This window comes from Sphingobacterium sp. BIGb0116, from assembly GCF_024808035.1.
Classification (GTDB): Bacteria; Bacteroidota; Bacteroidia; order Sphingobacteriales; family Sphingobacteriaceae; genus Sphingobacterium; species Sphingobacterium paramultivorum.
Map to the genome: position 1 here is coordinate 115,343 of NZ_JANUDT010000001.1, position 230,686 is coordinate 346,028.

The 230,686-nt window shown below is 39.2% G+C and carries 205 protein-coding genes, 1 tRNA gene and 2 riboswitches (2 of these 208 cut by a window edge); of the genes, 100 read left to right on the forward strand and 106 right to left on the reverse strand.

Annotated features, from left to right (window positions below; all coding sequences use genetic code 11):
* Positions 1 to 265: the final stretch of an AraC family transcriptional regulator gene (locus tag M2419_RS00600; RefSeq protein WP_153848853.1), read on the forward strand. Its footprint begins 545 nt before the window's first position; 265 of the gene's 810 nt are visible here — the last part of the coding sequence; its start codon lies beyond the left edge, outside the window; the stop codon is at positions 263 to 265.
* Positions 266 to 406: 141 nt separating this feature from the next.
* Positions 407 to 574 (forward strand): hypothetical protein, encoded by a 168-nt coding sequence (locus tag M2419_RS00605; protein WP_153848852.1) that lies wholly within the window; start codon positions 407 to 409, stop codon positions 572 to 574.
* Positions 575 to 626: 52 nt separating this feature from the next.
* Here the strand turns inward: M2419_RS00605 and M2419_RS00610 are convergent, their stop codons facing one another.
* Together M2419_RS00610 and M2419_RS00615 are read right to left on the reverse strand one after the other, a co-directional pair.
* Complete coding sequence (locus M2419_RS00610; protein WP_153848851.1) at positions 627 to 1,436, reverse strand: aminoglycoside phosphotransferase family protein; 810 nt, start codon at positions 1,434 to 1,436, stop codon at positions 627 to 629.
* Between the two features lie 215 nt (positions 1,437 to 1,651).
* Positions 1,652 to 2,737 carry a hypothetical protein gene (locus M2419_RS00615; protein ID WP_259254024.1) on the reverse strand — a complete coding sequence of 362 codons (1,086 nt, stop codon included), beginning with the start codon at positions 2,735 to 2,737 and terminating at the stop codon, positions 1,652 to 1,654.
* 161 nt (positions 2,738 to 2,898) lie between these two features.
* Here M2419_RS00615 and M2419_RS00620 point away from each other — a divergent pair, with 161 nt between their 5' ends.
* Together M2419_RS00620 and M2419_RS00625 are read left to right on the forward strand one after the other, a co-directional pair.
* The gene (locus M2419_RS00620; RefSeq protein WP_153848732.1) at positions 2,899 to 3,165 is read left to right on the forward strand and encodes an RNA polymerase sigma factor; all 267 of its coding nucleotides are present in this window, start codon (positions 2,899 to 2,901) and stop codon (positions 3,163 to 3,165) included.
* A gap of 749 nt (positions 3,166 to 3,914) precedes the next feature.
* Entirely contained in the window at positions 3,915 to 4,319 is a 405-nt protein-coding gene (locus tag M2419_RS00625) for an energy transducer TonB (protein ID WP_194932948.1), read from the forward strand.
* Positions 4,320 to 4,709: 390 nt separating this feature from the next.
* Here M2419_RS00625 and M2419_RS00630 read toward each other — a convergent pair whose 3' ends face one another.
* Complete coding sequence (locus M2419_RS00630; RefSeq protein ID WP_227550370.1) at positions 4,710 to 5,714, reverse strand: alpha/beta hydrolase; 1,005 nt, start codon at positions 5,712 to 5,714, stop codon at positions 4,710 to 4,712.
* A gap of 153 nt (positions 5,715 to 5,867) precedes the next feature.
* Here M2419_RS00630 and M2419_RS27430 point away from each other — a divergent pair, with 153 nt between their 5' ends.
* On the forward strand, positions 5,868 to 6,005 hold the full coding sequence (locus M2419_RS27430; protein WP_227550372.1) for a winged helix-turn-helix transcriptional regulator: 138 nt from the start codon (positions 5,868 to 5,870) through the stop codon (positions 6,003 to 6,005).
* 32 nt (positions 6,006 to 6,037) lie between these two features.
* Here M2419_RS27430 and M2419_RS00635 read toward each other — a convergent pair whose 3' ends face one another.
* Complete coding sequence (locus tag M2419_RS00635; protein ID WP_259254028.1) at positions 6,038 to 6,433, reverse strand: DUF6896 domain-containing protein; 396 nt, start codon at positions 6,431 to 6,433, stop codon at positions 6,038 to 6,040.
* A 158-nt stretch (positions 6,434 to 6,591) separates the two neighbouring features.
* Between M2419_RS00635 and M2419_RS00640 the strand changes: the two genes are divergently transcribed.
* Together M2419_RS00640 and M2419_RS00645 are read left to right on the forward strand one after the other, a co-directional pair.
* A complete protein-coding gene (locus tag M2419_RS00640) occupies positions 6,592 to 7,062 on the forward strand; it encodes an AAA family ATPase (RefSeq protein ID WP_227550371.1) in 471 nt (156 codons plus the stop codon).
* Positions 7,052 to 7,822 (forward strand): tRNA(His) guanylyltransferase Thg1 family protein, encoded by a 771-nt coding sequence (locus tag M2419_RS00645; protein ID WP_153848735.1) that lies wholly within the window; start codon positions 7,052 to 7,054, stop codon positions 7,820 to 7,822. Before M2419_RS00640 ends, M2419_RS00645 begins: the two co-directional genes overlap by 11 nt.
* Positions 7,823 to 8,247: 425 nt before the next feature.
* Here the strand turns inward: M2419_RS00645 and M2419_RS27435 are convergent, their stop codons facing one another.
* Positions 8,248 to 8,454 (reverse strand): PD-(D/E)XK nuclease family transposase, encoded by a 207-nt coding sequence (locus M2419_RS27435; protein ID WP_194932949.1) that lies wholly within the window; start codon positions 8,452 to 8,454, stop codon positions 8,248 to 8,250.
* A gap of 176 nt (positions 8,455 to 8,630) precedes the next feature.
* Between M2419_RS27435 and M2419_RS00650 the strand changes: the two genes are divergently transcribed.
* The 3 genes from M2419_RS00650 (at position 8,631) to M2419_RS00660 (ending at position 13,452) form a co-directional block, all read left to right on the forward strand.
* Complete coding sequence (locus tag M2419_RS00650) at positions 8,631 to 8,975, forward strand: TfoX/Sxy family protein (RefSeq protein WP_153848737.1); 345 nt, start codon at positions 8,631 to 8,633, stop codon at positions 8,973 to 8,975.
* A 402-nt stretch (positions 8,976 to 9,377) separates the two neighbouring features.
* Positions 9,378 to 10,307, forward strand: coding sequence for a hypothetical protein (locus M2419_RS00655; RefSeq protein ID WP_259254030.1), 930 nt, complete (start codon positions 9,378 to 9,380; stop codon positions 10,305 to 10,307).
* Between the two features lie 181 nt (positions 10,308 to 10,488).
* Positions 10,489 to 13,452: a response regulator gene (locus M2419_RS00660; RefSeq protein WP_259254031.1), complete on the forward strand. Its 2,964-nt coding sequence runs from the start codon at positions 10,489 to 10,491 to the stop codon at positions 13,450 to 13,452.
* Between the two features lie 310 nt (positions 13,453 to 13,762).
* Here M2419_RS00660 and M2419_RS00665 read toward each other — a convergent pair whose 3' ends face one another.
* A complete protein-coding gene (locus M2419_RS00665; RefSeq protein WP_259254032.1) occupies positions 13,763 to 14,584 on the reverse strand; it encodes an AraC family transcriptional regulator in 822 nt (273 codons plus the stop codon).
* Positions 14,585 to 14,971: 387 nt separating this feature from the next.
* Here M2419_RS00665 and M2419_RS00670 point away from each other — a divergent pair, with 387 nt between their 5' ends.
* Complete coding sequence (locus M2419_RS00670) at positions 14,972 to 15,883, forward strand: NAD-dependent epimerase/dehydratase family protein (RefSeq protein WP_259254034.1); 912 nt, start codon at positions 14,972 to 14,974, stop codon at positions 15,881 to 15,883.
* 112 nt (positions 15,884 to 15,995) lie between these two features.
* Here the strand turns inward: M2419_RS00670 and M2419_RS00675 are convergent, their stop codons facing one another.
* Positions 15,996 to 16,895 (reverse strand): AraC family transcriptional regulator, encoded by a 900-nt coding sequence (locus M2419_RS00675; RefSeq protein WP_182331416.1) that lies wholly within the window; start codon positions 16,893 to 16,895, stop codon positions 15,996 to 15,998.
* Positions 16,896 to 17,055: 160 nt separating this feature from the next.
* Here M2419_RS00675 and M2419_RS00680 point away from each other — a divergent pair, with 160 nt between their 5' ends.
* The 8 genes from M2419_RS00680 (at position 17,056) to M2419_RS00715 (ending at position 23,377) form a co-directional block, all read left to right on the forward strand.
* The gene (locus tag M2419_RS00680) at positions 17,056 to 17,907 is read left to right on the forward strand and encodes an aldo/keto reductase (RefSeq protein ID WP_182331414.1); all 852 of its coding nucleotides are present in this window, start codon (positions 17,056 to 17,058) and stop codon (positions 17,905 to 17,907) included.
* A 20-nt stretch (positions 17,908 to 17,927) separates the two neighbouring features.
* Positions 17,928 to 18,911 carry an aldo/keto reductase gene (locus M2419_RS00685; RefSeq protein WP_182331412.1) on the forward strand — a complete coding sequence of 328 codons (984 nt, stop codon included), beginning with the start codon at positions 17,928 to 17,930 and terminating at the stop codon, positions 18,909 to 18,911.
* A 10-nt stretch (positions 18,912 to 18,921) separates the two neighbouring features.
* Positions 18,922 to 20,010, forward strand: a complete 1,089-nt coding sequence (locus M2419_RS00690; protein ID WP_259254035.1) for an alpha/beta fold hydrolase — start codon at positions 18,922 to 18,924, stop codon at positions 20,008 to 20,010.
* An 81-nt stretch (positions 20,011 to 20,091) separates the two neighbouring features.
* Positions 20,092 to 20,751, forward strand: coding sequence for a flavodoxin (locus M2419_RS00695; protein WP_182331408.1), 660 nt, complete (start codon positions 20,092 to 20,094; stop codon positions 20,749 to 20,751).
* A 30-nt stretch (positions 20,752 to 20,781) separates the two neighbouring features.
* Positions 20,782 to 21,831: an alpha/beta hydrolase gene (locus tag M2419_RS00700; RefSeq protein ID WP_259254036.1), complete on the forward strand. Its 1,050-nt coding sequence runs from the start codon at positions 20,782 to 20,784 to the stop codon at positions 21,829 to 21,831.
* 26 nt (positions 21,832 to 21,857) lie between these two features.
* Entirely contained in the window at positions 21,858 to 22,298 is a 441-nt protein-coding gene (locus M2419_RS00705) for a nuclear transport factor 2 family protein (protein WP_182331404.1), read from the forward strand.
* A gap of 99 nt (positions 22,299 to 22,397) precedes the next feature.
* Positions 22,398 to 22,787 carry a carboxymuconolactone decarboxylase family protein gene (locus M2419_RS00710; protein ID WP_228280204.1) on the forward strand — a complete coding sequence of 130 codons (390 nt, stop codon included), beginning with the start codon at positions 22,398 to 22,400 and terminating at the stop codon, positions 22,785 to 22,787.
* A gap of 107 nt (positions 22,788 to 22,894) precedes the next feature.
* Positions 22,895 to 23,377 (forward strand): cupin domain-containing protein, encoded by a 483-nt coding sequence (locus M2419_RS00715; RefSeq protein WP_182331400.1) that lies wholly within the window; start codon positions 22,895 to 22,897, stop codon positions 23,375 to 23,377.
* Between the two features lie 273 nt (positions 23,378 to 23,650).
* On the opposite strand, the gene M2419_RS00720 is transcribed toward M2419_RS00715, so the two are convergent.
* From M2419_RS00720 to M2419_RS00790, 15 genes are all read right to left on the reverse strand, one after another.
* Positions 23,651 to 24,784 carry a hypothetical protein gene (locus M2419_RS00720; RefSeq protein ID WP_182331398.1) on the reverse strand — a complete coding sequence of 378 codons (1,134 nt, stop codon included), beginning with the start codon at positions 24,782 to 24,784 and terminating at the stop codon, positions 23,651 to 23,653.
* Between the two features lie 230 nt (positions 24,785 to 25,014).
* The gene (locus M2419_RS00725) at positions 25,015 to 25,335 is read right to left on the reverse strand and encodes a DUF4369 domain-containing protein (RefSeq protein ID WP_182331396.1); all 321 of its coding nucleotides are present in this window, start codon (positions 25,333 to 25,335) and stop codon (positions 25,015 to 25,017) included.
* Between the two features lie 340 nt (positions 25,336 to 25,675).
* Positions 25,676 to 26,149: a hypothetical protein gene (locus tag M2419_RS00730; protein ID WP_182331394.1), complete on the reverse strand. Its 474-nt coding sequence runs from the start codon at positions 26,147 to 26,149 to the stop codon at positions 25,676 to 25,678.
* Between the two features lie 330 nt (positions 26,150 to 26,479).
* Positions 26,480 to 27,319: a helix-turn-helix domain-containing protein gene (locus M2419_RS00735; protein ID WP_159730744.1), complete on the reverse strand. Its 840-nt coding sequence runs from the start codon at positions 27,317 to 27,319 to the stop codon at positions 26,480 to 26,482.
* Between the two features lie 81 nt (positions 27,320 to 27,400).
* Positions 27,401 to 28,102 carry a peroxiredoxin-like family protein gene (locus M2419_RS00740; RefSeq protein ID WP_159730746.1) on the reverse strand — a complete coding sequence of 234 codons (702 nt, stop codon included), beginning with the start codon at positions 28,100 to 28,102 and terminating at the stop codon, positions 27,401 to 27,403.
* A gap of 164 nt (positions 28,103 to 28,266) precedes the next feature.
* Positions 28,267 to 29,565, reverse strand: a complete 1,299-nt coding sequence (locus tag M2419_RS00745; protein ID WP_159730748.1) for a spondin domain-containing protein — start codon at positions 29,563 to 29,565, stop codon at positions 28,267 to 28,269.
* 102 nt (positions 29,566 to 29,667) lie between these two features.
* Complete coding sequence (locus tag M2419_RS00750; protein ID WP_153848745.1) at positions 29,668 to 30,231, reverse strand: dihydrofolate reductase family protein; 564 nt, start codon at positions 30,229 to 30,231, stop codon at positions 29,668 to 29,670.
* Positions 30,232 to 30,504: 273 nt separating this feature from the next.
* On the reverse strand, positions 30,505 to 30,717 hold the full coding sequence (locus tag M2419_RS00755; protein WP_259254043.1) for a PepSY-like domain-containing protein: 213 nt from the start codon (positions 30,715 to 30,717) through the stop codon (positions 30,505 to 30,507).
* 74 nt (positions 30,718 to 30,791) lie between these two features.
* Positions 30,792 to 31,373 carry a hypothetical protein gene (locus tag M2419_RS00760; RefSeq protein WP_159730752.1) on the reverse strand — a complete coding sequence of 194 codons (582 nt, stop codon included), beginning with the start codon at positions 31,371 to 31,373 and terminating at the stop codon, positions 30,792 to 30,794.
* A 697-nt stretch (positions 31,374 to 32,070) separates the two neighbouring features.
* Entirely contained in the window at positions 32,071 to 32,841 is a 771-nt protein-coding gene (locus M2419_RS00765) for a hypothetical protein (protein ID WP_259254044.1), read from the reverse strand.
* 81 nt (positions 32,842 to 32,922) lie between these two features.
* Complete coding sequence (locus M2419_RS00770) at positions 32,923 to 33,390, reverse strand: SRPBCC family protein (protein WP_159730756.1); 468 nt, start codon at positions 33,388 to 33,390, stop codon at positions 32,923 to 32,925.
* A gap of 171 nt (positions 33,391 to 33,561) precedes the next feature.
* Positions 33,562 to 34,200 (reverse strand): hypothetical protein, encoded by a 639-nt coding sequence (locus M2419_RS00775; RefSeq protein ID WP_153846778.1) that lies wholly within the window; start codon positions 34,198 to 34,200, stop codon positions 33,562 to 33,564.
* Positions 34,201 to 34,453: 253 nt separating this feature from the next.
* A complete protein-coding gene (locus tag M2419_RS00780; protein WP_159730760.1) occupies positions 34,454 to 34,882 on the reverse strand; it encodes a DinB family protein in 429 nt (142 codons plus the stop codon).
* 84 nt (positions 34,883 to 34,966) lie between these two features.
* Complete coding sequence (locus tag M2419_RS00785; protein ID WP_159730762.1) at positions 34,967 to 35,575, reverse strand: GrpB family protein; 609 nt, start codon at positions 35,573 to 35,575, stop codon at positions 34,967 to 34,969.
* 138 nt (positions 35,576 to 35,713) lie between these two features.
* Positions 35,714 to 36,634, reverse strand: a complete 921-nt coding sequence (locus M2419_RS00790; RefSeq protein WP_259254046.1) for a DMT family transporter — start codon at positions 36,632 to 36,634, stop codon at positions 35,714 to 35,716.
* An 81-nt stretch (positions 36,635 to 36,715) separates the two neighbouring features.
* On the opposite strand from M2419_RS00790, the gene M2419_RS00795 reads away from it, so the two are divergent.
* Complete coding sequence (locus tag M2419_RS00795; protein WP_259254047.1) at positions 36,716 to 38,131, forward strand: PLP-dependent aminotransferase family protein; 1,416 nt, start codon at positions 36,716 to 36,718, stop codon at positions 38,129 to 38,131.
* A gap of 63 nt (positions 38,132 to 38,194) precedes the next feature.
* Here M2419_RS00795 and M2419_RS00800 read toward each other — a convergent pair whose 3' ends face one another.
* Positions 38,195 to 40,831, reverse strand: coding sequence for an alpha-L-rhamnosidase (locus M2419_RS00800; protein ID WP_259254048.1), 2,637 nt, complete (start codon positions 40,829 to 40,831; stop codon positions 38,195 to 38,197).
* Positions 40,832 to 40,991: 160 nt separating this feature from the next.
* A riboswitch (TPP riboswitch) is annotated at positions 40,992 to 41,087 on the forward strand.
* Between the two features lie 59 nt (positions 41,088 to 41,146).
* On the opposite strand from M2419_RS00800, the gene thiS reads away from it, so the two are divergent.
* From thiS to M2419_RS00840, 8 genes are all read left to right on the forward strand, one after another.
* Positions 41,147 to 41,353, forward strand: a complete 207-nt coding sequence (thiS, locus tag M2419_RS00805) for a sulfur carrier protein ThiS (protein WP_153846774.1) — start codon at positions 41,147 to 41,149, stop codon at positions 41,351 to 41,353.
* Positions 41,354 to 41,398: 45 nt separating this feature from the next.
* Complete coding sequence (thiC, locus tag M2419_RS00810; RefSeq protein ID WP_259254050.1) at positions 41,399 to 43,213, forward strand: phosphomethylpyrimidine synthase ThiC; 1,815 nt, start codon at positions 41,399 to 41,401, stop codon at positions 43,211 to 43,213.
* Positions 43,210 to 43,827, forward strand: a complete 618-nt coding sequence (locus M2419_RS00815; RefSeq protein WP_153846772.1) for a thiamine phosphate synthase — start codon at positions 43,210 to 43,212, stop codon at positions 43,825 to 43,827. Before thiC ends, M2419_RS00815 begins: the two co-directional genes overlap by 4 nt.
* Positions 43,773 to 44,405, forward strand: a complete 633-nt coding sequence (locus M2419_RS00820; RefSeq protein ID WP_259254053.1) for a thiamine phosphate synthase — start codon at positions 43,773 to 43,775, stop codon at positions 44,403 to 44,405. The genes M2419_RS00815 and M2419_RS00820 overlap by 55 nt, the downstream gene beginning before the upstream one ends.
* Positions 44,402 to 45,172 carry a thiazole synthase gene (locus M2419_RS00825; protein WP_153846770.1) on the forward strand — a complete coding sequence of 257 codons (771 nt, stop codon included), beginning with the start codon at positions 44,402 to 44,404 and terminating at the stop codon, positions 45,170 to 45,172. The genes M2419_RS00820 and M2419_RS00825 overlap by 4 nt, the downstream gene beginning before the upstream one ends.
* Positions 45,173 to 45,182: 10 nt before the next feature.
* Positions 45,183 to 46,307 carry a 2-iminoacetate synthase ThiH gene (thiH, locus tag M2419_RS00830; protein ID WP_259254054.1) on the forward strand — a complete coding sequence of 375 codons (1,125 nt, stop codon included), beginning with the start codon at positions 45,183 to 45,185 and terminating at the stop codon, positions 46,305 to 46,307.
* A gap of 4 nt (positions 46,308 to 46,311) precedes the next feature.
* Complete coding sequence (locus tag M2419_RS00835; protein ID WP_159730778.1) at positions 46,312 to 47,022, forward strand: HesA/MoeB/ThiF family protein; 711 nt, start codon at positions 46,312 to 46,314, stop codon at positions 47,020 to 47,022.
* 146 nt (positions 47,023 to 47,168) lie between these two features.
* Entirely contained in the window at positions 47,169 to 48,410 is a 1,242-nt protein-coding gene (locus M2419_RS00840) for a YaiO family outer membrane beta-barrel protein (RefSeq protein ID WP_259254055.1), read from the forward strand.
* Here M2419_RS00840 and M2419_RS00845 read toward each other — a convergent pair.
* The 9 genes from M2419_RS00845 to M2419_RS00885 all read right to left on the reverse strand — a co-directional run bounded on the left by M2419_RS00845 (position 48,407) and on the right by M2419_RS00885 (position 62,399).
* Entirely contained in the window at positions 48,407 to 51,829 is a 3,423-nt protein-coding gene (locus M2419_RS00845) for a sulfatase-like hydrolase/transferase (protein WP_259254056.1), read from the reverse strand. The two genes, M2419_RS00840 and M2419_RS00845, sit on opposite strands and share 4 nt — an antisense overlap.
* Positions 51,823 to 52,890 (reverse strand): HEAT repeat domain-containing protein, encoded by a 1,068-nt coding sequence (locus M2419_RS00850; protein WP_259254057.1) that lies wholly within the window; start codon positions 52,888 to 52,890, stop codon positions 51,823 to 51,825. Before M2419_RS00850 ends, M2419_RS00845 begins: the two co-directional genes overlap by 7 nt.
* 4 nt (positions 52,891 to 52,894) lie before the next feature.
* Positions 52,895 to 53,251 (reverse strand): response regulator transcription factor, encoded by a 357-nt coding sequence (locus M2419_RS00855; protein WP_120332802.1) that lies wholly within the window; start codon positions 53,249 to 53,251, stop codon positions 52,895 to 52,897.
* Positions 53,252 to 53,255: 4 nt separating this feature from the next.
* The gene (locus M2419_RS00860; RefSeq protein WP_182331364.1) at positions 53,256 to 57,176 is read right to left on the reverse strand and encodes a response regulator; all 3,921 of its coding nucleotides are present in this window, start codon (positions 57,174 to 57,176) and stop codon (positions 53,256 to 53,258) included.
* Positions 57,177 to 57,497: 321 nt separating this feature from the next.
* Positions 57,498 to 58,652 (reverse strand): TIGR03364 family FAD-dependent oxidoreductase, encoded by a 1,155-nt coding sequence (locus M2419_RS00865; RefSeq protein ID WP_259254058.1) that lies wholly within the window; start codon positions 58,650 to 58,652, stop codon positions 57,498 to 57,500.
* A gap of 32 nt (positions 58,653 to 58,684) precedes the next feature.
* Positions 58,685 to 60,025 carry a DUF5690 family protein gene (locus tag M2419_RS00870; protein WP_259254059.1) on the reverse strand — a complete coding sequence of 447 codons (1,341 nt, stop codon included), beginning with the start codon at positions 60,023 to 60,025 and terminating at the stop codon, positions 58,685 to 58,687.
* A 184-nt stretch (positions 60,026 to 60,209) separates the two neighbouring features.
* Positions 60,210 to 60,788 carry a helix-turn-helix domain-containing protein gene (locus tag M2419_RS00875; protein WP_153846761.1) on the reverse strand — a complete coding sequence of 193 codons (579 nt, stop codon included), beginning with the start codon at positions 60,786 to 60,788 and terminating at the stop codon, positions 60,210 to 60,212.
* Positions 60,789 to 60,952: 164 nt separating this feature from the next.
* On the reverse strand, positions 60,953 to 61,777 hold the full coding sequence (locus M2419_RS00880; RefSeq protein ID WP_153846760.1) for a glycoside hydrolase family 16 protein: 825 nt from the start codon (positions 61,775 to 61,777) through the stop codon (positions 60,953 to 60,955).
* 136 nt (positions 61,778 to 61,913) lie between these two features.
* On the reverse strand, positions 61,914 to 62,399 hold the full coding sequence (locus M2419_RS00885; RefSeq protein WP_153846759.1) for an ester cyclase: 486 nt from the start codon (positions 62,397 to 62,399) through the stop codon (positions 61,914 to 61,916).
* 366 nt (positions 62,400 to 62,765) lie between these two features.
* On the opposite strand from M2419_RS00885, the gene M2419_RS00890 reads away from it, so the two are divergent.
* From M2419_RS00890 to M2419_RS00900, 3 genes are read left to right on the forward strand one after another with little or no spacing between them, the layout of a single operon-like run.
* Complete coding sequence (locus M2419_RS00890) at positions 62,766 to 63,692, forward strand: ring-cleaving dioxygenase (RefSeq protein WP_259254061.1); 927 nt, start codon at positions 62,766 to 62,768, stop codon at positions 63,690 to 63,692.
* Positions 63,693 to 63,730: 38 nt separating this feature from the next.
* Positions 63,731 to 64,030: a GNAT family N-acetyltransferase gene (locus tag M2419_RS00895; RefSeq protein WP_153846757.1), complete on the forward strand. Its 300-nt coding sequence runs from the start codon at positions 63,731 to 63,733 to the stop codon at positions 64,028 to 64,030.
* 23 nt (positions 64,031 to 64,053) lie between these two features.
* Positions 64,054 to 64,671: an alpha/beta hydrolase gene (locus tag M2419_RS00900; RefSeq protein ID WP_153846756.1), complete on the forward strand. Its 618-nt coding sequence runs from the start codon at positions 64,054 to 64,056 to the stop codon at positions 64,669 to 64,671.
* An 81-nt stretch (positions 64,672 to 64,752) separates the two neighbouring features.
* Here the strand turns inward: M2419_RS00900 and M2419_RS00905 are convergent, their stop codons facing one another.
* A complete protein-coding gene (locus tag M2419_RS00905) occupies positions 64,753 to 66,036 on the reverse strand; it encodes a Gfo/Idh/MocA family protein (RefSeq protein WP_153846755.1) in 1,284 nt (427 codons plus the stop codon).
* A gap of 572 nt (positions 66,037 to 66,608) precedes the next feature.
* On the opposite strand from M2419_RS00905, the gene M2419_RS00910 reads away from it, so the two are divergent.
* Complete coding sequence (locus M2419_RS00910; protein WP_046672944.1) at positions 66,609 to 66,800, forward strand: cold-shock protein; 192 nt, start codon at positions 66,609 to 66,611, stop codon at positions 66,798 to 66,800.
* Between the two features lie 187 nt (positions 66,801 to 66,987).
* Complete coding sequence (locus M2419_RS00915; protein WP_153846754.1) at positions 66,988 to 68,112, forward strand: DEAD/DEAH box helicase; 1,125 nt, start codon at positions 66,988 to 66,990, stop codon at positions 68,110 to 68,112.
* Positions 68,113 to 68,175: 63 nt separating this feature from the next.
* Here the strand turns inward: M2419_RS00915 and M2419_RS00920 are convergent, their stop codons facing one another.
* The 3 genes from M2419_RS00920 to M2419_RS00930 form a co-directional block, all read right to left on the reverse strand.
* Positions 68,176 to 70,443, reverse strand: coding sequence for a cation:proton antiporter (locus tag M2419_RS00920; protein ID WP_153846753.1), 2,268 nt, complete (start codon positions 70,441 to 70,443; stop codon positions 68,176 to 68,178).
* A 176-nt stretch (positions 70,444 to 70,619) separates the two neighbouring features.
* Positions 70,620 to 71,342 carry a LytTR family DNA-binding domain-containing protein gene (locus tag M2419_RS00925; RefSeq protein ID WP_202883747.1) on the reverse strand — a complete coding sequence of 241 codons (723 nt, stop codon included), beginning with the start codon at positions 71,340 to 71,342 and terminating at the stop codon, positions 70,620 to 70,622.
* Complete coding sequence (locus M2419_RS00930; RefSeq protein ID WP_200845661.1) at positions 71,332 to 72,072, reverse strand: histidine kinase; 741 nt, start codon at positions 72,070 to 72,072, stop codon at positions 71,332 to 71,334. Before M2419_RS00930 ends, M2419_RS00925 begins: the two co-directional genes overlap by 11 nt.
* Before the next feature lie 302 nt (positions 72,073 to 72,374).
* On the opposite strand from M2419_RS00930, the gene M2419_RS00935 reads away from it, so the two are divergent.
* Complete coding sequence (locus M2419_RS00935) at positions 72,375 to 72,593, forward strand: hypothetical protein (RefSeq protein WP_046672939.1); 219 nt, start codon at positions 72,375 to 72,377, stop codon at positions 72,591 to 72,593.
* Positions 72,594 to 72,716: 123 nt separating this feature from the next.
* On the opposite strand, the gene M2419_RS00940 is transcribed toward M2419_RS00935, so the two are convergent.
* A complete protein-coding gene (locus M2419_RS00940) occupies positions 72,717 to 73,895 on the reverse strand; it encodes a thiolase family protein (RefSeq protein WP_153846752.1) in 1,179 nt (392 codons plus the stop codon).
* A 321-nt stretch (positions 73,896 to 74,216) separates the two neighbouring features.
* Between M2419_RS00940 and M2419_RS00945 the strand changes: the two genes are divergently transcribed.
* Entirely contained in the window at positions 74,217 to 75,392 is a 1,176-nt protein-coding gene (locus M2419_RS00945) for an acyl-CoA dehydrogenase family protein (protein WP_153846751.1), read from the forward strand.
* A gap of 30 nt (positions 75,393 to 75,422) precedes the next feature.
* On the forward strand, positions 75,423 to 77,534 hold the full coding sequence (locus M2419_RS00950) for a 3-hydroxyacyl-CoA dehydrogenase NAD-binding domain-containing protein (protein ID WP_153846750.1): 2,112 nt from the start codon (positions 75,423 to 75,425) through the stop codon (positions 77,532 to 77,534).
* Positions 77,535 to 77,724: 190 nt separating this feature from the next.
* Here M2419_RS00950 and M2419_RS00955 read toward each other — a convergent pair whose 3' ends face one another.
* From M2419_RS00955 to M2419_RS00990, 8 genes are all read right to left on the reverse strand, one after another.
* On the reverse strand, positions 77,725 to 79,176 hold the full coding sequence (locus M2419_RS00955) for a bifunctional 2-methylcitrate dehydratase/aconitate hydratase (RefSeq protein WP_182331358.1): 1,452 nt from the start codon (positions 79,174 to 79,176) through the stop codon (positions 77,725 to 77,727).
* Between the two features lie 124 nt (positions 79,177 to 79,300).
* Positions 79,301 to 80,452: a 2-methylcitrate synthase gene (gene prpC / locus M2419_RS00960; protein ID WP_259254065.1), complete on the reverse strand. Its 1,152-nt coding sequence runs from the start codon at positions 80,450 to 80,452 to the stop codon at positions 79,301 to 79,303.
* A 10-nt stretch (positions 80,453 to 80,462) separates the two neighbouring features.
* A complete protein-coding gene (gene prpB, locus M2419_RS00965; RefSeq protein ID WP_259254066.1) occupies positions 80,463 to 81,338 on the reverse strand; it encodes a methylisocitrate lyase in 876 nt (291 codons plus the stop codon).
* Between the two features lie 302 nt (positions 81,339 to 81,640).
* Complete coding sequence (gene prfH / locus M2419_RS00970; protein ID WP_259254067.1) at positions 81,641 to 82,264, reverse strand: peptide chain release factor H; 624 nt, start codon at positions 82,262 to 82,264, stop codon at positions 81,641 to 81,643.
* 4 nt (positions 82,265 to 82,268) lie between these two features.
* Positions 82,269 to 83,660, reverse strand: coding sequence for an RtcB family protein (locus tag M2419_RS00975; protein WP_259254069.1), 1,392 nt, complete (start codon positions 83,658 to 83,660; stop codon positions 82,269 to 82,271).
* A 522-nt stretch (positions 83,661 to 84,182) separates the two neighbouring features.
* Entirely contained in the window at positions 84,183 to 85,496 is a 1,314-nt protein-coding gene (locus M2419_RS00980) for a PDZ domain-containing protein (protein WP_259254070.1), read from the reverse strand.
* Positions 85,497 to 86,103: 607 nt separating this feature from the next.
* A tRNA-Leu gene (locus M2419_RS00985) sits at positions 86,104 to 86,183 on the reverse strand.
* Between the two features lie 114 nt (positions 86,184 to 86,297).
* Complete coding sequence (locus tag M2419_RS00990) at positions 86,298 to 87,035, reverse strand: SIMPL domain-containing protein (protein WP_120332779.1); 738 nt, start codon at positions 87,033 to 87,035, stop codon at positions 86,298 to 86,300.
* Between the two features lie 94 nt (positions 87,036 to 87,129).
* On the opposite strand from M2419_RS00990, the gene M2419_RS00995 reads away from it, so the two are divergent.
* The gene (locus M2419_RS00995) at positions 87,130 to 89,949 is read left to right on the forward strand and encodes a prolyl oligopeptidase family serine peptidase (RefSeq protein WP_259254071.1); all 2,820 of its coding nucleotides are present in this window, start codon (positions 87,130 to 87,132) and stop codon (positions 89,947 to 89,949) included.
* 175 nt (positions 89,950 to 90,124) lie between these two features.
* Positions 90,125 to 92,314, forward strand: a complete 2,190-nt coding sequence (locus tag M2419_RS01000) for a glutamine synthetase III (protein ID WP_088162032.1) — start codon at positions 90,125 to 90,127, stop codon at positions 92,312 to 92,314.
* Positions 92,315 to 92,420: 106 nt separating this feature from the next.
* On the opposite strand, the gene M2419_RS01005 is transcribed toward M2419_RS01000, so the two are convergent.
* The gene (locus M2419_RS01005) at positions 92,421 to 94,871 is read right to left on the reverse strand and encodes a TonB-dependent receptor (RefSeq protein ID WP_182331346.1); all 2,451 of its coding nucleotides are present in this window, start codon (positions 94,869 to 94,871) and stop codon (positions 92,421 to 92,423) included.
* A gap of 343 nt (positions 94,872 to 95,214) precedes the next feature.
* On the opposite strand from M2419_RS01005, the gene M2419_RS01010 reads away from it, so the two are divergent.
* The 4 genes from M2419_RS01010 to M2419_RS01025 all read left to right on the forward strand — a co-directional run bounded on the left by M2419_RS01010 (position 95,215) and on the right by M2419_RS01025 (position 101,400).
* Positions 95,215 to 97,242, forward strand: a complete 2,028-nt coding sequence (locus tag M2419_RS01010; RefSeq protein WP_159730822.1) for an FUSC family membrane protein — start codon at positions 95,215 to 95,217, stop codon at positions 97,240 to 97,242.
* A 182-nt stretch (positions 97,243 to 97,424) separates the two neighbouring features.
* A riboswitch (SAM riboswitch) is annotated at positions 97,425 to 97,537 on the forward strand.
* Positions 97,538 to 97,792: 255 nt separating this feature from the next.
* Positions 97,793 to 99,103 carry an O-acetylhomoserine aminocarboxypropyltransferase/cysteine synthase family protein gene (locus tag M2419_RS01015; RefSeq protein ID WP_075993185.1) on the forward strand — a complete coding sequence of 437 codons (1,311 nt, stop codon included), beginning with the start codon at positions 97,793 to 97,795 and terminating at the stop codon, positions 99,101 to 99,103.
* Positions 99,104 to 99,135: 32 nt separating this feature from the next.
* Positions 99,136 to 100,179: a homoserine O-acetyltransferase gene (gene metX, locus M2419_RS01020; RefSeq protein ID WP_159730824.1), complete on the forward strand. Its 1,044-nt coding sequence runs from the start codon at positions 99,136 to 99,138 to the stop codon at positions 100,177 to 100,179.
* Between the two features lie 39 nt (positions 100,180 to 100,218).
* Entirely contained in the window at positions 100,219 to 101,400 is a 1,182-nt protein-coding gene (locus M2419_RS01025) for a homoserine dehydrogenase (RefSeq protein ID WP_153846738.1), read from the forward strand.
* A gap of 65 nt (positions 101,401 to 101,465) precedes the next feature.
* Here the strand turns inward: M2419_RS01025 and M2419_RS01030 are convergent, their stop codons facing one another.
* A complete protein-coding gene (locus tag M2419_RS01030) occupies positions 101,466 to 103,796 on the reverse strand; it encodes a GH92 family glycosyl hydrolase (protein WP_259254075.1) in 2,331 nt (776 codons plus the stop codon).
* Between the two features lie 356 nt (positions 103,797 to 104,152).
* On the opposite strand from M2419_RS01030, the gene M2419_RS01035 reads away from it, so the two are divergent.
* Positions 104,153 to 105,484 carry a hypothetical protein gene (locus tag M2419_RS01035; RefSeq protein WP_259254076.1) on the forward strand — a complete coding sequence of 444 codons (1,332 nt, stop codon included), beginning with the start codon at positions 104,153 to 104,155 and terminating at the stop codon, positions 105,482 to 105,484.
* A gap of 65 nt (positions 105,485 to 105,549) precedes the next feature.
* Here the strand turns inward: M2419_RS01035 and M2419_RS01040 are convergent, their stop codons facing one another.
* The gene (locus M2419_RS01040; RefSeq protein ID WP_228280200.1) at positions 105,550 to 106,287 is read right to left on the reverse strand and encodes a GntR family transcriptional regulator; all 738 of its coding nucleotides are present in this window, start codon (positions 106,285 to 106,287) and stop codon (positions 105,550 to 105,552) included.
* 90 nt (positions 106,288 to 106,377) lie between these two features.
* On the opposite strand from M2419_RS01040, the gene M2419_RS01045 reads away from it, so the two are divergent.
* The 3 genes from M2419_RS01045 to M2419_RS01055 are packed head-to-tail and all read left to right on the forward strand — an operon-like array spanning position 106,378 to position 110,849.
* Positions 106,378 to 107,715: a sugar porter family MFS transporter gene (locus M2419_RS01045; protein WP_153846736.1), complete on the forward strand. Its 1,338-nt coding sequence runs from the start codon at positions 106,378 to 106,380 to the stop codon at positions 107,713 to 107,715.
* A 50-nt stretch (positions 107,716 to 107,765) separates the two neighbouring features.
* A complete protein-coding gene (locus M2419_RS01050; RefSeq protein ID WP_259254077.1) occupies positions 107,766 to 109,520 on the forward strand; it encodes a class I mannose-6-phosphate isomerase in 1,755 nt (584 codons plus the stop codon).
* A 30-nt stretch (positions 109,521 to 109,550) separates the two neighbouring features.
* On the forward strand, positions 109,551 to 110,849 hold the full coding sequence (locus M2419_RS01055) for an amylo-alpha-1,6-glucosidase (protein ID WP_153846734.1): 1,299 nt from the start codon (positions 109,551 to 109,553) through the stop codon (positions 110,847 to 110,849).
* Positions 110,850 to 111,222: 373 nt separating this feature from the next.
* On the opposite strand, the gene M2419_RS01060 is transcribed toward M2419_RS01055, so the two are convergent.
* The 4 genes from M2419_RS01060 to M2419_RS01075 form a co-directional block, all read right to left on the reverse strand.
* The gene (locus M2419_RS01060) at positions 111,223 to 112,635 is read right to left on the reverse strand and encodes a c-type cytochrome domain-containing protein (protein ID WP_227550222.1); all 1,413 of its coding nucleotides are present in this window, start codon (positions 112,633 to 112,635) and stop codon (positions 111,223 to 111,225) included.
* Positions 112,632 to 113,504: a sugar phosphate isomerase/epimerase gene (locus M2419_RS01065; protein ID WP_153846733.1), complete on the reverse strand. Its 873-nt coding sequence runs from the start codon at positions 113,502 to 113,504 to the stop codon at positions 112,632 to 112,634. Before M2419_RS01065 ends, M2419_RS01060 begins: the two co-directional genes overlap by 4 nt.
* Positions 113,505 to 113,508: 4 nt before the next feature.
* The gene (locus M2419_RS01070) at positions 113,509 to 115,008 is read right to left on the reverse strand and encodes a DUF1501 domain-containing protein (protein ID WP_153846732.1); all 1,500 of its coding nucleotides are present in this window, start codon (positions 115,006 to 115,008) and stop codon (positions 113,509 to 113,511) included.
* A gap of 175 nt (positions 115,009 to 115,183) precedes the next feature.
* A complete protein-coding gene (locus M2419_RS01075; RefSeq protein ID WP_182331332.1) occupies positions 115,184 to 117,940 on the reverse strand; it encodes a DUF1553 domain-containing protein in 2,757 nt (918 codons plus the stop codon).
* A gap of 518 nt (positions 117,941 to 118,458) precedes the next feature.
* Between M2419_RS01075 and M2419_RS01080 the strand changes: the two genes are divergently transcribed.
* Positions 118,459 to 120,696, forward strand: a complete 2,238-nt coding sequence (locus tag M2419_RS01080) for a glycoside hydrolase family 95 protein (protein ID WP_259254078.1) — start codon at positions 118,459 to 118,461, stop codon at positions 120,694 to 120,696.
* A gap of 87 nt (positions 120,697 to 120,783) precedes the next feature.
* Here the strand turns inward: M2419_RS01080 and M2419_RS01085 are convergent, their stop codons facing one another.
* Positions 120,784 to 121,419 (reverse strand): NAD(P)H-dependent oxidoreductase, encoded by a 636-nt coding sequence (locus M2419_RS01085; RefSeq protein WP_159730838.1) that lies wholly within the window; start codon positions 121,417 to 121,419, stop codon positions 120,784 to 120,786.
* Positions 121,420 to 121,754: 335 nt separating this feature from the next.
* Here M2419_RS01085 and map point away from each other — a divergent pair, with 335 nt between their 5' ends.
* The 3 genes from map to M2419_RS01100 all read left to right on the forward strand — a co-directional run bounded on the left by map (position 121,755) and on the right by M2419_RS01100 (position 123,949).
* Complete coding sequence (map, locus tag M2419_RS01090; protein WP_159730841.1) at positions 121,755 to 122,516, forward strand: type I methionyl aminopeptidase; 762 nt, start codon at positions 121,755 to 121,757, stop codon at positions 122,514 to 122,516.
* Positions 122,517 to 123,096: 580 nt separating this feature from the next.
* The gene (locus tag M2419_RS01095) at positions 123,097 to 123,399 is read left to right on the forward strand and encodes a hypothetical protein (protein WP_259254079.1); all 303 of its coding nucleotides are present in this window, start codon (positions 123,097 to 123,099) and stop codon (positions 123,397 to 123,399) included.
* 73 nt (positions 123,400 to 123,472) lie between these two features.
* Positions 123,473 to 123,949: an AraC family transcriptional regulator gene (locus M2419_RS01100; RefSeq protein WP_259254080.1), complete on the forward strand. Its 477-nt coding sequence runs from the start codon at positions 123,473 to 123,475 to the stop codon at positions 123,947 to 123,949.
* A gap of 82 nt (positions 123,950 to 124,031) precedes the next feature.
* On the opposite strand, the gene M2419_RS01105 is transcribed toward M2419_RS01100, so the two are convergent.
* Positions 124,032 to 124,586 (reverse strand): cysteine hydrolase family protein, encoded by a 555-nt coding sequence (locus tag M2419_RS01105; RefSeq protein WP_159730843.1) that lies wholly within the window; start codon positions 124,584 to 124,586, stop codon positions 124,032 to 124,034.
* Between the two features lie 221 nt (positions 124,587 to 124,807).
* Between M2419_RS01105 and M2419_RS01110 the strand changes: the two genes are divergently transcribed.
* The gene (locus tag M2419_RS01110) at positions 124,808 to 125,593 is read left to right on the forward strand and encodes an alpha/beta fold hydrolase (RefSeq protein WP_088162049.1); all 786 of its coding nucleotides are present in this window, start codon (positions 124,808 to 124,810) and stop codon (positions 125,591 to 125,593) included.
* A gap of 75 nt (positions 125,594 to 125,668) precedes the next feature.
* Here M2419_RS01110 and M2419_RS01115 read toward each other — a convergent pair whose 3' ends face one another.
* The 6 genes from M2419_RS01115 to M2419_RS01140 all read right to left on the reverse strand — a co-directional run bounded on the left by M2419_RS01115 (position 125,669) and on the right by M2419_RS01140 (position 130,748).
* A complete protein-coding gene (locus tag M2419_RS01115; RefSeq protein WP_159730845.1) occupies positions 125,669 to 126,967 on the reverse strand; it encodes a deoxyribodipyrimidine photo-lyase in 1,299 nt (432 codons plus the stop codon).
* A gap of 158 nt (positions 126,968 to 127,125) precedes the next feature.
* Positions 127,126 to 128,181 carry an NAD(P)-dependent alcohol dehydrogenase gene (locus M2419_RS01120; RefSeq protein ID WP_153846724.1) on the reverse strand — a complete coding sequence of 352 codons (1,056 nt, stop codon included), beginning with the start codon at positions 128,179 to 128,181 and terminating at the stop codon, positions 127,126 to 127,128.
* Between the two features lie 242 nt (positions 128,182 to 128,423).
* Positions 128,424 to 128,654: a hypothetical protein gene (locus M2419_RS01125; RefSeq protein WP_046674596.1), complete on the reverse strand. Its 231-nt coding sequence runs from the start codon at positions 128,652 to 128,654 to the stop codon at positions 128,424 to 128,426.
* A gap of 7 nt (positions 128,655 to 128,661) precedes the next feature.
* Positions 128,662 to 128,955 (reverse strand): hypothetical protein, encoded by a 294-nt coding sequence (locus M2419_RS01130; protein ID WP_153846723.1) that lies wholly within the window; start codon positions 128,953 to 128,955, stop codon positions 128,662 to 128,664.
* 152 nt (positions 128,956 to 129,107) lie between these two features.
* Positions 129,108 to 129,695 (reverse strand): TetR/AcrR family transcriptional regulator, encoded by a 588-nt coding sequence (locus tag M2419_RS01135; RefSeq protein ID WP_153846722.1) that lies wholly within the window; start codon positions 129,693 to 129,695, stop codon positions 129,108 to 129,110.
* Positions 129,696 to 129,944: 249 nt separating this feature from the next.
* On the reverse strand, positions 129,945 to 130,748 hold the full coding sequence (locus tag M2419_RS01140; protein WP_159730847.1) for a helix-turn-helix transcriptional regulator: 804 nt from the start codon (positions 130,746 to 130,748) through the stop codon (positions 129,945 to 129,947).
* Between the two features lie 73 nt (positions 130,749 to 130,821).
* Between M2419_RS01140 and M2419_RS01145 the strand changes: the two genes are divergently transcribed.
* From M2419_RS01145 to M2419_RS01155, 3 genes are all read left to right on the forward strand, one after another.
* Entirely contained in the window at positions 130,822 to 131,877 is a 1,056-nt protein-coding gene (locus M2419_RS01145; protein ID WP_159730849.1) for an SDR family oxidoreductase, read from the forward strand.
* Positions 131,878 to 132,017: 140 nt separating this feature from the next.
* On the forward strand, positions 132,018 to 132,701 hold the full coding sequence (locus M2419_RS01150) for a dihydrodipicolinate reductase C-terminal domain-containing protein (protein ID WP_159730851.1): 684 nt from the start codon (positions 132,018 to 132,020) through the stop codon (positions 132,699 to 132,701).
* Between the two features lie 149 nt (positions 132,702 to 132,850).
* Positions 132,851 to 133,306 (forward strand): hypothetical protein, encoded by a 456-nt coding sequence (locus M2419_RS01155; RefSeq protein WP_259254082.1) that lies wholly within the window; start codon positions 132,851 to 132,853, stop codon positions 133,304 to 133,306.
* Positions 133,307 to 133,439: 133 nt separating this feature from the next.
* Here M2419_RS01155 and M2419_RS01160 read toward each other — a convergent pair whose 3' ends face one another.
* Both M2419_RS01160 and M2419_RS01165 read right to left on the reverse strand, forming a co-directional pair.
* Complete coding sequence (locus tag M2419_RS01160) at positions 133,440 to 134,579, reverse strand: acyltransferase (RefSeq protein WP_159730889.1); 1,140 nt, start codon at positions 134,577 to 134,579, stop codon at positions 133,440 to 133,442.
* A 105-nt stretch (positions 134,580 to 134,684) separates the two neighbouring features.
* Positions 134,685 to 135,482, reverse strand: coding sequence for a hypothetical protein (locus tag M2419_RS01165; protein ID WP_159730891.1), 798 nt, complete (start codon positions 135,480 to 135,482; stop codon positions 134,685 to 134,687).
* Positions 135,483 to 135,916: 434 nt separating this feature from the next.
* Here M2419_RS01165 and M2419_RS01170 point away from each other — a divergent pair, with 434 nt between their 5' ends.
* Both M2419_RS01170 and M2419_RS01175 read left to right on the forward strand, forming a co-directional pair.
* Positions 135,917 to 137,116, forward strand: a complete 1,200-nt coding sequence (locus M2419_RS01170; protein ID WP_182331326.1) for a transglutaminase family protein — start codon at positions 135,917 to 135,919, stop codon at positions 137,114 to 137,116.
* A gap of 75 nt (positions 137,117 to 137,191) precedes the next feature.
* Positions 137,192 to 137,644 carry a DUF1569 domain-containing protein gene (locus M2419_RS01175; RefSeq protein ID WP_153846716.1) on the forward strand — a complete coding sequence of 151 codons (453 nt, stop codon included), beginning with the start codon at positions 137,192 to 137,194 and terminating at the stop codon, positions 137,642 to 137,644.
* 60 nt (positions 137,645 to 137,704) lie between these two features.
* On the opposite strand, the gene M2419_RS01180 is transcribed toward M2419_RS01175, so the two are convergent.
* Complete coding sequence (locus M2419_RS01180) at positions 137,705 to 138,151, reverse strand: GNAT family N-acetyltransferase (protein WP_075993209.1); 447 nt, start codon at positions 138,149 to 138,151, stop codon at positions 137,705 to 137,707.
* 248 nt (positions 138,152 to 138,399) lie between these two features.
* Here M2419_RS01180 and M2419_RS01185 point away from each other — a divergent pair, with 248 nt between their 5' ends.
* Positions 138,400 to 138,945, forward strand: a complete 546-nt coding sequence (locus tag M2419_RS01185; protein WP_153846715.1) for a hypothetical protein — start codon at positions 138,400 to 138,402, stop codon at positions 138,943 to 138,945.
* 111 nt (positions 138,946 to 139,056) lie between these two features.
* Here the strand turns inward: M2419_RS01185 and M2419_RS01190 are convergent, their stop codons facing one another.
* Positions 139,057 to 139,260, reverse strand: a complete 204-nt coding sequence (locus M2419_RS01190; RefSeq protein ID WP_153846714.1) for a hypothetical protein — start codon at positions 139,258 to 139,260, stop codon at positions 139,057 to 139,059.
* A 285-nt stretch (positions 139,261 to 139,545) separates the two neighbouring features.
* On the opposite strand from M2419_RS01190, the gene M2419_RS01195 reads away from it, so the two are divergent.
* Complete coding sequence (locus tag M2419_RS01195) at positions 139,546 to 139,746, forward strand: YqaE/Pmp3 family membrane protein (RefSeq protein ID WP_075994862.1); 201 nt, start codon at positions 139,546 to 139,548, stop codon at positions 139,744 to 139,746.
* 34 nt (positions 139,747 to 139,780) lie between these two features.
* On the opposite strand, the gene M2419_RS01200 is transcribed toward M2419_RS01195, so the two are convergent.
* Together M2419_RS01200 and M2419_RS01205 are read right to left on the reverse strand one after the other, a co-directional pair.
* Positions 139,781 to 140,566 (reverse strand): alpha/beta fold hydrolase, encoded by a 786-nt coding sequence (locus M2419_RS01200; RefSeq protein WP_153846713.1) that lies wholly within the window; start codon positions 140,564 to 140,566, stop codon positions 139,781 to 139,783.
* A gap of 45 nt (positions 140,567 to 140,611) precedes the next feature.
* A complete protein-coding gene (locus tag M2419_RS01205; protein WP_153846712.1) occupies positions 140,612 to 141,046 on the reverse strand; it encodes an SRPBCC domain-containing protein in 435 nt (144 codons plus the stop codon).
* 312 nt (positions 141,047 to 141,358) lie between these two features.
* On the opposite strand from M2419_RS01205, the gene M2419_RS01210 reads away from it, so the two are divergent.
* Complete coding sequence (locus tag M2419_RS01210; RefSeq protein WP_153846711.1) at positions 141,359 to 141,805, forward strand: hypothetical protein; 447 nt, start codon at positions 141,359 to 141,361, stop codon at positions 141,803 to 141,805.
* Positions 141,806 to 141,939: 134 nt separating this feature from the next.
* Here the strand turns inward: M2419_RS01210 and M2419_RS01215 are convergent, their stop codons facing one another.
* From M2419_RS01215 to M2419_RS01235, 5 genes are all read right to left on the reverse strand, one after another.
* Positions 141,940 to 142,380, reverse strand: a complete 441-nt coding sequence (locus M2419_RS01215; RefSeq protein ID WP_153846710.1) for a hypothetical protein — start codon at positions 142,378 to 142,380, stop codon at positions 141,940 to 141,942.
* Between the two features lie 89 nt (positions 142,381 to 142,469).
* Complete coding sequence (locus tag M2419_RS01220; RefSeq protein ID WP_159730895.1) at positions 142,470 to 142,964, reverse strand: hypothetical protein; 495 nt, start codon at positions 142,962 to 142,964, stop codon at positions 142,470 to 142,472.
* A 17-nt stretch (positions 142,965 to 142,981) separates the two neighbouring features.
* A complete protein-coding gene (locus M2419_RS01225; protein WP_153846708.1) occupies positions 142,982 to 143,149 on the reverse strand; it encodes a hypothetical protein in 168 nt (55 codons plus the stop codon).
* A gap of 10 nt (positions 143,150 to 143,159) precedes the next feature.
* Positions 143,160 to 143,918: a DUF1266 domain-containing protein gene (locus M2419_RS01230; protein ID WP_153846707.1), complete on the reverse strand. Its 759-nt coding sequence runs from the start codon at positions 143,916 to 143,918 to the stop codon at positions 143,160 to 143,162.
* A 33-nt stretch (positions 143,919 to 143,951) separates the two neighbouring features.
* Positions 143,952 to 144,599 carry a hypothetical protein gene (locus tag M2419_RS01235; protein ID WP_153846706.1) on the reverse strand — a complete coding sequence of 216 codons (648 nt, stop codon included), beginning with the start codon at positions 144,597 to 144,599 and terminating at the stop codon, positions 143,952 to 143,954.
* A gap of 224 nt (positions 144,600 to 144,823) precedes the next feature.
* On the opposite strand from M2419_RS01235, the gene M2419_RS01240 reads away from it, so the two are divergent.
* The 4 genes from M2419_RS01240 to M2419_RS01255 all read left to right on the forward strand — a co-directional run bounded on the left by M2419_RS01240 (position 144,824) and on the right by M2419_RS01255 (position 147,699).
* A complete protein-coding gene (locus tag M2419_RS01240) occupies positions 144,824 to 145,348 on the forward strand; it encodes a Crp/Fnr family transcriptional regulator (protein ID WP_153846705.1) in 525 nt (174 codons plus the stop codon).
* A gap of 51 nt (positions 145,349 to 145,399) precedes the next feature.
* On the forward strand, positions 145,400 to 145,957 hold the full coding sequence (locus M2419_RS01245) for a DinB family protein (protein WP_153846704.1): 558 nt from the start codon (positions 145,400 to 145,402) through the stop codon (positions 145,955 to 145,957).
* A gap of 166 nt (positions 145,958 to 146,123) precedes the next feature.
* Positions 146,124 to 146,750 (forward strand): hypothetical protein, encoded by a 627-nt coding sequence (locus M2419_RS01250; RefSeq protein WP_153846703.1) that lies wholly within the window; start codon positions 146,124 to 146,126, stop codon positions 146,748 to 146,750.
* A 40-nt stretch (positions 146,751 to 146,790) separates the two neighbouring features.
* Positions 146,791 to 147,699, forward strand: a complete 909-nt coding sequence (locus tag M2419_RS01255; RefSeq protein WP_153846702.1) for an alpha/beta fold hydrolase — start codon at positions 146,791 to 146,793, stop codon at positions 147,697 to 147,699.
* Between the two features lie 160 nt (positions 147,700 to 147,859).
* Here the strand turns inward: M2419_RS01255 and arsC are convergent, their stop codons facing one another.
* Positions 147,860 to 148,210, reverse strand: coding sequence for an arsenate reductase (glutaredoxin) (gene arsC, locus M2419_RS01260; protein WP_159730908.1), 351 nt, complete (start codon positions 148,208 to 148,210; stop codon positions 147,860 to 147,862).
* A 183-nt stretch (positions 148,211 to 148,393) separates the two neighbouring features.
* On the opposite strand from arsC, the gene M2419_RS01265 reads away from it, so the two are divergent.
* Both M2419_RS01265 and M2419_RS01270 read left to right on the forward strand, forming a co-directional pair.
* The gene (locus tag M2419_RS01265; RefSeq protein WP_153846701.1) at positions 148,394 to 149,302 is read left to right on the forward strand and encodes an AraC family transcriptional regulator; all 909 of its coding nucleotides are present in this window, start codon (positions 148,394 to 148,396) and stop codon (positions 149,300 to 149,302) included.
* A gap of 82 nt (positions 149,303 to 149,384) precedes the next feature.
* Positions 149,385 to 150,386 (forward strand): aldo/keto reductase, encoded by a 1,002-nt coding sequence (locus tag M2419_RS01270; protein ID WP_153846700.1) that lies wholly within the window; start codon positions 149,385 to 149,387, stop codon positions 150,384 to 150,386.
* 128 nt (positions 150,387 to 150,514) lie between these two features.
* Here M2419_RS01270 and M2419_RS01275 read toward each other — a convergent pair whose 3' ends face one another.
* The 9 genes from M2419_RS01275 to M2419_RS01310 form a co-directional block, all read right to left on the reverse strand.
* Positions 150,515 to 152,251 carry an ATP-binding protein gene (locus M2419_RS01275; RefSeq protein ID WP_159730912.1) on the reverse strand — a complete coding sequence of 579 codons (1,737 nt, stop codon included), beginning with the start codon at positions 152,249 to 152,251 and terminating at the stop codon, positions 150,515 to 150,517.
* Between the two features lie 24 nt (positions 152,252 to 152,275).
* The gene (locus M2419_RS01280; RefSeq protein ID WP_075993224.1) at positions 152,276 to 153,397 is read right to left on the reverse strand and encodes a histidine kinase; all 1,122 of its coding nucleotides are present in this window, start codon (positions 153,395 to 153,397) and stop codon (positions 152,276 to 152,278) included.
* A gap of 62 nt (positions 153,398 to 153,459) precedes the next feature.
* Positions 153,460 to 154,545 carry a porin gene (locus tag M2419_RS01285; protein WP_159730914.1) on the reverse strand — a complete coding sequence of 362 codons (1,086 nt, stop codon included), beginning with the start codon at positions 154,543 to 154,545 and terminating at the stop codon, positions 153,460 to 153,462.
* A gap of 47 nt (positions 154,546 to 154,592) precedes the next feature.
* Entirely contained in the window at positions 154,593 to 155,159 is a 567-nt protein-coding gene (locus tag M2419_RS01290; protein ID WP_159730916.1) for a K(+)-transporting ATPase subunit C, read from the reverse strand.
* Positions 155,160 to 155,184: 25 nt separating this feature from the next.
* Complete coding sequence (gene kdpB, locus M2419_RS01295; RefSeq protein ID WP_153846695.1) at positions 155,185 to 157,194, reverse strand: potassium-transporting ATPase subunit KdpB; 2,010 nt, start codon at positions 157,192 to 157,194, stop codon at positions 155,185 to 155,187.
* 25 nt (positions 157,195 to 157,219) lie between these two features.
* Entirely contained in the window at positions 157,220 to 158,905 is a 1,686-nt protein-coding gene (gene kdpA, locus M2419_RS01300; protein ID WP_182331318.1) for a potassium-transporting ATPase subunit KdpA, read from the reverse strand.
* A gap of 141 nt (positions 158,906 to 159,046) precedes the next feature.
* Complete coding sequence (locus tag M2419_RS27440; protein WP_075994865.1) at positions 159,047 to 159,124, reverse strand: potassium-transporting ATPase subunit F; 78 nt, start codon at positions 159,122 to 159,124, stop codon at positions 159,047 to 159,049.
* Positions 159,125 to 159,502 (reverse strand): hypothetical protein, encoded by a 378-nt coding sequence (locus M2419_RS01305; RefSeq protein ID WP_153846693.1) that lies wholly within the window; start codon positions 159,500 to 159,502, stop codon positions 159,125 to 159,127.
* Positions 159,503 to 159,529: 27 nt separating this feature from the next.
* Positions 159,530 to 159,652, reverse strand: coding sequence for a hypothetical protein (locus M2419_RS01310; RefSeq protein WP_259254088.1), 123 nt, complete (start codon positions 159,650 to 159,652; stop codon positions 159,530 to 159,532).
* A 682-nt stretch (positions 159,653 to 160,334) separates the two neighbouring features.
* Here M2419_RS01310 and M2419_RS01315 point away from each other — a divergent pair.
* From M2419_RS01315 to M2419_RS01325, 3 genes are all read left to right on the forward strand, one after another.
* Positions 160,335 to 161,066 carry a DUF1080 domain-containing protein gene (locus tag M2419_RS01315; RefSeq protein ID WP_075994866.1) on the forward strand — a complete coding sequence of 244 codons (732 nt, stop codon included), beginning with the start codon at positions 160,335 to 160,337 and terminating at the stop codon, positions 161,064 to 161,066.
* Positions 161,067 to 161,449: 383 nt separating this feature from the next.
* Positions 161,450 to 161,932 carry an outer membrane beta-barrel protein gene (locus M2419_RS01320; protein WP_153848387.1) on the forward strand — a complete coding sequence of 161 codons (483 nt, stop codon included), beginning with the start codon at positions 161,450 to 161,452 and terminating at the stop codon, positions 161,930 to 161,932.
* A gap of 132 nt (positions 161,933 to 162,064) precedes the next feature.
* A complete protein-coding gene (locus M2419_RS01325) occupies positions 162,065 to 162,523 on the forward strand; it encodes a hypothetical protein (protein WP_153848386.1) in 459 nt (152 codons plus the stop codon).
* Between the two features lie 75 nt (positions 162,524 to 162,598).
* Here M2419_RS01325 and M2419_RS01330 read toward each other — a convergent pair whose 3' ends face one another.
* The 4 genes from M2419_RS01330 to M2419_RS01345 all read right to left on the reverse strand — a co-directional run bounded on the left by M2419_RS01330 (position 162,599) and on the right by M2419_RS01345 (position 164,743).
* The gene (locus M2419_RS01330) at positions 162,599 to 163,069 is read right to left on the reverse strand and encodes a hypothetical protein (protein WP_075993232.1); all 471 of its coding nucleotides are present in this window, start codon (positions 163,067 to 163,069) and stop codon (positions 162,599 to 162,601) included.
* Positions 163,070 to 163,229: 160 nt separating this feature from the next.
* Positions 163,230 to 163,547, reverse strand: a complete 318-nt coding sequence (locus M2419_RS01335) for a multidrug efflux SMR transporter (RefSeq protein WP_153848385.1) — start codon at positions 163,545 to 163,547, stop codon at positions 163,230 to 163,232.
* Positions 163,548 to 163,625: 78 nt separating this feature from the next.
* On the reverse strand, positions 163,626 to 164,183 hold the full coding sequence (locus M2419_RS01340; RefSeq protein WP_120332730.1) for a Crp/Fnr family transcriptional regulator: 558 nt from the start codon (positions 164,181 to 164,183) through the stop codon (positions 163,626 to 163,628).
* 17 nt (positions 164,184 to 164,200) lie between these two features.
* A complete protein-coding gene (locus M2419_RS01345) occupies positions 164,201 to 164,743 on the reverse strand; it encodes a DUF4269 domain-containing protein (RefSeq protein WP_153848384.1) in 543 nt (180 codons plus the stop codon).
* Positions 164,744 to 164,866: 123 nt separating this feature from the next.
* Between M2419_RS01345 and M2419_RS01350 the strand changes: the two genes are divergently transcribed.
* The 3 genes from M2419_RS01350 to M2419_RS01360 all read left to right on the forward strand — a co-directional run bounded on the left by M2419_RS01350 (position 164,867) and on the right by M2419_RS01360 (position 169,699).
* Positions 164,867 to 165,235 (forward strand): DUF1801 domain-containing protein, encoded by a 369-nt coding sequence (locus tag M2419_RS01350; RefSeq protein WP_120332728.1) that lies wholly within the window; start codon positions 164,867 to 164,869, stop codon positions 165,233 to 165,235.
* 189 nt (positions 165,236 to 165,424) lie between these two features.
* Positions 165,425 to 168,691 (forward strand): TonB-dependent receptor domain-containing protein, encoded by a 3,267-nt coding sequence (locus tag M2419_RS01355; RefSeq protein ID WP_259254090.1) that lies wholly within the window; start codon positions 165,425 to 165,427, stop codon positions 168,689 to 168,691.
* A 63-nt stretch (positions 168,692 to 168,754) separates the two neighbouring features.
* A complete protein-coding gene (locus tag M2419_RS01360) occupies positions 168,755 to 169,699 on the forward strand; it encodes an MBL fold metallo-hydrolase (RefSeq protein WP_153848382.1) in 945 nt (314 codons plus the stop codon).
* A gap of 42 nt (positions 169,700 to 169,741) precedes the next feature.
* Here M2419_RS01360 and M2419_RS01365 read toward each other — a convergent pair whose 3' ends face one another.
* Positions 169,742 to 170,341: a nitroreductase family protein gene (locus tag M2419_RS01365; RefSeq protein WP_153848381.1), complete on the reverse strand. Its 600-nt coding sequence runs from the start codon at positions 170,339 to 170,341 to the stop codon at positions 169,742 to 169,744.
* A 142-nt stretch (positions 170,342 to 170,483) separates the two neighbouring features.
* Between M2419_RS01365 and M2419_RS01370 the strand changes: the two genes are divergently transcribed.
* From M2419_RS01370 to M2419_RS01380, 3 genes are all read left to right on the forward strand, one after another.
* On the forward strand, positions 170,484 to 170,780 hold the full coding sequence (locus M2419_RS01370) for a helix-turn-helix domain-containing protein (protein ID WP_259254091.1): 297 nt from the start codon (positions 170,484 to 170,486) through the stop codon (positions 170,778 to 170,780).
* 34 nt (positions 170,781 to 170,814) lie between these two features.
* Positions 170,815 to 171,381 (forward strand): Crp/Fnr family transcriptional regulator, encoded by a 567-nt coding sequence (locus M2419_RS01375; protein ID WP_153848380.1) that lies wholly within the window; start codon positions 170,815 to 170,817, stop codon positions 171,379 to 171,381.
* A 73-nt stretch (positions 171,382 to 171,454) separates the two neighbouring features.
* A complete protein-coding gene (locus M2419_RS01380) occupies positions 171,455 to 172,540 on the forward strand; it encodes a DUF418 domain-containing protein (RefSeq protein WP_153848379.1) in 1,086 nt (361 codons plus the stop codon).
* Between the two features lie 107 nt (positions 172,541 to 172,647).
* Here the strand turns inward: M2419_RS01380 and M2419_RS01385 are convergent, their stop codons facing one another.
* Positions 172,648 to 173,556, reverse strand: coding sequence for an NAD(P)/FAD-dependent oxidoreductase (locus M2419_RS01385; RefSeq protein ID WP_153848378.1), 909 nt, complete (start codon positions 173,554 to 173,556; stop codon positions 172,648 to 172,650).
* A gap of 10 nt (positions 173,557 to 173,566) precedes the next feature.
* Positions 173,567 to 174,175 (reverse strand): bifunctional 2-polyprenyl-6-hydroxyphenol methylase/3-demethylubiquinol 3-O-methyltransferase UbiG, encoded by a 609-nt coding sequence (locus M2419_RS01390; protein ID WP_153848377.1) that lies wholly within the window; start codon positions 174,173 to 174,175, stop codon positions 173,567 to 173,569.
* A 266-nt stretch (positions 174,176 to 174,441) separates the two neighbouring features.
* Between M2419_RS01390 and M2419_RS01395 the strand changes: the two genes are divergently transcribed.
* A complete protein-coding gene (locus tag M2419_RS01395) occupies positions 174,442 to 175,104 on the forward strand; it encodes a DUF1349 domain-containing protein (RefSeq protein WP_075993244.1) in 663 nt (220 codons plus the stop codon).
* A 45-nt stretch (positions 175,105 to 175,149) separates the two neighbouring features.
* Here the strand turns inward: M2419_RS01395 and M2419_RS01400 are convergent, their stop codons facing one another.
* The 4 genes from M2419_RS01400 to M2419_RS01415 all read right to left on the reverse strand — a co-directional run bounded on the left by M2419_RS01400 (position 175,150) and on the right by M2419_RS01415 (position 179,547).
* Complete coding sequence (locus M2419_RS01400; protein ID WP_153848376.1) at positions 175,150 to 175,929, reverse strand: helix-turn-helix transcriptional regulator; 780 nt, start codon at positions 175,927 to 175,929, stop codon at positions 175,150 to 175,152.
* Positions 175,930 to 175,964: 35 nt separating this feature from the next.
* On the reverse strand, positions 175,965 to 178,520 hold the full coding sequence (locus M2419_RS01405) for a BamA/TamA family outer membrane protein (RefSeq protein ID WP_153848375.1): 2,556 nt from the start codon (positions 178,518 to 178,520) through the stop codon (positions 175,965 to 175,967).
* Between the two features lie 90 nt (positions 178,521 to 178,610).
* A complete protein-coding gene (locus M2419_RS01410; RefSeq protein WP_153848374.1) occupies positions 178,611 to 179,036 on the reverse strand; it encodes a GNAT family N-acetyltransferase in 426 nt (141 codons plus the stop codon).
* A 55-nt stretch (positions 179,037 to 179,091) separates the two neighbouring features.
* Positions 179,092 to 179,547 carry a DinB family protein gene (locus M2419_RS01415; RefSeq protein WP_153848373.1) on the reverse strand — a complete coding sequence of 152 codons (456 nt, stop codon included), beginning with the start codon at positions 179,545 to 179,547 and terminating at the stop codon, positions 179,092 to 179,094.
* A 501-nt stretch (positions 179,548 to 180,048) separates the two neighbouring features.
* Here M2419_RS01415 and M2419_RS01420 point away from each other — a divergent pair.
* From M2419_RS01420 to M2419_RS01480, 13 genes are all read left to right on the forward strand, one after another.
* The gene (locus M2419_RS01420; RefSeq protein WP_182331312.1) at positions 180,049 to 181,362 is read left to right on the forward strand and encodes an ATP-binding protein; all 1,314 of its coding nucleotides are present in this window, start codon (positions 180,049 to 180,051) and stop codon (positions 181,360 to 181,362) included.
* Positions 181,363 to 181,452: 90 nt separating this feature from the next.
* Positions 181,453 to 182,052: a TetR/AcrR family transcriptional regulator gene (locus M2419_RS01425; protein WP_088162102.1), complete on the forward strand. Its 600-nt coding sequence runs from the start codon at positions 181,453 to 181,455 to the stop codon at positions 182,050 to 182,052.
* Positions 182,053 to 182,130: 78 nt separating this feature from the next.
* Positions 182,131 to 183,333 carry an efflux RND transporter periplasmic adaptor subunit gene (locus M2419_RS01430; protein WP_153848371.1) on the forward strand — a complete coding sequence of 401 codons (1,203 nt, stop codon included), beginning with the start codon at positions 182,131 to 182,133 and terminating at the stop codon, positions 183,331 to 183,333.
* Between the two features lie 14 nt (positions 183,334 to 183,347).
* Positions 183,348 to 186,536, forward strand: coding sequence for an efflux RND transporter permease subunit (locus M2419_RS01435; RefSeq protein WP_153848370.1), 3,189 nt, complete (start codon positions 183,348 to 183,350; stop codon positions 186,534 to 186,536).
* Between the two features lie 24 nt (positions 186,537 to 186,560).
* On the forward strand, positions 186,561 to 187,988 hold the full coding sequence (locus tag M2419_RS01440; protein WP_120332956.1) for an efflux transporter outer membrane subunit: 1,428 nt from the start codon (positions 186,561 to 186,563) through the stop codon (positions 187,986 to 187,988).
* 286 nt (positions 187,989 to 188,274) lie between these two features.
* On the forward strand, positions 188,275 to 188,757 hold the full coding sequence (locus M2419_RS01445) for a DUF4822 domain-containing protein (protein WP_153848369.1): 483 nt from the start codon (positions 188,275 to 188,277) through the stop codon (positions 188,755 to 188,757).
* A 384-nt stretch (positions 188,758 to 189,141) separates the two neighbouring features.
* On the forward strand, positions 189,142 to 190,245 hold the full coding sequence (locus tag M2419_RS01450) for a sensor histidine kinase (RefSeq protein WP_182331310.1): 1,104 nt from the start codon (positions 189,142 to 189,144) through the stop codon (positions 190,243 to 190,245).
* A complete protein-coding gene (locus M2419_RS01455) occupies positions 190,245 to 191,006 on the forward strand; it encodes a LytTR family DNA-binding domain-containing protein (RefSeq protein WP_182331308.1) in 762 nt (253 codons plus the stop codon). Before M2419_RS01450 ends, M2419_RS01455 begins: the two co-directional genes overlap by 1 nt.
* Positions 191,007 to 191,247: 241 nt before the next feature.
* Positions 191,248 to 192,366, forward strand: coding sequence for an efflux RND transporter periplasmic adaptor subunit (locus M2419_RS01460; RefSeq protein WP_182331306.1), 1,119 nt, complete (start codon positions 191,248 to 191,250; stop codon positions 192,364 to 192,366).
* Between the two features lie 117 nt (positions 192,367 to 192,483).
* Positions 192,484 to 195,645, forward strand: coding sequence for an efflux RND transporter permease subunit (locus M2419_RS01465; protein ID WP_153848365.1), 3,162 nt, complete (start codon positions 192,484 to 192,486; stop codon positions 195,643 to 195,645).
* A gap of 1 nt (position 195,646) precedes the next feature.
* Entirely contained in the window at positions 195,647 to 197,083 is a 1,437-nt protein-coding gene (locus tag M2419_RS01470) for an efflux transporter outer membrane subunit (protein ID WP_259254096.1), read from the forward strand.
* A 291-nt stretch (positions 197,084 to 197,374) separates the two neighbouring features.
* The gene (locus tag M2419_RS01475) at positions 197,375 to 198,244 is read left to right on the forward strand and encodes a DMT family transporter (protein ID WP_153848363.1); all 870 of its coding nucleotides are present in this window, start codon (positions 197,375 to 197,377) and stop codon (positions 198,242 to 198,244) included.
* A gap of 173 nt (positions 198,245 to 198,417) precedes the next feature.
* A complete protein-coding gene (locus M2419_RS01480; protein ID WP_182331302.1) occupies positions 198,418 to 198,783 on the forward strand; it encodes a VOC family protein in 366 nt (121 codons plus the stop codon).
* Positions 198,784 to 198,864: 81 nt separating this feature from the next.
* On the opposite strand, the gene M2419_RS01485 is transcribed toward M2419_RS01480, so the two are convergent.
* The 3 genes from M2419_RS01485 to M2419_RS01495 all read right to left on the reverse strand — a co-directional run bounded on the left by M2419_RS01485 (position 198,865) and on the right by M2419_RS01495 (position 203,069).
* Positions 198,865 to 200,091 (reverse strand): DEAD/DEAH box helicase, encoded by a 1,227-nt coding sequence (locus M2419_RS01485; protein ID WP_153848361.1) that lies wholly within the window; start codon positions 200,089 to 200,091, stop codon positions 198,865 to 198,867.
* A 222-nt stretch (positions 200,092 to 200,313) separates the two neighbouring features.
* Positions 200,314 to 201,501 carry a Na+/H+ antiporter NhaA gene (gene nhaA / locus M2419_RS01490; RefSeq protein WP_159730954.1) on the reverse strand — a complete coding sequence of 396 codons (1,188 nt, stop codon included), beginning with the start codon at positions 201,499 to 201,501 and terminating at the stop codon, positions 200,314 to 200,316.
* 587 nt (positions 201,502 to 202,088) lie between these two features.
* Positions 202,089 to 203,069, reverse strand: a complete 981-nt coding sequence (locus M2419_RS01495; protein ID WP_153848359.1) for a hypothetical protein — start codon at positions 203,067 to 203,069, stop codon at positions 202,089 to 202,091.
* Positions 203,070 to 203,343: 274 nt separating this feature from the next.
* Here M2419_RS01495 and M2419_RS01500 point away from each other — a divergent pair, with 274 nt between their 5' ends.
* Positions 203,344 to 204,969, forward strand: coding sequence for an ABC-F family ATP-binding cassette domain-containing protein (locus M2419_RS01500; RefSeq protein WP_153846346.1), 1,626 nt, complete (start codon positions 203,344 to 203,346; stop codon positions 204,967 to 204,969).
* Between the two features lie 132 nt (positions 204,970 to 205,101).
* On the opposite strand, the gene M2419_RS01505 is transcribed toward M2419_RS01500, so the two are convergent.
* Positions 205,102 to 206,088 (reverse strand): endonuclease/exonuclease/phosphatase family protein, encoded by a 987-nt coding sequence (locus tag M2419_RS01505; protein WP_182331300.1) that lies wholly within the window; start codon positions 206,086 to 206,088, stop codon positions 205,102 to 205,104.
* A 203-nt stretch (positions 206,089 to 206,291) separates the two neighbouring features.
* Between M2419_RS01505 and M2419_RS01510 the strand changes: the two genes are divergently transcribed.
* Genes M2419_RS01510 through M2419_RS01520 form a run of 3 tightly spaced genes read left to right on the forward strand, consistent with a single transcriptional unit; the run spans position 206,292 to position 209,597 of the window.
* Positions 206,292 to 207,467 carry a glycosyltransferase family 1 protein gene (locus M2419_RS01510; RefSeq protein ID WP_259254099.1) on the forward strand — a complete coding sequence of 392 codons (1,176 nt, stop codon included), beginning with the start codon at positions 206,292 to 206,294 and terminating at the stop codon, positions 207,465 to 207,467.
* The gene (locus M2419_RS01515; RefSeq protein WP_182331299.1) at positions 207,455 to 208,456 is read left to right on the forward strand and encodes a lysylphosphatidylglycerol synthase transmembrane domain-containing protein; all 1,002 of its coding nucleotides are present in this window, start codon (positions 207,455 to 207,457) and stop codon (positions 208,454 to 208,456) included. Before M2419_RS01510 ends, M2419_RS01515 begins: the two co-directional genes overlap by 13 nt.
* Positions 208,443 to 209,597, forward strand: coding sequence for a glycosyltransferase family 4 protein (locus M2419_RS01520; protein WP_228280198.1), 1,155 nt, complete (start codon positions 208,443 to 208,445; stop codon positions 209,595 to 209,597). The genes M2419_RS01515 and M2419_RS01520 overlap by 14 nt, the downstream gene beginning before the upstream one ends.
* Positions 209,598 to 209,671: 74 nt before the next feature.
* Here the strand turns inward: M2419_RS01520 and M2419_RS01525 are convergent, their stop codons facing one another.
* The 6 genes from M2419_RS01525 to holA form a co-directional block, all read right to left on the reverse strand.
* Positions 209,672 to 210,901 carry a sterol desaturase family protein gene (locus M2419_RS01525; protein WP_202883745.1) on the reverse strand — a complete coding sequence of 410 codons (1,230 nt, stop codon included), beginning with the start codon at positions 210,899 to 210,901 and terminating at the stop codon, positions 209,672 to 209,674.
* 357 nt (positions 210,902 to 211,258) lie between these two features.
* A complete protein-coding gene (locus tag M2419_RS01530) occupies positions 211,259 to 212,842 on the reverse strand; it encodes an MDR family MFS transporter (protein WP_153846350.1) in 1,584 nt (527 codons plus the stop codon).
* A gap of 2 nt (positions 212,843 to 212,844) precedes the next feature.
* Positions 212,845 to 213,948 (reverse strand): HlyD family secretion protein, encoded by a 1,104-nt coding sequence (locus M2419_RS01535; protein WP_153846351.1) that lies wholly within the window; start codon positions 213,946 to 213,948, stop codon positions 212,845 to 212,847.
* A gap of 14 nt (positions 213,949 to 213,962) precedes the next feature.
* Positions 213,963 to 215,273, reverse strand: a complete 1,311-nt coding sequence (locus M2419_RS01540; RefSeq protein WP_120332703.1) for a TolC family protein — start codon at positions 215,271 to 215,273, stop codon at positions 213,963 to 213,965.
* A complete protein-coding gene (locus tag M2419_RS01545) occupies positions 215,263 to 215,880 on the reverse strand; it encodes a TetR/AcrR family transcriptional regulator (protein WP_075993267.1) in 618 nt (205 codons plus the stop codon). Before M2419_RS01545 ends, M2419_RS01540 begins: the two co-directional genes overlap by 11 nt.
* 170 nt (positions 215,881 to 216,050) lie before the next feature.
* Positions 216,051 to 217,058 (reverse strand): DNA polymerase III subunit delta, encoded by a 1,008-nt coding sequence (holA, locus tag M2419_RS01550; protein ID WP_182331294.1) that lies wholly within the window; start codon positions 217,056 to 217,058, stop codon positions 216,051 to 216,053.
* Positions 217,059 to 217,471: 413 nt separating this feature from the next.
* On the opposite strand from holA, the gene M2419_RS01555 reads away from it, so the two are divergent.
* The 8 genes from M2419_RS01555 to M2419_RS01590 all read left to right on the forward strand — a co-directional run bounded on the left by M2419_RS01555 (position 217,472) and on the right by M2419_RS01590 (position 227,358).
* Entirely contained in the window at positions 217,472 to 217,933 is a 462-nt protein-coding gene (locus M2419_RS01555; RefSeq protein WP_153846354.1) for a type I restriction enzyme HsdR N-terminal domain-containing protein, read from the forward strand.
* 169 nt (positions 217,934 to 218,102) lie between these two features.
* The gene (gene clpP / locus M2419_RS01560; RefSeq protein ID WP_046674530.1) at positions 218,103 to 218,804 is read left to right on the forward strand and encodes an ATP-dependent Clp endopeptidase proteolytic subunit ClpP; all 702 of its coding nucleotides are present in this window, start codon (positions 218,103 to 218,105) and stop codon (positions 218,802 to 218,804) included.
* A gap of 2 nt (positions 218,805 to 218,806) precedes the next feature.
* Positions 218,807 to 220,057 (forward strand): ATP-dependent Clp protease ATP-binding subunit ClpX, encoded by a 1,251-nt coding sequence (clpX, locus tag M2419_RS01565; RefSeq protein ID WP_070565518.1) that lies wholly within the window; start codon positions 218,807 to 218,809, stop codon positions 220,055 to 220,057.
* 124 nt (positions 220,058 to 220,181) lie between these two features.
* On the forward strand, positions 220,182 to 221,015 hold the full coding sequence (locus tag M2419_RS01570) for an AMP nucleosidase (RefSeq protein ID WP_120332702.1): 834 nt from the start codon (positions 220,182 to 220,184) through the stop codon (positions 221,013 to 221,015).
* A 245-nt stretch (positions 221,016 to 221,260) separates the two neighbouring features.
* On the forward strand, positions 221,261 to 222,424 hold the full coding sequence (locus M2419_RS01575; protein ID WP_227550202.1) for an efflux RND transporter periplasmic adaptor subunit: 1,164 nt from the start codon (positions 221,261 to 221,263) through the stop codon (positions 222,422 to 222,424).
* Between the two features lie 77 nt (positions 222,425 to 222,501).
* Positions 222,502 to 225,654 (forward strand): efflux RND transporter permease subunit, encoded by a 3,153-nt coding sequence (locus M2419_RS01580; protein WP_153846356.1) that lies wholly within the window; start codon positions 222,502 to 222,504, stop codon positions 225,652 to 225,654.
* A complete protein-coding gene (locus tag M2419_RS01585) occupies positions 225,654 to 227,120 on the forward strand; it encodes an efflux transporter outer membrane subunit (RefSeq protein WP_153846357.1) in 1,467 nt (488 codons plus the stop codon). Before M2419_RS01580 ends, M2419_RS01585 begins: the two co-directional genes overlap by 1 nt.
* Before the next feature lie 25 nt (positions 227,121 to 227,145).
* A complete protein-coding gene (locus tag M2419_RS01590) occupies positions 227,146 to 227,358 on the forward strand; it encodes a DUF6965 family protein (protein ID WP_153846358.1) in 213 nt (70 codons plus the stop codon).
* A gap of 33 nt (positions 227,359 to 227,391) precedes the next feature.
* Here the strand turns inward: M2419_RS01590 and M2419_RS01595 are convergent, their stop codons facing one another.
* From M2419_RS01595 to M2419_RS01610, 4 genes are all read right to left on the reverse strand, one after another.
* Positions 227,392 to 227,769 (reverse strand): response regulator transcription factor, encoded by a 378-nt coding sequence (locus tag M2419_RS01595; protein WP_153846359.1) that lies wholly within the window; start codon positions 227,767 to 227,769, stop codon positions 227,392 to 227,394.
* A 251-nt stretch (positions 227,770 to 228,020) separates the two neighbouring features.
* Positions 228,021 to 228,224, reverse strand: a complete 204-nt coding sequence (locus tag M2419_RS01600) for a YwbE family protein (RefSeq protein ID WP_046674525.1) — start codon at positions 228,222 to 228,224, stop codon at positions 228,021 to 228,023.
* 269 nt (positions 228,225 to 228,493) lie between these two features.
* Positions 228,494 to 229,819: an RIP metalloprotease RseP gene (gene rseP / locus M2419_RS01605; RefSeq protein WP_075993275.1), complete on the reverse strand. Its 1,326-nt coding sequence runs from the start codon at positions 229,817 to 229,819 to the stop codon at positions 228,494 to 228,496.
* A gap of 16 nt (positions 229,820 to 229,835) precedes the next feature.
* On the reverse strand, positions 229,836 to 230,686 hold the 3' portion of the coding sequence (locus tag M2419_RS01610) for a 1-deoxy-D-xylulose-5-phosphate reductoisomerase (RefSeq protein ID WP_153846360.1). Its footprint extends 307 nt past the window's final position; only the last 851 of its 1,158 coding nucleotides appear in the window; its start codon lies off the right edge, out of view — the gene reads right to left on this strand; its stop codon occupies positions 229,836 to 229,838.

The window sequence follows — 230,686 nt, forward strand, 5'->3', positions numbered from 1 at the left end:
CAATCTTCCGCTGGAAAAGTTTGGTTACCTCACTGGCAGAAGCCTCACAACATTTAAACGGGATTTCAAAAAAGCATTTACCATGACCCCACAACGATGGTTAACTTATAAACGTTTGGAGCTTGCCTATTATCAACTAACAGAACAGAAAAAAAAGCCTCTGGAAGTTTGCTATGAGGTAGGATTTGAAAACCTTTCCCATTTTTCATTCGCCTTTAAGAAGCAGTTCGGCTTTGCACCAAGTCTGCTGAAAAGTATTTCCTGACGACAATTCAATTTGAATTGATCAAAATCCATTGCTTAATCCCTACTACGCTTTTCGAGTACTGAAACAGATCCAGTTATTTCGTAAAAATTTGTATGAAACCGTTGGAACAATATTCCCATTATTCTTTATTTTTAGACTATGAGTGATTATACTATTTCGCTTGTGCCTAGCGTGTCCAGGTACGCTTTTGCTGAAATTGCTGTAGATGATATTTTAAAGTGGTTAGTTTCGAAAGATATCGTCAAAGCTGAATTATCGGAATGCACACTGGGCAACCAATTCAATATTCCCAAGATATTGGTTTAAAAGAATGGTGGCTAGGGGAACCTGTACTTGGACATCTAACGTATTTGATAATCTATTTTTTCAATGACAACGCAATTTTGGCTAGTTGTATCGGTAAGCTGGCGTCTAAATGATCTTCCTCCATCCAGATTGCTGATAAGCCTACCCATGCAATTACCCAGTTTAACATTCTGTCAAAATCAATATTGGTTTCTTGGCCAATTACCTCTATTTGCCTAACTAGTCTATCCTTGTCTAAAGCAACTTGTCTATTAGGGTTACACAGTATGTTTGCAAAGTCGAAGGCTCTATCGCCATATAATGCTTTTGGATCTATTGCTACCCAACCCTTAAGATCAGAATAAAGAATGTTTTCATGGTGAAGATCTCCATGAAGCACACAGTGTTCGGTTTGGTCGGAAAGTAATCTAATAGCCACTAAAGAAGACTCTTTTAACGTTTCATCGGAGAAGTTTGTTTTATTTAAAAGTGGGGCAAACCAATCCATTAGAGAAATTAAGGGTGGTAATTCTTTTTCTTGAGGACGATGTAGCTTATTCGCGGTCTGACAAATGATTCGAGTTGCTTCGTTGTCTTGGTCTTGCTTTACTAAATTTATCAATGATATATTATTTTCATTTTCTATTCTTTCTAATAGAATCGCTTTAGAATCTACTTCTAAAACTTTGGCTGCAGCTTTACCATCCCACCACTGCAAAAGTTTTGACGCGCGAAGTTCTTCTTCTATAAATGGAATTTTCAGCATTGCTCTTAATCCTTTATAAACACAGGGCTGTAATAAGCTTGAATTTGTTCTAAAACTTGCTCCGTCCTGTGTAAGATTCCATTTATTGATATATAACGCTAGTATAGGTGCAGTCATTTAATGGTTTTATAAAATTTGTGGACTTGACTATAATTGTCTTAAGAGATTAGTAAAGAATTAAATTACACAAAATCATTCGAATCAGTCGATCTCAGTAAATATACGTGATAACAAAGGACCAATTAATAGGTATTGTCACAGGGGAGACGAATGCAAACACCAACTTAGAAGTTGACTTTGAAGTAACGTAAACTGTGTCTAAGGATACATGTTTATTTAGAGCCAAAAAGTTTCTGCCACCACCTCTGCCCCGCTTTTGGCAAGCTGTTTTGCGCAGTAATTTTTCCCTCTTCCATTATTTTTATTACGTCCTTAATTAAACCGTCCACTATGGGTGAAAAGTTTCTGTACTTTTTATGTTGAAACGCTATAATATGATATGATTTCTTAGCTATATCATCTGATGAGTTGTTTGTTCTAATAATTATTCTGCAAAGTTGTTCAATACAATCTCTTACAATATTACGGTTATCTGTCCCATTTATTACTTTCTCAAGGATTTCAAGAGCCTTATTATTTTCACCAGTCTCTACATATAACTCTGCCAATTGTCTATTGTAGATGTCGATTAGAAAATCTTCATGATTTTTTTCGAGTGTCAATTTAAGAGCTTCAATCTCTGAAACCTTGTCGTCTGCATATTTCGCGTATGTCCTATATAAACCTAGTTCTTCATAAGTCCAAGCTCTTTCTTGATTGATCCATTTAGGTAATTTCGTCAAAAATAGTTCTCGTTCATTTGTCGAATAGAGAAAATACAGTTCGTCTTGAATAGGTAATTTGTAATTTCTGAAATAGGACTTTTTATACTCTTTCCAATTGTCAATGTCTTCTTGCGAATAAATACAACTTTCTTGCGTTTCTCCAATATACTTTAACAGTTCAATTTTCTTTGGGTTGTCGGCTGTTTCTAAATATTGGTAGGTTTCTTTAATGCCTGCCGAAACCAAATATTCTCCATCAAATCCAATTCCGCTGTCAAAATCTATATTTTTAACTTCAAAAAACAACCAAACGATTTCAGGTGAATTGAAAAGTGTCAGAACGAAGGCACAGAAATACAAATTATCAACTTCACCATGTTTCCCATATTTTCGCCATTCCTTTTCTTCTGCAAAAAGATATTTTACAATTTCATAGTCCGTCTGTTTAAGGTCATCGTAAATTGCAATATTTAGTTTTAATCGGTCAAAGTGTTTTGAATTGATGGCGTCTTTTTCGAAGCGATAATTGTGCAAGAGCTTTGGGTTCTGTCGGACTAAGTCGAGTTCAGTTTTATATCTTTCTACTACTGTCATGGTGTTTTGATATTATTGTACATAACTCTCAAAGATAAGTAATTCACCAAATTAGAAAATAATTAGCATTTAAAGAACCACATTGTTTAAATAAAGAACCACAGCGTTCAAAGTTGACATTTTCGGAAAGTTTTCTTTACTTCGTAGACAAATTCTACCGCATGTCACATATTCCTTTAAATAACGAACACCAATTGCTCCAACAATTAAAGGATGGAAACAATAGCGCCTTCGAACATATCTACAACCATTACAAACAGCAGCTTGCTGTTAATTTCCTGAAGCTGCTCAAAGACGATGATCTGGCGACTGATGCTTTACAGGAACTTTTTACAAGGGCATGGAATAGCCGTACCGCGATAGCCCCTAACCAATCTGCTTACTCATGTATTATCCAGGGACAAAATAGGCAAGGAAATTATAGCTAAGGACTATTATGTATGTTTCATTAAGAAAAAAATATTTTTTATTAGATAAACGATCACTTATGATGGAATTTCCTGTTATACTACTATGTTTCCCATAGATCATGAATTTAAAATGGTGTACGCATTATACATTCTGGTATTTTGCTATATCACCTATCGAATTTTAGTGGCTGGCAAAGGAGAAAGAATTCGACTGATATTTATTGTGTCCTCTAGCCTTATTCTGAATCTTTTTCTATATATAGATCCGGCTAATTTTCAAGGAGGGGCTTCATTAGTTGTACTATTTTACTCATTAATTATTTGGTTGTTAACAATACTAGTAACAGTTGTCAATTGTATTTTTTCAAGTTGGAAAAAGAAAACTTAGCCATTATAGTTATGGAAAAAGAAAAACAAGATTACACCATAAACTAGTACCTTCATTTGATGTCTCCAAAAGAAAAGCTTCCTTATAAACAGTAACTTAAGTATACCTCATTTTATCGCATAATATATTTTCCTATATAGGACTCATATCGGCCTGAAAGGTCTAAATCAAAATATTTCTGTCCGAAAATCATGCATGAAATACAAAACAGACTAATAATTAGTATCATCAAAAAAATAGCATTTATTGATTTTTTCATAAGGAACTGTTGCATCAAGATACAAATTACTTATGTAAATTAGCTACTTAGTTATATAGAAATACAATGGGAATTTCCTGGGTTCGTAAGCTATTATTTATGTGTATTGTATCGATAAGTATGTTATCACAGGCTGTCGGTCAGTCCCTTGTTTCGGATGACTCTATTGCGGATATTCCTCCTCACATGAAAGAAGTATTTCCCGAGCCGCCATATGGTACGAACGGATTTAAAGATTGGATTATTAAAAATTATAAGATACCAACCGCAGCTAAGAAAGCAAAAGTAAACGGCAAACTGATTATCAATTTTACGATTGAGAAAGATGGAAGGCTCAGTAATTTTCAGATAGCCAAGGACATTGGTTATCATACTGGTGAAGCTTTAATTAAATTGATTAGAAAATCTAGTCCATGGAAACCGGGATATCAAAATGGATATGCTGTAAAATGTGGCTATACATATCCCCTATTATTTAGTGATGGTGACTTGAAATTAAAAAGTGACACAAAAAGACAAAGATGAAAATCCATATTGATGAACCATATAATGGGTTTAATAATAGCCTTTCTATTGATATATAAATCTACTTCCTAAATCGTAACATCTTGTGCTCTTCAGCCGGATTTTGTAAATTCAGAGTGTAAGCCATAGCATGAAACAAATCATTGTGTTCTTTTACATATTAGCATTTAATAGCCTTCTAGGTCAAAGCATCCGAAAGGATGCCGATATAGACTTTTCTTTGGCAAGCGATACCGGTTGGAGGTGGTTTAATGGCCATAGATAGCAACAATCGAACGGAGTAACCTGAGAAAAGATAAAAACTCCTATCTCAGCATAACAGCTAAAAAACCAAAATCCTACACAACCCAATATATATGCATATTTCTTCGTATCCAATTAGCTGATGTTTTACTTTAAATTCTCTCTTGCAAATGCTGCAATCTCCAGAACAGCCTCTCTGGTTTCTTTTAAAACAGCTCCCATATGCATAAAGCCATGAACCATCTCTTTGTAATGAGTAATTTTGACCCGAATTTCAGAAACTTTCATATTCTGTGCCAGTTGTTTTCCCTCGTCCCGCAAAGGATCATGTTCAGCTAATAATATGAACGTTGGAGGTGTATTTTTAAAGTCTTTAATCAATAAAGGAATTGCCATTGGGTTCTGTTGATCCTTTGAATCGTTTAGATACCAATTCCAGGCTTTTATTCCTTCATCTTTATTAATAATCGGACCATATTCATAGTCTTTCCATGATTGTGTATTTAATTGATTATCAGCCGCCGGATAAATTAACACCTGAAATCTCAATTGCTGACCAAGCCGTGTCGAAACTCCTATGGCTAAGGCTGCACCAGCACTGTCGCCAATAATTCCGACCTTATTTTTATCAATGTTTAAAGAGTCCGAATTATTGAGTATCCATTCAGTGGCCGACTGAGCATCATCGAAACCAGCTGGGAAAGGATGCTCTGGAGCCAGTCGATAATCAACAAAAACAATAACAGAGCCTGTAACATTGGCCAATTGACGAACAATAACATCGTGCGTCTCAAAACTTCCTGAAATAAACCAACCGCCATGAAGATAAATGATAGCCGGTGATTTCTCGTTTACAATTCCATTGGGTCGGTATATTCTCACAGGAATTTCGTGATTCTCATTACGAATATTAAATTCTTCTATCATTTTCACCGCTTCTTTCTTGCCACCAAGTTGAATGGCCATTGTCTCATATCCTTTGCGACTTATGTCTAATGGATTTATACCGTCAAACACATGAAGCTTGTTCAGGTTTTCAATTATTTTAGTTATTTCAGGAGTCAATTTAATTGTATTCATTTCTTTATTTTGATTTATGTTTCTATAGAAAATCAATCCCGGTATCACGCGTATTCCGAGAATCTTTTTCATATGCTATCAAAATTATATAGAAGTCATAAATTTACCACAGTACACAGGTGAATGTATGTTACTAACAAATTTGTAAGTAAAGGGAAAAGAAAGGAAAATTCTACAAATAGCGTTAATGAGTAGTACATAACTGAATGTAATCTTACCTATGCAATCTGTCAGGTCGGAAGAAGATGGAAATTACTGATCCTGTGCAAACTTGAATGTGGAAAGCTCCAGTTTAGCGAGATCAGAAATCAATTTACAGGGATTATAGAAAGTCAGAAGAAACCTTATTACACAATATCTTAATTTTTAAATATTGGTAAAAATGAGAATTAGTTCTAAATCTGGTACACCTCCCAAACTACCCCACCTAATACCAATTTGACAAGAGTCCCGTCTTCAACCAGTGGATATAGAACTTCAGGTAATTCCGATTCCTCTAATTTATCTATTCCATATCCCTTATTGGTCAAAATAAATTCTTTCATTCCCCATAACGAAAACTTTATGGGATATTCATTGGTAGGCATAAAATCAAATTCACATACGATACCGTCTTTCTCTAAACGGCAGCCCGCACCATGAAACTGATAGTTAAAACCACCGATATGTCCCGAACGATTCCGGCGGCTCCTTTGTTCAAATTCTTCCATTTCTGGAGAGAACTGATGTTTGAAGCAATCTATAAAAGCAACATAATCATTCAAGACTTTCCTTATAGCAATATTAATCATATTCCGTCAAGATACTCAATAGCTATGTAAATTATAGCTACTGAGTTAAATATTTTGTCTATTTAAAACGTCTTTAGTAAATTAAGCAATTCGTTAGCAACATTCCTTGGGAAGGAAAAAAGTACCCCTTAAAATGGGCTATAATTTTAGGCTCCCCTATGGGAAAATTTATTTTTTATGAGATGGAAATGATCATTTATTGTGGAATACAGGCCAGCGGAAAGAGTTCTTTCTATAAAGAAAACCATTTTAATAGCCATGTGAGAATTTCGATGGATCTACTGAATACGCGCAATAAGGAAGAGCGGTTTATAAAAACTTGCTTAGAAACCCAGCAAGCCTTTGTCGTAGACAATACAAATCCAACAAAGGCAGAACGAGCAAAGTATATTGATCTAGCCAAAACGTATAAATACAAGATCATAGGATACTATTTCAGCTCGAGTCTGCGGTCTTCGCTAGAAAGAAACAGTGCTAGGATAAATAAAGAAAGGATTCCTGATATTGGCATCAGGGGAACCCATAAGAAATTACAGATCCCCTCGCTCGACGAAGGTTTCGAAAAATTATATTACGTGTCATTAGATACAAGAGGATTCACAGTTAAAGATTGGGAAAATGAAGTTTGATGATCTAGATAAGAAATTACGTATTTATGAAACTTATCAGGACAGGCAAGTTTTGCCTGGAATGTATATGGTCGCACGGATTGATGGCAGGAATTTCACGAAACTGACAAAGGAGACACATGCTTTCCAAGCACCATTCGACGAGAAATTTAGGGATATGATGGTTGAAACCGTCAAACACCTCATATGCTGCGGGTTTAATATAATATATGGATTTACAGAAAGTGATGAAATCTCTTTACTATTCCACTTACAGGAGAATACTTTCGGGCGAAAAACCAGAAAATTGATTTCTATCTTGGCAGGTGAAGCGAGTGCAAAATTTTCATCTATGCTAGGCGATGTTGCGGCTTTCGATTGTCGAATTTCTGAACTGCCCAACGCATCGCTTGTTGAGGATTACTTCAGATGGCGGAACGAAGATGCTCACCGGAATGCATTAAATGCGCATTGTTACTGGAATCTAAGGCAAAACGGTCTTAATAAAAATGAAGCTACTAAAAGAATTGAAGGTCTTAGTGTTTCAATGAAAAACGAACTACTGCACAGCTATGGTATAAATTTCAATGAGCTGCCCAACTGGCAAAAAAGAGGAATCGGAATATACTGGAAAAAAGTGAAATCAACAGGTATTAATCCTTTGTCGAATGAAAAAGTTGAAGTGGTTCGCAGACAATTGGCCGTAGACATGGATCTCCCCATAGGCGACGCCTATAATCGTTATATTGCAGAGCTGATCCAAAAGAATGAAGCCCTGTAAATAGAAGATGTTAGGCTATTTACTCATTAATTATTTGGGTGTTAACGACCCTAGCAACAATTGTCAATCGTATTTTTTCCCGTTGGAAAAAAAAACTTAGCTATCGTAGTCATGGAAAAGAAAGAAGTCAGAAAACGTTACTATTTGATCTTTTACGGTTTATTTATTTTGGAAGATTGAAACGTACTTAAAATAATTGAAACTAATACAAGTAAAATTCCAATTATTAAAAATGGAATCCAAGATATGAAGCAAAATTCTGATAATTCTATTATGAATTTGCTATAATCACCTTTCGAAGCAAACATTCCAACACCAAATAATAACATTAGAATTGACAAAATACATAATGTTATTCCGATGAAGAATAATTTTCTACGATGTGACATTTTCGACCGAAAACTTTGTGCCTTTAACAATATCAGCTATGAGTAATTCATCTCTCCTATCTCAAAGGTAAGACCAAATATCCTGTTATCCAAAAATAATGGTAATCTATCCATGGTACTCAGGTGTTTAAGTAAGTACAACCATTGATCCATAATTGTCTTGAGTTCTTCCGGCTGTTTATTAAATAATGGAATCGAAATCATTTGAAATCCCAATTTAGCATAGAATATTTCTTTGGTCAATTTGTCTCATATATAATCCTATGGTTAAGTGTTTCTAGACCGCCAACTGGAAAATCTATCGGAGCAACAATCCTCGTCGACAAACTTATCTTAGTATAGTTCTTTAAATTATAATGAGGAAATCTCGTGACAATCGTGGTTTTTAAGTAATTTTAGATAATAGACAAACTGAAGTGATGGCTTATAACAATGAACTTGCCGACCGCGTCCGTGAAAGACTTGCAATGGAAGAAAATATTGAAGTTGCAGAAAAGAAAATGTTTAGTAGCTTATCTTTTCTTGTGAATGGGAAAATGTGTATCAATATCAGCCATGACAATCTGATGTGTCGCTATAGCGAAGAACTGGAAGATGAGGTCTCGGAAAAAAAAGGCTTCTTGCCGATGATTATGAAAGGAAAGCAACTAAAAGGCTATTGCTATGTAGAGCCTGTTGGTTTTCAAAAATTTGATGATTTTGAATATTGGATAAAAATCTGTCTTGATTATAACCCAACGGCGAAGGCTTCGAATAAGAAATGAAAAATGAACTCAATTTTGATCAGACCTTTATCAAACCAATTGTTCAAAAATATTATTTCCAAATATCCTGTTGTCGTTTATTAAGAATGAACAATTAAATCTTCATTGCAAAACAACTAAACAAGAATAAAGACAATTTTAAAAGATCACATCAAGGGGTTATAACTTAGAACTCCTTTATTTTACAACAACATATGAAATTGAGTAACATCCTTTTAAACGAATTTTAAACGATAGTCAGCGAATTGTAAACGGTTTACACTGCGAAAATTGATATTTTTACATTTGACAATTACCAATACTTCTTAAGCTATACGGCTAGTATATCGGAAAGCTGTCTAATAGCGTTGGCCGAAATATTAAACCAACGCGCTCCAACAGAATTGACTTATGAAAAAATATATGTTATCAATTATTGTTTTACTGACTTTAGCCTCTTGCAAAGGACAAGAAAGTAAGACAGAAATTTTGGATAAACTAAAGTATAATGCGGACAAGAGCAACTATGGTATCCAACCGACGTTTTATTATCCTACTGAAATCTCAATAAATGATTATCCTGTCGTCAAAGGGCTTGAATTCTTTGGAAACACAATTCCAAACTTTATTGACATTGCGATCAACAAAAATGGCGAACAAGAGTTAAAAATACTAATTGACTTATCCAATTATAAAAAGCAAGGAAATCCGATTTTAAAAATTCTATTAGTCAGGTCAGCCAAAGGAATATCAATCATTTCCAATGAATCTGATTTTCCCGAAGAAAACATTTTAGTAAATTATGAATTATCTGATGATGATATAACTCAAGAAAACATTAAAAGTGGTTACTTCTTAAAAACGCTAAAGTTTAATGCTAAAATCCCAGTCGAACTATCTTCCTTAAATAAATCAGTTCAATTAAAGAACTCAACAGAACTACTTGACAAACTGTATAGCGCTCTTACCAACCTGACGAAAGATTTAAATGATAAAAATAGCAACAACGTTTTGGAAATTATCCAGAACGCAGAATTTGAGGTGGCACAATTACGGGGGATGAAAAAAGAATGGATGTTAAAAGAAAGAGAAGCTCTTCTATCAAATACTTTTACATTGCTACCAAAGGATAGTTGCGACGTCAAAATTTATGGAAACGGAACAATGGCAACTCTTGTGAAAAAGAATTCAGAAATAATCAAGCAATCGGCAATAACTTCAAAATTTACCAAAGGCTTCCCTAGCGGTAAAGTTGTTCAATTTTATAACTTTTATTACAACATACCGAAAGGAAAGGAAGAATTAGAGTTAATAAGATTTGACGGTTATGCAATAACAAAATACAAAAAATAATAGACGCTATCTGCAGAAAAGCTGTTGTGTCAGGCTAGCTAAAGTGGATCGCATGATCTCAATAGTTGAAATTTCCAATATAAGCTATCTCATAGAAACATGATGAAAGCCATCAAATATTACTGACTGATTAGAGATACAATTCTACTTTTTTAGTATCTTAACGGTAAACTACCGACCAATGCCAAAAAAAATTATAAGAAATCTCCAGATAGGTGTAATGCTTTCCTTGATACTACTGATTGCGGGTTCTATAGCATCTTATATTAGCATACATAACCAGATGGAGAGCAGGAAAAGCCTCTTAAAAACGAAGGAGTCTATCAGTTTAATAAAAGATATTTTAAACACGCTGTTAAATGCCGAAACTGGCAATCGGGGATATCAGCTTACCGGCCGTGAAAATTTTCTTGAACCTTTCAATAAAAGCAGGAATGAATATCCGCTGCTTGTTGCTAACAAAGATAGGTTTAATCTTAACGATAAACTCCAGATTAATATCCTTCATGAACTGCTGCATACCTCAGACATGTTGATGAAAGAATATGTCTTGTTGATTGATAATCGCACAAAGGGAATATTAATGACTCCAGAAGAACTTGTTCAAAACAAGATGGCCATGGATAAATGCCGAATGCTCGTTCAGGAGTTTGTGAAACACGAGGAAGTTCAGCTTGCCCTAAAAAATGAAGATCTGAATAACTCCACCAAACGGACCGTTTTATTCATTATCTTTTCAGCAGTCGCGGCCATTGGCGTCACCATTTTCGTCTATATTCAACTAAAATCGGATATTATGCGCCGCGATAAGTTGGAAAAAGATCTGTTTTATACGAAGGAAATGCTCGAGGAAACAAGCGCGGTTGCCCAAGTGGGGGGCTGGGAAGTCAATATGAAGAGCGGAAAGCTCACCTGGTCTCAAAGTGTACGAGAAATTCATAAAACTAACATTAATTTCCAACCAACTTTTGAAAATGCCCTTGGATTTTACGAAGGAAAAAACAGAGAGAGAATAGAATTTCTATTCAACAGAGCAGTACAACAAGGGATTTCTTTTGATGAGGAGCTACAACTTCTGCGTAATGACGGTGTCACCATCTGGGTAAGAGTAAAAGGAATTCCCGAATTTGAAAATGAAGTTTGCCACAGGGTTTTTGGAATTATTCAGAACATTGATGCCTTCAAAAAAATGTTTCTGGAAGTTGCTCAGAAGGAAGCTATGATGCAGTCCTGTGCTACAGATGTTCCTATTCCTTTGGCGATGCTTGACAAAGCCCTTAACTACGTTGCCGTCAGCAGCAGATGGCGAGATGAATTTAGTATGAATAATATCGACCTTATCGGCAATAACCTGTTTACAATATCGCCCAATATTCCCGAAGAAAGAAAAAAGATTTACAGGAATGCGCTTTTGGGAGAAACGTACATCGACGGGGATTTTGCACTAAAGGTGGAAGGAAAAGAAGAAATTCAACATTACGATCTTAAAGTCGGACCCTGGTATCTTACAAAAGATGAGGTTGGAGGTATAATTATTTCCATACAGAATATTACAAATGCCGTAAAAATAAACGAGGAACTGAAAAATGCGAAGGAAACTGCAGATATAGCCAGCAGGGCAAAATCCGAATTTCTAGCCAATATGAGTCATGAGATCCGTACTCCCCTGAACGGAGTTATTGGTTTTTCAGACCTCCTCCTCCGGACACCACTGAATGAAACACAGACGCAATATCTGAATTACATTAATGAATCAGGGGAAAACCTCCTTAGCATCATCAATGATATACTGGATTTTTCTAAAATAGAATCCGGAAAAATGGAGCTTTTGATTGAAAAAAGTGATGTGTATGATATGTTAAGCCAAGTCATCAATGTTATTCTTTATCAATCCCAGAAAAAAAACATCGAACTTCTTCTCAACGTTGAGCCTGGCCTCCCAAAAATACTTTTCATTGATGAAGTCAGGTTAAAACAGATCTTGATCAATCTGTTAGGAAATGCTGTAAAATTCACAGAAAAGGGCGAGATCGAACTAAAAGTAGAAAAATTGCACATGGATGATCATACGATTGCCTTGCGCTTCTCGGTAAGAGATACTGGAATCGGCATTCCTATAGAGAAACAGAAATATATCTTTGATGCCTTTACCCAGGAAAACAGTTCAATCAGTAAACGATTTGGCGGCACAGGACTGGGACTAACCATCTCGAACAATATCTTGGGATATATGGGAAGTCATTTGTCGCTGACCAGCGAAATGGACAGCGGTTCTGTATTTTTCTTCGATCTTGAGGTTCCTTACGAAATGTCTGAATGGAAAGAAGAGGATGAAACGACAATTAAAACGGCCTTAGTGGTGGATGATAATGAAAGCAACAGGATTATTCTTGAACACATGCTTACCTATAAAAATATCAAATCCACGTTAGCTTCTAATGGAATGGAAGCCTTGGATATCATGTTGAAAGGTGAGCGGTTCGATGTCATTCTGATGGATTATCATATGCCTATCATGTCCGGATTGGAAACAATAGAAAAAATAAAAGGCTTGTTAAATCAGCGAAAAGAAGTTGCTCCATTTATAGTACTTTCGTCTTCTTCGGAAGAACTGGATATACTTACATCGGTTAGGAAAATAGAAAATACACATTTGCTATTGAAGCCTATAAAATCACATGATCTATACAAAACCCTTAAAAAGGTAGACCGAAGTACAGTAATAGAAATTATTCAGGATCAGGCTGAGAAAGATTCGCATGCATTTGTGCGAGAATTAGACGTGCTTTTGGTTGATGATAACCCAGTGAATATGGTCCTGAACAATAAAATAATGAAGTCTCTTGCTCCCAATATACTTCTAACGGAAGCAGCTAATGGTTTACAGGCTTTGGAAGAATGCAAGAAAAAGCAGTTTTCCCTTATTATTATGGATGTACAAATGCCGATCATGAGTGGTATTGAGGCAACACAACATATTAGAATGCTGCCAGCATATCAACATATACCTATCATAGGCGTTACCGCTGGAAATGTGCTGGGGGAAAAAGAAAAATGCCTTGAATCCGGAATGAATGACTTTCTTCCCAAACCGATACGGCGGGCAGACCTTCTTGAAGTACTCAAAAAATATATTAGTGTTTAGAATCTGATTGGTCAACGTATCAGAATATGTTTTTAAACTGTCTTGGTTTACAATCAGAATTTGTAGCTTCAATCAAATTGTTCGCACAATCGTTGAATAAACTCTGAAGTCTGTTACAAATTTCTCTTTTGGATGGATTTAGTCCCTGTTCTTCCCATGCAGAATTAGAAAACTTGTCCTGTATTATAAAGGCATTTAATTTATTTAATGTTGTCAGTTTGGTATTCAATCTTTTGGCCTGTTAGGAAATAATAAAATATTTCTTCATCCCTATTGTCGATCCCTAAATGGAATAGATTAATTCATCAAACTAGATTTCAGAAGGAGTTATACCATATTGTTTTTTAAATGCAGTTGAAAAATGGGACGGGTTTTTAAAGCCTACTTCAACGTATACATTCTGCACCTTTTTACCTTCTTCTTTTAATTTGACATAGGCCGATTCCAACCTCTTTTTTATCAACCATTTTTGAGGGCTTAGTGTACTAATTTTTGCAAAGTCACGTTTAAATGTTGCCAGGCTTCGACCGGTGTAAGCCGCAATTTGCTCCATTGTCAGATCATCCATATAGTGATCATTCAAAAATTCCAACATATCTATCTTCCAAGGATCAGCAAAATCAAATAATATTGGAAAGAAAACATCAGCGTTATTGAGAAGAGCATAAATACCTTCAAGCTGTTTCAAATGTGTCACTTCTTCTGTCGGTTTTACATTTTCTTCAAAATATGGAGTAAGCGAATTAAACAAACTCGCAATATCTGGTTTTGGTTCTATCATGAATACATTTTTATCTGAAAATGCCTCTTGTTTAGGAAGCTTCGATTTATTCAGCCGGCTGTAAAACTCCCTTAGAACACTTCGGTTGAATGTTAATGAAATCCCCTTATACAGATCATTCCCCTTACTATTTTTATACATCAACAAACGATGGTTACGCCGAATAAACGCACATTCTCCAGCTTTTATCTTAATTTTCTTGTTTCGATCTTCAATAATCTGTTCACCTGAATATACATACACCAATACATGTTCAGGCGCAGCATGAATACATTTTTCGCTAAAGTCTGAAAAGCAAGAAAGGAAGATTCCCCAGTAACTTATCGTTTTTAATTTATCAACTTGTTCCATCGAATAATATGCTATTTTTTTTACAAAAGTAGTAAATAAACAAAGTAAGTTATTTACGCTGAAGCTCAATTAACATTTCTGAAAAGCTCATTTATCGCTATCCTCACCATACCAAATGCAGCTACTCCTTTTGGTTTTTCACTATCCAAAATCCTCCGAAAGCACATGTGGTCTAAATCTATTTTCAAACTAATAGAAATAACACGTCTCATCTGTACTGATTACTATTGAAAAATCTGTATGGTATATTTATAATAATAGACTATAAATTTGTGCTTGAATCTTCTGAAAAAGAGAATGGTAAAACACAGTCCTAATAGTAGCATTTAGCATAGAGGACAAAGTTTTACGTATTAAAGACTATATGTTTATCTTAAATATTACATAATGAATAGTTTTAACACAAAACGTGTATTTATAATTGGAGTTACAGGATATGTTGGCGGATCGATCGCTGTGAAATTATTGGAAAAAGGCTTCAGTGTCTATGGTTTGGTGAGGCGTGTGGAGGACATCGAAAGAGTAATGAATTTAGGTGTAAAACCTGTACATACAAAGCTAGATGTCAACCCCGAAGGTTATGCCATTTTACAAGAAGTAGAGATTGTGATCAACGCCGCCGATTCAGACGATACTTTCCTAGTTGCTTTCATTTTAGAAGCTTTAAAGGGAACTGGTAAGATGTATATACATACATCGGGAGGAGGCATTGTCGGAGATAAAGCTGAAGGAAAATATCCCAGCACAAAAATCTATACAGACATTCCTCAATTTCCGCTATTAGAAAGAATGGGACGGGTAGTTATTGATAAAGAAGTAGTTGGTTATAGTAAAAAAGGCATTTATACGATCGTTATCTGTCCTACCTTAATTTATGGGATTGGGAAAGGGTTAAAAAAGGAATCTTCTCAAGTTCCAGCACTAATCAAAGCGGCTGAAAAAAATAACAAAGTTGTTCTTATAGGCTCGGGAGCAAATCGTACTTCCAATGTACATATTGATGATTTAACAGATTTATATGTATTGGCTATTGAAAAAGCCAATTCGGGAAGTTTCTTCTTTGCAGAAAATGGAACAGTTTCATTCTCCGAAATAGGCTATTCAATCATTTCTCGGTTAGGCTATAAACAGGACACTATTGAACAGATTTCAATAATGGATGCCATTGCTCTCTGGGGACCAATAATGGCACATTTTGGATTAGGTTCAAATATCCTTGTCAATTCTGACCGAGCTAGAAAAGAATTGGGATGGCGCCCTAAATATGATAACCTGTTGCAAGAAATAGTTTCTAATTGAACAGACACTGGCTCATCCTCACTTTTGGTGGTCAAGACGAAGGATATACCATAGCCTCTGCTATTCTTGTAATTTTTAAATGAGCAGAATATCAAGGCTTCTCATTTTAAAACTAATTCAGATTGACATTCCGGTACTCATTTGGGCTATAACCGACACGGTTTTTAAATAAGCGACTAAAATGCTGCGGATATTTAAAGCCAAGTTCAAATGCAATTTCGTTAATGGTCTTATTCGAATCGAATATTTTTTCCTTGGCAATCTCGATTAACTTATTCTGAATATATTCCTGCGCAGTCTTCCCTGTTTCTTTCTTAACGAGGTCACCAAAATAGTTGGCAGAAAGAAATAATTGTTCAGCAAAGTAGGCCACAGTAGGCAGACCGTTTTGTTGTGGTTCATCTGACTGAAAATAAGCATTCAAAATCTCTTCGAATTTTTCTATAATACCCTTATTAACATTTTCGCGCGTTATAAATTGTCTGTCATAAAACCGTTGACAATAATCCAGGAAAAGCTCGATGTTGGAGACTATGAGCTTTTTGGTATGCTTGTCGATACTATGTACCAGTTCATGCTTTATCTTGTTGAGGCAATCCATAATGACCCTCCTCTCCTGCTCGGAAAGATGAAGCGCCTCGCTAGCCGAATAGGAAAAGAACGTGTAGTTGGCGATCTCCTTTGCCAAAGAAGTACCATAAACCAGCTCTGGATGAAATACCAATGCTGTCCCCTGAGGCTGGTAGAATTCGGTGCCGTTCTCCCCAATGACCTGCCCCGGAGCCAAAAATATCAATGTTCCCTCTTCATAATCATAATTCTTAAGTCCATACCGGAGATCTCCGCATTTTATTTCTTTAAAAAACACGGTATAGAACTCATACCTGAGCTTTGACAGTTTACGAGGATCAGCTTTGCTCAAATCGACAACACTGACCAAAGGATGCAATGTTTCATTGTTATTGAAATTATTGTATTCGCTAATACTCTTAAAATTGATGATCTCTTCCATTTGCCTTAATGCTATGAAACAAATTTACAAAACTGAAATCCAATAATGTATTGAATCAGTAATATTGGTAGAACTATCCGTAATCCATCTACCAAAACCTTAGCCTGCAAAACCGAACTTTGTTATCATTGGATTGTATACTACATAAACGATTTTCATTATGTATAAAGTAAAACTAAATAACGGAATTGAAATGCCTATCCTTGGTTTCGGTGTTTTCCAGATAAAAGATGCCTTGGAATGCGAACGTGCTGTTATTGATGCTGTCGAAACTGGATACCGGCTAATTGATACCGCGGCCTCTTATTTGAATGAAGAAGCAGTAGGAAAAGCGATAAAAAATTGCGCTATCCAACGTGAAGAACTATTTATCACGACCAAACTGTGGGTTCAGGATACAGGATATGAGAAAACCAAGACCGCCTTCCACCGCTCATTGGAAAGACTGCAATTGGACTATCTCGATCTATATCTGATCCACCAACCTTATGGCGATATCTTTGGATCGTGGAAAGCGATGCAAGAACTTTATGAAGCCGGTAAAATAAGGGCTATCGGGACTGCTAATTTCCAGCCGGACAGGGTGATGGATCTCATTGTCAATAGTGGTTTCACTCCGGCTGTCAACCAGATCGAAACACATCCTTTTCAACAGCAAATTCAAAATCAAGCTTTCCTGAACGAAAATAATATCCAGACCCAATCCTGGGGTCCTTTTGCAGAGGGGAAAAACGATATTTTCCATAATGGGGTCCTTAAGTCAATAGGAGAAAATTACAATAAAACTGTTGCACAGGTTATCCTCCGATGGCTTGTGCAACGGGACATCATTGCTATCCCCAAATCAGTTCGTAAAGAAAGAATAGCCGAAAATTTCCAGCTATTCGATTTCGAACTGACAGAGAAGGAAATGGATGCCATAAGATCTCTGGACACTGGAGAAAGTCTATTTTTTGATCACCGGGACCCTAAGATGGTCAGATCGCTGAGTGAAAGAAAACTTGATATCTAAAACGCTAAATTGATACTAAAATGGAAAAAAGAAAACTGGGAAATAGTGGACTTGAAGTGTCCGCACTTGGATTAGGCTGCATGGGTTTGAGTTTTGGCTATGGCCCGGCTACGGACAAAAAAGAGGCAATTCAATTAATCCGCTCTGCTTTTGAATCTGGGATTACCTTTTTCGATACGGCTGAATGTTATGGCCCTTTTACCAATGAAACCCTACTTGGACAAGCACTGGAGCCATTCAGAGATCATGTGGTGATCGCGACTAAGTTTGGTTTCGAAGATGGCGATTCAAAAAAAGGTTTGGACAGCAGTCCCGCCAGAATCAGAAAAGTTGCTGAAGCTTCCCTCCAACGTCTGCGTACGGACCGAATCGACCTATTCTATCAACACCGCATCGACCCCAATATCCCTATTGAAGAGGTGGCCGGAACCATCCGCGATCTGATTGCTGAAGGTAAAGTAAAACATTGGGGACTCTCTGAAGCGGGAACTGAAACTATCCGTCGAGCACATGCAGAGCAGCCCCTAGCGGCATTGCAGAGCGAATACTCGCTCTTTTATCGTGAACCCGAAAATGAGATCATCCCTACACTGGAGGAGCTTGGGATCGGTTTTGTGCCCTTTAGCCCCCTGGGAAAAGGCTTCTTAACCGGCGCAATCAATGAAACGACAAAATTTGACCCGACGGATTTCCGTAACATCGTACCACGTTTCTCGAAAGAAAATCGCAAAGCGAATCAGGTTCTTGTAGATCTCCTAAAAACGATAGCAAGTGCAAAAGATGCCACTCCAGCGCAGATTGCATTGGCATGGCTGCTTGCTCAGAAACCATGGATTGCCCCAATCCCGGGAACGACAAAACTACATCGCCTGAAGGAAAATATTGACGCCATTGCTGTTCAGCTAGATACAAAGGAAATACGGGAGATCAACCAGGCGGCTTCAGCGATTACCATCCAAGGCGAACGATATCCTGCTGCTTTACAGAACAGAGTCGGTAAATAAAAAATAAACTATGCGATTGAACAGAATAATACGAAATATTACAGCCTCTGCTGCCCTATTTATTTTATCGATGACGGTACATGCCCAAAAAAAACAAAAGCCTTTGCTCATTGATGAACAAGGCAGCTTTGCAGTTGGTGGTACAATCAAGACCGAAGCTGGGCACTTTAACGTAAATGATGCCCTGAGTCCTCAAGGACAAACTTTCCATGGCGATCATGCCTACGTTTTCTATCAAAAACCAGTAAAAGCCCACAAGTATCCTTTGGTATTTCTGCATGGTGCAGGCCAATCAAAAAAAACATGGGAAACAACAGCAGATGGTAGAGAAGGCTTTCAGAACATTTTCCTCCTTCGGAAATTCTCAGTGTACCTCATCGACCAACCGCGACGTGGGGAAGCCGGAAAAAGCATGGTAGAAGCAACGATCAAGCCTACGGCAGATGAGCAGTTCTGGTTTACACAATTTCGTATAGGCAATTACCCCAACTATTTCCCGAATGTTCAGTTTCCAAAGGATAGTATAGCATTAGAACAGTTCTATAGACAGATGACACCCAATACGGGTGCTTTCGATGCAACCGTTGTTACCGCAGCGGTATCCAGTCTATTTGATAAGATTAATGCCGGAATCTTGGTCACCCACTCCCAGGGCGGAGGTCCAGGTTGGCTGACCGCGATCAAAAACGATAGAGTCAAAGCGGTCGTCGCCTACGAACCATACAGTGGATTTGTATTTCCAGAGGGCGAACTTCCGGCTCCCATAAAATCCGCGGGGTTGTTTGGTGAACTCAAAGGGGTTACAATCCCCCTCTCTGATTTTAAAAAGCTGACCCAAATCCCCATTGTCATTTACTATGGGGATAATATTGCCAAAGAGCCGACTAATGTATGGAACAAAGACCACTGGCGTTCGGGGCTGGAAATGGCCAGACTATGGGCCGCGGCAATTAATAAACATGGCGGAAATGCAACGGTAATCCATCTTCCTGAAGTTGGAATCATGGGAAATACTCATTTTCCTTTTTCGGATCTCAACAATTTGCAAGTTGCGGATGAACTATCCAAATGGTTAAAACAAAAAGGACTGGATAAGTAATAATGGTAGTACTATCCGTAATCCGTCTACCTAAAAAGAAAGTTGATTTAGGGAACTTTGTATAAATCAAAAACGATGCAAATGAAAACTAGATATTTATATTGCCTACTACTTTGCCTGTTGTTTGCGGTAACTTCCTGTTCGGGAGCAAATGAAGCCACATTTGAAGCCACATTTGAAAACAAAGGTTTCCCGATAGTTCCCCGTGATTCGCTAAATAATCAGAAAGTTTTGATCGTTTACCTATCGCGGACAAAAAATACCAAAGCTGTAGCGGAGATTATCCATCGGCAGGTAGGCGGTGATCTGGTTGGTCTTGAGCTCGAAAATCCTTATCCCACTCACTATCAAACCGCTGTCGACCAGGTTGCCGAAGAAAATAAAACGGGTTATCTGCCGCCACTAAAAACGAAAATAGACAACATAGGAAAATACGACTTCATCTTTGTGGGTTTTCCAACTTGGGGGATGCAGCTCCCTCCCCCCATAAAGAGTTTTCTAAAACAGTATGATCTGGCAGGAAAGACGATTGTCCCTTTTAATACAAATGCCGGATATGGCGTTGGGAGCAGCTTTGACACGATCAAACAACTTTGTTCCAAAAGCAAAATATTGGAAGGGTTTACAACAAAAGCAGGGAAAGAACGGGACGGAATCCTCTTTGTGATATCAGGTGAAAAAGAAAAACAGCTTACCGTTCAACTTGCCCAATGGCTTGAAAAACTTGGATTCACAAAATAATAAGAAGTGGAAAGCATAAAATTACAATCAATGAAACAAATCAAGTATATCATCGTAGCCATGTTTATGGCGACGGGGCTCATTACAGAAGCACAGGACAAATCAAAAAATCCATTTGGCCTTGTATATGGTGATGCTATAAAGGAAAATGTAAAGGGAAAAGTAAATATACATCCTGTGAGCTATAAATTAAACGGAATAGCGATCGCTGCTAATGTATATACTCCGGCGAATTATGACCCTTCAAAAAGATATCCTGCCATTATAGTCGCACATCCCAATGGCGGGGTCAAAGAACAAACTGCCGGTCTTTATGCACAGCGACTGGCAGAAGCGGGTTACATTACAATAGCCGCAGATGCCGCCTATCAGGGAGCCAGCGGTGGCGAACCCCGCCATACCGACAAACCCCAGTTCAGAACAGAGGATATCCATGGCATGGCAGACTATATCGCTGGTTACGCTGGTGTCGACCCGGATCGTGTCGGTGCACTCGGGATCTGCGGCGGCGGCGGTTATACCCTCAAAGCAGCACAGTCTGATAAACGGCTAAAAGCTGTTGCTACACTGAGCATGTTCAACTCTGGTGAAGTGAGACGCAACGGGTTTCAAAATTCTCAACAAAATACAATTGAGCAACGATTGAAACAGGCATCAGATGCCCGGGCACAGGAGGCAGCAGGCGGAGAAATCAAGTATTCTGGCGTAGCTAGTATAACGGACGAAGAGATCGCCAAAACTCCAACAGATCTCTATCGGCAAGGATTTGAATATTATTATCGGACGCACGCCCATCCGAATTCAACGTTTTTATATACAACCAGCAGCTTGATGGATCTGATGACATGGGATGCGACCGATGGTATCGAACTGATCGATCAGCCCTTGTTGATGATCGCTGGAAGCAAGGCAGATACCAAGTATATGACCGATGTGGCTTTTTCAAAGGCTAAAAATGCAAAAAACAAAGCGCTCTTTTTACTAGAAGGAGCTACACACATTGAAACTTACTGGAAAAAGGAATACGTCACAAAAGCTGTAAATAAATTGGTTGAGTTTTATCACCAGAATCTTCAATAAAAAATACACTATACTTTATTATGATTATGAAAAAATTATTACTCGGCCTCTGTTTGGCCCTCTCCGGAATTCAGATCTCATTTGCACAGTCGCCTGCTGATCAGGAAATCATCAAAATTTCAAAAGATAAATGGCAATGGATGGCCGACAAAAATGTCGGCACATTGGACAGCCTTTTTCATGAAAATTCAATGTTTGTCCACATGGGGGGATCCTGGGGAAAACAAAGGGAACTTGATGTCATAAAAAGTGGCGGAATCTGGTATAAAAAGGCTGATATCCATGAAGTATCAGTCAATATCATTGACAATACAGCTATCCTACTCAATAGAATCGACCTACTTGCTGTCGTTGGTGGTAACGAGGTAACCAATCCATTTATAGTTACGGAAGTCTACGTAAAACAAAATGGCACTTGGAAATTAGGATCACTGTCGTTCACCAAACTGCTTACTCCTGGGAACTAATAACGATTCAACCAGTGATATCTTCGTAAAGAATGCGATCGCTAGTCTTTCTACTCCAAATAGAGATGAAATAGAAAGGATCACTAATAGAGAATGATCATGAAGAAACAAAAGTATATTATTGCAAAATATGATCGTGGCAAAGCGATTTTGGAACAGCTTACAGGAGTAGCCGAAAAAGATCCAAAAACTGGTTATGCTGCTTTTGCTCCAACTATTGAACTATTTTTAAAGGAACATCTATTTGCTGATATTTTTGAACGGGATATTCTTACCTACGCTGAAAGAGAACTGGTAACAGTCTCTGTACTAGCCAGCATAGGCGGCGTGCAACCGATGCTGAAATCGCATTTGGCAATTTGTTTAAATGTTGGTTTATCGGAAGAACAATTACAGCAGTTTATAATTATTATTAAATCTACTGTTGGCAAAAAAGAGGCTATAGTTGCACAAAAAATATTCGATGAAGTATTAGCGAATAGAAAGTAATCTAACTGCTGCCATAAAATTTGCGGTCATTAAAACGACTATAACAAAAAATAAACGAGCCTAAAATGGGGTACTTCAGGATAAACTTTATTTAAAAATTTAAAATCATGAATTTAAACAATACAACGATACTATTTCTGACGGGAATCTTGGCAATTTCATGTACTCAACAGATCAAACCACAAAAAACTGAACAGGACAGAACGCATGATCCTATTTTTTCAAAAGGTGAAAGGATTACAAATGACAATTTCACAGGAACAGTGTGGTTAAATAATCTAGTAACCGCAGATCGGATCAATCAGAATGCTGTTGGAAGTGTGACCTTTGAGCCTGGCGCCAGGACCAAGTGGCATTCTCATCCGGCGGGACAGATTATTCTGGCATTGGATGGTGTCGGCTTCTATCAGGAAGAAGGTAAGGAAAAAAGAATCGTCCGTAAAGGAGAAGTTGTAAAATGCCCAATAGATGTTCCTCATTGGCATGGCGCGAGCGCCGATTCTGCTTTTGTACAGATTGCCATAACAGGCAGGGAAAAGGGAGAAACAGTATGGCTTAAACCTGTGACAGATCAAGAGTATAACAATTAACCTAAATAAGATCTCTTTTCTCGATAGCAATGTTTGGGCTCTAAAATAAATTAATTCTTCTGCATATCCCGAACCCTGATCTACAGTCTTTTGCAGTTGAGCTAATGTACCATATTCATCCTTTTCGCCCTGAATAAACGAAAGTAGGCATTCAATATCGGTTAAAAATATATACTTAACAAGCATGTCGATTTATAGACAAACTTGGAAGGATCTATATGAATCAAACAAATAAGCCGGCTGTGTTATAGAAAGCCGGCTTTTGAAAAGGATTTAATGATCCTGTTTACCTCTTTTGGGTGTTTTGGTAATATTGGGGATGAAAACCAAATAATCGTAACCTTTTATAATTCTTTCCAACTCCAAATCCTCTACCTTAAGCTTCTGTTTAGAGATTGCTTGTTGTAAGGGTCTCAAATTATAGGCATACCAATTGTCATCTTTTACAACGCTTAAAAACGATTTATATTGATCCAAATCAGCCAATGTTTCACCCTCGCCCTTTCCGATGAGCATAATATGTAATGACTTCCGGTAATTTGCCTCTTCAATATTAGCAACCAGGTTACCAACATCGAATACTTCCATTAAACTCTCTCCTTTAGGCATGTGATTAGCGCCATATTTGAAAAGATTCTTCTTGTCTTTCCATTCGGGAAGCTTCTCAAAAACCAGATGTTTGATATATTGAATCCTTAAGCGATGAATTCGATTTAAATATAGATCCTTGCTTAATTTTAGCGCTTCAAGCTGTTCTTTCTCAATGGCGGATAAATTGAGAGCGGTCAATGCATTTATTTTTTCTAAACAATCATCTGAGAACAAATAGAATCTGGTATTATTTTTTGTATCAAAAGCAGCAGAATTAGCAATCATCTGTGTATAAATTTCTTTTGCTTTAGCACTTTTGGATTGCTTACTTAATTCCGAAAAAAGCAAGCGATCTGAAAATAAACTAATTTGTTCAGCTCCATAGGTTTTGACATTCTGATCGACTATGTTTTTAAATAAGTCAAACTCAGCCTCACCTTGTAAAAAAGATAAGGCAGAACCCGACTCATTGCGAAATTTGTCCAGTTCAGAAGGAGTTAAGGATTTAATTTTCTTTGATATTGTATTGACTGTATAGGGATCAATTTCCAGAATATAGTTGTCGAACTTAATATTATTGACGACCGAGTTTGTGAAATAAGGAATTTCGTTGGTGAAATGCTGCTCGCCCAATAATACAGAGTTGTTTTTGCTGATTTCATCTAGCAAGGTAGTCCATCCTTTGCCGTCAAAAGCGTTATTGTTGTTTTTTTTAAAGGTCGAATAGTTATTTTGAATTAAACTATCCATTAATGAGGTTTGTGCACGACCGAAATTGGCAATAAATAGGGTTAAAATTAGGAGTTTGGTTTTCATTATATATTTTTTTGAAAGATACTCATTTAGCCAGGACAATGCTAGTCATTTTTTATATGCTAATTAACTCCTTCTCTGAATCAGTTAGATTTTTCAAACATATTGAAACATGTGTTGATGTAAAAGAAGATTTACCAAATTGAATACAAACTTCTCCATTCGACGAATTTAGATTTAATTGATCTGGAGCTGTAATTTCATCAGCATTAGTAAAAATTATTTTATACATTTCAATTTCTTTTGTCAATACAAGGAAACTTCTCAATTTGATCTTTTACAAGTCGTGGATTGAAATCATTATCAATAATAAAATTAACACGTGTCGGTTCACCAATACTACCATGAAAAGTAAAAGTTCGATCTGCAGATAATTGTAGCGAATCACCAATGTCCTTTTCATTATTTCTATACATGATTCTATATTTCGCATTCGGAACAGTGTCGATCTTTCCTTGAATAATAAAGCTATTATTACTCTGTCCTAAGGTGACCAAAGGAACCGATAATAAGCATGAAACTATCGCCAATAATGCCGTTGACCGTTTTCCCATAACTATTAATTTAGGTTTATACTAATCAAAGTACCACTTATAGATCACAAATACAATTCATCCGCAAAAAAACTAATCCTTTGGTTAGAAATTTACCGTTTCAGTATCAAGAAAAGATGAACAACAAAAAAACACCCTATAAAATACAACTGAAATTGAAATCAACTTGCGTAATTTATAAATACAAAGGAATCATATAGTCTCATTGAACGAAATCTATGTTGTCATAAACATGAAGAAAAAGTCTCCCTCTTTGATGATCAAAGGAAGCTTTTTAAATTTCCTCCTTTCTTAAAGGGTCATTTACCTAGTTCCATTCAAAACTATAATATGTAAGGTATCAATGTCCGGAAACAGATTGAAATCTAAAAAATAAAACAATGTCATCTAACTTTGACCGATAGGTTATCTCATAATAATTATCGCCTTTTTTCTTGAAAAAGGAATGATCTTCGACATTACTAAGGTTCGCGGACTGAATAACGGTCCAATTCATTTTAGTCCAATAAAATTTTCTGTCCTTAATGAAAAAAGAATTACCAACTGAATCTCTTGCTTCTTCTTCATTAAAAACAAATTCAGTTGACATGCCTCTGAGCGGGAAATCGATTCTACTTATTTGGAATATTGAGTCACAAAAGAAATGGACCAAAAAGTCATCAAACTTCTCAACATACACTATGCTCTTTTTTTCAGTAAATTCAAACTTGTTATCTTTATTAAAATTAGAATTTCTATTTTCTTTTTGGTGACAGTTTGTAAAAAATCCAAAAATCAGAGCAGCTAATATTAGATTATTTATTCCTTTTTTCATTCTTTTTCTGTGCTCCGTTTCGGTTTGTTGATTATTTAAATTCTCTTATTTTCGCTTCTATGATTAATAAACTTTCATGATCACTAGCTAAAACAAAGTCGTCCTATTACGTTGATTCAATCCTGATACTGGCTATATAAAATTTAAATATCTAAAGCTTTTCATCAATGAATCGATTCCTATTTTTGAAGATTTAATAGGTCATAAGTTAGCACACAAATTGTTGAAAACAAAGAAAATTATAGGGCAGTATTTGCCGTTTTTTTACATTATTTGTAGCACCTCTTATTCATGGTCAACATGACCGTCTGTATTTAAACGCAATAATGATCAAAGGTTCTTAAACGCAGAAATATTTGTTCCGGAATACATTTTGAAAAACCGGCTAAAATGAGCAGGACTTTCAAAACCAAGTTCGTAAGCTATCTCTTTCGCTGACTTCTCGGTATAATGGAGATACCTTTTAGCCTCAAGAATTATTCTGTTGCGGATTAGAATAGATGGCGCCGACTGTTTCAACAGCGCAAATACATTGCTTAGTGTTTTTGGTGATTTGTTGAGTGCAGCCGCATAGAACCTGACTTCATGTTCCTCTTTAAAGTTACATTCTAGTAGCAATGCAAACTTTCTCACAATATCCATTTTTTCGTCGGGGAATAACTGATAGCTTTCACTTTGGAGCTTTGCAATTCTTGTGGTATTGATAATCACTCTCTTAAGAAGGGTGCGCAGCATTTCACCCTGAAAATTATCTTTTACCATCATCTCATTTGAAAACACATTCTCCAGATGAGACATTTCTTCCACAGCAGTTTCATTTAATACAATGAACATTGGATGTCGAATACCATAGAACAGAAAACCAACACAGCCGACCTCAGCATCGTGATCAACGATACAATAGAACTCCCTATTAAACTGCCAGGCAGTCAGCGCATCGGGCTGTTCAAATACAAAATGTTGATTGGAAACCAAAGGAAGTATACACCTTGATGGCATCGTATAACTGATCTCATCGATCGTCACTTTTTGTTCGCCGCCCTTGTTATAAATAAATGTATTGATAGGCAGGGAATTCGCATTACGAAGTCCCCTGCCTGAAAACTGGTTGTTGTCACTGTGCATCACAAACAGTGCTGCTGTTGCGTTATCGCTATACTCCCTAATCATGTTGTCATTTACTTACAGCATTTCAATTCGCTTAAATTTAATCATTTTCTTGTAAGAGCCTAACGCCCACAAGCTAGAAATTTAAAGGTCTTCTTTAATACTGCTTGCAGCAGCAAGCAGCAGATTGGAGGATAATCTTTGTTTAAAATCGGGATTGATAAATTCAAAATGAATTGTTCCCTTTTGATCAAGTATAAATACTGATGGAACCGGAAGCAGCAAGTCGGTGTCTTTACCTCTAGTTGTTTTCGGTAGTATCTCCCAGTAGTCCTTCGGAGCTTTATACGCAATCCCCATTTGTTTCGACAGTGAAAGATCTGCATCCGATAAAAGTGTGTAGCTTAATTTTTCTTTAGCTGCAGCTTTCATTAATCCCTCGGATTCGTCTGTACTTATGGCAATCAACTGATACCCCATTTCTTCCAAGCCGGGAAAGGCCTCTTGTAAGCCCGAAAGTTGTCTGGTACAATAAGGACACCAGCCACCGCGGTAGAAAACCAAAATGGTCGGCTTTTGGGAAATCGCTCTATTGAGATCAAACCTTTTACCTGAAACGTCTACCAATACTGCCATCGGTATTTTTTCTCCACACAATAACGGACTGATGTCTTCTGGATTTTGCGGAATTCGATAAGGGATTTGCTTCATATCCATTTTATCTATCCTGCTGTCAGCTCTCCGCATGCTGGACCGCTCCTGCGCATTGGCTATGCTTGCGATGCAGGTCGTGAACAACAGCAGCGCAACAAACGCAGCTAATTTTGTTTTTATAGGATTTTTCATTTTATAACACGTTTATTACTTAATAAATACTGAATCGATACTTTTTGCCCGTGGAAACTCAATCGATACTTTAGCCACTGCATGAAATAGGTTGCTGATTGTCCTGTCTCCAATAAGGACAATAATAGCCATGAGATTTTCGTTCGTATAACCGGCCTCAAAAATTAGTTGATTGTTACTTTAATAATGCTAGAAATTGATGGCAGTGTGGTGAACCCATTTGGATTAGGCACTTCTGCAATTGGTTTACGTTCGGTCACAGGAGTGCCGCCTAATCCTGCTTGCTCATTGCCGGCTCCGGGAAACTGATTAATCGCTGTCCCATTGTCAAACAATCCGATTGAATAGGATACATCTCCTTTTACTGTTGCATCAATTCCATTATCTTTTGTTGCAAAGAACCAATCGTTGGAAAGTCCATACATGCTTGCAATGGCAATTCGATCTCCACTTGCTATACTTAACTGCTGTGAAACGCTACTTCCTGCCTGCGCTCCGATTTTAGGAAGTAATACTGTTGAGCTAGCCGCCGGAAGGATATAAACCGCTTTTACACCGGAGAGTGTTTTAAGATAAGCCGCCAGGCCCGATGCATCACCTTTTTGCGCTAAATCTTTCAGTCCTTTACCACGGTCATTTTCACCGATTTTATATATTGGGTTTTCGATGCCTTTATATAGCACCACCAAAACTGGAGATAATGGTGTAAAAATACCTGTTTGCGTATTAATGTAATTACCCAACACGCTATTGTCTCCCATCTCCGCAATATTTGTCAAGCCATTTACACTTGGTTTTCCAACTTCAAATAATGGATTAGGATTTAACAGGTTGCCTCCCACGCTATATGAAATCGCCCAAACTCCGGGACTGAAGGGGGTCGGATTGGTCGTAACGCCAGAGACATTAGTGATTATAAGTGTAAAATTGGAATTACCTTCATAATGAAGTGTTGCTTTCATTAAAGTAGAAGCTGGAGCATAAGTATTGCCCTGTGCATCGGTTCCGTTTACTTCGGTAATAGCTCTTGGAGTAGTTTCTGTTGTTCCCGGGTGAATTACAGCTGCACCTGGTATCTGATTGATACGAGTACCATTATCCCATAATTTGATCTGTGCCGAAACATCGCCCTCAACCGGAGTTCCATTGTCCTGATACAGCTTTATGCCAGGATTTGCGGGAGCAAAAAACAAGTCATTCGACCAACCATACATCGTTGCAAAGCTCAGCGCTTGTCCTTTGGCTGCAGAAAACTTAATGGAAATTGCTTCGCCAGGCATAACCACTGGCGAAGCACCAGTGTTTTTAAAACTACCGTACTCTACCAATGGTTTTGAATCCAATACATTTTCTATCGTGATAGTCGTCGCCGACGTTGATGGCATAGCATCATTTTTATTGCAAGCGATAATTAGCAAAGGCATTGCTGCCATAGCCCACAAAATTGAATGTTTATGTTTCATAATGAATTCTTTTTAAATTACATTACAAATGTAAATTTCATGGGAGGAGCTGTAGGTATCTGAATTTCCCGCTGTGTTGCCGATATTTCCCGAGGGAATAATTTATGAGGAAGTAGATGTTGGATTGTACTGATAGTACAGGAGGACTGAACCACCAGAGAAACACCTTGTTTTTAATAGTTTAAAAACTATTCTATCGCTTATATGTTCAAATAGTGACAGCCCCTGTCCTACCACAACGGGATAAATGCACAATTGAAGTTCGTCGATCAAATTGAGATTCATCAGCTGGACAATTAAGCTTCGACTCCCGACCAAAATATCCCTACCGGCTTGCTGTTTCAATTTCAATATTTCATCTTTAAGCATCCCTTCGGCTAATTTTGCACTCGCCCAGTCTATATTTTTCATGCTATTTGAAAAAACAACTTTTGGAATTTTATCGATAGCCAATGCAAAGTCATCCATTGATTTTTCACCTGAGGAATTTTTCACAAAAGGCCGCCAATATTCCATAAGCTGATAGGTAATCCTACCATATAAAATGACATCAGCGCTATTTAACAGATGCGTATAATGAAGATGTATTTCCTCGTCGGGAATCCCTGCTGTATGATCACAAAACCCGTCAAGGGTCATATTGAATGCTGCAATTACTTTTCTCATGTCCTTCCAATAAGCTTCTTTTACACCGTAAATCTAACATTTTATACATTGAATAGGCTTTGCATAAGACAAGAAATAAACCGGGATAATGATAGAAAAGAAAGCTAAAGTTTCAAAGAATAAATAATAGTCACCGAATAAAATTGCAGGTGGAAGGAATTAAGACAAAAAAGTCAAACCACTAAAGATAATTACCGTTGAAGGGGGGAGCATAAAGCTAAGCTCCTGCCCCTTTTTTAAAATATGAAGTCTATTTCAGATCATCGAAGCGGGCTAGTCACGATCTGTTCTCACAAATTGTCCATTGAAATCGAAAATAAGAGCATCTCCTCCCCTGATATCTATTTGATATGAACTGCGTTTTTTTTCGATAAACTCAACCTGATTCCCAGGATGATTTTTTATGATAAAAGTTAAAATACTTCTTCTGACATCCTGGGAAGAAAGTTTTTCACCCTTGCCGGTTACTAAATTCCAATTGACCATATGATTTAAGATTTAAAATGTTATAATAATCTAAACCTATACATCAATTTGGGAAAGAAATGGGAATTATTTATCTATTTTCCCAATCTAAATCCAACCGTTATACCGCCAACAGGAGCAAATGCGCTTTGGCTGTCATAAAAACTCACACCTGGCCCGATACCTACATTCATCATAAAACGATCGCCATAAGTTCGCTGTATACCCCACATTGCGCCTAAAGTTAGGGTGAAATCAGCAACATACATATTATCACTTTTCAATATGGACGGACCAGCGGCTCCAAGCACCCCTGCAATATAATTGCCGGAATTGTGTGCTATTTTTTTTCCATTCTGAAGCCTTTTATTTAAATTATAATAATGCCGCACTTGCATATCGACCGCTGGGCGAAATGCATATCCCCACTCAGAATCTTCATGATGATAATCGTTAATTGTTATCGATGTTTTACTGTATAATAAACATCCTGATAAAGGTCCTGAAAAGCGCAATGTTGTTTTATTTCCGATTCCCATTTCGTAAGACATATTGGTCAGGATATTGTAGGCAAATTGGTGATCCTCAACTTTGGCTTCAACTGCTGTATTCGTTTGTCCAAAAGACATCGAGGCAAAAGCCACCGTCATAAAGAGTGTAAAATAATTTCTTTTCATTAATAATTAATAATTTGACACCGCAAAGATATTAAAATAAATAATGTGTAAAAATCAAACTCCTATTGTCAAATCGAAGGCATTTCGCTTCAAAAACAAAACATCAATAAATACAAACTTAGTTTATTAGATAAGCCCGATGTACTATTTCATATATTTAACCATAAAGATTATTATTTTAATTTTTATTTTCACAAGCGCAACAGGCAACGAAATCCGTTACTCCTACTGCGGCGTCGATGCATTCGCAGCTGCAGAGGCGATTGTTAGTGAAGTAGTAAAGAAATATACTTAGCAAATGCTCAGAAAGTTTTTGAGTCTGAGGCACAATGTTTAGAAAAGAACATATGAAAAAATTAGTGTTATTACTTACTTAGATACAAAGAATTAAACCTAACAAAGACATGGTTTATAAACTTAGAACAATATCCTGAAAACACCCTGCCTCCCGCCCATCAGTACGCAAGCAAGTACAACTGGGACTCTTATGCCATTGGTCCTTCGTGGGATCTGATGCGGCTATCACTGTCTTTACGCTGCAAAAAGGATTTCAGCATGTCATCAATCCATTAATCGGAAAAGAATTTCAAAAGCTATTGATTGCGGAATCAGCAATAAAATAGCAGCTGGCTACAATACTATGGAAAGCTTAAACGTTGATTGCCAAACCACTATCATTTACTATATTAATTAAGCACTAGACAGGCAGTCGCTTACGATATTGGATATAGTATACAATTACATTTAGCAAAACAATAAGAGCCGCTATTATAGCCGCTGTATATACAGTGCTATTAACTAATTTATTAGCAACTGAAATTGCTATTAAAGCCCATACAGCTACAAGTCCAAATAAGGGCATATGACGTTGCCATATCATCAATAAATGAATGATTAATGCAATTGCAAACATGATAATAACCCATGTTGTAGCTGATAATCCAAAACCGTCCCAGCCTATCTTCGTGAGATAGGCTGCAATGTCGGCAATCAAAGCGACAGAAATCCAGCCTGCATAAAGTTGAAAAGGGAACTTAAGAAATATACGCTTGCTGCGTGCAGCATGAAGCGCAATAGATTGAGTATGATGAATTATCTTTAATAGCGACACAAAAAGTAAGATCATCAATAAAACAGTTAAAAAGGTATAGTCATACAACCAGGTAATGACCCATAGACTATTTGCTAGACAAGAAATCAAAAACCACCATCCGACTTTTAAAACTACTTTTTCCTTTTCGTTTGTCTGTCTGACAAAAGGACCAAAATAAATTACAAATCCAAACAACCCTAAATAAATGAGGCCCCATATGGAAAAGGCATATCCCGCGGGTGTAAATAGATTTTGATATTTAGCAGAAACCGTTGCCATGGTCTCCCCATTAAAAATTCCCGTATTGGATAGGTAATTAATAATCACCGTAATGACCAAAGCAACTCCATTGGTTATTTGATAGATTTTCTTCATTGTATACAGCATAAAATATGTTGAAAAGCTCATCTGGCCTCCTTCTCGCCGGTCACGTGAACTGCAATAGATTCGTTATCATTAATTCTTAGTTTGATTAAATAATTTTTCTAAAACCTGATAACGGTAATCGAAGATTTGCTCTAACTTTTTTTTAACAAAAACTCCATGCACAATTGTGCCTAGAATTCCCAAAGGCAATTCATAATCTATCCTGTCTTTCACGAGCACTCCTTTTTCATTCGGAATAAACTCATGAAAATGATTCCAATAGGCATAAGGTCCCTTTAGTTGAAAATCAGTAAAACTTTTATTCTTTTCCACTTGCGTTATTTTGGTCTTCCACTTCAGCGGAAACCGAAGGATCGGAGATACCAAATAATCAATAATCATTCCTTCAGCAATTTCTTGCCTACGAAAGTCCGAGACGACAACAAACCCCATATCTTTTGGTGTAATTTCTGAAAGATTCATGGGTGAAGAAAAAAAAGACCAAGCGGTATCCAAATCGCAGGCCAATTGTTGTTCTCTATATAATTTGTACCTCATCTTATTTGAACTAACTTTATTGCTTGTTAATATAACAACATTATCGCAACTTAGTTTACAAATATACTATAAAAAACATTTCACGAGGCTATATCGTTAATTTAAAGAATAATTATACACCAATACAATTATTTAATTTGAAGCTAGCTTTAAATATACTTTTATCGATGGTTATTTAGCGGACATATCCTTTTCTAGAGCCTTAACAAGGGCTTTCGTATAACTTTTAGAAAAATCAGCTAAGCTGGAAGGGTTGATTGTTTCAGACTGCACACTCCAAACCAGTTGTTCGGAACTAACGTCATATAGATTGCTTTCCAGATAGTACATTTTATCCGTGGTATAATATCCCGGATCGTATGCTATCGGGTACCAATGGGAGTAATAGCTCCAAAAATTACCATACCATCCAAACCTCGGATAAGGCATATAAGGTCCACTTCCCGGTACATATCGGGTCTCGCTGGTTTTGTCGATCAGGGTAACAGTGAAAATAGCATCCGCATTCAGACTGTGTACTGCTTTCATCACTAAATCTTTATTTTGACTTTCATCTTTGGTGAACGTGCGTTTAAAAACATCAGTACTTTTAATAGCCTTGTAGCCATGCATGGAAGCCGCTTCAGCCAAATTGGATTCAATGACATCCTTTGCTTTAGCATGGTTTGTCATCGCAATAATGAATATTGTTTGGTATTGTTTTGGAGTCAGATCTCTATTTTTATAGATATCTGTTATCCTTGTGGAGGTACTACAAGCCAACAATAAGAAGCTTGAGACAATTGCGGTTAAAAATGACTTCGATTTCATATGTTTTAAAAATTAGTGTCCTTTTGAAGTGTAGCAGAGAGTCTCTTCGTATTTTCGTGTGATATGCCAGTACATCGATCTATTTTGGGTAGTCTTAGCGTAAAAACGATAGAACCACCTATTAGACAACAAGTTTACATGGACAATTGTTTTGCAGTTATTAATTATAAAAGAAATACTTTAATTCTTAATTGATATTATCAAAAAAGGTCCTTGAGAAGTAAGGACACCACTCATCAGGGATTAAATTTCATCATTCAGGCAAAATCTGATTTCTGTGATGCTTCAAGTGCATCACATAGTCAAGCATTAAAAATTCGAGGCTATGGTCATTACAAGTCCTTTGTGTCAGTTTATTCACAATTATATGCTGAAACAAAAACAACAATTGCTCGTTTACCGATCGCCATAGATTGCATAATTTAACGGTCTCAGCATGTTGATAGTCAGCAGATGAACAGTAGGCTACCTGATCATAGTATATTTTTGGATTTTCTTCAAATTGAGCTCTTATAAACCGTCCGTAATTTACAAAAGCGCTATCGACTAAATGACCTAGAATTTCTTTTTTACTCCACTTATTTGGTCCCAATTTCATATTAAAATCGTCCTCGTTTAATTCCATAATTTGCTGGGTAAAATCATGGATAATATCCTCAAATTCTGCCAAAAATGTACTCATACCTAGATCTATCTCTTATTGCACTAATTTCTTAACAATGTAATCCCTTGCCTCCACGCTATTGTGTAACGTTCCATTGTTCTACTATTTTATTGTTCCGTAAACTTTTTTGTACCATTCCATAGCTTTTGCTTCGTGCTCTTTCAAAAATTCATCTTTCGCGTCGTTATAGTCGTTCCCATCTTTCCATTGCTGAAGGACCAACTTTTCTTTAATTACCTGATAATGACCTCTTACTTCTTCATGTACACGCAGATAATCGCGAAACGCTATATGGCGCAACCAGTGTTCTGATTGCAACGGTATGCTGTGAATATGTGCTATCCGTAGCGAATGATCATGCAATCGTGCTGGAATTTCATCGTCGGGTGCAATGTGCTCTGGCACCCCCAATACTTCAGGCCGATCAATCAGGGCGACAAAAAAACGTCTGTAAGGCATATCCTCATTGTATTTTTCATAATATACATAGCATTTACCACGCAACAGAAACGGAATGCGATCAAGATCATTTTCTTCCTCAAGACCGATCAATATATCAATGATTGGTTTGGCAGACAATCCCTCAACGGCCGTACTGCCTATGTGATCTACCCTCGGCCTTATAGGTTTCAACAATGTAAGAAGTTCATTTTGAATGCTGTCGAAATTCGCTTTCCATATCGGATTATAAGGTTCAAACGGTAAAATCATACGATGTTGTCTTTGTCAATACAAGATAATAAACATCATTCGATCAAATACGCCTCGAACGGTGCCCTAAAAGTTAAAGTTAATAAATTTATGGTTTTCCGAGAGAACCTATAAACCAGTTCTCTTTTTCCAATGCATTTATTGTGCAAATTTCTTCGTCGCTACGACACAGAGGATAACACCAACTGTTACGGCAAGCATGCCAACACTGACTTGTTCATGAAGAAGCCAGGTGGCTAAGGCCAAACCAAAGAATGGCTGTAATAACTGTAACTGTCCTATGGTCGCTGTACCGCCTTGGGCAAGTCCTTTATACCAAAAAACAAAGCCAATAAACATACTGAACAAGGAAACATAGGCTAAACTAGCCCAGGCGCCCATAGGCACAGCATCAAAAGACGATGGAAGATAGATAAAAGTAAGTGGCAACATCAACGGCAGCGACAAAACCAGAGCCCAGGAAATGACCTGCCAACCACCCAGCGTCTTGGTCAATTTAGCGCCTTCAGCATAGCCCAAACCACAGAGAATGACCGATAAAATCATTAAAACGTCACCTAAAGGTGAGGCTGTTAGTCCTTGTGCCAGCGCATAGCCGATCACCAGTAAACTCCCTAAAGCAGAGAACAGCCAAAAGATTGGCTTCGGACGCTCGCCACCGCGTATAATACCAAATACGGCTGTCGATACGGGCAAAATACCGATAAAAACGATGGAGTGAGCAGACGTGATGTGCTGCAGGGCCAAAGCGCTCAGTAAGGGAAATCCAACGACACATCCTATGGCCACGATGCATAGCGAACCCAATTGTTTTCTTTCCGGGCGTTTTTCCTTAAAAACCATCAATGTTACCAGTGCCAATATACCTGCAATCGAAGCCCTGGCTAGCGTCACAAATACGGGGTCAAATGCTAAAACCGCCATTCGTGTTGCTGGCAACGAACCACTAAACAATACCACACCAATAAAACCGTTTAACCAACCGCTTGCGGTATTTTCTTGTAATTTACTTATGCTTAATTCTGCCATGTTTCCATCTTTTACACAAAGTTCGTCCATTACAAGAACTAAACACAGTCACAGTTTTTGATAATTCAATGGACACAGTTACCTTTGAAGACAGACATTAGTCCTTATTTTATGAAAAAAGATTATTTGTATAATGAAATAGCAGACAATATTGCGAATAAGATTAATTCAGGTGTCTTAAAAGCCGGCGAGAAACTACCTTCAGTGAGAAATCTAAGTGCTGAACACGGTATCAGTATAAATACAGCAAAAAGGATATTTTTAAAGCTGGAAGGACGTTCACTTATACGGTCCAAACCTCAGTCCGGATACTTCGTTAGTCCTCCAAACTATTTGCAGCTCCCATTGGCCGCAGCCAGTCAACCTATTCCAATCGCCAATAACCGAGAACCAGATCAATTAATGAATAAAGTGTATTCAACCATGGGGCGACGGGATTTAACCTTATTTTCGATCGGTGTTCCTTCGGGAAGTCTCCTGCCTAGCGCAAAATTGAAAAAAGAAATCGTTCTCGCTACACAGGAGCTCAGCGATGGTGGCACAGCATATGAGCCCTTGCAGGGCAATATAAAATTACGTCGTATGGTAGCTGTACGTTCATTGGCCTGGGGTGGAAATCTCAACGAAGATGAGGTCGTTACCACCAACGGCTGTATGAATGCTTTGGTTTTATGTCTGATGGCCTTAACCAAACCTGGAGATACACTGGCTCTTGAAAGCCCCTGCTATCCGGGTATCCTCCAACTTGCCGTTAGCCTAGGACTTAAGGTGCTGGAAATAGCCACGGACCCCATTACGGGAATAGACATTGAGGCCCTCAAAAAGCTATTGCCCGAAATCAAAGTTTGTTTACTGGTCCCCAATTTTAACACCCCTCTGGGCTATTGTATGCCGGATGAGAACAAGCGGGGAATTGTATCACTGTTAGCAAAACATCATATCCCGCTGATCGAAGATGACACTTACGGCGACCTCCATTTTGGCACCCAACGCCCCAAATGTTGCAAATCTTTTGACCTCGATGGCAATGTACTCTGGTGCGGATCAGTTTCAAAGACATTGGCTCCGGGCTTCCGTGTCGGATGGGTCGCTCCTGGAAAATACAAGGAACAGATTATCAAACTAAAACTGATCCATTCCCTATCATCTACAGCGATCATCAACGAGGCGGTAGGAAATTTTCTATTAACAGGAAAGTATGAAAACCACCTACGTAAACTCCGTAGATCATTAACAGAAAACTACCAGCAGTATGCCGCTATCATCGCGGACCATTTTCCGGAAGGCACTAAAATAAGCCGCCCACAGGGTGGACTCGCCCTATGGGTTGAATTTCCAAAACACATCGATACAGGCAAACTATACAACTATGCGCTTAAACAACAGATTAGCATTTCACCGGGAAGGATCTTCACCTTGCAGGATCAATTTCACCATTGCATGCGTCTCTGTATTGGTTTACCCTGGAGCAATGAACTCGCCTTAAAATTAAAACAGCTTGGTAAACTCGCAAAAGCCCTCCAATAAATTATAACATACAAAAATAAAACCCACAGTCAAGACAACGAAACAACAAGTCGGAGCCTATGCTTACTTGAGTTCCAGCTCCAACCTGTGTTTACCAGCCTCCAATTGGACGATATCGCTGCTTCTAACATTATCCGGTGGATAAAATGTTGCCGTCGCATTAGCAGGTATTTGGATATTATATACGATCATTTTATCCGTTAACTTCCATTCGGAAACAATTTTACCGTAAGGTGAATCATAAGAAATAGAAGATTCTTTCAGTTCCTGGGGGAAGATGGGTTTTAAGAGCACATGTTTAAATCCTGGTTGTTTAGGATCTGGAAGAATCCCGCCGATAGATTTAAAAAACCAACCACCGATTTCGCCAAACATCATGTGGTTGTCTGAAATATCCCGTGTTGCTTTTAAATCCCAGTTCTCCAACAATGTTGTCGCTCCATTTACAATCCACCATCCCCAAGACGGGTAGGTATCTTGTACCGCGACCTTATAGGCTGTCGTTGCATAACCGTTATCTTTTAACGCATTCAATAATGCTTTAGCACCCAATACGCCTACATCCAAATGAAAGTTGGTCTCTTCCACTTTCTTATTCAGGTTGGCGGCAACACGGGCTTTCATTTCATTGGGTACAACACCCCAATAGAGTGGTACACTCAGTTCGGTCTGTGTTCCATTGCTATAAACACCCTTGGAAGCATCTAAAAATTTAGCGTTGATGGCCGTCTTAATTTTTCTGCTCAGCAGTTCATATTTTTGTTGATCTGCTGTGTATCCAAACAATTTGGCCGCAGCAGCCAAGATGGTCGCATCCACATAAAAATAAACAGATGAGGTCAACTCCAGATTGGACTGTGACTTCACCGGCACCCAGTCTCCACGCCCAAACGTTGTCAACCCAGATGGGCTGATTCCGTCTACATAATCGACATAGCGTTTGATATTTAGGTAGCATTCTTCTAATGCACGTGGGTCTCCATAAAACTGATAAATCTGCCATGGAATGATGGCAATGGTGCTTGTCCAATCCAAACCATTTGCGGTACCGTAGCCCCATCCGCCAGTTGGAATAATATCGGGTAAGACACCATTCTCCTGTTGTTCATCACGATGATCCGCCATCCATTTTTCATAAACTGTTATCCCGTCAAAATTGTATAAAGCTGTTTCAATCGCAAGGTGCCCATCCCCTGTCCAACCGTTCTTTTCGCGCTGCGGACAGTCCGTAGGATAGCCCATCAAATTGGACAAGTAGGCATTGTTGGTCGCTGTCCATAGTTTATTGACCAACGCTGACGATGTCTTGAGCTGTCCAATAGCAGACACATCACTATGCATAAAATAGGCGGTCACAGCCGAACTATCCAATGCAATTGCGGCACTGCTGCTAACCTCGACATAACGAAACCCTTTGTAACCAAACTTTGCCATAAACTCATCATCCCGACCACTTAAGGTCAATATATCAGTTTGAAAGGGCTCCTTTTCCTTATCGCCCCGATAATAAACATCAATATTGGACTGATCAAGATGCCCATCCGCCAACAACCGCTCACCATGCTTGATACGCAGCATAGTACCCGCAGCTCCTTTCACTTTAACTTTTGTAATCCCGGCCATATTCTGCCCCATATCGAACACATAGGTACGTTGGTCTATCTTTGTCACTGATTTTGGCTTATAGGACTTCACGAGCCGAATCGGTACCATCTGTTGGGAAACGATATATGCAGATGGCGCATTTCTATACTGAACAGCCTGCCAGGCCGAATCATCGTATTTTGGTTTATCCCAGTTAGGTATTTCCAGTCTTGCATCGTAATGCTCACCAGTGTAAATATTATTATAAGTGATTGGTCCCGAAGCTGTCTTCCACTGCTTATCCGAAACAATGGTTTCCGTCGTTCCATCGATATAAACGATTTTCAGTTCTAAACAGAATGTTGGCCGGGCCCGCCATGGTGCTTTATCAAAGTTCCAAACGGCCAGTGGTTGATGATTATACCAGCCATTCCCCAAAACAACGCCAATGGCGTTCTCTCCTTTTTGAAGCTGCTGGGTTACGTCCGTCACGACATACAATGTGCGTCGGTCAAATCGAGTATACATTGGATCCAGACGATGGTCGCCAACGCGCTGGCCATTAATGGAAAGTTCATATAATCCTGCTGCGGCAATATACGCGCGGGCAGATTTTACCTGCTTATTTGCCTTAAATTCTGTTCTAAAATAAGGCGTTTCCCGCGCATGAATATCCTTATTGTCGCTGATCCATTTTCCTTTCCAAAGGTCCATTCCCATCATTCCTGTTTCGAAAGATGCTATTTCAGAACGTGTTGATACACCATCCTTATCCCATACTTTAACCCTCCAGAAGTACTTGGTCTGTGGCTTTAACTGTGTGCCGGTATAAGGCACTAACATAGCCGAGCTGAACTGTTTGCCACTATCCCAGCTATCTTTGGTCTCTCTCAGCAGTGCCAGCGAATCTTGCCCTAAAAAGATCTGATAAGCCTGTTGTACCGCACCTTTACGTTGATCATCAAGTTGCCAGCTAAGTCTCGGGTGGATTGCATCGATACCCAATGGATTGACCAAATGTTCGCATGTCAACTGCACGGCGCTGCAGTTATTTTTAGGTTGGGCATAAGTGTTGCTAGCGATACACAACAGTGTTGTCAATAAAATCCTACGCATTAAAAGATACTATTCTTGGTGGTTGTTAAATTGTTTTAGCTGATTCAAAAAACTAATATATCAAATATTTCCCACATACTGACCTGCACTGTCCTGTGCAATAAACCCAAGTCTGCAAAATAAAATTCTTGCAACTTTCATAAAAATAACCTTATCTTAGTCGCAACTTTAGGGGTGTCTGCTCGTGCAGGCTGAGATTTTACCCTTAGAACCTGATCCGGATCATACTGGCGTAGGGAAAAGTGAGCTGTCTACAAGGTGCATTGCTGTGCCTTTGTGTAGCCATTCCTAAAGTTTTACCAAAAAAATTAAGGAATGGAACTTACAATAAACCATCAGATTCGATTTTTCGACCCCCCACTTACTTCACTTGAAGGCTTGTTGCTTTTGGAATTATCTGGCAAAACTCAGGGTGTGGCTGTAGCCATCAACAACAAAGTCATCCCCAAAAAGGACTGGGCTACGACAACACTTAAACCTTACGATCAGATTATCTTAATTACCGCATCTCAGGGCGGATAGCCATTCCCAAAAAATCAACCGAGTAATTCACCCAATACAGAAAAAATGACAGCTGAAACAATTACGCAATCACCCTTTCCAAATGCAAAGAAAATTTTTGTATCCGGAAAACTATTTCCTATTCAAGTCGCTATGCGTCAAATCTCCTTGAGTCCAACCAAATTAACGAATGGAGAGGTAGAAATTAATCCGCCGGTAACAATCTATGATACTTCTGGACCTTATACGGATGACACCGTCCATATCGATATCCGGAAAGGCCTCCCTCGCCTTCGCGATCAGTGGATCTTGGATCGTCAGGATGTTATACAGCTGGCTAGCATCAGCTCTGAATATGGACAAAAACGCCTTTCTGATCCAACGTTGGATGAACTCCGATTTGCCTATAGTCATAAACCAAAAGTAGCCTCTGCCGGCAGGAATGTCACCCAATTACATTATGCAAAGCAAGGCATCATTACCCCAGAAATGGAGTACGTTGCTATCCGTGAAAACCAACGTATCGAGCAGCTCACGGCCAGCACCCCCGGAATGGATCATCACCATAAAGGGCAAAACTTTGGTGCTAGAACACATGATAAAGCTATTACACCAGAATTTGTCCGTGAGGAAATCGCTGCCGGAAGAGCAATCATCCCTAATAATATCAATCACCCTGAAAGTGAACCCATGATTATCGGGCGCAACTTTCTTGTTAAAATTAATGCCAATATTGGCAATAGCGCTGTAAGTTCAAGTATAGAGGAAGAAGTTGAGAAAGCGGTATGGGCCTGTCGATGGGGAGCCGATACCATCATGGACCTATCCACTGGCAAAAATATTCACGAAACCCGCGAATGGATTATCCGTAACTCGCCCGTTCCAATCGGTACAGTACCGATCTATCAGGCGCTCGAAAAAGTGAAGGGGGTGGCCGAGGACCTTACCTGGGAAATATTCAGAGATACCTTGATTGAACAGGCCGAACAGGGTGTTTCGTACTTTACCATACACGCCGGCGTACTGCTTCGTTATATCCATCTCACGGCATCTCGAGTAACGGGCATTGTCTCCAGAGGAGGATCTATCATGGCCAAATGGTGTCTTTTCCACCACAAAGAGAACTTTCTTTATACTCATTTTGAGGAGATCTGTGAGATCATGAAGCGATATGATGTTGCTTTTTCACTTGGCGATGGTCTCCGTCCAGGTGCCATTGCGGACGCCAACGATGCGGCTCAATTTGCTGAGCTCGAAACACTGGGCGAACTCACCAAGGTCGCCTGGAAACACGATGTTCAGGTGATGATCGAAGGTCCGGGCCATGTTCCTATGCAATTGATCAAAGAGAATATGGACAAACAATTGGCCTGTTGTGACGAAGCTCCATTTTATACCTTGGGTCCCTTAACAACTGATATTGCTCCAGGTTATGACCATATCACATCAGCCATTGGAGCTGCGATGATCGGTTGGTATGGATGTGCGATGCTTTGCTATGTGACGCCCAAAGAACATTTGGGCTTACCAAATAAAAAAGACGTTAAAGACGGTGTAATCACCTATAAACTAGCTGCCCATGCGGCCGATTTGGCCAAAGGACATCCAGGTGCACAATACCGTGATAATGCCTTGAGTAAAGCGAGATTTGAATTTAGATGGGAAGATCAATTCAACCTTTCCCTGGATCCAGATACAGCACGGGAATATCATGACGAAACATTGCCGGCAGATGCGGCCAAAGTGGCTCACTTCTGCTCCATGTGCGGTCCCAAATTTTGCTCGATGAAAATTACGCAGGAAATCAGAGATAGTGCCGCACAAGGGATGCTGGAAAAATCGCAGGAATTCATCGCACAAGGAAAAGAGATTTATTCATGATCATCGCTTTGACAGCAGCAGAAACGATCCCTTCTGAAAAAGGGATTATAGATGCTTTGTTCAAAGAAGGACTTGATATCCTGCATTTGCGCAAGTATCATTTTACGGACCTACAAATGTCCAGGTACGTTGAATCTATAGATTCAACGTACCTGGATAGATTGGTCCTACATTCCCACCCTCACCTATCGGTTGAGCTCGGAATCGCGCGTATTCATATGAACGAAAAGAATAGAAAGGATAGATCAACAAATCAAATGCTGCCTACAACAATCTGTTCAACATCTGTGCATGATATCGATCAATTCAATAGCCTTAATGAATGTTGGGCCTATGCTTTTCTAAGTCCATTATTTCCGAGCATCTCTAAAGTGGGGTATGGAGTGCATAATGCAAGGCTGGATCAGCTCCCGTCACGCTCCAACTTTACTGTTGGTCTCATCGGCCTTGGAGGGATAAACCAAGATAACTGTCTTATCCCGATGCAGCAAGGTGCAGATGGAATTGCCTTATATGGTTCTTTATGGAAGCACCCTGAGCCAGTTCAAAATTTTATAGCATGCAAACAAAAACTATGGAAAAACTCCAATATATATCGCAGGGACAAACATTAACTGAACAAAAAAATAACATACTGAAAGCGCTGGATGCTGGGGCCAAATGGATACAGATCAGATGGAAGGACGCCGATGAAAAAGATCGCTATGTGCTTGCAGAACAGATCAAGCAAACCTGTTCCGAATTTGTTGCCAGCTGTATCATCAATGACCATCCTTCGCTTGCAGCGGCTGTAGACGCAGATGGCGTGCACTTGGGACTGGATGACTGCAGCGTCACAGCTGCCCGGGACATATTGGGTGCAGGAAAAATAATCGGCGGTACTGCCAATAGCTTTGCGGATGTAAAACAAAGAATAAGTGAACATTGTGACTATATCGGACTCGGACCATTCAACTATACCACAACAAAACAAAAACTAAGCCCCCTATTGGGGATTGCAGGTTATGAAAACATCATCCAACAAGTCCGCCTAGCAGGCTTGCCCCCTATTCCAATATTCGCAATTGGCGGTATAAGCCAACTTGAAGATATCCAACAGCTATTAGAAATTGGAGTTTACGGTGTAGCACTCTCCGGAATCGTAACCAAGACTCCAAACATTGTTTCATCCATCAATAAAATTTTATTATGAGCAACCTACATATAGCCGATCGCGTATTTGAATCCAGATTATTTCTGGGTACGGGCAAATTCGGTAATCTCACAGAAATGAGCGATGCCATTGTGGCTTCGGCCTCCCAATTGGTCACCGTTGCCCTCAAACGAATCGACCAGACCAGCGCAGACGACAGTCTCATCAGTGCACTCGACCTGACGGCAATCGATTTGCTTCCCAATACTTCGGGAGCACGAACTGCTGAAGAAGCTGTACTCGCGGCCCAACTTGCACGGGAGGCCCTGGAAACCAACTGGGTAAAGCTGGAAATTCATCCCGACCCTCGTTATTTACTGCCCGATCCTATTGAAACCCTGCGTGCAACTGAATCGCTGGCCAAACTGGGTTTCGTTGTCATGCCCTATATTCACGCAGATCCAGTACTTTGTAAAAGATTGGAAAATGCAGGTACAGCAGTTGTTATGCCTTTAGGTGCTCCTATTGGTAGTAATAAAGGGCTTCGCACACTGGACTTTCTCGAAATTATTATTGAGGAGAGTAATGTCCCTGTGGTTGTAGATGCCGGGATCGGAGCTCCATCCGATGCCGCCAAAGCCATGGAAATCGGAGCGGATGCAGTCTTGGTCAATACGGCAATTGCGGTCTCAAATAATCCGATACGTATGGCCGAAGCATTCAAAGAGGCTGTTATCGCTGGACGAAAGGCTTATGAAGCCGGTTTAGGAAAGATCGGATCACAAGCAATCGGTTCGAGTCCCTTAACTTCATTTTTATTTGATTGATGATTCACTTATGACAGATTTCAAAACGATACTCGATGAATACTCCTGGAATGACGTCCACACGCAGATTTATGACGCTACCAATCAGGATGTACAACATGCGTTAGAAAAAGACCATTTAACGCTCGCTGACTTTAGCGCGCTCATCTCACCGGCTGCAGCACCGTATCTGGAACAAATGGCACAAAAAACACAACAAATCACGCAACGTCGCTTCGGTAAAACCATACAACTCTATGCCCCTCTTTACCTGAGCAATGAGTGCCAAAACATCTGTACATATTGCGGTTTTAGCATGGACAATAAAATTAAACGCAAAACCCTCAGCAACACCGAACTATTACTGGAGGCAATGGCACTTAAATCCATGGGAATCAACCACATTTTACTAGTCAGCGGAGAAGCCAACAAAACGGTCGAGATCAATTATTTCCTAAACGCTATTCGCCTTTTAAAACCTCATTTTTCACAGATATCCATTGAGGTACAGCCACTGGAAGAATCCGAGTACCGACTACTACAGACCGCAGGGGTATATGCCATTTTGGTCTATCAGGAAACCTACCATCGAGAAGTTTACAAACAATATCATCCGAAAGGAAAGAAGTCCAATTTTGACTATCGTTTGGATACGCCTGACCGTATAGGCCGGGCCGGAATCCATAAAATCGGACTGGGGGTATTACTTGGGCTAGAGGACTGGCGGGTGGACAGCTTTTTCACCGCGGCACACATTGCCTATTTGCAAAAACAATATTGGCAGACACGTTATTCAATTTCATTTCCGCGCTTACGACCAGCCGCGGGTTCTGTTGAGCCAAATTTTCATTTGGCCGATCGTGATCTGCTGCAGTTGATCTGCGCATATCGCCTGTGGAATGAAAATTTGGAAATCTCCATTTCAACCAGAGAAAACCAAACCTTCAGGGATCATATCATACCCATTGGCGTAACCACGATGAGTGCAGCTTCAAAAACCAATCCTGGAGGCTATGTTGTCGATCCCCAAGCTTTGGAACAATTTGAAGTAAGTGATGAAAGAGATATGGAAACAATAAAAAATCAAATCCGAAAAATGGGCTATTCTCCAGTGATGAAAGACTGGGAAAGCAATTACGCGGGTATTGTACGTTAAATACATGAAAAAAGATAACATTTTTGATCGCTATAGCAGACAGATTTTTATCGAAGAGATTGGCGTTGCCGGACAACGGAAGATTATGGATGCCAAGGTATTGGTCGTCGGTGCAGGCGGACTCGGGAGTCCTGTCGTTCAATATTTAGCCGCGGCCGGTATAGGCAAACTTGGGCTGGTTGATTTTGACCGGGTTGAAATCCACAATCTTAATAGACAGATCATTCATTCCGAAAATAATATACACCAAGCAAAAACAGAAAGTGCCACAGCCTATGTACGACAGCACAATAGCACAATTGATTTTGAACCCTTTCAGGTAAAAATAGATGCTGACAACGCGCTAGCAATGCTCGCTCCCTATCATATCATTGTCGATTGCTGTGATAACTTTACAACGCGCTACCTGCTTAATCAGACCTGCCTACAACTCGATAAACCTTTGGTATACGGTAGCATCTATGGTTTCGAAGGCCAGCTGGCTGTCTTTAACTATCAGGGTAGTAAAAACCTATTAGATATCTTTCCAACTCCCCCCGATCCGGAGCAGGTTCCAAATTGCGATAAAAATGGGGTGCTAGGCCCCTTGCCCGGTATTATCGGCAGTATGATGGCCATGCAGGTACTTAAAATAGTAACCGGATTACCCGTAGATAGCAACCAGTTAACGGTTGTTGACACATTTCATTGGCGTTTTTCGAAACTCCTATTCTAAGGATTATTTCGGAAGACGTCCCACAAAATGAGATAGAACGCTTTAAAAGAGCTCAAAAATTTATTTTAAAACAACTAGTGACAAACAAAATTTCCTAATTTTAGTTTATATATTAGCAAGCTTAAATGTCAAATTTACGATCTGGAATGAAAAAAGTAATTTATCCATTACTCTCCCTCTCTTTATTACCCTTATTTTCTATCGCGCAAGAGACGAAACTCACCGCTGATGATCTCTTTGTAAAAGCACGAAAAGTAGCTTTTGATTCAAAAGATTATCCGCAAGCCATTCAATTATCTAAACAGGCCCTACTTCAAGCACCGGATTACACGGATATTAGCATTTTTCTCGGACGTCTTTATACCTGGTCGGATAAGATTGATTCGGCACGAACCATCTTTACAGAACTGGATAAAAAGAATACAAGTGATGAAGATTTCTTTTTGGCCTACGCCTCATTGGAATACTGGAATGATCAGGCCGATAAAGCGATTGCAATTACGGACAAAGGGCTTAGCATACATCCGCAGTCTCAGGATCTATTGCTGTTAAAAGGTAAAATAAGTTATGGCAATGATCATTATGAGGCTGCCGAAAAGGCAATTAATAATTTATTGGCAATAAATCCTAAAAATACGGAAGCAAGAGCTCTGGCAAAAAATATTGAGGAATATACAGCTAAAAATGCAATCGGTCTGACGTACAATTTTGTCTACTTTGACAAACAGTTTGATCATAATTGGCACATTGTTGGATTAAGTTATAAACGGGCAACACCAATAGGATCCGTTATTTTCAGAACGAACTATGCGAATAAATTTGCAGAAAATGGCGTCCAATTTGAGATGGAAGCTTACCCACGGCTTTCAAAGATATTTTACCTATATGTCGGTGCTGGATATTCCAATAATGTGGGAATTTTTGCGAAATATAGAACTGGTGTATCTCTCTATGCCAATCTTCCGAACAGTTTTGAGGGGGAAATCGGATATCGTCAGCTCTATTTTAGTGACAACATCTGGATGTACACAGCTTCAGTCGGAAAATATTATCAAAACTTTTGGTTCAATCTGAGGACTTACCTTACACCGGGCGAAAAGAATATTTCCCAATCCTATACCGGAACAGTCCGCTATTATACAAAAGGAGCAAACGATTACTTCGGATTTAGTGCCGGAACGGGTCTGAGCCCCGAGGAAAACCGAAATAATCTATTGGACAACGCTTCCTATAAATTAAAAACATTCAAAGTAGGTGCCGAGTATAATTTCTCAGTTAAGCAAAGTAACCTATTTTCAATTTCGGGCACCTATTATAACCAAGAATTCAGGCCAAAAGAGCGAGGGAATCAATTGGACATCATCCTTGGTTATATTCGAAAATTCTAGTTCTTCTTTGTTCGGTTAAAGTAATTTGTATAAACACTATCTGGAAGAAGTCGCTTTTGCGTATAAAAAAGTTTGTTCTTGCGCTTAAATAATTCAAAGCGCTTGGACAATTCTTCTTTCGCATTATCCGCGGCGGCATCTTCATTGAGCACACCATCCAGTTTATACAGTTGTCCATCGGAAAGATGATAACTGCCTTTCACAAAATCAATCAATTGATTTTTACTCTGCATCATGGCTATACCATCACCCTGTGCCGAAGCACCCTTATCGAGCCCCTCACCTATCCATGTAACTTGGTTAGGAGTTTTCAGCCCAAAATTCTCACGATAGTAGGCCAATATAGAAGGCGCGACATCAAAATGGCTAACAAAATTATGAAAAGTCTTTGGCCCTTTTAAAAGTGGTGAATAAATCAACAAGGGAACATGATAACGATCGATTTTGCTTTGCAATGGTATCTCAGGCATCGCGTGGTCTCCAGTTATGACAAAAATAGTATTTGCAAAATCTGGTCTCTTTTTATATTCTTTAAAGAACTGCTCCATCGCGTCATCCAAATTCAGTACCGAAACAAGTTGGGTACGGTTTTCCAAAGCCCACTTTTTTTGTTCCGGTGTAAGGTCCAATGTTGCTATACGTTGATCAAACAATTGCTCATAATGAGCCGCATTATTGATCAAAAACGGATTATGGGTTGATAGCGTTAAAAGCACATGGAAATAAGGGTGTTCCTGTACTTTCTGCACTTCAAGAAGTTTGCTAAAGACAGCTTGATCTTCATATCCCCAGCTCTCCCCACCCTTTTCGGGCAATTTTTTATAAGGAGGTCCGAATGCCGCTTGGTCCATGAGCATATCTATTTTATTATAATCCATGTACTTTTTCATGAAATCAAAATTAGAATGACCACCATAGAAAAATCCAGTATTGAATCCATTACTCTTCAGAATATTAAATAGATTGAAGTTATCTGGCAAGGTGTCTTGTTCCAGGAATCCATGTGTAGCAAAAGGCAATGAACCTGTTATGGTCGGTAAAACGGAAAATGTCCGACCCGAGGAACTCATATTATTATCCCAATACAAAGACTGTTGCTTCAATGTACCTATAAAAGGTGTAAAGTTGCCAATATAGCCATTTTCAGCACTATAGGCATGGCCTAAACCCTCGATAACAAGAATGACCAAATTGGGTACTTTCGCTGTTTTTTGCATGTATGTCCCCAGGAAATCTTTTGTATCCTCTTTTTTCAAAAAAGGAAATTTAGTATCCAACACTTTTGCATCATCATCGTCTTTATTGAACATAGCGAACATCCCCGGGTGATCATCCACGTAATTGGATAAATTAGAATCAAAAAAATAACGCCATTTACTCCGGCTTGCATTGGCTACGAATTCATCTTTTTCAGCGCTACCCCTAAAAAACGAAGCCGAGGAGATGAAAAACGATATGATCCCCAAAGATAACAGTGCAATACTAGCATAGGGCTTTTTGAATGTCTGTTTATTGGCAATCCAAAGGGGAACCCAAGAAATTACGATCAATAATAAAAGTAAAGCAATATTGGTAAAACTCAACATACCGCTAGCCTCCAAAATTTGCTTCATCTCTTCCGAACTATAATAGAACATATCAGCTCCAAGCAAATTTCTGGATTCGCCAAAATACAGAAACAAGATGAATTGCATAACGACAATAAACGAGAACGATATGACCATAAGAAGTCTCGCCCAAAAACTGCTTATGAACTGAAGCAATAAATAGCCGATTCCCAAACAGGCCAAGGCTTGAAAAATGAACAGGATGTTATCCAAAAATAGATCCTTCCCGGCATGTGACTCCGAAAGCTGAACAAATCGACGACCGTACCACCACCATTCTACACCAACGGACAACATATACAAGGCAAAGACGACCAACATAACAGGTCCTAAGCTCTGTAACGACAGATTTAATCGCTGACCGAGGTATTTCCAAACCGACTCATTCGCATCTTTTTGTTGGAAGCCTTGTCGTGTCATTTCTCCCCAGCCATGCTGCTTCCGAAAGTAATCAACAACGCCCTGTACTCCAGCTTTAACAACAATGGGGTGAAAGTATAACGGTTCTAGTATCGCCGTAGTTATTAGAGTGGAAAGATCTCGCTTCTTAGAATAAACCTGATGGCTAACAAGATCAACCAAGATTGCATAGATCGAATACAAAATTCCGGAAGCAATCACCAATGCAAATAGCGCAAAGAAAAATGGCCAGTTGATGATTCCCAGAATGAAAAAGATTATAAAAACAATATAGCCTGTAAATTCGACAATAGGGCCCAGGAATTCGAAGAAAAACCAATAAGGCATACTGACCATACCAAAACGGCCATATTTCGGATTGAACATGAGTTTCCGATGTTTCCATAAGGTCTCCATCGTGCCCCGCATCCAACGATTACGCTGTTTACGTAATACTTCTTTTGACTCGGGTACTTCGGTCCAGCACAATGGATCAGGAATGTTGACCACCTCGTAGGCTTGCTTTTGCTCCTCCATATAACGGCGCATACGAACAACAAGCTCCATATCTTCTCCTACCGTATTTCGGTCATAGCCCCCACAAGCCAATACGATCTCCCGGTCAAAAGCGCCAAATGCCCCGGAAATAAGAATTAAACCCGAAGCCCTTGACCAAGCCATTCGACCTAAAATAAAAGCACGGATGTACTCTAAGGCCTGCGTACGCCCCAACCATGATTTTGGAAGATTAACGTCCACGACAGAACCATTCACGACATTACAGTTATTGGCCAAACGTATAACTCCGCCGCAGGCTATAACGCGTTTGTCGGTCTGTTCCAAAAATGGCTTTGCTAATTTTAGAATAGCATCCTGTTCCAAAATACAATCTACATCAATACAGACGATATAATCTCCAGAAGAAATATTAACGCCGACGTTGAGCGCATCAGCCTTACCGCCATTTTCCTTGTCAACAACAATCAGCTTCTTAAATGCTGGATTTTTGCTCTTATAGATTCCCCTTATATCCTTGGTCTCAATATTTCCCTGAACAAAAAAAGACGTTGGTTCAAGTTCATAAGAGGCGATCAATTTCAAAATTGAATCGTCTTTACTACCATCATTGACGATGATAATTTCCAGATTATGATAATACAGCGACAATAAAGAACGTACATTTTCAACGATGGTCATCCCCTCGTTGTAGGCTGGAGCAATCAGACTGAATGTAGGCGCGTTGGGGTTGGTCGCAATAATACTATAATCCGTAAACGTATTATTGTGTTTGTAACGAAACACTGCTCCATAAGCGTATAGCCCTATCCAAGTATAGATAATGAATACTGCTGCCGAATAAAGCAAAAATAACCAAACTATAATTTCGTATACGATATGGGAAAACTCTAACATTTTTTCTCTTGCAATGCGTGTTTAATAATTTGTGTAAGTTCGTCGTATGTATCTTCACGTTGTGAAATTTCGCGAAGATACTGTTCTTCTCCCAGCACAACGAGTACTTCTGCGGCAGAAATTTTAATTGACACTTGGGTATGATTCCACAGTTGATCCTTCAGAAAATGCTTACTTTCTCTACTTTTGGCAATCTTCATAGCTTTAAGGATTTCAATCTGAACTTCGATTGGTTGCAGATTAAAATTTTGTATAAATTGCTGAATTGTCCCACTGTTCTCAATGGCCTGCAATGTTCGTATGGCTTGTATACGAACCTTCGTAGATGGATGATCCAATAGGTTAAAAACTTCCGTATAAAAAGTCATCAATCTAAATTTTCGGATCAAGCGCAACGTAAATATGACAACAGAATCATTTGAACTCTTAAGCCAGGTATCAACATGTAACTCCGAAAGCTCGGGTATTTCATGGATGGAAAACAATAAACGTAATTGTTGCCAGTCTGATAAGGGACGATCGAATTGATCTAAAAAACCAAGCCCCTCATACCCTTTAAAAGTTACGATTGCATATTGTGCTTCTTGATATACCGCAGTGCGGGAATCATTAAGCTTGGCTGTTATCTCTGGGATTGCTGGTTCGACATTCATTGCAGCAAGCTCCTGAACCCCACCGGCAACCAAATAAGCTTTTCTATGCCGAAGCTTCCGCCAGGCCTCATCCTCCAATTTAAAATCATGAAACAACCTATTGATCGATTGTTTAGCTCCACCAGAAAATTTTCTATCAGAGTCAACTAATACATCCAAAAAAAGAGCTCGAAAAGAAGGTTCTTTCAAGTATGTCGCAAACTCCAGATCTCGATCGCTATTCTCATCGCCACCAACAATAGTTTCCATAATCTTGTACTCGATGATCTGTCTCCAGGATTGCCTATTATGAAGGATTCTATAGCTATAAAAGCTGTATCCCAGTACCGTGATAATCAACAATAGTACTAAAATCAATACGATAACAATCGCCAGAATAAGCTCATGTAGCTCGATATGGTGATGCATAATTTTATTTATTTATTAGGCGTTTTATCCTAAGAATCAGTTCATTTGGACTAAATGGCTTAACCATAAAATCCGATGCACCTAAATCAAATGCATCAACCACGACCTCCTCTTGGCCCATACTTGATAATACAATAACTGGGATCTTCTTTCCAATACTTTTTATTGCCGAAAGAATTTCAATACCAGAAGCAAAGGGCATCATAATATCCGTTACAACTAAATCCAAATCCAGCTCATTAATTTTCTCGATGGCTTCACGGCCATTTCTGGTCAGCACCACTTCGTGTCCTTCTTTTACTAATTTGTGTTCAACAGTACGCAATATCAATTCATCATCTTCCGCTATTAAAATCAACATATCATTATTTATTTAAGATTTTTGTAATTAATTCCAGTCCTATATCCATTTCTTGTTCGATTGCCACAAAAGCGATCGCAAGGTCAGTTTCAATCGTTGGGCTGGTCTCAAGGTCTTTAGTCATTTGGGCCAACCTGATAAGTCCAGCAGTCGATGAAGTTCCCCGCAACTTATGAAGGAGTTCTTTGATGCGTACAATATCGTTTGTATCAATTGCCTCCTTTAACTGCTTTCTAGACCCCGTTATTTCCCGGACTACCAAATCCAGAAAAAAGGTTAAAAATGCGGGATCATCACCGGCTTGTTCTTCCAGGCGCTGCATATCCAAATGCTCATCCAAATCCTCCAGATCCGAAGCTTCTGCAGCACTAGGTTTTACCGATAACATCGCTTTTTCCAAGGCCTTGAATAAATCCTGTTGTCGAATAGGTTTAGCTAGAAAATCTGACATCCCCGCTTCGAGACAGCGTTCCTTTTCGCCTGAAATATTACCGGCAGTAACACCGATAATAGGTGTTTCAGCATAAGCTGCCATTTGCCGGATCTGTTTGGTTGCTTCAATCCCATCGACCTCGGGCATCTGAACATCCATCAAAATAAAATCAAATTGTTTTTCTTTGCAAGCATGAATGGCTTGTGCTCCGTCAGAAACTTCAGTTAAGAGCGCTCCTGGCATTATGCTTGCCATCATTCGTAAATTAAGTGCCATGTTAACGGCATTGTCGTCTGCCAAGAGCACTTGAACGTCCTGACCGTACAAATCCGATGATAACGATAAGTTTGCATTCGCCTTTAATTGCACTGCATCTTCCCTATTTTGTTGTATCGCCCTTCTTAAAGTCGAATACAGTTCCTCAGATTTAATCGGCTTAAGTAGACAGAATGACCGCTCCTCTTGTCTAAATGCTGAAATCACCTCATGCTCTTCTGATGAAGTGTGCAACACGATCAAAGGGATACCCTCTTCCTGTTTTCTAAAGAGTTCTTTGATTTTTTCTATCGTTTCGAGGCCCGATAAGATCGGCATATGATAGTCCATTAAAATAACATCGAATCGTTCCCCTTTCATCAGTAACTGTAAGGCTTCCATGCCGTTTTCTGCGAGGACAGATTCGACGTTTTTATAGGCCAACATATGTTGCAGGATAATCCGGTTATTCGCGTTGTCATCGACAACAAGGACACGATTTAAAGGCAAAGCTGTATCTTCATCCTCCATTTCTTCACATCGGACCTCGATATCAAAATAGAACGTCGATCCGACACCCAATTCGCTTGTCAGATTCAATTTACTTCCCATGTATTTCAAAAGGTTGTTGGAAATTGTCAAACCGAGTCCCGTGCCGCCGTATCGTTTACTTACGGAGCTATCTTCTTGCGTAAAAGCATCAAAGATGCGTTGTTGTTTCTCGGGTGGAATTCCTATACCGGTATCTCTGACCTCAAAGCGTAATGTTAATTTATTCTCATCATTGCGAAGTTTACTGATCTTAAATTCGATTTCGCCTTTTTCCGTAAACTTAACTGCGTTACCTAATAAATTCACCAACACTTGCTTAATACGTGCCTCGTCAATCCAAACAAAAGCCGGCAGTCCCTGCTCAATATTCAAAAGCAGTTCGACTTCTTTTCGTTGTGCTTGATAGAGAACAACATTAATAACCTGATTGGCTACATCATACACGTTATACTTATCGACAAATAATTCGAGTTTACCCGATTCTATTTTTGAAAAGTCTAAAATGTCATTAATAATATTGAGTAAGCTATTTCCCGATTCATTGATATAGCCGAGGTATTGTAGCTGTGTATCATTTAATGGTGTTTTTAACAACAAATCGGAGAATCCGATCACACCATTTAAGGGAGTACGAATTTCATGACTCATATTGGCGAGGAATTCGGACTTTGCTTTACTCGCCAGATCGGCCAGTTCCTTCGCTAACTTTAATTCATCATTTATTTTTACCGATTCGGTCGTATTTTGCGTAAAGATAATGATCCCACCTATACTTCCATCAGCAAGATGCCAAGGTCTTACTTCCCAATTGAAATGTTGCGCTTCAGCAAGTCCACCAGCCTGTATGACCTCATCCATATTCTTATAAGGTGTTCCCTCCAGCGCATCAAGGTAGATTTTTTTTCTATTTTCTGGGATATTTGGAAACAGTTTGAAAAAGTTACTATTTGGCGGCAAACTTACCCCTTCGTGAAAATCTTCCAACCATTGATTACTGACTGAAATATAGTTAAAGTCTCGGTCAAACATAGCAACCGAAGCAGGAACATAATCCACAAACGCACGTAACATAGATTCTTTGCGTTCCAGTTCCAAGAAGAGCGATTTACTTTGATCGATATCCTGAATAATTCCAAAAACGCGCTTACACACATCGTTTTCAAATTCGGGAATACCTTTTACCCGTACCCAAATTGATTCTCCATCTTGCTTTAATAGACGCAATTCGGTATCGTAAGGTGTTCTTGATGTAATGGCGTCTTCGAAAACCCTACGCAAAACAACCTGACTTTCCGGCTCATAAAATCCGATTGCATGTTCAAAATCAGGTGTAAAATCAGGAGCCACACCATGAATTAGCTTAGTGGAGTCGGACCAATAAACCTTGTTTTCAACTAAATTGACCTCCCATCCGCCAACCTGAGCGACAGCATTGGTCTGCTCCAGGATTTGTTTGGTATGCAAAAGATCATTTTCAAGCCGCAATCGATCCGTCATATTCAAGGCCGTACTGACAACATAAGACCGTCCATTTTCATCCGTTTCCAACATATTGTGGTATAGCCAAGAAATGTCTTCACCATCTTTTGTTTGGAGAACCATCATTCCAGAATCCTCTTTATTGGTGGCAATACGTTTGAGATATTCTTCAACCAGACCGACATGATGAGATGGAACCAATTTCTTGAGGTTAAGTCCTTTTACCTCTTCTTTGGCATACCGCAATATCTCTCTTCCTTTTTCATTGACAGATAGAATATTACCATCCAAATCATGCATGCTCATGAGGCCGATCGCATTTTCAAAAAAGCTACGAAATCTACGTTCGGAATTCTCCAACTTGAGTTTTTCTTCGCGCTCTTTTGTTACGTTTCTGCCAAAGGCCAGGATATCATGATTTATCGGATCATATTTGAAATGCCATTCAATTTCGACAACTTGGCCATTTTCTATTTTAGTCCTACTCGTAGATTGAATTCCGTACTTTGTTTCCTCAACTCGACCTAAGTCCGATACTAACTCCCTTTCAGTGTCTCCCAATAATGTAAAAATAGATTTGCCTAAACTATTCGATCTGGACAATCCCAAGACTTTACTAAATGCGGGGTTAATTTCTTTTACCTTGCGCGCCTCATCCAACACGCAAATAATATTATTTGTCAAGTGAAAAATTTCGGAGAAATAACCTGCCTGTACTTTTCGTTTTTTTCCCAATAATATTTTGGTCACTGCCTTGCCAAGCTCTTCCAACGAGTCTTTTTGTTTATCCGAAAGCTTTTTCGGATGGAAATCAATCACACAGATTGTTCCAAGAGCATCGCCATCATCATCCAAAAGAGGAACTCCGGCATAAAAACGGATATTTCCTTCGCGAATCAATGGATTGGAAGAGGAACGTGGATCTTCAAAAGTATCCTCTATAACGAGGACCTCTTTACTCATTATGGTGTATTGACAGACTGTGTTCTTCCTTTCAACAGTATCTAATTCCATACCCACACAACTCTGAATGCGTTGCGTTTCTTGCTCCATCATTGCAATTAAGGAAGCAGGACAGTCTGTAATCAAACAGGCCGCTTGCGCAAAAACGTCTAATTCAGGGTCTTTCCCGAGTCCCATTAACTCATAGGACTTTAATTTTTCTATCCTTCTTAACTCATTTTCAGGAAAAACATTATTTGCCATTCACTTCTAATATTTAGATCTGGTTTATTGTGACCGTGAAGTTAATAAAAACATTGTTTAACCCCTAAACAATAAGGAAATATTGGTCAGATAATGTTTTATAAAGAACAAACAACAGCTAAATTAGTTGATGAAATAAAAAGATTTACCATACGTCTTCTTCATAATTTAGTTATTTACTAATTGAATTTTATAAAGCTTGACCTTATTAAGAAAGACAAACTGTACGTTTAGGAAGTCTGTACAAACTGATCAAAAAAATAGCTTAAAAAAGAAAGAGCCCCGCTAGATGTGATAGCGGGGCTCTTCAATATGTTTAAATTAAAAAAGTTTTTCAATACTCTGTTCGGCATAGCCAGCACTTGCTGTCATTCCCTTCCCTCCAATGCCGGTTCTAACATGTATTCTTGGGCTAACGTCGATTTCAAGAATATGATCTTTGTGTTGCGAATAATAACCTGCCCAAGAAGATGAAATCCAGGTACGCTCCATTGGAATGATACGGTTGGCTTCCGCAATCATCAATTCATTGATATAGGAATTTACTGAGAAGCCCAGTTCATCCAATCTGTTTCCCGCTGCATATTCATGCGAATCACCGATAATAATACTACCATCCGTGGCCTGTTTAAATAGGATATGAATTCCATAATTGCGTAGCTCCTGATAGTAATCAGGCATTGGAATTGTCTGAAACGAAGGGCAATATTCTTCAAAACTCTCGTATCGACGAATGGTCAACCCAGTTAAGATATTCCCAGGAAGATGAATATGAGCCAAAGGCTTTGTACGCATCATTTGCAACTTGCTAATTTCAAGCCCGCTATTATCAAACAAGGAACGATATAAAATTTTAAACTCGTATCCATTGCAGATAAGCAATTTCTTCCCTTCAAAGTTTTCTAGCGTACTGCTCGTGACAAAAACAGCATCATTTTTATCCTCGCAGGCCACAATTGTCGTATCGTATTTCAACGTATAGTCCACAAACTTATTTTGCATATAAATATGCAGCTGTCTAATCATTGACTCGGGTTCTACACTGAGTTCCTGCGGAAAAAAGATAGCCTCTTTAACATAATCAGCATTCATTACGGGATATTTCAATAAAACCTGTTCCTTTGACCAAAGTTCATGATCATATCCTTTTCCCTTATAGTGCTTAGATAACTCGTGAAGCACCTGAACTTCATCACTATCCGAAGCAATATAGATGCTGCCGTTATTTCTAACGGATATATCCATCTCTTTCTGAATAGACTGATATATTTCAAGTCCTCGCACACCATAATCAAACCATTCACCGGCCATCCCCGATGGCACTACTTGTCCGAAATTACGAACAGTAGATCCCACGGGGAAATTATCTTTTTCGAGTTGGAGCACGCGTAATCCCATTTGTAACGCATGATAGGCATGAAAGGTCCCTAAAATCCCACCCCCAACAATAATTAAATCATATGTATTTGTTTTCATCTTTATAAATAGAATATCATAAAAAAGTATAGTTAACTAATTTGCACTTCTCCTTTTGTGGTATGCCAAGGGGCCAACAACTCATCATCACTTCCTTTCATCTGTTCTTTTTTTCGAATAAAATAGAGTAGAGAGAAGATACCCAAAATAGCTCCGATAATAGAGGCTAAAAAGACCAATTGAATAAAGTAATTTCCCCAAGTAACAGAATTTGGCATAAATTCTTTGTTTACCAATATCAGAAAACTACCCAAATAACCGATTGAGTCAGCCATATACATAACAAAACCAATATTACTTTTCATACGATATGTTGCGATCATTCGCTCAAAAAATATGGCATTGTAAGGAATGTATGCCATATACAAGCCCAAACCGACGAGCAACATCCAACTTAAACCGTCAATCCATTGTTTCGTAAACAAATAGGTAGAAATACCTGCAGTCAGAAAACCTATAATGATCATATAGTGGATCAACTTGAATGCTTTAAGATTATTTTTAACCATGATTAGACAACTTACCAGCAGCAGTACAATCAAGGAGATAGTCCCATCAACTTTTGCAAAAATGCCTGCCCCTTTCACATGTAACATTTGCCAGATTTCAACCTCAAAATTATCGCGTACATCACGTAAAATAGTAAGCATGGTGTAAACGATAATAGTCAAAACGATACCCGGCATAAAGGTTTTAAAAAAGTGTTTTCGCATTTTACTATCCATCGCAATGCGCTCCGTCCGTAACTTCTTGTCCTCTTCTGTTGGCCCTGGAGCATTTTCCAATATCCATACACACAAAACAAAGGGCAGAAAAAACAGCAAACCCGTCAAAAATGGCATCCAAAACTCGTTAACATGAAAAGAAGACATCAACCACCGCCCAACCGTTTTTATCAGTCCTGACGCGAAAATCAAGCTCACAGACATCACTGCCCCCATAATCTCTGTAAACCGCCTTCCTTCTAAATAGCTAAATACCAAGCCCCAAACCATTCCCAATGGAAAACCATTGATAAAAAGAAAGACAACATTCCAAGGTCTCGGACAAACTGCAAATGCCAAAAGCCCTATCCATGAAATACAAATCAAACCGATTAAATACCGCCCTCTATTACGTTGTTTACTTTCAGAGATAAATTTAATGCCATAAAACTTGGACAACAAATACCCCAGCATTTGAATGACCACCATACAGACTTTATAATCGACACCAAAAATAGTATCATTTGCAAAAGCAGATGCCGTAAATGACTTTCTAAATGAATACATACTCGTGTAACATAAAAATGCTGTAACAGCCAGAACAATAGCCACAGATTTCTCATCCAGTCTATTTATGCGTCTTTTTATTCGTTGGTTTAACTCCATCATTTAAACTTGTTAACAGACCTCATTGTCCGCAATCAAAAGTAAATTTTGGAAATTAACACAAGACTAAACTTTTGTTAAGTATTTATAAACAAATATAAGCATCCCTTTGCGATACGAAAAGTATAAAATAAAAAAAGCATCATTGAATGATTCAATGATGCTCTGACAATTAACATGTTATCCTCTATTTCTTATTTTCAAAAAAGTATACAATTAGCATGACGGCCTTTTCACTTCCAACATTACGCGGTGTATGTGACAATCGCCCATTAAAAAAGATCGAATCGCCCTCTTCTAAGCTAATTGTTTGATCATTGAAGATGTACTCAACCTGTCCGCTAATGATATATTTATATTCATAGGCTTCGGTCTCAACCATTGGTCGCTGTGCATCTGGAAGCAATTCCAAAAGAACAATATCCATTGTTGAACTATCCATCGCAGATGTAAAAATCCTTTTATAATGGAAACCTATCGCCGACTCTTTTTCAAACGGACTATAAGTATCTTTTTTCCGAACGACCACGGGGCCTGAATCCAATTCAGAATTAAAATCTTTAAAAAACTCATTAAGATCAATATTCAGTGCATTGATGATATTAATCAATACGAGTAAGGAGGGTATTGTTCTGTTATTTTCAATCTGCGAAATAAGTCCCTTGCTTACCCCCGCTCTATCAGCAACTTCCTGTATGGTAATTCCTTTTTCTTTTCGAATTTCCTTAATCTTATTGCTAATCTTGAATATCGTATTATCTTCCATAATTTGGCCAAAAGTAAACATTTTTCCTATGTCGTGTATATTAAGTTTTTATCACTTAATCATAGGTCACCTATAAAATTATGATATTTCACTGTTATCAGAAAACTGCGGTTCAATAATAGGCGATCTTTTTCATCTTCTATCCTTCTGAGACTTGTTGAACACTATTGGTAAACTTTAACCCAGTCAACACGCATCTCAACAGGCAGCTGGTCTTGATTGACCTCCCCTACCCAACTTCCGCCCAACTGTTGGTCAATCAATAGATAAAAGGGTTGATCATAAGGCCACTGAGCGGGGTCTACTCCATTAACCCGTGGATAAGTAAAGGTATCAACTCCATTCACCTGAAATACAATACGATCGGGATACCAGCTTATCCCATACGTATTGTACTCTTCCGATTTGATCGAAGCGGTACCAAAATGTTTGGGATTCTCCTTTTGCCCCAGATCTAAGGTATAGTATGAGTGTGTTGTCTGGTAAATGATATTGTCAAAATTAAGATGTTCCATAATATCAATTTCACCATTTCTCGGATACTTTCCATACTTGTCCAACTCTGCCAACATCCACATGGCGGGCCAGGCCCCTTTTGCACTTCCAAGTTTAGCTCGGATTTCTATACGTCCGTATTGAAAAGCAAACTTTCCCTTACTCCATATCCCGCCTGTCAAAAATGGCCTCGAATCTTTGTCTTGATTTGTATTTTTAATTCCTCTAAGAATTAACGCACCATTTTCCCATCCAAAACAGGCGTCATCTGTACTCATGTGTTTATTCCAGTCGGCTCCGCCTGCTGGAATCCGGGACCATTTACTACTGTCTAGCTTAGGGGAATTAAAGTTCTCTTCCCATACCAGTTTCCATTCCTTAACCTCGCGATCTTTCTTTTGCACATATACATAAGGATGATCTTTGGGACGATAATGAACACTACATGCAGAAAACAACAGATAAAAAAAACTTAGGCCTAGGACTCTTTTCATGATTAAAATTAGTGGTTTGCTCAGAAAAATGATTTAGGCCTAAATTTAGACATAATTTACCATACCTGACATCTCCACTAACAATTAAGAGGGACTAAAACGTAAAGGAAAGAAGAAATGCGATTTTTTGATATCCTTAAAACATAGGATGTGCGTTTGCTGCATTTTTAGGAACATCTTGCTGTGCATCCCAATGCTCCACAATTTTACCTTTTTCCAGCCTGAAGATATCAATAGTCGATTTGAGACTACCATCTGGATTCTTATTTTTTAGGTGAATGAAAACCAAATCTCCATCCGACGCAATGTGTTGTACATCAATCTTCGTTTTGGGCTGCCCTTCAAACCATTTCGCCGCAGCGAGCTTAAATGCCGCTGCTCCATCCGCAACAGAGGGATTATGTTGGATATACTGAGGGGAAATGTACTTATCAACTGCAGAAACATCCTTATCACCAAACATTTGCTGATAAAAATCTAAAACGATTCTTTTATTCTCTTTGTTTTCGTCAAGTTGTTTTTGCGCAGCCTCCTTTGATTCATTTGTCTGCGGCTGCTGACAACCCAGCGTTAGCAATAAAACAGAGAAAGTCATGACCTTAACTATTGTTCCATTTTTCATCTTTAAATCTATTTTTAATTGAAGTCATCGATTCACACCCCACATTAACACAATCCAATTTACCTAAATTATACAATATATAAGGCTTTTATCTGAGGTCATTTACACTATAAAATATTGGCATGATAATTGGATTTATCGCTATAGTATAATATTCAGAAATATACATTTCATAAATTTAGGTTAATAATTGGTTAGGTTAAACACCTGAAGTCCCCAACTTCAGGTGTTTTTTTATATATTTTCGAAAATCAATATTGTTGTAAAAACAAAAATGCCAATTATAGCTTTTATTAATCTAGTTCAATAAAATTCCTTATTGCTCGATGTAACTTTACATTAGTTAAGAAAATAAAAATATCAGATATGGAAAATAGAATATTAGGACTACATCACATTACCGCGATAGCCGATAATGCAAAGCGAAATCTTGATTTTTATACGAAAGTACTGGGCGTACGCCTTGTCAAAAAAACAGTTAATTTCGACGACCCTGGGACCTACCACTTCTATTTCGGTAATGAACAGGGCGAACCGGGAACGATCCTTACGTTTTTCCCTTGGGAAGGTATCGGAAAGGGTACACCGGGAGCGGGAATGGCAACTCATATTGGCTATGCGGTACCTCAAGGGAGTTTGGATTTTTGGAAAAATCGTTTAGGGGAACATCAGATTAGTTTACAGGAAAATGAAATTTTTGGAGAGAAGCTAATTTCATTTAATGATCCCGATGGATTGCAGCTTCAGTTTATTGAAACGAAAGATGATAGAAAGGCATGGACAGCGACTGACATCAATGCCGAACACGCACTAAAAGGCTTCCATAATATCACGCTTTCTTTAAAAGAAGCAGATCCGACACTAAAAGTATTGACCGATATTTTGGGTTATTCGCTCCAGCAGCAGAATGATAATCGTTATAGGTTAACAACTGATAGCATTGATACGGCTAATAGCGTTGACATAATAGCGGATAAAAATCTGCCATACGGCAAAAATGCAGCCGGCACAAACCATCATGTCGCATTTCGGGTAAAGGACGACAATGTTTTGATGGAGTATCGTGAAAAGGTGCTTTCAGCAGGGTTAGATATCACACCAAAAATAGATAGAGATTACTTTTTCTCACTCTATTTTCGTGAACCTGGTGGTGTCTTATTTGAACTCGCTACGGACAATCCCGGATTTACAGTAGACGAGCCGCTATCCAGCTTAGGATCGGCACTGAAATTACCAAAGCAATATGAAAGCTACCGTTCGCAGATTGAACAGACATTGCCAAAAATCGATTAATTAAATTATATAAACATCATTCTACAAACGAGGAAGTTATGGAAAGAACTGAAATTGTATTAGACAAAAATCAACGTGGAGAGCTTCAATTATTCTCCGATGAACGCAAAGCAGGTTTAATGAGTATCGCTATCATTGACGGTAATCTCGTTGTTTACCATACAGAGGTGGACGAAGCCTATGAGGGAAGAGGATTTGCAAAAATACTGCTCGAGAAATTGGTAGCTCATGCGCGCGAAAACAACATGAAAATTGTTCCATTATGTCCTTATGTAAATGCGCAGTTTCATCGTCATCCAGAACTATATCAAGACGTTTGGTTTAAAAAAACGGTATAAATTACCATACATGAAAGGATAAAATGAGTCATTCAATAAATATTAAAACAGCTGGGCAAAGTTTGGAACAGGCAAAAAAAGCCATTGTGATGATCCATGGTCGTGGGGGGAGTGCAGAAGACATCCTTGGCATGTCATCCTATCTTCATGTCGATAATTTTGCACTACTTGCACCGCAGGCAGAAAATCACACTTGGTATCCCTATTCTTTTATTGCTCCCGTACAAGAGAACGAACCTTGGTTGAGTTCCGCAATTGATCTGATCGATCATACGGTTAAACTAGCTTTAAAGAGTGGGATACTCGCCGAAAACATCTATTTTTTTGGATTTTCTCAGGGTGCCTGTTTAACACTAGAATACCTTGCACGGCATGCGCAGCGCTATGGTGGGGCTATAGCAATTATAGGTGGCGTAATCGGTGAAGAAATTAACAGGAATAATTACAAGGGTGACTTCGCGCAAACGCCTATTTTTATTGGCACTAGCAATCCTGATTTCCATGTTCCTCTTGAACGCGTTGAAGCTACAGTATCCATCTTAGCACAAATGAATGCCAATGTAAAGCTCATGGTATATCAAAACGCGGGGCACTCCATCAATCGCGAGGAGATCGATCTTGCAAATGAATTTGTTCTTTAAGAAATAAAGGCGTGAATCATTAGTAAGGAATGATCCATTGGTTGTTGATTAAAATGATTAATCAACAACCAATTTAACGCATTATACTTTTGGGTATTTATAACCGTTATGATAAACAGAAGCTAAGTATTTATTTGCTTTCTGATCGGTAAAATGCTGTTTATCTTTATCCCAGTAGAGTTTTTGTCCTGTCCTGAATGCAATATTTCCCAGCTGAGAAAAGATGGCAATATGCGCCCCCACTTCAATTGGTGCATGAAGTACCTGTGGATTACGTTGGCGAATGGCGGCTACAAAATTTTCCATATGTTTGTCCAACCCATTATCTAAAGAAGGTTGGATAGTGACCGCTTCCATCCTTCCTTTTTCTGGAATAACCTCCCAGCCCGATCTATTCAAGACCAGCGTACCATTGTTACCAATAAATGCGACACCGTGATTGCGGTTATAAGGCCCGAGATCAATTCCTTTGGCATGTTCCCATTGGATATTGAAGCCATCAAACTCATACACAGCAGTCATCGTATCAGGCGTTTGGCCTGCATCGTCCGGGAACGCAAACTTACCTCCAGAGGCCATAATAGATTTTGGATCGGAAACCTTCATCCCAAGTAAAGCATAATCCAACATATGCACGCCCCAATCTGTCATCAAACCTCCTGCATAGTCCCAAAACCATCGAAAATTAAAATGGAATCGATTCGAATTAAATGGTCTTTTTTGTGCCGGACCTAGCCATTCCGTATAATGTACACCTGCGGGAACCGGTTCATCGGGCACTATGGGAATAGCACTTTTCCACCCTTGATAAGACCAAGCTTTTACCAATCTTATTTTGCCCAATTTACCAGAATGAACAAAATCAATGGCGTCCTTGAAATGTTGCTGACTTCTTTGCCATTGCCCGACTTGTACAATAGCCTTATTCTTTTTTGCTGCCTGAACCATTAATTCACATTCAAGAATGGAGTTACCAATAGGCTTTTCGACATATACATGCTTTCCAGCATTTACGGCATCTACCATTTGCAGGCAATGCCAATGATCCGGTGTTGCAATAATGACCGCATCCACAATCGAGCTATTGAGCATCTTCTTATAATCTACAAACGTTTCGACATGTATATTTCTTTTTTGAAGTTCTTCTGCCCTCTTTTTAAGAATATTTTCATCCACATCACAAAGAGCAGTACACACCAAGCCATCATTCTTTAACAATGCATTCAAATCAGACCAGCCCATACCATTTACACCAATTAATCCAACCCGGATGGATTGATCTAAAAAATATGAACCTTTAGCATTAAAAAAAAATGATGATGCAGCTAAAACAGTAGACGTTTTGATAAAATCTTTTCTATTCATTGGATATTGGTTTAAGTTTTGTTTTTACTGGATATCATCTAAATTCTCAATACGAGCAGAATACATATGCTTAGATGAATGCCCTAAATAAGAATGCTTTCTTTATTATTAAAAACAAATTGCTTCGATGAAAATACAAAAATGAATCTAGGTGCTCGCAAAAAGCATTGTAAAATATATATAGACAAACCTAGCGTAACCCTATGAAAAAAACGAAAAAATGGTCGAGTTAGAATCACTCGACCATACATCTACCTATGAAAAACATGCCCTTGGGAGCGGCGGTTGAAGTTAATACTAATTTCACTAAGAACAAATATTTAGAACAAATATTTATCTAAACAATTAATAATAACATTAACAACAACATCATGAGTTGACCATGTTACATTGATTGGCGAGATTGTGTTTTATTATACATTTATGTTCGATAAATTCCTTCCTCTAACGCTGTTCCAATCAACATCTTGTTAAAAAAAAGGCCCAGTTACACAACACATTTTATATTTCATTAAAAAAAATAAAAGATTAATCATTTATTATGACTACCTTGCCGCACTTAATTAAAAATAATGAATACAGGTAAAATTAAATTTTTCAATGAAACTAAAGGTTTTGGTTTTATTACACCAGAGGATGGTAGTGCAGATGTTTTCGTACACGTTTCTGCGCTTAAAAATCAAGTATCTGAAGGCGACGTTGTTACTTATGATGTAGAAAGAACTCCAAAGGGGATCAGCGCTACAAATGTAAAATTGGCGTAATCCAAAAAATACACTTTCTTGTTAATGGGGTAATTCTTAATGACTTATCCCATTTCTTTTTCCTATTCTTCCTTTACAATTTTTCAGCAATCTTTTACTTTTCCGTTGAAGACTTTTAGTTTTCAAATAAAAAGCATAAAAAGGATTCTCAAAGGTTTTATTTAAGACAAATTCGAACATACTATTTATGGAATTTAAACAACTCAGTTTAATCGCTCCGCTTTTAAAAGCAATAACCGAAACAGGCTACACACACCCCACTGCAATTCAACAAAAAGCTATTCCAATTGTATTGCAAGGCAACGATCTTATTGGTTGTGCACAAACGGGAACCGGCAAAACAGCCGCTTTTGCACTTCCGCTTTTACAACGTCTTGAAGAAACTAAGACATTAGGTAAGCTCGTTCCGATTAGGGCTTTGATCCTTACGCCAACTCGTGAACTAGCCATTCAAATTGGAGACAATATAAACTTATACCGGAAATATCTAAAACTAAACTATTGCACTATTTTCGGTGGAGTAAGCCAAGAAAAGCAAGTTAAAGAAATCAAAAAGGGTGTTGATATTCTTGTTGCTACCCCAGGCCGGTTACTGGATTTGATGAATCAAAAAATAGTTTCTCTGGATAAAATCGAGATCTTGATATTGGACGAGGCGGACAATATGCTGGACATGGGCTTTATTCATGATATCAAAAAGATCCTGACCAAAGTTCCTTCAAAGAGACAGACATTGTTTTTCTCGGCGACAATGCCTCCTAATATCCGTAAATTCGCACATGGGATACTACATAAACCTGTCGAGGTTGACGTCACACCGGTAAGCTCAACGGCTGAGAAAGTAAATCAATCTGTATTTTTTGTAGAAAAGAAGGAGAAGATCAGATTATTGACAAGCATATTAAAAAAGCTGAAGCATGAGCGCACTATTGTCTTCTCCCGCACAAAACATGGTGCCGATAAGATCGTTAAGCTGCTTGCGAAAAATGGCTTGAGAGCAGCAGCCATTCACGGAAATAAATCTCAAAATGCAAGACAAAAAGCTTTAGGTGAATTTAAGGACAGTCATCTTAAAATTTTGATCGCTACCGATATTGCTGCAAGAGGAATTGATATCGAACAACTACCGCTTGTGATTAACTATGATCTTCCCAATGTACCGGAAACCTATGTTCATCGAATTGGAAGAACAGGAAGAGCTGGTCAGGAAGGAAAAGCCATTTCTTTTTGCGATGTAGAAGAAAGACCGTATTTAGCTGATATTGAAAAATTGATCGGACTAAAAATCAAGATAGAAAAGATCAATAAATAGATCTTTATAATACCTTAAGTAAAAGCCCCTAGATTATTGAATTTAGGGGCTTTTACTTTTTATTTATGGTTTGCGATCTGCCATCAACAGGGTCGATGGCGTGAAAGGAAGCCAATTTACTTTTTTATTGACAACTTTGTTCCAGCTGGGCAGGCTGATCAACATTAAGTCCTGGTCCTGCCAGGTCTCACTATTTAATTCTCTTTCAGTTATTGTGAGATGGTTGGGAACAAGCTGTTCCAATTGCCTCAATTTCTCCTTGAAGCTTTCATTGGTCTTCAGCACTTGGTTGAGATCCCAAACTATGATCTGAGCATCTGAATGCTGAATCAGACGTTTTATCATTTCACATAGAAATTCATCATTTTTTAAAACGACAGGAACAATCACTCGCTTCGCCTTCACAAACTCTTTATCAATCAAAATGCCTACCATCGCATTAACTTTGGCATTGATCTGTTGATTTCTATCAAATGTCATAAAAGGAGATTCGGCATTTGTAACCGTATGGAATAACTTTTCAGGATTCACAATACGCGTAGTAAAATCTAAAAAACGTCCCAGTAAGCTTCCTTCATAAATTGATTCACTGACACCCAACAATAATAAGTCCTGATTTCGCTCATTGGAGGTTTGTACAATCTCGCTGTCGATATCACTGGAGATTTTAAAGATTGTCTGAATAGGTTGCTCGAGCTGCTGCGCTACCTGCTTGATTTCACGGAAACTATCCAGCTCCTGGGTTTCCACTTCATAATGATGTAACTCGTTGGCAGGTTCAATATGTAAAGCCGTAATTTCAGCGTTCTTTTTTGATTTTAAGGTTAACGCATCAGCCAGATACAACAGTGAAATCCCGGTATTACTTTTCGCAAAAGACAATAGAATCTTAAATTTTGATTTATCCAGGAGATCTTCCTGTAATAAACTCTTCTTTGGTCGATAAAGGAAATTGATCAGATCCAAAGATGGCCCTGTCATAAAAGTGGTGACCAATGCCATAACAACCATCATCGAAAATAATTCAGCACTTAAAACGCCAAGATCGTATCCAATATTGAGGACGATAAGTTCCATTAACCCGCGCGTATTCATCAACGCGCCGATACTCAGACTATCTTTCCAGCTTTGACCGACAAAACGCGCCGCCAACGTGCTACCTGCAAATTTACCAATAACCGCGACCAAAATAATACCAATGGTAATCATCCATAACTGAGGATCATTAAGTAGACCGATCTGCGTACGCAGTCCAGTATAGACAAAAAATAAAGGCAACAACAACAAAGTAGAGACATCTTCGATTTTTTCAATGAATGCTGTTCTGAATCGACTTCCTTCGGGCATGATTGCTCCCGCCATAAATGCACCAAAAAGTGCATGAATACCGATTACTTCGGTTGCATAAGCAGATAACAGCAGGACAATAAAGAAAATAGCAACAACAGGCTTACTTAGGGCTTCTTTACTCCCTTTTACCTCTCCAACGCGCATCAAAAATGGACGAACGATCTTAATCATAATGAGCACATAAGCAACAGCCAGCCCGATTGTATACAATGCACTAGCAAAATCACCGGCTTTGACAATTGCAATTACGACTGCTAGAATACACCAAGCTGTAATATCGTCTGCAGCAGCGCAGGTAATCGCCATTGCACCTAGCTTACTTTTCTGCAATCCTCTTTCCTGTATAATTCTAGCAAGAACAGGAAACGCTGTTATGCTCATGGAAATACCAATAAACAAGCTATAAGATAGAAACTCTACATTTGTAGGTGGATGGAATAGGTATAAAAAATAAGCCAATGAAATTCCCAACGTAAATGGGATCACAATGCTCGCATGAGAAATGACAACAGCATCATGCGCTTTATTTCGCAGCACATTCAAATCCAGCTCCATTCCAATGATAAACATAAATAAGATTAACCCAATTTGACTCAAAAACTGCAAATTACTGAGCGATTCTACAGGAAAAAGTGTATGCGAAAATTCCGGAAAATAGAGCCCCAGCAATGATGGTCCCAATATGATACCTGCGAGCATCTCTCCAATTACGACGGGCTGCTTAATCTTTATGCAAATCCATCCCATGATACGTGCAGCGATAATGATTGTCACGATTTGCGCCAGTAATATCGCTAGCGGATGCTGCAGACTATGGAATAAAGTTGATGTAAAATCCTTCCAGGCGCCTTGACTTGTTTTCTCTCCACGTAGTAGTTCTGGAGCCTCCAGCTGTGCCCCCAAATGAATCATCCAATACATCACACCAAGTAATGTACCAACTAAAACTACATAGAAAATTGTATTCCTATATTTCCTCATCTTCAATAGCAATTAAAATAAATATAATGACAATAGCATACTAAGTCCCGACCAATATTCTTTAAACAAGGGGGGATAAAATACAGTCTCAACAAAAATATAATTCTGTAGCAGTTTTAATGCCTTTCAGCAGGTAGGTCTAAGAAAATATGTAATGAACCAAAAGAATTTTGTAATCAACTGAATTTCTCGAAAAACATTTTCTTGTACGATTCGCCCAAATTAAAAAGAAGGGGTAGATCTTGGTCGTCCGACAAATTGCTTGTAATTTCATCAGCGGAGAAAAATTTGACGATCTTGGTTGCAATGATCTCTTTTTTATTGATACGTATAAAATCCTGTTCAGGCAAGATCTCCATCAGCTTATCAAAGCTTATATTTTTCAATAAAATAAACGAACCATCCGCCAAATAAACTGTTTTATCCCGGCTGTCTACTTCAGCTATTTGAACATAGTTAATCTGTTCGAAATACAATACTGTTTTTCCTTTATTCGTATTAAATTGCGCAAAAGAGACAGTTTCAGATCGCTTGCTAATTAGTTGCTCAACCTTCATAATGGCTTGTTGAAGACGTTGCAGGGACAATGGTTTACGCATATAATCTACTGCATTGATGTCAAAAGCATCGCTCGCATATTGTTTATATGCAGTAGAAAATACAATCGGAAAGTCTTTTAGCTCTTTGGCTAGGTCAAATCCGTTAAATTCCGGCATTTCAATATCCAGAATGCAAAAATCAAAACTTAACTTGCGGTATTCCTTCAATAATGAAGCTGGATCATTAAAAGCTTTAACCACCTCTAAACCAGAAATCTGTTCACAGAGCATTTTCAAAAATCTCAAGCTTGGTATTTCATCATCCAAAAGAATACATTTCAAATTTCTTTCAATCGGCATACAATCTAATTTGAAGGTTGGCAGTATAGACATCATTTTCTACAAATCGCCGCAGTTGATGTCTACCTGGATAATACAACATGAGACGCTCTTCCAAAGTTTTGCTGCCTATTCCACTTTTAGACTTTTGTAATGGTGAACGTTTTGATATTCGATTGCTTACAACTAATTCGAATAAACCATTCTTAAAGGTCAGCATAATAGCGATAAAAGAATCCGGACCGTGGAAATCCGCATGCTTAAACGCATTTTCAATTAAATCAACCGACATAAGCGGGACTAATGACGGTGTGTTCAACATGGAGTCATTTAGTTCATCAATATCAAATTTAACGCGGATATCAAATAAGGGGCTCAATTTTACCTTGTTTATCTCAATGAGATTTCGGGCAAATTCAATTTCGGCCTTCGGTGAAACGAGTTCATCTTCACTTTCGTATAAAACGTAGTCCAATACCATGGCTAATTTGTCCATCGTATAATAGGTTTGATAAGCATGGGAAAGTATTCCGTTCAACGAATTTTTAAGCAAATGCGGATTTAATTGAGCCCGATGGAAATGTTCTATCTTTTGATTATCCATACGATTAAAAAGCTCTTTTTGTTGTCTATTTTCTACCTCAAGTTTCCGGTATTTTTGTCTTAAAAAGAGGTACAAACCCAATATTACAGCAACAATAGTCAGCAATAACAGAATGATTATATTCGAGATCTCAGTCGTCATGTTCATCCAAACTTAGTTAAAATTTCATTATGAACGAAAAACCAGCTTGAGAAAACCCAGATGACCAAACCCTCTATTCATTTACGATAAAATGAAATTTGAGCGCTTTTAGATCAAATACACCACTGTGAAATTCTCATGTATTTATTACAAAATTTAATAGTTTCATTACAATTTAGTCACTTTGAAACATTAATTTCAGATTATTATCCTTATATTGAGACTATTGTAATTAGCCGATCAAATGATTGTCTACGCTATTTTGGTTAAACCCGCCTGATTTTTAATCAGGCCTAATATGAAACACTATGGAAAAGCTCATTTTCGAAACTAATGCACAACATCCCAGTCTTGTAGACAAAATCAAACAAGCTGTTGAAAAACTGAATGGCATCCACGAATGGAAGATCGACTTGGATTCTATTTATAATCTGTTAACCATAGAAGGTATTCGACTCAACCCAACGGAAATCGAATCAGAGCTAGCGCTCCATGGAGTCGAGGCAAGCCGTCTGTATGAAGAGTAGAGGTACGACCTTGTATAACAAATAAAATAAGTTTCCTGGAAGCTATGTGGTTAAAAACAACCGAATTCAATAAGCGTGAGCTTCTTCCAGATAAAATTAAAGCAATCTTATCTGGAAGAAGCATCAAATCTTTTTAATAATCATTGCCGAGGCACCACCGCCACCATTACATATCGCTGCCAGCCCTACTGATCCTCCCTCCTGTCTTAAGATGCTGCTTAGTGTTACAACAATTCTAGCTCCCGAACATCCTAATGGATGCCCCAAAGATACCGCTCCTCCATAAACATTCACTTTGTTCACGGGTAAGCCTAAAATCTGTGCATTTGCCAAAGCGACAACAGAAAAGGCTTCATTAAATTCAAAATAATCAATGTCCGCAATTGTCAGACCCGCTTTTTTTAATACTTTATTTGTGGCAATACTTGGCGTTGTCGTAAACCATTCTGGAGCTTGCTCAGCATCAGCATAAGCAATAATCTCTGCTAAGGGCACAAGTCCAAGTTCTTCCAATTTCTCGCCAGACACGAGCAATACCGCAGCAGCCCCATCACTTATTGTAGATGCGTTTGCGGCAGTTACAGTCCCCTCTTTTTTAAAGGCAGGCTTAAGCTCAGGTATCTTATCAAAATTGACCTGCGAAAACTCTTCATCCCGCGAAACGACGACGTCTCCTTTACGACTTTGTATCGTTATAGGTTGAACCTCGTTTAAAAACTTATTTTTTTGCCAAGCGTCTAGGCTTCTTTTATAGGAACTTATCGCATAAACATCCTGTTCTTCACGGCCAATATGATATTTCTCGGCACACAACTCTGCAAAGATTCCCATTGCATCATTCGAATAAGCGTCGCTCAAACCATCACGTTGTAAACCATCAACCAGACTCTGGGCTCCAAATTTGGCTCCCCAACGCATACTATTCGTATAATATGGCACCCTACTCATGCTCTCCATCCCACCAGCAATCACTATATCAGCATCTCCCAATAAAATACTTTGCGCAGCAACAGCTATTGCTTTCATTCCACTAGCACATACTTTATTAAGGGTAGTTGCAGCGGTATGATCCGACAAACCTGCTAACCGCGCTACCTGTCGGGCAGGCGCTTGTCCCAAATCAGCTTGCAAAACAGCACCAATAATAATCTCATCCACTATATCGCGGGAAATACCCGCCTCATCAACTACAGCCCCAACAACCTGGGCCGCGAGACTTGGCGCCGAAATAGATGACAAGGCACCACCAAAACTTCCAATTGGTGTGCGTTTCGCTGCAACGATAAATACACTCTTTGACATGATATAAAAAGTTTATAATTGTTCTGCTAAAATTTTGAAGGCCTATCGCTAGCATATCCCCAACAACCCTTCCTAATCTTAAAGATAAAAAATATAACAGATAACCCACAACAAGTCGGTTTTATTTTTTTCATCAAAACAGAATAAATAGAAAAAAAATAACGCAAAAACTTCCCTACTTAACCAATTGAACGAAAAATAAAGAATAAAAATTTGCAAAAAGCCAAGGCTTTTCGCTAAATTCGTTTAGATAACATCCTACTAGACGGCCATTCAAAAGGCCACCTTACAATAAGATAACCAAAAGCAAGATAAACGATTATGCAGACAATCAAGTTTACAGCTGAACATCAGATTTTTCGCGATACACTTCGCGCATTTATTCGAAAAGAAATTACACCTTACGTCGATGATTGGGAAAAACGGGGCGAGATCGACCGAAATGTGTGGAAGAAAATGGGTGATATGGGATTGATGGGACTCAATTATCCAGAAGTGTATGGTGGACTAGAACTTGATTTTTATTATTCCTTGATACTCTGCGAAGAATTATCGTATTGTTTTTCTGGAGGATTTACCATTTCCGCGCTTGTCATTCAGTTTATGTCGGCTCCATACCTACTGAAATATGGATCAGAAAATCTGAAAGTACGCTACCTTAAACCGGTTATTGCTGGTGATATGGTCAGTGCTGTTGCTATTACTGAACCCGGGGCTGGTTCTGACGTAAAACAGATCAAAACAACAGCTGTTCGGGATGGCGATTTTTATATTGTCAATGGATCTAAAACATTTATTACCAATGGTTATTATGGTGATTTCTTCATTACAGCAGTCAAAACTGCTTCTGACCAGGGAACAAAGGGTATAAGCTTATTACTTATTGACAGAAATGCAACCGGAGTCTCGTCAAGCAAAATCAATAAATTAGGCTGGCACGCCTCTGACACTGCCGAGCTAGGGTTTAATAACGTACGAGTCCCTATTTCTCATCTTGTTGGCATTGAGGGAGAAGGATTTCGCTATTTAATGGATGGACTTCAATTGGAAAGGCTTACCGCAGCTATTCATAGTCTCGCTACCGCAGAATCCGCATTTCAGTATACGCTTGATTATATCGCACAACGTGAAGCCTTTGGAAAAAAAATCCAGGAATTTCAAACAATACGGCACCGAATCGCACAAATGGCAGCAGATATTGCTACCACGAAAGCCTTTGTCTACCATTGCTGTGATCTCCAAGACCAAAACGAATATGCAGTCCAAGAATGTTCCATTGCGAAGCTACAAGCAAGTGAGCTCGCCGTCAATGTCGTGAACCAATGTCTCCAATTATTTGGTGGTTATGGGTTTACAGAAGATTATAAAATCGCACGTTTATATCGCGATGTCCGTGTCGGCACCATTATCGGGGGAACATCAGAAATCATGCTTGAAATTATCGCGAAAATGACAATAGATCATGTGACTTATCAATCAGGAAAGTCCAAACAATAGAAAGCTTTTTAAAAATCATGACCAAGTACAATGGATGAAAATAAATCTTATATGACCCACACGCTCTTTCGTGTAGAACAGGATAATCATCACATCATTACAATCCATCCTATATCGACAGCGGCTCCCGAGCAGTTGGATATTATAGACTATCTCACGCAATTTGTTGATTTGGTTACGTTCATTCTCGAACGGGAAGATACCATAGGTGTCATATACAGCTGCCCGATTCAGGACAAAAAAATCGAATATACGCAATTATTTGAGCAGTTTTCTTCAAGCCGCTCAAGCCCTTCGGACTTATACAAGCTTACATCAAAAGTATTGCATTGGGAAACGTTTAAAAAACCCATTGTATCTCTTATTTCACACAATTGTACAGCTATTGCCCTAGCGACTATGCTATGGTCTAATTGTCGTATCGCCTCCGAAAAACTTCAGTTTGGCTTTCCGGAGAGTAAGTATGGTTTGTTTACAGCTTTTGGCACAACGATCTATTTACCAGCATTGATAGGTACTGAAAATGCCCTAAATCTGCTGACACAAAGCAAACTTCTGAGCAGTGAAGAAGCACATAAACTTGGGTTGATCAATGAATTGACGCAGAAGCCCAGCGACAGCCTATCATTAGCAATAAACTGGATACTTAATCTACCCAGCACCAATGCTGACCATCAAACAGAACAAATTGACGAACTGACGCCTGAAGCAATTCTTACTATCCAAAAAAAAACACGCGGTTTATACCCCGGCACAAACGCAGTTATTGAATTATTAAGAAAAAACCCGTCATCTACAGCGATTGAAGCTAGTGAGAGAGAAGCAAATTTATACCTAGAAGTGTTAAATAGCCCCGAACCACTCAGCATGGTCCGTACACTTCATTATGCTGTCCAATTGGCAAAGTCACCCAACAGTATAAAACATCTTGGGGACTATAGCCTAAAAAAAATAGGTATACTGGGCGCTGGAATGATGGGCTCGGGGATTGCTTATGAGGCCGCCCGAGCAGGAATAGAAGTTGCTTTAAAAGACGTTACACTTCCCCAAGCCGAACGAGGTAAAACCTATTCTAGCCAGGTTTGTGAAAAATCACTGGCTTTAGGGGCCATGAGCCCATCACAACGAGAGCAATTGCTTGCGCGCATAAAACCAACTGACCAAGTCGATGACCTTAATGGGTCTGACTGCATTATAGAAGCTGTATTTGAAGATTTCCGCCTAAAGGCTGAGGTGACAAAAGAAAGCCTACCCTATTTAAACGAAAATGGCTTTTTCGCTACAAATACCACTTCATTGCCTATTACTGAACTTGCTAAAGCAACCAATGATCCTGAAAATTTTATAGGGATGCATTTCTTTTCCCCTGTTGACCGCATGCCACTTGTCGAAATCATCTGCGGTAAACAAACCGAGCAAAAAACCTTAGAGAAAGCACTTACCACAGCTTTACGCCTCAATAAAATTCCGATAGTCGTGCAGGATGGCCCGGGCTTTTTCACCTCGCGTATTTTCTTCAATTATTTACTCGAAGGTATTACAATGGTACTGGAAGGCATCTCACCGACACTGGTCGAAGAGGAAGCGATGGCTGCAGGTTTTGCCGTGGGCCCATTGGCAGTATTGGATGAGATATCATTGGAATTGATGCTACACGTTTATGATCAATTACCCGGTCTGCATCCCAGCCAAAAACGTGCATATACCTACCTCAAAGAAATGGTCAATCAGGAACGAAAAGGAAAAAAATCGGGCGCTGGATTTTACGATTATGACCATGAAACCAAAAAGAAAACCATTTGGAAAAACCCTGTAATTGCATCTACAAAAGAAAATGTAACACCTTCAATTATCCGGAAACGTTTGTTGCATGTCATGGCATTGGATAGTTATCGATGTCTCGCAGAAGGCGTACTCAACCAACCCATCGATGGCGACATTGGTTCTATTTTAGGTGTAGGGTATGCATCCTATACAGGTGGCGTATTTGGACATATCGACCGCACAACGCTTCCTATTTTCATTGCTGAATGCGAAAACTTTCTGCCCAAAGGCGAGCAATGGGATATACCAGAATCTTTAAGAGAGCTGGCAAAAAAGAATTTCAGATTTTATAGTGGTTTTGACTCAAATTGGCGATAGATTAGCCAATCTATGTTCTTTCTTCTAAAGAAGCGTACATAAGCTGTTTAAGTGCACTAAAGTATCAGGTAATCATAAAAACAAAAGGTTGCAACCTTAAAAAGAATATTCGGTGTAGTTAACGCTATAATAGAAACGAAAGCAGGGGTGACAAAACAAATAGTTCGATCACCCCGTGCTCTATATATCATTAGCGCACAAACAAATCCATCAGTTGCGAGACATCCTGTTCGAGAAAAGTATCGTAATCCAAGGTAGCTGTAAGTATTTCCTTTTGCTGTTTTTCAGAAAATACCCGAGCAAGATTTGTTTTGTATTTTTCGATTAATTTAGGGATTCCCTCTGCCCTCCTTCTTGGATGACCTATCGGGTATTCAACGACCAATTCAGGCAATATTGTACCGTCAATCAGTTCAATTGTTAAAGCATTTGATATCGCACGTTTCTGTGGGTCGTGATAGTCAGCAGTGAATTGAGCATCTTCCACGCAGGAGATCTTATCGCGAAGCGCATCAATTCTTGGATCCGAAGCGATATGGTTTTCATAGTCATCAGCCGTCAAACGGCCGAAGATCAACGGAACAGCCACCATGTATTGGATACAATGATCACGGTCTGCAGGGTTATGTAAAGGCCCCTTTTTATCAATGATACGGATAGCCGCTTCATGTGTACGAATGGTTACACGGGCGATATCTGAGCTGCTTTTTCCAAATTCTTTCAGTTGTTGATGAAGTTGCATAGCAGCTTCTGCTGCTGTCTGTGCATGGAACTCAGCTGGAAAAGAAATCTTAAAAAGAATATTTTCCATCACATATGATCCATATCCCCGCTGAAACTTAAATGGATTTCCGTTAAAAGACACATCATAAAATCCCCATATTGGTGCTGTCAAAACAGAAGGATAGCCCATTTCTCCAGTTTTTGCTATCAGGGCCAATCGGACAGCACGTGAAGTTGCATCTCCGGCTGCCCAAGATTTTCGGCTACCTGTATTTGGCGCATGCCGATAAGTGCGTAGGGCTTGTCCATCCACAAAAGCCAAAGAAACCGCGTTGAGCAGCTCTTCTCTTGTGAGGCCAATGAGCCTCCCTACGACCGCTGTTGAAGCTACCTTCACCAAAATAACATGGTCTAGCCCCACTTTATTAAACGAGTTTTCAAGTGCTAAGACACCTTGTATCTCATGGGCCATAATCATTGCCTCAAGCACCGTCCTAGCTTTCAGCGGTTTTTGCCCGTTTGCAATATTTGTTCGGCTCAACCAATCTGCCACAGCTAAGATTCCCCCTAGATTATCGGATGGATGCCCCCATTCTGCTGCCAGCCAGGTATCATTAAAATCCAACCATCGAACAATCGTGCCGATATTGAATGCTGCCTGAACGGGATCCAATTGAAAATTTGTACCCGGTACCCGAGCACCGTTCGGCACGATGGTCCCTGCCACAACTGGCCCCAACAATTTGGTGCAGGCAGGATAGGTTAATGCTTCCAAGCCGCAGCCAATGGTATCGAGAAAACAGTAAAAGGCCGTATTCCAAGCGACTTTTTCCTCAATTTTATAATTTAGGACATAGTCCACAATGTCCACTAAACCCTGATCCGGTTGTGGTCTTTCATTTGATATTGCTGAACTCATTCGTGTATTTTCGTATAAGACTCTCGTTCTATTTATTAATATAATTCGTTTTTTTCTGAGCTAAGCTCTTCCTCAAAGCCCAACGTTTAAAAAGTACTTTTTAATGCCTTTTCCCGATCCAAATTTACCGTTCGGAAAGAGGTACAAAAGGTCTGTCCTCAGGACCAACATAATTTGCACTTGGTCGGATAATTTTTCCATCCTGACGCTGCTCGAAAACATGCGCTGACCAGCCGGTAATACGTGAGAGGACAAATAACGGCGTAAACATCTCCGTTGGAATGCCCATAATATGATAGGACACCGCAGAATACCAGTCCAGGTTCGGAAACATTTTCTTTTCTTCCCACATGACTTTTTCCAACCGTTCAGCGATCAGGTAGAGCGTCATGTCGCCCGCTTCTTCCGACAGCTCTTTGGCCACTTGTTTTATCACTTGATTTCTTGGATCCGAGATTGTATATACAGGATGGCCAAAACCAATAATGACTTCTTTGTTTGCCAATCGCTTCCGGATATCCGCTTCTGCCTCATCAGCATTTGCATAACGACTCTGAATTTCGAAAGCGACCTCATTGGCTCCGCCATGTTTAGGTCCACGTAGCGCACCTATCGCACCAGCGATGCAGGAATACATATCTGATCCTGTACCGGCGATTACCCGAGCGGTGAATGTAGATGCATTAAACTCATGTTCGGCATATAAATTGAGTGAAATCTGCATCGCTCTTACCCAAGAAGACGATGGCGATTTTCCGTGTAGCAAATGCAAAAAATGCCCGCCCAACGTTGCATCTGATGTCTCTACCTGCACCTCACGTCCATGCTGACTAAAATGATACCAGTACAACAGTGCTGAGGCCATCGAAGCCATCAGGCGAGTTGCAATGTCACGGGCACCAGTAATGGGATGACTGTCTTTCTCGGGCGAAACGCTGCCGAAAAATGAAACATAAGTCCGTAAAACATCCATGGCATGTGCCGTCGATGGCAATTGCTTGAGGACCTGTTGAACAGTAATAGGTAGACCACGTTGACTGATCAACTGACTTTGATAAGTGACGAGCTGTGCCTGTGTTGGTAGACTTCCATAAATAAGTAAATAAGCGACCTCTTCAAAACTTGCCTGATGCGCCAGATCTAAAATATCATAGCCCCTATAATGCAGATCATTACCACTTTTTCCGACAGTGCTCAAAGCCGTATTGCCAGCTGCTACACCAGAGAGTGCTACACTTTTTTTGGGCTTAAAACCTGTGCTGTTTGTCTCTTCCATCTGAATATAATTATTTGTTAAACAATTGATCCAATCGATTTTCATAGGCATAATAATCGATACTTCTGTATAACTCTTCTCTCGTCTGCATGTCGTCAATCACATTAAGCTGCCCACCGTCTTCCCGAATGTGACGATAAATAGTTGTAGCCGCCTTATTAGCGGCGCGGAAAGCAGATAGTGGATAAAGGACAATAGAAACATCCGCTTGACGTAGTTCATTCAGGCTAAACAACGGTGTTTGTCCAAATTCGGTGATATTCGCCAAAATAGGAAGGCCAGTTGCCGCACTAAATTGAACGTATTCCTCCAAATGATGTACCGCTTCAGCAAAAATAAAGTCCGCTCCAGCTTCTTTATAAGCCACCGCTCTTTCCAAAGCAAGTTCAAGGCCTTCAGAACCAAGTGCATCTGTACGTGCACCAATGGCAAAATGCTCATCCGTTCGTGCATCCACCGCCGCTTTCAGGCGGTCAACCATTTCAGCCCGAGAGACGAGCTCTTTCCCAGGCCGGTGACCACAACGTTTAGCCCCCACCTGATCCTCCATGTGAACTGCGGCCGCGCCCACTTTAATTAAAGACTTTATTGTACGTGCAACATTGAATGCCGAAGGCCCGAAGCCAGTATCAATATCCACCAGCAAAGGAAGTTTACACACATTTGTAATGCGATCCACATCAATCAAAACATCCTGAAGTGTTGTTATCCCAAGATCTGGAATTCCCAGTGAACCGGCTGCGACACCTCCTCCTGAAAGATAAATAGCTTTAAAACCAGCCTGTTCAGCCAAAAGGGCATGATTAGCATTAATCGCTCCAACAATTTGTAATGGTTTTTCATTCTTGATCGCTTCCTTAAAAAGGAAGCCCGGGGATTTTATCATAATATCGAATTTGAAATTCCAAACCGTATAGCCTTCTCTAGATGCAGGCTACAGCGATTACTTAAGTTTACTTAGTCTGAAGAACTCCTTTTTAGAGCCTTCCTCTTAAAGATAGGAATTACCAACGCAATAAAGCAAATTATTTTCTACATTATAGGTAAATCACAGAAGAAAATACGGCTAAAAAAAACAAAACCAGCATATCCCCAAATTCAAGGGGCCTTGAACTTATAGTTCAAAGCCCCTATCAAAACCCAATTGACTTCATGGATTGCCAATTGGGATCCAATGCTCAAGAAATATTATTTTTCGACAAAATTACGTCCAACAAAGACCCGTTTCGCCTGTCCCCGTGTCACCTCGATTTGGTTTTTCCATTTTTGCTCTTTGGCCGTATTTAACTCAACGCTTTCCAAATCCCGCAGACGTGCAGCCAAGCGCTGCATTGCGATCTCTTTATTCTGCAATTGCGATCTCGTGTCCATCACCTGAACACTTATCCCTGTCGGAGCATGCGTCGCTCTAACGCCAGAACTTACTTTATTAACATGCTGTCCACCTGCACCGCTACTTCGCATCGTTTGGAAATATACATGCTTTAAATCCAACACCTTTTCCTTTTCACCCGGATGATACGTTTTAATTTCGACAAACCAATTCTTCCGTTTTTGTAAAGGACGAAAAGGGCTTTTACACACCCAACAGACTGTACCAATCCAATGATCAATCAATTGATCCATATCTTTTCCTCTCAATCTGACGATTAACGAACAAGGAAGTCCATCAACTTCTTCTGTTTCTATTTCCGTGACTTCAACTCCAACTTTACTACCTTCAAAAGAGATTCTGTCGACTACCAACCTAACGGCCATATTACATTCCTTAGGACCTCGTCCCGAAGAAATTTGTAAATACCTTTCTTTCATAACCTTATTTGTCCATACGTACAATCTTCGGACTAAACATTCCGAGAACAGTTACCAACTCCTGCTGTAATTGCATCACCCGATGAATATCTTTATACGCACGTGGTGATTCATCCAACGCACCGCCAATCAATTCTACACCATGTGCTTCCAGATCTTTCAGCATAGCGCTTTTTGTCAAATTATTTTTGCAGGCGGATCTCGACATGACACGCCCCGCTCCATGGGATGCAGACTGTAAACTTAAGGGGTTTCCCGTTCCCTCAACAATGAACCCTGGTGCTGTCATCGAGCCGGGAATCACCCCCAGCACGCCCTTGCCTGCAGGCGTTGCTCCCTTCCGATGAACAATGCATTCCTCCCCATTCACTAATTCCTTCCATGCGAAATTATGATGATTTTCGATCGTTACCACGGGATTACCGCCAAGTGCTTTAGCCAAACGTCGGTGGATGTCTGCATGACAGGCTTGGGCATACTCCCCAGCCAAATTCATTGCCATCCAGTATTCTTGTCCTTCTTGGCTTGCTAAATCCAACCAGGCCAAATGTTGGACATGACGTGGTAATGGACATTGTTGCGCCGCAAGGCTTGTGTAATGCTTAGCGATATTCGCCCCCAAACCTCGAGAGCCACTATGGGATAAAATCCCCAAGTACTGTCCTGGATTTATCCCCCATTCCTCCCGCACGGTTTGAAGCTCAACAATGCCCAATTCGACAAAGTGATTTCCACTACCAGAAGTCCCAAATTGTCTGTAAGCTTTACCCAACAGGGATTTTAATAGTGGGATTTCCTGAAATTCAGTTCTACTGAAAACAACATGGTCATGCTTATCACGATGAGTGTCATTTAAACCAAATTTGGTGTTTTCCTTCAATATATTTTTCAGTTGGAACTCCCTCCCTTTGAAATAACTGCCTGGTAAGTCGAATATCGACAGGCTCATCCGACAACCAATATCTACGCCTACACCATAGGGTATAACAGCATTTTCTGTGGCCAGTACCCCACCGATGGGAAGGCCATAACCTGTATGTGCATCCGGCATCAGTGCACCTTGTCTTGAAATAGGCAATCTCAGTGCATCATACAATTGTCTTTTTGCCTGCTCATCAATTTCATTTTCACCAAATATGCTAAATGGAGCACAATGTGAATGAAGCTCCTGCATGCGTACTTCAACAGGTTTAACAAGTCCTTCAGAGACCTTTCCCCATATTTTATGCGCCATAAATCGCTGCGGAGCTTCTATCAACTCAGCAAGTTCAAGAAGAATGGTTTCTTTATTTTCCCTCTTTCGATACCTTGTGATCAGCCCTAAAGCTGTATTAACTATATTATTTTGTGGAAAACCTATTTTTACTAGATCTTTTCCAGATAATTTACTTCCCATTTTTATAAAAAATATAAATAATTAGCCATCAATTTCCTCTTGGAAATCGGCAGCCTTTTTGAAAAAATTTCGGGAATATTCTTTTAGGGATTACGATTCTATTAAGCATTTTTCTTAATGCACAGTCAATTACTCCTATAGAGTCGAACGCACCTGTTTTTTTAAAACGCTGCATCCCTGAAGAGCTTTGACTATCTAAATAGAAACGAAAATCCGGAAAATTAAAAAGCCCGAATGAACTTCGGCTTTTTCATCTGTATAAATTGGTTTTTCAAAAGAAGTAAAGCGACCTGATTATTCACTCCAGCGGATTGAACAAACATGATGCGCTCCTATTTCGAAGAATATCTTAAATAGGACGAAAAGCACGAAGATTGCTTTCGGCAAATCCATTTGCCTTAAAAGCTTGCTGTGTTATTATTCTAGCGACCAACATATCTTTTCGTGTTTAAATTATTAAAATATTATTATCAAGTGCAAATATAAGTAAGTTCAGTTTAAAATAGAAAAATTCGCGAAAATTTAATCCGAGTTAAATGGAAGCGGATCCTTTAACACAAATTTAAAATCGAGTGTCTTCTCGCCTCTGGTCACTCGAAAATACATTTCCTTTCCCTCTTCTGATTTAAAAAGATTGTGAATTGACTCCAGGGAAAATGACGATGCAGATCTACCATTGATCCGTACAACCTTATCTCCGGGTATTAGTCCTGCGATTGCCGCAGGCGAACCATCACGAACGGTCGCAATTTTGTACATATTTCGAAGTACAAAGCGATACTGTACGCTGTTGCCCATTCTTACCTCTGTGCCGCCATCTTTTTGCAGAACGACAGGTATTTCTTCTTTTTCGTATTTAATGCCATCATGTATAATCTCCAAGCCACTCATATTCAGATAATAAAAGCGATCAAAATCTTTATTCTTATGAAGATATATCGACTTGTTGGGATAATCGAATACGACCTTAAATCGGCGTAACAACTCGTTTCCAATGGAACCTATTCTTTCGCTCACAAATGTTGCATGCTGTAACGAACTCAATTCGGGATAGGCTACCAAGGGGTAGTTCATTGTAAACGGCCCAAGTTCGAGCGATCGGATTCGATTTCTTTTTCCATAAATCTCACCGTTAAAACCCTGCCCTATGTAGTCATCAATAAATGGGGGCTTAATATCAAAATTGTTTAGCTTTGAAGGAATAAGCATTAAGGCATCACTATTTCCCATGTCGATCAATACACGACCATCAATAGAAACATCACCCTGTTTAAAAGCAACCGAAGTATAGGGACGACTATTTAAAATATCCAGCGGCAAACGCTGCATCTTGTCAAGTCCCTTGGGCCGGTTCGCCTTGGCATATAAGGTAATACGATGTTTTTGAAAATCCATTTCCATCATTTGGTTTTCAAAAAAGCGACTTCCCATAATTCCATTAACTTCCACTCCTATCCGAGTAGAGATATCAATATGCGCATTTTGAAGAATATAGATCGGTTGGTCTAAATCTTCATATACCCCAGCAATATTCACCTGATTATGTATGGATAAATAGCCATCCAACCCCTCTTCCCTACCCAATCCCTGAAATTTATTAACAAAAACAGCGCTATCAATTGACTTTAATGTTTCGCCAAATATCATGGTTTCTTTAACCCCCGTATCCAACAGGAAGTTCATCATATATCCATTTACCTGTACAGGGATAATCACCAGGTTATGTACGAAAAGAAAAGGAATTTTAACATTCTTTTTCCTGTTTAAGACAAACCCTACTTGCCCCTGAGTAATGAAAAAACACAGCAGTGCCAGCGATAAAAAAACTGTTTTCATCCAAGTTTATATTTGGTATTTCCAATTTAAACAAGAATATTCAGATTAAAGAAAGTTTATAAAAAAAAGCCCATCTTATTGCCATTTCGACGGTAGTTAATTTATCTTTCTTATCTACAAGTCTGGTTCAAGATTACACTTACTTTACCGTTTCTGTGCTATTTTATTGCTGTTTTATTGCTGTTTTATCGTTAAAATACCAAAGAATAAACAAAGAAACACCAAAGAAACGGCAAACGAATACCGAGGAAGGTCTAATGAAAGTAGCTACAATAAGCGAAGAAACACCAAAGAACAAGCAATAGCTGCAGCAACTTAGAATCAAATAGTGACCAAGTTAGATCTTGAGACAATGCTTATTCAGTGCTTGCTCAGTGATCGTTCAGTGATTGTTCAGTGATCATTCAGTACAAATTGAATAAGCACTGACTGATCACTGTCTAAAGATTGATTGAAAATTGTTATTAGATATAAGTTGATATTAGGATGTATCTGTTTTAGTACCTACCTTGATTAGCTATAATCCGGAACTTGTGGCAATCTTCAGGTCAGATGCAGCATAGACGCACAAAAAAATCCTCTTTACAGTAAGTAAAGAGGATTTTAGTACCCGGAGCCGGAGTCGAACCGGCACGGTTTCCCACTGGTGTTTGAGACCAGCGCGTCTACCAATTCCGCCATCCGGGCATATCCGTTTGGGATGATGCAAAAGTAGGTTTTTTATTGAAAAGGAGAAAACTTTTTGAACAAATTTTCAACGAAAACCAATATAGAACTGAAATTCAGTCGAATAATTTTTCATTAGTTACTCAAAAAACTTGCTTTAACCGTGATATTAGCTGTTTTTTTTCTCGAGGTTGTATTAAATGCACCGCCAGAAGAGTACTCTTCGTTGTCGTTTTGTCCTGTTATCTGAAAAATTCCGAGATCAGCCTTTACCAGATTACCTAATCCGGCATTCGATTCCTTTGCAATATTGTCTGCACGTTGATGTGCATTTTTTGAAGCCTGTGAAATAAGTTCCAATTTCAGATCCTCTAGCTTGGAGTAATAATAATTGGGGGTGCTGGAGCTAAGTTCTATCCCTTTGGAAATTAATGTCGATATTTCTCGTGAGGCATTGTCCACTTTATTTAAGTCTTTGGATTCGACACTTACGGCCTGCGATAAGGTATAACCGGAAAAAGTATTATAACCATTCCCCTTTCCATCTGTATGATATTCGAAATCTTTGGCAATATTAACGGCTTCGAAACGGATCTCGTCGGCTTTAACCCCCTGTTGTACTAAAAAATCCCGCACCAAATCACGATCAGTGGCCAGTTGTGCTGAAGCAGCACTCAATTCGTAATTCTTTCGGCTAAAAGTAGCACTCCATTTGACTAGATCAGATTCGAAATCTTTTTTGGCATTACCATTAACAGTGATTGTCTGCGTCGATTTAAACTTATAGCGATAAGCTGTACCCAATATCCAGGTGCCAAGCAAGAGCACAGCGCCCATTATAATCGAAATAATAACAGCGGATGATGATTTCATAACCAGTTTTTTATGTTTACGTAACAATGAATATACCAAAAAATCGATGTTTATTTATTTTTTATGAATAAATTGCGACAAAAAGGTTTAAAATATGAATAAGAAAAGTATCTGTATTCCATTTTGTTTTCTGGCAGCATTCGCTGCCCATGCACAAAAGAAACCATTGGATCATACGGTATATGATAGTTGGCAAAGCGTATCATCGCCCTATATCAGTAAATCGGGAAAATTTGTCCTGTTTCAGGTCGTTCCACAAGAAGGCAATAATCAGCTTTTTCTCAAAACCAAAGAAAACAAAGAACTCATTCAAATTCCCCGTGGATATAATGGAAAACTGACAGATACCGAAAACCATCTGCTAAGTTTGGTCAAAGCACCATTTGCCGTAACCCGCGAAGCCAAAATCAAAAAGAAGAAAGTCGAAGAACTCCCAAAAGATTCATTGGCGATCTACAATTTAACGACTTCATCCCTTGTCAAATTTGCGCAGGTAAAATCTTACAAAATTGCCGATCATAACAACAATTTTGTCTCTTTTCTTTTCGACAAGGAAATAAATGAAAAATCTGAAACAAAAACGGCTAATGATGCCACATCGGCAAAGAAAAGCAGCGATAAAAAGAAAAAAACAGTTGCAACGCTTGCTTTATATGATTTAAATTCCGGTGATTCGGTACAATTTTCATCCGTAGACCAATACGAATGGAATAAAAACGGATCAAAAATTGTTTTTTCAAAAAAAACAGATTCGAAAGATAGCCTGTCAAAAGAATCTGGAGTCTACCTCTACGAAATAGCAACTAAAAAGCTCAAAAAGATATCAAATGGAAAAGGCAATTATAAAAATTTCAAATTTGATGAATCAGGCAACCAGCTCGCTTACCTAGGGGATCTCTCCAATGAAAAGGCATTGCTGAAAAATTATAATTTATATTACTATTCAAATGGTATAGATACAGCCCAATATCTCGCAACAAAAACCAGCAATGGTATACCTAAAAACTGGGCCGTTAGCGGGGATGGGGATATCCGTTTCAGCAAAAATGGAGAGAAGTTATTTTTCGGCATAGCACCAATACCTCGTGTCAAAGACACCACTTTGGTTGATTTTGAGCATGCTAAAGTAGACGTTTGGAACTGGCAAGACGATTATTTACAACCAATGCAGTTGGTAAATTTAAAGAAAGACCTTGCAAGAAACTTCTTAGCGGTCACTTACCCCAAATACAATCGTAACATTATCCCCCTTACGGACCAAACATTCAACTCCACGGCACTTACACCGGATGGAAATGAAGAGTATGTCTTAGCGCGTACTGATTTTGGCAAGCGCATCGCAAGTCAATGGGAAGGTAGTACAAGAGATGACATCTATCTGGTTTCGACAAAAACAGGAAATAAAGAGTTAATCCTTTCAGACTTTTCAGGAAATGCAATCTTAAGTCCTGACGCAAAATACATCGTATATTTCGACCAAGATAAAGGAACCTGGAATTCCTATCAGGTTAGTTCAAAGAAAAAAACAGTTCTAAATGACGGTATACCTGCGTCCTTTGCCGACGAGGAAAATGATATGCCTACCTCAGCACAAGGATACGGCATGGCAGCATGGAGCCCAGACTTTAAAGGGATTTACGTCAATTCGAGATATGATATCTGGTATTTTAACTTGGACGGATCCAACAAATCCATCTTGACAAACGGCTATGGGGCTGCTTCGCAGACAACTTTCCGCTACTTGCCTTTAAAAAGAGAAGAAGATCGCGAACAAGCCACAACACTAGACTATAAAAAGGGTGGTTTTCTAACGTCTTTTGACAATAAAACCAAAGAATCTGGTTTCTACCAGTTCAAGGGACAGCATAGCGATCCTAAAAGTCTTTTGGTAGAGGCAAAAACGTTTAAGAATATCAGCTCTTCGGCAGATCAACAAACGATACTGTACAGTAAAGAGGATTATATGAATTCACCTAATATATATACCAATACAATTAAGTTCAAAGACGAATTACAGCTATCCAATATTAACCCCCAACAGGCTAATTACAATTGGGGTACAGCAGAACTTGTTCATTGGACAACGCCTGAAGGAAATCAGGCGGAGGGAATTCTTTATAAACCAGAAAATTTTGATCCTGCAAAAAAATATCCCATTATAGCTTACTTCTATGAAAAGCTTTCAGATGGATTATATACGTATCAACCTCCTGCTCCTACACCATCACGTTTGAACATCCCCTATTTTGTAAGTAACGAATACCTTGTATTTGCACCAAATATAAGCTACAAAACAGGTCACCCGGGTCAATCAGCTGAAGAATACATCAATTCGGGGATGAGAAACCTCGCTCAGAATGCATGGGTTGATAGTACGAAAATGGGAATACAGGGGCAAAGTTGGGGCGGCTATCAAGTTGCTCACCTCATTACGCGGACCAATATGTATGCTGCGGCTTGGACTGGTGCTCCTGTTGTCAACATGACATCTGCCTATGGCGGAATACGCTGGCAAACCGGTATGTCGCGCCAATTCCAATACGAACATACACAAAGCCGCATCGGAAAAACCCTATGGGAAGCTCCGGAACTGTACATCGAAAACTCACCTTTATTCCATTTGGATAAAGTTAAAACTCCCGTTGTCATTATGGCCAATGACAATGATGGGGCCGTGCCATGGTATCAAGGCATTGAAATGTTTACTGCATTGCGCCGATTAAACAAACCTGTATGGATGCTGAATTATAATGGTGATGAACATAACCTCATACTCCGACAAAACCGCAAGGATATACAAATTCGGGAACAGCAATTCTTCGATCATTTCCTAAAAGGTGCCCCCGCTCCTGCTTGGATGAAGAAAGGAGTACCTGCCACCGAAAAAGGAATAGACTGGGGATTCGAATTATAACACAAAACAATAAAAAAGGTGTGATTTATACAAATCACACCTTTTTTATTAGCCAAAAACCATAATTTTCAAATTATTTCACAAAAAACATCAAAAAAAATTTCAGTTTTCAATAAAAACACAATATTTTTGAAAAACAAAATCAACAAAACTGTAATTTAACTACAAAATACAAATGTCGAACCTAAGATTCAAAGCAGTAGAAGCAGCAGGCTCACGCCAAATTGCTTCATTTGAAAAAGTTGAAACTAAAAAAGCAACTGACATCTACGGAAAGAATGTTTTTTCCGTAAACAAAATGAAAGACTACCTTCCTAAAAATTCATACAAGGAGTTAGTTGCATCCATTGAAGAGGGACAGATTATTTCAAGAGATTTGGCTGAACACATTTCACAGGCCATGAAAACTTGGGCACTTAACCACGGCGTTTCTCACTACACACACTGGTTTCAACCGCTGACAGGTTCGACTGCTGAAAAACATGATGCTTTTTTTGAGCCAGACGAAAACGGTGAAGCAATTGAAAAATTTACAGCTGACGCATTAGTTCAACAAGAGCCCGATGCATCTTCTTTCCCAAACGGTGGTATCCGTAATACGTTCGAAGCTAGAGGTTATACAGCTTGGGATCCATCTTCTCCTGCCTTCATTTACGAAACAGGCGCTGGTAAAACATTATGTATTCCAACAGTTTTTGTTTCCTATACGGGTGAATCATTAGACTATAAAGCTCCTTTATTGAAAGCGATCAACGCAGTAGATAAAGCTGCAACAGATGTTGCTCAATATTTTGATAAATCGGTCACTAAAGTAAACGCTTCTCTTGGTATTGAACAAGAGTATTTCTTGGTTGACCTTTCCTTATATAATGCTCGTCCAGATCTTCAGTTAACTGGCCGTACGTTATTTGGCCATATGTCGGCAAAAGGCCAACAATTGGAAGACCACTATTTTGGTGCGATTCCAGAGCGTGTATTAGCTTACATGGTGGATTTGGAAAATGAAGCTTTAAAATTAGGTATTCCTTTAAAGACTCGTCACAACGAAGTTGCACCTTCTCAATTTGAATGTGCTCCAATGTACGAAGAAATCAACTTGGCTATCGATCACAACCAATTGTTGATGAATGTCATGGAACAAGTTGCTTTAAGACACAACTTCAAAGTATTGTTGCATGAAAAACCATACTCCGGTGTCAACGGATCTGGTAAACACAACAACTGGTCTTTAATCACAAATACCGGTGTAAATTTATTATCTCCTGGAAAAACGCCTAAAAACAATTTGATGTTCTTGACTTTCTTTGTCAATACCATTAAAGCTGTTTATGAATATGCTGATTTGATGCGTGCTTCTATCGCTAGTGCAAGCAACGATCACCGCCTAGGTGCAAATGAGGCTCCGCCAGCAATTATTTCAATTTTCTTAGGCTCTCAATTGGATGAGCTTTTGGAAGAAGTTGAATCTGCTCGTGTTGCTAAAAAAGTAAAAGCAGAGGCAAACTTATGGCATGGTATTCCTAAAGTTCCTGAATTAAAATTGGACAATACAGACCGGAACCGTACTTCACCATTTGCTTTTACTGGTAACAAATTTGAATTCCGCGCTGTTGGTTCTTCTGCAAACTCTGCTTTACCGATGACCGTATTGAATGCAATCGTTGCAGCACAATTGATCGAGTTCAAAACGGAAGTAGATAAACAAATCAAAAAAGGCATTAAAAAAGATCTTGCAATCTTAAATGTTGTCCGCAAATACATCAAAGATTCAAAAGCAATCCGTTTCGAAGGCAATGGATATAGCGAAGAGTGGGAAAAAGAAGCTGAGGCACGTGGTCTTTCTAACATCAAATCTACGCCTAAAGCATTAGATGTTTATGTAAAAGAAGAATCTTTAGCCCTGTTTGAATCACTAGGTATTTATACTAAACGTGAATCAGAAGCTCGCCACGAAATCTTGCTTGAAAACTTCTATAAAAAATTACAAATTGAGGCACGTGTCATCGAAGAGATGGTTAACAACCAAATTGCTCCTGCATGTTTCATTTATCAAAACGAATTGATTGAAAATGTCAAAGGATTAAAAGACCTTGGTCTAGCGCAGGCAGCATTCAGCTCTCAATTGAACTTTGTAGAACGTATTTCAACACACGTAAATACCATCTTGGAGCAAGCTGAAGCAATGCGTCAGGAACGTAAAAAAGCAAACCAAATTGATGACGTACGTGAAAGATCAATCGCTTACGATGAATCGGTTAAACCATATTTCGATGTGATCCGTTATCATGTCAACAAATTGGAGAAAATTGTTGATGACAAAAAATGGCCTCTTCCAAAATTGAGAGAGATCTTATTTTTAAGTTAAGATAACTTCCCTGAAACAAAAAGAGCCTGCGATATCGCAGGCTCTTTTTGTTTCAGGGAAACGTTCGCTATCTCTCGCTCCTTATCTCCCCTCACAACAGTAGCTCCTATTTTTTTAACCGATTATCTTCATCATTATTACCAGCCTTCTTATTGACTGACTTAATATTCATATTACCAAAACGATAAGAAACTGACAATCGGATAACCCGACTATCATATCCATTTCGTATACGATAGTATCCATTTTCCTGATAACTCGACAATCTGCGCTGACCTCTTGTATTCAACACATCATTTACAGCCAACTTTACATTCAATTTTTTGTCAAGAAATGTTTTTCCAGCACCTAGATCGATACCATAGTAAGACTGAAAACTAAATACCCCATATACTGCTGGCGAAAAATAATTGGCTGTCAGCTCCAGATTTGTTGTTTTCCCAATTCGAATATCATGATTGGAACTTACCTGGAAAGATAACTTTTCCAATTGGCGTTGCGCTCCGGAGTGCTCATCAAAACTAAACTTATTATAAAAAGCGCTGGCATTGTTAGAAATACTCCACCATTTAAAAAGCTTAACTGGTATATTGACATTCATGTTGTAATAATCAAAGTAAGCCAGATTTCTATCTGTCTGTGCAATAGCTTTGGTCTCCGAATTGCTTTCTATGACCTGAGTGATGGCATCATTGGTCCTCTTGTAGCCCAAACTCAATAAATAGCGATCTTTAAAGGTATAATTTACTTCATACGAATTGGTATATTGTGGATTTAAATAAGGGTTGCCATACTGATACGTGTATTGATCCAAATAATACACAAAGGGATTCAATGCCCCATAATCAGGACGGTCAATACGTCTGCTATAACTCGCACCAAGCTTGTGATCATCATTAATCTGTTGCTGTACAAATATTGATGGGAAAAAATCGGTATAGGTACGTTTTGTTTGTTGCCCAAGCGTCACCGAGTTTCCTAGGGAGCTTGTATTTTCAACACGCAGTCCAGTTTGTACCGAAAACTTTCCGAATGATTTATTTAGGCTGAAATAAGCTGCAGCTATATTTTCATTATACAAAAACTGATTACTTTGACCATTATTTTGCACAAACTCGCCTTGCTGATCCTGATCTTCGTATAACAAATTATTATCTGTTTTTACACGGCTATATTTTAAGCCCGCCTCAAGTTTCGTCGTTTTATTAAAAGGATGCACAAAATCGGTTTTAAAAACCAAAATTTTGGTCTTAGAAAGCATATCATTCCGGAAAATATTCGGTGATTTAAATTCTTCCCAATTTGCATCCAAAAAACGGTTTCCAACAGTGCTATTGTCATTATTCTTCGAATATGAATAATCCCCATTAACGGTCAATTCAGTCCCTAAGGTATCAAATGTCTTTTTATAGTTAAGATTATAAGTGAGGTAGTGGTATTTAAAATCTGACAAATTGCTTCCTAATACAATCGAATCAAGCTTTCCTTTTTGAGAGGCGATCAGATTGCTTCCCTCGCGTGTTGAATGGCCATTACTTACGTTACCGTTAACCACAAATCCAATGACCTCCTCTTTCCCCAGGTTAAAATCTGCCGCAAATTTGAAATTATGGCCTCGATAGCGGAATTTCGAATAAGAATCCGAATTGAAAAAAGTCGTCCCGATTTTGGTATCTACAGCCCTATCGATATTTAAATCATTAAAGCCTAAGGCATTTGCGTAGTTATAAGAAGAAAATAAGTTCACCCAACTGTTACGATGGTTTACTAGAAAGCCACCATCCGCCTTTGTATATTTACCCTGCCCTAAATTGAGGTTTAAACTAACATTACTTCCAAATTGCGTATTCTTCTTTGTCTTAATATTAATAATTCCTGCATTCCCTGCTGCATCGTATTTTGCGGGTGGATTGGTGAGTACTTCGATCGATGCTATTGCATTGGAAGCTGTATTTTCCAATAATCGCGATACTTCATCTGCAGAAAGATAAGTAGGCTTACCATCAATCATGATAATCACATTACTTTTTCCACGTAGATTGATCTTTTTATTGTCTAAAGTTACCCCTGGAACCTTTTGCAGGAGTTCCAATGCGTTATTCCCTGTTGCCAAAATACTGTTTTCAACATTGAGGACAACTTTATCAAGGTGACTTTCAATCAATGGTTTCTTACCGATCACCTGTGCCTCACTCAGCACTTTACTTTCCACCTGTAAACGAATCGTATCCAGTACCTTGAGATCACCCGCACTCACGACCATTTCAGCAGAACGATAAATAGCATAACCCACCGTGGACACCTGTAGGCTGTACTTCCCTTCGGGTATCGCAGACAACACAATTTCTCCATTTTCGTTGGATAAAGTTCCTTTTAACAAGATATCATTGGGCTTACGAAACAATGAAATATTTGCAGCCACAATAGGCTGATTGTCTTGTCCAACAACGACTGTACGTAATTTTCCCCCGTCAGACTGTGCTGAAACGGGTCCGGCAATAGAAAACAGGAATAAAACAAGAGAAAATAAGAGCAATTTAATTTTTTGTGGTTTCATAATGTAATTTCTTAAGGCTATCGATTGGATAGTCAACTTCATAATAATGACAACAAACCTCGTGTATTCATTACACGTTGACTAGTAGAAATAGATAGATCGTCCGATTCACTCGGTAGACAACCAAATAACATCGGTAAACCATGTCATTCGCTGATCGATGCTAAAGCCGATAAAATCATCCCAGCTAATCTTGAATCTCCAAAAAGCACAGCGCAAGAAAAGCACATCGAATCAAAATAAAAATTCAAAAAATCAACAAAAATCAAAACAAATAAATTGTATACAAAAAATATTAAGCATAATATTTGTATTTTTGCATAGAAAATTAGTAAACTGATTAATGAGCACTGTATCATTGAAGAAAAGATTCTACCGTATTTATATCCTTATGATACGATTTATGCATGGCGAGCATTCTGGAGACGCATTACGTAATGTTTCCATCAGCATCTTGCCAAGTTTGGCGATCTACTTATTGGGAGCGCAAGCGAGCACGGCTATTGGAATCGGTGTCGGATCGTTGTTAACAACACTCACAGATCCTCCTGGAAACAGAAAAGATAAACTTTCTTCTGCTCTCGTATGTATTCCCACCTTCTTTGTTGCATCATTGTTTACAGCGATTGTATTTCCGTATCATTGGCCCTTGGTTATACTGCTAGCAGCGGCCGGTTTTATATGTACGTTATACGGTATTTTTGGGGCTCGCTATGCTGCAATTGGAAACATGACATTGATTCTCATGAGTTTTGTGATCGGAATGGCCCCGCAACACCCTTTTGCGGTTAGTTTACAGATTACAACAGGTTCCATTATATACTACTTTTTTAGCCTTTTACAAGCCTATATACAACCTTATCGCTCGCTAAAACATGCGATGGCCAATGGTTTTCATGGATTGTCCCAATTTCTATTGATACGATCACAGTCTTACGATCCCAATATTCCTTTGAATATAACGTACAGTCGCGTAGGCAAAATTCATGGCCTGATCAGCGAACAACAGGAACAAATCAGGTCTCTTCTTTTTCGAGAAAAAAAAATCATAAGTCAACAGTGGCATAAAAGCAATTATTGGCTCAGTCAGGTTTATGGGTTAATTGACCTTCATGAGTTAATTATTGCACTTGATCACGACTATGATGCGATTCGCAAAAATCTTGCAGACACGGGCAGCCTCCCTTTAATTCGTCACACAATCAAATTATTAGCTTTAGAAATTGATAGCTTTTCACAACCTAACAAGAGGTTTCGGTATGCGCATCAATTATATCACAATAACTTTAAAATTAATGCCCTCTTACAGGATTTAAAAGAAATTCAAGAACAGCAGACCGGTCAAGCAAAAAGTATATTATGTTCGATCATAAGCAACATCGAAGCAATTATTGAAGTACTCAACCGAATTCAGGTAGCTTTTTATCAAAATCAGGAAATTCAGGATAAGATTGACAGCAGTGAGTACCAGCAATTTATCAATCGACCTTTGCGCAATCTTGCTGATCTAAAAAGTAAACTCCATCTGAATAACCCGCTTTTTCGATTTGCCGTTCGGATGGCTCTTCTTTTTGGAACAGGCGCATTGATCGGTATTTTATTTTTGGATTTTAAATATACCTATTGGATCTTACTGACGATCGCTATTGTTGCCAGACCAGCATTTTCAATGACAAAAAAGCGTAATATAGAGCGTATTGTAGGCACATTCTCGGGTATAATAGTTGGTATATTCTGCTTAATTTCTATTCATTTTCTCCCAGCTCTCCTTACCATAGCTGCATTAGGTCTTTTCGGATTCTTTTTGTTCAACCGATCTAATTATATGGTCAGTGTCATCTTTATTACCTTGGGAATTGTGATTGCGCTCAATTTGTTCGAAGGCAATATCAATCTCATTTTAGGCAGCCGAATACTTTTCACACTCATTGGAGCATTCTTGGCTATAGCAGGTTATTTCTTGATACCTGTACGCCAAAGCACAGGCATGGTTCAGCTGGCAAAAGAGGTATCCCTTTACAACGAGCATTATTTCCAAACCATCAATAACCGTCTGTCGGACGAGAAACAAAGTTCTTTTGATATACGACTGGCTCGCAAAAAAGCGCAGACTGCCATGGCCCTGTTTTCAGACGCTATCAATCAAATGAAAAAAGAACCCGAGCATAAATGGATAGATTGGTCGCATATCCACCATTTTCAGGCACTCTCTTATCAGGTCAACTCCCATTTGGTGGGGCTTTCGTTATCGTTAAGCAAAAAGACGAATCGCCACCTAGCGTATGATATCCATAGTAGAATTGATGCACTTAAACCTCTTTTAACAGATTTAAATCAAATTGCGGAACGGATCAACTTAAAGAAATCATAATACCCGATTGACAGTTATTTATCCGGTTTCATCCGACGATATGCGATCCCGATCGGTATGTTATTCAAAATTCCTTTAACTAAAAAATAGCTTTTCTTTTGCTTTAATAAAAAAAGAGTTTATATTTGTGTCGTCTTCGAAAGAAGATTTCTAATCAACACCTCCCTTAATCAGTAGGTCTTGATTTATAAAGAAGTGGCGAGAGACTGGCTCAATGACCCACTGGCAACCTTCAATTTGTTTGAAAAGGTGCCAATTCCTGTCCAAAACAATATCGTTTTGGAGCATATAAATGACATAAGACAATGATTATTAAACTACTGAAGTCCATTAAAAATTCAGGTTCAACACAAGTGAACCACACGATAAGCGAAAGTGTAAGTCATCGTACAACTGTATTGATGCGAATGCGTATGCATATGCACTTCCATGCTTGTTAAAAATCATTTCCTTTTTCTTGGATAAAGATTTAACAGACCCTTCAACGAGGTGTGTATGCTTCTCTTTTTACTTAGCAATTTCTTTTTGAACCCTTAAAATCTGATATATTATGTCTTCAAACAAAAATTTAAAATTCGAAACTCTTCAGGTTCACGCTGGCCAAGTCGCTGATCCTACTACGGGATCTAGAGCAGTTCCTATATATCAAACAACATCTTTTGTATTTGAAAATGCCGAACACGGCGCAAACTTATTTGCATTAAAGCAGTTCGGCAATATCTATACACGGATTATGAATCCTACTACGGATGTTTTCGAACAACGTATTGCGGCACTGGAAGGTGGAGTCGCAGCTGTTGCTGTTGCATCTGGCCAGGCAGCACAGTTTATAGCTTTAAATAATATCTTGGAAAGTGGTGACAATTTTGTTGCCGGATCCAACTTATACGGCGGTACATTTAACCAGTTTAAAGTTTCTTTTAAACGCCTGGGCATCGAAGCTCGATTTGCAACGGACGCCGAGGCAGATAAAATTGAAGCCCTCATTGATGATAAAACAAAGGCCATCTATGTTGAAACAATTGGAAACCCAAGTTTCAATATTCCAGACTTTGAGAAAATTGCTGCCGTAGCAAAAAAATATGACTTACCATTAATCGTCGATAATACTTTTGGAGCTGGGGGTTATTTATTTAAACCTTTGGAGTACGGTGCGAATGTGGTTGTTGAATCGGCTACTAAATGGATCGGTGGACATGGCACAAGCATTGGCGGTGTCATCGTCGACGGCGGAAACTACAATTGGGGCAATGGAAAATACCCTCAATTTTCCGAACCATCTGAAGGCTATCATGGCTTAGTTTTTTCCGAAGTTTTCGGTGAAGGCGGACCGTTTGGAAATATTCAATTTGCCATTCGGGCACGTGTGGAAGGGCTTCGGGATTTCGGGCCAGCACTCTCCCCTTTCAATTCATTCTTATTATTACAAGGGCTTGAAACGCTGTCTTTACGGGTGCAACGCCATGTAGATAACACTTTAGAGGTAGCTAAATGGCTTGAGGCGCATCCACAGGTAGAAAAAGTAAACTATCCGGGCTTAAAAAGCTCTCCGAGCTTCGCTAACGCACAAAAATACCTTAAAAATGGCTATGGTGCGGTGCTTTCTTTCCAGCTCAAGGGTGACGCAGCACAGAAGGCCAATAGCTTTATCGACAGCTTAGAATTGATCAGTCACTTGGCCAATGTCGGTGATACGAAGTCATTGATTATCCATCCAGCAGCGACTACTCACCAACAATTGAGTGATGAAGATCAAGCCAATGCTGGAGTGTTCAAAGGTTTATTACGCCTTTCTGTAGGAATAGAACATATTGATGACATCAAAGCTGATTTACAACAAGCTTTTGATAAAATTAAATAATCAGATTTTTTCGGCTTAAACTTAAACGTAAAATGAGTAAGCATATTTATCTGCACCCGGAGCCTTTTGTATTTGAAAATGGAAGAGAGCTTACTGATTTACAAATCAGTTATGAAACATTTGGCAAACCCAACGCAGATCGCAGTAATGTGATCTGGGTTTGCCATGCACTTACGGCTAATGCAGATGTACTGGATTGGTGGTCCGGTCTTTTTGGAACAGGTGAATTATTTGATTCAAACGATTATTATATTATCTGCGCCAATGTCATAGGATCAGCATATAATAGCAGTAATCCGCTATCTGTAAACCCAGCTACTGGACAGCCTTACTACCTATCTTTTCCTGAATTTACAGTAAGGGATTTGGTCAATGCACATCAATTTCTTGCAGACCACCTGGATATCAAACAAATAGAGATCCTTATTGGCGGCTCATTGGGCGGTCAACAAGCATTGGAATGGGCCGTATCGCACAGTATAGCCATCAACCATCTAATCGTCGTTGGAACAAATGCCGTCCATTCACCATGGGGTATTGCATTCAATGAAAGTCAACGTCTTGCCATTACAACTGATCGAACCTTTTACGCCAATCATCCCGATGGCGGAGCTAAGGGTTTAAAAGTTGCACGCGCTATGGCACTGTTGTCTTACCGCAACTATACAACGTATGCCAACACACAAAAGGAGGATGATAACGAAAAACTCGATCATTATAAAGCATCCTCCTATCAAAACTATCAGGGTGAAAAATTGGTGAAACGCTATAATGCGTACAGCTATTACTTCCTAACCAAAGCAATGGACAGCCATAATTTAGGTCGGGGAAGACGATCTATCGAATCCGCTTTAGCGAGCATTGACTGTCCAACTTTAGTACTGAGCGTCAATACAGATTTGTTGTTTCCTCCACAAGAGCAACAATTCATCGCTCAACATGTTCCGAATGCCCACTATCAGGAGATTGAATCTACCTATGGCCACGATGGATTTTTGATCGAAACAAAAAAACTCACTAAAATCATCAGCAACTTTCTGCGGAAACAAAAAGAATACCTAAACGAATTAGTATAAGAGAATAAATAATATATATAAGAGAATTTAAGAAGAGATATGAGTAATAAATTAACAATAGGGATGTTTGGGTTTGGTGTAGTAGGCCAAGGTCTTTACGATATCATCAAAACCAAAAATCTTAATCTGGAGATCAAGAAATTTGTCATTAAAAACGGAGATAAAAAGCGCTCGCTACCAGCAGATTTATTTTCTACCGATGCCGAAACAATTTTAGGTGACCCAGAAATTAATACTGTTGTCGAACTAATAGATGATGCCGAAGCAGCCTATCAACTAACTGTTCGTGCCTTGAAATCGGGAAAAAATGTGGTATCTGCCAATAAAAAAATGATTGCCAGCCACCTGGAAGAACTGGTTGATATCCAACATGAATATGGCACCAGTTTATTGTATGAAGGTGCCGTTTGCGGAAGTATTCCCATTATACGGAATTTAGAAGAGTACTATGACAATGAATTACTTCATTCTGTCAGCGGTATTTTTAATGGATCTTCCAACTATATTTTATCTAAAGTTTTCAATGAAAACCAGCAATATACAGACGCTTTAAAGAAAGCGCAAGAACTTGGTTTTGCAGAAACAGATCCAACCCTGGATGTAGGTGGATTTGACCCAAAATTTAAAGTATGTATTGTTGCTTCCCATGCGTACGGAATCTATGTCAAACCAGACGATGTCTTTAATATTGGTATTGACAAATTGGGACAGCAAGATATTCGTTTTGCTAAAGAAAAGAACCTCAAGATCAAATTGATACCAACAGCAAAAGAGATCGATGGCAACAAAGTTGTACTTTATGTATTACCACGCCTAGTAGGCAAAGAGAGCATGCTCTATAATGTAGAAAATGAGAACAATGGTGTATTGGTAAAAGCTGCCTTTGCAGACGAGCAATTTTTCTATGGTAAAGGAGCAGGTGGACACCCGACGGGCTCTGCTGTGCTATCGGATATCGCTGCCCTTCGCTATGGATACCGTTATGAATATAAAAAACATTTAGAATCCAGCACATTAAATTATAGCCAAGATTATTTAATTAAGGTTTATTTGAGATACACAGATGATACACTGATTGAAAAGTTAAATTTCAGTGAAATCACAGAACGATATTACGCACCAGATTTCAAATATGTCATAGGACATATTAATCTTCAACAAATCGCAGCTCACAAAGCTGATTTGGATCAAGAGGGCAATTTTATTGCTGAAATCGCGTAGGCAATCAACAAACCAACCTACCTTGAAAATAGCCCCGAATGGGGCTATTTTTTTATTGCTTAAATTTAGTTGTCTTTCAACTTGAGGTCTAAAATCCCACCTTCTACCAGGCGTTCAAAAGGAAGCTGCCAACCTTTCCACAGGCGGTTATTCAACCGAACCTGATCAACAATATAACTATTGGGCTGCTCTTTCTTCACCTGAATGATAAATTTATTTTTTCTTAATTTCTCCGGTAATTGTATCGTTACCCGATCGAAAAGTGGCGCGCCAATCTGAAGTGCGGGTTTCTCGGTGGTGAGACTTCGGACATCGAATAGACCGATACTCGACAAGACATACCACGCTCCAAGCTGTCCTTGGTCTTCGTCTTGTCCGTAGCCATAGCCATGTATTGCATCATTACCATAAAATTCATTGCAAATTGCCCGTACCCATTTCTGACTTAAATCAGGTCTACCAGAAAAATAGAACAGCCAAGAGATATGCAGGTTTGGTTGATTACCATGATTATAAAGACTTTCAATCCCTGCGAAAGCGTCAATTTGTGTACCACCTCCAAACACATTCTTCTGCGACACGGTAAAAATACTATCCAACCGCTGATTAAACAGATCCTTTCCAACCAGTTTAACCAATTCTTGTGGGACATGCGGAACATAGAAGGTATACTGCCAAGCATTTCCCTCCTGAAATCCACGCCATGGTTCATAAGGGTTAAAGTTTGAAATAAATCGCCCAGTACTATCCTTTGGTCGCATAAACTTCGTCGTGGTATCGTACAGATTGCGCCATCCATCGGATAATCCCTGAAATTTAATGTAGTCTTTTTGGTGCCCCAATGATTTTGCAAATTGTGCGGCTGCGCCGGCAGAAAAAGCATATTCCAAGGTATGCGAAGCACCAAAAGGAGATCCATTGGTCATTAATTCGGGACTGCCATTATCATCTTTTATATAGGGTGAATAGCCCTTGCGAACGAAAACTCCTACATCTAACTTTCCTGCTCCAGGCAGGCGGTCCTTCGCTTCCAATTCATTTTTACGCACCGCAGCATAGGCAAGATTCACATCATAGTCACGAATACCCACATTATACGCCGCTGCAATTGCCAAACCTGTAAAATTAGTCCCTACACCCGAAACGTATTTACTGTTGGCAATACCGTCTCCTAACCAATCGGCATCGCGATAGACCAACAATTGACTCTGAATCCAGTCGTTGTAATAGTCCGGATAAGCAATGGACCACAACTGTGTCAAATTCCAAAATGCACCCCAGATCGCATCGGTATTATAATGATGATGAATAGGTTGCCCTTGTTTATTTAAGGCAATCTGCCCTACCGAGCCATCATTTTTGGGGTAAGCACCATTGACGTCGCTTGCAAGCCCACGACCAAGTAAAGCATGATACAATCCAGTGTAAAATTTAATGCGGTCGTCCACTTTGCCACCTTCTACCAAAATTCTTCCCAGTTCACTATTCCAGGTTTTCAAGGCATTTCTCTTTGCAGTATCAAACGACATATCCTTTGCTTCTTTAAGCAAATTCAGTTGTGCATTTTCCACAGATGTATAAGACAAACCGGTCTTGACTTCGATAGATTCCCCTACTTGGGTATCAAATTTCAGGAACAAGCCTGCCCCCTTTCCTTTTATACGGCTATGTTGATCGAAAGTCGTGGAATCTCTAAATGTTCCAAAAGATTTAGGCTGTTTGTTTATCTCCGCGAAGAAAAACATCTTAACATGAGCACCCTGCTGATATTTTTGTACGTATACAGGATTGGTAACCACATATCCCCAGACGTGCTGTTTGTCATAATTCACTTCAGCATCAACGACTGGGCCACTTTCCCCCATAACATGACCAATATCGAAAATAAGGTTGGCTTCTTCAGTTTTTGGAAAAGTATACCGATGAAAACCGACGCGCTTGGTTGCAGTGAGCTCCGCAAGTATATTATAATCTTTTAACTTGACGCGGTAATAGCCAGAAGTAGCAAACTCATCTTTCTTATCGAAAGCAGAACGATAGCCGCTTTGTGGACGATCAAGTTGACCAGGAGTTGTCTTCAATTTTCCAACGGACGGTGCAAATACCACTCCGCCTACTTGGAATTCGTGAAAATTAGCGAATCCTTCTATTGACCCATGCCTATCATCGTACCCCACAGCTTCCCAGCCCGACTTGTTCCCATAGCTTCCATTTGTGCTCGGAGCGAGCTTAGCCATTCCAAAAGGTACTGCTGCTGGTGTATAAAAGAAATACCGGCTATGGACGGATCCAATATTAGGTTTTACAAAAACGGTCAAATCTGTTTTCTGCTGTGCAAAAACAGCTGCCGTACTAACAAATAAACTACAAAAATAATAAATGATACGCTTTACCATTGTTCTCAATTAGGTTCTACAGCAAACTTACAAAAAAATAGAGTATGTATAAACATGAGTTCTGTTTTCTTACTCAATTTAACTACGGAAAAGGCTTCACCACAAAGCCTAAATTTGTAAAATTTTAAATACTAACCAAATAAAACGTTATTAAAACTTAAATACTGACATTTTTCCATAACTTTGATTGTACACACATACTAAAAACATAACCAGTAAATAAATTCAAAAAAAATACACATTGGACGGCTGATCTTCGATCAAAAGCCCTGAAGTAGATGCAAATTAACCCTGAAATAGATACAAATTATTGACAGCTACACTTGTCAACCCTAATTAATTACAATAAAACCACAATGAAAAAAAACAACACATTTTTTAGTCTAATACTTCTGTTACTCGGAACCCAACTATCAGCACAACAAACAAAACCTGACCGTATCGCTCAACTTAAGTTGGCAAAAAGCATTCTAGCGGATCAAAACCTAAAATATGTGGACAGCCTTTCCCGAGAGGTCATCAAAGAAGGTTTCAATGCGGGAAGTGGCTACTCACAAATTTGGGCTAGGGATCTCAATACATTTATTGAAACCGCATTGGAAGAGCGGTCCCAAGCGGACATTAGAGGAGCCATTTTAGTATTCTTTCAGATGCAACAGCCTAATGGTGAAATGGTAGACGGCTATGTCCTTAAGAAGGATTTTACCTGGCACGATGATACACCTTATTATTCAGAAAATGCGCCAGGCCATGTTGGATTTAAAAATACAGTAGAAACAGACCAGGAAACGTCACTCATCCAACTGCTTGGTAAATATATCCGGAAAACAAAGGATTACAGTATCCTGGAGGAGTCTATCGGTGGAATTTCTGTAAAAGATCGTATCCAACTCATGTTGGATTATTTGAAAAGAGAACGGTTCAACCACAAGTATCAATTGCTTTGGGGTGCGATGACAGCAGATTGGGGAGATGTACAACCCAACGATAGCTTTGGTTGTGACTGGAATGAGCTCTCCAATGAGGCGATCGATATTTATGACAACGCGATGTTTATTATTGCATTGCAGACATTGATTGATATCCAGCCCAACTCTCCGAAGGTGACAGAATGGAAGGGATTAAAAAAGAGTCTCGAAACAAACAGTAGACGTCATTTATGGGATAAGAAAAAACAAAAATTCATCCCTCATATCTACCCTAAGACATCTCCTATCCCAAAAGGATTTGATGAAAATACGATCCATTATCATGGGGGCACCGCCATCGCTATAGAAGCCGGGTTACTTTCCGCTTCAGAAATAAAAACAGTCAATACGCAAATGCTGGAAAACGTCCGGTTATCGGGCATGCCGAGTATTGGATTGACCTTATACCCAACCTATCCAGTTGGATTTTTCATCGGAGGAATGGCTCAGCCTTACCAATACCAAAATGGTGGTGATTGGACCTGGTTTGGCGGACGGATGATCCAGCAACTCGTTTTAAACGGCTTTTATCAAGAAGCCTATGCAGAACTTCAACCGATGATCGATCGGGTTGTGAAAAACAAAGGATTTTACGAATGGTATGGTCAAAATAACGTCCCTAGCGGATCAGGGAAATTCAAAGGTTCTGCAGGAGTACTTAGTAAAGCAATAGCGCTCCTAGAAAGCTGGGCAGAAACTACCGTAGAAAAGAATCATTAAAAGAATAAATAAATTAGCTATTCACTCATCCACTTGATCAATTCAAAAAGGATGAGTGAATTTACTTAATAATCTCTTCTACTTTCAACTGTATAGGTAAAACTTTCCGCACGGTAGAACCCTAAATTATATTCAATTGGCTTTCCAGATTGGTCAAATACAAAGCGCTTGCGGGACAAAATAGGATCACCGATATTAATCTCCAATTTATCCGCTATAAATTTATTTGCAGCCATTGCATCCAACTCTTCCTGAGAAAGATCTGCAACGACATGATAATCTGCTTCTAAGATCTCATATAAAGGTCTCTTAAAATCTTCATCGCCGTTTAAACCTATACGCGGATGGAAATAAGAGATAAAATAAACAAATGGGTCATCTTTCTTTCCTCTCAAACGTTCTAGTTTTAATAGCTTCTGGTCCTCATCTACATTAAAAAACTTCGAAACAGCTTTATCCGGAACAACCCAGCTGACGTGAAGCTCAAAATTCTTCACCTCAATCCCACGATTTTTCATCTCTTGTGAGAAACTCAACCAATTTTTGGATTTTGAACTGAATTTAGAACTAGTCACCTTCGTTCCTATCCCCTTCTTTCTAATGAGCAGCTCCTCATATACAAGTTTATTGATCGCTAAACGCAAAGTAGAACGGGAAATTGCCAATCTTTTTGCTAATTCAATTTCATTGGGTAATAACTTACCCTCTATATATTCAGGCTGCTTAATTAATTCGCGTAACAAATTCTCAGCTTGTATATGCAGCGGAACAGGACTTTTATGATCTATTTTTAAATTCATCATTTGGATTGCTTGTGCTAAAATAAGATTTTTTGCATAATTAAAAAAATAGATATATGTTTGTATGTATATACATATTAATATAAACCGCAGATGTCAAAGAAATTTATCATCATTTTATGTATCGTTTCAATTGGAGGACTCCTTTTCGGTTTCGATATGGCTGTAATTGCAGGTGCTTTGCCGTTGGTGAAGCAATTTTTCGGACTATCTCCTGCTCAAGAGGGCGTTTTTGTCAGTTCAGCTTTGCTAGGCTGTATTGTTGGTGTATTTTTCACAGGACCATTAACAGATAAATACGGCCGAAAACCCGCCTTTATTACTGCGGCCCTGCTTTTTTTATTCTCAGCAATTGGCTGTGGATTCAGTCCTTCTTACAGCATATTGATTGCAAGTAGAAGCATTGGGGGCCTTGGTGTTGGAATAGCCTCAATTGTTGTGCCCTTATATCTTGCGGAAATATCGCCAAGCAAATTTAGAGGAAGATCAGTCACCTGTTATCAACTCGCTATTACATTCGGTATCCTATTTGCCTATATCAGCAATTACTTGATTCTTGAATATACCTCCACCCAGCAAAATGAACTGTGGCGAACTATGTTTTTAGTTGGCGCAATACCGGCTTTATTGTTATGCATTGGAGTTTACTTTATTCCTGAAAGTCCGCGTTGGCTTTCTAAAAATGGACGAAACACTGAAGTTGCAGCGATCAGTGCCACATTAGGACTATCGGATATACAAGAGGTTAGCAATGTTTCCTCGAAAGGAAATCTACGTGATCTGTTCTCTCCTATTTATCGCAAGGCCTTTCTATTGGGCCTCTTCCTCCCTTTATTTTCACAACTCAGTGGAATCAACGCAATTGTTTATTATGGTCCGAGCATATTGCTTGAATCAGGTATTTCATTAAACAACTCCTATCATGCCCAGTTATTCTTTGGAGCTGCCAATGTGCTATTTACTTTCTTCGCAATCTGGAAGGTTGATAATTGGGGTAGACGTCCCTTATATCTTTTGGGAACTGTAGGTGCTACCCTGAGTTTGCTGGTTACTGGTTATCTTTTTAATCAAGGTCAAGTCAATAATATCGCATTGATTATCGCTATACTTTCCTTCTTATTTTTCTTTGCTTTTTCCATTGGCCCACTAAAATTTGTCGTCGCAGCCGAAATCTTCCCAAATGCCATCCGGGCTCGCGCCATGGGTATCAGTATTATGGTGATGTGGATTTCCGATGCTATCGTGGGACAGCTAACTCCCATTCTTCTCGCTTCCTGGGGCGCCCGCTATACGTTCTGGTTGTTTGCATTTTTCTGTGCCATCGCATTCCTTGTTGTACTTGGATTCCTGCCAGAAACGAAGGGCAAACCTTTGGAGGAGATCGAAAAATTCTGGATTGAAAAACACAACAAAAAATCAACAAACAAGTAAGCAAAAGCTATTTACTCCAACATCATTCATTTGCAATAAATTACATCAATATGTATTCTAATACTCAAACAAAACCTTTTCAGTACGAAATCGCTCCGACGTTTCCAGTTCAAGGAACATTATCAAATTCCTACCCGAATCTTGTCGCACATCTCATTACACATAATATACATAGCATTGATGGTTTTGTAGGTGTTAACTGGGGCACAATCATCCCCAACCTGAAGCAAGAATTTGAAAGACAGGGCGTAGCCGCACGATTTATTGCGATGGATTCTGCTTTAAAATCGGAATCAGCCATCCAGGATATTGTCTCTCCCTACCTAGGCGGCAATGACCCATTGTTCGGAAAAAAGGCCGGGATTCAGCTCATTGAATACTTTGATACCGAAAAACTAGCGGATTTTCAATCAATACTAGCGAACTCCGATTCAAAACAAGGTAAGTATACCATCTTTTACGGTCCTGGAGCATCATTAGTCGATACGTCTAGTCAGCTGATGTATATTGATTTGCCCAAAAATGTGCTTATTCAACGCATGCGTGCGGGCAAAGCTTTAAATTTAGGCTGTTCAACACAAACCAATCAAAAGGAAACCTATAAGCGTTACTATTTTGTCGACTGGGAAATATTGAACCGACATAAAAGATCCATCTTGTCCCGTGTCGAAATTCTTGCGGATCAACAATCGTCCCACAGCTTACCATGGATTACGGGGAAGGATCTACGCGATACATTGCAAACCATGTCCCAAAATTACTTCCGCGTACGACCAACTTTTGAACCCGGAGTATGGGGTGGACAGTGGATGAAAGAGCACCTTACAGGCATCGATCAGGATGTCAAAAACTATGCGTGGTCCTTCGAAATGATTGTCCCCGAAAATGGTATTTTGCTCGAAGCAGATGGACATATACTCGAAATTTCATTCGATCAATTGATGTTTCAAGAAAGTGCCAATGTACTCGGTCATGCACAGCAACGTTTCGATGTCGAATTCCCAATACGCTTCAATTTTCTGGACACCTTTGATGGTGGCAACCTATCCATTCAATGTCACCCCAGTCCAGCTTATGCAAAAGCAGAATTTGGAGAAAACTTCACACAGGACGAATCATATTATATCGTTGATAGAAAAGAGGACGCGCAAGTGTATCTGGGCTTTCAGCAAACAATTGATGCAGACAAATTTCGCTCCGCTTTAGAAGAGAGCTTCCACAGCGGAATAGCTATGGATATCGAGCAATACGTTCAAAAATTCGAATCCAAGAAACACCAGTTATATTTGATTCCACATGGTACCGTACATTCTTCCGGCGTGAACAATCTCGTGCTCGAAATCAGTGCAACACCTTATAATTATACCTTTAAAATGTACGACTGGGTGCGTCCCGATTTAGATGGGAAACCACGTCCATTAAATATTGATAGAGCATTCGCTAACCTCAATTTTAGCCGGAAAGGTGATGTCGTAAAAAACACACTGCTAGCTCAGCCCAGTGAAAAAGTCCTTGATGCGCAAAAAACAAGAATACATTTGCCAACGCATGAAGATCATTTCTACGATGTTTTTAGATACGAATTCGATCAGGATGTTTCGATTGAAACGCAGGGACAATGCCATATCATGATGCTTGTCGAGGGTGAGGCAATTGAGCTGACGACAGCAAATGGCATGAAGAGGGTCTTCCATTATGCCGAGACTTTTGCCGTTCCTGCTGCTGCTGGGTCCTATACATTGCGTAATTTAGGAAACGGTAAGGCAAAGGTTATCCAATCTTTTGTCAAAGAATCCAAATGTTAATCAAACCATTTATTATAAACAAACAGCACAATGAGAACTATATTTTTTGCATTATCTTCATCGCTCCTATTACTGTCCTGCCAAAACCCGGGCAGTAAAGCATCTACGAACAATTTACAAGACAGCATCCAAAAAGATAGCAGCTTCCATATTGTCAAAGATATGGCTACGAACATCATCAAAAGCGGATTCAATGCGGGGGATGGATACAGTGAGGTATGGATTAGAGACTACAATACATTTATCACCTTAGCAACAAAAGTACATCCCCATGAACAGATCAAAGATCAATTGGCTTTGTTCTTTAAACTACAAGGCCCTGATGGTAATATTGCCGATGGTTTTGTCAAAAAGTCCAGCTTAAAAAATGGCGTATCGGACTATTACACAATCACCAGTACCTTGGCTCCTGATTATGCTGCACATAAAAACACCGTTGAAACAGACCAGGAATCCTCTTTAATTCAAGCGGTACACAAATATATCGTTGCTACTAAAGATAAGGCTTTTCTCAATGAAAAAATTGGTGATGCAACTGTAAAGGATCGCATGGAACGTGCTTTGCAATTTTTATTGGACAAACGTTATAATGATACTTATGGTTTACTTTGGGGTGCAACCACGGTTGATTGGGGCGACGTTCAACCCGAGCATGACTGGGGTGTCCATCTAGATGAAAATTCGCATATTGCTTTGGACATCTACGACAATGCGATGTTTTTGATCGCCCTTGACAACTACATGGATCTACTTCCTGAGAAAAAAGAAAAATGGGGAAAAATCAGAGCTTCCATAGCAAGTAATACCATGAAACACCTTTGGGATGAAAAGAACCAAAAGTTTATTCCCCATATTTATATCAAAGGCTCTCCATTTTCGGCTGATTTTGATGAAAATCAAATCTATTATCATGGTGGAACAGCTATCGCTATTGAGGCGAATTTACTCAGCAAAGAGCAAATAAAAGTTTCATTGGATAAAATGATTAAAAATGTAAAAGACGCTGGTGCGGCAACAATTGGACTTACCGTGTACCCAACTTATCCTGCAGGTTCATTTAAAAACAAAGGCATGTATCCGTATGGTTATCAAAATGGTGGGGACTGGACCTGGTTCGGTGGGCGTATGATTCAGCAGCTCGTTAAAAATGGTTTTCAACAGGAAGCTTATGAGCAAATACAGCCGATGCTTGCCCGTGTTATCAAAAATAAAGGTTTTTATGAATGGTACACAAAAGATAACAAACCAGAGGGTTCAGGAACTTTTAGAGGTGAAGCAGGTGTGCTTTACGATGCGATCGAATTACTAGAACATGCTGGAACTAAATAAAAACAGCTTATCGCGATGTAAAAAGAGCAGCAGGAAATTTGCAGTGCCCCCAAAAAGTTAGACACTTTCTGGGGGCATTTTTTCTGAAAGTGTCTAATCTTATTGGCCAAAAAGAACCTTCAGTTTGCTTTCATTGCTGTTGGTGTCTACGAAGTCATGAAGGTTTTATTTGAAATCCTCACCTTAGCATTCCTATTTTATATTACGCTAAAGCCTTTTCCGCATTCTCCTTTGTATACTCGCTTCCTATCCGCCAAAATATCCTGTTTATTTCCCTTAAATTACTTGCCTATGTCGCCAAGTTGTTAAATTGGACAAGAGTATTATTTGGATCGCGGATTTTCATCGTGTAGTCAACAGGTCCAATAACAGCTTAAAACCTGATTGTATCGGTTTCAATAAAAGGCAAACTATAATTACCAGTATCTACCTTAATCTTAGCATTCAACTGCTTTATCGCAGCGACTTCCTGATTTACGATCTTATACAGATATACGTTCTTTAAGTTTGGAAGCTCGTTCAGTTTTGATAACCCTTTTGATGTAACTTTTGTTCCTGTCAGATTCAAATACGTTAATTTTGACAGGCCTTTCAGCTGGCTCAATCCAGCATCGGAAATTTTTGTATTTTCCAGATGTAGACGGGAAAGAATTGGCATTGCCGAAAATGTTGAAAAAGCAAGATCCGTAACAGCCGTATTTCCTAATTTCAGCTGTACAATATTATCCTTAATGGCTAACAATTCCTGTAGGTCCTTATCATTAAATTGAGGATAATTAATCGCATTAACCAACACGAAGTTATTATCTCTTGCAACTTGGATGATCTTAATACCCTTAGCCTGCCAAGCATCAACTTTATCTTTTGGCAAAGCTGGTGCTGCTGGTAGATCAGCATACAATACAGCAGACACCTCTTTTTCCCCTCTTTCCAATTTTTTCAACAAATGAGCTATTTCCTCCGTTTGTGGTATTTCATGCACTTTTTTATCAAAATTGGCTCCTTGATCAATCCACCAGGCAATCAGTTTTATCTGATCAGCGGTTATCGGTGTACGACCTTTAGGTGGCATACGTTTCTTATGTCCCTCGGGCAACACCAACCGGGCATATAATTCACTCTTTTTCGAATCATTTGCATTTAGTACTGTGCCGTTCTCTCCTCCTTTTAACAAATTCTCTTTTGTATCCAATGCCAGCCCCCCTTCCTGCTTTCTTTGCCCGTGGCAGCTTTGACAACGCTGTTTTAGAATAGGTTGAATAATTCCCATATAGGCTTCTGCTTCCTGCGCATTTTGAACGATAAGAACCTCCTCTTTATCTTCTTCCGCTTTAAACAGCTTTTTAAGTGCTACTGGCATAGCTTCCACAAAGTAACCCTTTCCATGTGTCAGTGTTCCACCGTAGTGTCCGGTCACCCCAATCAAGAGCACCAGGATGAAAAAAAGCCAAAAGCGAAATGCACCAGGAGATTCTTTACGATAAAGAAACCAAAGCAACAAACTACTGATAGCCACGGCAATTCCCAGCCACTTGTGATAGCTCAGTACATCCTCCTCATAACCTCCATTTCGTGAAAGCAGATAACCCGACAAAGCAGCTACTATAGCAGCGATTGTCCCTAGGAATAAGGAGAGCTTAATAGCAGGCAAATACATATCCCCGCCTTTAAACTGAATCCTAATTGCCATAACAAAAGCCAACAATAATATGCCGATCGGTAGATGGACCAAAAGCGGGTGAAATCGTCCCAAAAAGCCCAATAATTCATCAAAGAAAACTATCATTCTTTATATCTGTCTTTGAGTAAATGCAACATATAAACATTGATTGACCATTGATCGGCCACCGGTTGTTGTGTAAACGGTAATGTGGGTAAATAACCTGCTGGACCAAACTCGGTCGTTATGGTTAATAACTTCATCCCATTTTCCTTGTGTTTAGCAACAACTTTATCCCACCAGGTCAAATGTTGCGCAACAATACTCTTCCATTCAGGAGCCGCAGGGTCATTGACTTGTGGTCCTTCAGGATGCCCAATTCGTGCGTGAATGTGCTCCGTTCTGGAAAGTGCCTTTGTTACAGCCTCGGTCTGATCAGAAAGCATTGATTCGTGTACATTGCACCAATGCGAGATATCCAACGCAAGTTGTAAGGTCGGAATCTTCTCTAAATATTCTATTGTCACATGAGCTGCAAAACTAAATCTTCCGCGATGGGTCTCATGATAAACGGGGATGTGGTACTTATTTTTAGCCGCATCTGCAAGCTCAATTAATGTTTTATTCTGCTCAAACGAGTAATAATCTTTACCTGTATGGCAATTGATATAATCGGGTTTCAGCTGTGCTGCTTCATCCAAATTACGCTTAAAACTTTGTTTATATTCCTCATAAGTTCCGCCCGATCCGCCTGAAAGCAATCCTAAACTCAATCCATATTTATGTAATGCATCGATCATCTCCTTGCGCTCATTTGGACTACCAGGTAACCAGGATTCAACACCATCGTAACCAGCATTTTTCACCCGGAGACAGAACGTATCCCAGGAATCGCTATTTCCCCAATTGGTGCAATAATATTTGATGTGTAACTGCTGGGCAGTCATAGATAGAAAACTGCTCATAAATAAAATTAATACTAGAAGTTGTTTCATATTTTTAAATTATAGCTTGAATAAGTTCACCCTCCACATCTGTCAATCGGAATGGCCTTCCTTGAAAATCGTACGTAAATTTCTCATGATCAAAACCCAAAAAGTGGAGCATGGTCGCATGGACATCGTGTACAGAACTACGCCCTTCTACCCCAGCGAACCCAATATCATCGGTTTGACCGTAACTTATACCATTACGAACTCCCCCACCTGCCATCCAGATGGTATAGGCGTCTGTATGATGATCGCGTCCCAGGAATGGCATATCGCTGTTGTCCCTATTTTCTTGCATCGGTGTACGTCCAAATTCCCCTCCCCACACGACTAGTGTTTCTTCCAGCAAACCACGTTGTTTTAGATCCATAATCAATGCGGTCATTGGTCGATCAATCTCCCGGCATTTATTTTTAAAGCCAAGATCAATCGAATCTGCGGGATTTGTACCGTGACTATCCCAACCCCAATCAAATAACTGAACGAATCGTACCCCCTGTTCTACGAGTTTCCGAGCCAAGAGGCAATTATTGGCAAACGATTCTTTACCCGGCTCAGTTCCATACAATTCGTGAATATAAGCAGGTTCATTATTGATGTCCATCACTTCAGGAACTGCAACCTGCATTTTATAAGCCATCTCATATTGTGCAATCCGCGACAAGGTTTCTGGGTCTTTAAAGGTATCGTATTCTGTTTTGTTGACGTTATTTATGGCATCAATCAAATCACGCTTCATATCCCTTCCCATTCCTTCAGGATCGGCAATATACAATACGGGGTCACCCTTTGAACGACATTGAACGCCTTGGTATACCGATGGTAAAAATCCACTTCCCCAGACACTTTTTCCTGCATCCGGTGTTTTACCTCCCGATGTTAACACAACAAATCCGGGTAAATTGCTATTTTCAGATCCCAGACCATAAGTTACCCATGAACCAATGCTTGGCCGGCCGAGACGGGCACTTCCCGTATGCATAAACAATTGCGCTGGACCGTGATTGAACTGATCGGTATGCACGGCCTTCAGAAAACTCACTTCATCAACAACTTTACTAAAGTGAGGCAAATGATCTGATACCCAAGCCCCACTTGCTCCATACTGTTTAAAAGTAGCTTGTGGCCCCAACATTTTTGGAATCCCACGAATAAAGGCAAATTTCTTTCCCGCGAGTAAGGACTCTGGGCAAGGTTGATTATGTAATTTCTGTAATGCAGGCTTGTAATCAAATAACTCCAATTGCGACGGAGCGCCGGCCATATGCAGATAAATTACACTTTTAGCCTTACCTGGGAAATGAGGAGGCTTGGGTACCAGTGGATTGAGTGCATTCAGATCCAACTTTTCTGCTGATTTTGACTGTCCCCATCCATTACAACTCGTCAACAAACTCCCCAAAGCAATACCTCCGATACCTGCCACACAATCCTTTAGAAAATGTCTTCTTGTGACAGCCTGCAATTCAAATTGTTGCGCTTCTTCTATTAGCTTATTTAGATCTTTCATCTGACTATCATTACGTATGAACGGGCTGTGTCGCTAAATTTTTAGTCCGCAGCTTTAGCTCATTTCGGTTTATATTCTTATTATTTCATAGGCCTTACCCTTCTTAACAAAAGACTTCGTTTTCACACGAAAGCCCTTATTCAGAAGTATCATTCCATATTTATCATTTCATTATTTATGATTTCGTTAAAAACTCGTCCAAATTCAACACTGCATTGGCAACAAGCATGTAGGCAGCTTTTGAAGGCAGGACCTTTACATTGCTTTTCGCTAAATCTTCATTCAAAAATTTGGCTGCCGAATCAGGCTTTTTGCTGAAATCAATCAACGCTTTTTGATAAAGCTGTTCCAGCTCTTTGAGTTTCTTTTCATCGGCATCCTTCAACATTGCATGTCTATAACCGACACGGATACCATCTCTGAGGTTTCCATTTCCCTCCTTTTCCATAATAGCACCCAGATGTTTAGCCGCTTCGAGATAAACAGGATCGTTTAATGTGGCAAGCGCTTGCAGCGGTGTATTGGTACGGATACGGTCGACCAAACAAACCTCCCTACTCGAAGCATCAAAAGAAACAAAAGAAGGATAAGGACTCGTACGCTTTAAAAACGTATAGATGCCTCTTCGGTATTGATCTTCTCCAGCACTTTTCACCCAGGACTCACCGCTGTATACAGTCATCCATACCCCATCCGGTTGGTATGGCATTACACTTGGTCCATACATTTTATTGCTGAGCAATCCACTTACGGCTAAAGCCTGATCGCGAATCTGTTCGGCAGATAATCTAAAGCGAGGTCCCCTTGCCAAATAATAATTCTGTGGATCCTTTTCAAAATTGGAATTGTTCAAGCTAGAGGATTGCTTATAAGTTCCGGATAATACCATCTCGCGGATCAATTTTTTAACGCTCCACTTTTTGGTATTCATCAGATCTAGGGCAAGATAATCTAATAATTCTCGGTGAATCGGCGGAATACTCTGTGTGCCCATATCTCCCAATGGTTCAACAAGCCCCCGACCAAATAGTTGAGCCCATACGCGATTAACTAAAGTTCGCGCTGTCAACGGGTTTTCCTTACTGACAATCCACTGCGCAAAACCCAAACGATTGCGTTGAGCCCCCTTAGGGAAACTATTCAGTGATGCCGGAACTGTAGGCTGCACTTCCGCACCTAGCGACAGGCGGTTACCGCGTATAAATACATTGGTTTTACGATGCATGTCCTTGGGATTTTCAATCATGATTGGTACCCCCTCAGGTTGCATGTTGACCAACTGGAGAAAAGTCTTTTGAAAATTCATATTATCCAGTGACTTTTCATGTGGAAAGTTCTCGCGAAATGCAAACCATTCAATCATGCAGATCGGCTGTCCATGAGCGACAGATGGATTCTTGAAAACCAGATATAAGTCATGTACACCACGAGTCGCACTTATGGGAGACTGAATAACCTGTCTTCCATTCGTACTCGGCAAATCAATGACGGCAAGTATTGGTCCGCTAGGTTTATCCAAATGAATTTCCAATTTTCCACCTACCGCACCTGTCCAGAAATTCATGAAGAATTGCTGTTTATTATCCAGGTTTATTGCCCTTAATCGAGCCGATCCTCCAGTTCTAACCCCCAACCATTTCGTATCATAAAGCGCACCATCTACTATTTGGTCGCTGTAATGCGCATGGACTTTGGGCTCAAGGGTGTGAAGGAATAGATCTGTTGATTTTACCAAGCTGGCATTTCCTGTCGTCGACAACCACCTCTTTATACTGTCAATTCGCTTTTCATCCTGTGCGGTGTAAAAACGCAGTTTAGGATGATCACCTTGGGTATCTTCATCTCTGGTGTTGTTAAAAAAAGCTAACGATTTATAATACTCTTCAAATTTAAACGGATCATAAGTATGACTATGGCATTGCACGCATTCAAAGGTCGTACTCAACCATACTTGATAAGTTGTATTTAAACGATCCAAAACCGCAGCCATCCGAAATTCCTCGCTATCGGTCCCGCCTTCATCATTATTCATGGTATTGCGATGGAATGCTGTTGCGATAAGTTGATCCTTGGTTGGTTCCGGAAGCAAATCCCCAGCGAGCTGTTCAATCGTAAATTCATCATAAGGCATATCCTTGTTTAAGGCCTTGATGACCCAATCCCGATAAGTCCATATCGTGCGCGAACCATCCTTCTCGTAGCCCTTCGTATCGGCATATCGCGCCATATCCAACCACCAACTCGCCCACTTTTCGCCATATTTCTGAGAAGCCAGTAGACTGTCTACCCGCCGGGTATAAGCATCATCACGCTGGTCTGCTTCAAAGGCTTGAATCTCTGCCAACGAGGGTGGGATACCAATTAGATCCAAATAAACTCTTCGGAGCAACGATGCTTTATCGGCTTCATCTGCAAAGGACAATTTCTTCTCCTTCATCTTATCCAAAACAAAAAAATCAATCGTATTGTTCACCCCTTTGGGCTTAACACCAAATATACTGAGCAACGAAAAAGGTTTAGGGACCTCCGTTTCCTTAGGTGTTGTATAGGCCCAATGCTCTCCCCACTTAGCTCCTTCATCGATCCATCTTTTGAGTATATCAATTTCATCGTCATTCAGTTTAGGGGCATTGTAAGGCATACGCAATTCAGGGTCATCGGAAATCAGTCTCTTTATAAGTTCACTGTGTTCGCCATCGCCACGAATAATTGCCGATTTGCCTGACTCGGCTTTGGCGAAGGCCTCATTTTCAAAAAGAAAGCTTAAGCCACCATTTTTTTTAACCCCACCATGGCATGTGATACAATGTTTATTCAATATCGGTTTAACATCAGCGCTAAAATCAACTGGCTCTTTTTTTCCAAAAGTCAAAATGCTTGTACCAATAAGCACAAGCGCCAATAATATTAGCACCAAAATCTTTTTTCTCATAGCATTGGGATATATCTATTCTGTATTATTTTAGGTTTATGCACTAAACGAAATGAATAATGATTGTTTTCTTCGTTAAGTGGAGCCGAAACTATTCCATAAATGTGCTAGTTTCGAGTAGGATAAAATTAGAGAACAACACTGGATTATACTAAAACTAGATTAACAGAAACATAAACAATATTACCCCTTGCCCTTGCAAGTTTTTCTGGATACTATAGTCCCACCTGCTCAAAAGATTGATTTAAAACAGCATAACGTACTTTCTTTGGTTAAACTGCAGACAATAAAACAACACTTTTGCGACATATTCCTACGTATCAAAAAGTATAACAATTTCGATACGAATTAACTTATTTAGTTTTCTGTACTGCATACAATCACCGCTAAATCTGCTGTTAAAGTGGTTTTAACAGGTTCAAGGCCCTCGCATAGATAAAATAGTATGCAAAAAAGTAACAATAGTGTCAGTATCTCCCCTTCCAGAGTTTTAAATTTACAAGCTAACCCTTTCAATTATGAAATATCTTTATTTAATACTATTCTGTTCGTTCACAGTGTTCTCTTTCGGTCAACCGACATCGGACAACAACCTCCATTTCGATCAGTTGGCTTCGCGGTGGGATGAAGGCATTCCGTTGGGAAATGGTCAATTGGGTGCACTGATTTGGAAAAAAGATAATATGATTCGATTTTCACTTGATCGCGCAGATCTATGGGATGAAAGAAAGGCCTTTGCAATAGAAAACCACAAATTCAATTGGGTCCAACAACAAATAAAAAACAACAGCTATGGTATTGTACAAGAGTGGGGAGACGCTCCTTACGATAGATCCCCCTATCCCACCAAGCTTCCAGCAGCGTCGCTGTTCTTTGACTTAGCGAAATTTGGCACTGTCGTTTCGAACGTACTTGACCTGGAACAGGCCACCAATATTCTTAAATTCAAAGATGGTCGGATATTAAGAACATTCATACACGCCTATAAACCCTTTGGCTATTTTGAAATTACAGGAAACAATGTGAGTGACCTTGTACCTCAATTAATTCCCCATCAATATGAAAATAGCGCAAACAAAGATGAAAACAAAAGCGTTGTTGAAGGTCAAAATTTAGCAAGATTAGGATATAAGCAAGGGAATATAACCCGAACCAGCAATTACGAAGTGCTGCACCAAAAAACTTATGACAATCATTTTTTTGAAGTTGTATTGAGATGGGAAAAGATATCAGCTAAAAAACTGATTGGTTATTGGACAATCGTCAACGATCAAAAGGTAGCCCCTTCTGAACTTTCCCTCAAAAAATACACCGAAGAAAAAGCAAGCCATTTGCATTGGTGGTCAAACTATTGGTCCAAATCAAGTATAACTATTCCAGAAAAAAATCTTGAAAAGCAATATTATCTTGATATGTACAAGCTCGGTGCTGTCGCAAGAGAAGGTGCTCCAGCAATTACGCTTCAGGCCGTCTGGACGGCAGATAATGGTGGTCTCCCCCCTTGGAAAGGAGACTTTCACAATGACCTTAACACCCAATTGAGCTATTGGCCAGCCTATTCGGGGAATAGATTGGCCGAAGCCAAAAGCTATACAGATTGGCTCTGGAAGATCCGCAAAAAAAATAGTGATTTTACCAAGCAATATTTTGGTGTCGATGGGCTGAATGTACCCGGTGTCCTTACTTTAAATGGAGATCCTATGGGTGGATGGATTCAGTATTCTCTTTCTCCAACTATTGGTGCATGGGCGGCCCAACATTTTTATTGGCAATGGAAATATAGCATGGATAAAACCTTTCTAAGAGAACAAGCCTATCCCTATATCGTTGAGTCTGCGACTTACCTTAAAAATATAACCACATTAAAAAATGGACTCCGTTACCTGCCTTTGAGCAGCAGTCCCGAATACAATGACAACAGTGTATCAGCATGGTTTGACAATTGGACCAATTTCGATCTTAGTTTAGCGCATTTTCTTTTCCAGGCTGCAAGTGAGGTGAGCACAGCAATGGGAAAACCGCAAGAAGCGAAGAATTGGTTAAAATGTAAGGCCCAACTACCTCATTATGCAACGGATGAAACCGGACTACAAGTTGCTGTAAATCTTCCAATGAAACATTCCCATCGGCATATGTCTCCCTATATGGCAATTTATCCATTGGATTTATTAGACATCAATAATCCGCAGGAAAAAGAGCTCATCGAAAGTTCCCTAGATCATATTGAAAAACTGGGTACCCGTGCGTGGGTCGGTTATTCCTTTGCATGGATGGCTTGTTTACACGCGCGAGCTAAACAAGGAAAGGAAGCCGTAATCAATCTTCAAAAATTTGCACAGAACTTTTGTTCCACCAATTCCTTTCATCTGAATGGTGACCAGAAAGGGGGGCAATATTCAGACTTTACGTATCGACCATTTACGTTAGAAGGTAACTTTGCATTTGCGCAAGGAATACACGAATTGCTCATTCAGAGCAAGAATAACTATGTAGAAATCTTTCCAGCCTTACCTGCTGAATGGGCAACAGCATCTTTCAAAAATTTAAGAACGATGGGCGGATTTATCGTAAACGCTGAAAAAAGAGGAGATAAAATCGTTATGCTGAAAATAACTGCGACCGAAGATGGTACCTTTCGAATTTTTGAACCCAAGACGCTCATGCATGTCAGTACGAAAAAGACCTTACAGAAAGATAACACCATACAATATGTGAAACTAAAAAAGGGGCAAACAGTAAACTTATGTAGTCTATAAATGCGGTCCCTGTGTAAGTTGGAGGTAACTATAAAAAAAGCGTTTCAACCAAGTGTTGAAACGCTTTTTTTAATACTGTTCTGCAATTTATGCGAGTTCAATCAAAAATTCCTCTTTCGGAAGTCTAAATTTTTTCAGCTTCAGCAACCAATCTTGTTCTTCCATCCGATAGCCTAAAGGAAGCATAACTGCACTCTTCAATCCCAGTTTATCTAAACCAAGAAGTTCATCCAATTCGGCATTTGAAAAACCCTCCATAGGAGTTGCATCAACGCCTAATTCTGCAGCCTGAGCAATTGCCAGACCAAAAGCAATATAGGCTTGTTTAGCCGCATGGGCTGCTTGTTGCTCACCGGATAGGCTCGATAACTGTGCTTTCAATCTATTTTTATACTCGTCAGTGGTGTCTAAAGGTAAACCTCTCAACGCATTCATCTTGTCGAAGGTATTATCAATACGTTCGTCCGTATAGCTATCCCATCCTGCGAAGACCAATAAATGTGAGCTATCAGCAACAATTTGTTGCCCCCAAGCCACAGGTACAATTTTTTCTTTTAATTCCTGATTCGTAATCACAATCACACGGAACTGTTGAAGTCCAGACGAGCTCGGAGCCATACGTGCTGCCTCCAAAATCTTATCCAAATCTTCCTGAGCGACCTTTTTTGTAGGGTCGTATTTTTTTGTGGCATAACGCCATTCTAGGGTATCTAATAAAGCCATTTTATTCTAATTTAAATGATCAATAGCAACATCATAAAGTTATGTAAAGATACATAAAAAAATAAATGTCTAAACATTAAAACAAAGGACTAAAACAATAAAAACTAGGACAAAAACACATTGCTTTTCAGCATTTGTTACTAGACTTTTAACGCCCAAACACAGTATATTTACTTGTAATCGCAAGCAAATGTCTATTTTATTCAATTTTATTAAGACCTTTGTACTGGTTTATATCCGATTAAAACAAAATGACCTTTAATCATTTGTTCCCGGTAGTTATAAATAACAAAATAAAAAACAGAGCTCACCTGCTCACAATAAAAACATCAGCGATGTCTATAACGAATGAAACAGAGCTAACAGGCATACAAAAAGCGAGCGATGCCGTTGCCATCACCTTAAAAGCTATGATAACACATGCTCAAGTGGGTATGTCCACGAAAGAGCTTGACGAATATGGAGCCGAAATATTAAAAAGCATGGGTGCGAATTCTGCTCCCGCTCTTACCTATGGTTTCCCAGGCTACACCTGTATCAGTATAAACAACGAGTTTTGCCACGGAATACCTACTGCGGAAAGACTATTGCAAGAAGGTGATTTGATCAATATCGATGTATCTGCCGAACTGGATGGCTATTGGGCTGATAATGGTTGTTCCTTTGTTATAGGAAAGGACATATTTCAACACGAAAAGTTAGTAAAAGCATCAAAAGAAATTCTTCAAAAAGCAATAAATAATATTCGTGGTGGCGTGAAAATAGCCGATATTGGGCATCTAATAGAAACTGAAGCGAAAAAAAGAGGCTATAAAGTCATCAAGAATCTTGGCGGACATGGTGTAGGAAAAAGTCTGCATGAGGAACCCGATGAATTGCTTAACTATAAAAATCGCTTTGACCAACGAAGATTTCGAAAAAATACTGTTGTTGCTATTGAAACCTTTATTTCAACAACCTCCACATACGCGACCGAACTCAACGACGGCTGGACAATGGTTGGGGACAAAGGTGGATTCATGGCGCAACATGAACATACAATTCTCATTACCGATGGCGCTCCTGTTATATTAACGGCACAGAATGCAATTTACTAAGCAGTAATAAGAAGACACCTATAGGTCTTTTCGAACAAGTTATTGAAAGCTATCGAAAAGACCTATTTTCTTTAAAACAAGACCTCAAGCTTGCGGTGGCGTGCATAATTTCTTCATCTCAGAACTAGAGGTTGCTTAAAAAATTAAGGGGCCTCTCATAACGAGAAAACCCCCAAATAATATATTTTTATGGCTAAATAATTTTTGTCAATACCAAATACTAATCTTACTGGATAAATGGCTACACCAGTAAATGTAGCGTATTCTTCCCAACAAAAAAGTGATGAAAATCACTTTTACCAAAAATTTTATTCCCATTTTCAAAATTCAGCTTCCTTCTTAACGTGCTCTCCAACTCATCTATTCTCCGTTAACTGTTTTGACTACTGTTTTGATAACTATTTTGAAAACCACCAAATAATAGAAAGCCTTTTTACCATCCAAACACTTCGCCTCCAATCCTTACTCCTTGCTTAGTTGCGGCAATAAACATAAGGGCTAAAGCGGTACGATAATATTTGTATTTAGGCTGGTGTAACGTATAAAGTTTAGTATTTTTGGTTCATTAAAGTAATCTAGATTGAGAACAATAAAATTCCATAAGGGTGAATGCGGTGTTGAGTTTTTGTTGAATGTCCTCAATGAAAAAGAAACGGATTATACACATCAAGATACTTACCATAAAGATTTTTTTGAAATTCTATTTTTCAAAAAAGCCAAAGGCAGATTGATAATGGGGCAAGAGATTCTCTCCTTGTCCGACAATTCAATCATCTTTATTTCGGCTTTTCAAAAACATACCTGGGAACTGGATCCAGAACACCTTGAATTTACAACATTGATTTTTCAGGAAGACTTTTTGCATGATTTTTTTTTCAGATAAACTATTCACATACAAACTATTATATTTCTACCAACTTAGTTATGTGCCCCAAATTATAGCAGATGACACACATATGTCAAAATTCTGTGGTCTTCTCGCCGAAATTAAACTTGAACTTATCGAAAGCCAAGCAGATAGCGCCCATATTATTCGTTCTTTACTTTATTACCTATTGCAGACTTTAAACCGAAAATATGCCCGCCTGAATAAGCTGCCGAACCAAAAAGCGGAAAATAATTTCGCCTATCAATTTAAAGAACTTATGGAACAGTTCATTCGGGAGAAACAACGGGTAAACGAATATGCGACACTCATGGGAATAAGTAGGATTACGTTAAATCAGGCCGTTAAAGCACAGTTTAATACCACAGCGACACACCTGCTTCGGCAGCGTTTGCTATTCGAGATTCAGGACCTTCTTATCCATTCTGACCATTCCGTTAATCAAATTGCTTTTGACCTTAACTTTTCAGAACCCAATCATTTAATGCGGTTTTTCAAAACTCAAACTGGAAAAACCATTGGTGCATTTATTCAGGAATTCAAATAAATATTGAATTACGTATACAAATTGACGTTATGAAAATCGGGCCATGCAGATCGGCAACCACATGGCCCAACTTCCATTGAAATCAATGGAGTTCCAAGTACGTCTCAGTATCTTGAACCTGCGCATAAAAGAATGCCAATGCAGCGAGAAAGGCATGCTGAACCTCCAGTGCACCAACTACGGAGCCATTGATCTCGAGATCGCGCGTCGCACAGGCATCATCAATTACCGTACATGGAAAGCCCAAATCGACAGCAGCACGTACCGTGGCGTCAATACACATATGGGTCATCATGCCCACGACAACAAGTTCCTCGATCTTATTTCTGCGAAGGTAATCCAATAATTCTGTCTCTCTAAAGCTGTTGGGAAAATGTTTACGTATGACAAGCTCGTTTGGCATTGGACTTACGCTTTCATGAATTTCGGCAGCTCTTGTGCCATCAATAAAGAATGGCATTGCTTCGGGATCTGAAGAAATATGTTGAATATGAACCACAGGCAATTTTCTTCGCCTAAATTGGTCGATCACTCTTCTTGCATTTTTACCTGCCTTCAACGGATCGACAAGTTCCATTCCGCCATCTTCAAAATACTCATTTTGAATATCAATGACTATTAACGCGCTATTGCTCATCTATTTTATGAATTAAGTTTACACAAAATTAAGGTGGATATAGCAGCGATGAACTACCAATAAATCACCAAATACTACCATTTTGATAAGAGCGACAAGATGGGATCAACTAGGAAGTGATGTAAATGTTTTACATAATTTCGATCAAAAAATCACCAACAAAAGCTAACTTCGCTGCATATACAGATCACAGAGAGGTGATAATTGCAATAATAGATAGCATGGCATTGAAAGAATTACAACACAGCAAAATATATGGCGCAGATAACGGTGGCACTCCATTAATTGTTCTGCATGGGCTTTTTGGTATGGCAGACAACTGGGGATCCTTTGGTCGTAGTTTCGGAGAGAAAAGACAGGTACATTTACTCGATCTTCGTAATCACGGACGAAGTTTCCATAGTGAAGATATGTCGGTGGAAGTTATGGTAGAAGATCTGCTGGCCTATATAACATCCATTGGAGCAGATAAAGTACTCCTATTGGGCCATTCTTTGGGCGGAAAAGTAGCGATGCAATTTGCTATTGATCATCCCGGAAAAATTGAAAAACTGATCATCGCTGATATAGCCCCAAAAGCTTATCCGCCACATCACGAGGATATCTTCGATGCGCTATCTGCTGTGGATATCACAACACTGGATAACAGGAAAGATGTACAAGTAAAGATTGAACACTATTTGAGTGATCCGGGAGTTATCCAATTTTTATTAAAAAATGTATATATCAGAGAAGATCGGAAATTAGATTGGCGCTTTAATCTGGATGTTTTAAAAAATAAATATACGGAGTTCATCACTGTCGGGGTAAAATCGGGAATATTCAACGGTCCCACATTATTTCTACCTGGAGAGAAATCAAGATATATATTACCTGAAGATAAAATTAAGATCAGGGAACAATTTCCAAATGCCGTGTTTAAAACAATTCCTAATGCTGGTCACTGGGTTCAAGCCGAAAATCCGCAGGCATTTGACGCATTTGTAGCCGAGTTTTTAGATCAATAAAATTAGATACATTGAATGTCCGCTCCTACTTGTTGGTCCTTAAAACCGCTCGTAAGGAGAAGACATTCAATACCATTATTTCAACGCCTTTGCGTAGGTCTTTATCGCACGATCACGGGCAAACTGATGGTCAACAATAGGCTTACAATAGTCTAAAGTGTCTAATTCAGGAACCCATTGTTTTATATATTCCTGATTTTTATCGAACTTCTCAGCCTGGAGCGTTGGATTAAAAACCCTAAAATATGGAGCTGCATCACAACCACTGCCGGCGGCCCATTGCCAGTTACCATTGTTGGCCGACAGATCATAATCATTTAATTTTTGTGCAAAGTAGGCCTCCCCCCATCTCCAATCAATCAAAAGGTGCTTACAAAGAAAACTGGCTACAACCATTCGTACGCGATTGTGCATATAACCCGAACTGTTCAATTGGCGCATACCCGCATCGACCATAGGATATCCGGTCTCTCCGTTGCACCATTGCTGGAATTCTACTTCGTCGTTGCGCCATTGTATGGCATCGTATTGCTTTCTAAAGGACTCCGTAACAACATGCGGATAGTGGTAGAGTATCTGCATAAAAAATTCACGCCAGATCAATTCAGACAACCAGGTCGCATTGTGTTTTAAAGCAAAAGTAACACATTGACGAACACTGATTGTTCCAAAACGAAGTGCAATCCCCAATTTAGTTGTGCCCATTAATGCCGGATAATCGCGGGTGGTATCATAATGGTCAATAATCGTCGCATTCAGCTCTGGTTCTTCAAAAATAAGGTCAGTCTTCAGAAATCCTAAATTCGCCAAAGAAATAATCTGCTGATGGTTTTGTTGAAAGAAAGATCCCGTTGTGCAGGTAGAGGAAAGATGGTCCTCTGGACGTAATTTTTCCCGCCATTTCTTTGCATAAGGCGTATAAACCGTATAGGGTGTTCCATCATTCTTTAAAATATCTCCTTTATCGAAAATAACCTGATCTTTCACAGCTTTGAAAGGAATTCCCCTAGCTGTACAAAGCTCGAAAATTTCTTTGTCCCGACGAATTGCTTTCGGTTCATAATCCCGATTACAATAGATTCCCTGCACATCGAATTTTTCAATCAACTCCCTGTAGATAGCGATAGGTTTACCATAGAACGTATTCAAAGTTGCACCACTTTCCCCGAGTAGGGTATTGATACGGGTTAAAGCCTGATGGATGTAATGAAGACGTCGATCCCTCCTATCCTCCAATTGCTTCAAAATTTCTTCGTCAAATATGAATATAGGTAATACGGGATAGCCCAAGGCCAGTGCGCGAGTAAGCCCGGCATTATCATCCAGACGTAAGTCCCGACGAAACCAAAACACAATAATTTTATTTTTTTCCATAAAAACGACTAATAGTTGACTTCTCTACCCCATGTTAACAATTTTAAAGGGTAAAAGGTTAGCTCAATAATTAGGTGAAATACCTGTATAAAAAAACTGAACCATCAAAGGTACTCGAAATTCCCCTTGATGGTTCAGCATTGAATAATTTTATTGTGCTAGTTTTTCAAACTCGCCATGTCAATAACAAACCTGTATTTAACATCGCTTTTCAATAGTCTATCATAGGCATGATTGATATCCTGCATTTTAATCAGCTCTATATCGGAGATAATATTATGTTTACCACAAAAATCAAGCATCTCCTGTGTTTCGGCTATCCCACCGATCATAGAACCTGAAAAACTTTTACGTGTTGGAATCAGACTAAAAGGAGCAACAGGAAGTGGATGCTCCGGAGCGCCAACAAGCGTCAAGGAACCATCTCGTTTCAATAAACTTAAATAGGCATTGATGTCATGTTGTGCCGAAACACAGTCCAAAATGAAATGTAATGTTCCTGCATGTTCCTTCATTTGTTCTGCATCAGTTGACAAGATCACCTCATCGGCACCTAAACGTTTAGCGTCATCAACTTTAGAAGCAGACGTTGTAATGACAACGACGTGCGCTCCCATTGCTTTCGCTATTTTGACTCCCATGTGTCCCAAGCCACCGATACCCACTATGCCAACCTTTTTTCCTGGTCCCACATTCCAATGCCTCAAAGGTGAATAAGTGGTAATTCCAGCACATAATAAAGGTGCTGTCGCTGCGAGATCCAAATTTTCAGGAATGTGGAGCACAAAATCCTGATCTACTACAACACGTTCAGAATAACCACCAAATGTCTGTTTATTAAGGTGCTTATCGTGTCCGTTGTATGTTTGGATATTTCCATTTTCACAATACTGTTCCAGTCCTTCCTTACAACTATCACATTCGCGACAACTATCTACCATACAGCCTACACCGGCCAAATCGCCAACTTTAAACTTGGTTACAGCGGATCCAACTTTAGTAATTCGACCCACAATTTCATGACCGGGTACATTCGGATAAACGGTTCCGCCCCATTCATTTCGCGCTGTATGTAAATCCGAATGGCAAACTCCACAAAATAAGATATCAATCTCGACATCTTTATCCGTCACTTCACGGCGTTCAATATCCATCTGTTTTAGATCAGCCGTTGGTGCGCTTGTTCCAAAAGCTCTAATTGAAAATGTACTCATACTTGATAAAATTGTTGTTTTCTGTTTTAAATAAATGCATAAAATTCCCATGATACAACACAGATTCCATCCGCACGATAAAATTAACCAATGGATGTGAAAAATGTTTTGAAGGAACGATATCAAAAGTAAAAAGTAACTTTCAGAATGATTTTGCTATAAAGCTCAAATTGATATTTCTTTACGGCTCATCGCATCATGCCTGAACATCTCTAATAGGCTAGCTTTGTAAAGCAGACAGACTAATCAGTATCCTCGACTTGTACAAATTGCATTGCCAAGCCCTGTTTCTGGCATATATTCAGAATAGAAAATTCCAGTCGGGTACTAATCCGCAGAACAAGCAAAAATTGCTGGTCATCCAACAATAAATCAATATTTTTTATCTCCGGAAAACTCTGATAGAGAAAATGATAAATCTCGCTCGCTTTCCACTTCAGCTTACGAGATAAAGAATAAACAACTTTATACATATTTAGATTATTTCAAAATTTTAACGGCAATTTGTTGTAATTGGTGGTTCAAAAAACGCATCTGTTTCAGTTCCTCAAAATCACGGGCTAGTCGAACCTTTTTATTTTCATTTTCCAGTGCAAGAGCTAGGCTATCCAAGCGCTCCACATCATTGTGTATCAATAAATAACAATCAATATCTGGATCCAACACCCCCATCATTTCAGGACGGATCGTTTCCTCTGTCTCCACCATGACCAAAACGCATCTTTCTGATGCAAAGCTATCTACCGACTTTCCTACTTTCGCATTTAACACCATAGTTGTAATCCTGTTTATTGTCTGTATAAAAAGAATCGATCAATCAAAATAGACATATTTTGTATTTTTGTCGAAACCAGTTTCAAAAAAAAGAACAATAAATATACATCCTTACTGTTCAAAATAATTACTTCGCGCTACACTCCGAATTGCTAGCGTAGTCCCTTAACACATATACTTGTCAACCAGGAAAGCCTAGCTTCAAAATCTGGAAAACGATCAAAAAGTAAAACTTCCTGCTCAAAACAACGTGATGTTGTCACTAACATTTCGGATAAAAACAGGATATCCTTTTCCTCTAAGGCCTGAATTTCTTTTTTCCTAACGGCTAATTCAATCATTTCACGAATCAACTTAATCTCGTCGTCCAGCATGTAACGTGTTTTCGAAACCATCAAGGCTGGATCGGATTTCATATCTTCGAATGCGAGATGAAAACGTTTCGTAATTAAATTAATCTGACGTAGTTTTGCTTGTAAAAAACCGACTAAATTATCTTCCAGTGAAGCGTCCCTGTTATAAGTTCTACTCGCGACCTCAAACACTTCCTGACATAGATACTCCGCAATCGCATCAAAGACATCCATTTTACTGGTAAAATAGTAATATAACGTGCTCCGACCCTTTCCACAAGCTTTTGAAATATCCTGCATAGAAACCCTTGCAAATCCATATGTTTCAAACACTTTCATGGATGATAAGATAATTTCCTCTTTAATATTTTCCTGTTGACCTGTCATTACTCGACAAATCTACAAAAAATGTCGAAAAATCAACTACCCCAGCCAAATTTTTTCGCTAGGCGTTATAGGCGCCATTTTCCTAATCCAGCAATAGAATGTGCTCCACAGGTTCAATTTTATTCATTTCTGTAGGGTTAGGTGGTAAAAGGTTTATCCCGTTTCTCCATATTTTTATTGCATTTTTATCTTCTACGGGATAAATATTATAGATTAAATTTGATTTCAATGCTTTTCAATGGGAATGGACTACGTTTTATGTATAATCTTAGTCAGGTGACTTACATCGGTCAGCCCAAATTCAGCAGCAATTTCCTTTAAGGTAACTCTTCCTACTGCTATTCGTTGACGTATCAATGTACTGCGGTAGTTTTGAATATAGTCCCGTAAGGTAATCCCTGCCTGACGTTTAAAGTAAATACCAAGATAATCGTTGGCAATATTAAAGTGCTCCGCCATCATTTGTATCCGCAGACAGTTGGGATCGTAAATATTTTTATGAATATAACAAAACATAGCCTGCAGATCGCGACTTTTGGTACTACTACTACGCAATTCAGGCATATTTCGCTGCAGAACATGTGCAATGCTGAATAATTGCAACCAAATAAGCTCCTGATTTCCGATTTGATCTTTCTTAAATAAAAGGAGTATATCAAAGATCTGTTCTATCACCAGCTTATCTTCCCCCGCTAATTGAAATCCCATCTGATGGGTTTCTCTACTTTTTATGATATATTCCAGCTGTTGTATTGCGGGCGTAGCACCCGAAGTGTCACGACCAAGGTAGGCGTCTGTAAATTTAAGATAAACAAAATGTGTGAGTTGTTCGATTTCAAAATAATGCTGATCATCTGGCCCCAGTAGAAAGATCGCTCCTTCCTCGTAAGGAAATGAATGCCCATTAACGATATGTCGTCCTGAACCCTCCCGAATAAAAATGAACTCGTAATGATTGTGATTGTGTTCGGGATGGTTCCATTCAAGCATCTTAAATCCTGAAATAAGCACCGGTTCAAACTGACGATAACGTTTCATTTCAGAAATATACATAATTATGTTGGATTTTTACATTAAAACCCACTAAGCTTCCAACTAACTTTGGCCTTATAAGTATTAGACAAAGATGAAGACTAGAAAAAACACCGCTTTAGTTGTTGGCGCCAATGGCGTTATAGGCAACAATCTCATAGACTACCTTGAAAAGACGGAAGAATGGGAAATTATAGGTTTATCACGACGAACAAATGCCGATCGGAATAAGGTTCGTTTTATCGCTGTAGATTTATTAGATATAGCCGATTGTATCAAAAAACTAGGCAACTTGGATTCAGTGACTCATATTTACTATGTTGCATATCAGGATAGGCCGACCTGGACTGAGCTGGTGGAGCCCAATATGAAAATGCTGCGTAATGTTTTAACTGTCGTTGAGCCAATAGCAGGTGATCTTCAGCACATCAGCTTAATGCAAGGTTATAAAGTATACGGTGCTCATTTGGGTCCTTTCAAGACACCGGCCAAAGAATCAGATGCCGGACATATGCCGCCTGAATTCAATACCAGCCAACAGCAATACCTCGAACAACTGCAAAAAGGTAAGAAATGGAATTGGTCAGCGATCCGTCCGTCAGTTGTTGGTGGAACGGCTCCCAATAATCCGATGAATCTAGCGTTGCTCATTGCTGTATATGCTTCTATCTCAAAAGAACTCGGTATTCCGCTTCGGTTTCCAGGAAAAATTGGCGCTTTTCAGACATTGATGGAAATGACCGATTCAACACTATTAGCCAAAGCAACGGTATGGGCCTCGACCAATCCACAAGCGGCCAATCAAGCCTTCAACATTAACAATGGCGATCTCTTCCGCTGGAAGGAGCTATGGCCCAAATTAGCGGCCTATTTTGGTATGCAAAGTGCTGACCCGATCCCGCTATCGCTCGAAACAATGATGGCAGATAAGGAGCCTGTATGGCAAAAATTAAAAGAAAAGCATGCATTAAGCTATAACTATGCGCAGGTTTCAGCTTGGCCTTTTGGCGACTTTGTCTTTTCTTGGGATTATGATTTTTTTGCCGACGGCACAAAGGCAAGGCGGCTCGGTTTCCATGAATTTATCGATACTGAACCAATGTTTTATCAGCTCTTTGACGAAATGCGTGAAAAAAGAATAATTCCATAATAGCAAAGATTAAATTTTACCGTCTATTTTTGTAACTTACCTCACTCAAGCACAACCTTTACTTCATTACAAATTCATCCGGTATCATTTTATCGATTCATAGTCAAAAGGATAGCGGATATTTTGATAAAACAAGCAATATGAATACAAAAAAAGCCTTTGTAGTAGGATCAGGAAAACTGGCAAACGCAATACTGGAAGCCGATTATTCCATTCCCAATGTAGAAATTTCACCTTGGCAACCATCCATTACAACGACATCTCCATCTATTGTTATACATGCCGGATCGGGCCGGGAGTTACAAGATTGTCTTGATTTTTGTGCACGTACGGGTTCGGTATTAATTGAACTGTCGACGGGCCTAGAGACCGAAAAGCTCGAGACTGCTTTTCCACTTGTCATTTGCCCGAATACCTCCATACTTTTGCTAAAAACGCTCCATATGCTTCAACAATTTGGTCATAATTTCAAAGACTATGAAATATCTATTATAGAGTCTCATCAGGCCTCCAAGAATACTGAACCAGGTACAGCTTATCATATCGCCAACTCTTTACAGGTCGCTCATGAGCGTGTTGTCTCTATTCGCGATGCGAAAACGCAGGCTTATAAAATCAATATTCCCGTTGCCTACTTAGAAAAGCATGCCTACCATCAGATTGTGATCAAAGATAAAAATGATGAAATTAAAATTGAGACCAAGGTTCTCGGACATGATTCTTATTCAAATGGTGTCAAAAAAATCCTTGAAGCATGTGTCAAGAATAAATTGGACAATAGAAGGCATACTGTGTTGGATTTGGTAGCTATGGGGCTACTTTAGTTAAAACTTTCAATTTAGAAAGTAGGTTTCTAAAAGAGGAGTAAAAGAAAATCCATTTGGTTTTCTTCGAAGCCACAACAATTTATAAAATGGGATTTGGGGCTAATTTTTTCATTATATTTATTTTTCTACCACTGCTGGTAATTTTAATGTTATGCGGAATTTTCACAGAAAGACGCTTCTTTGGTTACGCAATTTTATCTCTCATCGGTGGCGCAATTCTACTTTTTTCTTTGTCTCAACTTTTTCAATGGATCGCTAGCCCAAAAATCTTAAAAAAAGAAGATTATTATGGGACTTATCATATAAAACGTGACATATTCCCAGGAAAACAAACTGACTGGCAATACGATAGGTACAATTTTGTCATAAAGGATAACGATTCGATTTATTTCAACGTCGTAAATGCAGGTAAAGTATCCAAAGTTTACAAGGGCAAGATCGAAACAGTTAGTACTTATGAATCCGCACGCTTAAAGCTGTGGATGGACGCTCCCACTCATCATATTCTTGCGTCAGATCCAACGGTGTACCGAAGTCCTTTAGGCTTCTATTTGGTATTTTATTCGTCGAAATATAACAACGTTTTTTTTGAAAAAGACTGACATTCAAGCGTTATTTAACATGACAAGATATTTTCTCTATGTACAGGTCACTGTCCTACGTAATATGCATAAAAAACACCATAAATTGGTGTTTTTTTATTTTATAATAAATATAGGATTAGTTTGCCGGCGGCTATTTCCCTTTTGATCTTAGAAATCGTTTTGACAGATATCGCCGTACGGGTATATCGTATAACTTCAAACAGCCGTATGCAAGCACAATACTTCCGATCACAACAGCTGCTACTCCCGGCAGAGATTCTTCAAAACTCAGATTTTCATTCTTGACCCAAGCATAGTATAGATAAATAAAGGGATAATGTACCATATATAAAGGATAGGATATATCGCCTAAAAACTTGCAAAGCCAACTTGTAATACCGCTTTCTCCCTTGCCAGATGCTCCTAAAACAACAAGCAAAGGGAAAACAACAACACAACATAACGTGTCGTACAGACCATTCATCCATAAATGCTCGGCCCCACCAATGCGCGGCATGGCCAAAAGTGGCACTAAGATTAAACTACAAATCCAAAATGCTCCCTTGATCTGTAAAGATTTAAATATCCTCGATAGAAATAGACCCGCTGTAAAAGAAAATAAAAGTCGAAGTGAACCTGCCGTAAATTCTGTTCCTGTGAGTGAAAAACCGGCACAGATATCTCCCAAGGGTCCCAATATCGCAAATGCAGCCAAACCTATTCCGAATAAAATAACGAGTCCGGCTAACGCTTTGGTCGAAAATCTTCGAATGACCAATGCATACAGGATATTACCGATGTATTCAAAAAACAACGACCAGCTTGGTCCATTTAATGGAAACATCTCCCCAAGCCCTCTCACCTCATGCCCCGGAATCGCAGGAATTAACAAGGCATTCAATAGGGTCGCGATTGCCAGCGAAGAAAATGTCACTTTGGTCACATCCCAAACAGAACAACCCTGAAAATAGAACATAACCGCTCCAATGATCGCTCCCATAACAACCATCGGATGTAAACGTATTATTCTTCGTTTTATAAATTCTTTTGTTGTCATCGTCTTCCAGCGATCATCATAAGCATAGCCCACGACAAATCCTGAAAGCATAAAGAAAAAATCGACCGCCAAATAACCATGATTAATTCGCTGATCTAAATGGCTCGTTGCAAAGGCTTCAAAAATATGAAAGCAAACCACGGTAATAGCTGCGACCCCACGTAACCCATCAAGTACAGCATAATGTGGTTTGGTATCTGCATAAGCGGAAGTCGGTATTTGAGTATCTGACATAAAAATAAAACGATTTGATTGATTTTTTTACAAGGAAGTAAATATAAACAAATTCGCTTATGCAGGTTTGTAACAAGTTTGACGGTTACCAATTATCTACATCTGTCATTTGATAATGGGAATATAATCCGGTAAGTAAACCTGCTCTTGTTGCATATTTTGGATGTAAATTTTAGAATAAATTTCCAAACGGATATCGGTGATGTCTGTAGTCGTCGGCTTGTCGTCTTCATCTTCTCCAAACGAAAAAATCTGTTCTTCCCTTCTATTTTTTTTATGTAGAAAATAGTAAAAGTCTTTATTTTCCCAACCTTTTATACCACTTCCCGCATCATCTTGAAGCGTCAATTTTGTAAACGCGTTCTGTAGATAGTTGTAAATATTTTGAAAATCATCTTTATTTTTTGAAGTCTTCAGTGCATATAGATATGCAAATTCACCATTTTTATCCTCTGCCATAGTCAAGGCTGGAAAAGAAACTCCGTTTAATATCGCTACGGTATCCTTTTCTTCATTGTATGAAACAGTTGTATAACGATAACCGAAATCTTTAACTGGCTTTAATTTCCGTGTTCCCCAAGCTGCGGTAGACTCGATATAAAATAACGTTGGCAGACTCCCTTCTGAATTAAAAATAGCAAGCGTATCCTTTTTAAATATGGCGGTTTCAAAGACTTTTTTCAACTCTTTCTTATCCATACTTTTAACGTCCGCATGCAGCAACTCTTCGCTCCTTTTTATTTTGGGGCCATAAAATTTGGATGCATTAAAAGTTCTATCCAATTTTTCAAGTATCACCCGATCCGGATTTTGCGATTGACAGGAATACAGCATACCAGATAAAAGGATCAGACAGCATACACTATAATATAGAAAATGAAACGGCTTCATCGGAATTGTCATTCAAATTATTTTTTGGGTTATGATCTTTACTTTGCCTTAAAGATCTTCAAACTAAAATAAATTTGTATTCATTTGCAAATGAAATTGTGCGGGATTAACACCTTTTGACTTTTTAGAAGTGCAGCGCAATCCAAAAGTACATCGACGTACTTCGTTCGCGTTGAGTCCACCTTAATAAAGGGCTGTCACTCCAAGAGAATGTCGGATTCATCTTGGATTCACAGGGACTGTGATACGGCTCTGTCCCAATGCAGGTAGCTATCGGGCTAGAACAGAGGCTCACGGGCTGTCAAAGAAGATATTATGTAAATTGGGCTTCTAAGTTACGAGTCAGACTATAAAACGTATTTTTGCATATAAAAATCAATTTATCTATGTTTGAAATATACAAATTGTGTTAATTTAAATAGATAAAGAACAAGCAAGCGTATATTATGTTAAAAAAGGTATTTTCTTTAGTTTTCTGCTGTTTATCTACAGCCATTTTTTTCAAAGCATCTGCACAAGATTTCAAGCTTTCCTCTTTACCAAGTCAGTATCAAAAACCGGTGAAAAATGCACTAAAAGCTGCCGGCACGAATCGTAATGAATTGGAAAAAGTACTAGAGAAACTGCCCAAAGAAATGCGTGAAGGCGCGGCTTTTCTCATAGCTTATATGCCTAAGAATGATTTAACGACGATTAAGAGTGATCATCTTATCCATAATATTGAAAAGGCTTACCAGGCAAAATCAACATTTTCCTGGGCTAAGGAAATTCCAGATTCTATTTTTCTAAATGAGGTATTGCCCTATCGTGTATTTTCTGAAGATCTAGACGACTGGCGTGGTGATTTCTACGATCGTTTCTCAAAATATGTAACAAATAGCAACACGATGAAAGATGCCATTGTAGCCATAAATAAGAATATCAGAGATGAAGTAAAAGTCGATTACAATACCCAACGAAAAAAAGCAGATCAAAATCCATCTGAATCGATAAGCCAAGGAATGGCATCTTGTACCGGATTATCCATTTTACTGATCGATGCATTGCGATCAGTAGGTATACCGGCCCGGATTGCCGGTACACCAAACTGGCATGACAATCGTGGTAACCACAGTTGGGTCGAGGTATGGATTAATGGTAAATGGTATTTTACTGAATATTATCCGGACAAAGACCTAAATTATAGCTGGTTTTTGGCCGACGCAGGGAAAGCCGATCCGAATAGCAAGGAACATTCCATTTATGCGGCTTCCTACAAACCGGCAGCTACCTCATTCCCAGCATGGAGCGAAACAGAAGTATATGCAGATAATGTTTCCCAGCGCTATATTGATCTATTCAATCAGCAATATAGCCAACAATTGAACGACAAATCTTACACCCGTCTAAACGTAACCATGTATCTCAGTAACGATCAATGTCAACCGGAAGGCAGAACAAAATGCAATGTAGATATCTTTCAAGGAAATGATCAAATTGGCGGTGGTTCGACCGCAACTAAACTGCAGGATGCGAATGACTATTTAACATTTATCGTGAAAAAAAATCAGTCTTATACATTGAGGTACAGCAATAAAAATGGGCCTACCGAAAAGAAAGTAACTGTAAAAGATGAACCTTTAAATGTGATATTATACTTCAATTAATATAGACTATTATTTCGTACGTTATCATCCCCAACCAAAGTTCCAGCAACCTGAAAACCAATTAGCATTTAAATAATGAAAAATATTTTTGACAAAACAGTGAGTGATGAAGTGATAGCACGGATTCAAAATCTTAATCCAGACAGCAGTGCCCAATGGGGTAAAATGACTGTCGATCAAATGTTAGCCCACTGCAATGTGATCTATGAATTGATCTATGAAGACAAGTATCCTAAGCCTACTGGATTAAAGAAACTACTACTAAAATGGTTTGTAAAGAATCTGGTGGTCAATGAAAAACCTTATAAGAGAAATAACCCTACTGCTACAGAGTTTCTGGTAACATCCAGACGTGATTTCGAGATCGAGCAACGTAGGTTAATCGATTACATTAAAAAAACGCTGGAATTGGGCGAAAACTATTTTGATGGGAAGGAGTCCCATTCTTTCGGCAAGCTTAAAAGCTGGGAGTGGAACAACATGTTTTATAAACACCTGGATCATCATTTGACACAATTTGCCGTCTAATTAATCTCAGTTGCCAACTGGATCGCCAGACGCAGAAGTGCCCTGACGATCCAGTTAAGGTTATCGCCACCAATGATAATAGTTATGCATGCCGTCGTATTCAAATCCACACCTCGGATAAAGACTATTACCGATAACATTTGTTTTCTCGGTCTCAAGCATCAGACCACAAGCTCCAGTCTCTTCACACCAGACTTTACTACGATCTATAAGCCGAACCGAAAGACCTTTACTCCGGTGATCAGGATGCACAAATAGATCACTCAACAACCACTGTCGCTGCAATTTAGTATAATGAAACAATTTATAAAGCTGAACAAAACCAACAGCTTGTTCGCCCTGAATTGCCAAAAAGATTTCTGACTCTCCGTACAAAAATCGGTCCCTCAAAAATTCTTTGGCTTTTTCCAAATCCGATTCTTGTCTGTAGAAAATCCGATAAAGATTGAATAACGCTGCTGCTTGATCAAGATCCTCAAGACTTGCCTTTCTAATGTTATAATTCATTTTCATTAAATATTTTGATTTATAGTGCAAATGTATCGCAACTCTTTCGTATCCACCTCATCCAGATAGCAGATGTACAGTGGTCCAATCTTCCGTAACATGGATTTCGATGCGACCAATAAACAAGTTCATAATAATTTCAAAAACAGACTTCATGCCTTTATAACAATAGTTGTCGAATTATAAATGCTTCTGAACGAATTGTAAGTCTTCTGTACGGTCAATTTATAAGGTCCCTATATTTAGATATGAAAAGGAGAAAATTAGCAGCCACAGACAGTGAAACCTTTATTAATTATTACCTACCTAATTGGCGATCCATTATCATCGGTAGTATCTTGATTTTAATGGGGATATCTACATGTCTCATCGGTTATCATCCGAATGATTCATTTAAAGAGAATTTCAGTGCCATGGTACTTGACTTTAAAGATGTATTTCGCTTTTTAGTCTCATTATTTATGCTGTTGCTCCATTTATCTTTTATTATCGGCGGCTGCCTTCTTTTAAAGAGCAGCAGGAAGATCATCCGAGCCCGAACAGATAAAAAAGGATTGTATTTTAAACGGATTAAAAAGAAGACCGGTAGTATGTGGGCTTTAGCAGATTTGGATGCGCTGGTATTCGTGCCCTACATTCAAATCGTTAATATCCGTATTATTGAAAGCAATTGGTTGGGTTCTAGACTTGAGCTTGAGACTTTTCAAGGTAAAGAAATCCTTAACATGTTGAACGTATTAAGCCGAAAACAAAAAGAGCAAATTTGCCAAACCGTGAAAGAATATGGTATTTAATGGAGATGTGGTCTGCTCTCCCCTGTTTAAACAAGTAAAAGTTTACTAAAATCAGAAAAAACTGATTCTAGTAAACTTTTACTTTGAACGATTTGCTGGTATAATTTATAATCAATCGTTGAGTAACAATTGATCAACATATTCTCTGATCTCTTGGGGTAACATAAGATAAACCGAGGTTTTCAGATTTGCTTTACTTGGTTCCCCATCGATGAAAATATTCTTAAATCCATCATTGAGCCATTTCCCCTCATCTTCTAGATATCCATGATATTTGCTATCTAAATTCTCAATAATGTTATTATTGTTTCCCATGTTTTCCGTCATTTATTATATGTAATCTGCATCTAAAATATTCGACAGGGAAACATCAACTTTGGTGCCACACCTCCTTAAAATTCTAAAATTCATCTGTCAGAAAGCATATTTTAAGTTTTCTTAACATTTACCTATTCTAGCAACGCAAAACCATTACACATTAAGCATCAATACATTACAAACAAGCAAAAAATAACTTAAATTGCTTTAATTGATATTATTCGTGATTTTTAATGGTGAATACCGTACTTTTGTATTTTAATGTTTATAACCCTATTATTTATGATATTAATAGCAGTCTTACTTCCTTGGTTATCGTTTTTTTTACGCGGTAAGATTCTAAGTGGCATTCTCTGTTTGATCCTACAGATGACCATACTGGGTTGGATACCCGCAGCCATTTGGGCGGTGGCATCTCGTGTTGACGGAAAAAACGAACAGCGCATACGTAAGATGGAACGTAATATGCGTAATTATCGATAAACCTTTGGCGCGAACTTATTCGATTGAACAGGTATCAATTGGGTGCCAAAAAATGCTGTATTTGCCCTAGTGTAAAATCGATCAATTGGTCATTTACATCGCCATTAAAATCAGCCATCATATAGTTCCCATGATTAGCCGGTAAAATAAGCAGTCGGGCATGAGGAATCTGCTGTTGCATGGCAGCTAGATGTGTCGTTTTTACAACATCTTGGTCTCCACCTATCAAAAATACCGGGCAGGTCAAAAGGCTTAAGGATTCCGGTTCGAAGTCTTTAAAGTTTATCATGCGCTGGCTATCTTTTTCATACATATTTCGAAATTTCTCCGGATCTGGGTTCAGCTTCATAAAATTTTCTTTGAGAAAAGGTGGTATATCGTTAATCGTTGAAGCTTCCATACTTTCAAAAAAACCATCTAAAAGCCCCTCTCTTTTCGTATTTCCCGATGCAGCAATCAACTTTTCCACCTTGTCAGGATACATTATCGCAAATTTCAAAAGTGTTGTCGCTCCATTACTAAAACCGAAAAATGAAGCTTTTTCGATAGAAAAGAAGTCAAGAACAGCCGAAATATCTTTCGCATCCTGCTCGAAGGTTTCGGGAGTGGTTCTGTGTTCGGATCTTCCATGATTTTGCAGGTCTATCACAATCAACTGGTACTGATCATGCAATCTTTTTACTGTTTCTTCAAAATCAGAGAACCCAGAGGAACCTCCGCCATGAATCAATACTAAAGGCTTTCCTGTGCCGAATATTTCGTAGTAAAGTTTTATTCCATTTGCAGGTGCATAACCGCTTTTCGATTTTATTTCACGCATAATTTATTCTATAAAGTCTATATTTCTGTCAGTAGCAACACGCTTCTACAACGATTTGTTTTCTATAAATTTTTTAAAACTTAGCAAGACGCCATCGGTAAAAGACTGTTGTAGGTCCAAAGGTGTAAATGTATCAGGTTCGAAAGTTTCCCGGATAATCGTATTGTTATCAATCGCCTGAAATTCAACAACACAGGTTCTCCCTCCACTGGTACTTCCAATGTACTCCATCAAAATAATCTCATTGTATAATCCTACATAATCAAATCCCTCTCGACTATTTTTTTGTTCCATTCTAAAATTAAACATCCCGCCCTCCCTAAAGTCAATATGAACAGCAGGGCAGTGCCAATCGTCAAATGGAATATTCCATTGCATAATTGCATCAGCATCATTCCAATATTTCCAAACATCGGCTAGTTGCTTTTCAACTAAAATAACCGAAACCAAATTTTTGACAGGATGATCTTTATGTTTCATAGGATGTTTTAAATGATAAGAATACTTTTGTCTATCTACATTGGTTTAAAATCATTCCGTCCAATGTTCTGATACAAAAGATCACATTGCGCGGCACCACAATATTAATAAACTACACAGAAATTCGACTTGTCCTATGACAATATTGACTTACGCTACACACATTTTTCTGCGATACCGCGGAGCTGCACCTTATAGCTAAGGAAAGGATGAAAGCCTACCGTAATAAGTCGATTGCTGAATAAACAATAAACAGAAGAGTATGGTATATTTATTGTGTGAACATGAGAAAACATATAAAAACCGATTCAAATGAGAAAACTAGCATTTATAGTCATGAGCCTTTTTACTTTTACAGCCTGTAACAATGCTCCCAAGAACAGCGAATCAAAAGAAACAGCTGGCCAAAGTAAGGAAGCAACTCCGTCGGTCGGCGGCAGCAAGGATGAGCACGGTTGTTTAGTCGCGGCAGGACAAACTTGGAGTGAGATCAAACAAGGATGTATCCAGGTCTTCAATGTGGGCTTACGCCTAAATCCAACGGAGAAAGAAGAAGGAAAAGCTGTCATTAGTGCCTTTGTTGTCCTTAGCGAGGATAAATCAAAGCTAGAATTATTTTTACCTGATGACAGTAAAAAAAACATTATCCTGGATAAAGTCGAAAACGAAATTTACCAAAAGGATAACTATAAATATGATGCTAAAAAATCAACGCTTTACGTGAATAATACGATCAAGTACACAGGTGATGTTGAGTAGCCTGGAAAGAAGATCTTATTTTAATCCTATATTAGCAGAAGGCCTGCTGTAATAAATTCCTGAATGCGACAATAGTTATTATGAATCCATTTTACTCGGAATAACTATTGTTCTATTCTATTATTTCAAGTGTACTATTGAACTATTGGCACAATTTGTACTACATAAGGCCCTGAGTAATGATTCCCTATCATTTTATTCTCATTCACCGTAATATGATATTGGCCAACATCTTTAAATCTATAGGCAAGCTCTTGGCCAAAGGGGCCATCAGCCGAACCATTGGGCAGAAAAAGCTGACTAATTCGTACATTGGCTGTATCCGCGGGAGTTTTTATTTTGATAAGAACCGAATCCGCCTGATGGACTGAAATGAAAATAGTATCCGTTTTCCCTGATACCATATTCATTTCCTTAGATCTTCCACCACCAAAAAACGTTATGTTAGAAGGTAATTCCTGTGCCTTGTGCTTAGATTCATTTGTACTGGACTGTGGCGGGCGTTGAGGTAATTGACAAGCTCCATAAAGAAAAACTACCAACACATTCATGATCAATAATCGTAATTTACCCATAACGTTTTACTTAGGATAACAAAAGCAATTAGATTACAGTTTTAGCCACTTTTCTTTTTCTATACATCCAAGTGTTGAAATTGAATTTGTTACATCGTCCACAAACTCCATTTTGATTTGATTGCATGTGGATTGAGTTCTCGTATTTTTTGATAAAAAACATAGAAATTTCTATTCCAGAGGGAATAGTTATGCGTAAAACTGAAAATGGACTGTCCCTTACTATCCAATTGAACGACAACTTGCCAGATATAGTGATTATTAATTTGAGTCGATGTCCTACGAAGTTCAATGATATCCACTAACCTAAAGGATCTACCTGCCCCACCTTTTCGACCGACAGCGTAGAAATAATTTTCATCAAAAAAATAATCTTCGTCACTTAACAGATTATCTTCTATACCAAATAGAAAGGGTCGTGACGACAGTTTTCTTAATTTATCTGTTTCAAAATGATCATTCATCTCATAGCTTTTTTTAACACCGTATAAATAATTTTTAGCTACATTTTTCTTATAGACTTCTGTCAACACGACAACGATCAACATACAACTGATAACCAAAAAAATGCCTTTAAAATTCATTTATTCCACAAAAAAAATTAACTTCCACAAGTCAGATAAAACATAGGAATTCCCCCTTGATCTTTCTCGATAGCATCTAATCTTTCGAGATAGCTATGGTCGCCGAGTTCTTTCTGAGCGATTTGTTGTTCCAATTGATAGAGCAAATCCAAAGCCGTAAAATGTAGTGGATGTGGAGGCCACATGAGACAACACTCAGACGGAATGATTACCATTCCACCATGCGACATTATTCCAGGGACTTCCTTTCTTTTCTTTAAGATACCCAATATACCTTTTCAAATAAGATTTCCCAATTTTACTATTTAACCCAACTTGATCTTCTCCTTCCATAAAATGATCGGAAAATAACAACCAATCACTAAAATGCTTTTTCGCATATACTGACAACTTTTTGAGAACATCTAATGCCACAGGTTTTGATAGATATCCAACGTCCGTTGCGGATGTCGTAATATGACTTGCTACAGCAACAACAAAGGCATTCACCCCTACTTTGGAGATATCCCAAACGGCTGTATCGATTTTGCCGTTTTTTTCTTCCAATGCGGTCCCGGTCTTTTCTATTCCAAGTAATGTAAAATATGAACTCAACATTTCAAGACAGCTGTCTGTATCTGTTATACCAAAATCTCTTTTTAACAATTTGATAAAATCACTTCTATATTGATCAATTTTGGGATAATTTCCAAATTGATATAAGTGAATCGGATAATTTCCATCATCTCCCGTACTTCCGAATACCGTAAACCAGTCCCCAAAAACAATGACTCTAAATGCGGCTCCCAATGCATTACCAAACTGTTCTTCATAAGGAATATCCAGAAGTATATTGTTATCAATTGCTAAACTCTCCTCCCTTTTTTCCTCTTCGGCTTTAAAAGTAAGTTCATCTTTGGCTTCATGCATACCTTCCTTTGCCGCATTCAATAATTCTCTTAAAAATTTAAACATAACGGTATTGATATTAACTACTTAAAAGAAATTTTACTTACTATATTTTGCTATAAGCGCATAATCATAAGGGATTCTCATAGACAACTCGCGTGCTTGCCAAATATCTCCTTCAGACGCCTGGTAAAAATCATAGGCATTTTTCAAGAAATTTTCACCGTTTGGAGCCTCCACCCAACTTTTCTTCTCTCGATTGTAAAGTAAAATCATACAACTCACGCAACGATAATTACCTGCTGTTTTTGGGTTTTCAAAACAAGTTCCAACTTTAATATTAATCTTCTGATTGATTATCACATCGGTCAATTTACGATCCGTGAGATGAATTAATGCGATTTGTGCATCCTCATGATCCGGTGGTAACTTCGCTATTACTAATCGTCCAAAATCTGTCTTTCTAATTTTTTCGATTTCTAAAGCCCTAAATTCTGGCGATATGCGATTTGTATCAACCGGGTATAGATCATCTTCTACACCTACCACTTCAGTCGTCGTTACTTCGGTAGCCCCAGCGGCAAGTAGCTGTTTATTGTTTTCATAATTTTCCCAATCTGCTGTATCGTAGGTAACCCACTGCTGTATCTTATAGAGCAAGGTTTCCCTCTTATTGACTTTGATAAAAAACGCCGCTATTAAAAATGAAACCAGCAAAATGAACAGGATAACGAGGACTCTTTTCAAACTAAAATTATTTAATGAAGTATTTAAATCTGTAAAATCGTGAAAACATATTCCATGTTTTCATTTAATACCGTAAATCTGCACATAATTATTCAACCGGTAAATCTGGAACCCATATTAGGTCAAAACTTGGCGATATTTGTAGCTCAATAATCAATATTTGAAAACAGCAATACAATCGCTAATTTCGAAGACCTTTAATGATTCAATTAAATCCAACGTATATGCATAAGCTGTTAGATCTCATATCACCTCGAATCTTTAAAAAAGAAATTTCTTTTAGGAGGAACGAATACATCAAAATGAATGGTTCGATTGATTCAAAGATTTATTTCATAAAAAAAGGCAGCATCAAAATTTCTATTTTTCAGGAAGATCATGAACAGATTATTCGCTTTGGATATGATGGAGATCTCATTGTAGCTATGGATTCTTTTATTCATGGTAGCTACTCGGATTATACAATTCAGGCAATAAAGAAAACAGATATGCTAATCGCCGAGAAGGAAGATTTTATGAATTTTATCTATTCCACTTCAGAAAACACAAAATTATATATCACTATCTTGGAACAGTTGGTATTACAGCAGCTTGAAAGAGAACGAGATCTATTGCTGGACTCTCCAAAAAACAGGTATGAAAGACTCATTAAACGAAATCCTAGATTATTTCAACTAATTCCTAATAAGCATATCGCCAATTATCTTAGAATGAGTCCCGAAACTTTATCAAGAATCAGTAAATCTTGAGTTAAATCAATTTTTTTCCAATTTATTTTCGAGTATTTTATCAAAAAAAAGATGAAATATAAATCATTAGAACTACTTGATCAACTGGAAAAGCAAGTACAGGAACATATATCATTTGTCAATTCCCTAGAAGCCCTTTCTCAGGAGACATTACATAAAAGACCTCATGAAGGGTCCTGGAATATCCTCGAATGCATACAGCACCTGAATCTGTATGGAAGTTTCTATTTACCTAAAATCACAAAAAAAATATCCGAAAGCAATCTTGGCTACAATGTTGATTTCAAAAGTGGTTTTTTAGGGAACTATTTTGCTAATTCTATTTTACCAAATGATAAGGAAAAAAAGATGAAAACTTTTCGAAAAATGGATCCCAGAAATCTTATGCAGAGCGCCGAACCGATTCCAGTTTTTTTAGAACAGCAAAATAGACTACTTCATCTACTCGATAAGGCAAGGTCAAAAGATTTAACTAAAATTCGCATTAGGCTATCTTTCAGCAACTGGATACAGCTCCGTTTAGGAGATATATTTCGTTTTATTATTCATCACAATACCAGGCATATTGTACAAATAAAGAATATCTTATCGTTACCTACAACACATTAAAATAGGGTCCTAAAGAAGCCCACAGCATATACACCAAAAGCATGTGGGCTTACCGATAAATAATATTGACTAACCGAGGTAAACCCCATATTGACCGAATAGCCCTATCATGATATAGATTATGTGTTTATTTTGACAGGATCAGATAACCAATAAAATAAAAACAATGCATAGAATTATAGGAATATGGATCGTCTTCTTGATTTGCTTTTCTCAAAATAGTATTGGACAAGTAAAAGATTCAAACTATTTTCTCGAAAAAGATAATACTAAGGTACCTCCGCAGGCCAACATTTTACCCCTACAAAATTTCAACTTCCACGTCAAACCCTATCAGGCTGTAGGAACCAAAGTGATCGTAGACTCATTATCGCTCGGAGTAGATAATTATATCATTTATACATTTAGCGTAACCAAATCTCCTCATGACAAGGAATATTATTCTTTCTGCAATATTGTTGTTAAATTAACCTCGCAGGAGTCTATGATGACTTTAGCTCAAACGAATAAAATTTACGCGGGAAATGTCTCTAGAAACCACCCCGACTATTTTGGCCAGGGCACCTTAATACGGGATGATTATCGTATTGATTTTATTGCATTTACGCAAGAAAACCATGATATTAGCGTAATTAACACTAAAATTTACAACCTTTCAAAAGGTAGAACCATATTGTTGGAACAAGATACCTTCCACCAATTTATGCTAAATGATTATCAATTTTCGGACATTGGACTACAATCAACCAATGGCCTTAAAGAACATATTGCAGCACTAATAAATAAACGGTAAATGCAAAAATTCATCCTTTCATTTGAGCTTTAAAAGAAATATGAAAACCTGGACGATCATGCTATTCTTCGTTTCCATTGGGGTCATACAAACGTATGCACAGGAAACGGCTAATATTAAAGGTATACGAACATCCTATTGGGTAAAGGGGTTGGAAAAAAGAAAAGCCAACGAGCCAATCGTCATTTTTGAAAGTGGCATCGGCATGAGCGGGAACAATTTTTCCGTCCTTTTCCCCAAATTAATGAGTAATATACCGTATTTCAGTTATGACAGAAATGGCTTAGGAAATTCGGATCCTGATCCATTCTTAAAATCTGACCAAGATGTTGTGGACAAATTACATTTAATCCTATCCAGTTTAGAAATTAAACCGCCCTATTTACTCGTCGGGCATTCATTGGGTGGAGCTTTTGTTAGGCTGTTTGCAGCTAAATATCCGGATGAAATTGCCGGCTTAGTCCTCATCGATCCTACCGATTTTATGTTAACAAAAACAGAAGATGCAATTGCTACTAAAACATCAAATAGCCAGATAGGTTACCAACAACTCTGGGTAAAAATGCTTTCAGATATGATAAGCGACAAAAACCTTGGTGAAGGTGTAAAATTGGAAATGAAAAGAGAACTGGCAGTCAGCGAAAAACATTTTTTTAAAGATTATGCCGATTTACCGCTTCTAAAAAATGTCCCTGTTACCGTATTCATCGCCTACAATCGACCTATCGAGCGATATGAAAAAGAAATGAACAGTAAATTGGGAATAAATGATAGATTTTGGTTTGATGCCTATGATCAGCTTCGAATCAAACATTATGCAAATCTAATCAAACAAAATAACAATTGTGAACTGATTCTTTTACCAGGATACAGCCATGGGATACACCAACAAGACCCTGATAAAGTCGGTACAAGTATAAATGTCCTCTTTAAAAGAATAACCCACTAAATCATGTCGATAAAATAATATCATAGGAGATATCTTTAACCGTTCAAAAAAAGCCAAAATTAGTGATTAGAAAAAAAATTTTAGTACATCCAACACGGCTGCAGCTATATTCAAAAAATGTTTCATACAATCAAGAAATATAACAATCAAGCCAGCATCGTCACTTAGCACCAATGAGTGCTAAAACTTTTTCAATAGGTCGACCAATTACTGCTACACCGTCCTTTACAACGATAGGGCGCTCAATCAAGATCGGATACTCCTGCATCACATCGATCCATTGCTCATCTGTCAAGTGAAGATTTTGGAATTTTTCCTGAAAGACCGATTCTCCTTTTCTGATAAGTTCCAAAGGTTTTAAAGCAAGTTGACCCAATAATTCAATCAATTGGCCTCTCGTCGGAACATCGTTTAAGTACTCCTGTACTTCTATATCCACAGCTTGATGCTGTAGCAGCTCCAATGCATTACAACTCTTACTGCAATTTTTATTATGATAAATTTTAATCATGGTCACAATATGTAAAGGATATCCTTGTGATAAAAAATCAATTATTGGATACCCTCAAAAATAGGAACAAAATCACAAACAGTTCAAATAAAATGCCACAGGCTAACCAAATATTCGAATTCATTTTCGAGAAACTGATCCGTTTATGACGTAGGATTGTTTCTCTTTTTTTAATTTAGTAATATGAAATCAGCCGAAAGTGTAACAGATTTTTACAAAAGGCAACCAGGTTTAACTAATTTGGATTTGCCGCTAAATAATACGGGAATTGGGCATTTCAATGTTTTCAGCAGGGAATCCTGTACTGTCGTCTCTCCGTACAATCGCCGCGATTTTTATAAAACCTCCCTTATCATAGGGCGTGGAAAACTATATTACGCAGATAAGTGGATACAAATCGATAGACCTGCCATGTTATTTGCGAATCCGGTTGTTCCATATGCTTGGGAACCCGAATCCTCAGAACAATCCGGATGGTATTGTGTATTTACAGAGGAATTTATACAGCATAGTGAACGGATAGAAAGTCTAAAAGACTCTCCCCTGTTCAAGATAGGTAGCAACCCGATTTATTTTCCGGATGAAACACAATTAGCAGAAATTTCTACAATCTTCCAAAAGATGATGGTTGAAATGAACTCGAGCTATATTCATAAAGATGATATGTTGCGAAGTTATCTACATCTTCTAATTCATGAAACGATGAAATCGAGTCCCGCAGCGAGTTTTGGATCTTATACCAATGCCTCGACCAGGGTATCGGGACTATTTCTTGAGCTGTTAGAAAGACAATTTCCAATCAATACCCTTCAACTTAGCCTGCAATTGAAAAGCCCTGCAGATTATGCGCATGCGCTTTCGGTTCATATCAATCACCTCAATAGGTCGGTAAAAGAAACCACAGGCAAAACCACCAGTACACACATTGCAAACCGTGTGGCCCAAGAAGCCAAAGCTTTGTTGTTGCATACCAATTGGAATGTATCGGATATTGCCTACAGCCTGGGATTTGAATATCCATCCTATTTCACCAATTTCTTCAAAAAGCAAACCGGGATGTCTCCAAACCAAGTCCGAAGCAGTACTGTTTGAATTGTATAACAATCTGTTTGATTGTCTTAACTCGCTTCGTTTGTTCCATATGTACTTTTGTATTGAACAAAATGTAATCATTATGAAATATAGAAATCTTGGAACAACAAATGAAAAACTCTCTGCGATTGGATTAGGCTGTATGGGAATGAGCTTTGCATACGGACCTACTGACGAAAAAGAGAGTATTGCGACATTGGAAAGAGCATTGGACCTCGGCATTAATTTTTGGGATACCGCGGATATGTACGGCAACGGTGCCAATGAGGAACTTATTTCAAAAGTGCTTGTTCCCAACCGTGACAAAGTTTTTATTGCAACAAAATTTGGGTTTCGCTTTAAAGATGAAATAGCAGGTCCAAGTGGTACGGCAAACACCTATTTCGATGGCTCGCCCGAATGGATAAAATTAGCGGTAGAAAAAAGTTTAAAACGCCTTAGAATCGATACTATAGATCTTTATTATGCGCACCGCGTAGATCCCAGTATTCCTATCGAAGAGACCGTAGGCGCTATGGCAGAATTGGTTAAAGAAGGAAAAGTGAGGTATTTGGGTTTAAGCGAAGCATCTCCCGCATCAATCATTAAAGCTAATGCCGTACACCCTATAGCTGCTTTACAGAGCGAATATTCGCTCCTTACACGTGATGTAGAAAAAGAAATCTTACAGACCGTACGGCAATTGGGGATAAGTTTAATTCCTTATGCGCCTCTAGCGCGTGGATTATTTTCCAATTCTTTAAATTTAGAAGATCTTGCTTCGGACGACTTTAGAAGAACCTTACCTCGAAATCAAGGTGAACATGCATTGAACAATGCACAATTAGTCACCGACTTCTCCCTACTGGCAAAAGATAAAAACTGTAGTCCAATACAACTCGCTTTAGCCTGGGTGCTGGCACAGGGAAATGACATCATTCCTATTCCAGGAACTAAAAAAAGAAAATACCTGGAGGAAAATGTTGGTGCCCTTGATGTACAATTATCGCATGATGATTTAAAAAAAATAGATGAAATACTCCACAAATACCCCAATATCGGAGCACGATACAGCGAAGGCGCTATGGCTTTAGTCAACCATTAATCGATTTTTGAGATTATAAGTGGCTTGCCGGCGCCACTTATAATCTCAAAAATTGTTCTCCTCCCATCCGTCCTTGTTCTATTGTCATGATGTGCTGTATGAACAGATACGAATCGTTTAATATGGTATTAATTATCGGAAATTGCGGTACGCAATGAAAAATAGAAAGAACTTCCTGCGCCATAATCACTTTCAACACCAATTTCGCCACCTTGCGCCTCTATAAACTCTTTACTAATACTTAAACCAAGTCCTGTTCCACCTTTTTTGGACCCTGGCACACGGAAGTAACGCGCAAATATTTTATCCAGATATTTCGGCTCGATCCCTTGCCCACTGTCGGTAACGATAAATTTTGTTTTAAGTTCGCTGTTTTCCACTACTATGCGAATAACCGAATCTTCATGGGAGTAACGTATCGCATTGGAAAGAAAATTTGTAAGAACCCAGGCAGTTTTCTCATTGTCAGCAAATATAGCTTTCACATTGGGGTCTACCTCGATAACAAAGTGGATATTTTTTTGATTCGCAGCAAATTGATTTGCCATGATGGCATATTCAATAATTGGCTGTATTTCCGTCGTATGTAAGTTAATTTGAATGGAACCACTTTCAACCTGCGTCATATTTAACAGTTCACCGGTTATTTGAAGCAGGCGGTTAGAATCATCTTTTATTCCGTTTAACAATGTAAGCTGCTCGGTATTTAGATATCCTATTTGTTCGTTTTCCAACAATTGAACCCCCATCTGAATCGCCGCAATAGGTGTTTTGAACTCGTGCGAAACGGTACCGATGAAATTTGTTTTTGCAAGATCAAGTTCCTTAAATGGCGTAATATTCTTTAGGATAACCACCTGCCCGATAAACTTTGATTCAAGTTCACCCGTAGGCAAAACATTGATATCGATAACATCTTTTTCAAAATAGCTTTCTCTATCGTCTGCATAAATTTTAACCGCATTTTTTTTACGTTTTTCTACAGGAAGAAAAAGATCTTTAAAAATATCCTTAGCAAGATCATTTTCATCTGAAACCGCTAAAGCAGATCTTCCGAGAAGTTGATCTTTATGTAGATTTGTGATGCGAAGTGCTTCCTCGTTGACAAAAATGACACGTCGCTCTTCGTCGAAGCCTATCACCGGATCATGCATATGATCAACAAGAGACTCTATTCGTCTTTTTTCCTTTAAAATTTTTTCAAGTTTACTTTCAGCATATTCTTCAAGTTTCTCTGCCATGGAATTAAATGAAGCGACGAGTTCCGCAAACTCACCTCCGCTCTGTACCTGAATACGCTCTTTGTAGTTCTGTCCTGCAATTTGTCGAATACTCGCTGTCAATTTCGCAATGGGGTTAGCTATATTGGACGGCAAATTGACCAGTAATATAAAAGCAATGATAAAACAGAGTGCCCCGGCAAATGAAATGACCAAAATTGCATGTTCGGCGGTGCGATCCGCAATAATACTCTTCCGAGAAATTGCCGTCATATTTTGTTCCATTAACAAGGCAATATCCTTTCTGATAGACGAGACAATAGTAACATCTAAGGGCTTATCTTTCAGTTTTAAAAAATGTTTGGCAATTGCGTTTGTTGTTTGCTGCTCTCCGACTTCGGTAACATTTTTCCGTTGTTTGTCAAGATTGATCTGGAAGTTGTTAAAAGCAGCTTTTGCAACAGGAATTTCCTCTAATGCCAATAACATATTCTTGGCGTACAGCAGCGTATTGTAGTTCGCTGTCAGTATATTTGCGGTATCCTTTTTTAATCGGTTTACATACCAACCACTTAGCGCGGCAAGTAGAAAGATCATGAGAAAAAGTGATCCTACACCAAAGGTAAGTTTCGTTTTTATTTTCATCTTATTCACAATTTGTCTTTATCATTAAGACAATATAATCAGATCGATGTCTTCCGTCGACAGTTGTGCCAGCAGTTTGCTAAATGTATCCTTAGCAAGTAACATCCTTAAAAGAGATAATCGTGGTTTTCCAATGCAAACTGTGGTGATCTTGCGGAGCTCGCACAAAGCGATGATCTCTTTTGCCACACTATGACTTTCTACTTTGATAATTTCTCCACCAAGTTCTGTCGCCAGTTTAAAGTTATTGATCAGGTGCCGTTGTTTATTTAAAGCTATCCGATCTCCGCGCTCTTTTGGCAACTGTACATAGAGCAAAAACCAACTGCTATTGTAATATCCTGCTAAGCGTGCTGTTTTTCGGATGACGTTTTTTGCTTTTATTTCATTAGAACTTATACAAGCCAGGAAACGCTCCTTTCGCACCCATCGTTGGGGTTGAACTTCAATCTCTACTTTGCGTTGAACCTGGGAGGCAACTTCTTTCAACGCCATTTCACGCAATTGTAAGATATGTTCGCTTTTAAAGAAGTTTTGAAGCGCTGCCTGAATTTTTGACGCGTCATAGATCTTGCCCTCTTTTAGGCGAATGATAAGCTCTTCTGCAGTAAGATCAATATTAACGACTTCATCTGCGGAATCAATAACACTGTCGGGAACACGTTCTTGCACTTCAACACCTGTAATCGCTTTGACCTCCTCGTTTAAACTCTCAATATGCTGGATATTAACAGCGCTGATCACATTAATCCCCGCTTCAAGAATCTCCATAACATCCTGCCACCTTTTGGTATTTTTACTGCCTTCAATATTGGTATGTGCCAGCTCATCGATAATGACAACCTCGGGATGTGAATTCAAGACAGCATAAAGGTCCAGTTCCTCCAACTGTTTGCCTTTGTAAAAAAGATGGCGTCGGGCGATAAGGGGTAGACCGTCGAGCAATTGATGTGTTTCCTTCCGATTATGTGTCTCAATATAGCCAATACGCACATCGATTCCTCCCTGTAAAAGGGTATGTGCATCCTGTAACATGCGGTATGTTTTTCCAACCCCTGCACTCATACCAATATAAAGTTTGAAGCGACCTCTTCTCGATTTCCGGATAAGGTCCAAAAAGTGTTCAGCGCTTTTCCTTTCTTCCATTTTTATTGCCTTTCATTTCAGAAGGTTCCTGCCGATCCAACACACGGCAGGAACGATTGTTTTTAAAAACTAACGGTAAGTGCTGTTACAGCCGTCACACTATTTTTCACCAACTTATTTGTCCGATCAAGGAAAATAGCATCTTTATTCGTGAGATTACGTAGTTCCGTACGCCAAAGAACATTGGGAAGAATGGCATAATCTGCATTTAAAGAATAGCCAAACGTTTGAAAACCTTGATCTGTAGTCGTAGAAACGATCACACCATGCTTATCGTTGTAATATTCTCCTCTTGCTGTTAAGCTAAATTTTTCGGTCGTCGCGTATCGTGCAATTAACACGGGGGTGTACCATGCATTGTACTTTGAGCTACCTTTTGCTTTTTGTTCCGCGCCAATATCAAATCCGAATGTGATTCCCAGCTTTTCGTTCATTTGATAAATTGCATATAGATTATGAAAATAACGCATTTGTCTGACACTATCCGCTTTATCACTGCCTATAAAAGAACCACTATTGATGGTCCATTTATCTGTCGGTTTATAGACCAGTTGATGCCCAAATGCCGGCAAACTGCTACCATCCACCCGTTGAATCCGCTGCCATCCGTTTAAAATCAGCCCACTTAAAAACAGTTTTCCCGATGCGGATGTATAGGATATTTTTGCTCCTGTTTCAAAATAAGGGGAATTATCCGCAAAAATACTTCTTGTTAAAGTCCAATTATCCTTTCCTATAGCGCTTTCAAAGCCCAAATGGGAAGAAAATATGCCAGCATCGATCCATAAATTATGTTTTTTTGAGATACGTATACCGGCGTTCGCTTCGTAAATATTTTTTAAGACTCCGGGTTCCGCACCGTAGTTGGCATTCATATATGTACCGACACCTAAAGCAAGATTTGCACGGGTATTTGTTGTTTCGTATGCAGCTTTTAAAAGTGCCAAGTTTATGTTTACTTCATTCGTCCTATTGTGACTATATACAAAGCCTGGGCGTGTATTTCCAAGTGGATTGTTAAAGTCCCGGAGGTAATATGCTTCAAGGTAACCACTGATAGACAATCGGGTATTTTGAGTAGTATCTTGCTGTGCAAATAATTGTGTTGCCCCTGCGAGTAAACAGGCCAACATCGCTAGTTTTTTCATGTAAATTGTTCTTATAAAATGTATATCGATGACCCTTTAGGTCAATTTTATTTTTCAGCCATCTTGTCCAAAGCAATATTTAGTTCAAGGACATTGATTTTGCGAGGTCCAAACATATTCCATAAAGGCGTCTGAACGTGGGCATCAACAAGAGACTGTAGGCTATTTACCGATATACCTCTCGCTTTCGCAACACGATCAATTTGTATTTTTGCGGCCTCTATGGAGATATCTGGATCCAAACCACTACCACTGGCTGTAACAATGTCTACCGGTACCTGTTCGCGTTTTACAGTAGGATTGTGAACTAAGAAAGTATCGATACGGGCCCTAACTTCCGAAAGATATTCCCCATTAGAGGGTCCTTTGTTACTTCCACCCGATCCAGCAGCATTATAACCAACAGCTGAAGGACGCGACGAGAAGTAATCATCACGCGTAAAGGCCTGCCCAATATTTCTGTAATACTTTTGCCCATTGTACTCAAGCATTTCCCCTTTTCCATGATTGGGTGCTATTTGAGCTATTGCCCATACGAGGACTGGATATACCACTGAGAGCAGGAGCAATAAGATAATTGTAATCTTTATTGCCGGATATATATGTGTTTTCATCTTTGCTTTTATTATTAAAAATGTATTAGATAAATAGGGAAACCAGTAGGTCTATGACCTTGATACCAATAAATGGAACGAGTACTCCACCAAGTCCAAAAACGAGCAGATTTCTCCGTAACAGTGCGCTTGCACCTATAGGTTTGTATGCGACTCCTTTCAATGCCAAAGGAATCAGTAATGGGATAATAATTGCGTTAAAGATGACAGCTGATAGTATGGCACTTTGTGGACTACTGAGCTGCATAATGTTTAAACCTTGAAGTGCGGGTATTGCTGCAATAAACAAGGCCGGAATGATAGCAAAATATTTGGCGACATCGTTTGCAATACTAAACGTTGTTAGCGTACCTCTGGTCATCAACAATTGTTTGCCTATCTCCACAACCTCAATCAGTTTGGTTGGATCATTGTCGAGATCGACCATATTTCCGGCCTCTTTTGCAGCTTGTGTACCGCTGTTCATCGCTACACCAACATCGGCTTGTGCAAGTGCCGGAGCATCGTTTGTACCATCCCCCATCATGGCGACCAATCGTCCATCAAGCTGTTCTTTTTTGATATAGTTCATCTTGTCTTCAGGTTTCGCTTCGGCTATGAAATCATCCACTCCAGCTTTTTCCGCAATATATTTGGCCGTCAACGGATTATCTCCCGTCACCATAACAGTTTTGATACCCATTTTTCGTAACCTTTCAAAGCGTTCATGAATTCCGGGTTTTATCACATCCTGCAATTCTATGACACCGAGAACCTGTTCATTCTCTGCAACGACCAATGGGGTTCCCCCATTTTGAGAGATAAGCTTTACGCGTTCATCTATTTCCTGAGGAAACAGATTTCCAGCCTTTACAATGATATTCCGAATAGCATCTGTTGCACCTTTACGAATACGTGTCTGTGCAAAGTCTATTCCCGAGCTACGGGTCTCCGCGGTAAACTTAATGAATGCAGGATTTTCGACCTTATAGCTCGATGGATTGACACCAGCCAATTCGACAATTGATTTCCCTTCCGGTGTTTCATCCGCCATGGAGCTCAATGTGGCCGCACGTACCAGAACTTCCTTCAGGACGCCATCTGCGGGGTAAAAATTTGTCGCCTTACGATTTCCGATCGTAATAGTTCCAGTTTTATCAAGCAACAAGACATCAATATCTCCTGCCGTTTCAACTGCCTTGCCACTTTTTGTTATAACATTTGCACGAAGTGCACGATCCATTCCCGCGATACCAATTGCCGATAAAAGACCACCTATTGTTGTTGGAATCAGACAGACAAAAAGTGAAATAAACGACGCAATGGTGATACCAACATTGGCATAATCCGCAAATGGTTTTAAGGTCACCGTTACGATAATAAATACAAGTGTAAAACCTGCCAGAAGGATTGTTAATGCAATCTCATTAGGTGTTTTTTGGCGGCTTGCCCCTTCAACCAATGCGATCATCTTATCCAAAAAGCTCTCCCCTGGTTCTGTCGTTACCTGCACGACAATTCGATCGGACAAAACCTTGGTACCACCGGTAACTGAACTTTTATCACCCCCAGACTCGCGGATCACCGGTGCTGATTCTCCGGTAATTGCACTCTCATCTATGGTTGCCAATCCCTCAATAATCTCCCCATCCAATGGAATTACATCACCAGCCTGGCAAACAAAAACATCATCTTTTTTCAGTTGAGCGGACGAAACTACCCGACCATCACGCAGAGTTGCTGGAGTTTCCTCCCGAGTTTTCCGAAGACTATCTGCTTGCGCCTTACCGCGGGCTTCGGCAATTGCCTCAGCAAAATTTCCAAACAATAAGGTTAAAAATAGAATAAGAAATACCGTAAAATTATAACCAAGTGTACCTTGTGATTTTTCCCCAGTCATTATCCAAAGACAAACGACGGCCATAATCAGCGTCCCGATTTCCACAGTAAACATCACTGGATTACGGAACATTATTTTAGGATTTAGCTTCACGAAAGATTGCTTTAACGCCTGTTGTACAAGTTCTTTCTGAAACAATGTTTGTTGATTGCTCATTTTTAGAATTCTTTAATTTTAAGTACTACATGGAAAAATATTCCGCAATTGGACCCAATGCCAACGCAGGGAAGAAAGAGAGTGCTGCAATAATCGCTATTACAGCGAATACCATTAAACCGAATGTACTTGTATCTGTTTTTAGCGTTCCCTCACCCTCAGGTATAAATTTTTTCTCAGCCAATAATCCCGCAATAGCAATTGGGCCTATAATCGGTATAAAGCGGCCGAGTAACAATACGATACCTGTCGAAATGTTCCACCAAATTGTATTATCTCCAAGACCTTCAAACCCACTACCATTGTTAGCTGCGGATGAAGTATATTCGTACAATATTTCACTAAAACCATGGAATCCAGGGTTATTCAATGTAGAAGCACCTTGGGCTGGAAACGCTGTAGCAAGTGCTGTACCGACAAGGATTAGAAAAGGATGGGCAAGAGCAACAATCATAGCGATTTTCATTTCCCGCGCTTCAACTTTCTTACCCATAAACTCTGGTGTGCGCCCCACCATCAAGCCACTAATGAAAACAGCGAGTATAATAAAAATGAAGAAATTGAGTATCCCCGCGCCTACACCACCATAAAAAGCATTCACCATCATCGCTATAAGTTCGTTCATACCAGATAAGGGCATGTAACTATCATGCATAGAATTGACAGAACCCGTCGAAATCATCGTTGTAACAATACTCCAAAACCCCGATGCCGCTGCACCAATACGTATTTCCTTTCCCTCCATGGCGCCCATAGACGTGTCAATACCCATCTGTGCAATCGCTGGATTTCCAGCCATCTCCATTTTTATATTTGGTATTGTCAGGATGATAAACCCAATGGTCATCACACCAAACATCATCCATGAAAATTTACGCTTGCGAATAAAAAAGCCGAATGCAAATATCATCGCCATCGGGATAATAAACTGGGCAATCATTTCCACCATATTGGTCAAATAATTGGGATTTTCAAATGGATGTGCACTGTTTGCTCCGAAAAAACCACCTCCATTTGTACCAAGATGTTTAATTGGGACAAAGGCAGCTACTGGTCCTCGGCTTACCTGTACGGTATCTCCAGCGACAGTAATCATGCTGTCCTTACCTTCGAAAGTCATCGGCATGCCTTGGAATACGAAGATGGCAGCAACCAAGACGGAGATAGGCAGTAAAATCCGGGTGCAAGACTTCACAAAGAAATCGTAAAAATTGCCCAATTGTGTTGTTGTCTTATCCCTAAAAGCTTTGAAAATAACCACTGCAGCAGCCATTCCCACGCCTGCCGTCACGAATTGAAGAAACATGAGCCAAATTTGTCCTAGATAGCTCACTCCTGATTCACCGGAATAGTGCTGGAGATTACAGTTGACCAAAAAAGAGATACTGGTATTAAAGGCCAAATCAGCAGTCATTCCAGGATTCCCATCTGGATTTAAAGGCAAATGTCCCATATTCATCAGGATAACCATGCTCAACAGGAACCACAGTAGATTAATTGTCAAAAGAGCAACGAGGTGCTGTTTCCAGGTCATCTGGAGGCTAGGATTAATTCCTGTCACCCGATAAAAAAATCGTTCCAATGGTTGAAACAATGGATCTAACCAGGTCTTTTCATTGCCATATACCTTAGCCATATATTTCCCAAGGGGAAGTCCGAGTAGTAATGTTACGATGAACATCACTATGATTCCAAGAATCTCTGTATTCATTTCTTTAGTTGATTTGTATAAAAAGTGTATCATGACCGATCGTCATCTAACCTCAAGCTCTTCTTTTCACTATGTAACACGAAAAGAACTGACTGAAAGCGGGATTTCATCGCCGACGATAGAGAATGAGTAATCTTGTTATTAAAATTTTTCTGGCTTTAGAAGTACATAACAGATATATGCAAAAACCAGTAGTGCTACAATAAATAAAGCTGTCATTTACTTTGATATTAATAGGTTATGAATTTGTTGTCCTTTAAGGACCTCTAAAAATGGTGTTGGTAGCTGAGCTTCGATTACCGCCCATGCATTGACCGAACTGATGCGCCGAAGACCTCCTAAAGATCTTACAAAGAGATTTTCCAGAATGTATTTGACATAATGGTTTCCTCGTCCATAAATCATTCCGAGGAAATGAATATGCTGGCAAATTTTGTCCGTACTTTGCAATACAATTAAGCTCCGAAGATGATTAATAACAGCCTGTAAGGCTCCTGCAAAATTGTGCTTTCGCAATAAGAAATTAATCTCTGATCGGATTTCCTTATAATGGAGCGCCATATACAAACCTGCACCGTATTGATTTAATTTTTTCATGTTGTGTGTAAAACTATACTTCAAAATCTAACCGATATAGAGTTGAAAAATCATTGCAATAATCAATACCACTACTATGATCTTCGCTATACGGTCTCCCGATAAATTATGTGCGGAACTGCTGCCTTTATTTTCTTGCTTCTCTTTCATATTATTTCTTTTATATTTTGCCGAAGAAGTCGACCATTTTATAGAATAACCAGAAGAACAAAATTCCAGTTATGACGAGTATGATTGTTATTGCCATTGTTAAATTTTATTAGTGAATCGCGATTTCATTTTGTTAACTTCAATTACATGCCAGCAGCATTGCCGATCGTCTCCTTCGGAGGGCTCTTGCCACATACTTTTCTTTTCCGTCCTGTTTTCATATTTACATTCATTTGTCCCAATAAGCCAAACAGCGTTCCACTATGCCAAAAAACAACATAACACACTATTAATCAGGTGTTATAAAAAAATAAACCACAAAACAGCATTGGATAATCCTATCATTTTGATAAGGTTATTTTATCAAAATGAGAATGACTATGCTGAAAATGTGATCAAATCATTATAATGTGTAACTTGTCATGTATACTTGAGAGGTGACCAAAAAACATAGGCGGTTTGAACTGGTCTATTCTATAAAATGACGGAAAAGAATGTTTTAAAAATTCATAAATGAATAGGAGAATAGGTGAACCTCCGGATGAGTATTAGCAGAAGTACTATGTAACAAATTTGCAAAGGAACATGAAATTATCGCCAAAAGTTCATATTAAAAATTATTTTAGGGGATACATATTAAATGGGAAAACTTATTAAAGAGACACTTATACAAATAAAAACAATGATAAACTTAAACCTTTTCAAAAAAATCATCTTATCGGTCTTTATGGGCTGTATTTTACTCTCCTGTCAAAATGAAAAAAGCAGTCCGAATACATTGACAGAAGAAGAGCAAAGTAACGGCTGGCAACTTCTATTTGATGGTACCACGCTTAACAATTGGCATACCTACAATAATAGTAAAAATGCTCCTACAGCCTGGGTCGTTAAAAATGGGACTATTTACTGCAATCCAAACAGTGAAAGCCAAAAATATGACTTAGTATCGGACAAAGAGTATAAAAATTATGAGTTTAAGTTTGAATGGAAGCTCGAAAAAGAGGGAAATAGTGGCGTTTTTGTCAATGTACAGGAAAGACCGGATATCAATGCGACCTATCATTCAGGACCAGAATACCAATTGTTGGCAGATTCCCATCCTGATTTTGATAAGCCACTGAAGCGTTCCGGCTGTCTTTATACATTTCTACCGCAGCAAAACTTTGTCAATATTAAAGCACAGGATGATTGGAATGAATCGAGTATTATTCAGAAAGACGGAAAGGTAACGTTCTACCTGAATGGTAAAATCACTGCTGAAATGGATTTTAATTCCGCTAAATGGAAAGATTTGGTAAAACATAGTAATTTCAAAGATTATCCAGAGTTTGGTAAACATATTAGTGGGAAATTAGCACTACAGGATTGGTCCAGAGGTGTTTCATTTAGAAACCTAAAAATAAAGACCTTATAATAAAAAAGTCCTTAGCAAATGCTAAGGACTTTTTTTATGCAATAGCCTCAGCCCCATCTTCCCACTTTAGCCCTCCTATTATCTTCCTGTTCCGCTTTCATTCCCCGCCTTTTATCCACTGCCTTAGCCAATGAAATCCGTCAGGAGTTAAGCTCTCCCATCGCTAGACATTCAGTCCTTAATAAAGGATCTGCACCTTGATTTGAAAAAGATGCCTTATACACCCCAAAAACTTCACAAGCCTTTAGTAAGTTAAAAAGAATTTAAAATCAAAATATAAATTAAATAAGAAATAAAATACTATGTAAAATAAATTGTAGCGAATTAAATTTCAAAAACGTCACCTAGAGTAAGTCACATAAAATCCTGACTTAACTATATTAATGAAGAAAATTATATTCATCGTCCTAGTCTCCCTGATTTCGTTGGAAGGATATGGGCAAGAAAACATGCAAAAAAAATCAGAAATTCGAGTGGGGTATGGCCTTATTCCGGTCCAAGAGATCGGTACAATGCTCGGTGAGGGAATATTTATGGGTTTACTCGGAAGAGAAGTAGAACATTCCAGCGGAACTGGCACATTTACTGCCGGGTATTCACATAATTTAAACAAAAGACTGTCTATGGGCATCGACGGGTTTTATGGTAAAAATACGGTTTCTTACAAAGATGATCTTGGGGATTCAAAATGGAATGTTTTTGGGGGACTTCTGAATATGCAATATAGCTATTTGAATAAAACTAAACTTAAACTATATGGAAAAGGAGGTTTGGGCTATGCAAAATTTAACAATAGACAAAAAGAAGATAGAGAGCTTCGGTGCGCTATCCTATCAATTTACGCCGATAGCCATTCGTTACGGTAATAAAATAGGTATCTATGGCGAATTTGGTTTCGGCTACCTCGGGATTGCAAATGTCGGGATATCTCTCAAATTGTAAATTATCCAATTTTGGTGCTTCAATAACAGTTAAAACAATACAAATAAAAAATCATTATGTTAAAACTTACGATATCATTACTTGCTGTCGCACTCGCTGCAAGCAGTTGTTCAACAACATTAAATACGAAAAAAATGCATACGAATACAACTGGTCTTTCCGTAAAAATTCAATCAACAAATGCTATTGCAGTTAAAAATCCAACGGGCAAGATTCGCCTATCTGCAGTTTCGGCCCAGATAGCAGATGTACCAGCTACAATGATCCTGGAAAAGAGTTTTACAGCGAACCAAATACCTTTTGATCTCAAACTCGATTTACCTAAAAATCACCTTAAGCTCATCCAGCCTAAAGTCAGTGACGCTGAGCCCATAAAATACTACGTAACATTAGATTGGGATTCCAACGGAGACGGCGAAAAGGGAAAAGGAGATATTTCGATTGACTTCAACAAAAAGTTTCCTACCGTGGTCCTTGGACAAGAAAATGAAATTTTTGTCGCAGAATCCAAATAACAAAAAAGTGTCCCAAGAGGTATTCGTCGGAGAACGAGATAGCTCTTGGGAAACCACACTTCAATTAGCAGTAAACTACCGCCAGTCAATTCTTGTATCTATCCAAAAACAATCTCTATTCCGCCGAAATAAGTCGTCCGGTCTTTGGTGATTGTAGATAAGTTCTTCCAAGGCGTTAAAATTATAGCGAAACATGTCTTCATCTTTTGATTGAATGGGGCGCAGAATTGAATCTTCATCATCGATAAAAATGTCGGATTCAAAAATATTGATTCGATGCGCATTCACCCATGCAATAGCCGTCTCCTTACTCATGCGCTCCAATGCTTTGGTCGCTTCCTGAAATTGTTTCATTTCCCAGGGAAGATCTTCGGGATAATGTGAGGCAATATAGTCTTGATAAGCTTTTATATCACCTTCACGGAGACATTCGTTGCGAAGCAACAGCCTTGTTGTATCCCGAGCAAAGCTAATATACTCCGGTCGCATAAATAGGCCGTACCTTTTACTATACAATTCTATTTTTTCAGCTAGTTCTTGCCTCATAATGTAATTGCGTAGCAAAAATCATCCCAACCTACTCTCTTCTAGGGAGTTTAGACTAAAAAAAATAGATTCTATATATTTTTAACAATCCAATTGAAGAAAATTGAGCGCATATTCTATTTTTTTATGTACACTGAGATAAATAATATTTCCGGTATTTTTAAAAAATCTTTAAGCCAATAATTCCTGCGACGATCAATGTTGCAGACAGGAGTCTAAATACATTGGCCGAATCTCCGAAAAAAAAGATTCCGACCATTAATGTGCCCACTGCCCCTAAACCTGTCCATACAGCATATGCTGTACCTATAGGAATAGTTTTTTGAGCATAAAATAATAATCCGCCACTAATGCTCATGGAGACAATAGCTAATAGAATCCAACCAAATTTATTGGAATCTGGCTGTTGAGCCATTTTTAATCCGAGCGGCCAGCCAATTTCAAAAATGCCAGCAATAATCAATGCAATCCAATTCATTTTCAATAGTTTAAATTTCTAAAGCAAAGATAATCGCTATATAAGGGGCATTTTTTGACTTATATCAAAATCGTGTACTTACCGTCGTATCCGGCTGAGCGTTTCCTGTGTAATCCCTAAATATGATGCAATATGGCCAAGATTAATTCTATTTAACAAATTTGGCTGTAGGCGGATGAGAGATTGATATCGTTCTACTGCAGATTCGGTATGCAGGGACATAATCCGTTCTTCAAGAATAATACAAACCTCCTCAGCAATCTTTCGGCCTATAAGATTTAGTTCAGGATAAATCCTATACAATTCATTCAAATCGTCCACAGAAATTGCATAGATCTCGGAGTCTTCCAGAAACTGAATATTTTCAAAAGAGGGCTTTTCAGTATAAACGGGCAAAATCGATCCAAAAATCTGGTTTTCCTCACCAAACCAACTGTTCATTTCACGTCCATTTTTAAAGAAATAAGCACGAATCAGTCCTCTACGCAAAACAAAATAGCTTGATAAATGCTGCCCTTCCCTCAAAAAATGCTCACCCTTTTTCTTAAAAAAATAACGAGTTCTATTTTCTACCGCTTTCTCAATTGCTTCATTGAGATAGCCATATTTTTTAAATTGTTCAATTAGGGGATTCATACTATTTTAGATTAAAATCATTCATAGTTTATCGAATTATCTGCTGGATTATACTTTAGAAGTTCTGTATATGCATCGCCTTCAATTCCCAATAGCTGACAAAATGCAGGCTCAGTTTTTACCCCGCTCCTTTTGAGCTGCCTGACCTGCTCAGCGAATTCTTTCCCCCTCAATTGAATGATTTCATGCTCTTTAAGCATATGTAAATATCCATTCTGAATTTCAGTTGCTTTATCCGTTGCATAAATTTCAAAAAGCTGTTCCTCAATAGAGAAACTGCACACGATTACATGACCGGCAGCCCGCTGTAACCGAAAATGTGCATGCTGCGAAAAATTAAGAGACAGCTTTTCTTCAAGAGCATCAAAATCATCTACACGCAGAATAATGTCTATATCACTCCCATCAACATCTATCTGAATCGGTATTGTACCAACTACAATCGGACTGTAATCCTCAAGACGGTTAATAATCTGATAATCCATCAGTAACCGATAGGCTTTTTTTTGCACTTCATTTCCACTATTCAAATAGTCTATATTTCTAAAATTTATGGTCATAAGCAAATAGATAATTCGATCGCATAAAATAGGTCTGAATATACTAAACAACAAAAGAAAATTGTAACTATATCATATAAAAAAGGATAAGTCTTGTATCTTTATTTGCAACACATCATTCATATGCAGGAGATCCAACATTTCTATCTGAACCAGAAAGAACCAAATAAAAGCTGTCTTTTAGCATTAAGACATATTATCCTTCAACAGGATGCGGATGTGAGTGAGACCATAAAATACGGTATGCCTTGCTTTTGCTATAGAAAAAAAGCATTCTGTTACCTTTGGACCGACAAACGGACTACATTTCCGTACCTACTGATGGTTGAAGGTAAACATTTGGACCAGGTACAGCTGGAAGCAGGTCAGCGTCTTCGGATGAAAACATTGCCTATTGATCCACAGGAAGATCTTCCGATAGACACAATCGAAAGTATTCTGACGGCCGCCTTAAACCTCTATCGCAATGGCACAATTAAAATTAAAAAATAGCCACCAACCAGTGAAATAACCTATCATCAACCATCAAACGATAACCTATATAATTACCAAATGAAGGCTTCATATAGCAGCGATTGTGGAAATATTTAAATAATATTTACTTAACACAAAATCAATAATACTCTCCTACCTTTATCGCGGTTTAAAAATCACCTAGTCATTTAAACAGCTACGAAACAAATGAGAAAACATTTGATTACCAGCATTTTGCTAAGCACAATTGGTACATCACTTACCTATGCGCAAAATGAAACCACCTCTGCTCTGAATGGAACCGTCAGAGAGGGAAATTCGCCAATCAATGGGGCGACAATCGAAGCCATACATTTACCTTCTGGGACAAAGTACGTTACTTCATCACGAAATGACGGTCGCTACAATCTCCCCAATATGAGAATTGGTGGCCCTTATCAAATCACCGTAACTTATCTGGGCCATTCACCCAATATCAAGCAGATAGAGAAACTAGCTTTGGGACAAAGCTCAACATTGGATATTCAGATGCAGTCCGCATCACAGGTGTTGGATGAAGCTGTCGTTGTAGGAACGAGACAGGGAAAAGTCTTCAACTCCGGCCGAACAGGTGCAGCACAAAACATTTCCCGAACAGCGATTCAAAATCTACCTACACTCAATCGAAGCTTTACGGATTTTGTCAAACTGACCCCTCAATTTTCGATGCAATACGGTAATCCTTCTTTTGCGGGAAGAAGCAACCTTGCAAATAACTTTACGATCGACGGAGCGCTATTTAATAATGCTTTTGGATTACAGGGAACTATCGGAAGTCAAACAAACTCGCAACCCATCAATATGGACGCCTTTGAGGAGATTTCAGTAAACATCGCTCCTTATGACGTCAGACAAAATGGTTTTACCGGTGCTGCAATCAATGCTGTAACAAGAAGCGGTACAAACGAAGTACAAGGTTCGTTAAATTATTATTTCAGAAATCAGAATTTAGTCAACAAATACAATTCGGCCGGGTTAAGAGCACCAGTCAACAACTTCAGCTTAAAAGGCTATGGTTTTACCGTGGGGGGACCAATTATCAAAAACAAGCTTTTCTTTTTTGCAAGCGGTGAGCTTGAGCGAAGAACAGACCCAGGAACAAATTTTATAGCTTCACGTGGAGGAAATACGGGGCCGAATGTTTCAACCGTATCTGCGGAAAAACTTGATGATCTAGCCAACTACCTAAAATCGATCGGCTATAATCCTGGATCATATCAAGATTATCCTTTAGATACACGCAGTGACAAATTTTCCGTTAAATTAGATTACAATATCGATCAAAAAAATACTTTAAGCGCCAAATATTTCTACTTTCGTTCCTATCGCGACATCCTACCGTCCAATAGTGGTGCGCCCAAAAATAATCGGCAACCGTCCAACCTTGGCCTACCTTTCAGCTCAGCAGGCTACGGTATACACAACAATATGGACAATGTGAATTTAGAATTACGCACACGTATCAGTAGCAAATATTCAAATTCATTGACCGTAGGTTACAATGTCATGAACGATTTTAGGGAATCCAAAGGTGGTCAGCCATTTCCTTTGGTAGACATCATGAACCCCGACGGTAGTAGCATGACAGCATTTGGTTACGAGCCATTTACAGCATTTAATAGTTTAAAGACGAAGGTATTTCAAGCTACCAACAACTTTAATATTTATGCCGGAAAACATGAGATTACATTGGGTGCCAATTTTGAAAACTACAAAACCACCAATGGATTTGCACCGAACTATTATGGTGCCTATACATTTGCCAGTTTAGATGATTTCTACAACTCTGCAAAAAATAATGTTTCTAACGCAACCAAATACCAAATCCAGTATTCTGTTTTACCTGATGGATCATTTCCTTACGCAGAGATTTCAGCACGTATGTTTGGTTTATATGCGCAGGATGCCTATGCTGTAAATGATCATTTTAAATTGACTGCTGGATTGAGAGCCGATTTGACGAACATATCATCTCCCAATGAACTGAAAAATGATAATGTAACCAAGTTGAATTTTGATCAAGGTGAAAAGATCGATGTATCAAAATATCCAAAGAGTGCAATTCTTTGGTCGCCACGAATTGGATTTAATTGGAATGTCAATGGAACAAATCAAACACAGGTACGTGGTGGATCGGGGATCTTTACAGGTCGTCCGCCATTAGTATGGATTTCTAATCAGGCCGGCAATAATGGTGTCATGTTTGGTTCTGAATCCATCAATAATCCAACAAATAGACCGTTTACACCTGATGTGGATGCTTATCGCAACGTGAACCACCAAACTGCAGCCAACAACTCGAGTTATAACTTGGCGGTAACGGATAATAACTTCAAATTTATGCAGCTTTGGAGAACGAACCTTGCCGTTGACCAAAAATTACCGGGCGGTGTTATTGGTACTTTTGAAGCCATGTATTCGAAAGATATCAATTCGGTTTATTTCCGTAACGTCAATCTAAATACAACGGATGGAAAAGCTTTAGCTGGTGCCGATAACCGTATGCGTTATACAACACCACGTATCTATGGCGCCGCACAACCGACTCCTGAAAATCCTAACATTTCGGACGCTATTGTGATGTCCAATACATCAAAAGGCTATAGCTACACCCTGACGGGAACATTATCGAAAGAATTCAAAGGTGGTTTCTTTGCAAATATCGGTTATACCTATACAGATTCAAGATCTGTGAACGATGGGGGATCTATTGCACAGTCGATGTGGCGTGATCGTTATGTTTCGGGCAATCCAAATAGTGCTGATCTTTCTTATTCGACTTATCTGGTTAAAAATAGATTTATTGCCAACTTCTGTTACCGTAAAGAATACCTGGATCATTTAGGAACGACATTCTCCTTATTTTATCAACTGCAGGATGGGCCTCGTTACTCCTATACCTATGGCGGTGACCTGAATAATGATGGTTTGTCGGGCAATGACTTGATTTATATCCCGAATAGTAAAGCTGAAATTGCTCTTGTTGGCGACAATGCGCAAGACACCCGGACAGCTGATCAATTATGGTCTCAATTGAACGGATACATTAATCAGGACAATTACCTGAATGCACACAGAGGCCAATACGCGAAACGTAACGCATTGGTAGGAAAAATGATCGGAACACTGGATATTCGTATCGCGCAAGATGTGTTTTTAAATACCAGCGGAAAGAAACATCAATTGCAGATTACTTTTGATGTATTTAATTTCGGTAATATGATCAACAAAAGCTGGGGAGTTGCCCAATTTGCCAACAAAGCAAACGGTATCTTAAATTACAAAGGATTGAATGCGCAGGGACAACCAACATTCTCATTCCCTTATTTAGATGCAACAAATCAGATTCCTTTAATCAACACTTTCTCGAACAGTGTGGATGAAACTTCACGCTGGAGAATTCAGCTGGGTGTACGTTACCGATTCAACCAATAAACAAAAAATAGTGTAAATTTGAACCCATCCTATAACAAAGGATGGGTTTTTAGTTTAATAATCATGAAAAAACTAGCGCTTTCCATTTTTACATTTCTTGTGACCATGACCTGTCAGGCACAGCATTTTGACCTTGTCCCGCTAGGAATATATGGTGGCGAACAAGAAGACAATCTTTCTGCTTATTTAGTAGGAACTCCAAAAGACACGGCCTTCCTTTGCCTCGATGCCGGAACCATAAATACAGGCATCAGAAAAGCCATTGCATTGAAAAGTCTAAATGGTTCGGTCGAAACAATTTTACATAACCAAATAAAGGGATATTTCATTTCCCATGGACATCTCGATCATTTATCGGGTCTTATTATTAATTCTCCTGCCGATAGCAAAAAGAACATTTTCGCTATTGATCCCGTCCTTCAAATTCTACAAAATCACTACTTTATCACGGATACCTGGATCAATTTTGGGGATCAGGGCCAAAAACCCATACTAGGAAAGTATCATTACAACAGTTTACAAGAGGGGCTGGAAACGCAAGTACCAAATACGACATTATCTTTGACGGCATACGAACTGAGCCATGTAAATCCATATAAAAGTAGTGCTGCCCTCGTCCACTACGACAACCACTATCTCCTTTACCTTGGTGATACAGGTGCCGATCGGGTGGAAAAATCCAATCAGCTAGATAAGCTCTGGAATAACATTGCCCCACTGATCAAAAACAAACAATTAAACAGTATATTGATTGAAGTCTCCTTTCCAAATAATCAACCGGAAAATTTACTCTTTGGTCACCTAACCCCCAATTTATTGCTAGAAGAACTGCTAAAGCTCAAAGAAAAAACGGGGCTGAAAAACTTGGAAGGGCTAAGCATTGTGGTCACACACCGAAAACCAACTGGTAACAACCCTGAAATCATTAAAAACGAATTGCTCAAGAATAATCCACTTAAAGTAAATTATATTTTCCCCGAACAGGGCAAAAAGATACGTTTAAACTAATGTAAAAGAGATGAAACCGATAGTGGTTTCATCTTTTTTTACCTAGAATTCTTCAATTATATCTGCAATTGTCAAGCGTGATTTTGCTGTAATGGCAGGCTGATTTGCATCCTCCACATGTCGATAGCCAATAGCAACTGCAAAAAGCGTCTGATAGCCATCGAGTTCCAGTATTTCATCGTAGACGGAATTTTCAATTCCTTCCATTGGGGTTGCGTCAATATGATTTGCAGCACAGGCTGCAAGGAAAAATCCCAAAGAAAGATACACCTGTTGCTTCATCCAGGATTGAACATGGACCTCCCCTTTCGACTGCAAAAATTGCTTATAGTAATTAATCGATCCCTCTGGAAGCGTGTTTGCGATTTGCTCTTCAAAGCGATCTACATCAGTAAGTGCACTAAAGACAACCAGATGGCTTGCCTCATTTATCTTCTGTGCGTTCCAATAGGATGCGGCAGCGAGTTTTTGTTTCATGTCCCCAGAAGAAACAAAGAAAAACTTCCATGGCTGGCTATTGATGGAAGATGGACTCAATCGGATTATTTCCTTTAATTCAGCGATTTTCTCCTCCGGAATTAGCGCTTTTGAATTATACTTTTTCGTTGTGTAACGTTGCTTTGCAGTTTCTAAAAAAGCCATAACATACAAGATTAAATTAACTATATTTTTTATAGTTGCAAACTTAAATATAGTGTTATATATTTGCAATAACGGTCAAACTTGATAGTAACAGATGTATTTGATAGACAACAAACAATATCCATGCAGTACCAGCCTGACTATGAAATACATAGGCAGCAAGTGGAAGGCAGTAATTTTGATTCATTTAATTGAAAAAAAACGCTATAATGAGCTGAGAAAAGAATGCACCCTAATTACAGAGCGTACATTAAGCTTACAATTAAAGGAACTTGAGGCTGATGGTTTAGTAAAACGTACTGTACATACCGACAAAGCTCCTTTGAAAGTAGATTACGAACTGACAGAATTCGGAAAAACACTTGTTCCACTACTCGAGTCGATTGCTGAGTGGGGAAGAGAAACGGCGGGTCGGACCGAACGGATTCAACAAATGTAACGTCAGCAACTTTCGATCACTCAAATCAGCCAAAATGAATGAGCATCTAAAAAAAATCAATACTTTAATTGACGGTTTTGATGCGGAAACACACTCAGCATTACAGGCCATTTCCAAAACCAAAAAATACAAAAAGGGCGAATTTCTTTTATATCAAGGTGAGGTCTGCAAGTCTAGCTTTTGGATAGAGGAAGGTATTACGAGGAAATACTATATGAATGAAAAAAAAGAAGTAACGACTGAGCTACTTTTTAAACATGATCTCGCAGTCGCCTTTAGCAGTTATGTTTCGAATCAGCCTAGCAGGGAGTTTATTCAAGCAATTACAGACGTTACTGTTTCGTGCATGGATAAAAACGCTTTTCAGCATCTCAAAATAAATCATCCTCAACTCATTCAACTCGATCTTTTAATGACAGAATACTATACAATGTGGTTAGAAAGGCGTCTGTTTGAATTTCACACCCTCAGCGCCATGGAAAAGTATAAGCTAATCCTTAAGGAACAGCCAGATTTCATACGCCATATACCGCTTACCTATATTGCTTCTTATCTGGGAATTTCCCTAGAAACATTAAGCAGGGTCCGCACAAAAATCTAATTATTTGATTTAAGTCAAATGCCAAACCAGTACATCTTTCAAAATTTGCAGTACATTTTGAAAATCAACTATCATGGCAGAAAAAATCAGATTTATAGGATTTGATATCCTGAGAGCTTACGCAATCTTTGGGATGTATATCGTCAATTTTAATCTCGTTCTTGGAGATCCACAACATACCAGTTGGCTAGGCCAGTTTCTCACTCTCTTTAGCGGCAATTCGAGTACAATATTTGTTGTCCTATCAGGCATGGGACTTACCTTGCGAACAGAAAAATCTATTTACGCTTCTCCGCAAGAACAAGTTAAACTAAAGACTATTGTGCAGAAAAAAGCAGGTTTTCTATTTGTTCTCGGATTATTATTATCTATTTGGTGGCCTGCAGATATCCTTCACTTTTATGGATTTTACATGTTTATCGCCTCTTCCTTGCTATTCGTTGATAAACAATACTACATATATGGGGCAGTTTTCTTCACGATCGTTTTTCACCTTTTGCTCATTTTAATTCCTTATGAAACTGGATGGAATTTCGATACACTAACTTATACCGACAATTGGAGCCTAAAGGGGTTTATCAGAAACTCTTTATATAATGGCTGGAATTCTATTTTTCCGTGGATGTCTTATTTCATGATCGGTATGTACCTGGGTAAACTGGACTGGACCAACGCCATTGTTCAAAAAAAACTGTTTCTCATAGGATTGGTATTATACCTGGTAGTACAAGTTGCACAATGTATCCCTCAAAACCTCATTGGCATGGCAGCCTACTCTTTTCTAAACGCGGATTATCTTCCTCCGGTACTTCCATTTTTAATCAGTACAATAGGTTTTAGCCTGCTACTTATTAGCACCTTCATGTACATTAGTCGCTTTATTACTCCCAATACATTTGTCAACTGTCTCGCGAAAACTGGCCAGATGACATTAACGCATTATATATCCCATTTAACATTGGGCATCCTATTATTTTCTTTTTTGGCTAGCAAGGGGGTATTTAATCAAGTAATCGACCAGAAAGCAACCTTATCACCAGGGATAATTCTCTTCCTATCATCGACTTATTTTATAGGCAGCTATTACTTCAGCAAAATTTGGACAAAAAAATTTAAAAACGGTCCATTTGAATTTCTTTTAAGACGAGCATCGAACTAGGGTCCCGCTTAAAGGTAGTATTTACGCATCAGGAAGTTTTTGTGATATAAACTTCCTGATGAATTAACAAAGTGCGATCACATCCGGAAAACAGATCAATGCGACCACTAAAAAACCTCGTCGACCAGTTCTTTATTAACCATTGCTCCAGCTAGGTTTCCTGTCGCAACAGCATTCGCCACCGAACGCATCATACTAGAATTATCTCCACAGGCAAAAACACCCGCAACTGTTGTTTTCTGGAAATTGTCTGCTTTTATATGTCCCTGATCGGTCAATTCGCAACCTAACATGGCAGGAATAAGCGAATGTTGCCTGAAAGGAATGGCAGCATAAACAGCATCAAAGGCAAGTTCACGACCGTCTTTTAATTGTACCTGCTGAACCCATCCATTCTTGTGCTGGATTTTACTTATTTCTTCTTCAATAATCGAAATACCGTGTAACTTCAGTTTTGCTTTCTGCTTAACATCAAAACTAACCTTACCCAAAGTCAATAGCGTTAAGTCAGATGACAGATTGTGAACCAAACCTGCAAGGTGAAGAGCTCTTTCACCATTGGCCATAATAGCAGTTTTTCCTTTTCGAAATTCATAACCGTGACAATATGGGCAATGGATAACCGAAATTCCCCAACAGGCTGAAAATCCCTGTATGCTAGGCATAATATCTTCCACACCCGTCGCAAAAATGAGCTTTTTAGCCTGAAAGACGTCCCCATTTTCGGTGGTTATTTCATACCCTGTAGCTGTCTTCGTGCCGCTCACAGCAAGCCCTTTCTGGAACTTGACACTCGGGTAGTTCAGGACTTCTTCCCTTGCTTTTTTCGCTATACTGAGCGGCTTTTCACCATCATGCGTGATGAAATTATGGGAGTGCGGCGTCTGTCGATTACATGGTAGCCCACTATCGATAATCAACACATTCCGCAAGGAACGTCCCAATGCCATCGCTGCAGAAAGCCCCGAATAACTTCCCCCAACAATAATTACCTCATAGCTTCTATCATCTTTCATATATACATTATTAAATATTAATCCTCTTCTGACAAATGATGAAGTAGAATGGAAAATTTTCCTCCACTTCCCTAATTTCCATTAATCCATAGGGATCGAATTCGGCATGAATGGAATCAAAATCGTAAAAGAACATATGTACTCCACCAAACATTGCAAATCGATCAGTGCCTAAAGCCTCTCCCTTTCCGTAGATGCTTGCTTGCTTTGATACGGTCGTAAAAATCATATAACCTCCTTCAGCTAATTGGTCAAAACAATGCTGGATTAACGCATTACGTTCTTCAGCATCCAATAGATGAATAAGCCCGTAACAAAATATACCGTCATATATATCCTGATCAAAAGGCATTTCATTAACCGAACCATGATGGATAACCGTATCTGCCCCAAAGGATTTCCGGGCGAGCTCTATTGCCGTTTTCGAGATCTCAATACCTGTAATTTTTATTCCGTTTTCCGAAAAAGGGCGACCATTGCGACCGTAGCCGAACCCAGGAATCAGTATATTTTTGATGTTATGCTCCAAAAAAAAACCTAATGCAAAAATTGTAGACTTTGCTGCTTCATCCCCCCACATTTCTTGCTTCTCTATAAAATTACGTTCCCAAAATTCCATACTGCTGTTGCTTATATTGTTTAAAATTGAAATGGATCCCGTTGGCTATACCAATTCGGTACTACAATGGATTAAAAGTCAACTCAGCGAAGATAGTATTTTTCACTATTGCAACTATGTAGCAAAAAAACTAAATGCAATTAAATTGCAAATAAATTACAATAGGATGAATTATTGAAATCATGGTTATTTATCAGTATTGAAAATCTGTGCTATGCTTAAATATCTTTGCTGATGAAAATGAATATCATCACAAAAACAAAAACATGAAAACTATAAAGACATTTTTAGCAGCTTCATTATTTCCATTGCTTACGATACAGGCCAGCGCACAAAAATTGGATAAGATGCTTTGGTTTAACGAGCCAACAGAATGGAACATCAAAGACAATTCGCTTTCGATGTTCGTTACGCCTAAAAGCGATTATTGGCGTATCTCTCATTATGGATTTACAGTAGATGACGCCCCCTTTTTCTATACGCTACGCGGGGGAGAGTTTGAAGTCAAGGCGAAGATCTCGGCGAACTATCAAACCCGGTTCGATCAAGCAGGTATTATGCTGCGCATTGATCATGAAAACTATATAAAAGCAGGAATCGAATTTGTCGACGGAAAATACAATTTAAGTACGGTCGTTACACATAAAACAAGTGATTGGAGCATTGTTCCGATCGATAAGGAAATCCCCTACATCTGGATCAAGGCGATACGTCGATTAGATGCTGTAGAATTTTTCTATTCCTTTGATGACAAGGAGTATATCATGATGAGAAATGCCTGGCTACAGGATAATCACCCTGTTATGGTCGGTCTAATGGCAGCTTCACCAGACGGCAATGGCTTTCAGGCCAAATTTGATTATTTTACGATCAAACACCTTGCAGATCAACGTCGAAGCAAATGGCTGAAAGAGAATAATTCAAACTAAAAATACCGACGCCCGCCTAAGACAGTCGCATAGGTGGGCGTTATCTTAAGTCAGTATATCCTGCTGCATCTTGTTAAACACACTCACTGCTTCATATGAATTTCGTACACGAAGCTTTTGGAGTATATTTTGCCGATGCCGATTAACTGTATTTATGCTCAGGCCTAGTTTTTCGGCAATTCGTTTACTAATCATCCCCTCCTTGATACAGCTTAAAATTTCTTTCTCTCGTGTACTAATTGACGTTTTCGCACCATAACCATCCAAGTGATGAACTACGCCTGTTACCTGATTGAGGATATAATTTCGGAGATTGATTGACGTTTCAGTTTCTGGTAATAGGGTATAACAGCATAAAGCCAACTGTGGAAATTCCGGCCCCGGGGTGTCCAAGTAAAAAATTTGATGGGACAGCTGCATGATTTGCCCCTCTCGCCCCTCGACTCGCAGGACACTGTTTGCTTGATAATTGAATCGCTCCGCCGGATCCATTTTTTTGACCAAGTCAAGAAATTGAAGCTCCAAAGCATGTTTGATGGCCAAATCATCGGGGTAAACACGTTCGAGAAGAAAATCTTCCCAAATACCGTTTATTTCCAGTTTCTTTTCATCTGCAGGAAGATGAAGTCGCTCCGCAATTGTCCCTAAATATGTATAACTCCAGTTCGCTGTCAGGTCACTCAGTACAGCTATACCATTATGAATGTCGGCAAAAGTTTTTGCGTAACTCTTATAGTGTTTTAGCACAGATAAATCAATGCTGCTATTTCGTAGTCTACGCTCCGAAAAATTCTTATCTAATTTTTTTTTGATCTCCGATTTCATTTCATTTCACACTTAAAAAGCTTCATTTTAGGTCTTTAAAAAGAAAGTCCAACGCGAAGATAAGGCAAGGTTGCTTCTTTACTAAAACCGACTACCCCCTGAATCGTGAGCAGATCTCCAGGCATAAAATAAATTCCGCCGCCGTACCCCATATGCCAGTCATTGGAATTTTCATGACTCATCCATACCCTTCCAACATCATAAAAACCAATTGCCCCGACTGTTCCAGGAACGATATAAGAAGAGTAGCTAAATAATTTTAATCGCATGTCAAAATTATTATATAGCGCTGTTTTCCCAGTGAACCGTCGGGAATTATACCCTCTTAAGCTCATTTCCCCTCCAATTTGCGCATGCTGATAAAAATAGGGATCTCCCCATACCGCATCAAATCCCACACGGTTGGCGAAAGTAATATAGCTATTGGCAACCGTTTTATAAAAACTCATGGAATGCTGCAATTTTGTATAGTTGCGGCCCTCCCCTCCAATTTCAGCATTCCAGCCCAGCCTGGTATGTACGTGTACTCCAGATTTAGGATTGGCCATATTATCACGTGTATCATAATCTATCCCGCCAGTAAGCCCAGTGAAGAAATTACTCCCATAGATAGGTTCCGATGGATATTTTTGATGAAATTCCTCAAAATAACGTCCAACATTATTCGATTCTTTACTCGTATAATATTCGGAAGAAGATCCATAGAACACCTTGAATTTAGGTTCCAGGTACTTTTCCAGAAAAATGTCACCGCTCACAAGATCAAATCGATTTCGGTAATACGAAATGCGCTTTGAATCCGATTTATCGAAAATAGTATTGTTTCCATATCCAAAGAAATTACTCAGGTTTTTAGGACCAAGGGACGAAAGATGAATATAAAGATCATGTCCTGCAATGAGATCTTTGTAATTCCCTTTGTAATCAAACATAAATGATTCGCGACCGGTCAAATAACTGCCTAGAAACTGATGCCGATAGGCATAAGGCTTCTTTCTGAACCCCTGATTCTCGATCATATACCCCAGACCAAAAATAAGTCCACGATCAACTCCATAATCTAGGTTAAAAACGACCCCTTTACGATCATAGATAAAATTTTCATAGTCAAACTTATGGACAGCGCTGTCTTTGCTCAACTTCAGATGAATAGCATCATCAACCTGCATAGCACCCGGCACCTGATTTTTACCATCATAGATATAAACTTTGCTGCCATTGGCAAATTTATCAGTTGTACGATATAGATTCTGTCCATCCCCCCCAATTAGCCGGATCTTTATGGGCGATTTGCCCGATCCATGTAACTTATATTCGTCAGTGCCCGATATGCCATATATACGAACTTCTTTGGTCTGATCAGGTACAAAGGTGCGTTTTAGCAGTTTTCGCCCTTCGGTACCATCTTTTCTCTTGTTGTGAATATTGACAGTGACCGAGCCATCCTTATTGTAATCGACATCCACAAATTCAGATTTGGCGGACAATGGTAGTTCAACGACACGCGCAAGAAATCGATAGTAGGTCAGTCCGCTTTCCATCAGCTCGTCCCTTCTTGAACGAATATTTGTTTCCAATTCATTCGCGCTCATTTTCACAATTGTATCAGGCATCGTTAACATCGCTTGATGAATCAACGAATCCGTCAGTGTTTTCTGAACAAACTGTATTTCGTCAATCCATTCATCCTCTGTAAGATGAGTGAGAAAAAAATGATCAAAAGTACTCGCATTAAAATTCCAATGGGGCACATTTCGGATATGTGGACTAAAGGGTTGCAAATGAGCCTTCAGCCATTGATAGGAAAGTAATGTGGGAAATACACCCGAAGTTTTATAATATACCTTATCCCGATCTCTTGGGACGGGGGTATAGATCTTTTTACCTTTTTCTTTTTCGGGATCCCAACGCCAATTATCTTGATGACGATCCCAGTCCCCAAGCGTAAAGTCGAGCATACGCGCACGTAGCGTGAGCTTCTGATCAATTTGCGTATCGTTGTCTTCCAACACTTTACGCATGACTTTTGCGCTATTATCTGTTTTTTGATCCTCAAAAGGTGTACGCGCCTCAAACATATAGGCCCTATTTTTAAATACCTCACGATACTCGCCGAACCTAGGGTCATCTCCTACAAAAACCAGTTCTGGCGAAGCTGAAGGAATACCTAAGGCTTTATTAAATGGCGGAACGGTCAATGCACCAAATGGATGATGTATCGAAATCTGATCTTGTACTATATCTTTTGCAAATGTCTTTCGAAGGCTTTCTGGTAGACTACGTTCAGGGTATTTCTGAATAGACCTGAGAACCCACTCCCTACCCATAGAATCTACCAGTCGAAGTGACTGTGTCTGCATACCACCACCCAACTTAACAATCTGAAGCCCGCCCCGCTCAGTAGCGAGATCCATCACACGCATCTTAACAGGAGTATTGTATAATTTACGGTAACTATCTCCAAGCCAAAATCGATGCAATAAACCCACTCGGTCATATTCAGGAGCGATCACCGTGGTAATACTGTCCATACGTTGTGCATGCGAATTAAAAACACAGCAACAGGCAATTAATGTAAAGATTCTTCTCATTTTATCTAAGTCGGGTCTTCGAGAAATCAACACTCGATACAGGTAGAATGTTTGATGGTCTCGATATCTAATTGGGCTAAAGTTCACCTTTTAAAGCAAAGAATCAAAAACTTTCTGCTCCTTTTTTAGTATAAAACCGCTATTTTGATAAAACTTATGGCTCTCGGTCCGAATGATATTGCATCTGACACGCAAACGGTAACAATCGAGAGACCTAGACCAATCAGATGCCGTATGCAATAATAATCGACCTATCCCCCGACCTCGATATTCTTCATCGACAACCAAGCCAATGATTTCTACATAAACACCAGTCTCCATACTGATGACCTGATGAAGTTGAATCCAGCCAACTGTTTTATTATCAATAATCCCCACAAATACAGCATACTCCTGCTTCCGCAACAGATCCTCCAAAATAGTTTTCATTCCTTCAATATCGGCTGGATACCCCAGCTGTTCGGTCAAGGTTGCGAGCTCCGGGGCATCAGATAATACCGCTTTTCTTACATCCATACTATAAATTTGTTTCCTATGTTTTAGAATAAGAATAGGTTTACCAATACATTAACTACACCTCAGGTTGATCCAGCAGTCGGCGGTGATAGTTTATTTGGCCAAGGTGATAAGTTAGGTGGGTGGTCAGATGAACAAGCAAATACTGCGTTGTTGTTTTTTCCTCAAACACGCGTATAGGATATATCTCAAGAAGGTTCTCCTCTGACAACAGATCCAAAGAGCGTGTAACCACATCAATCGTATCATCTATCTGATCTATTAATCGTGTTCGAGGAATGTCTTTTAACGAAAACTCGGCCGCTCGATCTCTGATATACCCAGTCTTGCCTATTTCAGCACCAATATATGTTTGAAGATTTCCGATCAGGTGTAAACATAGGTTGCCAGCTGAATTGGAAATATTACGTTCAATAAGCCATATATTTCCTTCCTGTTTGTACAAAGAAATTTCATCACGCAGCCTGTTTAAGTCCCGTCGGAAAAGGCTTTTTAAAGTTTCTATAAGCATAGACTAAATTTAGGTATATTTTCTACCAAAAAAGCAACTTCTATATCAACACATCAACTTTAGCCGTCAATGGCCATATGGACACAAATGAGACGTATACATCTACATATGATATTTTGTAATTTTAAACTACTTAAAGCCCAATAACCATGAAGATAGTTTCAAATTTCCCAAAGAAAACCTGGGTAATTTTTAGTGTAATAACAGTTGCGGCCACCATTCTCTTCGCTAAATGCGATAGCCCATCCGATGGAAATAACAGATTGTGCTTTCCATTTCCTTTTTATGAATATATTGGCGGCAAACACTCATTTGAACCTGAGAATCGAAGTAGTTTCAATTTTATTTATCTTCTTTTCGATCTTATTATCTATTTTGGACTTGCTTATTTTTTCACATTTTTAATCAAGAGATCTAAAAAATAGTGTACATTGAAATGGAATTAATCGACCAAATTATTTCCATCTTTTTTTACAAGTTTTAAGCTAAACCGTCTTTACGATGAAGAAGAGCACAAAAATAACCAACCAAAGTATCGAATCTGCAGGACTTCCCAAAGACCCCAAACATGCCATTGCTGAATATATCTGGAATGGATTTGATGCAAAAGCCACACAGATCGAACTCTTCATAGACAGTAATGAATTAGGCTACATTAATCGTATAAGCATACAGGACAATGGCGAAGGCATACCCCTAGAGACGCTTTCTTCCTCATTTGGAAACTTTTTGGATTCTATAAAAAAGAACAGCCTCAAACGCAGTTCCTATACAAGAGGAAAAAAGGGAAAGGGCCGATTTTCTTTCTCGCTTTTTGCAACACGTGCAATTTGGAATACTGTTTTTCAAAAGGATGAATATTTCTCAAACTACCGAATTCAAATCGATCGCGAAAGTAAAGAGCAATACGATATCAGTGAAAGCACGCCAGTAGTACATAAAAATACAGAAACACAAGTTACTCTTGAAGGCATTTTTGGACTTAATGCTACATTTTTTGAAAGCGATGACTTTAACAATTTCCTCGCACAAGAATTCGGTTGGTTTCTCTACTTGAATAAGGAAAGGAATTATGCCATACGCGTCAATGGAAAGCTGTTGGCTTATGATCATTTAATCCAGGAAGCTGATCAACTATCGTGGACTGGCTATAGCCCCGACCAGGATACTTCCTATAGTTTCACCATCAATTACATTCGCTGGAACCAGCAAATTGGTGATCGATATTATTATTATTTTCTTAATAGTGATAAAAAGGAAATTGCCAAAGTACTTAGCAGTTTCAATAATAACGCGATCAATTTCCACCACTCCGTCTATGTGGAATCTACCTTCTTTGATCATTTCGAACAACAAGATATCCTCCTATCTACAGAAGATAATCTTTTCTCGGGGAAAGCCAAACAAGTTATTTATCGAAATTTACTTGCCGAGTTACGTGATTTACTCGATAGAAAACAAAAAAAATATGTACTAGAGCACGCTGTCGCGGTAAAATTAACAGATCTTGAAAGAAAGGGCCTACTACCCGCATACAACAACTCGGAAAAGGATAAAAAAAGAAAAACCCTATTGTTAGCATTAGTACAGGAATTATATATTGTAGATCCACGCATTTTCTTCGGCATTAAAACAGACCTTATCCGCACCTATCTTGGTTTCATCGACCTGTTATTGCAATCGGAAAAAAGTACTGAAATTCTCCCTATCATCGAACAGGCACTTCCCCTAACTGAGAAAGAAAAAAATCGCATAAAACAGATTGTAACCCTTGCTGCAAGCCCTGAAAACGCTTCTTCCGAACCGAAAAAATAAGGCCTTTTTATTTAATGACTTTTAGATGTCAATAAATAAAATTAAAAGTATCACTTTTGCCTAACACTGTTAAATTATTTACGCATTAACATGGGTAGTAAAGAACGCATACAACGGCTCAAAGATGAGAATAGAACCAATATTCTAGATGCTGCGCTCCAAATCGTCAAAGAAGAAGGATGGCAGGCCCTGAGTATGCGCAAAATTGCAGATATCATTGAATATACTGCCCCCATGATATACGAGTATTTCGCCAATAAAGATGCCATCTTGATGGAACTTGCCAACCAAGGCTATCTCCTGCTTGCCAAAAAAGTAAAGCAAGCCAAATCAACTGAAACCGATCTGGAGAAACAATTGGAAGCAATGTGGTTTAGCTATTGGGATTTCGCCTTCGAAGAACGTGAATTATATCAGTTAATGTTCGGCGTTGGAACAGCCTGTTGTGGATTTGAAAAAACATATAAATGTGCAGAATCCCACGGAAAATTGATAAGTGATGTCATCCGTGAAATCATGAAAGAGAAAAATCCATCCGAAGAATTGATCTGTAGAAAGTATTTCACCTACTGGTCTATTATACATGGATTGATTTCGATCAATCTGGTAAACCAAGGTAATGGCGAAAATACCAATCAAGAAGTATTAAAGGATGCTATTTACGGCATCACACGCTCCCTGACTGACTAAATTTTTTTACAACAAAAAATACAACGTTAAAAAATCTAACACCGTTAAATACACCAAAACTTCAATTTTTAATATCACATGAAAACAAATTTATCACCAAGTCTTAAAAAGATTTACGTTCCAGCACTTAACAGTGTTAAACGAATTAATATCGTAAAGACTGCATATGTGTTGAGTGCAATCTTTCTATACAGTTGCTCAACCGGAACAAGTAAACCCATTGATCCACCACCAGTTAACCTTCCGGTCGTTACCATCGAGAATGGTAGCGAGACAGTTTACCAGGAATATCCAGCGACTATTGAAGCTTCCGCCAATATTGAGATCAGACCTCAGGTAGAGGGAATTTTGGAAAACATCTATGTCGATGAAGGAGCCAAAGTAACTAAAGGTCAGGCACTTTTCAAGATCAACGACCGCCCCTATCAGGAACAATTAAACCAAGCGAAGGCAAATTTACTGGCAGCAAAAGCTAGTCTGGAAAATGCGGAGTTAGAAGTCGAAAAGAAAACAAAGCTGGTGAATACCAAAGTACTGACAGACTTCCAGCTAAAAACAGCTATTAGCGCACGTAATGCCGCTAAAGCAAATGTACAATTGGCACTATCGGCCGTTGAAACCGCAAAAATCAATGTCGGATATACGCTAATACGGGCTTCAGCCGAAGGATACATCGGTAGATTACAACGCAAACAAGGGAGTTTGGTTGGTCCCACAGACGCACAACCACTTACCGCATTGTCAAATGTAAGAGATCTTCATGTTTATTTCTCACTGGGAGAAAATGACTTTATTGCATTCAAAAACAATACAGAAGGGAGTAATTTACAACAAAAGCTTCACAACCTCCCTCCGATCAGCTTAGTTCTTTCGGATCAGACAATTTATGATCAGAAAGGAAAAATAGATATGGTGGATGGGCAGTTTGATAAAAATACCGGTGCGATTACACTTCGTGCAACATTCAACAATCCGGAGGGAGTTTTGCGCAACGGAAACACCGGTCGTGTAAGACTACAGAAGAAGTATGCACAAGCATTATTGGTACCGCAGCTTGCTACCCTTGAAATGCAGGATAAAATCTTCGTTTATACCGTTGGTAAAGAAAATAAAGTTGTTCAACAACCTATTACTGTCATTGGAAAAAGTGGTGCAAATTACCTGGTAAGTAAAGGGCTGAATGCGGGAGACCGAATTGTCTACAAAGGCATTGACTTGCTTCAGGATGGTCAGAAAATTACACCACAAGCCTTATCAAGAGATAGCATCAATTCATTATAATATTAGAAAATCACATGCTTAAGAAATTTATAGAAAGACCTGTACTTGCTACCGTTATCTCCATATTACTTGTCATATTGGGGGTGATTGGTATCCTCAAACTGCCATTGCAGCAGTTTCCCGATATTGCACCGCCCGCAGTGCAAGTAACGGCATTATATCCTGGGGCAAATGCCGAAACGGTGCTTCGTGCCGTAGCCCCCTCACTCGAAGAGTCAATCAACGGTGTTGAAAATATGAGCTACATGAGCTCTACCGCCAGCAACGACGGTTCGTTAATGATTACGGTATATTTTAAACTTGGTACAGACCCTGACCAAGCTGCTGTAAACGTCCAAAATCGTGTGGCTCAAGCAACCAGCCAATTGCCGGCTGAGGTTGTACAAGCCGGGATCACCACGGCAAAACAGCAAAACAGCTTGATCATGGTATTGGATCTTTATACGGAAGATCAGAGTAAATACGATCAGACCTTTATTACCAATTACGCCCAGATCAATATTATTCCTGAACTGAAACGGATACCTGGGGTTGGACAAGCATTGCCATTTGGTGGTAGCAAAGACTACTCCATGCGTGTATGGCTCAATCCAAATCAAATGGCTACCTATAAATTAACGCCTGAGGAAGTAATGGCCGCCATTCAAGATAAAAACGTCGAAGCTGCTCCGGGTAAATTCGGAGAGAGCAGCAGTGAAGCTTTTGAATTTGTAATCAAATATAAAGGTAAACTCAACCAGCCAAGTGATTACGAAAACATTATTATCCGCTCCAATACAGACGGTTCTGTACTAAAACTCAAAGACGTCGCTCGTGTCGAACTGGGATCTTATACCTATGCGAGTCATACGCGCATCAACGGTAAAGCAGGATTGAATATTGGGGTCATGCAGCTTGCAGGTTCGAATGCAAATGAAATTCAGATTGCCATTCAAAAATTCATGGAGAAAGCCTCTTTAAGCTTTCCAAAAGGTGTCAAATATCTCGTTTTATACAACACAAAAGATGCACTTGATCAATCTATTGACCAAGTAAAACATACACTAGTTGAAGCATTTATACTGGTATTTTTAGTTGTCTTTCTATTCCTTCAAGATTTTAGATCGACATTGATACCAGCGATTGCGGTACCGGTAGCCATCGTGGGAACATTTTTCTTCATGCAGCTCTTCGGCTTTTCAATCAACCTACTGACTTTGTTTGCTCTGGTGCTAGCCATTGGGATTGTCGTCGATGACGCGATTGTGGTTGTGGAGGCTGTTCATGCCAAGATGGAGCATGAAAATCTCCCGCCTAAGCTTGCTACGACATCTGCCATGAGTGAAATCACAGGCGCCATCATCTCGATTACATTGGTGATGTCTGCCGTATTCCTTCCCATCGGCTTTATGGAAGGTTCAACCGGGGTATTTTATAGACAATTTGCTTTCACCTTGGCGATTGCAATCGTTATTTCAGCAATCAATGCCTTGACACTAAGTCCTGCGTTATGTGCGCTCTTCTTAAAACCAACGCATCATGGTCATGCTGATGCCAAGAAACTTAATTTCAAAGAGCGTTTCTTCGCTGGATTCAATGTCGGATTTGATCGGTTGACGAAGAATTATTTAGGTAGTTTACGCTTCTTGATCCGTTATAAGTGGGTTGCATTTGCAGGATTGGGAATTACCCTACTTTTGACTGTATTTATGATCCGTAAAACACCTACTGGATTCATCCCATCAGAGGATCAAGGATTCATTGCTGTATCCTTATCTATGCCAGCAGGTGCTTCTTTGGATCGTACCTCTGGAGCATTAGCCGAAGCAGAGAAGCAACTTCAACATGCTGATTTTACCAAAACTTTAAATGTACTTGCTGGTTTCAATATTTTGACACAATCCACAAGTCCATCAGCAGGTGTTGCATTTATCCTCCTTAAGCCACATGAAGAACGTGGTAAGATAAAAGACATCAATGCAATTATGGCCGATGTCAATCAGCGATTGGCAAATATCAAAGGCGCAAATTTCTTTGTCTTTACCTTCCCTACTGTACCAGGATTCAGTAACGTGGATGGTCTGGATATGGTACTGCAGGACCGGACCGGTGGACAACTCGGAAAATTCAGTGGCATAGGCCAAAAGTTTATTGGCGAATTGATGAAACGTCCAGAAATTATGATGGCTTTCACAACCTTTAAAGCGGACTATCCACAATATGAACTTCAAGTAGATGATATCAAAGCAGAACAACTTGGCGTAAGCACAAAAAGCATTTTACAGACCATGCAAGCCTATTTTGGTAGTGCCCAAGCCTCAGATTTTAATCGTTTTGGAAAGTATTATCGTGTGATGGTCCAAGCTGATGCCAAGGATAGAAGTGAACCAACTTCGATGGACGGTATTTTTGTAAAAAACAGATTGGGAGACATGGTTCCCATCAATACATTAGTCAAATTAGAACGTGTATATGGTCCGGAAACAGCATCTCGTTACAACTTATTCAATTCGATTGGAATAAATGCGATCCCAAAACCAGGATATAGTTCCGGAGATGCTATCCGTGCAGTTGAAGAAGTTGCAAAACAACAATTGCCGACTGGATTCACTTATGAGTTCTCAGGTATGACTAAAGAAGAAATTGTCTCCGGAGGCCAATCCACATTAATTTTTATTCTCTGTCTGATATTCGTTTATTTTCTGCTTGCGGCACAATATGAAAGCTATATCATTCCATTGGCGGTTATTCTCTCTATTCCTACAGGTATATTTGGGGTCTTTGCAGCAATTAGCTTCACTGATATTGCCAACAACATCTATGTACAAGTCGCACTCGTTATGTTGATTGGATTATTAGCCAAAAATGCCATTCTGATCGTAGAATTTGCCATCCAAGGACGCAAACAGGGACTATCAATTCCTAGTGCCGCACTTAAAGCAGCGAGATTACGTTTGAGACCTATTATTATGACTTCTTTAGCTTTTATCGTTGGTATGATTCCAATGATGACAGCAGTAGGTCCATCAGCGCAAGGAAATCACTCAATCAGTATTGCCGCTGCGGGAGGGATGTTTACTGGAGTAGTTTTAGGGCTCTTTATTATCCCTATTCTCTTTATTTTCTTCCAATTTATCCAAGAGAAAATAGGAGGTGCTCCAAAGCAAAAACAACATGAAAACAATGCCGTTTCGTTGGAAATACCCGTGCATACAAACAATTAGTATATCATGACAGCATTTAAATATATGAATAGTAAATCAAAATTACTGACGGTTTTCATCTTATCTTTTGTCGCATGGTCTTGCAAAACAGATAAGTTGGTCAGCAATCAACACCTTGCCCCCAACTTGCCCGAACAGTACCGCGACCAGGCTAAAGCTCCGCAGGAAACTAGCATAGGTTCTATTCCATGGCGTGATTTTTTTAAGGATCAAGTCTTACAAACCTTGATCGATAGTGCTATACAACATAACTTAGATATGCAACTGGCACTAAAAAATATAGAAGCGTCTCAACTGAGCCTGAAACAAGCAAAAGCTAACTATCTTCCCACGGCCCAACTACAGATCCGCGGAAATAGCACCAACCCATCCAATAACAGCATGAATGGATTGAGCCTGGGGCAGTTTTTAGGCCAACACCATGTGGAAGATTATACGGCATCCTTAGGTTTATCCTGGGAGGCCGACATATGGGGTAAAATCAAAAATCAAAATATCGCTGCTTTAGCTTCCTATTTACAGACAGAAGAAGCGAAAAAAGTAATTCAAACCCAATTAATTGCACAAGTTGCGCAAGGCTATTATCAACTACTGATGCTTTATCAATTGCGTGATATCGCCAAACAAAACTTGCAATTAAGCGATACAACTTTACGTATTGTCCAGCAACAATATGAAGTTGGTGACATTACGCTGCTTGCATTGGAACAGGTCGATGCGCAGCGATTGTCTGCAGCTGCCTTGATCCCCGACTTTGAACAACAGATCCGTATTCAGGAAAATGCCATTCAGATTCTTAGCGGAAAACTCCCGCAGGAGATTAAAATAGCCGAGAAATTGTCGAATATTCAATTCCCCGAAGAATTAGCAACTGGCGTCCCAGCCGATTTGCTAAGTCATCGTCCGGATGTAAAACAAGCTGAACTGGCTATTACAGCTTCACAAGCTTATCAACAATACGCAAAGGCACGTATGTATCCTTCCTTGGTTATTAGCGCCGAAGCAGGAGTAAATGCATTCAAGGCAAGCAATTGGTTCAACTTACCAGCTTCATTATTTGGGGCAATTACAGGAAGTATTACGCAGCCTATTTTACAGCGGAAGGAATTGAAAACTCAATATGAACTGGCACGTGTCGAACAAGAAAAGAACGTATTGATCTTCAAGCAAAAAGTAATCTCAGCAGCTGGAGAAGTTTCCGATGCTTTAATTTCAATTCAAAAATTGAAAGAAAAACAAAAGATTACTTCAGATAGAACGACGCGTCTAAAGGAAGCAACGAAGCACGCCAATCTTTTATTTGAAACAGGAATGGCCACTTACTTGGAAGTAATTACGGCACAAAGCAATATCTTGCAAAGTGAGCTCGAACTTGCTCAGGTAAAGAAAGCGGAGCTTTCTGCAGTTGTTGACCTGTATCGTTCATTAGGTGGTGGATGGAGCAACAATTAATGCTGTAAAAAAGCAATTTTCTAATTTTATTATACATATCTGGTAGATGGGGGGCTTTAGGGTCCCCTGTTTTATTTTTATCCGAAGCCCATTCTTCCATCACCTTTAATTGTTTCCATGTAAAGCAGACTTCAAAGCAAACTAATAGCAAGCTTTTTCTTTTGTTTAACCTTCTTCTACAGCGCGATCTCATTCAATTTATAAATCCTTCAAACCTTGGAATAAAAGAGACAAATACAGCTGAAACAATGCGATTACTTTTGTGAGATCATATAAATTTTATAAAATGAGAGATTTAAAAAAAATTGCATTAGCGGTATGTATCGCCTTAAGCACACTAGTAGCGGTGAGTTGCAGTAAAGATGACGAAACTGTTGTTGAACCACAGCTTACACCAAGCGAAATATTGGCCAGTACCCCCTGGGAAACAACAAACGCAAAGAATAATAAAGGAGAAAGTGTAGTGTTAACAGATGCTAACGTGTCAAATTTTGTAGGATTTGCTTATTTCAAATCTGACGGTACATTTACAATGTTCAATCTTGACAATTCTCCCAAAATGCACGGCGACTGGACCGTATCTGCAGATGGTAAAACGAGAACAATTGTTGCTAAAAATGCTGCTGGTGAAACATTGTTTACTCGTGTGGTTGATATTACTGTATTAACGAAGAAAGAATTCACGTATAGAGTTTATCCAAACGCTAATGACAAAACGATCTATTTCGATATTATCCATACGCCAACAACGCATCAAGAGCCAAAATAATTTAAAGGATAATACATCGATACAATAGTTACCTCAATAAAACAGAAAGGCTTGACGAAATGATGTCAAGCCTTTCTGTTTATAGCTAAAAACGAACCCCATATCCAGAGTCATTCTTTGAAACTGTTATATCAATCGATCACAAAAAACAAATAACAACAAGATTTACAACCAATTAAAAAACAGGACACACGAATTTCATAAAGAATTCTATTCTGATATGTCAATACTAGATAATCTACCGATCTTCGTCAATATACGCCTGAGTGTATCAAATTGATATTTCAGTCGGGGCTTTATACGCTTCAGCAGAAATTTGTCGTCCAATACTAAAAGGAATTACGAAATTTGCATAGATTTCACCGATACATATAAGTTAAAAGAATGCAGGATATAGCGATCTATAAAAACGATAAGACTCTAATTAGTACAAATAAAAAAAGGCTGATATTTACCTTTCTGTCCTTTCTGCTTATTTATCTCGTCGCCTATATTATTGATCCTTTCTCGAGTTGCTGGGATGGCTATTTTAAACGGAATATGTTCGAAATACTCGGTGAATGGACATTTACAATCATTTACAGCTTTATCATTTCCGAATTTAGTATCATTGTCCATGACAAGCTTAATAAGTTCTTAACCTGGAAAGATAGTCCGACAGAGCGACTTCTACTTGAAACCGTCATCAACCTTTTTGCAGTACTCTTTATCAATTTACTTTTGGAATACCTCATTTCAAAATATTATTTTGGCCCTCAGAATGTCACTATAGCTCCATCTTTAGAGGAAAAAAGGGGGATGATTCAAAACATTACAATCAGTGTATTGATTGCGCTCATGATAATGGGTATCAATATCGGTAGTCATTTGATCACCAACTGGAAGAATGAATCCATGCGCGCTGCAAAGCTTGATCAGGTCATTCTTGAAACAGAACTTCAATCGTTAAAATTACAGATCGACCCCCATTTTGTCTTTAATAACCTGAGCGTGCTCTCAGAAATCATCCTCGAAGACCAACAATTAGGCTATGAATATGCAGAAAACTTCTCCAAAATATATCGCTACCTTCTTGTCAATTCCAAAAAGGACATTATCTCACTCGAAGAAGAACTCAACTTTCTAAATTCATACATATTTCTCATCAAAAACCGATTTGGCGATGGGGTAAACTTCGAAATAAACGTCAATCCTGCCAAACGCAATTGCCAATTACCTCCCCTTACCTTACAATTATTGGTAGAAAATGCACTAAAGCATAATCAGACAAATAAGAAAAAACCGCTGAAAATAAAGGTATACACCAACTCCCAGAATCAACTTGTTGTTGAAAATATACTAATCCCTATTGAGAATGTATCCGAATCATCGGGAATCGGGATTTCAAACATCATTAAAAGATACGATTTGCTATCCAACTTAAAACTGCAAATAAAGAATGATGGCAAAACATTTAACGTTATCCTCCCACTTTTAGCGCAAGCATAATGAATATAACCAAAGTATTAATCATCGAGGACGAAAAACTCAATGCCGATCGTTTAAAACGACTTTTGAAGGAAATAAAGCCATCTATCGTTATTTTAGATGTCCTGGATAATATCGCTGATAGCATCAACTGGTTCAATGGCAATGAACTTCCCGACCTGGTGATGATGGATATTCGTCTATCCGATGGTTTAAGCTTTGAAATATTAGAGACTATAAAAATAGATTGCCCAATCATATTTACAACAGCATTTGACGAATACGCTGTGAGGGCCTTTAAATTCAATAGCATAGATTATTTGCTTAAGCCTGTAGAAAAAACAGAGCTGGAAAATGCCATCCAAAAACTTGACTATCAAAAAGATCTCCAGATCAACCAACAACCGCTTCAAGGTTTATTGGATTTTATCTATCCGAAAGATTTTCGCTCGCGCTTTCTAATTCCATTCAAAGACGGCTATAAAACCGTTCTTGTTGAAGAGATATTATACTTCTACTCCGAATTTAAACTTACCCATGCGCAACTCAAATGTGGCACTGTCGAAATTGTCCCTCAAACAATGGAAGAACTCGAACAGCAATTAAATCCAAAAGTATTTTTTCGTGCCAACAGGCAATTCATTGTACATATAGATGCGATCAAAAGATTACATAACCACTTCAACGGAAAACTAAAAATAGAAATTAAAAATAACGATCAAGTGGAAATCCTTGTGAGCAGAGAAAAGGCTCAATTGCTGAAAACTTGGTTAGACTATTGATGTTAAAACTGATCCGCTTGCTCCTTTTACGTCAGAAAGGTAAAATAAGTTTTTCGGGATGAACAAGGGAATGTCAATCGATAAGACCAATATCTTCAACACAATTGGATCGTACCATTTAATATCGTAAAATTCAGATCATCACTGATACGTTTCAGTAAGCAATTGTAACGTCTCGGTAGATTTCTTTGCCTTATGGCTTAAAAGAATTCTTTTCTTTGTTTCATTATAAAATGATAAAATGGCACAAAGAACGATGACTTTAAAACCTTTCCTTACACTTATTACAGCAGCAGCATTATTATCGTCCTGTGGAGGCAACCAAGAACAACCGCAAGAGCAGGCAGTTACTGTTGACTTTATCGAATTATCTCCTACCCACGCGGAGACCGAAAAAAAATATCCTGGTACATTAGAGGGGACCGTCAACGTCGATGTCAAAGCGCAGGTAACTGGTTATCTTGATCAGATTTATGTCAAAGAAGGAGACTATGTATCCCAGGGTCAACCCCTTTTCAAAATAAAAGCTGATGTCTACAACGAACAAGTAAACAACAGCAAGGCAGCTTACCAAGCTGCTTTATCGGCAGAACAAAATGCGAAATTGGAGATTGAAAAAATCAAACCACTTGTTGAAGGTAAAGTGTATACCGAATTACAGTTAAAAACTGCAGAGGCCAATTATGCCACAGCTAAAGCGCAGGTAGCGCAAGCACAGGCTGCACTCGGTTCATCTCAAATAAATGCCAAATTTACGTTGATCAATGCACCAGTGAGTGGTTATATCGGCCGTATTCCTAATCGGATCGGAAATTTAATTACCGCAGCAGACGCGACACCTTTAACGACGCTATCTGAAATCAATACCGTAAATGTGTATTTTTCATTGAGTGAGGCCGATTTTATAGCCTTTATCAAAGATCAGAATAACAAAACATCCAATCAACAAGCAACGCTATTACTGGCTGATGGAACAGCATACAACCATTCGGGGAAAGTAGAGTTAGCTAGTGGTAACATCGACAGAACAACAGGAAGCATGGCACTTAAAGCAAGTTTCATCAATCCCGAAAAAATTCTTCGTTCGGGTGGCTCAGCAAAAGTAATCTTGAAAAAAGCGCATGAAAACGTATTGTTGGTACCTATGGCCGCTGTAAAGGATATTCAAGACCGCTATTTCGTGTATGTTATTGGTGAGAAAAATAAAATTTCCATGAAACAGATTGAAATTGCAGGAAATACCGCTGACGCCTACTTACTTAAATCAGGACTCACAGCTGGTGAAAAAATCGTTATGAATAGAATTGATATGCTTAATGATGGAATGCAAGTTCAACCGACTAAAAAATCCACCATGTAACAAGGATAGCAGGTATAGCAAAAGCTGAATTGCTCAAAGAAAGGCAACAAGCCTATACATTCAGTAATCACTTTTGAAAAAAAACGGTACTAAAAGCTTTATAAAATTTAAACTAAAATGTTAAAGAAATTTATTGACAGGCCAGTTTTGGCAACTGTTATATCTATCATATTTGTCATACTGGGGGTTATCGGTCTTTTTAGGCTGCCTCAAACGCGATTCCCGGATATCGCCCCGCCCACGGTCCAAGTTACCGGAAGCTATCCCGGAGGAAATAGCGAAACAGTATTGAGGTCAGTTGTTACACCCCTCGAAGAGCAAATCAATGGTGTGGAGGACATGGAATACATTACATCTACTGCAAGTAACGATGGTACATTCTCTGTGCGTATTGTCTTTAAAGCAGGTGTAAATCCAGATCAGGCAGCCGTAAATGTGCAAAACAGAGTACAACAGGCTACTCCTATCCTGCCACAGGAAGTTGTGCGAATGGGATTAACGACTTCCAAGCAACAAAATAGTATGATCATGATATTTAATATCTATACAGAAGATAATAAAAAATATGATGAACTATTTTTACAGAATTATGTGAACATCAACTTGATCCCACAGATCAAGCGTGTACCTGGGGTCGGTCAGGCCATGGTATTCGGTTCCAAAGACTATTCGATGCGTGTATGGTTGAATCCGCAAAAAATGGCGAGTTATGGACTCGTTCCACAAGAAGTCATTGCTGCAATTTCCAAACAAAGTCTGGAATCTGCACCTGGAAAATTAGGGGAAGAATCAAAAGCACCACTTGAATATGTCATACGCTATAAAGGGAAAAAGAACCTTCCAGAGCAGTATGAAAACATTATCGTCAAAAACAATGACGTTCAGATCGTTCGTTTAAAGGATGTCGCACGTATTGAGTTTGGCTCGATCAGTTATAGCGGTAATTCGCAAAATAACGGCCTCAATACCGTTACCATTGGTATATTCCAGACATCAGGCTCCAACGCCAATGAAATTGAAATCGGAATCGATAAACAGATTGAAATAGCGCAACGCTCTTTTCCTCCTGGAATCAAGATTTTTAAATTGATCAGTACCAAAGAACGCTTGGATGAAAGTACGGCTCAAGTACGTTCGACATTGATTGAAGCCTTCATATTGGTTTTCTTAGTTGTATTTTTGTTTCTGCAGGACATACGATCGACTATTATTCCAGCAATCGCAGTACCAGTAGCTATCGTAGGTACGTTCTTCTTCCTGCTGGTGTTTGGCTTTACCATCAATATATTGACGTTATTTGCCCTAGTACTCGCCATTGGTATTGTTGTCGATGATGCAATTGTCGTTGTCGAAGCAGTACACGGAAAGATGGAGACTTCCAACTTAACCGGTAAGCAGGCTACCCATAGTGCCATGAGTGAAATCACAGGGGCTGTAATCTCCATTACCTTGGTTATGTGTGCAGTTTTTATTCCCATTGGATTTATGACAGGTTCATCGGGCATGTTTTATAAACAGTTTGCCTACACCCTTGTTATTGCCATTGTGATCTCTGCGATTAATGCCTTGACTTTAACACCGGCACTCTGCGCATTATTGCTTAAAAATACGCACGCCGAAAATCACGATGGGCAGACCCCAAAAACAGGATTTTCTCAACGTTTTTTCAAAGCGTTTAACGCTGGCTTCGAAAACATGACCAACCGATACGTGGGTTCATTAAAATTCCTGGCAAAGAAAAAATGGATTTCGGCACTTTTGATCCTAGCGACAATTGGCGTTGCCGGATACCTCATGACAAGCACTTCCAAAAGTTTTGTACCAATGGAAGATGATAACTTTGTCGTATACAGTTTGGAAATGCCCCCAGGAACGGGACTTGATCGAACCACAAAAGCAGTAGAAAAAATCGAAAAACTACTTGCCGATATCCCTTCTATTGAAAGCCATACAAGTATTACTGGATTCAATATGATCGGTAACAACTCCAGCGCAGCCTATGCAACAGGATTCATACGCCTGAAAGATAAAAAGAAACGTGGTGAGATGAACGATATCGATCAGATTCACCAAGTTATCTCACAAAAATTATCCAGTGTCAAAGAAGGTAACGCAATGGCCTTTCGCTCCCCTCCTGTTGATGGTTATGGTATGATGAATGGAGCGGAACTCGTATTGCAGGACAGAGCTGGTAAATCGCCGGTAGAGCTAAAAGCAATGTCCGACTCCGTTATTGCGCAGATTATGAAACAACCAGGGGTACAGTTTGCCTATACCATGTTCAGAGCAGATTATCCACAGATGGAGTTAGAAGTAGATGAGGACAAAGCTGCCCAACTTGGCGTAGATGTCAGTGAAATGCTTTCGTCCGTTCAAACTTACTTTGCGGGTGACCAATCATTGAATTTCAATCGTTTCGGAAAATTCTATCGGATAGCAGTTAAAGCGGATGGCATCTATAGAACCGATAAAGAAGCCTTCAACGAAATATTTGTCAAGAATAATCTTGGCCAAATGGTTCCGGTGAATACCTTGGTCACCCTTCGTAAAGTGTATGGCCCTGAGTCGGTAACCCGTTATAATTTATACAATTCGCTCACGATAAACGTTGTTAGTACGCCTGGTATCAGTAATGGTGCGATCATGGAAACATTGGAGAAAAATGTATTGACCAAGTTACCGGGAGACTATAGCTACGAATGGACGGGACTTAGCTTGGAAGAGAAATCATCAGGCAATCAAACCGTACTTATCCTAGCATTAAGCTTGCTATTTGTATACTTCTTACTATCAGCACAGTACGAAAGTTACTTATTGCCCCTTGCCGTCCTGTTATCAATCCCAACAGGTATGATAGGTTCTTTCTTAGGAACACGTGCCATTGGATTGGACAACAATATCTACGTCCAGGTCGGCTTGATCATGCTCATCGGTCTTTTGGCAAAAAATGCCATTTTGATTGTTGAATTTGCTTTACAGCGGAGAAGAGCAGGCTCCTCACTCATTGATTCGGCTTTAGAAGGAGCAAGAGCTCGTCTACGCCCAATCTTGATGACTTCATTGGCTTTCATTGCCGGCATGGTACCTTTGATGTTTGCGACCGGCGGAACAGCTACAGGTAACCATTCAATCAGTACGGGAGCAGCAATGGGTATGTTAAGTGGTGTTATCCTCGGCGTAATCATCATACCGTTGCTATACCTGGTGTTCCAATATCTGCAAGAAAAAGTTTCGGGTAAAAAGCTTACGGACAATACAGTACACAATACAAACGATTAAAATGAAAAAATTTCATCACTATATAACAATTTTCGCAAGCACTACCCTGTTGTTGTCCGCATGCAGCGTGGGGAAAAAACACACACGTCAGGAGATAGTAATACCCGAAAATTTCAAAAACAGCGCGGTTGTCCTGACGTCTGATACGCTACAGCTATCCTGGCGTAAATTTGTACAGGATCCCTTGTTGACATCACTCATTGAGAAGGCATTATCCAACAATACTGACGTCAATGTTGCACTCCTAAATATGCAACAATTGGAACTCGCGTACAAGCAGTCTAAGAAAGGGTTACTGCCGACAGCTGATTTAAGCATTGGAGCGAATAGAACCTGGTTATCGAGCAATTCCTTGAATGGCTCGCTGAGTGACCAATTTATCGGGACACCTTATATGGACGATTATAGTGCCACGCTCAGATTATCTTGGGAAGCCGATATCTGGGGAAAGGTAAAAATGCAAAAAGAGGAATCCTTAGCCAATTTTTTTGGCCAAAAGGAAAATTTATCGGCCCTGAAAACCCGGGTTATTGTACAGGTCATCCAGTCCTATTATAATCTGATTGCTTTGGATGAGCAGCTTAAGATTGCACAAAGAAATGTTCAATTGAGCGATAGCACACTGAATATGATACGTTTGCAATACAACTCATCACTGGTCAGTTCGCTTGCCGTGGAGCAAGCCGAAGCTCAGAAGAAAACTGCTGAATTGTTGATTCCCCTAGCCCATCAAAACATGGCTGTAGAAGAAAATGCACTGAGCATTCTTTGCGGAGGTTTCCCCGAGGACATTCAACGTACAGCAAGTTTAGATGATACAATTGTTGGAGACGGACTTGCCACAGGGGTGCCGGCCGAACTCTTGAGCCGCAGACCAGATGTCAGAGCAGCTGAATACGCGGTTGTGGCAGCGACAAGCAGAATGGGACTCGCCAAAGCAGCGATGTACCCTTCCATAAGCTTGACACCATCCATTGGTACAAACTCCATTCAATTTAACAAATGGTTTGATCTACCGGGATCGATCGTAAAAACAATAGCGGGGAATATTGCACAGCCAATTTTCCAGAAAGGTGCTTTAAAAACAAACTATGAAATATCGGTCATCGAACGTGAGAAGATAGCTTTGCAGTTTAAACAGTCGGTTATGGTCGCAGTTTCAGAAGTTTCGGATGCCTTGGCAAAAATCAAACATACGGAACAGCGCCTGCAACTTATCCATGCCAAATCAAATGCCCTCGCCAAAGCCACCGCTGATGCCGCCTTACTTTACAAAAGTGGGATGGCAAACTATCTGGAGGTGATAACTGCCCAAAACAATGCGCTCCAAAATGATTTGGAACGTATTACAGTAAAACGGGAAAAGCTCAATGCAGCCATAGATCTTTACCGTGCATTGGGTGGCGGAACAGATGCTTTACCGCCAAATACGCCATAGAATCACAAAATAAAGGCAACGGACTAAATATATGCCCCTAGAAGCAAAGACTTTCTGGGGGCTTTTTCATTCCTTTTTTGCAGCTGCGCCCAAAATTCCCTATCTTCGGGTAAATACAAATATGATGAATAGAACGAGTTGTCTTCCTCCTCCAGTAGCGTAATATTTTTCTCAAATATTACTGAAGCACAATGCCAGAAATGGACTGATTTGCTGTGCTTCTTATTTACTATCAATTTTATTATTTAACACCTTTCGTCCTTAATGGACGGAACTGGAAGACAATTTCTTATGAAACATTCATATTTCATGCTGCACCTTGCTGTGTTGTGCCTGGGACTATCTGGTGTATTTGGAAAAGTGATTTCACTAAACGAAGGGATACTCACATGGTACCGTGTATTTTTAGCTGCCGTTATCCTATTTTTTATTCTAAAATGGTATAAAATACCTACAGATTTTACGTTCAAAGAGAAACTGCATATTGCAAAAAATGGGCTACTATTGACAGCATCCTGGCTATTATTCTATGCTAGCATCAAATATTCAAACATTTCCATCGGCGTGATCTGCTACTGTATGGCAAGTTTTTTCACCGCTATTTTTGCACCGATGATCAATAAAACGAAATTCAGATTGTCTGAACTTCTGTTGAGTGGACTTACGTTGTGCGGTATTGCACTGATATTTCACTTCGATACCTCACACCAGCTTGGCATAGTCTTAGGGATAATTTCTCCGGCTTTTGCCTCACTCTATGCGGTTCACAATGAAAAATTGACCAAAAAGTACAACGCAATATGCATCAACTATTATCAAATGATCGGTGGAACAATAGGGCTGGCATGTCTACTTCCTTTTTACATTCAGCATTATCCAATCAGCACTTTCATTCCCAATGCCCTGGATATTTTTTACCTGCTTATTCTATCCTTATGTTGCACAGTTGCTGTCTATCTCGCATTTACAGAAATCTTAAAGAAGATATCGGCATTTACATTGAACTTAAGCTTAAATCTTGAGCCAGTATATGCTATTTTGATTGCATTTTTATTTCTTAATGAAGCAAGAGAATTAAACCTATCCTTCTATGTAGGACTGTTTTTGGTTGTTTCATCTGTGCTATTACAATATTGGATCAGCAGTAAAAAGAGCGCTTAACAACCTCCATTCATTTCCCAGTCCAACTAAGATTGGGAAATGAATGTTGAAAAGAAAATGCGTGTCATTTTCAACAAAGCCTTATATTTATAAAACGGTTTGGGTTTTAATTCCAAAACCGACACAACCGATCAAGCAATTTATTATACATACATTAAATAGATAGTTCCGTTATGAGCAATAGCAGTACAGAAAACAAATTTGTCAACCAGCAGATCCAATACCTTGAGTTTGTATCAAGCGACCTTGAACGTGCCAAAGCATTCTACACAACGAGTTTTGGCTGGGAGTTTACGGACTACGGGCCAGCATATACAGCTTTTGGTGGGAAATATGTGGATGGTGGTTTCACACTTGGCAACCCAATAAATGGCAGTATTCTCGTCGTTATCTATGCCGACGATCTGCAGGCTACGCGTGATCAGGTTATCCGCGCTGGCGGGACTATATTAAAAGATATTTTTAGCTTTCCCGGTGGAAAGAGATTTCAGTTCCAGGATCCTGATGGATATGAATTGGCCGTGTGGACTGTTGAATAAAATAGTGGACTGTTGAATAAAATATATACTCAAATGCAAAGCCCCCACATTTTTCTCATATGGGGGCTTTGCATTTTAAAATCAGGCTCTTTTAGCTTTCTGATAGTTTTTATTTTTATTCCTATTGAAACGCTTCTTCTTATGCTGTGGATTCTTTTTGGCAGGATTGTAAATGGGCCCTGCTTCAAACCCCTCTGGCAATGGAAGTTGTTCAATCGGATAACCTATTAAATTCTCAATCTGAGCAAAACGGTTTTGGTCTTTCTCATTGACAAAGGTAATGGCCGTTCCTGTAGTTGCTGCCCGCGCAGTACGTCCAATACGGTGTACGTAGTCTTCCGGATCCGGTGGAACATCATAATTAACGACCAAACTGATCCCCACCACATCGATACCGCGAGATATCACATCTGTCCCTACCAGTACCCGCACCTGACGAGACCGGAATCTGGCCATAATATCTTCCCGTTTCGACTGTTCGAGATCCGAATGGAAACCCTCCGCATCAATCCCCTGCTTCTGTAATTCCTGAGCGAGAAGTTTGACCGTAGTTTTTTGGGATGCAAAAATAATAACAGATACATAATTGGGATCCTTCAGTATATTCTTCAGGAGCTCCATTTTCTGTTGATCATAGGCAAGATATACACGTTGATCTATCCCTTCCGAAGGTTTAGAAATGGCAATATTGACCTCCACAGGCTCCTGGAGAATTTTTCGGGCAAAAGATCTGATCTTCATCGGCATCGTAGCCGAAAACAAAAGCATCTGCTTTTTCTTCGGTAAATAACTTACAATACGTAAAATATCGTCTTGAAACCCCATATCCAGCATACTATCAGCTTCATCCAAAACAAAGTGCTTTAAATGAGAGAGATCAATCTTCATGGAGGTAAGATGGCTTATCAACCTTCCCGGCGTAGCTACAATGATATTTACCCCCTCTCGTATAGCCCGTTTTTGCTGTTCGTAGCCCATACCGTCGCCCCCACCATAAATGGCTATGGATGTTGCACCCGTGTAATAAGACATGCCCATAATCTGCTGATCAATTTGCATGGCAAGTTCCCGGGTTGGGACAAGGATAATTGCAAGAATAGATTCCCTTGAATTCCGTGCTATTGCATCGAGGATGGGCAACATATAGGCTGCTGTTTTACCTGTACCTGTCTGTGCGCAGGCAATCATATCTTTTCCCTCTTTAATAATCGGGATGGTCTGTTCTTGGATCGGCGTAGCCTCCTCAAACATCATACTTTCTAAACCTTCTTCCAAAGCTGGAACAAAGCCAAATTCATCAAATCTCAACGTATTGTTTTTATTGTTGTGCCCTAAATTACTAAATCTAATTCATAAAAGTCTAAAATTAATACCTATAGCTCGTTATCCTCTTCCAAATTAACCCTCAGATAGGATTAATCCATGAAGGAATCAGGACTGAATTTGACCAAAAAAAACGGTCCTACACATTATTGTATGTCAAACGTACGACATTGTAAGCCAAACGTACGACTGCTATCTATGCAAAATTTAATCAATAACCTGTGTTTTCTTTGTGGCTGACACTGCATTCAAAACGATATAGCCTAACAAGCCGGCGCATAAAGACGCGATCAGAACTGCGAACTTTGCTTCTTCAATCAACATGCTATCATCAAATGACAGTATCGAGATGAAGATTGACATCGTGAAACCGATTCCGCCCAATAAGCCGACACCAAAAATCTGTTTCCAGCCAGCCCCTTCCGGTAATTGCGCAATCTTCAATTTTTTAGCAATAAAACAGATCAAAAATATCCCAATTGATTTACCAGCGATTAGACCAAGGATAATACCGATCCCCAATTTTGAAGTCAAACCTCCAATCATTTCACCATGGATTGGAATAAGTGTATTCGCAAATGCAAACAGAGGAATGATAATGAAATTGACAGGTTTGGTCAAAAGATGCTCAAGTTTTTCTAGGGGAGATTCTTTCGCGTCCGGTGTTGTCGGTAGCGTCATGGCCACCAGCACGCCTGCTATTGTTGCATGAATACCCGAGTGGTGAACAAAGTACCAAATAAATAGTCCCGGAATCAGGTAAGCCCATATCGCTTTAACGCCCAATTTATTTAACACGATCAAAAACAAAAAGATACCTAAAGCAATAAATAAATAGGTCGCATGAATACCATTGCTATAAAAGATCGCAATAACCAATATGGCAAGTAGGTCGTCAACAATGGCCAGTGCAGCCAAAAAGATCTTAAGACTGGCAGGTACCTTATTTCCCAGAAGCGTGATAACCGCTAAAGCAAATGCAATATCTGTTGCCATAGGGATTCCCCAGCCGTTTGCAGTATTGGTTCCCTGATTTAATACAAAATAAATGATGGCAGGCAAAAGCGCCCCACCAACCGCAGCCAAAATGGGCAGGATTGCTTTACTTGGCGATGAGAGTTCACCCTCTACAATTTCACGTTTTATCTCGAGTCCCACCAGTAAAAAGAAAATAGCCATCAAACCATCGTTGAGCCACAACAACCACGAATATTTTAAATGAATATGACCGCTCTCAAAGCCTACTTCCCGGTTCAAAAATTCCATTACACTGGCATACAATGACGTGTTTGCTACGATCAATGCCAGAATAACGCAGGAAAAAAGTATAATTCCGCCAGCAAAGCTGGATTTTAAGAATTCTCTAAAGACAGTTAAATTGATAAGTTTTGACATGATTTGAATATCTAAAAACGCTTACAAAGGTTCACAAGATACGATTTTTAGGACCATTTACCGAATTCCAGGGACAATATCCCGAGCGATATCCAATGGGAGACAGCCGATTTAGCTGTGTTTTATTAGTGGTAAAAGAACCAAAAAGCGAATAAAAAAGACAAAAGCTCTTCTGCTATCCTTTTATTTTTCGAACATAACGAATCAAATGTGAGAAACAGAGGTTATGCATTAAAATTTTATAAAAATCTTAGTTATTTTTTACCGAATTAATTTGACTTTGTTGCAAAAAATACTTAGCTTGCTACTATAGTTAATAAACCGTTTATTATGTGCAAGAAGTGGATTTTCATGGTGCTTCTTTTCGTAGCAAATTTTACATATGCGCAGACGACAGAGGATAAAACCCAACATTCAGGTTCCCATTACATTATTTTAGCAATCATCGCTATCATTGTCATTGTTTATATATTATACAGGAGGCAAAAGAGGAAATTTAATGAATAAGGGAGATCAGTAGATCTCCCTTATTCATTAAATTTCCTTCCCCCCCTTCACTTCCTATCGAACTTTCAATACCTCACATCTTAATGACGCACCGGTTCATTTGTTTGCGCTAACCGTTGCGACCCCGTATTTGCCGGACAGGCAATATCATCTGTTGCATCGTATACAAGCTTCTTACCATTCAATTTTGTAATCAATTCTTGAGGGACATACACCTGAACTTTGGTAATCGCATAACCACTTGGGAAATAGCGAACATAGTAGCCATCGGGATGAAGCGTCCAAATACCACTTGGCACGTCTGTACGAGGCTCAGCCATACCAGCTAAGATTGCATATTGTTCAAAATCAGCGTACGAATAGTTTCCTGAGGAAACTAGCTGCCGAATATTATTTTCCGCTTCGAAGATTGTCTGTACTGCCGGTGGCATCTGGTCTTTTGCTTTTTGGACAACGTCAAATGGCAAAACGCCGAGCGCACCACCTTCCAAATGCAAAATTTGTTCAGCTGTAAGCAATTTTAAGGCTGTCTCTTTCACCGGGCCCGAATAATCAATAAATTTTGTCTTCGCAATGATCGTCCACAATAGCATCTGTATGTCAGATTGTGCTACTTCTGGGTGCTTTTCAGCACTTTTTAAAATTGCAATGACCACTTCTCTTTTTTTACCAAGAGTAGGCGCATACATATATCCATCGCCTTTTGAAGGTGCATAGGTACCCGCTTTCAAGCAATAGCTCTTATTGGTTATTTCAAAATGACCGGCTTCCAATACATAACCATCACTACCATTCTTTTGTAAATTTTCTAAAGGTTTATAAACCGCCGTATTTTGAAAATCGGGCATTTGCTCCCCTTTTCTATTTACATCTTCAAAACTTGTACTGATTGCTTCAGGTTCCTTTAGCAACTTATCCAATCCCAGTACCTTACTCCCTTTGGAAGCAACGGCTTTGCTTGCTTTATCCAAAAGTCCTCCAAACTGGGCTGAGGCTCCTTGAATATTAAACAAAAAAGCAACAGCAAGTATAACGACACCCGTTATTCTATTTCTTTTCATAATTGATTTCATTTCAGCTCTTGTCCACAAAAAAGAAGCCAATTTAAATCACTGACACAATATTTATAATTTATTAATCCAATATCTGCAAAACATAACTGCATTTCACACTTCATTGCAAAGATCATTTCCGCCCATTGAAATTTCACAGAATACTGTTTTGCCACAGGTGCTGAAAACTGCTGAATTCCGCAACATTGCTACCTTCAATTTCTCCACGTAACTGATCACCGTAAATAGTTAAAAATCCAAGATTAAAACGTATCTTTGCAGCATGATTAATGTGTCCAATCTCTCCCTTCGTTTTGGTAAACGTATACTATTCGAAGATGTCAATTTAAAATTCACACCTGGAAACTGTTACGGTATTATCGGTGCTAATGGAGCAGGTAAATCTACTTTCTTAAAAATTATCTCAGGGGAAGTTGATCCTTCGACAGGTTCAGTGGCATTCACGCCAGGCGAACGCATGTCTGTTTTAAGTCAGGATCACTATGCTTTCGATGAGTTTACTGTTCTTGAAACTGTCATGATGGGTAACCAAGAGCTTTACAAAATCATGAAAGAGAAAGATGCCATTTACATGAAAGAGGATTTCTCTGATGCCGACGGCGAACGCGCCGGCGAACTGGAAAGTCTTTTTGCTGAAATGGATGGCTGGAATGCCGAATCTAATGCCGCAACTTTATTGAGCAGTTTGGGTATCAAAGAAGATCTGCACTATAAATTAGTTTCTGAAATCGACGGTAACCAAAAAGTCCGCGTACTCTTGGCTCAAGCATTATTTGGCAAACCAGATATTTTGATTCTCGATGAGCCTACCAATGATTTGGATATCAACACCATTGCATGGTTAGAAGATTTTTTAGCAAGTTATGAAGCAATCGTTTTAGTTGTATCCCACGACCGTCACTTCCTGGATGCTGTATGTACGCACACGGTGGATATTGATTTTGGTAAGATGACAATCTATACGGGTAACTACTCGTTCTGGTACGAATCTTCTCAATTAGCGTTAAAGCAACGTTCTGATCAAAATAAGAAAATGGAAGATAAAGTGAAAGAACTCCAGGAATTTATCCGTCGGTTCTCTGCCAACGCTTCCAAATCCAAACAAGCTACTTCTCGTAAGAAAGCATTGGATAAGATTAATATTGACGAAATTAAACCATCCAACCGTAAATATCCGGCCATCATGTTCAATACCATGAATCGTGAACCGGGAGATCAAACGCTACAAGTCGAAGGATTAAGCAAAACGGTCAATGGCGAGGTATTCTTCAAGGATATCACGTTTATGATTAATAAAGGTGACAAAATCGCTGTTCTAGGTCCAAATTCATTAGTGACCACAGCATTTTACGACATTATCACTGGTAGAGACACCGATTTCGGCGGGGAATTCAAATGGGGTATTACCATCACTCCTGCCGATATGCCGATTGAAAATGCCGCATTCTTCGAAGGAAAAAATGATAATTTAGTCGATTGGTTGAGAGACTATACAACTAACCCAGAAGCAGACGAACAATTTATACGGGGATTTTTAGGGAAAATGTTGTTTTCCGGTGAAGAGGTTATGAAAAAGGTATCTGTGCTTTCAGGGGGAGAAAAAATGCGTTGTATGTTTTCTCGCATGATGCTTCAGGGTGCCAACTTCCTAGTTTTCGATGAGCCCACCAATCACTTGGATTTAGAATCTATCACTGCTCTAAATAACGGTATGTCTGATTTTAAAGGATCAATGTTGTTCACATCCCGTGACCACGAATTGACTGAAACTGTTGCCAATAGAATCATCGAATTGACTCCGAAAGGTATCATCGACAAATTGATGACTTACGATGAATACATTAATAGCGATGTGGTTAAAGCACAACGTGAAGAAATGTATAAATAAGATAATTTATCCCAATTTAATAAAGGCTCCATAATTCATTTTATGGGGCTTTTTTAATACGCAAAAAAGCACTGAGGGGTTCAGTGCTAATCGCGATTGATATGAAAGAATTGAGAAAGTTTTATTTTTATTTTACTGAACCGAAGATTTGACAACACGCCAGCCTAATTGTAAGGACACTGCACAATGGTCGGATAAATCCTGGCCCTCTTCGTTTTGAAAAAGTTTTTTTTGAACCTGATAATTCTTTGCCTCAAATAGCAAATGATGATCATTGCGATAGTAAATTTTATCAATACCTTCGCAATCCTCTGTCAACTCCAATGCTGTTTTCGCTTCAAAATTCACTTGAGGCCCAGGAATATCACCTTTGTTGCGTAAACTTACCCATGCATCTACCAAACCTAAGTCCTTCTGAAAAGAACCGATGTTATCCAGCTCGTAAGCATAATGTGCATTAAAGTCGCCCATAATCAAAAGTGGTCTGCCAGCCGAATACTTTTTGATATAGGATTTCAGCTGATTTATATTGTTCTGCCGGGCAATCGTTGCATTCTGATCATCCTGAGCTGTCGCATGTACATTATAAACATCAATAAATACCTCTTTGGCCAATTGAATTCGAGCATAAGAAAAGCCTTTAGGAGTCAGACAATCTGCGCCATTGCAATCAGTCCACCCTATCCGCTCAAACTCAACAATAGGATATTTTGAAAGTGTACTCAGCCCGTCCCCAAAAGGTACCCCACCCATATTTGCCGTTCGGTAGCTATGCGTATTTTCGCTGTAAAGAAACTTGTTGTAGTTAAAGTCTTCCTGTACATTGACAATATCAAACCCATTGATCCGATTGCCGATCGACGTAATACTAGAAGCCCGCTCGGTTACAGCACTGGAAATCAATTCAGGGAGACCTGCTATATTGTACGTTAACAAATTTAGCTTTCCGTAAGTCGCTTCCGGCATAGCTGCATATACCGAATTACTGAGCTTCGGTTGTTGTTTTGGCTTCAACTTAAAACCCAACATAACACCGGCAGATGCACAAATAAATAAGATGACAATCTTTCGAAAACCCTTAGGTCTAATTTTTTTTTCGAACAATAGATCTAATAGCATGGATTGAATATTTCGTTCACTCCAAAGCTACTGCGCCAACATTAGCTCTATTATCATATTCAATTAATTCTATTTTTAATAATTATGCACAAATTATTAAAAACTAATAATTTATAAACACTATAATGACAAAAGGTTAATACCTGCATAGCATAGGAGTTACAGCTTTCAGCTATTTTTATACAACCCCTAATAAGAATAACATGAGAAAGGTAGCCTTCTTTACAGAGATACTCGTCGAGGATTTCGACGGTGCATCACGGACAATGTTTCAGCTAATAAACCGTATAGACCAGCAGAAATTCAACTATTTTTTTATTTATGGTGGCGGCCCTACGCAATTTCGCAATTTTCATTCTTACAAGGTACCCACATTCAAAATACCGGTCAACGACGATTATTGTCTCGCTATTCCACAGCTTATTAAAAAGAAACTTGAGCTCGCCTTAGATAAATTTGCTCCCGACATGATCCACATTGCTACGCCTTCCCTTTTAGGTTTTTTCGCATTAAATTATGCCAAACGGAAAGGTATTCCTGTCCTTACGATCTATCATACACACTTCATTTCATACATTGCCTATTATTTCAAAAACATACTCCCCTTGGTCAAGCCAACTGAACAATGGATGAAAAAAGCAATGAATAACTTTTATAACAAATGTGATATTGTCTATGTACCCACCAAATCTATTCTAAACGAATTACAGCAGATCGGCTTACAACAAGAAGGATTAAAACTGTGGCAAAGAGGAATAGACACAGCCTTGTTTAATCCCAATAAAAAGAATCTATCTCAGCTGCAGACTATCACAAAGAATGACAAACCAACAATCCTCTTTATCAGTCGTATCGTCTGGGAAAAAAATATTAAAACGCTTATTGAAATCTATCAACAGATACAAGCTCAGAATCTTGACTATAATTTCATTGTTGTCGGTGAAGGAACAGCCAAAATAATTGCAATGCAAGAGATGCCTAATGCCATTTTCTTAGGAAAGAAAAGCCATGATGAGCTTGCAATTCTATATGCTTCGGCAGATGCTTTTGTTTTTCCGTCGGTCTCAGAAACGTACGGAAATGTTGTTGTCGAAGCATTGGCATCCGGACTTCCTTGTGTTATCGCCGATGGTGGGGGTTCGGCTTCCTTGATTCAGCACGGGAAAAATGGATTTAAGTGTCAACCTGAAAATGCAGCTGGATATGTTTACTACCTCAAAAAAATTCTCTCTGACGTGAGCTTAAAAAAGAATCTCATTACTGAAGGTCTATCCTATGTCGGACAACTGGATTGGAATAGACTATCTGGATGCTATTTTAATGACATTGAACTATTGATTGACAAAACACAGGAAGTCGATTTGGCATGGGCAAACTAACAAACCCAAGCCAACTCATCAAAGGTATTTTTCTATTTTTGATTCTGGCGTCCATCACTGTCTTTTTAGCGAAAAGCGACTTAAATGCCTTGAAAAAAGAGCTCTCCTCAGTTGGTTATCGCTTCATTGTTATTTTGTTTACGACTTGCGCGGCCTATTTTGTAGGCACATTAGCTTGGTGGATATGCTTGGGCTCCGCAAAAAAGAAGGTCAATCTGATCGAACTCTTTGCCATCCGTCAAATCGGGGAAACCGTTGGACTATTCAATCCTACAAGCATTATAGGTGGTGACTTATTAAAGGTACAATTGATAACCCGTTATGACATTCCGTTAAAAGAAGGATTGAATTCAGTTGCTATATCCCGTATTACCGCCGTACTATCTCAATTGACTCTCTTTTTGATTGCTATGCTTTGGTTGATATTTTCTCCTTTAAAAAATGAAATTATACGCTACGCAGGGCCAGTAATTTATATTATCTGTCTATTTCTGTTCCTTCTGATGATCCTGATACTTTATTGGTTAATAGCTGCAAAAAGTCCCTCACAAACCAAGGCTTCGACAGCAACATTTTTTGGAAAAGCAAAAGCGCATTCTCAGTCACTACTTTGGAGTGTAAAAGACTTTTATCGACATCAAAATAAGGTTTTTTGGTATTCTTACTTACTTTTTGCACTACATTGGATTATTGGCAGCCTTGAATTCTATTATATTCTAAAATTTTTGGGTGTTGCAGTACAACCAATACATGGTTTAATAGTGGACATGAGTGTCATTGTGCTGAAAAGCATCGGTGCTTTTATTCCAGGACAACTGGGTATTGAAGAAATCGCCAATAAGCTCCTTCTCCATATGATCGGTATTACAGGGGGTAGTATTTGGCTCAGTGCTTCATTATTACGTCGCGGTCGACAGCTCACCTGGGTAGCGCTGGGTTTTATATTTTATCTATGCATCAAAAAGAAACCAGTTCATGTACCCATCTGAAATAGAAATACTATTTGTCAGCCACAAATATCCACCAAGTGTTGGCGGTATGGAAAAACAAAGCTTTGAACTGATCAATACTGCGGCTCTTTACTTGAAGGTACACACCTTAGTCTATGACAACAGGGAACCTCTTTTAGCCTTCTTCTTCCAGCTGAATCGCCGAATTCTAGCCAAAATTAACGATAACCCTGGCATCAAGCTTATTCACTTTAATGATGGGTTAATTGCGTCTTTAGCCTCTTTTCACAAAGGGTATCCCCATTTAAAACGTGTTGCCACGCTTCACGGACTGGATATCGTATTTCCCTTTAGCTATTTTCAACGTAAGATCATACCGCGGTTTAATACATTTGATCAGCTTATTGCGGTTAGCCAAGCTACCGCCGACGCCGCACAGTTACGTGGTATCGATCCATCCAAAATTATTGTTATACCCAACGGTGTAGATCCGATACACCACTCCACTCAAAACAATGAACCAGCCTGCGAAAACAAGCCCTATTTCATCACTTTGGGACGCCCTGTTAAACGGAAGGGTTTCTCGTGGTTGATGAAACATGTCATTCCCGCTATTCAGGGTGATTTCAAATTACTGATGGTGGGTCCATTCGATCACGAACCTACATGGAAAGAACGCCTATTGCAGCTTATACCAAAAAAGATAAATCATTTAATCACCTTATTCCTCGGATTTCCGACCGATCAAGGGGAGATCCGAAAATTACTGAAAGCATATCCCGAAAAAATTGAACATCTTGGAAAAGTCCCATTCCAACAACTGCAAAGCCTCTTGACCAACGCACAGGCCTTCTTGATGCCCAATATTGAAGTGGCGGGAGATATGGAAGGCTTTGGGCTCGTTTGTTTGGAGGCTTCCACAGCAGGCACCATTGTTGTGGCCGCCAAATTAGAAGGAATTACAAGCGCCGTGACACATAATTGCAATGGCCTGCTCCTGACAAGCAAAAACCAAAACGAATGGATTGAACAACTTCAAGCCATTTTAGAAAATCCAGTCCACTATAAAAACCTAAGCCTACAATTTAAACAAAATACCCTAAAACAATATAGCTGGGATATTATGGCCAGATCCTATTGTCAATCATTTGCGGACTTAGTTACAGCAGCAGGCAAATAATTGACAGTAACAACGCCCTCACAAATTTGACTGCGTCTACCATTCACAGGGAATGGCTCTTCAGAAGTCAATTTTCAACATCTTTCAAGACGCAAAACTTTTTTATAGTGACCTGCTAACGTTTTATAAAAAATCAATTGAATCAAAGCGAAACATCCTACCAAAACAAGCCCCAATGTTGAATAAAAAGTTAGACCGATATACAGCAGTAATAAGAATAACCGAAGCATCTCAAGTGGAAAAACCCAATCTTCATGTTCTAGAAGCCCCCCAATACAAATGACGCTACAGAGAATAAATCCTCCGCCAATAAGGAGTTGTATGAGTTGCTGATAATTACCGTAAAGCAAAAAAAAGAAAAGCAGGAGCATCGTCAACATCGACTGAAAAAAGATATAGCGGCTTAACACCTGTGCATGAGCTTGGGGCCTAGCTCCTGCAAATATGCGCTCTTCCAGTTCTTCGCGAATTTCAGGCTGTATATCGTCGGGCCTACCAAAGATAGTCCGCATTTTGTTCCTAAATCCTTCCGCCCGCTTAAATGACAAACCAATTTCAAATAAATAATGAAAATGCTGCCATAGAAAAGTGTAGCGGTGAATGGGTTTTGTGAGTCCATAGACACAAGGTTCTTCTTTTTGCTCTGGGATAAATGTTCCAAATAGCTTATCCCAAATAATCAGGATATCTCCATAATTCTTATCCAAATAGATTTCATTGCTGCTATGATGCACCCGGTGGTGAGATGGCGTTACAAATACACGCTCTAAAATCCCCAAATTTCCTACGGTCTGCGTATGGGAGAAAAATGGATATACGCCATGAATCAACAGAATAGCGGTCATCATAAAGGGAGGGAATCCCAAAAGGGGAATAAAAGCCCAAAATAACGAACGGAAAACGGCTTGAAATATGGTGATCCGGGCTGCTACGGTAAAGTTATAATCTTCACTTTGGTGATGTACAACATGAGCCGCCCACAACAAGTTTATTTCATGGCTATAGCGATGATACCAATACCAGAGAAAATCTGTAAATAGGAAAAGGATAACCCAGGTCCAAAAATTAGCTTCAATGTGAAATATCGCAAAGTTTTGATACACCCAAACGAAAAAAAAGTAAAATAAACTAACAGAAAACATATCACACATACGCTCGACGATACCAACATTGAGATTTGAGATCGATTCATCAAAAGAATAAAAACGTTTCTGTTTTTTGAGGCTATACCAATATTCCAACACCATCAAGATTAAAAATAAGGGAATGATAAACGCCAAAAAATTAAGTTTTTCTGTATACATGCAGTCGCTATTTTGAAGACAAAAAATCTACCTTAATCGCAATTCAACAAGAACCGTCTTTTCTGATGCCAAAAGATCAATTCTTCCAAACTCTTTATTATTAAACAATCAATTCTAAATCAGGTTTTTCAATTTATGGTTTTTCAATGGACAAAAATGTATGCTTTCTCATGTCCAGACAATAAGAAGCGCCAACTCAAAAAGAAACGCCAACTTAACATGATTTTCTACCACAAAAGAACGTGCACAAAAAAAGTCCTCAAAAAGTTAAACACTTTTTGAGGACTTCTGATTGAACGATAAATTGTTCTTCACTGATGTTGCACTATGATAACAGCGCAGCAGACGAATCCAATACTAATGCACACTGGACATATCGATCTGTGTTTTCCCCTGTTTGATCATCAATACAAAAGGGACACAAATCAAAAAGACAATCCCTAGATACAAAAACACATCCATATAAGATAAAACGGTCGCTTGCTTCATCACACTCAAGTCCAATATTTGATGCGCTTTGGCCAAAGCCTCATTAGGCGAAAAACCTTTCGCCTGAAAACTCATTTGCAATTGCTGCACCCGTTGTTGCACATCAAACTTACTTGGGTCTAAATTAGCTACCAGATCAACACGATGTTTTTGGCTATCACGGGCAATAAATGTCGTAATCAAAGCAATTCCAAATGAACCACCCAATTGACGCATCATCCCTGTAAAAGCAGCCCCTTCACCGATTGACTTACCATGTAATGTTGATAAAGACAGTGTCATAACAGGTACAAACAACAATCCTAGGCCAACTCCGCGGAGAATCAATGGCCAAAACATATGTTCCGAACCTGTATCGTTTGTCATGAGGCTATACATCCAAAAACAAAAGCCAAAAAAGATACATAGCCCTAAGGCAACCATATACTTCTGAGGAACACCATTTTGGATCATCTTACCGATAAAAGGCATCATGATACCGGTCATAATCGAACTTGGTAACAAGAGCAAACCTGCATCTGTTGCCGTCCATCCCAATATCGACTGCGTATAGATTGGAATAATAAACGTCGATCCGAACAAGCCAAAACCAAGAATAAAGCTCATCACCACACCCACCTGCAAATTCTTATCCTTCAATACGCGCAGGTTAACAATCGGTTTATCGTACACCAACTCCCGCCATATAAAAAACAGTAATCCAAAGACAGATAAAATCGATAAGCCTAAAATCAAGGGGTCGTCAAACCAGTCATCCTGTTGTCCGTGTTCTAATACAAACTGAAGTGAGCCAATAAACATGATCAAAAATATCATACCGAACCAATCCACTTCCCTAGCAGACTGCTTTTGACTGTATTTAGGACTGCGTACAAAAGATAAGGTCAACAAGGTCGCAATAATACCAAGCGGCACATTGATATAAAAGATATACGGCCAAGAGAAGTTATCGATGATGTACCCACCCAGCGGCGGCCCTAATGTAGGGCCAACAATGACTCCCATCCCGTAGATAGCTTGGGCCATACTACGTTTTTCTTTGGGATAACTTTCCGTGATAATAGTCTGGGCTGTAACCAGTAAGGCTCCCCCACCCATCCCTTGTATAAAGCGAAATGCAACAAGCTCCCACATATTGGTTGCATTACCGCACAAAAATGAAGATACTGTGAATATGATAATAGAAGCCGCAAAGTAATTTCTACGCCCAAACTGTTGGGACAACCAGCTGGTCATCGGGATCACAATTACATTCGCAATTGCGTAAGCTGTGATAACCCATGCGACATCCGTCAACGTCGCCCCCAGTGAACCTTTCATGTCGTTCAGGGCCACATTGACAATGGTTGTATCCACAATTTCCAACAGCGCACAAAGCACCGCTGTAATCGTGATTACAACGCGTCGAAAACCATATTCAACCAGACTATCTTGTTGATTTAAATTTTCCATAGTTATTGAACATGCACATCTACGTCAGCATTCATGCCCGGTCTGAGCAAAGCCACATTTTCTGCTTTATTGTCTTTTGTCAATTTGATCTTTACAGGTAAACGCTGAACAGTCTTTACAAAGTTACCAGTTGCATTATCTGGAGGCAATAAAGAGAATCGTGAACCAGTTGCTGGAGAGAAAGAGTTTACCTCACCTTCAAACTCAATAGCAGGATAAGCGTCCACTTTAATACCAACTTTTTGTCCAGGTTTTATTTTTTCCAATTGCGTCTCCTTAAAGTTAGCAACGACCCAGGTTTCAATATTATCTACAATGTAGAACAAAGATTGACCTGGATTGACCATCTGCCCCGGTTGTACCTTGATATTCGATACCTGACCATCCACAGAAGCAAGTACCGCAGTATAAGAAAGGTTCAATTTAGCTGCCTCAAGTTGCGCATTCGCTCTTTTTATATTCGCCTCAGCAACAGAAGTTTGCTTTGAAGCCACTGTAGTCTTACTTACGACTGCATTACGTTGTGAAGCACTGGCGTTACGTTGTTGTTGCAAAATTTCAACCTGCTTGTCAGCTTCCAATTTCGCTGTTAATGCCTGCTCATACTGTTGTTTCGTAATTGATTGATTGTTGTATAAGTTTTGGTAGCGGATATAATCATTATTCGCTTGCTTAGCACGAATACGTGCTGCATCGATGCTGCCCAAATTAGATTGGATCGTTGCATCCGAAATAGCTACATTCGCCGAAGATGCAGATACATCTGCCTTTGAAACATCAAAGCTACTTTGAGCTGCTGCCAAGGATGCTAGCGCTTCGTCCACACGAACCTGATAATCTTGGCTCTCAATAGTGAACAAGGTATCCCCCTTTTTAACCAAATCATTATCCTTTACGTACACTTTCGAGATAAACCCACCAACGCGTGGAATGATCGGACTCATGTTTTTCTCTACCTGCGCATCGTCTGTCGTTTCATGCGCCTGACCATGCATATATTTATAAGCACCGTACGCTCCTCCGAAGATGACCAATGCCACCAAAACAATTGTAAATTTTTTATTTGTACCTTTCTTTTCAGGTGCGTTTTCTACTGTATTTTCCATGTCTAGATTAATTGCTATTTAATGTTTAAAGACCCATTTGCTAACAGCAGGTCGTAATATTTTTCGATGGTATTTGCTTTGCTGATCGCAAGATTGATCTTGCTTTGAAGCTGCTGTACGTCGGCAGTTAACAAATCGTCTGTATCCGCGATACCATTATCATACTTATCTTTTGTAATACGATAATTTTCAACCGCCTGATCCACCGCCTGATGGTAAACCACATCCTGCTTTTGTGCCAGCATATAGTTTTCATTGGCCTGTTGAACCTGCACTTTCACCTTATCGTTTAATAATTCAATGTGCTCATCAATTTCCCTGATATGATTTTTCGCAACATTCACTTCTCTTTTGTTTTTATAAAGTGAACCGATGTCGTAGGATACACCTACACCTACCATGGCCGCATTTGTTACGGTAACCACTTTTTGCAAACCAAAAGCATTGTAACCTGCCGTTGCAGAAACCTGTGGCAATGTAGATGCTTTTGTTACCTTCAACTGGTCCTCTGCAACCAACCGTTGTGACTCCAAAGATTTCACATCAGAACGTGAGGTTTTCGCAGCGTCATAAGATGCTTTTAAACCCAAATCAACACCGTTCACCTCAGCCAAATTGATCTGATCCAGCTGCGTATCCTCATCAATTTTCAAAAAATTAGCCAATTGATAATTCAGCACCTTGATATTTTTCTGTGCTTCCTGAAGCGAAACCTGATAATTTGAAAGCTGCAGTTCTGCTTTTAACAGGTCGTTACGCGCGATCAAACCATTGTCAAGCATCGCTTTAAAATCCGAAACACGCTGCTCAGACTGCTTGATATTTTCAGCAATCAACAAGTTGGTTTGCTGAGCCTTATAAAGGCTTAAATAAAGATTCACTGCACGTATAGCCAGTTGCTCTTTACTTGCTACAGCGTTGTATTCCTCGGCTTTTAATACATCTTTTGCAATATTAATTCCCCCTTTAATACGTCCACCTGTATAGATTGGCATGCTCACCGATGCCTGTCCTAACCACAATTGGTTTGCAGCAATATCCGGAGCAGAGCCCCCCTCACCTAAAGCCAACTTTAAATTCACATTTGGAGTAGTCATAGCCATGTATTGTCCACTCAATTTTGCATCAGGAAGCTGTTTCGATTTGGCAGTTTCGACTTCGAGCTGTCTCCCCAATATCTTGGTATCGGTAGACTTTGCTTCCACGCTTTGATTTGCGGCCAAGTGAATTATCTCTTCCAAAGTCATGTGTTTGTTGTCTTGCGCCAACAGACCCATAGGACTTAAAAGCAATAAAGCACTCAAATTGGCCAACTTATTTTTCATATGTCAATAAAGCTTTAATTGTTTTCTGTATAAATTCTGTTAAAGTTGTTTCTATATAATTTGCATAGTCCTCATCGTTATCGATATGCAACTGATCCTGTAAAAAACAATGATTCATCTGAAAATTCATAAATACGCCCATCATCATGGAGTGGATCAAGATGGGATCATAACCCGCTTTGAATACTCCCTGCTCTACCCCCGCATTGATGACAGACGATATCACTTCAAGATTGTGCAACTTGAGTTTGCGAAAAGCCTCCGAGATCAGCATGCGTTGCTTTAACGAACTTTCAATGGTAATGATATGATACAGTTTGCGATGGGAGTTCATGGACTTAAACGATTTATCCACCATAGCGTCAATTTTATCCAACGCATTATCGACAAGCGCCAACTCATCCACATTGATCATAAAATCAGGAACACGCCACTCAAAAAACGTATCCAGTAGCTTGTCCTTTGATCCAAAATAATAGTTGATCATCGCAACATTCACATTCGCCTCATTGGCGATGTCACGAACGGAAGTCCCATCAAATCCTTTTGTTGCAAAAAGACGCTCTGCTGCAAGCAGAATATCAATCTGTTTCTCGTTAAATTCCATTTTAAACCTCGATCTTTTAAAGATACAATCGCATATTCATAGCGATTATAAAATACGTTCTCGCTAAATGCGCGACAAAGTTAAACAAACGTTTAATTTAAACAAGTGTTTAATTATTAAATTTGTGTAAAAAAAAACACCACTGCTGGTGTTCTTGCTGTTGGATGGGATTAGTTAAGTATTCGATAGATCATTTCTTTTAAAATCTCTTCGCTATTGAAATTGCTCGGCACATTGACACCTTTGGATTTTAAATCAGTCTCCTTCAACACATTGAGCACATCGAAAGTTTTCCGCCGGTTGTAATTTCTTGCAGCAAGCTCGTATTCCTTCAGAAAGAAAGGATGTACGCCCAATTCTTTTGCCGCGACCGATTTGTCGATCAGATAATGGTATTTGAGAATCTTCGTGAAGTAGGTAGCAATTTGTCCAATAACCATCACCAGCGGATTATTTTTGGGGTTCGCTACAAAATAATCGACTATTTGATAAGCTTTTAGGGCATTACGTTTAGCCAATGCAGTATTTAATTCAAAAACATTATAATCTTTGGAAATACCAATATTTCGTTCAACATCTTCCATGCTTATCTCTTGGCTCTTTGGAACATTAAGCATCAGCTTGTCAAGTTCATTGGACACTTTGGACAGGTCATTACCGAGATAGTCCGCAATCATCATCGTAGCTTGCGGATGAATGCGCCAGCCGGTATCTTTCACATACGCTCCAATCCAAGGGCCCACCTTATCGTCGTATAGTTTAGCCGCATCAACAACCAGCCCTTTTTTTTCAAAGACTTTATAGATCTTTTTGCGTTTGTCAAATTTCCCATGTTTAAAACAAAACACAAGAATGGTTGTCGGTGTAAGATGCTCCAGGTATTTAGTCAACAGTTCTTCCGTATCCGATTTCCATTTTAGCTCCTGTGCCTCCTTGATAATAATCACCTGATAATCACTCAACATGGGATACCGTTTTGCTGCATTAACAACGGTAGACATATCAATATCTTTTCCGTAGAAAATCGATTGATCAAAGCCCTTCTGCGCATCATTCAATACTGTTGCTTCCAAAGCGTCGGCAATGGTATCAATGAAATAACTCTCCTCCCCTTGCAATAAATACACTGGTTTAAAAGACCTGTTCTTAATATCGGATAAGATCGGATTTATGTTCATATGTAGTCTATTTATTTGTCGGCTGTAGATCAGTTGCCCCCTATTTGTTTCCGGCATCCAAGCGATCTGCTAGCGCTAAAATCCTCCCATGTCACCGCACATCAAAATGTCTATCGAGCTCGAGCATGGGCATTTTATGCGAAGCAAAATTACGATTTTAATGACAATTCAACCGAGTAAACTCCGTAAAATTACGCTTTTATAATTGACTCTTGTACCGCCATTACATTAAACTATTGGTTTAAAGCCTTGAACATTCAGCAACATAACTTTCACAATTGGGTTAAGCAATCGTGTCATAAATGCAGACATAGGGTTCCCCAGAGCCTAAAAAATCAGACAAGTCAAAAAAAACACTGTATTTCGAACTTCATGAATTTATTTCTTTTGCTAAAATTTTAGTATATTTGTGTATGTTTTCACCGACTCCACTGAACTTACCGCCATTTAAAGCTAAAATATCCAAAAAGAACAATGCGATTTACATCTTTGATGAGCTCAGAAAAAAGGACTTGGTATTAACACCGGAAGAATGGGTTAGACAGCATTGGATCAATTATTTGTCACTCATGAAAAATTACCCCAAATCACTGATGCATATTGAGGGCGGATTGAAATTAAATAACCTTCAGAAACGGAGTGATTTGTTAATTTACAATAGCAGCGGAAATAAGGTCGTTTTAGCCGAGTTTAAGGCGCCACATATAAAAATCACACAGCAAGTATTTGAGCAAATTGCAAATTATAATACGGTGCACCGCATACCATACTTGTTAGTGAGCAACGGCATGAATCATTACTATTGTAAAATTGATTTTAATACGGAGTCCTATGAATTTTTAGAAGACCTCCCAAACTATAACGAAATTAGCTAAGGGGCTATACATGAAACAGATAAAAAAATAGCCCAAATATACGGTATCAAGAGTTCTTGGAGCGGGATCACCAAAAAAATGTAAAGTAGATGTAAAACATCTTTTCAATTTATTTGATTTTTAAAATATAGTTTTATATTAGTCCTACAGAATAGAAAAAAATAAAAAGATGAATATAGATAAAAACGAATTCAGAAAATATGCAGTAAAGCATCACCGTATTGGAAGTCAACATGTTGATAGCTTCATTGCTCGCACAGAAACAAGCATTCCTACAAACCTTACACCTTACATCGTGGAAGAACGTCAACTGAACGTTGCACAGATGGATGTGTTTTCGCGTTTGATGATGGACCGTATCATATTTTTAGGCAGCGGTATTGATGATCAGGTAGCCAACATTATTCAGGCACAGCTCTTGTTCCTACAATCTACCGATGCACAACGTGATATCCAAATCTATATCAATTCACCAGGCGGAAGCGTATACGCTGGACTAGGAATTTATGATACCATGCAATATATCACGCCAGATGTAGCGACTATCTGTACAGGTATTGCTGCGTCTATGGGAGCTGTTCTTTTGGTTGCTGGTGCAAAAGGCAAACGTGCAGCCTTACGTCACTCACGCGTCATGATTCACCAACCTTCCGGTGGTGCACAAGGAGTTGCTGCCGATATGGAAATCAACTTACGTGAGATGATGAAATTGAAAGAAGAATTATACACCATTATTTCAGATCACTCTGGACAAACTTACGAATGGGTAGAAAAATCTTCAGATCGCGATTACTGGATGAGAGCCAATGAAGCCAAAGAATTCGGTATGATTGACGAAATTTTACTTCCTAAGAAGGAGATTATTAAATAACAATGGCAAAGAATAACGATAGAGACATTCACTGTTCGTTTTGTGGCATAAGCAAAAATGAAGCTCAGATGCTCATTGCAGGCAATGGAGCACACATCTGTGACAGATGTATCCAGCAGGCAGGCGAAATCTTGGCAGAAGAATTAAAACAACGAAAAAGTAAAACTTTACAGACTGCTTTAAAGTTGATCCGCCCTTTGGAGATTAAAACTCACCTGGATCAATATGTAATCGGTCAGGATGATGCTAAAAAAGTAATTTCAGTAGCAGTTTATAATCACTATAAACGTTTAAATCAGAAAGTGGATAAAGACGAAATTGAAATCGAAAAATCCAATTTGATTATCGTTGGTGAAACGGGTACAGGTAAAACCTTGCTGGCAAAAACTGTTGCTAAGATATTAAATGTACCATTCTGTATCGTAGATGCAACTGTATTGACAGAAGCAGGTTATGTAGGGGAAGACGTAGAAAGTATATTGACACGTTTATTGCAAGCGGCGGATTATGATGTAGCCTCTGCAGAGCGCGGTATCATCTATATCGATGAGATTGATAAAATCGCACGTAAAAGCGACAATCCTTCCATTACGAGAGATGTATCGGGTGAAGGTGTGCAGCAAGCTTTATTGAAGATTCTCGAAGGTACAGTTGTAAACGTTCCACCTCAAGGCGGCCGTAAACACCCGGATCAAAAAATGATCGCAGTCAATACAAGTAATATTCTATTTATCTGTGGTGGTGCATTCGACGGTATTCAAAAGAAAATTGCAAACCGTCTGCGCACGCAAACAGTAGGTTATAAAATGAACGAAGACGAAGAGGAAATTGACTTGAACAATCTGTACAAGTATATTACACCTCAAGACTTAAAGAACTTTGGTTTAATTCCGGAGTTAATTGGCCGTCTTCCTGTATTGACTTACTTAAATCCACTGGATAAGGAAACTTTACTGAGCATTTTGACTGAACCAAAAAATGCATTGGTAAAACAATACAAGAAGTTGTTTGAATACGAAGGCATCGAACTAAAATTTGATCCTGACGTATATACGTTTATTGTTGATAAAGCTGACGAATTTAAACTTGGAGCCCGTGGCCTCCGCAGTATCTGCGAAGCCATTATGCTGGACGCCATGTTTGAGATTCCGTCAACAAAAGAGCAAACGGGACAGAAAGCATTAGAAATTACCTTGGACTATGCGAAGAAAAAATTCGAAAAGTCCGATTTGAAAAAGCTTAAAGTCGCTTAAAAAAAATCCCGTTCGCTGAACGGGATTTTTTTTTAGAAAAGAATTAAAAATCTTATATTACAATAATAACATAGCCATAACGGAATGTTGACAGGAAGATAAGAGATTCAAGAAATTAAATTTAATGACTATGACAACAAAGAAAAGTGCAAAGAATACCGTAAATAGTCCGATCACACCAGGTTTAAAAACCAAAGAAGAAATCGTGAACAACTGGCTTCCTCGTTATACGGGAAGGCCTTTGGAAGAGTTTGGGGAGTATATCCTTTTAACGAACTTTTCAAAATATATCCACCTGTTTTCTGAAATGCATGATAATGCTCCTATTTACGGGGAAGACAAACCGATGCAATCCGTCACTGCCGGAGGCATCACCATTATCAATTTCGGAATGGGAAGTCCAATGGCCGCAACCATTATGGATCTATTATCAGCAATTGCACCAAAAGCCGTTCTATTCTTGGGTAAGACCGGGGGTATCAAGAAAAAAATTCCTGTAGGTGAATTGATTCTTCCAATTGCCGCTATCCGCGGCGAGGGAACATCTAATGACTACTTTCCACCCGAAGTACCTTCATTACCTGCCTTCGCCATGCAAAAGGCCATATCCACTACAATTCGGGATCACCAACGCGATTACTGGACTGGAACGGTATACACTACCAATAGACGGGTTTGGGAACATGACAAAGCTTTCAAAAAATATTTAAAATCAATCCGTGCCATGTGCGTTGATATGGAAACCGCAACGATATTCAGCGTCGGATTTGCCAACAAGATTCCAACAGGTGCTTTACTGCTAGTTTCGGATCAACCGATGGTGCCGGAAGGAGTCAAAACTTCCGTCAGTGATGTAACAGTTACAGCAAAATATGTAGAAGAACATATCGGTATAGGTATTGATGCTTTAAAACAGCTTATCAATAACGGATTGACCGTGAAGCACCTTAAATTCTAAGCTTACAATGCAAGCAACATCATATTTTCCTTTGAGGGAAAATATGATGTACCTCTCTCCATAAAACCATAACAATCAAATTCTTAAAACTATTAAACATTATTATTGATTAATAATTGAACAGTTATTAACTAAAATTTGAGATGTTAACAAATGTTAATCTTCACAATAATTAAACTATTTGACGTTTATATTGTAATATTCATATTACACAAAACATATATCGTAAAAATTAATCAAGCATTGTGAAGAAAAAAACATTATCTATTTTTAAAGTATCCCTATTGATTTGTTCAGCCTTAGCCACACAGGTAAGTTGTTCTTCAAGTTCTTCAAAAGAAAATAAAACCAAAGAAAAAAACGTAGCCTTGCCCGTCTATACCGTCACTAAATCAGATGCAACCACCATCAAGGATTATTTGGGCACCATAGAAGGTAAAGTTAACGTTGAGGTCCGCCCACAGGTGGAAGGACTGCTTCAGGAAATTTATATCGATGAAGGTTCTTTTGTTCAAAAAGGCCAGAAACTGTTCAAAGTAGACCCCTCTACTTATCAGGAAAATCTCAATAACATGGTTGCTACAGAGCAGGTCGCCAGAGCCAAACTTAAAAATGCACAGCTCGAAGTCGACCGATTGAAACCGCTGGTTCAAAACGACGTTATCTCCGATGTCAGACTGGCATCGGCCAAATCAGACTATCAGGTAGCCAAGGCTACACTGGATCAAGCCATCGCAGCCGTACGTTCGGCTCAGATCAGTAAGGATTTTACGGTTATCACAGCTCCAGTAGGCGGTTATATTGGTCGGATTCCAAAACGCATCGGAAATTTGGTCTCAAAAGGAGATAAAGAACCCCTCACCTATCTTTCAGACATCCAGGAAGTCTATGTTTATTTTTCCATGAATGAATCTGACTTTCTTTATTTTTCCAAAGCACAGGCAAAAAAAGACAGCCTAGAAGGGAAAAAATACAACCAAAATCAGAAGCTTGTATTTCCCGAAGTTACACTAGTCCTTGCAGATGGTGAAGAATACGCAAAAAAAGGTATAGTCGATGCCGTCAATGGCCAGATTAACCGTACTACGGGAGCGATCTCCTTGCGCGCCACTTTCCAAAACCACGACAATATACTTCGATCCGGAAGTAGTGGCACGCTTAAAATTGCAGAGGTTAAAAAGGACGTTCTACAAATCCCTCAGATTGCAGTCAATGAATTGCAGGATAAAACCTTCGTGTATATACTGGACCAAAACAATAAAGCACAGAAACGAAATATCCAGCTTACAGGAAAAACCAAAAACAATTATATCGTCTACTCAGGACTACAGGAGAACGATCGCGTTATTACCAGTGGATTTGACAAATTGACCGACGGTTCTCCAGTAACCCCGATTTTACAGAAATAATTATCTATCATTTTTACATGCTACAAGGTGTCGGGCATACTGTACACTTCATGTAGCGTGTTTAAAATTCCATATATATGCTAAAAACATTTATAAATAGGCCTGTATTAGCCACGGTGGTTTCCATTATCCTGGTAATCTTGGGCTTAGTGGGGCTAAAACTCCTGCCTGTCTCGCGCTTTCCGGAAATTGCACCACCAAGTGTGCTTGTTTCACTAAGTTATCCGGGAGCTAATGCTGAAACCGTAGCAAAAAGTGTTTTACTACCTATCGAAGAAGCCATCAATGGTGTAGAGGATATGACCTATATCAAGTCGTCTGCCTCCAATTCAGGATCGGGAAGTGTGTCGGTCTATTTTAAGACCGGTACCAATCCTGATATTGCCTCGGTCAACGTACAGACACGGATTTCCAAAGCAATCAGTTCCATTCCCGCAGAAGTAAATGAGGCCGGAATCACGGTCATGCCACGGCAAACGGGTGTCATTATGACCATCAATCTCTACTCCGATCACCAGGATAGTGCCTACGACGAAACCTTTCTCCAGGCTTATGCACAGATTAACCTGATGCGGCCTTTGCTGCGTGTTGATGGCGTAGCCCAGGTTTCCCGTTTGGGAGCCAGGGATTACGCGATGCGACTTTGGTTGAACCCGGAAAAGCTAGCACTTTATAACCTCGTTCCACAAGATGTCACCAACGCTATAAAAGATCAAAACTTTGAGATTGCCCCAGGTAAATTTGGAGAAACCTCAGATGAAGCTTTCGAAACAGTGATCCGTCATAAAGGACGTTTCACCACACCGGAGGAATTCCAGAGTATTGTGATCAAAACCAACACCGACGGTTCAGTACTCTATTTAAAAGATGTGGCACGGGTAGAATTCGGTGCTACAAATCTAAGCAGCGACAATAAGGTAAATGGACATCCCGGTCTTACTCTCAACTTAACACAAACCAGTGGTTCCAACGCCCATGATATCGATATTGCCGTCAGAAAGGTTCTCGAAGAACAATCAAAAACATTTCCAAAAGGCATACACTACGAGGTGACCTACTCGGTACGTGACCAGATCGATGAATCGATCAACCAGGTTGAGCACACCCTTTTTGAAGCCTTTATCCTGGTATTTATTATTGTCTTTATCTTCCTGCAAGATTTTAGATCCACCTTGATCCCTGCAATTGCAATCCCGGTTTCATTGGTGGGAACCTTCTTTTTTCTGCAGCTTTTTGGATTTTCGCTCAATGTCCTCACGATGTTTGCCCTGGTGTTGGCTATTGGAATCGTAGTGGATGACGCCATTGTCGTCGTCGAGGCCATCCACGAAAAAATGCACAGCACAGGAATGAAACCCAGAGCCGCTACATTATCGACGATGTCCGAAATTACGGGAGCGATCCTGTCCATAACCATGGTCATGGCTGCTGTATTTTTGCCTGTAGGATTTATGGAAGGGCCAGCAGGTATCTTTTATCGCCAGTTTGCTTACACCCTTGCAACGGCAATTCTGATTTCAGCACTCAATGCATTAACTTTAAGTCCAGCCCTATGTGCGCTCCTACTTAAAGCACCACAACATCATGCCAATCAAAAAACCGGCAAAATCAATCAATTTAAAGATCGCTTCTTTAAAGCATTCAATACCTCTTTTGATCGACTGACCGCCCGTTATGTCTCGATTGTAGAAATACTGATCAAGAATAAGAAAATAGCCTGGGTAGGCTTAATTTTAATTACAGCACTTGGCATTGTGTTTATGATTAAAACACCCAAAAGTTTTATTCCGACAGAAGATGATGGATTTATCACGTACAATATTGCCCTCCCTCCCGGCGCTTCATTGAGCAGGACAACTGAGGTACTGCACCGTGCCGATAGTATTTTAAAGAAAAGACAGGATATTAATGGGATGACAACAGTTTCTGGTTTCAATGCCCTGGACGGAAGTTCAAGCCCGGCATTTGCCGCTGGGTATATTACTTTAAAACCTCATGCCAAACGCGAGCATATCAAAAATATCAATGCATTTATGGATACCATCAGAAATGATCTATCTCAAATCAATGAAGCAACGTTTACAGTGTTCCCCCGACCTACCGTACAGGGCTTTGGAGACTTTGCCGGAATTGAAATGGTTCTTCAGGATCGAATGGGTGGTGACATTCGGGATTTTAACACCATTGCAGATACCTTTATCAACCAGCTCAATACCTTACCTGAAATACGAAGCGCCTACACGAGCTTTAAGTCGAACTTCCCTCAGTATGAAGTAAATATCGACGCCGTGAAGGCAAAATCCCTCGGGGTAGAAATCAAAGATCTCATGTCCACAATCCGATCTTACTTCGCACGTGTACAGGCGAGTGATTTTAACCGATTTGGTCGCCAATATCGTGTTTATGTCCAATCGGATTTCGATTTCCGTAAAGATCCCGAATCCTTCAACTCAATTTTTGTACGCAACAGCAAAGGCGAAATGGTTCCTATTAACACCATATTGACCCTGGAAAAGACTGTGGGACCAGAAACCATTACGCGTTATAATCTATATAATGCCATCGCTGTAAATATCACTCCTGCTGAAGGCTACAGTACAGATGACGCCATGCAAGCTATCCAAAAACTGGCCGATACTAAACTTCCGGGTAATTATGGTTTTGAATGGACGGGCATGAGCTATGAAGAAAGTCAATCCGGCTCACAGACGATCTTGATTTTTGCTCTTAGTATCCTATTCGTCTACTTCTTACTTTCGGCCCAATATGAAAGCTATATTCTTCCCTGGGCAGTGTTATTGTCTATTCCAGTGGGATTGATCGGCGTTTTTTCTGTGATCAACCTTGTTGGACTTCAAAACAACATCTACGTGCAGGTGGGGCTTATTATGCTCATTGGCTTATTGGCCAAAAACGCAATTCTGATCGTAGAATTCGCCGTCCAGGAGCGTAAAAACGGAAAAAGTATCGTCGAAGCAGCCATTAGCGGCTCCAAACTGAGGTTACGGCCAATCTTGATGACCAGTTTAGCCTTTGTTGCTGGCTTGGTGCCCTTGATGTGGACGGTTGGCCCCTCGGCGATCGGTAACCATTCGATCAGTTTCAGCGCTGCCGGCGGCATGCTCTTTGGTGTAGCCTTCGGCATCTTTATCATCCCTGTACTCTTTGTCGTATTCAAAAGCCTGGATGAAAAACTACATGATAAACTAGCTAAAGAAGAGGAAGAATAATGAAAAACATAAAAAAATACCTTTCGGGAATATCTATCATCATTGGTCTCTTAGGCCTGATGAATGCCTGTAAAATCGGCAAAAATTATGTGCAGCCCAAACTCAAACTTCCGGAAAACTTTCGTGGCGATACATTGGATTATTTCGGAGACACCTCCAGTATGGGGCTGATCCATTGGAAGTCCTTCTTTCACGATCCTACCTTGAAGCTATTGATTGACTCTGCCTTAGCAAATAATTTTGAGATGAAGACAGCATTGCTCAACCTGCAGATTTCAACCCGAGTTTTGGCGCAGAACAAAGCCAATTATCTGCCGAGTGTAAATGCGACAATTGCCAATGGAAACCGTACCTGGCGATCCAAAGACTTTGGCAGTGGACCTCTGACCAAATATTACGATCACAAAGGTGAAACAGCGCCACAAAATATGTTCGTGTATCAATCTATGTTTGGTTCCGATATTAATTTTAGCTGGGAAATAGATATCTGGAAGAAAATAGGAAGTAAACAAGAGCAGCTATTAGCCGAGTATTTGGATACACAGGAGGCAAAAAATGCGATACAGACCTCTATCATAACTTCTGTAGCAAAAGGCTACTTCAATCTCTTGATGCTTGATGCCAAAATAGAGGTCGCTAAACGTAACGTCCAATTAAACGACAGTACGCTCCGCATGATCAAGCTACAATATGAAGCTGGTGAAATCACGGCTTTGGCTATCCAGCAAACCCAATCACAGCGCCTATTGGCGGCGTCCCTCGTTCCCGAACTCGAAAAGGAAATTGTCATCCAGGAGAATGCTCTTCAAACGCTCACAGGAAAATTACCTGACAGTATCAAAAGAGGCACCTCTTACGAACATCTCTTCGCTGAAAGCAAAGACATCTCCCTCGGTTCTCCAATCGAAATTGTGCGCAATAGACCAGATATCCGATCATCTGAATTTCAATTGATTGCAGCCAATGCGAATGCCAATATCCAACAGGCTATGCGTTATCCTTCATTGACCGTGGGTGGCGTATTGGGGGTAAATAGTATGCTCCCCAAAAATTGGTTCAATATCCCCGGAGCATTGCTCGGTGGTATAACCGGGAATTTAACCACACCTATTTTCAAAAACAAAACCTTGAAAACACAGTATGAGGTAGCTAAATTGGAACGTGATAAAGCCGAACTCCAATTGCAACAAAAGGTCGTGGAAGCCGTAGCCGAAGTCTCTAATGCAGTGGTCACGGTCGACAAGCAACGGGAGCAATTGTCTTTGGCGAAAGAAAGAGTCGATAATGCACATCTTGCCGTCAAAAATGCGGGTTTACTCTTTAAAAGTGGTTACGCCACATATTTAGAGGTGATTACAGCGCAAAGCAATGCCTTAAACAGTGACCTCGATCTGGTCGAGTTAAGGCAACAGCATTTAGATGCATTTGTGGATCTGTACCGGGCACTCGGAGGAGGTTGGAGATAAGGATTTAAAACGCTATTTTTGTGATATGACTCCAGAAGAATTACAACAATATTTTCAATCCAAAGACTTGCCTGAATCGTTAGAAATACAGCAAGATATGCAGGTCTTCGACGTACAACGTTTCTTGAGCACAAGTTTTATCCATGTTGGATTATGGAAAAAAGATCTAAGCAAATGTCCATCCTGGATTAGACTTTTAAAATTTAAGGATGCTTTAGAAAATAAAGAAAAAGCCTAACGGATGTTAGGCTTTTTCTTTATAACTATTTTTCTATGCTTTGGGAGCAAGTTGCTTCATTAATAGCGGCATCTGCTCTTTCGAAAAAATCTCTTCTGCGCCAGCATCCAACAATTCCATCCGTTCATTCTCATCACTACTTGATGTCAGCCCAAATATTCGAATAGAGGGAAACCGCTCCCGTATGATTTTTGCCGTTTCTATCCCGTTTAATACAGGCATATGCAGATCTAATATACATATTTCAGGAAGTTCGTGCTCGTTTTCATCGAGGTAGTCGATTAAATCCCTACCATTGGAAGCACAATAAACCAAATCCAATAAATGAGATTGAGCCATAGCTCGCATCAACACATGATGAATCAGCGCATCATCTGCGTAGACAACCGTACATTTACTTTTGGTATCCATTTGAAAAAGCTATCATTTTAATAATTATAAAAACAATATTATATAAATATGTAATAAAATAAAAAATACAGAAAAAAGTTAGCAATAATTATGTTATTATACAAATTTTATTTCAAAATATTCCCTATTAACAATCCAACAAGCTTTTAGTTTGATTTATACAATAAGAACATCATAGGTAGTAAATCTCTCCGTGTCAATACCGTTAGAAAAGATTAAGTAAAGAGAAATAAAGATCGGTAGCCTATACCTTAAAAATCATCTTCAATAATTTCAGCCACTCTTCCTACTTGGCCATCCGTCAACCTGACTTTAATTCCCCTCGAATGATATGAGGACGATGTCAGCAAGTCTTTCACAATGCCTTCTGTTAAATTTCCTGTACGTTGGTCCTTTTTTAAGATTATATTCACCAACATGCCTGGCTTTACATCTGCTCTATTTCTTCCATCCATGGTCAAACTTAGAAAAATTGTTTTTTAAATGCAATATAAATAAACAATTTATTGTTAGAAAAACCTTCGTCTCGTATTTTGGAACAGGTACAATGAAAGCAAATGAAAGCCAATAGCGTAGATGAATGTTATAAACCGAACTGCAGGCTATTTTATTCAATACCTACCTACCATAAAAAATGGTCGGAATTTCTTCCGACCATGATTGGCTTTAAGCCTTTTTTATGGTATGTAGGTCATCAGCATATTGGCTGTTTGACCAATTGAATTTATTTAAATAGCTTAAAAATATCGTTTCCGAATATAAAGACCATTAAAGCCAATAAAATAAAGAAACCGACCATTTGTGCTTTCTCCAGGAATTTTTCGCTCAATGGCTTGCCTTGTATCATTTCAACCAACAAGAACAATACGTGACCGCCATCCAAAGCTGGAATAGGCAATAGGTTCATAAATGCCAATGCCATCGACAACATCCCTACTAAGGACCAAAAACGGATCCAGTCCACTTCTGTACCGAACAAGGTAGCGATTCCAATAGGACCAGATAATGCTTTATCGGCACGTACCTCGCCTTTGAAAATCTTGCCAAATCCTTTGGCGTTGTCGGTAATCACCGTAAATGCTTTTTTAGCGCCGATTGGAAATGCTTCCATTAAGCTATATTGCGTTGTAAAAGATTTGATGGAATAATCACGATTAATGCCTATTCCCAGCATGGCATCTGCAGGAACATTCCCTTGCAATGAAACTTCAGTTCCTTTGCGTAAAACTTTAATCGCTACAGCTTTATTGATATTCGCTTTTATTTGTGCTTTAAACTCGTCGAAGAAAGGAACCTGTACCCCATTCACCGCAATAATGCTATCGCCTTTCACAAAACCCATTTTACTTGCTGCCGATCCAGGTGATACTTCAGCAACACTTGTCGTTTTAACACGAGGTTCAATAAACTTCTCACCTTTCTTATCAGAAAGCGTGTTCAATAAATCCGCTGGAACTTTTACTTCTGTTGTTGCACCATTGCGCTCAACTGTAAGTGCCACTCCGCCCATCAATACTTTAGAACTGATCAACTCCGAGTAATTTTCGATACGGTGACCGTCTATTGAAATCACTTTATCACCAGCTTTCAAACCAATAGATTCACCAATGGATCCCGGAACAATACCGTTTACCAGCTGATCCATTTTGATATCTGTATTGCCCATTTTAAAAGTCAGCATCCAAAAAACAACAACGCCGACCACAATATTGACAATAATCCCCCCAAGCATAACGATTAAACGTTGCCAAGCTGGTTTTGATCTAAATTCCCAAGGTTGTGGCTCACCCTTTAATTGCTCAGTATCCATCGATTCGTCGATCATACCCGCAATCTTGACATAACCACCTAAAGGCAACCAGCCAATACCATATTCACATCCTTTATAATTGAATTTAAATAATTTCACTCCCCAGGCATCAAAGAACAGATAAAATTTTTCCACCTTGATACCAAATGCACGTGCTGCTAAGAAATGTCCTAACTCATGTAGAACAATTAAAATTGACAAGCCTAAAATCACTTGTCCGACCATAATTAAAACACCCATGTATGCTTTTTAAAATTTAATCTTTGATTATTTCCTTTGTTATTAATCTTGCGACACGATCCGTCTCCAGATAATCATCCAGCGTCGGTGTCGCAATGAATTCTACTTTACCTAATGTCTGTTCAATAATATCACTCATTTCCAAAAACCCAACTTGATCTTTCAGGAAGGCATCCACAACAACTTCATTGGCTGCATTTAATACACAGCTTCTATTTCCGCCGGCACGAAGGCTCTCATAGGCAAGTGCCAAATTCCGAAAAGTTTCCATGTCTGCTTTTTCAAAACTGAGCGTTGGATAGTCCATGAAATTAAATCGCTCAAAACTGTTTTCAAAACGTGCCGGATAGGTCAGTGCATACTGGATCGGCAATTTCATATCAGGAACCCCCATTTGGGCCTTCATGGATCCATCCTGAAACTGGACCAGCGAATGTACAATAGATTGGGGATGTACAATCACATCGACCTGATCTATTGACAGATTAAAGAGCCATTTTGCTTCAATCACTTCTAGCCCTTTATTCATCAAGGACGCCGAGTCAATTGTAATTTTAGCACCCATCGACCAATTGGGATGTTTCAAGGCTTCAGCCTTAGTCACTGCGAGAAGATCTGCTCTCTTTTTACCACGAAAGGGTCCTCCGGAAGCTGTGATATATATCTTCTCGATTGGATTATGCTCCTCTCCAGCCAAACACTGGAAGATCGCCGAATGCTCCGAATCTACAGGAAGCATGCGTACACCATATTCTTTCACTAAAGCCATAATCAGCTCACCGGCGACAACCAGCGTCTCCTTATTGGCCAGCGCAATATCTTTTTTCGATTGAATTGCTTTAACAGTGGGTTTTAATCCCGCAGATC

Excerpts from the sequence above, each read along its gene's own strand:
- M2419_RS00605 (WP_153848852.1), top strand. The coding sequence starts at position 407 with ATGAGTGATTATACTATTTCGCTTGTGCCTAGCGTGTCCAGGTACGCT.
- M2419_RS00610 (WP_153848851.1), bottom strand. The coding sequence starts at position 1,436 with ATGACTGCACCTATACTAGCGTTATATATCAATAAATGGAATCTTACA.
- M2419_RS00615 (WP_259254024.1), bottom strand. The coding sequence starts at position 2,737 with ATGACAGTAGTAGAAAGATATAAAACTGAACTCGACTTAGTCCGACAG.
- M2419_RS00620 (WP_153848732.1), top strand. The coding sequence starts at position 2,899 with ATGTCACATATTCCTTTAAATAACGAACACCAATTGCTCCAACAATTA.
- M2419_RS00625 (WP_194932948.1), top strand. The coding sequence starts at position 3,915 with ATGTTATCACAGGCTGTCGGTCAGTCCCTTGTTTCGGATGACTCTATT.
- M2419_RS00630 (WP_227550370.1), bottom strand. The coding sequence starts at position 5,714 with ATGAAAAAGATTCTCGGAATACGCGTGATACCGGGATTGATTTTCTAT.
- M2419_RS00635 (WP_259254028.1), bottom strand. The coding sequence starts at position 6,433 with ATGATTAATATTGCTATAAGGAAAGTCTTGAATGATTATGTTGCTTTT.
- M2419_RS00640 (WP_227550371.1), top strand. The coding sequence starts at position 6,592 with ATGGGAAAATTTATTTTTTATGAGATGGAAATGATCATTTATTGTGGA.
- M2419_RS00645 (WP_153848735.1), top strand. The coding sequence starts at position 7,052 with ATGAAGTTTGATGATCTAGATAAGAAATTACGTATTTATGAAACTTAT.
- M2419_RS00650 (WP_153848737.1), top strand. The coding sequence starts at position 8,631 with ATGGCTTATAACAATGAACTTGCCGACCGCGTCCGTGAAAGACTTGCA.
- M2419_RS00655 (WP_259254030.1), top strand. The coding sequence starts at position 9,378 with ATGTTATCAATTATTGTTTTACTGACTTTAGCCTCTTGCAAAGGACAA.
- M2419_RS00660 (WP_259254031.1), top strand. The coding sequence starts at position 10,489 with ATGCCAAAAAAAATTATAAGAAATCTCCAGATAGGTGTAATGCTTTCC.
- M2419_RS00665 (WP_259254032.1), bottom strand. The coding sequence starts at position 14,584 with ATGGAACAAGTTGATAAATTAAAAACGATAAGTTACTGGGGAATCTTC.
- M2419_RS00670 (WP_259254034.1), top strand. The coding sequence starts at position 14,972 with ATGAATAGTTTTAACACAAAACGTGTATTTATAATTGGAGTTACAGGA.
- M2419_RS00675 (WP_182331416.1), bottom strand. The coding sequence starts at position 16,895 with ATGGAAGAGATCATCAATTTTAAGAGTATTAGCGAATACAATAATTTC.
- M2419_RS00680 (WP_182331414.1), top strand. The coding sequence starts at position 17,056 with ATGTATAAAGTAAAACTAAATAACGGAATTGAAATGCCTATCCTTGGT.
- M2419_RS00685 (WP_182331412.1), top strand. The coding sequence starts at position 17,928 with ATGGAAAAAAGAAAACTGGGAAATAGTGGACTTGAAGTGTCCGCACTT.
- M2419_RS00690 (WP_259254035.1), top strand. The coding sequence starts at position 18,922 with ATGCGATTGAACAGAATAATACGAAATATTACAGCCTCTGCTGCCCTA.
- M2419_RS00695 (WP_182331408.1), top strand. The coding sequence starts at position 20,092 with ATGAAAACTAGATATTTATATTGCCTACTACTTTGCCTGTTGTTTGCG.
- M2419_RS00700 (WP_259254036.1), top strand. The coding sequence starts at position 20,782 with ATGAAACAAATCAAGTATATCATCGTAGCCATGTTTATGGCGACGGGG.
- M2419_RS00705 (WP_182331404.1), top strand. The coding sequence starts at position 21,858 with ATGAAAAAATTATTACTCGGCCTCTGTTTGGCCCTCTCCGGAATTCAG.
- M2419_RS00710 (WP_228280204.1), top strand. The coding sequence starts at position 22,398 with ATGAAGAAACAAAAGTATATTATTGCAAAATATGATCGTGGCAAAGCG.
- M2419_RS00715 (WP_182331400.1), top strand. The coding sequence starts at position 22,895 with ATGAATTTAAACAATACAACGATACTATTTCTGACGGGAATCTTGGCA.
- M2419_RS00720 (WP_182331398.1), bottom strand. The coding sequence starts at position 24,784 with ATGAAAACCAAACTCCTAATTTTAACCCTATTTATTGCCAATTTCGGT.
- M2419_RS00725 (WP_182331396.1), bottom strand. The coding sequence starts at position 25,335 with ATGGGAAAACGGTCAACGGCATTATTGGCGATAGTTTCATGCTTATTA.
- M2419_RS00730 (WP_182331394.1), bottom strand. The coding sequence starts at position 26,149 with ATGAAAAAAGGAATAAATAATCTAATATTAGCTGCTCTGATTTTTGGA.
- M2419_RS00735 (WP_159730744.1), bottom strand. The coding sequence starts at position 27,319 with ATGATTAGGGAGTATAGCGATAACGCAACAGCAGCACTGTTTGTGATG.
- M2419_RS00740 (WP_159730746.1), bottom strand. The coding sequence starts at position 28,102 with ATGAAAAATCCTATAAAAACAAAATTAGCTGCGTTTGTTGCGCTGCTG.
- M2419_RS00745 (WP_159730748.1), bottom strand. The coding sequence starts at position 29,565 with ATGAAACATAAACATTCAATTTTGTGGGCTATGGCAGCAATGCCTTTG.
- M2419_RS00750 (WP_153848745.1), bottom strand. The coding sequence starts at position 30,231 with ATGAGAAAAGTAATTGCAGCATTCAATATGACCCTTGACGGGTTTTGT.
- M2419_RS00755 (WP_259254043.1), bottom strand. The coding sequence starts at position 30,717 with ATGGTCAATTGGAATTTAGTAACCGGCAAGGGTGAAAAACTTTCTTCC.
- M2419_RS00760 (WP_159730752.1), bottom strand. The coding sequence starts at position 31,373 with ATGAAAAGAAATTATTTTACACTCTTTATGACGGTGGCTTTTGCCTCG.
- M2419_RS00765 (WP_259254044.1), bottom strand. The coding sequence starts at position 32,841 with ATGAAGAAAATCTATCAAATAACCAATGGAGTTGCTTTGGTCATTACG.
- M2419_RS00770 (WP_159730756.1), bottom strand. The coding sequence starts at position 33,390 with ATGAGGTACAAATTATATAGAGAACAACAATTGGCCTGCGATTTGGAT.
- M2419_RS00775 (WP_153846778.1), bottom strand. The coding sequence starts at position 34,200 with ATGAAATCGAAGTCATTTTTAACCGCAATTGTCTCAAGCTTCTTATTG.
- M2419_RS00780 (WP_159730760.1), bottom strand. The coding sequence starts at position 34,882 with ATGAGTACATTTTTGGCAGAATTTGAGGATATTATCCATGATTTTACC.
- M2419_RS00785 (WP_159730762.1), bottom strand. The coding sequence starts at position 35,575 with ATGATTTTACCGTTTGAACCTTATAATCCGATATGGAAAGCGAATTTC.
- M2419_RS00790 (WP_259254046.1), bottom strand. The coding sequence starts at position 36,634 with ATGGACGAACTTTGTGTAAAAGATGGAAACATGGCAGAATTAAGCATA.
- M2419_RS00795 (WP_259254047.1), top strand. The coding sequence starts at position 36,716 with ATGAAAAAAGATTATTTGTATAATGAAATAGCAGACAATATTGCGAAT.
- M2419_RS00800 (WP_259254048.1), bottom strand. The coding sequence starts at position 40,831 with ATGCGTAGGATTTTATTGACAACACTGTTGTGTATCGCTAGCAACACT.
- thiS (WP_153846774.1), top strand. The coding sequence starts at position 41,147 with ATGGAACTTACAATAAACCATCAGATTCGATTTTTCGACCCCCCACTT.
- thiC (WP_259254050.1), top strand. The coding sequence starts at position 41,399 with ATGACAGCTGAAACAATTACGCAATCACCCTTTCCAAATGCAAAGAAA.
- M2419_RS00815 (WP_153846772.1), top strand. The coding sequence starts at position 43,210 with ATGATCATCGCTTTGACAGCAGCAGAAACGATCCCTTCTGAAAAAGGG.
- M2419_RS00820 (WP_259254053.1), top strand. The coding sequence starts at position 43,773 with ATGCAAACAAAAACTATGGAAAAACTCCAATATATATCGCAGGGACAA.
- M2419_RS00825 (WP_153846770.1), top strand. The coding sequence starts at position 44,402 with ATGAGCAACCTACATATAGCCGATCGCGTATTTGAATCCAGATTATTT.
- thiH (WP_259254054.1), top strand. The coding sequence starts at position 45,183 with ATGACAGATTTCAAAACGATACTCGATGAATACTCCTGGAATGACGTC.
- M2419_RS00835 (WP_159730778.1), top strand. The coding sequence starts at position 46,312 with ATGAAAAAAGATAACATTTTTGATCGCTATAGCAGACAGATTTTTATC.
- M2419_RS00840 (WP_259254055.1), top strand. The coding sequence starts at position 47,169 with ATGAAAAAAGTAATTTATCCATTACTCTCCCTCTCTTTATTACCCTTA.
- M2419_RS00845 (WP_259254056.1), bottom strand. The coding sequence starts at position 51,829 with ATGTTAGAGTTTTCCCATATCGTATACGAAATTATAGTTTGGTTATTT.
- M2419_RS00850 (WP_259254057.1), bottom strand. The coding sequence starts at position 52,890 with ATGCATCACCATATCGAGCTACATGAGCTTATTCTGGCGATTGTTATC.
- M2419_RS00855 (WP_120332802.1), bottom strand. The coding sequence starts at position 53,251 with ATGTTGATTTTAATAGCGGAAGATGATGAATTGATATTGCGTACTGTT.
- M2419_RS00860 (WP_182331364.1), bottom strand. The coding sequence starts at position 57,176 with ATGGCAAATAATGTTTTTCCTGAAAATGAGTTAAGAAGGATAGAAAAA.
- M2419_RS00865 (WP_259254058.1), bottom strand. The coding sequence starts at position 58,652 with ATGAAAACAAATACATATGATTTAATTATTGTTGGGGGTGGGATTTTA.
- M2419_RS00870 (WP_259254059.1), bottom strand. The coding sequence starts at position 60,025 with ATGATGGAGTTAAACCAACGAATAAAAAGACGCATAAATAGACTGGAT.
- M2419_RS00875 (WP_153846761.1), bottom strand. The coding sequence starts at position 60,788 with ATGGAAGATAATACGATATTCAAGATTAGCAATAAGATTAAGGAAATT.
- M2419_RS00880 (WP_153846760.1), bottom strand. The coding sequence starts at position 61,777 with ATGAAAAGAGTCCTAGGCCTAAGTTTTTTTTATCTGTTGTTTTCTGCA.
- M2419_RS00885 (WP_153846759.1), bottom strand. The coding sequence starts at position 62,399 with ATGAAAAATGGAACAATAGTTAAGGTCATGACTTTCTCTGTTTTATTG.
- M2419_RS00890 (WP_259254061.1), top strand. The coding sequence starts at position 62,766 with ATGGAAAATAGAATATTAGGACTACATCACATTACCGCGATAGCCGAT.
- M2419_RS00895 (WP_153846757.1), top strand. The coding sequence starts at position 63,731 with ATGGAAAGAACTGAAATTGTATTAGACAAAAATCAACGTGGAGAGCTT.
- M2419_RS00900 (WP_153846756.1), top strand. The coding sequence starts at position 64,054 with ATGAGTCATTCAATAAATATTAAAACAGCTGGGCAAAGTTTGGAACAG.
- M2419_RS00905 (WP_153846755.1), bottom strand. The coding sequence starts at position 66,036 with ATGAATAGAAAAGATTTTATCAAAACGTCTACTGTTTTAGCTGCATCA.
- M2419_RS00910 (WP_046672944.1), top strand. The coding sequence starts at position 66,609 with ATGAATACAGGTAAAATTAAATTTTTCAATGAAACTAAAGGTTTTGGT.
- M2419_RS00915 (WP_153846754.1), top strand. The coding sequence starts at position 66,988 with ATGGAATTTAAACAACTCAGTTTAATCGCTCCGCTTTTAAAAGCAATA.
- M2419_RS00920 (WP_153846753.1), bottom strand. The coding sequence starts at position 70,443 with ATGAGGAAATATAGGAATACAATTTTCTATGTAGTTTTAGTTGGTACA.
- M2419_RS00925 (WP_202883747.1), bottom strand. The coding sequence starts at position 71,342 with ATGCCGATTGAAAGAAATTTGAAATGTATTCTTTTGGATGATGAAATA.
- M2419_RS00930 (WP_200845661.1), bottom strand. The coding sequence starts at position 72,072 with ATGAACATGACGACTGAGATCTCGAATATAATCATTCTGTTATTGCTG.
- M2419_RS00935 (WP_046672939.1), top strand. The coding sequence starts at position 72,375 with ATGGAAAAGCTCATTTTCGAAACTAATGCACAACATCCCAGTCTTGTA.
- M2419_RS00940 (WP_153846752.1), bottom strand. The coding sequence starts at position 73,895 with ATGTCAAAGAGTGTATTTATCGTTGCAGCGAAACGCACACCAATTGGA.
- M2419_RS00945 (WP_153846751.1), top strand. The coding sequence starts at position 74,217 with ATGCAGACAATCAAGTTTACAGCTGAACATCAGATTTTTCGCGATACA.
- M2419_RS00950 (WP_153846750.1), top strand. The coding sequence starts at position 75,423 with ATGGATGAAAATAAATCTTATATGACCCACACGCTCTTTCGTGTAGAA.
- M2419_RS00955 (WP_182331358.1), bottom strand. The coding sequence starts at position 79,176 with ATGAGTTCAGCAATATCAAATGAAAGACCACAACCGGATCAGGGTTTA.
- prpC (WP_259254065.1), bottom strand. The coding sequence starts at position 80,452 with ATGGAAGAGACAAACAGCACAGGTTTTAAGCCCAAAAAAAGTGTAGCA.
- prpB (WP_259254066.1), bottom strand. The coding sequence starts at position 81,338 with ATGATAAAATCCCCGGGCTTCCTTTTTAAGGAAGCGATCAAGAATGAA.
- prfH (WP_259254067.1), bottom strand. The coding sequence starts at position 82,264 with ATGAAAGAAAGGTATTTACAAATTTCTTCGGGACGAGGTCCTAAGGAA.
- M2419_RS00975 (WP_259254069.1), bottom strand. The coding sequence starts at position 83,660 with ATGGGAAGTAAATTATCTGGAAAAGATCTAGTAAAAATAGGTTTTCCA.
- M2419_RS00980 (WP_259254070.1), bottom strand. The coding sequence starts at position 85,496 with ATGAAAACAGTTTTTTTATCGCTGGCACTGCTGTGTTTTTTCATTACT.
- M2419_RS00990 (WP_120332779.1), bottom strand. The coding sequence starts at position 87,035 with ATGAAATCATCATCCGCTGTTATTATTTCGATTATAATGGGCGCTGTG.
- M2419_RS00995 (WP_259254071.1), top strand. The coding sequence starts at position 87,130 with ATGAATAAGAAAAGTATCTGTATTCCATTTTGTTTTCTGGCAGCATTC.
- M2419_RS01000 (WP_088162032.1), top strand. The coding sequence starts at position 90,125 with ATGTCGAACCTAAGATTCAAAGCAGTAGAAGCAGCAGGCTCACGCCAA.
- M2419_RS01005 (WP_182331346.1), bottom strand. The coding sequence starts at position 94,871 with ATGAAACCACAAAAAATTAAATTGCTCTTATTTTCTCTTGTTTTATTC.
- M2419_RS01010 (WP_159730822.1), top strand. The coding sequence starts at position 95,215 with ATGAGCACTGTATCATTGAAGAAAAGATTCTACCGTATTTATATCCTT.
- M2419_RS01015 (WP_075993185.1), top strand. The coding sequence starts at position 97,793 with ATGTCTTCAAACAAAAATTTAAAATTCGAAACTCTTCAGGTTCACGCT.
- metX (WP_159730824.1), top strand. The coding sequence starts at position 99,136 with ATGAGTAAGCATATTTATCTGCACCCGGAGCCTTTTGTATTTGAAAAT.
- M2419_RS01025 (WP_153846738.1), top strand. The coding sequence starts at position 100,219 with ATGAGTAATAAATTAACAATAGGGATGTTTGGGTTTGGTGTAGTAGGC.
- M2419_RS01030 (WP_259254075.1), bottom strand. The coding sequence starts at position 103,796 with ATGGTAAAGCGTATCATTTATTATTTTTGTAGTTTATTTGTTAGTACG.
- M2419_RS01035 (WP_259254076.1), top strand. The coding sequence starts at position 104,153 with ATGAAAAAAAACAACACATTTTTTAGTCTAATACTTCTGTTACTCGGA.
- M2419_RS01040 (WP_228280200.1), bottom strand. The coding sequence starts at position 106,287 with ATGATGAATTTAAAAATAGATCATAAAAGTCCTGTTCCGCTGCATATA.
- M2419_RS01045 (WP_153846736.1), top strand. The coding sequence starts at position 106,378 with ATGTCAAAGAAATTTATCATCATTTTATGTATCGTTTCAATTGGAGGA.
- M2419_RS01050 (WP_259254077.1), top strand. The coding sequence starts at position 107,766 with ATGTATTCTAATACTCAAACAAAACCTTTTCAGTACGAAATCGCTCCG.
- M2419_RS01055 (WP_153846734.1), top strand. The coding sequence starts at position 109,551 with ATGAGAACTATATTTTTTGCATTATCTTCATCGCTCCTATTACTGTCC.
- M2419_RS01060 (WP_227550222.1), bottom strand. The coding sequence starts at position 112,635 with ATGATAGTTTTCTTTGATGAATTATTGGGCTTTTTGGGACGATTTCAC.
- M2419_RS01065 (WP_153846733.1), bottom strand. The coding sequence starts at position 113,504 with ATGAAACAACTTCTAGTATTAATTTTATTTATGAGCAGTTTTCTATCT.
- M2419_RS01070 (WP_153846732.1), bottom strand. The coding sequence starts at position 115,008 with ATGAAAGATCTAAATAAGCTAATAGAAGAAGCGCAACAATTTGAATTG.
- M2419_RS01075 (WP_182331332.1), bottom strand. The coding sequence starts at position 117,940 with ATGAGAAAAAAGATTTTGGTGCTAATATTATTGGCGCTTGTGCTTATT.
- M2419_RS01080 (WP_259254078.1), top strand. The coding sequence starts at position 118,459 with ATGAAATATCTTTATTTAATACTATTCTGTTCGTTCACAGTGTTCTCT.
- M2419_RS01085 (WP_159730838.1), bottom strand. The coding sequence starts at position 121,419 with ATGGCTTTATTAGATACCCTAGAATGGCGTTATGCCACAAAAAAATAC.
- map (WP_159730841.1), top strand. The coding sequence starts at position 121,755 with ATGTCTATAACGAATGAAACAGAGCTAACAGGCATACAAAAAGCGAGC.
- M2419_RS01100 (WP_259254080.1), top strand. The coding sequence starts at position 123,473 with ATGTCAAAATTCTGTGGTCTTCTCGCCGAAATTAAACTTGAACTTATC.
- M2419_RS01105 (WP_159730843.1), bottom strand. The coding sequence starts at position 124,586 with ATGAGCAATAGCGCGTTAATAGTCATTGATATTCAAAATGAGTATTTT.
- M2419_RS01110 (WP_088162049.1), top strand. The coding sequence starts at position 124,808 with ATGGCATTGAAAGAATTACAACACAGCAAAATATATGGCGCAGATAAC.
- M2419_RS01115 (WP_159730845.1), bottom strand. The coding sequence starts at position 126,967 with ATGGAAAAAAATAAAATTATTGTGTTTTGGTTTCGTCGGGACTTACGT.
- M2419_RS01120 (WP_153846724.1), bottom strand. The coding sequence starts at position 128,181 with ATGAGTACATTTTCAATTAGAGCTTTTGGAACAAGCGCACCAACGGCT.
- M2419_RS01125 (WP_046674596.1), bottom strand. The coding sequence starts at position 128,654 with ATGTATAAAGTTGTTTATTCTTTATCTCGTAAGCTGAAGTGGAAAGCG.
- M2419_RS01130 (WP_153846723.1), bottom strand. The coding sequence starts at position 128,955 with ATGGTGTTAAATGCGAAAGTAGGAAAGTCGGTAGATAGCTTTGCATCA.
- M2419_RS01135 (WP_153846722.1), bottom strand. The coding sequence starts at position 129,695 with ATGACAGGTCAACAGGAAAATATTAAAGAGGAAATTATCTTATCATCC.
- M2419_RS01140 (WP_159730847.1), bottom strand. The coding sequence starts at position 130,748 with ATGTATATTTCTGAAATGAAACGTTATCGTCAGTTTGAACCGGTGCTT.
- M2419_RS01145 (WP_159730849.1), top strand. The coding sequence starts at position 130,822 with ATGAAGACTAGAAAAAACACCGCTTTAGTTGTTGGCGCCAATGGCGTT.
- M2419_RS01150 (WP_159730851.1), top strand. The coding sequence starts at position 132,018 with ATGAATACAAAAAAAGCCTTTGTAGTAGGATCAGGAAAACTGGCAAAC.
- M2419_RS01155 (WP_259254082.1), top strand. The coding sequence starts at position 132,851 with ATGTTATGCGGAATTTTCACAGAAAGACGCTTCTTTGGTTACGCAATT.
- M2419_RS01160 (WP_159730889.1), bottom strand. The coding sequence starts at position 134,579 with ATGTCAGATACTCAAATACCGACTTCCGCTTATGCAGATACCAAACCA.
- M2419_RS01165 (WP_159730891.1), bottom strand. The coding sequence starts at position 135,482 with ATGACAATTCCGATGAAGCCGTTTCATTTTCTATATTATAGTGTATGC.
- M2419_RS01170 (WP_182331326.1), top strand. The coding sequence starts at position 135,917 with ATGTTAAAAAAGGTATTTTCTTTAGTTTTCTGCTGTTTATCTACAGCC.
- M2419_RS01175 (WP_153846716.1), top strand. The coding sequence starts at position 137,192 with ATGAAAAATATTTTTGACAAAACAGTGAGTGATGAAGTGATAGCACGG.
- M2419_RS01180 (WP_075993209.1), bottom strand. The coding sequence starts at position 138,151 with ATGAATTATAACATTAGAAAGGCAAGTCTTGAGGATCTTGATCAAGCA.
- M2419_RS01185 (WP_153846715.1), top strand. The coding sequence starts at position 138,400 with ATGAAAAGGAGAAAATTAGCAGCCACAGACAGTGAAACCTTTATTAAT.
- M2419_RS01190 (WP_153846714.1), bottom strand. The coding sequence starts at position 139,260 with ATGGGAAACAATAATAACATTATTGAGAATTTAGATAGCAAATATCAT.
- M2419_RS01195 (WP_075994862.1), top strand. The coding sequence starts at position 139,546 with ATGATATTAATAGCAGTCTTACTTCCTTGGTTATCGTTTTTTTTACGC.
- M2419_RS01200 (WP_153846713.1), bottom strand. The coding sequence starts at position 140,566 with ATGCGTGAAATAAAATCGAAAAGCGGTTATGCACCTGCAAATGGAATA.
- M2419_RS01205 (WP_153846712.1), bottom strand. The coding sequence starts at position 141,046 with ATGAAACATAAAGATCATCCTGTCAAAAATTTGGTTTCGGTTATTTTA.
- M2419_RS01210 (WP_153846711.1), top strand. The coding sequence starts at position 141,359 with ATGAGAAAACTAGCATTTATAGTCATGAGCCTTTTTACTTTTACAGCC.
- M2419_RS01215 (WP_153846710.1), bottom strand. The coding sequence starts at position 142,380 with ATGGGTAAATTACGATTATTGATCATGAATGTGTTGGTAGTTTTTCTT.
- M2419_RS01220 (WP_159730895.1), bottom strand. The coding sequence starts at position 142,964 with ATGAATTTTAAAGGCATTTTTTTGGTTATCAGTTGTATGTTGATCGTT.
- M2419_RS01225 (WP_153846708.1), bottom strand. The coding sequence starts at position 143,149 with ATGTGGCCTCCACATCCACTACATTTTACGGCTTTGGATTTGCTCTAT.
- M2419_RS01230 (WP_153846707.1), bottom strand. The coding sequence starts at position 143,918 with ATGTTTAAATTTTTAAGAGAATTATTGAATGCGGCAAAGGAAGGTATG.
- M2419_RS01240 (WP_153846705.1), top strand. The coding sequence starts at position 144,824 with ATGCATAAGCTGTTAGATCTCATATCACCTCGAATCTTTAAAAAAGAA.
- M2419_RS01245 (WP_153846704.1), top strand. The coding sequence starts at position 145,400 with ATGAAATATAAATCATTAGAACTACTTGATCAACTGGAAAAGCAAGTA.
- M2419_RS01250 (WP_153846703.1), top strand. The coding sequence starts at position 146,124 with ATGCATAGAATTATAGGAATATGGATCGTCTTCTTGATTTGCTTTTCT.
- M2419_RS01255 (WP_153846702.1), top strand. The coding sequence starts at position 146,791 with ATGAAAACCTGGACGATCATGCTATTCTTCGTTTCCATTGGGGTCATA.
- arsC (WP_159730908.1), bottom strand. The coding sequence starts at position 148,210 with ATGATTAAAATTTATCATAATAAAAATTGCAGTAAGAGTTGTAATGCA.
- M2419_RS01265 (WP_153846701.1), top strand. The coding sequence starts at position 148,394 with ATGAAATCAGCCGAAAGTGTAACAGATTTTTACAAAAGGCAACCAGGT.
- M2419_RS01270 (WP_153846700.1), top strand. The coding sequence starts at position 149,385 with ATGAAATATAGAAATCTTGGAACAACAAATGAAAAACTCTCTGCGATT.
- M2419_RS01275 (WP_159730912.1), bottom strand. The coding sequence starts at position 152,251 with ATGAAAATAAAAACGAAACTTACCTTTGGTGTAGGATCACTTTTTCTC.
- M2419_RS01280 (WP_075993224.1), bottom strand. The coding sequence starts at position 153,397 with ATGGAAGAAAGGAAAAGCGCTGAACACTTTTTGGACCTTATCCGGAAA.
- M2419_RS01285 (WP_159730914.1), bottom strand. The coding sequence starts at position 154,545 with ATGAAAAAACTAGCGATGTTGGCCTGTTTACTCGCAGGGGCAACACAA.
- M2419_RS01290 (WP_159730916.1), bottom strand. The coding sequence starts at position 155,159 with ATGAAAACACATATATATCCGGCAATAAAGATTACAATTATCTTATTG.
- kdpB (WP_153846695.1), bottom strand. The coding sequence starts at position 157,194 with ATGAGCAATCAACAAACATTGTTTCAGAAAGAACTTGTACAACAGGCG.
- kdpA (WP_182331318.1), bottom strand. The coding sequence starts at position 158,905 with ATGAATACAGAGATTCTTGGAATCATAGTGATGTTCATCGTAACATTA.
- M2419_RS27440 (WP_075994865.1), bottom strand. The coding sequence starts at position 159,124 with ATGACAGCTTTATTTATTGTAGCACTACTGGTTTTTGCATATATCTGT.
- M2419_RS01305 (WP_153846693.1), bottom strand. The coding sequence starts at position 159,502 with ATGAAAAAATTAAATCAATACGGTGCAGGTTTGTATATGGCGCTCCAT.
- M2419_RS01310 (WP_259254088.1), bottom strand. The coding sequence starts at position 159,652 with ATGAAAGAGAAGCAAGAAAATAAAGGCAGCAGTTCCGCACATAATTTA.
- M2419_RS01315 (WP_075994866.1), top strand. The coding sequence starts at position 160,335 with ATGATAAACTTAAACCTTTTCAAAAAAATCATCTTATCGGTCTTTATG.
- M2419_RS01320 (WP_153848387.1), top strand. The coding sequence starts at position 161,450 with ATGAAGAAAATTATATTCATCGTCCTAGTCTCCCTGATTTCGTTGGAA.
- M2419_RS01325 (WP_153848386.1), top strand. The coding sequence starts at position 162,065 with ATGTTAAAACTTACGATATCATTACTTGCTGTCGCACTCGCTGCAAGC.
- M2419_RS01330 (WP_075993232.1), bottom strand. The coding sequence starts at position 163,069 with ATGAGGCAAGAACTAGCTGAAAAAATAGAATTGTATAGTAAAAGGTAC.
- M2419_RS01335 (WP_153848385.1), bottom strand. The coding sequence starts at position 163,547 with ATGAATTGGATTGCATTGATTATTGCTGGCATTTTTGAAATTGGCTGG.
- M2419_RS01340 (WP_120332730.1), bottom strand. The coding sequence starts at position 164,183 with ATGAATCCCCTAATTGAACAATTTAAAAAATATGGCTATCTCAATGAA.
- M2419_RS01345 (WP_153848384.1), bottom strand. The coding sequence starts at position 164,743 with ATGACCATAAATTTTAGAAATATAGACTATTTGAATAGTGGAAATGAA.
- M2419_RS01350 (WP_120332728.1), top strand. The coding sequence starts at position 164,867 with ATGCAGGAGATCCAACATTTCTATCTGAACCAGAAAGAACCAAATAAA.
- M2419_RS01355 (WP_259254090.1), top strand. The coding sequence starts at position 165,425 with ATGAGAAAACATTTGATTACCAGCATTTTGCTAAGCACAATTGGTACA.
- M2419_RS01360 (WP_153848382.1), top strand. The coding sequence starts at position 168,755 with ATGAAAAAACTAGCGCTTTCCATTTTTACATTTCTTGTGACCATGACC.
- M2419_RS01365 (WP_153848381.1), bottom strand. The coding sequence starts at position 170,341 with ATGGCTTTTTTAGAAACTGCAAAGCAACGTTACACAACGAAAAAGTAT.
- M2419_RS01370 (WP_259254091.1), top strand. The coding sequence starts at position 170,484 with ATGAAATACATAGGCAGCAAGTGGAAGGCAGTAATTTTGATTCATTTA.
- M2419_RS01375 (WP_153848380.1), top strand. The coding sequence starts at position 170,815 with ATGAATGAGCATCTAAAAAAAATCAATACTTTAATTGACGGTTTTGAT.
- M2419_RS01380 (WP_153848379.1), top strand. The coding sequence starts at position 171,455 with ATGGCAGAAAAAATCAGATTTATAGGATTTGATATCCTGAGAGCTTAC.
- M2419_RS01385 (WP_153848378.1), bottom strand. The coding sequence starts at position 173,556 with ATGAAAGATGATAGAAGCTATGAGGTAATTATTGTTGGGGGAAGTTAT.
- M2419_RS01390 (WP_153848377.1), bottom strand. The coding sequence starts at position 174,175 with ATGGAATTTTGGGAACGTAATTTTATAGAGAAGCAAGAAATGTGGGGG.
- M2419_RS01395 (WP_075993244.1), top strand. The coding sequence starts at position 174,442 with ATGAAAACTATAAAGACATTTTTAGCAGCTTCATTATTTCCATTGCTT.
- M2419_RS01400 (WP_153848376.1), bottom strand. The coding sequence starts at position 175,929 with ATGAAATCGGAGATCAAAAAAAAATTAGATAAGAATTTTTCGGAGCGT.
- M2419_RS01405 (WP_153848375.1), bottom strand. The coding sequence starts at position 178,520 with ATGAGAAGAATCTTTACATTAATTGCCTGTTGCTGTGTTTTTAATTCG.
- M2419_RS01410 (WP_153848374.1), bottom strand. The coding sequence starts at position 179,036 with ATGGATGTAAGAAAAGCGGTATTATCTGATGCCCCGGAGCTCGCAACC.
- M2419_RS01415 (WP_153848373.1), bottom strand. The coding sequence starts at position 179,547 with ATGCTTATAGAAACTTTAAAAAGCCTTTTCCGACGGGACTTAAACAGG.
- M2419_RS01420 (WP_182331312.1), top strand. The coding sequence starts at position 180,049 with ATGAAGAAGAGCACAAAAATAACCAACCAAAGTATCGAATCTGCAGGA.
- M2419_RS01425 (WP_088162102.1), top strand. The coding sequence starts at position 181,453 with ATGGGTAGTAAAGAACGCATACAACGGCTCAAAGATGAGAATAGAACC.
- M2419_RS01430 (WP_153848371.1), top strand. The coding sequence starts at position 182,131 with ATGAAAACAAATTTATCACCAAGTCTTAAAAAGATTTACGTTCCAGCA.
- M2419_RS01435 (WP_153848370.1), top strand. The coding sequence starts at position 183,348 with ATGCTTAAGAAATTTATAGAAAGACCTGTACTTGCTACCGTTATCTCC.
- M2419_RS01440 (WP_120332956.1), top strand. The coding sequence starts at position 186,561 with ATGAATAGTAAATCAAAATTACTGACGGTTTTCATCTTATCTTTTGTC.
- M2419_RS01445 (WP_153848369.1), top strand. The coding sequence starts at position 188,275 with ATGAGAGATTTAAAAAAAATTGCATTAGCGGTATGTATCGCCTTAAGC.
- M2419_RS01450 (WP_182331310.1), top strand. The coding sequence starts at position 189,142 with ATGCAGGATATAGCGATCTATAAAAACGATAAGACTCTAATTAGTACA.
- M2419_RS01455 (WP_182331308.1), top strand. The coding sequence starts at position 190,245 with ATGAATATAACCAAAGTATTAATCATCGAGGACGAAAAACTCAATGCC.
- M2419_RS01460 (WP_182331306.1), top strand. The coding sequence starts at position 191,248 with ATGGCACAAAGAACGATGACTTTAAAACCTTTCCTTACACTTATTACA.
- M2419_RS01465 (WP_153848365.1), top strand. The coding sequence starts at position 192,484 with ATGTTAAAGAAATTTATTGACAGGCCAGTTTTGGCAACTGTTATATCT.
- M2419_RS01470 (WP_259254096.1), top strand. The coding sequence starts at position 195,647 with ATGAAAAAATTTCATCACTATATAACAATTTTCGCAAGCACTACCCTG.
- M2419_RS01475 (WP_153848363.1), top strand. The coding sequence starts at position 197,375 with ATGAAACATTCATATTTCATGCTGCACCTTGCTGTGTTGTGCCTGGGA.
- M2419_RS01480 (WP_182331302.1), top strand. The coding sequence starts at position 198,418 with ATGAGCAATAGCAGTACAGAAAACAAATTTGTCAACCAGCAGATCCAA.
- nhaA (WP_159730954.1), bottom strand. The coding sequence starts at position 201,501 with ATGTCAAAACTTATCAATTTAACTGTCTTTAGAGAATTCTTAAAATCC.
- M2419_RS01495 (WP_153848359.1), bottom strand. The coding sequence starts at position 203,069 with ATGAAAAGAAATAGAATAACGGGTGTCGTTATACTTGCTGTTGCTTTT.
- M2419_RS01500 (WP_153846346.1), top strand. The coding sequence starts at position 203,344 with ATGATTAATGTGTCCAATCTCTCCCTTCGTTTTGGTAAACGTATACTA.
- M2419_RS01505 (WP_182331300.1), bottom strand. The coding sequence starts at position 206,088 with ATGCTATTAGATCTATTGTTCGAAAAAAAAATTAGACCTAAGGGTTTT.
- M2419_RS01510 (WP_259254099.1), top strand. The coding sequence starts at position 206,292 with ATGAGAAAGGTAGCCTTCTTTACAGAGATACTCGTCGAGGATTTCGAC.
- M2419_RS01515 (WP_182331299.1), top strand. The coding sequence starts at position 207,455 with ATGGGCAAACTAACAAACCCAAGCCAACTCATCAAAGGTATTTTTCTA.
- M2419_RS01520 (WP_228280198.1), top strand. The coding sequence starts at position 208,443 with ATGTACCCATCTGAAATAGAAATACTATTTGTCAGCCACAAATATCCA.
- M2419_RS01525 (WP_202883745.1), bottom strand. The coding sequence starts at position 210,901 with ATGTATACAGAAAAACTTAATTTTTTGGCGTTTATCATTCCCTTATTT.
- M2419_RS01530 (WP_153846350.1), bottom strand. The coding sequence starts at position 212,842 with ATGGAAAATTTAAATCAACAAGATAGTCTGGTTGAATATGGTTTTCGA.
- M2419_RS01535 (WP_153846351.1), bottom strand. The coding sequence starts at position 213,948 with ATGGAAAATACAGTAGAAAACGCACCTGAAAAGAAAGGTACAAATAAA.
- M2419_RS01540 (WP_120332703.1), bottom strand. The coding sequence starts at position 215,273 with ATGAAAAATAAGTTGGCCAATTTGAGTGCTTTATTGCTTTTAAGTCCT.
- M2419_RS01545 (WP_075993267.1), bottom strand. The coding sequence starts at position 215,880 with ATGGAATTTAACGAGAAACAGATTGATATTCTGCTTGCAGCAGAGCGT.
- holA (WP_182331294.1), bottom strand. The coding sequence starts at position 217,058 with ATGAACATAAATCCGATCTTATCCGATATTAAGAACAGGTCTTTTAAA.
- M2419_RS01555 (WP_153846354.1), top strand. The coding sequence starts at position 217,472 with ATGTTTTCACCGACTCCACTGAACTTACCGCCATTTAAAGCTAAAATA.
- clpP (WP_046674530.1), top strand. The coding sequence starts at position 218,103 with ATGAATATAGATAAAAACGAATTCAGAAAATATGCAGTAAAGCATCAC.
- clpX (WP_070565518.1), top strand. The coding sequence starts at position 218,807 with ATGGCAAAGAATAACGATAGAGACATTCACTGTTCGTTTTGTGGCATA.
- M2419_RS01570 (WP_120332702.1), top strand. The coding sequence starts at position 220,182 with ATGACTATGACAACAAAGAAAAGTGCAAAGAATACCGTAAATAGTCCG.
- M2419_RS01580 (WP_153846356.1), top strand. The coding sequence starts at position 222,502 with ATGCTAAAAACATTTATAAATAGGCCTGTATTAGCCACGGTGGTTTCC.
- M2419_RS01585 (WP_153846357.1), top strand. The coding sequence starts at position 225,654 with ATGAAAAACATAAAAAAATACCTTTCGGGAATATCTATCATCATTGGT.
- M2419_RS01590 (WP_153846358.1), top strand. The coding sequence starts at position 227,146 with ATGACTCCAGAAGAATTACAACAATATTTTCAATCCAAAGACTTGCCT.
- M2419_RS01595 (WP_153846359.1), bottom strand. The coding sequence starts at position 227,769 with ATGGATACCAAAAGTAAATGTACGGTTGTCTACGCAGATGATGCGCTG.
- M2419_RS01600 (WP_046674525.1), bottom strand. The coding sequence starts at position 228,224 with ATGGATGGAAGAAATAGAGCAGATGTAAAGCCAGGCATGTTGGTGAAT.
- rseP (WP_075993275.1), bottom strand. The coding sequence starts at position 229,819 with ATGGGTGTTTTAATTATGGTCGGACAAGTGATTTTAGGCTTGTCAATT.